General features: G+C 44.5%; 125 protein-coding genes, 1 tRNA gene and 3 pseudogenes (1 of these 129 running past the window's edge). 73 read left to right on the forward strand and 56 right to left on the reverse strand.

From position 1 onward, the window contains the following. Window positions 1-669, forward strand: partial view of a retention module-containing protein gene (locus AACT23_RS12860; protein ID WP_094126730.1) — the 3' end only. 8766 nt of this gene lie to the left of the window's left edge; the window shows 669 of its 9435 coding nt (coding positions 8767-9435); its start codon lies off the left edge, out of view; its stop codon occupies window positions 667-669. Window positions 670-795: 126 nt separating this feature from the next. Here AACT23_RS12860 and AACT23_RS12865 read toward each other — a convergent pair whose 3' ends face one another. The 3 genes from AACT23_RS12865 to AACT23_RS12875 all read right to left on the reverse strand — a co-directional run bounded on the left by AACT23_RS12865 (window position 796) and on the right by AACT23_RS12875 (window position 3991). Continuing rightward, window positions 796-2124: an anaerobic C4-dicarboxylate transporter gene (locus AACT23_RS12865; protein WP_013868401.1), complete on the reverse strand. Its 1329-nt coding sequence runs from the start codon at window positions 2122-2124 to the stop codon at window positions 796-798. A gap of 280 nt (window positions 2125-2404) precedes the next feature. Further along, window positions 2405-2854 (reverse strand): GNAT family N-acetyltransferase, encoded by a 450-nt coding sequence (locus AACT23_RS12870; protein ID WP_013868402.1) that lies wholly within the window; start codon window positions 2852-2854, stop codon window positions 2405-2407. 42 nt (window positions 2855-2896) lie between these two features. Then, window positions 2897-3991, reverse strand: coding sequence for a response regulator (locus AACT23_RS12875; protein WP_013868403.1), 1095 nt, complete (start codon window positions 3989-3991; stop codon window positions 2897-2899). 123 nt (window positions 3992-4114) lie between these two features. On the opposite strand from AACT23_RS12875, the gene AACT23_RS12880 reads away from it, so the two are divergent. Together AACT23_RS12880 and AACT23_RS12885 are read left to right on the forward strand one after the other, a co-directional pair. Continuing rightward, window positions 4115-8083, forward strand: coding sequence for a hybrid sensor histidine kinase/response regulator (locus AACT23_RS12880; RefSeq protein ID WP_094126732.1), 3969 nt, complete (start codon window positions 4115-4117; stop codon window positions 8081-8083). Window positions 8084-8222: 139 nt separating this feature from the next. Beyond that, window positions 8223-9959 carry a methyl-accepting chemotaxis protein gene (locus AACT23_RS12885; RefSeq protein WP_026028422.1) on the forward strand — a complete coding sequence of 579 codons (1737 nt, stop codon included), beginning with the start codon at window positions 8223-8225 and terminating at the stop codon, window positions 9957-9959. A gap of 127 nt (window positions 9960-10086) precedes the next feature. On the opposite strand, the gene yjeH is transcribed toward AACT23_RS12885, so the two are convergent. Then, on the reverse strand, window positions 10087-11364 hold the full coding sequence (yjeH, locus tag AACT23_RS12890) for an L-methionine/branched-chain amino acid transporter (protein ID WP_019282631.1): 1278 nt from the start codon (window positions 11362-11364) through the stop codon (window positions 10087-10089). 191 nt (window positions 11365-11555) lie between these two features. Here yjeH and AACT23_RS12895 point away from each other — a divergent pair, with 191 nt between their 5' ends. Then, a complete protein-coding gene (locus tag AACT23_RS12895) occupies window positions 11556-12170 on the forward strand; it encodes a LysE family translocator (protein WP_013868407.1) in 615 nt (204 codons plus the stop codon). 81 nt (window positions 12171-12251) lie between these two features. Here the strand turns inward: AACT23_RS12895 and AACT23_RS12900 are convergent, their stop codons facing one another. Then, window positions 12252-12461, reverse strand: coding sequence for a hypothetical protein (locus AACT23_RS12900; RefSeq protein WP_017048173.1), 210 nt, complete (start codon window positions 12459-12461; stop codon window positions 12252-12254). Window positions 12462-12622: 161 nt separating this feature from the next. Between AACT23_RS12900 and AACT23_RS12905 the strand changes: the two are divergent. Then, a pseudogene (locus tag AACT23_RS12905) lies at window positions 12623-12766 on the forward strand (hydroxylamine reductase); the annotation flags it as partial. A gap of 225 nt (window positions 12767-12991) precedes the next feature. On the opposite strand, the gene AACT23_RS12910 reads toward AACT23_RS12905, so the two are convergent. Continuing rightward, window positions 12992-14434: a glyceraldehyde-3-phosphate dehydrogenase gene (locus AACT23_RS12910; RefSeq protein WP_013868411.1), complete on the reverse strand. Its 1443-nt coding sequence runs from the start codon at window positions 14432-14434 to the stop codon at window positions 12992-12994. 515 nt (window positions 14435-14949) lie between these two features. Here AACT23_RS12910 and AACT23_RS12915 point away from each other — a divergent pair. From AACT23_RS12915 to copI, 6 genes and pseudogenes are all read left to right on the forward strand, one after another. Further along, entirely contained in the window at window positions 14950-17616 is a 2667-nt protein-coding gene (locus AACT23_RS12915) for an ATP-binding protein (protein WP_094126734.1), read from the forward strand. Window positions 17617-17728: 112 nt separating this feature from the next. Continuing rightward, the gene (locus AACT23_RS12920) at window positions 17729-18145 is read left to right on the forward strand and encodes a hypothetical protein (protein ID WP_094125608.1); all 417 of its coding nucleotides are present in this window, start codon (window positions 17729-17731) and stop codon (window positions 18143-18145) included. 82 nt (window positions 18146-18227) lie between these two features. Beyond that, a pseudogene (locus tag AACT23_RS12925) lies at window positions 18228-19663 on the forward strand (TolC family protein). A gap of 9 nt (window positions 19664-19672) precedes the next feature. Beyond that, window positions 19673-21175: an efflux RND transporter periplasmic adaptor subunit gene (locus tag AACT23_RS12930; RefSeq protein WP_094126736.1), complete on the forward strand. Its 1503-nt coding sequence runs from the start codon at window positions 19673-19675 to the stop codon at window positions 21173-21175. After that, window positions 21172-24300 carry an efflux RND transporter permease subunit gene (locus AACT23_RS12935; RefSeq protein WP_094126738.1) on the forward strand — a complete coding sequence of 1043 codons (3129 nt, stop codon included), beginning with the start codon at window positions 21172-21174 and terminating at the stop codon, window positions 24298-24300. The genes AACT23_RS12930 and AACT23_RS12935 overlap by 4 nt, the downstream gene beginning before the upstream one ends. 76 nt (window positions 24301-24376) lie before the next feature. Beyond that, window positions 24377-24889 (forward strand): copper-resistant cuproprotein CopI, encoded by a 513-nt coding sequence (gene copI / locus AACT23_RS12940; RefSeq protein ID WP_176428603.1) that lies wholly within the window; start codon window positions 24377-24379, stop codon window positions 24887-24889. A 77-nt stretch (window positions 24890-24966) separates the two neighbouring features. Here the strand turns inward: copI and AACT23_RS12945 are convergent, their stop codons facing one another. Then, window positions 24967-25410 (reverse strand): dCMP deaminase family protein, encoded by a 444-nt coding sequence (locus AACT23_RS12945; RefSeq protein WP_010319355.1) that lies wholly within the window; start codon window positions 25408-25410, stop codon window positions 24967-24969. Window positions 25411-26259: 849 nt separating this feature from the next. Here AACT23_RS12945 and AACT23_RS12950 point away from each other — a divergent pair. The 4 genes from AACT23_RS12950 to yddG all read left to right on the forward strand — a co-directional run bounded on the left by AACT23_RS12950 (window position 26260) and on the right by yddG (window position 29357). After that, a complete protein-coding gene (locus AACT23_RS12950) occupies window positions 26260-27246 on the forward strand; it encodes a Gfo/Idh/MocA family protein (protein ID WP_088733164.1) in 987 nt (328 codons plus the stop codon). A 30-nt stretch (window positions 27247-27276) separates the two neighbouring features. Continuing rightward, window positions 27277-27675 (forward strand): OsmC family protein, encoded by a 399-nt coding sequence (locus tag AACT23_RS12955; protein ID WP_026028900.1) that lies wholly within the window; start codon window positions 27277-27279, stop codon window positions 27673-27675. Window positions 27676-27846: 171 nt separating this feature from the next. Continuing rightward, on the forward strand, window positions 27847-28446 hold the full coding sequence (locus AACT23_RS12960) for a sugar O-acetyltransferase (protein ID WP_176428604.1): 600 nt from the start codon (window positions 27847-27849) through the stop codon (window positions 28444-28446). Continuing rightward, window positions 28443-29357, forward strand: coding sequence for an aromatic amino acid DMT transporter YddG (gene yddG, locus AACT23_RS12965; protein ID WP_017048186.1), 915 nt, complete (start codon window positions 28443-28445; stop codon window positions 29355-29357). Before AACT23_RS12960 ends, yddG begins: the two co-directional genes overlap by 4 nt. A 76-nt stretch (window positions 29358-29433) precedes the next feature. Here yddG and AACT23_RS12970 read toward each other — a convergent pair whose 3' ends face one another. Next, window positions 29434-30330 carry a cation diffusion facilitator family transporter gene (locus AACT23_RS12970; RefSeq protein ID WP_017043151.1) on the reverse strand — a complete coding sequence of 299 codons (897 nt, stop codon included), beginning with the start codon at window positions 30328-30330 and terminating at the stop codon, window positions 29434-29436. A gap of 219 nt (window positions 30331-30549) precedes the next feature. Next, on the reverse strand, window positions 30550-31428 hold the full coding sequence (locus AACT23_RS12975) for a LysR family transcriptional regulator (protein ID WP_010319645.1): 879 nt from the start codon (window positions 31426-31428) through the stop codon (window positions 30550-30552). Window positions 31429-31641: 213 nt separating this feature from the next. On the opposite strand from AACT23_RS12975, the gene AACT23_RS12980 reads away from it, so the two are divergent. Further along, window positions 31642-32223 carry a class I SAM-dependent DNA methyltransferase gene (locus tag AACT23_RS12980; protein ID WP_255211861.1) on the forward strand — a complete coding sequence of 194 codons (582 nt, stop codon included), beginning with the start codon at window positions 31642-31644 and terminating at the stop codon, window positions 32221-32223. A gap of 318 nt (window positions 32224-32541) precedes the next feature. Here the strand turns inward: AACT23_RS12980 and AACT23_RS12985 are convergent, their stop codons facing one another. Then, window positions 32542-33477: a LysR family transcriptional regulator gene (locus tag AACT23_RS12985; protein WP_094126744.1), complete on the reverse strand. Its 936-nt coding sequence runs from the start codon at window positions 33475-33477 to the stop codon at window positions 32542-32544. Window positions 33478-33610: 133 nt separating this feature from the next. Next, the gene (locus AACT23_RS12990) at window positions 33611-35584 is read right to left on the reverse strand and encodes an acetoacetate--CoA ligase (RefSeq protein WP_176428608.1); all 1974 of its coding nucleotides are present in this window, start codon (window positions 35582-35584) and stop codon (window positions 33611-33613) included. A 270-nt stretch (window positions 35585-35854) separates the two neighbouring features. Here AACT23_RS12990 and phhA point away from each other — a divergent pair, with 270 nt between their 5' ends. The 3 genes from phhA (at window position 35855) to AACT23_RS13005 (ending at window position 39612) form a co-directional block, all read left to right on the forward strand. Then, window positions 35855-36646, forward strand: a complete 792-nt coding sequence (gene phhA, locus AACT23_RS12995) for a phenylalanine 4-monooxygenase (protein WP_013868427.1) — start codon at window positions 35855-35857, stop codon at window positions 36644-36646. Next, window positions 36639-36971: a 4a-hydroxytetrahydrobiopterin dehydratase gene (locus AACT23_RS13000; RefSeq protein WP_017049984.1), complete on the forward strand. Its 333-nt coding sequence runs from the start codon at window positions 36639-36641 to the stop codon at window positions 36969-36971. The genes phhA and AACT23_RS13000 overlap by 8 nt, the downstream gene beginning before the upstream one ends. 316 nt (window positions 36972-37287) lie before the next feature. Beyond that, window positions 37288-39612, forward strand: coding sequence for a methyl-accepting chemotaxis protein (locus tag AACT23_RS13005; RefSeq protein WP_094126748.1), 2325 nt, complete (start codon window positions 37288-37290; stop codon window positions 39610-39612). A 76-nt stretch (window positions 39613-39688) separates the two neighbouring features. Here AACT23_RS13005 and AACT23_RS13010 read toward each other — a convergent pair whose 3' ends face one another. Then, on the reverse strand, window positions 39689-41083 hold the full coding sequence (locus AACT23_RS13010) for an MATE family efflux transporter (protein WP_064626635.1): 1395 nt from the start codon (window positions 41081-41083) through the stop codon (window positions 39689-39691). A 94-nt stretch (window positions 41084-41177) separates the two neighbouring features. Here AACT23_RS13010 and AACT23_RS13015 point away from each other — a divergent pair, with 94 nt between their 5' ends. Both AACT23_RS13015 and AACT23_RS13020 read left to right on the forward strand, forming a co-directional pair. After that, window positions 41178-42020 (forward strand): AraC family transcriptional regulator, encoded by an 843-nt coding sequence (locus AACT23_RS13015; protein ID WP_029189683.1) that lies wholly within the window; start codon window positions 41178-41180, stop codon window positions 42018-42020. Between the two features lie 237 nt (window positions 42021-42257). Beyond that, window positions 42258-43805 (forward strand): DUF3369 domain-containing protein, encoded by a 1548-nt coding sequence (locus tag AACT23_RS13020; RefSeq protein ID WP_094126750.1) that lies wholly within the window; start codon window positions 42258-42260, stop codon window positions 43803-43805. Between the two features lie 49 nt (window positions 43806-43854). On the opposite strand, the gene AACT23_RS13025 is transcribed toward AACT23_RS13020, so the two are convergent. Beyond that, window positions 43855-45816, reverse strand: a complete 1962-nt coding sequence (locus AACT23_RS13025; RefSeq protein ID WP_231140439.1) for a PAS domain-containing sensor histidine kinase — start codon at window positions 45814-45816, stop codon at window positions 43855-43857. Window positions 45817-45929: 113 nt separating this feature from the next. Between AACT23_RS13025 and AACT23_RS13030 the strand changes: the two genes are divergently transcribed. Then, window positions 45930-46898: an ABC transporter substrate-binding protein gene (locus AACT23_RS13030; protein WP_094126754.1), complete on the forward strand. Its 969-nt coding sequence runs from the start codon at window positions 45930-45932 to the stop codon at window positions 46896-46898. Between the two features lie 100 nt (window positions 46899-46998). On the opposite strand, the gene emrD is transcribed toward AACT23_RS13030, so the two are convergent. Then, a complete protein-coding gene (emrD, locus tag AACT23_RS13035; protein WP_094126756.1) occupies window positions 46999-48204 on the reverse strand; it encodes a multidrug efflux MFS transporter EmrD in 1206 nt (401 codons plus the stop codon). 345 nt (window positions 48205-48549) lie between these two features. Between emrD and AACT23_RS13040 the strand changes: the two genes are divergently transcribed. Together AACT23_RS13040 and yegD are read left to right on the forward strand one after the other, a co-directional pair. Beyond that, the gene (locus tag AACT23_RS13040) at window positions 48550-48807 is read left to right on the forward strand and encodes a hypothetical protein (RefSeq protein WP_094123828.1); all 258 of its coding nucleotides are present in this window, start codon (window positions 48550-48552) and stop codon (window positions 48805-48807) included. A 107-nt stretch (window positions 48808-48914) separates the two neighbouring features. Then, window positions 48915-50267 (forward strand): molecular chaperone, encoded by a 1353-nt coding sequence (gene yegD / locus AACT23_RS13045; protein ID WP_017045097.1) that lies wholly within the window; start codon window positions 48915-48917, stop codon window positions 50265-50267. On the opposite strand, the gene AACT23_RS13050 is transcribed toward yegD, so the two are convergent. After that, window positions 50258-51211: a DMT family transporter gene (locus AACT23_RS13050; RefSeq protein ID WP_176428605.1), complete on the reverse strand. Its 954-nt coding sequence runs from the start codon at window positions 51209-51211 to the stop codon at window positions 50258-50260. The two genes, yegD and AACT23_RS13050, sit on opposite strands and share 10 nt — an antisense overlap. A 149-nt stretch (window positions 51212-51360) precedes the next feature. Here AACT23_RS13050 and AACT23_RS13055 point away from each other — a divergent pair, with 149 nt between their 5' ends. Continuing rightward, window positions 51361-51816, forward strand: coding sequence for an Lrp/AsnC family transcriptional regulator (locus tag AACT23_RS13055; protein ID WP_176428606.1), 456 nt, complete (start codon window positions 51361-51363; stop codon window positions 51814-51816). A 38-nt stretch (window positions 51817-51854) separates the two neighbouring features. Here AACT23_RS13055 and AACT23_RS13060 read toward each other — a convergent pair whose 3' ends face one another. After that, window positions 51855-53105 (reverse strand): SGNH/GDSL hydrolase family protein, encoded by a 1251-nt coding sequence (locus AACT23_RS13060; protein ID WP_094126762.1) that lies wholly within the window; start codon window positions 53103-53105, stop codon window positions 51855-51857. Window positions 53106-53609: 504 nt separating this feature from the next. Between AACT23_RS13060 and AACT23_RS13065 the strand changes: the two genes are divergently transcribed. From AACT23_RS13065 to AACT23_RS13075, 3 genes are all read left to right on the forward strand, one after another. Then, the gene (locus AACT23_RS13065; RefSeq protein WP_094126764.1) at window positions 53610-55832 is read left to right on the forward strand and encodes a leukocidin family pore-forming toxin; all 2223 of its coding nucleotides are present in this window, start codon (window positions 53610-53612) and stop codon (window positions 55830-55832) included. 265 nt (window positions 55833-56097) lie between these two features. Continuing rightward, a complete protein-coding gene (locus AACT23_RS13070) occupies window positions 56098-57039 on the forward strand; it encodes an esterase/lipase family protein (protein ID WP_094126766.1) in 942 nt (313 codons plus the stop codon). A 69-nt stretch (window positions 57040-57108) separates the two neighbouring features. Then, complete coding sequence (locus AACT23_RS13075; protein WP_094126768.1) at window positions 57109-57969, forward strand: lipase secretion chaperone; 861 nt, start codon at window positions 57109-57111, stop codon at window positions 57967-57969. A 73-nt stretch (window positions 57970-58042) separates the two neighbouring features. Here AACT23_RS13075 and AACT23_RS13080 read toward each other — a convergent pair whose 3' ends face one another. Both AACT23_RS13080 and AACT23_RS13085 read right to left on the reverse strand, forming a co-directional pair. Beyond that, on the reverse strand, window positions 58043-60799 hold the full coding sequence (locus AACT23_RS13080) for an immune inhibitor A domain-containing protein (protein WP_094126770.1): 2757 nt from the start codon (window positions 60797-60799) through the stop codon (window positions 58043-58045). A 195-nt stretch (window positions 60800-60994) separates the two neighbouring features. Then, on the reverse strand, window positions 60995-61240 hold the full coding sequence (locus AACT23_RS13085) for a hypothetical protein (RefSeq protein WP_094126772.1): 246 nt from the start codon (window positions 61238-61240) through the stop codon (window positions 60995-60997). A gap of 506 nt (window positions 61241-61746) precedes the next feature. On the opposite strand from AACT23_RS13085, the gene AACT23_RS13090 reads away from it, so the two are divergent. The 8 genes from AACT23_RS13090 to AACT23_RS13125 all read left to right on the forward strand — a co-directional run bounded on the left by AACT23_RS13090 (window position 61747) and on the right by AACT23_RS13125 (window position 71895). Beyond that, window positions 61747-62508 carry a class II glutamine amidotransferase gene (locus tag AACT23_RS13090; RefSeq protein WP_019282661.1) on the forward strand — a complete coding sequence of 254 codons (762 nt, stop codon included), beginning with the start codon at window positions 61747-61749 and terminating at the stop codon, window positions 62506-62508. A gap of 187 nt (window positions 62509-62695) precedes the next feature. After that, the gene (locus AACT23_RS13095; RefSeq protein ID WP_094126774.1) at window positions 62696-65140 is read left to right on the forward strand and encodes a M9 family metallopeptidase; all 2445 of its coding nucleotides are present in this window, start codon (window positions 62696-62698) and stop codon (window positions 65138-65140) included. Window positions 65141-65379: 239 nt separating this feature from the next. Further along, window positions 65380-66561, forward strand: coding sequence for a DUF3103 domain-containing protein (locus tag AACT23_RS13100; protein WP_017045107.1), 1182 nt, complete (start codon window positions 65380-65382; stop codon window positions 66559-66561). Between the two features lie 195 nt (window positions 66562-66756). Continuing rightward, the gene (locus AACT23_RS13105; RefSeq protein WP_217899551.1) at window positions 66757-67668 is read left to right on the forward strand and encodes a siderophore ABC transporter substrate-binding protein; all 912 of its coding nucleotides are present in this window, start codon (window positions 66757-66759) and stop codon (window positions 67666-67668) included. A gap of 27 nt (window positions 67669-67695) precedes the next feature. Next, window positions 67696-68631: an iron chelate uptake ABC transporter permease subunit VctD gene (vctD, locus tag AACT23_RS13110; protein ID WP_026027432.1), complete on the forward strand. Its 936-nt coding sequence runs from the start codon at window positions 67696-67698 to the stop codon at window positions 68629-68631. A gap of 22 nt (window positions 68632-68653) precedes the next feature. Beyond that, window positions 68654-69604, forward strand: a complete 951-nt coding sequence (gene vctG, locus AACT23_RS13115; RefSeq protein ID WP_026028604.1) for an iron chelate uptake ABC transporter permease subunit VctG — start codon at window positions 68654-68656, stop codon at window positions 69602-69604. A 6-nt stretch (window positions 69605-69610) separates the two neighbouring features. Further along, complete coding sequence (vctC, locus tag AACT23_RS13120; RefSeq protein WP_013868453.1) at window positions 69611-70372, forward strand: iron chelate ABC transporter ATP-binding protein VctC; 762 nt, start codon at window positions 69611-69613, stop codon at window positions 70370-70372. A gap of 329 nt (window positions 70373-70701) precedes the next feature. After that, complete coding sequence (locus AACT23_RS13125) at window positions 70702-71895, forward strand: acetate/propionate family kinase (protein ID WP_026028183.1); 1194 nt, start codon at window positions 70702-70704, stop codon at window positions 71893-71895. 308 nt (window positions 71896-72203) lie between these two features. On the opposite strand, the gene tyrS is transcribed toward AACT23_RS13125, so the two are convergent. Both tyrS and AACT23_RS13135 read right to left on the reverse strand, forming a co-directional pair. Continuing rightward, window positions 72204-73454, reverse strand: a complete 1251-nt coding sequence (tyrS, locus tag AACT23_RS13130; RefSeq protein WP_094126778.1) for a tyrosine--tRNA ligase — start codon at window positions 73452-73454, stop codon at window positions 72204-72206. A 93-nt stretch (window positions 73455-73547) separates the two neighbouring features. Further along, window positions 73548-74348, reverse strand: a complete 801-nt coding sequence (locus tag AACT23_RS13135) for a response regulator transcription factor (RefSeq protein ID WP_029189679.1) — start codon at window positions 74346-74348, stop codon at window positions 73548-73550. Window positions 74349-74699: 351 nt separating this feature from the next. Here AACT23_RS13135 and AACT23_RS13140 point away from each other — a divergent pair, with 351 nt between their 5' ends. Genes AACT23_RS13140 through AACT23_RS13150 form a run of 3 tightly spaced genes read left to right on the forward strand, consistent with a single transcriptional unit; the run spans window position 74700 to window position 79243 of the window. Beyond that, window positions 74700-77654: a hypothetical protein gene (locus tag AACT23_RS13140; RefSeq protein ID WP_094126780.1), complete on the forward strand. Its 2955-nt coding sequence runs from the start codon at window positions 74700-74702 to the stop codon at window positions 77652-77654. Beyond that, a complete protein-coding gene (locus AACT23_RS13145) occupies window positions 77638-78084 on the forward strand; it encodes a response regulator transcription factor (protein WP_094126782.1) in 447 nt (148 codons plus the stop codon). Before AACT23_RS13140 ends, AACT23_RS13145 begins: the two co-directional genes overlap by 17 nt. A 1-nt stretch (window position 78085) precedes the next feature. Then, window positions 78086-79243 carry a phosphorylase family protein gene (locus AACT23_RS13150; protein WP_094126784.1) on the forward strand — a complete coding sequence of 386 codons (1158 nt, stop codon included), beginning with the start codon at window positions 78086-78088 and terminating at the stop codon, window positions 79241-79243. 447 nt (window positions 79244-79690) lie between these two features. Here the strand turns inward: AACT23_RS13150 and AACT23_RS13155 are convergent, their stop codons facing one another. Further along, window positions 79691-80848 (reverse strand): MFS transporter, encoded by a 1158-nt coding sequence (locus tag AACT23_RS13155; protein ID WP_255211860.1) that lies wholly within the window; start codon window positions 80846-80848, stop codon window positions 79691-79693. Beyond that, window positions 80838-82388 (reverse strand): ABC-F family ATP-binding cassette domain-containing protein, encoded by a 1551-nt coding sequence (locus AACT23_RS13160; RefSeq protein ID WP_094126786.1) that lies wholly within the window; start codon window positions 82386-82388, stop codon window positions 80838-80840. The genes AACT23_RS13155 and AACT23_RS13160 overlap by 11 nt, the downstream gene beginning before the upstream one ends. Window positions 82389-83417: 1029 nt before the next feature. Between AACT23_RS13160 and ltrA the strand changes: the two genes are divergently transcribed. Both ltrA and AACT23_RS13170 read left to right on the forward strand, forming a co-directional pair. Next, complete coding sequence (gene ltrA, locus AACT23_RS13165) at window positions 83418-84890, forward strand: group II intron reverse transcriptase/maturase (RefSeq protein ID WP_094126788.1); 1473 nt, start codon at window positions 83418-83420, stop codon at window positions 84888-84890. Window positions 84891-85318: 428 nt separating this feature from the next. Further along, window positions 85319-87019: a methyl-accepting chemotaxis protein gene (locus tag AACT23_RS13170; protein ID WP_094126790.1), complete on the forward strand. Its 1701-nt coding sequence runs from the start codon at window positions 85319-85321 to the stop codon at window positions 87017-87019. Between the two features lie 67 nt (window positions 87020-87086). Here the strand turns inward: AACT23_RS13170 and AACT23_RS13175 are convergent, their stop codons facing one another. The 3 genes from AACT23_RS13175 to AACT23_RS13185 form a co-directional block, all read right to left on the reverse strand. Next, window positions 87087-87917 (reverse strand): TerC family protein, encoded by an 831-nt coding sequence (locus tag AACT23_RS13175; RefSeq protein WP_017050009.1) that lies wholly within the window; start codon window positions 87915-87917, stop codon window positions 87087-87089. Between the two features lie 266 nt (window positions 87918-88183). Next, the gene (locus AACT23_RS13180; RefSeq protein WP_094126792.1) at window positions 88184-88906 is read right to left on the reverse strand and encodes a ParB-like protein; all 723 of its coding nucleotides are present in this window, start codon (window positions 88904-88906) and stop codon (window positions 88184-88186) included. 487 nt (window positions 88907-89393) lie between these two features. Next, window positions 89394-89885, reverse strand: coding sequence for a MarR family winged helix-turn-helix transcriptional regulator (locus AACT23_RS13185; protein WP_017045337.1), 492 nt, complete (start codon window positions 89883-89885; stop codon window positions 89394-89396). A 113-nt stretch (window positions 89886-89998) separates the two neighbouring features. On the opposite strand from AACT23_RS13185, the gene AACT23_RS13190 reads away from it, so the two are divergent. After that, on the forward strand, window positions 89999-90901 hold the full coding sequence (locus tag AACT23_RS13190; RefSeq protein ID WP_094126794.1) for a DMT family transporter: 903 nt from the start codon (window positions 89999-90001) through the stop codon (window positions 90899-90901). 492 nt (window positions 90902-91393) lie between these two features. On the opposite strand, the gene gcvP is transcribed toward AACT23_RS13190, so the two are convergent. From gcvP to AACT23_RS13205, 3 genes are all read right to left on the reverse strand, one after another. Then, window positions 91394-94273 (reverse strand): aminomethyl-transferring glycine dehydrogenase, encoded by a 2880-nt coding sequence (gene gcvP, locus AACT23_RS13195; RefSeq protein ID WP_094126796.1) that lies wholly within the window; start codon window positions 94271-94273, stop codon window positions 91394-91396. Between the two features lie 81 nt (window positions 94274-94354). Further along, entirely contained in the window at window positions 94355-94735 is a 381-nt protein-coding gene (gcvH, locus tag AACT23_RS13200; RefSeq protein WP_013868476.1) for a glycine cleavage system protein GcvH, read from the reverse strand. A gap of 57 nt (window positions 94736-94792) precedes the next feature. Continuing rightward, a complete protein-coding gene (locus AACT23_RS13205) occupies window positions 94793-96100 on the reverse strand; it encodes a serine hydroxymethyltransferase (protein WP_094126798.1) in 1308 nt (435 codons plus the stop codon). A gap of 392 nt (window positions 96101-96492) precedes the next feature. On the opposite strand from AACT23_RS13205, the gene AACT23_RS13210 reads away from it, so the two are divergent. From AACT23_RS13210 to AACT23_RS13225, 4 genes are all read left to right on the forward strand, one after another. After that, a complete protein-coding gene (locus AACT23_RS13210) occupies window positions 96493-97116 on the forward strand; it encodes a helix-turn-helix domain-containing protein (RefSeq protein WP_047688609.1) in 624 nt (207 codons plus the stop codon). Between the two features lie 291 nt (window positions 97117-97407). Next, window positions 97408-98541, forward strand: a complete 1134-nt coding sequence (gene gcvT, locus AACT23_RS13215; RefSeq protein ID WP_026028941.1) for a glycine cleavage system aminomethyltransferase GcvT — start codon at window positions 97408-97410, stop codon at window positions 98539-98541. 77 nt (window positions 98542-98618) lie between these two features. Then, on the forward strand, window positions 98619-99605 hold the full coding sequence (locus AACT23_RS13220; RefSeq protein ID WP_094126800.1) for a trypsin-like serine protease: 987 nt from the start codon (window positions 98619-98621) through the stop codon (window positions 99603-99605). 128 nt (window positions 99606-99733) lie between these two features. Further along, window positions 99734-100831, forward strand: coding sequence for a S1 family peptidase (locus AACT23_RS13225; RefSeq protein WP_026028608.1), 1098 nt, complete (start codon window positions 99734-99736; stop codon window positions 100829-100831). A gap of 75 nt (window positions 100832-100906) precedes the next feature. On the opposite strand, the pseudogene AACT23_RS13230 reads toward AACT23_RS13225, so the two are convergent. Next, a pseudogene (locus AACT23_RS13230) lies at window positions 100907-103444 on the reverse strand (M16 family metallopeptidase); the annotation flags it as partial. Window positions 103445-103772: 328 nt separating this feature from the next. On the opposite strand from AACT23_RS13230, the gene AACT23_RS13235 reads away from it, so the two are divergent. Continuing rightward, window positions 103773-105635, forward strand: coding sequence for a potassium transporter Kup (locus AACT23_RS13235; protein WP_094126806.1), 1863 nt, complete (start codon window positions 103773-103775; stop codon window positions 105633-105635). 131 nt (window positions 105636-105766) lie between these two features. Here the strand turns inward: AACT23_RS13235 and nifJ are convergent, their stop codons facing one another. Continuing rightward, complete coding sequence (nifJ, locus tag AACT23_RS13240; RefSeq protein WP_094126808.1) at window positions 105767-109051, reverse strand: pyruvate:ferredoxin (flavodoxin) oxidoreductase; 3285 nt, start codon at window positions 109049-109051, stop codon at window positions 105767-105769. A gap of 115 nt (window positions 109052-109166) precedes the next feature. Here nifJ and AACT23_RS13245 point away from each other — a divergent pair, with 115 nt between their 5' ends. Together AACT23_RS13245 and AACT23_RS13250 are read left to right on the forward strand one after the other, a co-directional pair. Further along, a complete protein-coding gene (locus AACT23_RS13245) occupies window positions 109167-110597 on the forward strand; it encodes a sensor histidine kinase (protein WP_094126850.1) in 1431 nt (476 codons plus the stop codon). Beyond that, complete coding sequence (locus AACT23_RS13250; RefSeq protein WP_017046943.1) at window positions 110587-111300, forward strand: response regulator; 714 nt, start codon at window positions 110587-110589, stop codon at window positions 111298-111300. The genes AACT23_RS13245 and AACT23_RS13250 overlap by 11 nt, the downstream gene beginning before the upstream one ends. Window positions 111301-111627: 327 nt before the next feature. Here AACT23_RS13250 and AACT23_RS13255 read toward each other — a convergent pair whose 3' ends face one another. From AACT23_RS13255 to fruB, 4 genes are all read right to left on the reverse strand, one after another. Then, window positions 111628-112314, reverse strand: coding sequence for a DedA family protein (locus AACT23_RS13255; protein WP_026027215.1), 687 nt, complete (start codon window positions 112312-112314; stop codon window positions 111628-111630). A gap of 572 nt (window positions 112315-112886) precedes the next feature. After that, window positions 112887-114629 carry a PTS fructose transporter subunit IIBC gene (gene fruA, locus AACT23_RS13260; RefSeq protein ID WP_094126812.1) on the reverse strand — a complete coding sequence of 581 codons (1743 nt, stop codon included), beginning with the start codon at window positions 114627-114629 and terminating at the stop codon, window positions 112887-112889. Window positions 114630-114647: 18 nt separating this feature from the next. Then, a complete protein-coding gene (gene pfkB, locus AACT23_RS13265; protein ID WP_017046945.1) occupies window positions 114648-115601 on the reverse strand; it encodes a 1-phosphofructokinase in 954 nt (317 codons plus the stop codon). 10 nt (window positions 115602-115611) lie between these two features. Then, a complete protein-coding gene (fruB, locus tag AACT23_RS13270; RefSeq protein WP_017046946.1) occupies window positions 115612-116754 on the reverse strand; it encodes a fused PTS fructose transporter subunit IIA/HPr protein in 1143 nt (380 codons plus the stop codon). Window positions 116755-116980: 226 nt separating this feature from the next. Here fruB and cra point away from each other — a divergent pair, with 226 nt between their 5' ends. The 4 genes from cra to AACT23_RS13290 all read left to right on the forward strand — a co-directional run bounded on the left by cra (window position 116981) and on the right by AACT23_RS13290 (window position 124643). Next, complete coding sequence (gene cra, locus AACT23_RS13275; protein WP_176428607.1) at window positions 116981-118111, forward strand: catabolite repressor/activator; 1131 nt, start codon at window positions 116981-116983, stop codon at window positions 118109-118111. Between the two features lie 142 nt (window positions 118112-118253). Next, window positions 118254-119396 (forward strand): exonuclease SbcCD subunit D, encoded by a 1143-nt coding sequence (locus AACT23_RS13280; RefSeq protein WP_094126816.1) that lies wholly within the window; start codon window positions 118254-118256, stop codon window positions 119394-119396. Further along, a complete protein-coding gene (locus tag AACT23_RS13285) occupies window positions 119396-122437 on the forward strand; it encodes an AAA family ATPase (protein ID WP_094126818.1) in 3042 nt (1013 codons plus the stop codon). The genes AACT23_RS13280 and AACT23_RS13285 overlap by 1 nt, the downstream gene beginning before the upstream one ends. Before the next feature lie 154 nt (window positions 122438-122591). Next, entirely contained in the window at window positions 122592-124643 is a 2052-nt protein-coding gene (locus AACT23_RS13290) for an ATP-binding response regulator (RefSeq protein WP_013868489.1), read from the forward strand. An 86-nt stretch (window positions 124644-124729) separates the two neighbouring features. Here AACT23_RS13290 and cqsA read toward each other — a convergent pair whose 3' ends face one another. The 3 genes from cqsA to clcA form a co-directional block, all read right to left on the reverse strand. Then, window positions 124730-125911, reverse strand: a complete 1182-nt coding sequence (cqsA, locus tag AACT23_RS13295; protein WP_017050024.1) for an alpha-hydroxyketone-type quorum-sensing autoinducer synthase — start codon at window positions 125909-125911, stop codon at window positions 124730-124732. A 199-nt stretch (window positions 125912-126110) separates the two neighbouring features. Then, a complete protein-coding gene (locus AACT23_RS13300; protein ID WP_094126820.1) occupies window positions 126111-127085 on the reverse strand; it encodes a TDT family transporter in 975 nt (324 codons plus the stop codon). A gap of 148 nt (window positions 127086-127233) precedes the next feature. Then, window positions 127234-128631 (reverse strand): H(+)/Cl(-) exchange transporter ClcA, encoded by a 1398-nt coding sequence (clcA, locus tag AACT23_RS13305; RefSeq protein WP_088729433.1) that lies wholly within the window; start codon window positions 128629-128631, stop codon window positions 127234-127236. A 491-nt stretch (window positions 128632-129122) separates the two neighbouring features. Here clcA and AACT23_RS13310 point away from each other — a divergent pair, with 491 nt between their 5' ends. After that, on the forward strand, window positions 129123-130109 hold the full coding sequence (locus AACT23_RS13310) for a CobW family GTP-binding protein (RefSeq protein WP_010320211.1): 987 nt from the start codon (window positions 129123-129125) through the stop codon (window positions 130107-130109). A gap of 117 nt (window positions 130110-130226) precedes the next feature. On the opposite strand, the gene AACT23_RS13315 is transcribed toward AACT23_RS13310, so the two are convergent. The 6 genes from AACT23_RS13315 to ylqF form a co-directional block, all read right to left on the reverse strand. Then, the gene (locus AACT23_RS13315; protein ID WP_017045357.1) at window positions 130227-130946 is read right to left on the reverse strand and encodes an ABC transporter ATP-binding protein; all 720 of its coding nucleotides are present in this window, start codon (window positions 130944-130946) and stop codon (window positions 130227-130229) included. Further along, complete coding sequence (locus AACT23_RS13320) at window positions 130939-132222, reverse strand: ABC transporter permease (protein WP_017045358.1); 1284 nt, start codon at window positions 132220-132222, stop codon at window positions 130939-130941. Before AACT23_RS13320 ends, AACT23_RS13315 begins: the two co-directional genes overlap by 8 nt. Window positions 132223-132224: 2 nt before the next feature. After that, window positions 132225-133442: an ABC transporter permease gene (locus AACT23_RS13325; RefSeq protein WP_013868495.1), complete on the reverse strand. Its 1218-nt coding sequence runs from the start codon at window positions 133440-133442 to the stop codon at window positions 132225-132227. Further along, window positions 133439-134725, reverse strand: coding sequence for a TolC family protein (locus tag AACT23_RS13330; RefSeq protein ID WP_094126822.1), 1287 nt, complete (start codon window positions 134723-134725; stop codon window positions 133439-133441). Before AACT23_RS13330 ends, AACT23_RS13325 begins: the two co-directional genes overlap by 4 nt. After that, the gene (locus AACT23_RS13335; protein WP_013868497.1) at window positions 134715-135860 is read right to left on the reverse strand and encodes an efflux RND transporter periplasmic adaptor subunit; all 1146 of its coding nucleotides are present in this window, start codon (window positions 135858-135860) and stop codon (window positions 134715-134717) included. The genes AACT23_RS13330 and AACT23_RS13335 overlap by 11 nt, the downstream gene beginning before the upstream one ends. A gap of 224 nt (window positions 135861-136084) precedes the next feature. Further along, window positions 136085-137029: a ribosome biogenesis GTPase YlqF gene (ylqF, locus tag AACT23_RS13340; RefSeq protein WP_013868498.1), complete on the reverse strand. Its 945-nt coding sequence runs from the start codon at window positions 137027-137029 to the stop codon at window positions 136085-136087. Between the two features lie 509 nt (window positions 137030-137538). Between ylqF and AACT23_RS13345 the strand changes: the two genes are divergently transcribed. From AACT23_RS13345 to tsiV1, 3 genes are read left to right on the forward strand one after another with little or no spacing between them, the layout of a single operon-like run. Then, window positions 137539-138399, forward strand: coding sequence for a DUF4123 domain-containing protein (locus AACT23_RS13345; RefSeq protein WP_094126824.1), 861 nt, complete (start codon window positions 137539-137541; stop codon window positions 138397-138399). 2 nt (window positions 138400-138401) lie between these two features. Beyond that, window positions 138402-140324, forward strand: coding sequence for a lipase family protein (locus tag AACT23_RS13350; protein ID WP_094126826.1), 1923 nt, complete (start codon window positions 138402-138404; stop codon window positions 140322-140324). Beyond that, window positions 140321-141052 carry a type VI secretion system immunity protein TsiV1 gene (gene tsiV1, locus AACT23_RS13355; protein WP_094126828.1) on the forward strand — a complete coding sequence of 244 codons (732 nt, stop codon included), beginning with the start codon at window positions 140321-140323 and terminating at the stop codon, window positions 141050-141052. The genes AACT23_RS13350 and tsiV1 overlap by 4 nt, the downstream gene beginning before the upstream one ends. A gap of 185 nt (window positions 141053-141237) precedes the next feature. Here the strand turns inward: tsiV1 and AACT23_RS13360 are convergent, their stop codons facing one another. Next, a complete protein-coding gene (locus tag AACT23_RS13360; RefSeq protein ID WP_094126830.1) occupies window positions 141238-142389 on the reverse strand; it encodes a hypothetical protein in 1152 nt (383 codons plus the stop codon). A gap of 830 nt (window positions 142390-143219) precedes the next feature. Here AACT23_RS13360 and AACT23_RS13365 point away from each other — a divergent pair. From AACT23_RS13365 to secF, 4 genes are all read left to right on the forward strand, one after another. Then, complete coding sequence (locus AACT23_RS13365; protein ID WP_231494674.1) at window positions 143220-143897, forward strand: SH3 domain-containing protein; 678 nt, start codon at window positions 143220-143222, stop codon at window positions 143895-143897. Window positions 143898-143989: 92 nt separating this feature from the next. Continuing rightward, window positions 143990-144493, forward strand: a complete 504-nt coding sequence (locus AACT23_RS13370; RefSeq protein WP_017046965.1) for a hypothetical protein — start codon at window positions 143990-143992, stop codon at window positions 144491-144493. 97 nt (window positions 144494-144590) lie between these two features. Then, window positions 144591-146429, forward strand: a complete 1839-nt coding sequence (secD, locus tag AACT23_RS13375; protein WP_094126832.1) for a protein translocase subunit SecD — start codon at window positions 144591-144593, stop codon at window positions 146427-146429. Window positions 146430-146431: 2 nt separating this feature from the next. Beyond that, window positions 146432-147334 (forward strand): protein translocase subunit SecF, encoded by a 903-nt coding sequence (secF, locus tag AACT23_RS13380; protein WP_017045371.1) that lies wholly within the window; start codon window positions 146432-146434, stop codon window positions 147332-147334. A 101-nt stretch (window positions 147335-147435) separates the two neighbouring features. Here secF and AACT23_RS13385 read toward each other — a convergent pair whose 3' ends face one another. The 6 genes from AACT23_RS13385 to napF form a co-directional block, all read right to left on the reverse strand. After that, entirely contained in the window at window positions 147436-147570 is a 135-nt protein-coding gene (locus tag AACT23_RS13385; protein WP_013868527.1) for a TIGR02808 family protein, read from the reverse strand. Window positions 147571-147582: 12 nt separating this feature from the next. Further along, entirely contained in the window at window positions 147583-148161 is a 579-nt protein-coding gene (locus tag AACT23_RS13390; protein WP_013868528.1) for a NapC/NirT family cytochrome c, read from the reverse strand. A gap of 32 nt (window positions 148162-148193) precedes the next feature. Then, window positions 148194-148649 (reverse strand): nitrate reductase cytochrome c-type subunit, encoded by a 456-nt coding sequence (locus AACT23_RS13395; RefSeq protein WP_013868529.1) that lies wholly within the window; start codon window positions 148647-148649, stop codon window positions 148194-148196. A 73-nt stretch (window positions 148650-148722) separates the two neighbouring features. Then, window positions 148723-151212, reverse strand: coding sequence for a periplasmic nitrate reductase subunit alpha (gene napA / locus AACT23_RS13400; protein ID WP_094126834.1), 2490 nt, complete (start codon window positions 151210-151212; stop codon window positions 148723-148725). Beyond that, complete coding sequence (locus AACT23_RS13405) at window positions 151209-151514, reverse strand: chaperone NapD (RefSeq protein WP_013868531.1); 306 nt, start codon at window positions 151512-151514, stop codon at window positions 151209-151211. Before AACT23_RS13405 ends, napA begins: the two co-directional genes overlap by 4 nt. 2 nt (window positions 151515-151516) lie before the next feature. Continuing rightward, a complete protein-coding gene (gene napF / locus AACT23_RS13410; protein ID WP_094126836.1) occupies window positions 151517-152011 on the reverse strand; it encodes a ferredoxin-type protein NapF in 495 nt (164 codons plus the stop codon). 215 nt (window positions 152012-152226) lie between these two features. Between napF and narQ the strand changes: the two genes are divergently transcribed. Together narQ and AACT23_RS13420 are read left to right on the forward strand one after the other, a co-directional pair. Then, a complete protein-coding gene (narQ, locus tag AACT23_RS13415) occupies window positions 152227-153951 on the forward strand; it encodes a nitrate/nitrite two-component system sensor histidine kinase NarQ (RefSeq protein ID WP_094126838.1) in 1725 nt (574 codons plus the stop codon). After that, a complete protein-coding gene (locus AACT23_RS13420; protein ID WP_013868534.1) occupies window positions 153938-154570 on the forward strand; it encodes a response regulator in 633 nt (210 codons plus the stop codon). The genes narQ and AACT23_RS13420 overlap by 14 nt, the downstream gene beginning before the upstream one ends. A gap of 65 nt (window positions 154571-154635) precedes the next feature. Here the strand turns inward: AACT23_RS13420 and dcuC are convergent, their stop codons facing one another. Continuing rightward, complete coding sequence (dcuC, locus tag AACT23_RS13425) at window positions 154636-156003, reverse strand: anaerobic C4-dicarboxylate transporter DcuC (protein ID WP_017045375.1); 1368 nt, start codon at window positions 156001-156003, stop codon at window positions 154636-154638. 297 nt (window positions 156004-156300) lie between these two features. Then, entirely contained in the window at window positions 156301-157428 is a 1128-nt protein-coding gene (locus AACT23_RS13430) for an acyl-CoA desaturase (RefSeq protein ID WP_017050757.1), read from the reverse strand. A 174-nt stretch (window positions 157429-157602) separates the two neighbouring features. On the opposite strand from AACT23_RS13430, the gene AACT23_RS13435 reads away from it, so the two are divergent. After that, entirely contained in the window at window positions 157603-158145 is a 543-nt protein-coding gene (locus AACT23_RS13435) for a GNAT family N-acetyltransferase (protein ID WP_013868537.1), read from the forward strand. A gap of 189 nt (window positions 158146-158334) precedes the next feature. On the opposite strand, the gene AACT23_RS13440 is transcribed toward AACT23_RS13435, so the two are convergent. Beyond that, a tRNA-Ser gene (locus AACT23_RS13440) sits at window positions 158335-158425 on the reverse strand. Between the two features lie 315 nt (window positions 158426-158740). Between AACT23_RS13440 and AACT23_RS13445 the strand changes: the two genes are divergently transcribed. Further along, on the forward strand, window positions 158741-159418 hold the full coding sequence (locus tag AACT23_RS13445; protein WP_013868538.1) for a MaoC family dehydratase: 678 nt from the start codon (window positions 158741-158743) through the stop codon (window positions 159416-159418). Window positions 159419-159470: 52 nt separating this feature from the next. Here the strand turns inward: AACT23_RS13445 and AACT23_RS13450 are convergent, their stop codons facing one another. Next, the gene (locus AACT23_RS13450) at window positions 159471-160292 is read right to left on the reverse strand and encodes a phosphate ABC transporter substrate-binding protein (RefSeq protein WP_026027798.1); all 822 of its coding nucleotides are present in this window, start codon (window positions 160290-160292) and stop codon (window positions 159471-159473) included. Window positions 160293-160466: 174 nt separating this feature from the next. On the opposite strand from AACT23_RS13450, the gene AACT23_RS13455 reads away from it, so the two are divergent. Then, on the forward strand, window positions 160467-160817 hold the full coding sequence (locus AACT23_RS13455; RefSeq protein WP_026027345.1) for a DUF3024 domain-containing protein: 351 nt from the start codon (window positions 160467-160469) through the stop codon (window positions 160815-160817). Window positions 160818-160878: 61 nt separating this feature from the next. Here the strand turns inward: AACT23_RS13455 and rnb are convergent, their stop codons facing one another. Next, a complete protein-coding gene (gene rnb, locus AACT23_RS13460) occupies window positions 160879-162888 on the reverse strand; it encodes an exoribonuclease II (RefSeq protein WP_094126840.1) in 2010 nt (669 codons plus the stop codon). Between the two features lie 362 nt (window positions 162889-163250). Here rnb and AACT23_RS13465 point away from each other — a divergent pair, with 362 nt between their 5' ends. From AACT23_RS13465 to rplT, 5 genes are all read left to right on the forward strand, one after another. After that, on the forward strand, window positions 163251-165263 hold the full coding sequence (locus tag AACT23_RS13465; protein WP_064626716.1) for a DEAD/DEAH box helicase: 2013 nt from the start codon (window positions 163251-163253) through the stop codon (window positions 165261-165263). 213 nt (window positions 165264-165476) lie between these two features. Then, window positions 165477-167405 carry a threonine--tRNA ligase gene (gene thrS / locus AACT23_RS13470; protein ID WP_010319593.1) on the forward strand — a complete coding sequence of 643 codons (1929 nt, stop codon included), beginning with the start codon at window positions 165477-165479 and terminating at the stop codon, window positions 167403-167405. Between the two features lie 3 nt (window positions 167406-167408). Continuing rightward, a complete protein-coding gene (gene infC, locus AACT23_RS13475) occupies window positions 167409-167960 on the forward strand; it encodes a translation initiation factor IF-3 (protein ID WP_080569453.1) in 552 nt (183 codons plus the stop codon). A 103-nt stretch (window positions 167961-168063) separates the two neighbouring features. Continuing rightward, entirely contained in the window at window positions 168064-168258 is a 195-nt protein-coding gene (rpmI, locus tag AACT23_RS13480; protein WP_010319591.1) for a 50S ribosomal protein L35, read from the forward strand. A gap of 41 nt (window positions 168259-168299) precedes the next feature. Next, complete coding sequence (gene rplT, locus AACT23_RS13485) at window positions 168300-168653, forward strand: 50S ribosomal protein L20 (RefSeq protein ID WP_010319590.1); 354 nt, start codon at window positions 168300-168302, stop codon at window positions 168651-168653. A gap of 62 nt (window positions 168654-168715) precedes the next feature. Here the strand turns inward: rplT and AACT23_RS13490 are convergent, their stop codons facing one another. After that, entirely contained in the window at window positions 168716-169678 is a 963-nt protein-coding gene (locus AACT23_RS13490; protein ID WP_017043784.1) for an integron integrase, read from the reverse strand. Window positions 169679-169921: 243 nt separating this feature from the next. Between AACT23_RS13490 and AACT23_RS13495 the strand changes: the two genes are divergently transcribed. Together AACT23_RS13495 and AACT23_RS13500 are read left to right on the forward strand one after the other, a co-directional pair. Then, a complete protein-coding gene (locus AACT23_RS13495) occupies window positions 169922-170308 on the forward strand; it encodes an ASCH domain-containing protein (RefSeq protein WP_094126842.1) in 387 nt (128 codons plus the stop codon). Between the two features lie 137 nt (window positions 170309-170445). Further along, a complete protein-coding gene (locus AACT23_RS13500; protein ID WP_094126844.1) occupies window positions 170446-171057 on the forward strand; it encodes a hypothetical protein in 612 nt (203 codons plus the stop codon). The last annotated feature ends 954 nt before the right edge of the window (window positions 171058-172011 follow it).

Below are 172011 nucleotides of genomic sequence, written 5' to 3' on the forward strand. Positions count from 1 at the left end.
ATCGACGGATTACAGGTTAGCGGGCTCGATTTAGGGCAACACACTCTGTCGGTAGCGGCTATCTCAACAGAAACGGATGGTAGCCGTGCAGCCTCTGCATCAATTGATATTGCGATTGAAGTATTGCCTGACGGTAGCACGATTGATCAATCAACGAACGGGGATGATGCGCAATTGCTCGCCGGTAATGTTGGAGCGCAGTTGCTAGGAGGCAGTGGTCATGATCACCTTGAAGGTGGCGATGGTGATGACTCCTTAGTGGGTGGTGGCGGAAATGATACCTTGATTGGCGGGCTTGGTGCCGACATCTTAACCGGGGGAAGTGGCGCTGACATATTTAAATGGACGCCCGATACTGTTGATGAGCAAACCGACACTATCACTGATTTCAACGCTGGTGAAGGTGATGTGATCGATCTCACTGATGTTGTGGCCGATTTACATTTGCCCATGGATCAACTGCTCGTTTCGCTACACACTTCTCATCAGATAGAAGCGAAAGTGATGACCAACACGACGGATGTGGAATTGGAAATTCTGACGGACAATAACGTACATCAAACCATTGTGGTGCAAGATCTTGCCAGCCAATTCAATTTTGATGGCATGGCGTCGATTGACATTGTTGGCTTCTTATTGGACAACAACATTATCAAGCATGACGTTTAAATAAAGAAAAGAGCAGTTAAATAAAGAAAAAGTGCACCCAACGGCTTCAGGCTCAGTTGGGTGCACTTTTTTATTTAGCAGTAAACACACCCCAGCGCTGTATCAGTCTGGGGCATTTACAGTGGGTTAACCAATGATGATTTGGCTCAGCACATAACCTAAACAGCACGCACTCACGACGCCAATTAAACCGACGGACATGAACGAGTGGTTGAAGTAGTACTTACCGATTTTGGTGGTTCCTGTGGTATCAAAGTTGACCGTTGCAATATCTGACGGATAGTTTGGAATGAAGAAGTATCCGTACAGTGCGGGCATTAATCCCACCAGTAGCGCAGGTTCTAAACCTAGCCCGAGTCCTACAGGTAGCATCATTACCGCTACTGCGGCTTGTGAGTTCACCACAACAGAAACAATGAATAGTGCAAGCGCGAAGGTCCAGTGATGGTCGGTAACCATCTCAACAATGCCTGATTTAAACTGCGGCATCGCGTATTGGAAATAGGTATCCGACATCCAAGCGATACCGAAGATGGCAATTGCCGCCACCATACCTGATTTGAATACCACACCGTTTGGTACATCTCGTGGGTCGGTTTTGGTTGCCAGTAAAATGATACCGCCAAAGCAGAGCATCATCATCTGGATAACCACCGCCATACTGATCGGTTTACTGCCTTCAACAATAGTGCGTGTTTCTGGCACCATCGCTAGCACGACTATGGTTAATATCGCACCAATGAAAATCAACACAGAATTGCGCGCTGCCGCGGGTAACGTTTCATTCAGCGTTGTCGCGGTTGTGTTTAGGATTTTCTCTTTCCACACTGGATCTTGCAGACGTTCTTGATACTCAGGATCATCATCTAGTTCTTTCCCGCGGCGCAAGCTGTACAAAGACATCAACAGCGTACCGAATAAGGTCGCAGGTACAGTGACCAGCAAAATAGAGAGCAAGGTGATCTCGTGTTGAATATTCGACAATTGAGCAAGGTAGTAGACAACGGCCGCTGAGATTGGGGAAGCGGTAATCGCGATTTGCGAAGCAACAGAAGACGCAGCCATTGGACGTTCAGGACGGATCCCATTTTTCAATGCCACATCACCAATGATCGGCATGATGGAATACACCGCATGGCCAGTACCCAGCATAAACGTCATTGCGTAAGTGACGAACGGTGCAATCAAAGTGACATTTTTCGGGTTCTTACGCAGTAAACGTTCTGCCACTTGCAGCATGTATTTCAATCCGCCAGCCGCTTCGAGTATTGAAGCACAGGTGACAACGGCAAGAATGATCAACATGACGGTGATCGGTGGTGATGTGGGTGGCATTTTGAAGACAAAAACTTCAATGACCAAGCCAATACCAGAAACCACACCAAGGCCAATACCACCGTAGCGTGAGCCTATATAGAGCATTAATAGCAGGAATAAAAATTCCAAATACAACATATCTGTTTCCTATCCAAAGGTGTTAATGAAAATATTGTCTAACGTAACGTTAAAAAAAGATGAAACCTTGTTCACACAACCATTTACCCTATAAATGAAACGACATTAATCAGAGATTGCTCACGCATTTTATTCAATAAGTAATGAATATGAATAAACAAATGTAACCATTTTGTTGTGCTACAGGTGGGCTGGCGTTAATGATGAAGCTTATTTTCTCGCCGCGTGGGCTGTTTGCCGATCGCTAACCTTAATTTAAGATAGCACAAAGGGTACTGAGCTATTGGCCTTTGGGCGTTGGAATGAAATGCATATGAGAAAACTCATCGTCCATTTGGTAGTGCGTAAACCCAAATCGCTGATACAAAGCACCGACGGGGCTACCTTGCAAATAACAGAGCTTACATGGGTATTGAGTCAGATTGGCTTGGTTGACGACCAGTTGTAACACTTGGCTACCCACCCCTCTATTTTGAAAATCTGGCAGAATAAAAAAGCGTGAGAAGTAGAGCGTTTCATGCTTGCTCTGCAGTAAATAAGTGCCAATCGGTTGGCCATCAGCGCAGATGATCGTTGGTAGACCAGAATGCCATTCTTGGCGATGCAGCACTTGCTGCAACTCTTCATCCCAGCCAAATATCGCCGTAATACCATCCATTTCTGCGACTTTTTTTAGATCAAAAGCAAATTGATAATCGCTGTCACTTGCGGGGCGAAAGGTTACCTTCATACGTTTATCTTTTTGTTTAATAATACGTTGCTTACCAAGATATCAATCGTCGGCGTATTCATGGGCAATCGAAATAAAGCGCTCTTCTATTGCCAAGAAGGCATCAATGACTTCAGGGTCAAAATGGCTTCCTCTTCCGTCCAAAATAATCCCTTTCGCATCGGCGTGAGGCATCGGCTCCTTATAGATGCGTCGGCAAATCAGAGCGTCATAAACATCAGCGACAGCCATTAACCGTGCGCTGAGCGGTATAGCATCACCTTGTAAACCGTTAGGATAGCCAGAGCCATCCCATTTTTCATGGTGCCCATGGGCGATCTCTTTCGCCATATCGATAAGGTCATTTTTCGCGCCTGACATCTTTTCCGCTTTTTCTAGCGCACGTAGCCCTAAGCTGGCATGGCCTTTCATGATCTCAAATTCATCACTGTCCAGTTTTCCTGGTTTTAATAGTATGTTGTCGGCGATGCCCACTTTACCAATATCGTGTAAAGGGGCGGCTTTAAAGTAGGTATTAATAACATTCGGCGTTAGCTTTTGTTGATATTTTGGCAGCTTAGCCAGTTGTTCGGCTAACGCTTTGACGTAATGTTGTGTTCGCAGGATATGGTTACCCGTATCCGGGTCTCTGGTTTCAGCGAGGCTGGCGAGAGCATACACGACCGCGTCTTGCATTTTATCCAATTCATTTGAACGTTTGATCACCTCTTTTTCCAAGTAGCCATTTTGGTTCTTCAGTATGTCTTTTGAAATTTTGTTTTGCAGGTGAGTATCTACTCTGGCTCTTAGCAACGGTACGCTTACGGGTTTGTATACATAGTCAACCGCACCTAACTCAAACCCCAGTTTTTGATCTTCAGGGTTATCTTTTGCGGTCAGAAAAATCACAGGGATGTCTTGGGTGTTAGGGTTTGCCATGATCTTTTGTATGACTTCAAAACCTGACATTTCCGGCATAACAATATCGAGCAACACTAGGTCAATAGAAAACTTGTCTAAGATACTGAGCGCCATCGGGCCTGATTTAGCGGCCTTGACATGATATCGGTTAGCCAACCCCTGTGACATAAATGCAAGGTTATCTGGCGAATCATCGACGATTAACACGGTACAATTGTCCAAGTTTTCGATGGGCATGAGTCTTTCCTAATAAAAAATAGCAATTGAGCGGCGAAGGTTGGGTTTAAGTCTAAACTTATCAATAACTATAGCTAATCTCAGCGTTAGTAGAGTGAGAAAATTATTAAGAAGGCGCTTCACATGCGATCCATCCGAACTTTATTCACCGTCTTATTTATTGCTATGGGATTATGTTCCATTGCGATGTTTAGTATCACAGACAAAGTAGCCGCTCTGAGAACTGAGAGCCGACAACTGAACGACGAACTTTACCGTTTCTATCGTCTGTCACAAGAGTTGAAGCAGAGCTCAGATCACTTAACCAAATTTGCCCGAGCCTACGCTTCGACTGGCGATGAAAAGTGGCTCAACCTTTTTAATTATGTGCTGAGCGTCAGAAATGGTTCTGTGCCTTTACCGAAAGGGAATGAGTACGAATTTTGGGATGTCGTTGCACAAAACAAACTACTTGCCCGCTCACTGGGTGGCGCACCAGACAACCCTTCGTTACTCGATAGAATGCGTCTTTCGGGCATTGAATCGGTGGAGTTTTTAGAGCTCAAAAATGCGCTTACTTTGTCTGATTCACTGGTGTCACTCGAAAGAGAAGCCTTCATGGCCATCAAAGGATGGAAAAAGAATAGCCAAGGCGAATTTGTCGACACAGGTGAGCCGGATCTGGAATTGGCTCGGGCTATTCTCTATGGTGACCAATACTTCGCGGAAAAGGCGAAAATTATGCAGGCGATTGGTTCTGCGCATCAATCGATCATGCAACGCATGGAGCAAAACATCCAACGTGCCGATAGCGAAGCGCTGCGTTATGAATGGATAAACTTGGCGTTAGTATTAACCTTACTCAGCGTGATCATCGCCTCCTTTGTTCTGCTGTGGCGTCTTTACATCAATCCGTTAAGTCAGCTACTCAAAACGGTTGTGACTCAAGTCAAACGGGAAGATTACGCTTTTACCATCACTCAAACCGCCTATGCAGAGCTGCAACATTTTATCGACAGTTTGAATGTGGTGTTTCATCATATCGCTGAGCAGCTTAGCCAAAATACTTTACTTAAAGATTTCAATATCATCCTGCGCAAAAACGATTCTACGGACCGTTTGTGTAATGAAGTTACGCAATTCTTACTGCATCAATTTCCTTTGGAAATGGTTGGCATGTACATCTATCAAGAGGGCGTATTAAAACGAGTGGCTGGGGTGGGTTATGGTGAGCATTCGGCCAGAGAATACACCGATCCATCATCGACGCAGCTTAGCGTGTTGCTCAGCGGTCAGCCCTATGCGATGAAAGCACTCGATGGCAACTGTCACATTGAATTTAACGGTGGCAAGTTAGTTATTAACGAAGTGTATTATTTGCCGCTGCACGTCAATCAGCATCCTGTCGCTTTACTAGAGCTTGGCACTATCGGGTCGTTGTCGAGTTTGCAATTTCAGTGGTTATCGCAAATGTTGGATGACTTATCGGTCAGTATTCAATTGAGCCAAAACATTGAAATTCAGCGACGAGCCGAGCAGAAAGTACTCGAACAATCTCAACTGAATCAAGAGATCCTCGATGCGACGCCGAACCCCATGTATTGCTTGTCGGCCTCGGGTACATATCTCACCATTAACGCTAAGTTTATGGATTTAGTTGGCCTGTCGGCCGAGCAAATTATCGGTAAATCGCCGCAAGATATCTTTCAAAATGAAACGGCGACCATTTTTGCCCAAGTACATAAAAGGCTTGGAGAGGAGCAGTCTTCGCAAGATTACGAATTGTCTCTCTATGACGCTTCGCACCACAAAAGAGAGATGTTGGTATACGAAGCTTCTTTCCAAAATAATCGTGGTGAAGTCTCTGGAATTGTCGGAATTTTGCTTGATTTAACGGATCGCAAGCAGATGGAAGAGCAGTTAAGAGAAGCTAAAGAGACCGCGGATGCCATGAGCCAAGCCAAAGGCGATTTCCTCGCGAACATGAGCCACGAGATCCGTACACCAATGAATGCCATTTTGGGCATGGCCCATCTAGCACTCAATACCGAGCTCAATCCTACGCAACAAAAATACATTTCACGGATTAATGAATCGGCGAAAAACTTGCTTGGCATCATTAACGACATTTTGGATTTTTCCAAAATAGAGGCGGGCAAGCTGAATGTTGAGCACATTGATTTTAGCCTTGATGAGGTATTGGATAACCTCACCACCTTAATTTCGCTAAAAGCCCAAGAGAAAAACATCGAGTTTTTATTAGATATCGACCCACATATTCCAGTGGGCTTGGTGGGCGACCCGCTGCGTTTGGGGCAAGTTCTCGTTAACTTATGTGGCAATGCGGTGAAATTTACCGAACAAGGGGAGATCATCGTTTCGGCGCGAGTCGTGGGGCAAAACGACGCCAACGTGACCTTGAAGTTTACCGTTTCTGATACAGGTATTGGCATTGCTGAATCTAACGTAGCCACTCTATTCTCTGCATTTTCTCAAGCTGATAATAGCATTACTCGCCAATATGGAGGCACGGGCTTGGGGCTTAGCATCAGTAAACAGCTAGTCGGATTGATGGGTGGCGACATTCAAGTTCGCAGTGAAGAAGGGTCAGGATCCACCTTTGAATTCACGGTTGAGTGTGGCCTGCAAGAAGCCAAAATGCGCGATATCGCTAAGCCACTCAGCGCTCTAGCAGGCAAACGTGCGTTGGTAGTCGATGATAATGACTCGGCACGCAATATTTTAATGACCTTGCTCAATGCGATGCATTTTGAAGCGAAGTCAGTCAGTAACGGTTTTGAGGCGCTCGATGAAATCCGCAATACGCATTTTGATATGCTGTTTATTGATTGGAATATGCCGGGTATGAATGGCATAGAGTTGCTGCAGAGAATGAAACCATTGGGTGTTTTTGATAACACCAAACGATTCCTCGTCACGGCTTACGGCCGAGAAATCTCCTTGGTGGGAGAAAACAGTAAATTAGTCGATGCCTTGATTGTGAAACCTGTGAACCCATCAAATCTCCTTGATGCCATTATGGACAGCTACGGCATCGAGCAATTAAAGCAGAGCCATGAGTATCTTGATCATGATACAAGGCCAACATTTATTGGGCAAAAAGTGCTTTTGGTAGAAGATAACGAAGTGAACCAAGAGGTGGCTTTCGGCCTGTTAGAAAGTACTCAATTGAGCATTGTTCTTGCTAATAATGGACAAGAAGCTTTGACGAAATTGCAGAAAGAAGCTTTTGATTTAGTGCTGATGGATATGCAGATGCCCATTATGGATGGTATCAGTGCGACGAAAGAGATCCGCCAACATGAGGAGTGGAAAACGCTACCGATTGTTGCAATGACCGCCAATGCGATGTCTTCAGATGTCGAGCACTGTTTAAATGCAGGTATGAATGATCATGTGGCGAAACCAATTGATGTACAGCGCTTGTATCAGGTACTGCGCAAATATTTAAAGGCTAATGAAACCACGCCAGTACCTTCTACGGTATTACCGGATCAAGTGAAACTGAGCACTGGCTACCCAGAATTGACGGGTATTGATGTGGAGCAAGCGATTTTCCGAATTGGTGGCAATGCGCAGCGATACTTTGAAATATTGGATCACTTCCTTGCCAGCCAGCAGCAAGAAATAGCGCAATTCCCTAAATTGATTGATAAGGGGCAGTGGGAAGAGGCAGAGCGAGTGATGCACACCCTAAAAGGTTCAGCGGCTAATCTAGGGATTGAGCCTATTGCGCAGCTAGCCAACGAGATGGAAGGGGTAGTGCAGCGACATACGAAACCCGCCATTCAAGATCTCAACACGGTCTCAAAGTTCATGTCTACTTTGTTGGATGAGTTAAGGGATTGGGAGCAGACACAATTATATCCGCAGCAAGAGCACCGTGATATTGCGTTGCTCTACCAACAATTAGTGCAATGTGTTGAAAACTACGATGCTGATGCGATTCATATGATCCACCAAATTAAACAATGCAATTTATGGTCTGACGAGCAAAAGAAAAGTTTGATGCATGCGATTGAAGATTTTGATTTTGAAGCGGCTAAAGAGGTATTGGCTCAGTTGCCAGTACCGACTGAAAAAATAAGTTGAAGTATGATGGTGCTTAAAATTGATGCAATAATTGTGGCGTAAAATTCGACATTTTGGCCATTCTCATCCTATGCTAAGAGCAATAATAACAATGAATAAACAGAAATAATTTCGTTGATAAATGAAGAAGGATACTTTTATGAATATCAACAACACCATGAAGCTCGTGTTTGCTGTCATCGGTATTGGTATTGTCATTAGTGTTGTGACGGTATTGCAGCTCAATGGGCTGATGCAACAAGTCGATAATATGGCTCAAGTTCGTTATCAATCTTACCAAGCGGCCGATGAGCTTCGTCAAAGCTCTGATGACTTAACTCGGTTAGGCCGGACTTATGTGGTCAGTGGCGATGAAAAATACGAAAAAATGTACATGGATATTCTTGATATTCGTAATGGTAAGAAACCTCGCCCGCAGAACTACCACACGATATATTGGGACCTTGTGCTGCAATATGGACAAAAACCTAAAGCAGACGGTAAGAATATCTCTCTCAACCAAATGATGACGGATCTTGGTTTTACTCAGCAAGAGTTTAGTTTGCTCAAAGAAGCTCAAGCTAATTCAGATGGCTTAGTGAACATGGAAGTCAAAGCGATGAATGCTGTTAAGGGGCTTTATCCTGATAGCAATGGCAACTACACCGTTAGAAAAGAGCCAGACCGTAATATGGCGATTTCTCTCTTACACAGTAATGAATACCATCAAGAGAAAGCCAAAATCATGGCTCCGATCGATAAATTCTTTATTGAATTAGAAAATCGAACCAATAAACAATTCATGGATGCGGCGCAGAAAGTAAAAAGTACGGTATTGATTGGTAATATCTCCTTAATTAGCGTTTTTGTTATTGCTATTATTGGGTATGCCATTGTTAACCGAAAAGTAGTGAAGCCGATTGATACCATGGCTAAATTGCTACAACAAGTAGACAAAAATTCTGATTTGACTTTGCGAGTTGACGATAACAGTCACAACGAACTGGGTATAATCGGCGGCACCATTAATAAGGTGCTTGGTAGTTATGCCACCACCATTAGCAAAATAAACCAGGTAAACCACACCATTTCGGCCATCTCTGAAACGATAAGCGATGTCACCAAACAAAACGTCAAAGTGGCGAATCAGCAAAATCAAGAACTTGAAATGGCGGCGACGGCGATGGAAGAGATGACATCGGCGCTCTCTAGCGTGGCGGAAAGCACCACCATGGCAGAAGAGTATGCGGGCAGCGCGGAAAAAGAAGCCAGTACCAGTAAACAGGTCTTTGATAAAACGACCCATGAATTCGGTGAATTAGAGGGTGAATTTACCAAAACATCCGAGATCATCCAGCAACTTGCGAATGAGTCTAATAACGTTGGTAATGTGCTTGATGTGATTAAAGCGATTGCTGAACAAACCAACCTACTGGCATTGAACGCGGCGATAGAGGCTGCTCGTGCGGGTGAGCAAGGTCGCGGTTTTGCGGTGGTAGCGGATGAAGTACGCTCACTTGCCCAACGAACTCAACAATCGACGGGTGAGATCGAAAGCATGATTTCGATGCTGCAAGAGAAAGCAGAACAATCGACCAAAACGATCCGGGTGAGTGCTGATAAAATGCAGTCAACGCGCTCTAATATGTCGGTGGCGAACGAAGCGCTTGGTACCATCCAAGGATCGGCGATTGAGATCCATAAATTGAATACGTCGATATCGGCTGCGACAGAAGAGCAATTGGCTGTGAGCGACGAAATTTCCAGCAATCTCAGTAACATTAAAGCCCTTTCGGGTGATATGAACGTTGCCATCAATCAACTCGGGCCTGTCGTTGTTGATTTGCAACGTAATGTCGATGAGTTAAACAGCGCGATTAAGCACATCCGCACTTAAATTTAATATCCTCCTTGCTATTTTTTAGGCTCTCTATATTGAGAGCCTTTTATTTCGGCAAAATTTTTTATTTGCAGAATGATGCCCACTTAAGTGGTCACGGCAATACCGCAAGGTAAGCGATAAGTTAAAGCTCTTGCTTCGGCTGACTTTTTCTTGCCAAACGTTGCCAAGGTAAAGAGAGCAAAATGAAGATAGTCAGAGCATACAGCATTGACCAGCCTAAGCAGATAAATACCGCAGTGCAGAGGATCAACGAAATTGCCGCCAACAGTTTGTTGATGCCACTGAGCAATTTATAAGCGGCGAACATCGCTAACAAATAAACTAAGACAAAGATTCCATTCGCAAGTTTTAGGAAAAATTCCAGATTAAGACCAGACCATTCACCAAGCAGGCAAGAAGCCATTAATACAACTCCAACAGCAATGGTTGCATTGGCTGGGACGCCGCGGATTGAAATTCTGGCGATTGCGCTTTCTGGTCGATATTGCCTTGCTTGTGCCCACACCATGCGAGATAAGCTTTGTGTGTATAAATTGATGCTCGCAAAGCATGCAAAAAAGCCGATAAGGCTTATCACCGTTGCCAAACTGCTACCAAAAATTTGTTCGCTCAGCCAAGGAATGGAGGTGCTATCAAATTCTGCGCTGCCATACGCACCAAATTTAAGGATGACCACCGAGCATGCCCAATAGGTGATTCCAGCCACAAAGCAGCCGACAATGATCGCGATCGGAAAATCGCGCTGTGGGTTTTTAAACTCTTCTCCCATATGAGCGAACGCTTCAATCCCGACGAAACACCAGAACATCACTCCGAGTGCGGCGCCAATCGGCCAAATACTGTCCGTGCTGAGTGCGGGCATGGTTAAATCTGCAGCACCAACATCGCCTATCCAGAAAAAAGCACCAACTAATACGAAAATGCTCAGCGCAATAACGGTTTGTAACTGCCCGGAAGATTTGGTGCCCGCCAAATTGACCGCAATCAGCAACAGTACGGTTAATACTTGCGCCATCATCGCCGAGTTCAGTGGCGCAGGGAGGAGTTGTTGAGCAAAGCCTGCCGCCAATGCGACAGCGGCCGGAACGCCGACAGGGATCACGCTGACAAAAAGCCAAGCAACCGAGCGTTCCAACTTAGCGTTAAAAGCTTGGCGGACAAAGTAGGCGGTTCCGCCGGCGTTAGGGTAACGCTTACCCAGAGCGGCAAACGTCAGTGCAATCGGGCAAATCGCCACAAATAGCAGTAGCCATGCCCACAGTGAGAGCTCACCTGCAATACCAGCGGCAATCGCTGGGATCATAAATAACCCTGTTCCCATTAAAGTGGTGGAAAGTTGTCCAATACCAGACAGCAAGGTGATCTCTTGTTTTAACTTATTCACGGCTTCCGTTCCCAAATATCGTTCTGGCGGTTAGCATACGCTGAAGCGAAATAATATGCATCTATCTCAGTTTGCCTATGCCCATTGAGTGCAACGGCTCACCTGCAACATCAGGCCGTTTGGGCAGCGCCACATTCAGGTAGCGTTATGCGAGTCATTTCGTTATCGTCATTACCTTAAATCACCGAAACAACAGCGAGAAATCCATGACATTCACCGTTTGGTTATCACTATTTACCATTTGTATTTTAGGCGCGATGTCGCCAGGGCCAAGCCTAGCGATGGTGGCCAAACATAGCCTCGCTGGTGGGCGTAAAAATGGGTTTGCAACGGCGTGGGCGCACGCATTTGGTATTGGTGTCTATGCCTTCATTACCTTAATTGGCTTAGCGGTTGTACTGCATCAATCCCCCTTACTGTTTAAGACAGTAGGCTATGCAGGCGCGTTGTATTTGGCCTATTTGGGTATCAATGCATTACGTTCAAAAGGGGGCGTGGCGGCTAAATTAGAATCGGGTGAGACGGTCAGTGTGTGGCAGTCGGCTAAAGAGGGATTATTGATTTCTCTGCTTAGTCCAAAAATCGCGCTATTTTTCATCGCGTTATTCAGTCAATTTGTCGCCATCGGCAACGAACTGAGCAGCAAAGCTATTATTGTGTTAACACCATTTTTAGTGGACGGGCTTTGGTATACGTTCATCACCTTAATTCTTTCTAGCCCAATATTACTCGATAAACTGCGCGCGCGTGCCGTATTGATTGACCGTTTGTCGGGCGTAGTACTGATTGCGCTTGCCATCCGTGTCGTCATGACTCTTTAGCTAATACCAAAAAAACGGGAGGAAATGCCTCCCGCTTCTAATGAGTTTCGCCGTGCCAATGAAAGAGGGCGAATAGGGTTTTCATCGATAGTGTGCTTGAGTTTTTTCTTCATATTCACCTTCAATAATGTAGCCGCTTTTTGACGTAAAGGTGTGGCGCTTGAGCTGCTTTTCTATACGTTTGCCAGTGATGATCGCTGCAATAGCGAGAGGAATGGCGAGCAGCAAACTCAGCATCAACGCGAAAAACCCTACAACCAGCGCAAATGTAGTCACAATAAATCTATTCATAACCTGTACCTCTTTCTGAATTGAAGCTAGGTTAACGCAGCCAAGATGAATCCAACATGAATGTTGTGTCTCTAATTTTTGGAGTTGTATGGACGACGTTCATTCCCCCAATAATATTGGGACTCTGACAGGTAGTTCAAATTTTGAGTCATTTTGGTGTCTTTGTTTGTGGTGTTAATGAACTCCCACTGACATTAGTTCTTTCTTGGTTTGAACAAAAGGCGATCGTTATCGATCTGACGCTACTCGCATTGGGTGTGAAAGAAATTTATATCGGACCAACTGCACCAGCATTACTCATCGAAACTTGATAAATATTTTGCAACCTTAGGCTTTGAATAACCAGAAGGCGCTGCGTGAACAAAGCTATGCCTTAGCGTGTTCGAGCAGATTAGTTTCGGACGTTGAAATCTCATTGAACTGATCACTTCATAAAAAAGCCGCCTTATATCAAAAGGCGGCAAGCAGGGGGAGGTGAGATAAACACTCACTATTATTATGTTGTGGAGATAAAAACAATATTAAGCCGTTTACTGGGCTATAGCTGGGAAAGTTCGGTAACGAACGCCCATCATCTGCTCCATACAATGTACAACTTGGCCGCTGTAGCCAAATTCATTGTCATACCAAATGTAGAGCACGCAGCGGTTGTCTTGAGCGATCGTCGCTGCGCCATCAACTACACCAGCATGGCGAGAGCCAACCAAATCACTGGAGACAATTTCTGTTGAGTCGGTGTAATCAATTTGCGCTGAAAGTGGCGAGTTAAGCGCCATTTCACGTAGATATGCGTTGAGATCTTGCTTATTCACTGCATTGGCTAAGTTGAGGTTAGCCACGGCCATCGACACGTTTGGCGTGGGGACACGAATCGCATTACCGGTTAACTTACCAGCGAGTTCAGGTAACGCTTTGGCAACCGCTTTGGCGGCACCCGTTGAGGTTAACACCATGTTGAGCGATGCGCTGCGGCCACGTCGTTCACCTGAATGGAAATTGTCGATAAGGTTTTGATCATTAGTAAAAGAGTGCACCGTTTCGATATGGCCAGAAAGTACGCCATATTGATCATGAATTGCTTTCAATACCGGTGTGATAGCGTTGGTGGTGCAACTGGCGGCTGAGATAATGGTGTCTTCGGGCTGAATATCAGCGTGGTTTACGCCGAACACGATATTTTTAATCTCACCTTTGCCGGGTGCTGTCAGCAGCACCTTGCTTGCCCCTTGACAGTTCAAGTGTTGACTAAGCCCTTCGCTATCACGCCAAACACCAGTATTGTCGACCACTAACGCGTTATGAATACCATAGTGTGAATAATCAACCTCTTGTGGCTTATTGGCGTAGATGATTTGGATATAATTGCCGTTGGCAATAATGGCCTTGCGAGCCTCATCGATGATGATGCTGCCGTTAAACTGGCCATGAACTGAGTCACGGCGTAGCAAGCTTGCCCGTTTTTCTAAATCTCCTGCTTTACCCCCACGAACGACAATCGCTCGCAAGCGCAGTGGATAGCCCGGGCCACTTTTTTCTATCAAAAGACGAGTCAGCAAGCGACCAATACGACCAAAACCGTACAGCACCACATCCTTAGGCTCACTGAGTGTTTCACCATTCAACGCACCATTAAGCGCCGTTAGCAGGTAATCCTCAAGGCCATGTTCATCATCATGTTGTTGCCAAAATTGATGAGCAAGTTGGCCAATGTCGATACGACATGGCGACAGAGCAAGCGTGGTCAACTTTTGTAAAATCGGCATCGTTTGCTGGGTTGAAAGCGCCTCGCCCGTGTAGCGACGGACAACGCGATGTGCTTTGATGATATCAATGGTGGTGGCGTTGATGAGTGTTTTTCCAAATAAAACCACTTCAACACCTTGTTGGCGATAAAGCTGACCGATGAGGGGAGACATAGATTCAGCAATCGTTTGGCTGGCTTGCCAGTCTGAGAGATGTTTCTCTGGGCTCATATTGACTTGGGACCTTTCACGTTATGTTAAGCAGTAATGTTCACAGTGTAGGGCTGGTGAACGCGTATCTTGCACGGTCATCTGTGCTGAGATACAAGTCGATGTTTATTGTTGTTTTTATGTGGCCGGATTGTAAATGTGGAATGGTTATTCTGCTAGCAAAAATAATGACGACATTTTTTACTGAAAACTAGGTAAAAATCAGCGTATTGAGTGGTTTTTGGCGGTGGTTAGAGATATTGACAAATTCTAAAGTCGCGACTTATTTTGTGATGATAATGGTCTGCTTCAAATATTTGATGCCTGAGGTTTTTTCTTTTTCATAAAAATGAGATTAGATTCAAATTGTTATCTTAAAATATGGTGAGTTTTCGGTTAATTCACCATTACGCTTATTGGATGAATCGTGACGCGCAACGCTTTAGTTACCGCGCTGGTTTTATCTTAATAAGAGCGCAGACGCATAAAATAACGTCTACTATTTAACCATTGGCTAGGATGTATTACTTCCAAGGATGATAACAATGGTAATACTTACCCACTTCTCAATTAAGGCACGCTTGTTCTTACTCTGCCTCATTCCAACACTGGTTATTCTGGCTGTGGCATGGCGTCTATTCCTCCCATTTGAAAGCCGTTTAGACACATACCATGTGTTGAACCAAAAGATTGGAGCAATTAATCAGGTCACCACCAGTTCAGCCCTTTTTTATACCTTGCTCAGTGCGCAGCTGCGCAGCGAAAATAGCGAGGACTCTCGGCCGCAGCTCAAGCAGGAGCTAGCAGAATCGCTGGATAAAATTGTGCTGGATACAGGTTCTACAAATAGTCATTTTGGGAGTAAAAGCAACCGTACATTGATAGAAAACCGTGTGCTTGACCTTCACCATTTGTTGGATGAGTTGCCGTCGGCCTCACAAAGCGAGACCCTAGAATTAGGCCGCCAAGTATTTAATCTTTTGTATGAAGTGATGGCCGAGCTGCAAAAAACCAACAGTTTTCTTGCGCCTGTTGATATTCATACCTTGGATCTGGTGTATAGCGACCTGCATTGGTTGGCATTTTGGGTGCAAAAAGAGGCGTGGTTAATCAAAGAATTAACCATGGATCAAGAGGTGTTTCAATCTCGACAAACAGAATACTTTCAAGCTGTTGAGCGCCAGCAACAATACTTCGAACGTATCATTGATAACGGCGCTCAACTCGAACAACTGGTGCAGTTGTTTACGCAACCTGAATTTCGCCAAGCCGCCTTGATTCGCGAAAAAATCGTTAGTAATGAAGCCGATCCTCAAGCATTAGCTTCTTATGTCAAAAATGTGGAAGAGCGTTACTTGGCGATAGATAAACTGGTGCAAAGTGTCAACCAACACTTATCGGCTCAACTGAATGTGCGTCTCCAGCAAGAAAAAATGGGTATGTTAAGTATATCGGCATCGCTGTTAGCCGTGTTGGCGCTGCTGTTTGTGCTAGGAGCAAGTACCTCATCTCGCATCTCGTCAAAGCTCAAGCGGATCATCAATACCATGAGTCGATTGCGTGAAAAGCAGAACGGCATTGAACAGATCCCGATTGATGGCAAAGATGAGTTTTCCCGTTTTACAATCAATCTCAACCATATTATTGAGAAACAGCAACAGTACGAGAGTGCTTTGGTGGAAACAAAGGAAGCGGCAATTGCCGCTAATCGAGCCAAAAGCGCGTTCTTAGCCAATATGTCGCATGAGATCCGAACGCCTCTTAATGGCATTATCGGTATGACTGAAATATTGTCACGCAGCGAGTTTACGGGGAATGAGCGTGAAATCCTGGCCGATATTGATACCTCTTCGCAAGCGTTGCTGATCTTGATTAACGATATTCTCGATTTATCTAAAATTGAATCAGGCAACTTGGAGCTTGCTCCGCATCGCTTTGAACTCGCTGAATTGGTATACGACACGGTGAACTTGGTGAACGCGAAAGCGTTGAGCCAGCATATTGAGCTTAATATTTATCTCGACCCTGCATTACCTCGTTTTATCATCGCGGATGAATATCGTCTGAAGCAGGTCTTGATGAACTTGTTGTCCAATGCGGTGAAATTTACCAAAGATGGTTATGTCAACACGGGTTTAACCTTAGAAACGGGCGATATAATCTCGATACGTTTTGCTGTATCCGATACGGGAAGTGGCATCGATAAAGAGATGTTGAACACGATTTTTGATCCATTTATTCAAGAAGATAGCAGTATTACCCGTCGTTTTGGTGGGACTGGGTTAGGGTTGGCTATCTGCCGTCAATTAGTTGATCTGATGCAGGGTGACATTCATGTACAGTCCACTAAAGGCTTAGGTAGCTGCTTTGAATTTGTCGTCCCGATTGAGGTTGCCGAAGATCAGCCGCAAGTTGAGCCTCTTGCCACGCAGGCGTTGTTAATTACCAATATGTCTAACTACTCATCCGCTATTCGGCGTGAATGCGTTCAATGGGGGATTCAACTCAATGAAGCACGTGATGTTGAACAAGCAGTCAAGAGTGGGCTTAGTGCCGTCTGTATTTTATATTGCCAAAGCTTAAGCCACAGCGTGCAATCGGATCTCATTGCGCTGCGTGAGCATTTTTCAAGTGCAAAAATAGTGGTTCTGCAGCATCACTTGTTCGTCAACAAAGACGCAATTCATCTTGCGCAGGCAAGTATCACGTTGCCTTTTTTAGGGGCGCGTTTTGAACGTGCCCTCAAAGCATTAGTGGCCGATACAGAGACGGCTTTAACGTCAGTCGAGGAGAGTCAGTTAGACTACTTAAAGTGCAATCATAAGCGTATTTTGATTGTTGAAGACAATTTGATGAACCAAAAAATCGCCAGCTTTTTCCTTGAAAAGGCAGGGATTGGTTATGTGGTGGCCAACAACGGGCAAGAAGCGGTAGATGCCATCACCCAAGGTGGTCATTTTGCTGCGGTGTTAATGGACTGCATGATGCCAGTGATGGATGGCTTAACCGCGACTAAGAAAATCCGCGAATGGGAAAAAGAGCAAGGCGTTGAAAAATTACCCATTATCGCCTTAACCGCCAGCGTTTTGGAGGAGGATATTAAAAGCTGCTTTGACGCGGGCATGGATGCGTATTTGCCCAAACCTTATAAATCCAAGCAACTTTTTGATATTTTTAGCGATCTGCAAGTGGCGAACTCTTGAGAAGATAGCCTAATCGCTATTTTTATCGATTTTCGAAATTTAAATTAATTGACCTTACCCCTAGGGCAAGCTTTAGTCTGTGAGAGTTTTCAGTCAGATAGTGATATTGGATATGCAACTTTCGCTGCATACAATTTGGGTTTCCATGTTGGTGATGATGACGCTGCTTGCTTCAAGCTTAGTGTCTAGTGCACCTTTAATGGCGATCACAATGTCACCGACTTCGGCTGTATCCCATTCAGTGACTGACGATGCAAACCCGCCGCAACACTGCTCAAATATGAACGCTGCGCACCATGATTCCGATGCAAGTGACATGACTTCATCAGCGATGAGTAACGATTGTATCGATCACAGCGACCAAGGTGTTGATTCCTGTTGTAGCGTCATGTGCATGACCACGTTAGCTTTCTTTATCACTGAACACCAACCCTTCACACCTCACGCGGTTTTATTGTTGATCAATGCAGAAGCAACGCGTGGCATTGTGATGGTAGCTCGCTCACTTTACCGTCCCCCTATCGTTTAATTTCCCTTTCATTACGCCTATGGCGTGTTTGTGCGACCTTTAACTAGGTTCGTGACTCTCTGTTGCATCTCAACCTTTTGCGATGCATGAAAGATGGAATTTTATTGTGAACCTTAAACTCTCTGTGATCGCTTGGTCGATCAGTATAGTGGGCGTTTTGTCATTCCCCTTGATGGTGAATGCAGCCCCACAAGCCGCGATGGCTCAGCCAGATTCGCATGCAAAACAATTAGCTCAGCTGATTGACGCTGCATTATCGAATGATGCCGTCCGCAAGCAATATTTTGCTCAGTCTCAAGCAATACAAGAAACTGGAATGGCCAGCTCAACCCTGATGGATCCTAAGATCAAAGTTGGCTTTGGTGGTTTGCCCATTGATAGTTTTAAGTTTGATGAAGATTCTATGACTAACATTTCTGTGGGCTTAATGCAGCAGTTTGAACGGGGTTCAAGCTTGGCATTACAAGCGAAAAAAGCAAAGCAACAAGCCACTGGTGTTGCGCTTCAGGTTAATTTACGTGAGTTGGAAGTGGCAAACAGCATGACTCAATTATGGTTAGAGTTAGGCTACCAACAACGCGCTGAACGTATCGTGCGGGCAAACCAAACCTTAATGCGTGAGCTGGCTGGTTTTATTGAAACGAACTATTCATTAGGTAAAAGCGAAGCGCAAGATCTGCTGCAAGCGCAGTTACAAGTTTCCAAATTGGACGAAAAATTACAAGCCAATCAACAAATGCAGCAACGCATTGTGTCGCAATTATCCGAATGGTTAGGTAGCGCTTGGTTGGTTGAACAGCCTATGTTAGCCGCTGAAGAGTCAGTGAACTGGTCCCGTTTGGAAGTGCAATTGGCTGCCATTAATGGCAGCACCACTCACTATGCTTTATTGGTCACTCACCCGATGGTCGGCATAGCAGAAGCGGCAATTCACACCAACCAAACGCGGCAATTCACACCAACCAAACGCAAGTCGAAATAGCACAAACGGCCTATCAACCTCAGTTTGGTGTGGAAGTGATGTACGCCTATCGTCAAGCAAACAGCATGCAAGGCGGACCCGCAGCCGATATGGTCAGTGCTTATCTCACCATGGATATCCCGCTGTTTACGGGGAGCCGCCAAGATAGAAACCACGCTGCGGCGCAATATCAAGTGGGCGCGGCTAAATCACAGCGCGATGTTCTATTGGCGCAGATGAACGCCAAAGTGAATGCCTTATTGGTTGATAAAATGAACCTCGAACAGCGTTTATCGCGCTATCAAACCACCTTATTAACGCAAGCGAAAGCCCGCACTCAAGCGGTTGAGAGAGGCTATGAAAACAATACCTCCCAGTTTAATGATGTCGTCAGTGCCGCCAGCGATGAACTAGCGCTGCAATTAGAGCAAGTACGCCTAATGACCGATTTAAACCTAACCAAAAGTAACCTCGCTTATCTATTAAATGGGTTCGATTTTCAAGCTATTGCCCCTTCACTTACCTCTTTAGAAACACTTACGCCTGTAGAAAAGTAGGAGAACTCAATGAAACCATTAAACATAGCCGTACTTTCCTTAGCGATAGGTGGATTACTGGGGTTTAGTATCAATCAATACCTGTCTGGTCATGATATGGAGGCAATGAACTCAACCAATGCGATGTCTGAACCGCTGTACTGGGTTGCGCCGATGGACCCAAACTATAAACGCGATAAACCGGGTAAGTCACCGATGGGGATGGACCTCATCCCTGTGTACACCGAATCGCCGACGCAAGCACAAGAGAAGAGTGGCACGGTGACCATCAGTGCTGCGGTCGAAAATAACTTGGGTGTGAAAACGGAACCCGTGGTGTTTGCGCAGTTATCTCCACGCATTGAGACAGTGGGCTACATTGCATTTGATGACAGTTTATTGTGGCAAACGAACGTTCGCGTTGCTGGTTGGGTTGAAAAACTGAACATTAATGCGGTTGGAGAGCAGGTTCGTAAAGGCGATGTCTTATTTACGCTCTACTCACCGGAGCTGGTTAAAGCGCAGGAGGAGCTGTTAAATGCTCATCGAGCCAGCCGTGAAAGTTTACTGAAAGGCGCAACCGAGCGTTTGGTTTCACTGGGGGTTGATCGTGCACAGATCAGACAGATTATCGCTCGAGGCAAAGCCACTCAATCGATAGAGGTCAAAGCCATTGCTGATGGGGTGATTGCGAGTTTGAATATTCGCGAAGGGGGTTACTTATCGCCAGCGCAAGCGGTGATAAGCGCAGGTCCTTTAAACGAAGTGTGGGTTGATGCTGAGGTATTCGAGCGCCAAGCACATTGGATTACGTCGGGTAGTTTAGCGTCAATGACACTGGATGCTATTCCCGGCAAGGAGTGGCAAGGGAAGATAGATTACGTCTATCCCATTTTGGATCCGAAAACCCGAACGCTGCGTATGCGTTTGAAATTTCTCAATCCGAAGGGGGAGTTGAAGCCTAACATGTTCGCCAACATCGCTTTGCAGCCCGTATCGCAACAAGCGGTGCTCACCATTCCTAAATCAGCAGTCATTCATTCGGGCGGCATGACGCGAGTCGTACTTGCTGAAGGAAATGGCAAATACCGTTCAGCAAGGGTTGAAGTTGGCCGCGAAGCAGGCGAGCGCCTTGAAGTTTTACAAGGGTTAACGGAGCAAGACACGGTCGTCACGTCGGCACATTTTCTGTTGGATTCAGAGTCGAGTCAAAGTGCTGATTTATCACGTATTAATGGAGTGGAAGCTGCCAATGAAGCTTGGTTAACGGGAGACATCAGTACGCTTATGGCTGATTTCGGGATGCTCACACTTAACTATAAACCGGTAAGTAAATGGGGCTGGCAAGCGGGGCAGATGAACTTCACGGTTGAGGAGGAGTTTGATCTCAGCTTATTTGCTGAAGGGCAAAGGGTTCGATTTCTAGTGGCAAAGCAGGGTGACGAATATGTACTAAAAGCACTGGAAGCGAGTGAGCAGGAAAGTAGTGAGACGAACATTACCGCCGCAGAAACGTTAGGAGGTCAACAATGATTGGTGCGATTATTCGTTGGTCGATCAATAACCGTTTTTTGGTGTTGGTGGCGGCTCTGTTTCTCACTTTGGGCGGACTTTACAGTGTAAAGAACACGCCTGTTGATGCTTTACCGGATCTCTCAGATGTGCAAGTGATCATCAAAACCAGCTATCCCGGCCAAGCGCCGCAGGTAGTGGAAGATCAGGTCACTTACCCGCTCACAACGGCGATGCTTGCCGTTCCGGGGGCAGAAACGGTCCGTGGCTATTCATTCTTCGGTGATTCCTACGTCTACATCATCTTTGATGATAAAACCGATATGTATTGGGCTCGCTCGCGGGTATTGGAATATCTAAGCCAAGTGACGCCAAAACTGCCACCCAATGCCAAACCAACCTTGGGGCCGGATGCTACGGGGGTTGGCTGGATCTACAGTTATGTACTGCAAGATAAAACCGGCCAACACGATCTTGCGCAGCTACGCAGTTTGCAAGATTGGTTTTTGAAGTACGAGCTGCAAACGGTGAATGGTGTCTCCGAAGTGGCTACCGTTGGCGGCATGGTTAAGCAGTATCAAGTGCAAATTGATCCGGCAAAGCTACGCGCTTATAACCTGACTTTACAACAAATCAATGCGGCGATCCAAAATGGTAACCAAGAGTCGGGAGCGTCAGTGATTGAGGTTGCGGAAGCCGAACACATGGTACGCACCAGCGGCTATCTGACTAGCATTGATGACATTAAAGCACTACCACTGAAAGTGACCGATAAAGGAACGCCATTATTGTTAGGTGATGTGGCGGATATTAACCTTGGCCCACAAATGCGTCGTGGTATTTCTGAGTTTAACGGTGAAGGAGAAGCGGTTGGAGGTGTGATCGTGATGCGTTTTGGTGAAAATGCTAGCCAAGTGATTGATGACGTCAAAGCGAAATTGACTGATCTCCAACGCAGCTTACCGGAAGGTGTCGAAATTGTTGCCACTTATGATCGTTCAACCTTGATCAATCAAGCCGTTGAAAATCTTTGGCATAAGCTAGCAGAAGAGTTCATTGTCGTTGCGGTCGTGTGTGCGCTGTTTTTATTCCATATCCGCTCATCATTAGTGATTGCTTTGAGTTTGCCTGTGGGCATTTTGTCGGCGTTTATTGTGATGCACTGGCAAGGCATCAACGCCAACATCATGTCACTTGGGGGGATCGCCATTGCTATCGGTGCTATGGTCGATGGGGCGATTGTGATGATCGAAAATGTGCATAAACATATTGAACGCACCCCACTGACCGACAAAAATCGCTGGCAGGTGATTGGCAAAGCCGCTGAAGAAGTCGGTGCGCCACTATTTTTCTCACTACTTATCATTACGTTAAGTTTTGTGCCCGTCTTCGCACTCGAAGGCCAAGAAGGCAAGATGTTCTCGCCATTGGCGTTTACTAAAACGTATGCCATGGCCGCCGCCGCAGGTTTAGCGATCACGCTCGTCCCTGTTCTTATGGGCTATTTTGTTCGTGGCAATATTATTTCCGAGCACAAAAATCCTATCAATAAAGGGCTTGTGGCACTTTATCGTCCACTACTCAACCTGAGTTTGCGTTATCCCAAAAGCATGATTGTATTGGCTTTGGCATTAATGGCTTCCGCTTATTACCCAATGAGCAAATTAGGCAGTGAGTTTATTCCGCCATTAGATGAAGGCGATCTCATGTACATGCCGACAACCTATCCGGGGATCTCTATTGGTAAGGCGCGTGAGCTATTGCAGCAAACCAATAAACTCATCAAAACCGTACCAGAGGTCAAAACCGTGTGGGGCAAAATGGGGCGTGCAGAAACCGCAACCGATCCCGCGCCCTTAACCATGATTGAAACGGTGATCCAACTTAAACCTCGCGATCAATGGCGTGAAGGCGTAACTACAGAATCGCTACGCAAGGAGTTTGACAGTTTAGTGCAATTTCCGGGGTTAACCAACGCGTGGGTGATGCCAATCAAAACACGCATTGATATGTTAGCCACAGGGATCAAAACGCCGATTGGTATCAAGATCGCGGGTCCCGATCTCAAACAGATTGAAACCATCGGTGCGCAACTTGAACCTATCCTTAACCGCGTTCAAGGCACAGCATCGGTTTATGCTGAACGTGTGGTTGGTGGACGTTATGTAACGATAGACATCAATCGGTTACAAGCGGCGCGCTATGGGCTAAGCATTAAAGATGTGCAACAAGTGGTTTCAACCGCAGTGGGGGGCATGAATGTAGGGGAAACCATTGAGGGGTTAGAGCGTTACCCGATCAATGTACGTTACCCGCAAGATTACCGTGATTCGGTAGTGAAGCTGCAAAACTTACCTTTGGTGACTCAAAACGGTGCACGTTTGGCCTTGGCCGATGTGGCTGATATTCGCTACGAAGACGGCCCGCCAATGATCAAAACCGAAAACGCACGGCCAAACGGCTGGGTCTTTGTCGATATTGATGGACGCGATCTCGGTTCATATGTGGCAGAGGCGCAACAAGCGGTAGCGGAGCAATTACAGCTGCCAGCGGGATATTCTCTCGTATGGTCTGGTCAATATGAATACATGGAGCGAGCAAAAGCACGCTTGAGTGTCGTCGCACCGATCACGATCGCAATCATCATGTTGCTACTCTATTTCAGTTTCCGTCGAATCGGAGAAGTGTTGATCATTATGGCGACATTGCCGCTGGCGATGGTGGGTGGCGTGTGGTTGATGCACTACCTTGGCTACAACTTTTCAATCGCCGTGGGGGTGGGCTTTATTGCACTTTCAGGCGTTGCGGTAGAAATTGGTGTGATCATGCTGGTTTATTTAAACCAAGCTTGGCACTACAAAAAAATTGATGCGCAAGAAAATGGTGCGGTCATTGACAGCCAAGATCTCATCAATGCTATTGGCGAAGGAGCAGGACAGCGCGTACGCCCAGTCATGATGACGGTACTGACAGTTATTATTGGCCTGATCCCGATTATGTATGGCACGGGAACTGGTTCGGAGGTAATGCAGCGCATTGCCGCCCCCATGATTGGAGGCATGGCTTCAGCACTATTGCTCACATTATTGGTTCTACCTGCGGTATTCAAGTTATGGAAAAACCGTGAAATCGCAACACTCAAATAGCGTGCAGCTGGCAAAGTAAAAGCTAAGCACTAATCGGAAAATAAATAGTCACTGGATGAATTTAAGGAAAATCAAAATGAAAAAAACACTAATCACACTTTCACTAGCGTTATTCACCTCTTCTGTCATGGCTGAAATGGATCATAGCAAAATGGATCATGGCAGCATGGTGATGAAGCAAACAGACACGATGAACATGGCGATGGATGACATGTCAGAAGTCGGCATGCCTGCTAAAGGAGCAAAACCCGATAAAGTGGTGCATGTTTTACTCTCGGATGACATGAAAATCACCTTCAAAAAAGAGGTCAACATCGAACCGAATGACGTGGTGCAATTTGTTGTCATGAACACGGGCAAAATTGACCACGAATTTTCGATTGGTTCAGCCGCCGAGCAGCTAAAACACCGAGAAATGATGCGCCAAATGGGCAATCATAAACACGATGGCGGCAGTGCCGTCACCGTGGCACCGGGTAAAGCGAAACAACTGTTATGGCACTTCCATGGTGATAATAATGTTGAGTTCGCCTGCAATATACCCGGCCATGCTGAAGCTGGGATGATTAAGAAAATTCAGCTTCAGTAAAAGTTGTCACGCTAACTCGTTAAAAGAAAAAACCGCCCTTCCAATTTGGCAGGGCGGTTTTTTTGACCATTGATTAATTATTTCAAATCACTGAGCGGTAGCCAGTTTACTTTAACACCCGCTTGTAAAAACATATCTTGGCTGACTTTGATCTTATCACCCCAACGGGATAAGAAGTCTTCTGTTTGCTCTGGGCAGTGTACTGCGGAAATCCCAGTTTGAATGATTTTTGCTGCACAGTTTGGGCAAGGAAAATGTGTCACATAAATTTCGCAACCATCCAAATCACGCTTGGCAAATAGGATGGCATTTTCCTCAGCATGCAGTGTTTTGAGGTATTTCATATCACGATCATCGGTGCCTGCACTGTCTGAAATACCATGCGGGTAACCGTTAAATCCAACCGAAACGATGCGATTTTGCTTAGTGATCACTGCGCCGACTTGCGTGGAGGGATCTTTACTCCAAGAGCCAACAAGTTCTGCCATTTGGTAAAAGCGCTGTGCCCATTTCGAAATCATGTGTTGTTCCTCTGACGATTTTCTTGCATTTCCTCAGTAGCGAGGGAGATATGTGATTAAGATCGACATTAATATCCTAGTTTTCTCACACTTAGTCTAGAGCAATTCTCATTTCTAAACAGAATTCAGCCGTGCCAATCAGTATTAGAGTGAGAGCTCTATCTCATTTCGTGCGGGTATCTTAGCTGCGGCGATAGGCAATTATAGGATTAAGTTTGTGAGAGATCTCTTACACGTATCGTGAGACTTTAACGTTTCGCTATGCAATAAAAAGAGATTGAGTTTCTGTAATTATTTGAATTTAAATGATAATTTTCATTCGGTGTCTTTCTGGTAGAGAAAAAACAACAGGTGGGGGATTGCTGAAAAAAGTGAAATCCGTAATCTGAAGTTGTCAGCAGGAAGCGGACACGGAACAGGAAAGACCCAGGGATAGGTCATCTTCAGGACGAAGATTCGATAATTCAGGAAGAATGATCGGCAAGGATAGCGAAGGACATTAGCTGGATGCTGAATAACTAGGATGGTTATCAAGGAAAGTTAATGGACGGTGCAAAGGAAAAGTGCACAAATCTGTCGGGACGACGGAGTTAAGGACACCGCTAGGAAGGCGATGAAAGGGAATGTGCTGAGGGAATCAGCAGACTATCAAGGAATTGATGCAGGGAGCACTTATCAGTAGCTGGATTGCTGCGAGTAAGAACTGGAACCCCACTAAGCGAGAGCTTAGTGGGGTTTTCTTTATTTTGGTTACCTGAAAATAATGGCCACCTGAAAATAATAAGTGGTGAGGTTAACATTGCTTCCTGCGGAGTAACTCCAGATAATAGGTGAAAATAATGAAAGGATATGATGATGATTCGCTTAGCTGTTATTGGAACCAACTGGATTACTGACCAATTTATCGAAGGGGCATTAAAAACGGGGGAATTTCAGCTAGTAGCGGTTTATTCCCGTTCGCTGGACAGGGCGAAACAATTTGCCGAAAAATACGATGCTCCTGCTTTGTTTACTGACCTTAAGAGCCTAGGTGAGAGTGACAATGTGGATGCCGTGTACATCGCCAGCCCGAATGTACTGCATGGTCCACAGTCGATTCAAATGATGCAAGCGGGCAAACATGTTATCTGTGAGAAGCCGCTGGCTTCTGATTTCTCATTAGCACAGCAGATGTATCAAGTTGCCAAACAGCATGGCGTAGTATTATTCGAGGCCTTTATAACCCCACATTTGCCCAATTTTTCCGTTCTCAAACAAGAGCTATCGCAGATTGGCGCTATCCGTAAAGCGGTGCTCAGCTACTGCCAGTATTCCTCTCGTTACCCTAAATATCTCAAGGGTGAGATGCCCAATACCTTTTTGCCCGAGTTCTCCAATGGTTCGATCATGGATATTGGTTATTACTGTTTGGGCTCAGCCATTGAACTGTTTGGTGAGCCTAAATCGGTACAAGCCCAAGCGCATTTACTGGAGACGGGGGTTGATGGTAACGGCAGTGTGATCTTAGGATATGACGGTTTTGATGTGCTATTAATGCATTCAAAAACCAGTGACTCCTATTTGCCGAGCGAAATTCAAGGTGAAGAGGCCGCACTGCACGTTGAGATGATCTCTACCTGCAACCGCATCACGAGAATTAACCGTGGTGGTCAAACCCAAGATCTGAGTATTGAGCAACACGCCAACCGCATGTTCTACGAAGCACACAAATTTGCAGATCAGATACAGAACAAGACAATAGATGAGCAATGCAAATTACGCTCACTCACCGTTTCCAAATTATTGACAGAAATACGCCGCCAAACGGGCGTGATTTTTCCAACCGATAACCTGTAGTTTCATCGCACAGAGAAGAGAGCAAAAATAATGCAAGCTGAAGTAAAGTGGGTCGAAAATTTCAAGTTCTTGGGCCAATCCCAATCTGGTCATTCGGTGGTGATGGATGGCAGTGGTGGTGCAACCGCGCCTAGCCCGATGGAGATGGTTCTTATGGCCGCGGGAGGTTGTAGCTCTGTGGATGTGGTTGATGGCTTAAAATCGGCCAATCAACAGGTCACTGCATGTAACGCCAAATTGACGGCTGAGCGCCGTGAAACCGCACCGCGGATTTTTACGCTAGTCAATATCCATTTCGACGTATCAGGTGTTGATCTTGACCCTAATGTCGTTGAAAAAGTGACGGCCGATTCATTAGAAAAGTACTGTTCTGTCTGCTTAATGTTAGGCAAAGGTGTCACAATGACTCACAGTTGGGCGATTGTTTAAGCCATTCAATCAATAAAACTAGGAAAAAGCGATATGCTCTGATCTTGCCTTTTCCTATGCGTTACAGGTTGGTTGAAATTAAAGAGGAAAGTGAAACAGTGAGCTTTTCTCTTTTTTCTTTTGTTTATCCAAGTAGTCTAAATACACTAGATGCATAAGGAGGAACGGCTCATGACCGAAATGGAAAAAATGATGAATGGTATGGTGTTTGACGGTGCAGACCCAGAAATGGAAGCCATTCGTAGCAAAGCAGGACATTTACTGTTGCAGATCAACCAATGCGCCGATGCCACAGCCCGCCATCAATTGCAAACTCAGCTATATCGTCAAATTGGCCAACAAAGTGTGGTGCAGCCTCCTTTCTATTGTGAATTCGGTGAAACAATTTCCATTGGTGATGAAACCTTTATCAACATGAATGTCATTATGCTTGATGGCGCTAAAATCACGATTGGTAATCATGTTTTGATTGGCCCTAACACCCAGTTTTATACACCAGCGCATGCTTTGGATTATCGCAGCCGCCGCTTGTGGGAAACATTTTGTAAGCCGATTACGGTTGAAGATGACGTATGGATTGGTGGCAACGTTGTGATTAATCAAGGAGTCACGATTGGTGCGCGTTCGGTTGTCGCGGCAAATTCAGTGGTCAATCAGGATGTGCCAGCTGATAGCCTAGTCGGAGGCACACCAGCGAGAGTGCTCCGTTCATTAAAAGAAATGAATGGAACATCTGACCTGCATAGTTCAGTTAAGGAAGGGCATCATTGAAGCAGCATAAACATACACTATTTGGTGTTGCGGCTATCTTGCTGTGGAGCTGTCTACTGGGGCTAATCAGAACGGTCACCGAGCAATTTAGCCCAATTGGTGGGGCGGCACTGATTTACACTGTGAGCTCAGTATTTCTGATGCTTGTCATGGGCGTGCCTAAATTCAAACACTTTTCTCTGCGTTATGTTCTGATCGGTGGCGCGCTTTTTGTGAGCTACGAAATCTGCTTAGCATTAGCGTTAGGTATGGCCAATGATCGCCATCAAGCGCTCGAGATGGCGGTGATTAACTATTTGTGGCCAGCCTTGACGGTGTTGTTTGCGGTATTTCTCAGCCGTAAACCCGTCCATATTCTGGTGTATCCAAGCGTTGCGCTCGCATTTGTTGGGGTTGCTTGGACCATTACTGGTGATAGTGGATTTTCGGTGATGCAAATATCGGCCAATATTGCGACTAATCCCTTAACCTATAGCATGGCGTTTGGCGGGGCGATTATTTGGGCTGTTTATTGCAATATCACCAAACAGTTAGCCAATGGACAAAATGCCATTATCCTGTTCTTTATGGCTACTGCTATCGCCCTCTGGATTAAGTATTTTCTTAGCAGCGAAAGCACTTTAGTGTTTACCGTTCCAGCAACCTTGAATTTAGCGTTAACGGGTGTGGTGATGGGCAGCGGTTATGCACTTTGGAATGTGGCAATCTTGCGTGGCAACATGGTTCTATTGGCGACTCTTTCTTATTTCACGCCAGTGATTTCAACCTTGCTTTCATCGCTAATCTTAGGTGTAGCGCTTGGGCTAAGCTTTTGGCAAGGTGTGATTATGGTGACGATGGGTTCTTTAATTTGTTGGTGGGCGACCAGAGAACGTCAATCGACGGTGCAAGAGAAAATGCCAATAGCCTGACATCGCAACAGCTTTGCTATGTATAAAAAAAGCCCTCTCGGGAACGAGAGGGCTTTTTCCGTTTAATTGAGACTGATTAACGAGCTACGTTCATGGTTAATTGCAGTACGAATGGCAGCTTTGATAAACGCTTATGTAGCGAGCGACGAGTACTTTCGATATCTTCGAGTGCAATCATTTCATTCTCATCAGGGCGAATATCGACATTGACCCACAGCTCATGACCGACTTTAGTCACCGCAGTCAACTCGATATCTTGCTCTGATTCTTCACCTACGGCAATGACACCTTGATCCACGGTTTTACAAATCTCTTTGCTTGGTGACATCATCAACAATTCACGTGTTGCCGATTTAAGCATGTCATAAGGCACTTTGATAAAGTAAAACGACATTAATAGCATCATGATTGGGTCTGCATAGACGGCATATTTTGCCCAAGGAGACAAGGTCATCAACCAAGCGGCAATGAAGCCGACCGTTACCGCGACGCTTAATAGCGTGTCCATTTGCCACTGTTTTACTTCAGCGTCAATCAAACCAGAAGAGTAACGTTTACTCTTGTTGACCATGAACCACCACGCAATCGCACAACCAATCACGTTCACTGTGCCAAAAACAGTTGCGATAGAAGCATCCACTTCTCGACCACCGCTAAACAATGCCATGACAGCCGAGTACAACGAATAACTCACGACTAACAAAATAACGCTGGCTTTGATAGCAATAACCGCAGGTTCTAGCACCGCGCGTCCAAAGGGAAAAGTCGAGTCAGAAGGTTTACGAATGTAGCGTGACGCCACCAGCGACAATAATGTTAACAGCAAACTAACCAGTGAATACACACCGTCAAACACGATAACCAGTGAACCGACAAGCATACCAACCACAAGTCCGCCACCAGCAAAGCCAGAAGCTAAAAGGGCCGAAATCGTCAAAATGCGATTTTCATTATTTCTTGTTCGAGCACACATAAAAGACTACCTGTTGAAAACATGCTGTTATTTTGGCTTAAAGCACGGTTTTGACAATCTCTAAGTGCATTGGTCGTTGGCTTGAATATTGGGAAGTAAGTTTATTTTTAATTAAAACAATTGGTTATGAGTTTATTTGCCTGTCAGGATAATTGACGCTGACTGTCTTCGCTTTAGATTGTTTGAAATGTGGGCATCTTGGAAACTAAACAACGAAAATTAAAAATCAAACAAATAGTCACGCAACTTATCGGCTAACCAGTTCATGCCAGGGTGTTCGGCCATGCCCGTGGCCGTAAACATGCAGTAATCTTCTTGAGTGAGACCGTAGGTGTGTTTAATCACCGTTAGTTTTTGTTCACGTAGGAAGTGGCGAATTAAAGGTTCTGGCAATACGCCCCATGCATTCTCAGTCAAGATGGTATTGAGCATGTAATCGAAACTGGAGAAGCCAATGTAGCGACGAGAGAAAGGTTGTAATTCGGGGTTATCTTTTTCGTTTAAATAGACCATCACGGCTTGCATTGCTCTGCGCAGTTCTTCGTCGGTGACTCGCGAAATTTTAGTTAGCGGGTGGTCACTTTTGCACACCGACATCATCCGGATTTTACCCAAAGGTTGATAAGTGATCCGCGGGTCGTTGATTCTTTCGTAATCGACGCCAAAAGCAAAATCGACTTGATGGGTGGCAATCAAGTTGGCTAAGTCGCCGCTTGAAGCCAATACAAGGTTGAACGAGGTCGCGGGAAAACGGTTATTCAGCTGGTGTGCAAAATCTTGCCACAAGGCATCAGGAAGAGAATCATCACGGGCAATCCACATCTCGGCGTTGAAGCCCCGCGATATTTGCGTACAGGTGTGTTTTATACGTGCAATGGTCACCAAAACACTTTCACAATCTTTATAAATTGCTTTCCCCGCTTCAGATAAGGTCAGGTTGTTACCGGTGCGAACAAAAAGAGCGGTATCGAGCTCTTTCTCCAACGCTTTAATCGCCATACTGAGTTTGGTTCGGTTACATTCTAATTGTCGCGCCGCTTCGGAGACTGAGCCTGTGTCCGCGACAGAGAAAAATGCTTCAATTTGAGAAAGGTTCATAACGTTCTCTAAGGCACAATAATGGGTTGATCATAAACAATTTTAGTACCACTGCCTATCTGATGTTCTTCTACCAACTGACGGTTTTCTCGCCAATCAAAGCCAGTTCATCATTTCTTAGTCAAGATTGAGCTGTAACTCTATGAACGTAACACAGTTTTGGTTTATTCTTGGGAAAATTTCCCCAATACAAGAAGTAACACGGAGGCCATGATGGCGAACGAATGGGATGAGTGTGCGGCTCAGTGGGAGCAGGACGAATCCACAACGCTTTTTGCTCAAAATGTGTTTCAGCAATTGCAGAAACGGGTCACTCTCGAAGGTAAACATGTTCTTGATTTCGGGTGTGGTACGGGCTTGCTGAGCCAAATGATGTCTCGCCATGCCAGAGATATTGTCGCGCTCGATGGCTCTGAGGCCATGATTGAAGAGTTGGATAAAAAAGAGTTGGTCAACGTTGAACCCGTGGTTGATTTTCTGACCCGTGGTCTAGTCGCGCAACATCCTGCCTTTCGCAAACAATTCGATCTTGTTGTGGCGTCATCTGTGTGCGCGTTTGTGCCGAATCTTAATGAAGTATTTACCATCATTCATTCTCTATTAGATGAGCATGGCGTTTTTATTCATTGGGACTGGTTGGTTGAAGAAGATGATCCTGACTATGGTCTTAGCCAAAACCAAATTGAGACACAACTGAAAAGCGCAGGTTTTAGCCAAGTGGAAACCGCAGTTGCGTTTAAGATTAAAAATTCAAAAGGTCTAGCGCCAGTAGTGATGGGCATTGGTAGGAAATAACATCATAAAGTCGATGGTTTTCCAGATTGAGAATGGCTTATTTACATTATTTCACTGTTCCATAATGACCAACTTGCGTAAGCTCTAGCTTGTTGATAAGTGTCATGATAGTCACTCCCTAGAAGACTATAAGGCATTGATCACGAATAATTCTGTTTGTTGACTGATAACTCATGGCTAGGGTTAAGCAAAAATAAAAGCACATCAGAAGATAAATAAAGAAGGCCAGCGCAAAATAGTGCTGGCCTTCTTTATTTTAAGCATTGAGCTACTTTATTTTGAGCATTGAGCTAAATTTTCAATGTTGATTCACAAACATCAGTGTGGTTTTTTGAGCTGATCACACAACCATTTCAAAGCTTGGTCGTTCATACTGGGCTTATTCCACACTAAGCTGTAAGCCACTTTCCCATAATTGAAAGGTAACGGTTTGACGAGCAATCCCTTAGCTTGCATCGCTTGTTCCGCCCAGCGTTTGGAGCAAGTAAAGAGTGAGTCAGTATGCTTGCATAAGATGGCGGCCGCACCAAAGTCAGCAACAACAACCGGAACATGACGAGCTCGATGAGATTGAGCTAAATTCTGTTCAAAAAAAGGTTCAGCCAGCTCTTTGTCCATGATGCCGATATGCGATTGAGCAAGGTAGTGATCGATAGTGAGTACTTCATTGGCTAAAGCATGATCACTACGCATTAAGCAGACCATTTCATCGTGAGCAATCACTTCCCACACGAGTTCTTTATCTCGCGTTGGGGGCTGGCTGATATCGTGTGGCAAAATAACGAAATCAATCAGCCCGCTTTGCAGGGCATCGAAGCCATAGTGATCTTTCGAGTAGATAGTAAAGGAAGCTTGCGGTGCATGATTTTTTATTACGTTTGTCAAAATAGGAGCAAACAACTCAAAGGCACTTTCTCGCATCGCAAGGTGGTATTTCCCCTGATAATGTTGAGGTTCGAAATTTGAGTGATGCAGCAATCCATTCATGCTAGAGAGGATTGAATGGACAGTGGGGCCCATTTGTAGCGCGAAAGGGGTAGGTATCAAATGTGTACCGTCACGATAAAATAGTTCATCTTCCAAGAGAATGCGCAATTGCGACAAGTTTTTACTGATGCTTGAAGGGCTAATGCAGAGCTGGGCTGCTGTCTGCGTGACGCTGCGGGTACTGAGCATGACGTGTAGCGCTGTTAAGTGTTTTAAACTGATTCTTGAAAGGTGAATATAATCCATAAATAAAGGCGGTTCCTCCAAACTTTTTCAAAAGCATATCACTGACATACTGACAAATTACACGAAAAGATGCGGGTTATTTGACAAGCTGCCGAAATATTTACCGCTATGTACCTACATCAACTTCCATCGCCTTTTATTTCGAGAATCGTGTTTATGTAAACAGCGCGTGGATTTCTTCTAATACATGAGGATTGGCAATGGCACCTAAGTTTTTGACTGTCTCGCCATGAAGTAGTTGCTTCACCGCGAGTTCTACCAGTTTTCCGGATTTGGTGCGCGGGACATCACTGATGGAATGGATCTGCGCAGGTACATGACGAGGGGAGCAGTTTTCTCTTAGGCGCTGTTTGATGGTGTTCACCAGTAGGGTGTTGAGTTCGCACTGTGGAGCCAGTTGTACAAAAAGGATGATCTGCTCATCATTATCGATTTTCTGACCCACTGCGACCGAATCTTGTATTTCAGGAAAGCTATTCACTTGCTGATAAATTTCCGCCGTGCCGATACGCACGCCTCCAGGGTTTAAGGTGGTGTCACTGCGCCCGTAAAAACGTATTCCACCATTGTCGGTCCACTCAACTTCATCACCGTGATGCCATACACCAGAGAACTTGCTCCAATACGCATCGTGATAACGTTGGCCATCGTCATGCCAAAACCCGATGGGTTGATTAGGGAAACTGTTGCAGCAGACTAACTCTCCCCGTTGTTGTATCACGGGTTGACCAAGGTCGTTAAATACGGCGACATCAAGTCCTAAGCCTGCGCCTTGGCATTCTCCTCGATACACCGGCGATATGGGGTTGCCAAGCACGAAGCAGCCACAAATATCGGTTCCACCCGAGATAGAGGCGAGGTGTAAGTCCGCTTTTATGTTGGCGTATACATAATCAAACTGTTTTGGGTACAAAACCGAACCTGTTGAACATAATGTTTTCAGTGAGGAGAGAGGGTAGTAATCGCTCGGTGAATACGCGGTTTTTTGCAGTGCCTCTAAATATTTGGCCGATGTACCGAACAAAGTGATGTTGGCTTCTTCTGCCAAATCCCACAATACACCCGGTTGCGGATAAATTGGGCTACCATCATAAATAACCAACGTAGCACCGCTAGCGAGCGCCGAAACATGCCAGTTCCACATCATCCACCCACAAGTGGTGTAATAAAACACACGATCGCCCGGTTGAATATCACAGTGTAATTGATGCTCTTTGAGATGATTTAAAATCGTACCGCCAACCGAATGGGCGATGCATTTGGGTTTACCTGTCGTACCTGATGAGTACAAGATAAACAGTGGGTCATTGAAGCCAATGCGTTCATAGCGTAGCCCACGTGGAAGGTAACTTGCGAGAATCGCATTCCAATCAGAAAAAGCGTCGTTAAAATCAGCCGTGAGTGAGCGTTGCTGTAAATATTCGATCTGACAAATGTTGTGTAGGCTCGAAATAGCATCGGCAATCTGACCATTTTTTTCTTCCATGAGATGGGTTTTGCCATTAAACGTATACCCATTGCAGCAGAATAAAATTTTGGGTTGTACTTGGCCGAAACGTTCTACTACGCTGTCGACTCCGAAATCAGGAGAGGTTGATGTCCAAACGGCTCCTAAGCTAGTAGTCGCTAACATAGCCACTAAAGTTTCGGTCATATAGGGTAAGTAACCGGCGACAACATCACCTTTTTCAACTCCATTTTGTTTTAACCACTGCTGGATAATAGAAACCTGATCACTGAGTTGCTGCCATGTTAGTTTCTTGTTTTGCCCATTTTCATTTTTAAACCAAACGGCAATGCCTTCCGGTTGTTGAAACGCATAAGAGAGCAGATTTTCCGCGTAGTTCAATTGTGCTTGGGGAAACCAAATTGTGTCTCTGGCGGCGGTGAAGTCGTCCCATCTCGCAATCCCCTCACCGTAAATGCAGTTACCACGAAAGCCGATCACATCGCAAAATTGCCACACTTCTAACCAAAATTGTTTTCTCTCGGCAACGGACCAGAGATGCAGTTGTGAGTAGCTTTCTATCGCCTCACCTTGCATATTAATGTGCTCAATAAACTGGTTTAAATTGGACGCTTTGATGCGGTCTTGGCTAGGGACCCAAAGCGGTGTGTGCGGCGTCAAATTTTCTTCAAACATAATCGCGTTCCCTACAACCCTACAAGTGGGTATATATCCGTTTATTTTCTGATCTGTTGGCACTGTTTAGTGTTGTCGGCGAACGCCGTAAAGTCAAACGGGTTTGCCATAATCATATCCCTGATATCTAAGTAAAAAAAACATAAATGTAAAATATTTGTTACGCGCGAGCGTCGCCAGATGTCGAGCCTAAGATTGGCAGACTTTTCACGAGGCGATAGGCTTAATGTAATCGGTTTGTTAAAAGGTTGTGGTATGACGCAGTATCATTCTAAGCCATTAAATAGCAAAGGTTTCATTGACTGGAGTAACGAAGAGGATCGGATTTGGTATGATCTGATCGCGCGTCAAGAGACCGTCATTGAGCAGCGAGCATGCCAAGCCTATTTGGATGGGTTAGCGATGCTGCAACTCTCTAAAGATCAGGTTCCTCAGTTGCCCGATATCAACCGTATTTTGCAACGTGAAACCGGATGGCAAGTCGAGCCGGTGCCCGCTTTAATTAATTTCGATCGATTTTTCGCCTTGTTGGCAGAGAAAAAATTTCCAGTTGCCACGTTTTTGCGTAGCCGTGAAGAGTTTGACTATTTGCAAGAACCGGATTTTTTTCATGAGATTTTTGGTCATTGCGCGATGCTTACTCATCCTGATTTTGCATCATTTACTCAGGTTTACGGCAAGCTTGGGGCTAACGCGAGCCCAAAACAGAGAGCTTATTTGGCGCGGCTCTATTGGTTTACGGTCGAATTTGGTTTAGTGCAAGAAAGTGACGGTGTAAAAATCTATGGCGGAGGTATTTTATCCTCCCCTGCTGAAACTGTGTATAGCCTTGATAATCAAACGGCCATACGTGAAAAATTTGACATCCAACAAGTGCTGAGAACGCCATATCGTATTGATATCATGCAACCCATTTATTATGTGTTGGATGATCTACGAGATCTGTACCATTTGAGCCAAGAAAATCTTGTACAGCAGGTAGAAAGTGCCATGCAGGCAGGCTTGTTGGCCCCCTTATTTCAACCCAAGGAAGAGACCCATGCTTGAAGAATTACGTTGTGAAGCTTGTAGCCTTGATGCGTTAGCATTATCGATCCCCGAGCAGCAGCAACTACTCACTGAACTTGAGGGGTGGTCTATTGTTGTACGTGATGGCATTCCCCAGTTGGAAAAAGTGTATGTGTTCAAAAACTTCAAGTTGGCGTGGGCATTTTCTAACCAAGTTGCTCAATTAGCTGAAGCGGAATTCCACCACCCCAGTTTGTTATTAGAGTGGGGAAAAGTGACCGTGACTTGGTGGAGCCATTCCATCAAAGGATTGCACAAAAACGATTTTATCTGCGCCGCAAAATGTGATGGATTAATCGATTAAAATTAATACTATCAATGTGTTAGGTTTAGATCTCGACCTGATAGTTATTTTCCCTTCGTTGTGCACTTGAAGCTGCAGCAGTGCTGGCTACGTTTGCTCACCTCAGCATAGAGTTTACTTGTGCTCATGGGGATGAGCTCACTTACCGCCTACCTGCAACTTCAACAAGTTGTTTGGATGTATCCGGTCGTTTTTCTACGCAAAAGCCAAACCGTGACCTACACTTTGAAAAGCTCATAATACAAATTTCATATAAACCCAGTGGCTGGGGGCGACGATGGCTTTACAAAAAGTTGTTCATTTCTATGCGTAGGGTTTGACTATGAAAATATCAACGAAAATCATTGCGGCATGTACTATCTTGTGTTCAGTTGGCGTGGTAATCAGCGGTGGTTTTGTTGGGTGGCGAGCATCAGAGCTCTCAAGCCAAGCACTTTATGACCGAGCCGCAAATCAACTTACCTCCGTACGCGAAATCAAAAAGAGTGAAATAACTAACTATTTCAAACAGATCCGTCTGCAAATTGAGACCTTGTCTTCCGAGGTATCGACTCAAGAAGCAATGGATTCTTTTACTCGTTCGTTCTCTCGTTATCCTGCCCACCGTATAACGCCCCAAGATATGGATGCGTTAGAACGGTATTATCGTGATCAGTTTGGTCGTACTTACCGTCAGGAAAACAGTGGCAGTCAGCCAAATGAACTTGGTGCGTTTGCACAGCTTTCAGAGCAGGGAAAAGCACTGCAGGCTCGCTACATCGGCGTAAACCCTAACGAGCTTGGATCCAAACATCACTTGGATTTTGATTCATTGGGCAGCAGCTATGATGAAGCTCACCGGCGTTATCACGCCTCATTTAGGCGATTTTTAGAAGCGTTTGGCTATTACGATATTTTCCTTGTCGATTTGTCAGGCAACGTGGTTTATACCGTGTTTAAAGAACTGGATTTTGCGACCAATTTATCAACTGGCGCATATCAAAATTCGGGGTTAGGCCATGCATTTGCTAAGGCGAAAAATTTGCAAGAGGGGCAATCCTACCTCGAAGATTTTGCACCTTATTATCCTTCCTATGAGGCAGCGGCTTCGTTTATTTCGGCCCCAATTTTCAAAGAACAACAGCGGGTAGGCACGCTGATCTTTCAGATGCCGATCGATGTGATCAACAACATCATGACATTTGGCGGTAGCTGGGCTGATGCGGGGCTCGGTAAAAGTGGAGAAACTTACCTTGTGGGGCAAGATGGTTTATTGCGCAGTCAATCACGGTTTTTATTAGAAGATCCTGAGCAATACTTTCAAACCTTAACTGATATTGGTGTTGAGCCTGCCACCATTGAGCAAATCAAAACCAAGGGTTCGGCCATTGGACGCCAACGCATCAAGACCGAAGCGGTACGACAGGCATTGGCGGGTGGACAAGGCCTAGAAACCATCAAAGACTATCGCAATGTTGAAGTACTTTCGGCCTACGCACCTCTGGATGTTTTGGGACAAAAATGGGCTATATTAACTGAAATCGATCAATCTGAGGCGTTACAAGATGTCTCGACTTTAGAGCGTTCAGTACTGCAGACGGTGTTGATTAGCATTGCTGTTCTTGTGGTGCTCTCACTCTTTATTTCTTACGTCGTAGGAAGTGGTATATCCAAACCTATCCGCAGTGCGTCGTTAGAGCTGCATCGGATTAATCAGGAGAATGATTTAACCGCGCGTTTAAGTGAAAAGGGTAAAGATGAAATGGCGGAAGTTGCGGTTGCCTTTAACCAGCTATTTAGCAGCTTACAGAAAACTATTGAGCAGTTTGCGCGGGCGACGGAGTCACTCAACGGCAGCACTCATCGTATGTCTTCCAATATGGAGAGCACGCGAGGCGCTGTTGCCGAGCAGAGTATGAGAACAGAATCGGTCGCGGCGGCGGTAAATCAAATGAGTGCTTCAATTGGCGAGGTAGCGCAGTTTGCTAGCCGAGCTGCCGATTATGTGAAATCAGCTAATGATACAGGGTCACAAAGTGTCGACGTCGGGGAAGCGTTGGGAAATGAAATCAGTTTGTTGAGCGATGAGATGAAGATGGCGGTGGAAGCTATTGAGCGGCTCCATAGTGAAAGTAATTCTATTGCTGAAGTGCTTGATGTTATCCAAGGTATCGCCGAGCAGACCAACTTACTGGCCCTTAATGCGGCGATTGAAGCAGCACGTGCTGGCGAGCAGGGGCGTGGTTTTGCGGTCGTTGCCGATGAAGTGCGATCATTAGCAGGGCGCACGCAGACTTCTACTGAAGAGATCCGTAAAAAAATCGATTCGCTACAACATGAAATAAACAGTGTGTCGCAGGGAATTGAAAAGGCCAATAAAACCGTGGTGAAAGGGGTTGAAACCTGCCATTTGAATACGGATATGCTTGCTCAAATCATGTCAATGTTAACCGAACTGAATGACATGAATGTGCAAATTGCTGCCGCGACAGAAGAGCAAAAATCAGTAACGGATGAAATCAGCAGTAGCATTACTTCGATTGCCGATGCTTCACTGTCGGTTTCTGGACAAGTGAATGATGTTGATGGAGTGCTTACCGACCTTTCTGGGCAAGCAGAGACACTAAATAGTGAGATTGCTCAGTTCAAATATAAGTCGTAACGCTAAGACATTTCCTACTTAATCAGCAACTGTGTTGGTTACGTTCGCTCCAAGCATAGAGTTATACTCAGTTTAACTATGCTTGGAGCGTTGAAGGCTCTGTCTCGTTGACCAAGTTATTGATCCAACGTTTGGAATAGATCCGTTGTGTTGTAAGGATAATTTTGACGGCCTCTTCAAGCATAATAACCATCATAACCCAATGCAAAGGCCAGCCAAGAACCAACCCTGTGTAATAAGCCAACGGAATGCCAATCGCCCATTGGCCAAATAAGTCAATGAAAATACTGTAGTTAATATCGCCGCCACTTTTTAACACGCCACCGATACCGACCATATTAAATACCCGTAGTACCATCCCAAACGCCATTACTAAGCAAACATTCACAGCCATTTGTGTATCATGCAGTGGACTTTTTTCGATCAAAGCGTAAATCCAAGGTTCAGCCAAAAAGCAGAACAATGCCAGCAGCAACGCTAGCCCGCAGCTAGTAAGTACATACCACCAAGAAGTCTGCGCGGCACGTTCGTAACGCTGTGCACCAATTTCATGTCCAAGCAAGATAGAGGCGGCCACGGCAAATCCAAGAAAGGCGGAAATGAGTACACTTTCAATGGGAGAAAGCAGTGAGATAATCGCAAGTTCAGAAACGCCCAACTGACCGACAATAACGTTGTAAATTAAAATGCCAGCCGCCCATGCTGAATCGTGAATAATCATTGGCCTTGCGACTTTAAAATAGCGCTGTCTATGGTGTTTCATTTTTGCTTGCTGCCAGTTTTCGCGATTGGGCAATAGATGAGCGTAATGTCGCTTTACTTGCCAAAAAAGCAGCATGGTTTGACAGCCGCGTGAGATGCTTGTGCCAATCGCTGCACCCACAACCCCCAATTCTGGAAAGCCGAACAGGCCAAAGATGAGTAAAGCGTTTAAGACTGCGTTAATAATGATGGCGAGAATGCTTACTTGAGTTGGCAACTTTGCCACGCCGACAGAACGTAGTGCGCTCTCTAGTGGCACTACTAATGCGGTACAAAATAAGCTAAGTGCTGTGATCCATAAATAATCCGTGGCTAGTGTGACGTATTGAGCATCATTGGCCACTAAAGAAACAACAGACTGAGGTATCCACAAATAGAGCAGCATAAAGGGGAGTGTAAACAGCAGAGCCACTATCCAAGACTGAGCCAATGTCCGTTTTATGCCCTCGATGTTACCTGCACCAAAATATTGCGAAGCTAACACGCTTACTGCACCGCTAGCGCCAACAATAACGATGAGATTAAAGAAAAATATTCGGTTGCCAACACCAACGGCCGCCGTAGCGGATTCACCTAATTGGCTGACCATAAAAATATCCACTACACCTAACAGTGAAAACAGCATTGACTGGAGGGATACTGGTACGCCAATATCGATCAATTTGCGCCAAAATTGACGGTCTAGCTGATGAAAGGGAGTCATAAACATGGTGCATTACCTCATTTTGATATGCGGCAAGTGTAAATCGAATCGTAATTTTTGTATTCTCTCAATACCTCTATAACTTTTGCCAAACTCTCATATGTCAGACAAGCAAGAACGGTATTCCATCTCAGATAAAACACATCAAGAATTTATTGACCAAAGTCGCGTCTTAGCATTGGAGCAAAGCGGCATTGTGCAATGCGGAATTGCAACCTGCCGCGAAATGTTTTCTGTTTATCGGAAAAATCAGAGCGTGCATATGCTGTTGTACACAGTGAAGGGCAAAGGTTGGCTAACGAGTGGAACTGACAGTTACTTACTGGAACCGAGCTCATTAATTGTGGTACCAGCGGGTGTCGAAAATGGTTTTGGAATTGAAGAAGAAGAGTGGCAAGTGGTGTGGATCTTTCTTGCACCACAGCGTCATTGGAAAAACACCGTAAAAGAAGAAATACATTACACATTAACGCCTATCGCTGCGGTCATGTATGCGAGTATTCAAGCGCTACTGCGAACCTTAACATTGCCTGCTGAGCTTGGTGAGCAGGTCGGGCAACGCATTGTTGAACAGATAGAAATCATGCTCCGAGCACCGATTGAACTGCCGCTCTCGCGTACTTTGTTGCGTTTAAATCGCGTCTTTCAGCGTGTCCAGAGCCAGCTGCATAAAGATTGGACAATAGAAAATCTCGCCGCATTATTTCCTTGCTCGCAAGCTCATTTACATCGTTTATGTCAGCAGCACTTTGGCCACAGTCCTAAAGCCCACTTAACGCGAATGCGTATGGAGTACGCCGCTCGTTTGCTTGTTTCTACCGACTGGCCAATCCAACATGTCGGTGACATTGTCGGCTATCCTAACCCAGCAAACTTTAGTACTCGTTTTAAGGTATGGAGCCATTGCACACCACGAGAATTTCGTAAAAAACGAAATGATTAATTCCACGGCATTGGTAAATGGCACTCTTCATTCATAAACTTTTTTATCTACTAAACGCGATGAAATTATTGCACTTCGAGCACGGCTTATGAAGGTGATTGAAATATCAATATCATTGAGTATATGGCTTGTAAAAATCAATTTATTCATCACATTAATTAGATTCTAACCACCAACAAAACGGTTATGTGCTAAACCTATAAGAGTAGGAATATTGTCAATATAGAGAGATAAGCGATGGATCTGTTTGCGGATTTTCGACAAGAGACTCAACCAAAGAGTGAAGAGAGTCATGAACTTAGTGTTGAAAATAAGCCATGGCGAGTACTGCTGGTGGATGATGATGAGCAGATGCACCAGATCACTCGTTTAGCACTAAGAGGTTTTTCATTTCAAGGACGACCGCTAGAGCTCTTGTCTGCCATGTCTGGCATTGAAGCCAAAGAGCTCATCAGAACAAAGCAAGATATTGCGTTGGCATTAGTCGATGTTGTCATGGAGACCGAAAGTGCAGGCTTGGAATTGGTAAAATATATTCGTGAGGAGTGTAGGAATAAAATTATTCGTTTAGTGCTGCGCACGGGTCAAGCAGGACAAGCCCCTGAAGATACGGTCATCCAAGAGTATGAAATCGATGACTATAAAGAGAAAACAGAACTTACCACACAAAAACTCAGAACCCTGCTCTATTCGATGTTGCGATCTTATCGGGATCTCTGTTTGATAGAAGAGCAAAAAGAGGGGCTTAAACGCGTCATTGAAGCCTCTGCCAAGGTACAAAATACTACCACCTTGCAAGCCTATGCTGAATCGGTACTGAGCCAGCTCACTTCTTTACTTAAACTCCATGCATCGGCATTTTATTGTATCGTTCAGCCTAAATCTGAAGGCGAAGGTTCGTGTGCTTTAACGTTGGCGGCTATTGGAGGATTTGTCGATTTTTATTCTGACTGTGATTTCTCGCGCTTACCTTCGGAAGTGGCTAAGCGTTGTCTTCTTGCTTTGCAGACCAAAATGTCTCATAGCTATGATGATGCTTCTGTACTGTATATGACAGACAGCCGTGGCGTAGAGAATCTACTCTATATCAATTTACTTGAGCGCTTGTCTGAAAACGATGAACGTCTACTTGAAATCTATATGCATAATATTGGGCTGACTTTTGAGAACTTGAACTTACAGCTTGATTTACGCGAAACATCGAGGGAGCTTGTTTATAACTTAGCCAATGCCGTCGAAGCCAGAAGCAAAGAAACAGGGGCTCACGTACAGCGTGTTTCTCTGATCTGTGAAAAATTAGCCACATTAATGACCCTACCTGAGCAGGATATTTATATGATTAAAAATGCGTCACCCCTGCACGATGTAGGTAAAGTGGCGATCCCTGATAGTATTCTTCATAAACCAGGGAAATTGGACGCTCAAGAATGGGAGATCATGCAAAAACATGTTGAATACGGTGTTGATATCTTAAGTCGTTCAAAACGCAGTTTAATTATCAAAGCGAAAGAGATTGCCGGTTCTCACCATGAAAAATGGGATGGAAGCGGTTACCCAAACCAATTAGCTGGTGAAGGTATTCCTATCAGTGGCAGAATCACCGCATTAGCCGATGTGTTTGATGCTCTTGGTTCTAAACGCAGTTATAAAGATGCTTGGCCGGAAGAGGCGATCAAGCAAGAAATTGTTGTGCAAAAAGGAAAACATTTTGATCCGATGTTAGTCGATCTGATGCTGGCGCATTGGGATGATTTCATTGCCATTCGAGATCAACACCCAGATTAATAAATTTCTCCATCTTGCTTGTCGACAATGCAACGATTGATTGGCATCTTTAATGCCTTTTCTTTTGATCGGAACTCAGTGTGACCTCGCTGAGTTCAAGTGCTTTGGGTAGAGTAAAGACGTAATGTACACCTTGACCCACATTGGAATTAAATTGAAGTTTCCCCTTCAATTTCTGAGTGGCAAGGTTGAACACAAGATTTAAGCCAAGACCGGATCCTCCTCTACCTCTTTTGCTGGTAAAGAATGGCTCAAAGATTTTATGGTGCAGTTTAGGTTCAACACCACAACCATTATCTTTATATTCTAAGAGGATATTCTCTCCTTCCTGTTGGAACGCAATGGTTATTATGGGGTTTTTCTCATCACTAAAAGCGTGGTTGACGCTATTCATGACTAAGTTCGAGACAATTTGAGTGAGGACGCCTGGTAAGCTATTCATTGTGAGTCCGACATCTCCCTCTAGTTGTGGGATGACTGGAATTTTCCTAGTTTCAGGATGTAGGCTAGCGATCAACGCGCTTAATACTTGGTGGATCGAGAATTGACTACGACTCTCAGATACCTGATCGACCGCTGTTTGTTTAAAGTCTCGGATCAGTTTGGCAGCACGATTTAAGTTGCTTTCAAGCATCGTATTGGTTTCATTCATTCTCTGCATCAATTCAGAAAACTGCTGGCTTGTAAGCGTTTGGTTGGCGAAGGCGGTATTTAGCTCTTGTGTGACCTCAATGATTACCGAACTTGCGGTCACCGCGATACCCAATGGCGTGTTGACTTCATGTGCCACCCCTGCAACTAAACCACCTAAAGCCGCTAATTTCTCAGATTCAATCAACTGTGTTTGCGTGGCTTTTAGTTGCTCAATACTGTTTTCCAGATCGCAGGTTCGTTTGGCGACTTGACGCTCTAAGTTTTGGTTGAGTTTTTGTAGTTCAAGCTGAGCCAGTTTTAGCTCGGTAATATTAATGGCAGTGCCCCGTAACCCGAGAAACATATCCTCCTCATAGCGTGCTACCGCTTGAAACATCAGATAGTGCTTACAATCATTGATGATAATCGTCTCTTCACACATTGAAAATGAGCAGTGTTTAGTAATGGATTGGAGTAATTTTTTCATATCTCTCAGTGAGTCAACCTCTGAAAGTAGTGGCTTGCTATTTTCACTGATCTCTAAAGCTTGACGCATGGATTCGGAAGTGTAAATCAACCTGTCAGTACTATCCGTCTCCCATAACCAGTCTGATGAGACGTCCGTAAAATCGGCTAATCGTTCTTGTTCAAGTTTTATATTGCTGTACAACGTAGTTACATTTCCGGTGATTTTATTAGTTTCATCGGCCAGCCAAGTGAGTTCATCGTTATGCCCCATAATCCATTTCTTATGAGGAAGTTTTAGTGGTTTTGGCGGATGGCGAGGGTTGTATTTGCGTAAGTATTGAGCAATGGCGAAGACTCGTCGATTTACGCTCTCATGGAAAATCATCAAAATAGCGTAACAAATAAAGGCAGTCTTAATCGCGTTCACGACCAATATCAGTAGAAACTGCTTGATTAAGTAGTTGTAGATTTCTTGGGCATTAGACTCAACGTAGATCTCACCAATCTGCTCTTTGGCTTCCGTTTTTGGGTTGATATAAAGCATGGGATAACGGTGTGCGACTAATTGCTCCGTCACTTTTTCCCCCGCACTGAACTGATAGCTGTCAGATGTGACTTCCAAATAATTAATTTTAGGTAAATTCACTAAGCCATCTAAACGTTGTTGAAGTGTTAAGAGATCATAATTCCATAAAGAAGCGGCAAGCAATTCGGCATGAACGAATTCTATTTCGTGATGACGCTGAGCCACATCATCGAACTCCCTGTCATAGTCGAAATATGTTTGTGCTAACGTTGTCATCAGGGTGACAGCCCCACTCAAAATGACAAGAAAAAAAATGATCCTGCGACCAATACGACTCGATAGTGGGTTATCAATGCTTTCATTAAATGTTCGGCTTTTGTTCATCCTGCTTCTCATTTTTTTGAGTGATAATTTGAGTATAGATGTCACATGGGAAGTGTGAATAACATCTTATTGACTACACTATAAAAAAATAGCCGAATCATTGGAGGCAGTTCATGCGTTGGATATGGATATTGTGTTTTATAAGTGTGCCCGTTATGGCGGGAAAAGTACTCTTAATAGAGAGCTACGAGCAAGGTTATGAATGGGACGCTAGCTATGTATCCGCCCTTAAGCAGTCGTTAACGCCTGCGCATGAACTGCATACCTTTGAGATGGACACCAAACGGGTACCAGCGAGCCGTTATTCACAAATCGCCGAACAAGCCTTTAGCCGATATCAGCAACTGAAACCACAGGTGGTGGTTTTAGGTGACGACAATGCGTTGGTTTATATGCTGCCGAAACTCTACAACGAGCCAATCTCAATCGTGTTTCTGGGGATTAATTCCAACCCACGAAAATTCATGGCTCAATACCAAGGGCAAGCCAAAGTGACTGGTATTTTAGAGCGCCCCCTCTATGTGAAAACCATGGGAGAAATTGGCCGGATGCTCGATAAAGATAAGCGTAAAGTATTGGTGTTATTTGATTCGGGTAGTACGGCGAGTATTGCGTTGGAATTTATGCAAACCCAAGCGAGTATGATTGAAAAGAATTTAGGCATTGAGACAGAGATAGCTTCGGTGGCGACAGAGAAAGAATGGCAGACAAGAATAAGCACAGCTAAAGAGCAAGGATTTGGCGCCATAGTCGTGGGGCTTTACCAAACCTTGGTCGATAAGAGCGAAAATAATGTGCCAGCGGATACTGTATTAACGTGGACAAACCAACATACAGAGGTTCCTTTATTTGGTTTTTGGGATTTTTCGATCGGTGCGGGAAAAGCGGCTGGGGGTGTTGTGTTAGCGGGTCGTGACCAAGGCGAAATGGCGGGCAAGACAGTGTTACGCATTTTAAATAATAATGAAGACGCAAGCCGCATTCCTATCCAAATCGGCCAGCAAGGGCGTGCTATTTATCATCATGGCGAAATGTCACGCTGGGGGTTAAGCGTACCGGAAGGATGGATGAAGATTGACTGACTTTGATGGAACTCTATTGAATTGTCGAATCCAGACGTTACGTCTAAAATAAAAAAGCAGAGAGGCGGGTACCTGTCTGCTTTTTCTTCATTACAGTTTATTAAACAGCCAATGGCATTTCATTTGATGGATCATGTTTACTGTAAACACGAATCAAACCAACCACAGCAAACACAGACATCAACAGCATCAATGCGCCAAGTGGCATCTGGTCATGCGCTGGAATAGCCGACGCTAAAAGGGTGGCTAAACCAGCCCCAAGGTTTTGCATACCGCCTAACACAGCACCTCCTGTTCCTGCATGGTAAGGCAGTGGTGTTAACGCTCCAGTGGTCGCTGTGGGAAAGAGAATGCCTGCACCGAGAAAATAGACAGTGGCACCACCAATTAGGGTCAATGCGCTGGTTTGCCCCAACACTCCAGGAACAAACACCACCAATGAACCTAATGCTATCGCTACCAAGCCCACATACAAGGCGCTTTTTTCGTTGAAGTTCAACGCAATAACACTCGATAGCGCCGCACCAACTAAATAACCAGGGATCGGTAAGACAAACAATAAGCTGACGGTGGTGGCAGGCAGTTGCAAAACGCCACCAAGTAATACACCTGCAGCGGCTTCAAACACCGCGACGCCAGAGAAAGTCGCCACGAGACAAATTAAATACCCTTGGAAACGTTTGTCACTCAGCACATAGCGATAGCTGTTTGCAACCGATTCGTTTCTGCGAGTCGCTTTAGGCAATGTTTCTACCATACTCGTCATCATAGTGATCACCACGGCAATCGCGAATAGGGATAAAAATAAGTAACTAGAGCGCCAGCCAAAACTTTCTGTTAAGTACCCACCAAGAACAGGAGCAATGAGTGGCGAAAAAATAACGCACATGCTGATAAGGCTATTGGCTTTATGCAATTCTGCTCCTGAAAAACAGTCTCGAGTAAGGGTTCGAGACATTGCGCCACCACACCCAATGCCAAGCCCTTGAATAAAACTACCGACCAAAAACCAATCGTATTGGTGAGCAAATAATGCGAGTAGCGATCCTGCAATATAAATCAGCAACCCAGCGATAATAATCGGTTTGCGTCCTAGGCGGTCTGACAATGGACCATAGACAAATTGTGATAGTCCATAAGGGATTAAATAACATGCCATGACCGCCTGCAGTGATGCAGGAGACACTAAAAATTCTCCCGCCATATGGCCAATGGACGGGACGTACATCGTTTGTGTCATTTGGCCGACAGCGGTCAAAATCGCAATTAAAAATGTGAGTTTCACTAACGGAAACGATGCGGACATGGTCTATCTCCTGCACAATGGTGCAACTACGAAATATAATTAATATGAATAATGAAACTAATGGCCAGCGTTAAAAGTATCGCTCTTTCGGTGCGAGATATTAGTGAGGCCAGACGCTTTTATCAATCTAAAAGTGTGAAGTTGAGCAAGATAAAAATCTATGATTTGAATTAGAAAAACTAATCATTATTTGGGTAGGTAAAGAGAAATGAAAGACGGTTCCAATGCCTGTGTTGGGTATGGCTCTTGGTGTCTGATAATGTACCTAGTTTTTCTATTGCTTTTGCGCTGAACAGTGACTAATATTTAATGTAAATGAGAATTAATATCATAAAGGTGTGATTAATGATGTTACCTTTACTTGCTGCATTATTATTTATAGTGGGACTTGGCAAAAAGTTGTCGGTTCCAAATTCGTGGCTCTTCTACTATGCACTTTCTGTTGTATTGTTAAGCTGGCTATTCAGTATGAACCCCATTTTTGTCCTGATCCCGTTGTTTATCTTGTCACCTTGTCTTATCCACTATCGACATATCAAGGTGATTAAAATGGCTTATGTGGGCTGCCTGCTGCTGTCTTTTTTCGTCTCTTGGTTTGTGTAAACCAATCCATGTCTTTTCTCGCCAGACATTCCAAGTAGCTTGGGGATAGTATTTGTAAAAATCATAAGGTAGGATCGCCGGCCTTTTTCTGATGCTAGGAGGTAGCGATGTTTATTGGTTTTGACTATGGAACGGCGAACTGTTCTGTCGCGATGATGCAAGATGGGCAACCAACATTGTTACCCATAGAAGGTAAAAGCCACTACATTCCTTCGACAATATGCGCCCCGACGCGAGAGTCCATTTCTGAGCATCTGTTCCGTCATCACAATATTACGCCAAGCGATAAAATTGGTGAGCAAGTACTTCGCCGCGCGATCAATGTGAATAGAGAAGAGAGTATTGAACTTGCCGCGCAAGACATTGCCTTTGGCCAAGCGGCGCTCGATCTTTATCTGCAGGATCCGCGCGATATTTATTACGTTAAATCCCCTAAATCATTTCTAGGCGCGGCAGGTTTACGTGATGTGCAGGTCAGTTTTTTCGAAGACTTGGTGTGCGCCATGATGGTCAATATTAAGCATAATGCAGAGCAGCACCTTCAGCGCACCATCCAAGATACTGTGATTGGTCGTCCTATTAACTTTCATGGCCGAGGTGGTGAAGAGGCCAATCGACAAGCGGAATCTATTTTACAACGTGCGGCGAAACGCGCCGGTTTTCAGCACATCAGTTTTCAGTTTGAACCCGTTGCGGCGGGCTTAGAATATGAAGCGACTCTGGTGCAAGATCAAACCGTACTTGTGGTTGATATCGGTGGTGGAACCACCGACTGTTCATTGCTAAAAATGGGGCCGAGTTGGCGAGGGCGTGACGACCGCACCGCGAGTTTGCTTGCGCATAGTGGCCAACGGGTCGGAGGCAATGATCTTGATATCTATATTGCTTTCAAACAGTTGATGTCTTCTTTTGGATTAGGAAGTAAAGCCATTTCTGGCATTGATATGCCGATCACGCAGTTTTGGAACCCGATTGCAATTAACAACGTGGAAGCGCAACGTGACTTCTATGCTCAGCAAAACTTGGCAGCATTGAAATTGCTACACAAAGAGGCGCAGCAACCAGAAAAGTTGGCGCGTTTGCTGAAAGTCTATTTTGAAACGCTCGGCTATCAAATTGTACGCCGTGCAGAAGAGGCAAAAATTGCTCTATCTGATCTTACGCAATGTCAGGTGGTGCTCGATCTTCTTTCTGAGCAGATCGAAGTGCAAATTGAGCGTGAGCAAATGATCGACGCCATTGAATCCCCTAAAGCTAAAATGGTGGAATTGGTCAAAGAAGCGGTTGAACAAGGTGGCGTGAAGCCGGATGTTATCTTTATGACGGGCGGATCTGCTCGTTCTCCAATATTACGCCAAGCGGTAGAGCAGCAACTTCCCCACGTACCCGTTGTCAGCGGTAACTACTTTGGTTCAGTGACTGCTGGTTTGGCTCGTTGGGCAGAGATTTGCTATCGCTGATATGAGCGCTTAGCGCTTCGTTTTTGATGCGTTGGCGGCCGGTAATATTGCGAATGATCGTGTTTCATTAAAACATTACTGGCAACCAAGCTACCTAAGCTTATCAACCCTAATCCGATCCAAGTCAAAGGCGTTGGCATTTCACCAAAAACGGGAATCGCCAACAAGGTTGCCACGACTGGTGTTGCAGAGCCAAAGGCCGCGGAGCGTTCTGCGCCGAGTGTTGAAACTGCATATAAATAGGTAAATGCTGCAATGAGCCCCGCCCCGACACCTTGTAGCAGTGTGTGTCCCGCCAGTTCTTTCCACGGCCAGTGTGCAAAAGAGTGTGTGGCTAAGTAGCTATCGACGATGCCTAAAGCGATTAGAACGGCCAATAAAATAGTAGAAAGTAAAGCAACCCATCCCGCGCTGACGAGCGCATGCAAATTCGCTACCCGCGCACAAATCGTAAACACTGCCCACATCAGGCTGCCGGTTAAAAACATCAAATGTCCGGTCAAACGGTTTGACTCAAAATCAGTGGCACTTGAATAGAGGAAAATACCAACCCCTGCCACCACTAAAGTCAGCCCAGCGACTCGATGGCGACTTAACGGCTGTTTAAACAGCAACACCGCGATACCCGAGACAAACAGCGGCAGCACGCCCGGAACAAGCGCGCTACCATCAGAAACCGGAACGTAGTGCATCGCATGGCTTGTCACTAGTAAATAGGGCAATCCACAGCCAATAAATAGACCAATTAAGTAACGTATAGGTACATTTTGCAATTGATGTCGAGTTCTCCAAACCAATGGAGAGAGCAACAAAGCGGGCAGTAAAAAGCGCGTTAATGCAATATCCGCAGGGGTTAATAGGCCGCTGGCTCCTGCCTTTAAAGAGAGGAAAAAGCCGGACCATAATAACAGTGTGGTGCCTATCGCGAGGTAGCCATAAATCATAATTTCATTCACATCAATGGATGGTTTCTCACCATTATCTATGGTTCGGCTTACTTTTATCCGGCAAGTTCACTCTTATTGCTAGATGGTTTAGCACTTATCCGCTATAAATTAGCAAAATGTTAGTGGATTTAATCAAGGATCGAGTAATGGATAGAATAGACCGCCGCATGTTGACCTTATTACAAACAGAGGGACGCTTAAGCACCGCAGAGCTTGCGGAAAAGGTTGGATTATCACCTTCTCCCTGCGCAAGACGCTTGAAACGATTAGAGGAGAGCGGGATCATTGATGGCTATCAAGCTCGCTTAAGCCGGCAAACTGTCGGGGTTGGGATGACGGTTTTTGTTGAAGTTAGCCTGAATAACCATCAAGCCGCTTCCATTGATAGTTTTGAAGAGGCAATCAAAGAGATGGAAGAGGTGATCAGCTGCCATGTGGTTTCAGGTGCGTATGATTACTTGTTGGAAGTCGTTAGTGCCAATTTATCAGGGTACGAAGCATTTACGCGTCAGTTACAGCGGCTCAACAATGTAAAAGATATGCATACCCACCTCGCCATGCGTCAAGTGAAAGCCGCTACCGCGATGCCTATTTGGGTTTAGAGACAGCACTTGCGTGCTGTCTTCAGGGTCAGACGTGCTTATTCAAATTGAAATGACGCGAGAGAGTTTTTACTGATTTCGTTGGCAATCAATTGATGGATGGCCGTGGTAGGGTGCGTGACGCCCCAAAATACGTATTTGTCAGAGCTATGGTAAGCGCAATCATTGGTTAAGCTATGACGGTACAAGTAATCTAAAGCTGAATTGCGATTGATGTTGAGGCATGCATCGGTCGCATTTTCAAAGCCGTATTGCTGTGGATTGGCTGTGAGGTTTTCAAACAAGCTATGAGCATCAAACAGGATGATATTTACCCCTTGCATCTGATAATACAGTGCTTGTTGCTGAATAAACGCATTGAAAGTGGTGATCTTAGCGCTGACTTTCGCTATCTCTTCTGCTGTTGAATATTTGAACTGCGGGGCTTTGGTTGCATCGGGCAGGGTGAGTAGAATAATATTTTTGGCCCCTGAATCCACAAGACGAATCATCGCGCTGCTAAAATCTGCTTTGACTTCATATACTTCACGGTTGTAATTCATAAAGTCATTTAAGCCAAATTCAAGGGTAAAGAGCGTATTTTCTGGCTGGTAGTTTTTGGCCATTGTCATGTAATTTAGATAAGAGCGGACTTGATCGTTTACACCCGTCAGCGCGATATATTGATTACGCCCTGCGGCACCGCCAATCGCCCAGTTATATACAGGTGAATCGTGCATTTTTGCTAAATACTCTGTCCACACCAAACCATTGGAAAAGTGTCCTAAAAACCAAGAGTTAGGATTGGGAAATTTCCATTGTGACGCATTGAATATATTTCCTGTATCCGAAAGGCTGTCACCTATGGTCACCATTTTATTAATGACGGGTTTGGCATTTTGTTTATCGTTAGTCCAGATCGAATGATTGTATGAGAACCTATTGTCTGCCGCGAAATAAGTAATATCTGCAGAATCGTGACTGACGCCGAGCGTCTCTTCACAACGCTGTTTTATTTCATATTGTGAGGTGTCGGTATAAAACATATTTTTAAAGCGCACAGACGACCACCAGTAACCACTAATGGTGTAGTCATTTCCTTGTTCATCCAATGCCCATTCCCAATCCGTTGCTGGGTCATCATGATTGCCAGCGGGTCGATACCAACAGCGTACATAAGTGTAGGTTTGCTTATTTTGCGTATTCATTACGCCATAAGCAGTAACTGGTTCTGAGGAGGTATCCGTATTTTCTGCAATCGCCATGGAGAGTGGCAATATTGCAGTCATCAATAATGTTATTAGTTTCATATTTTTTTCTTATTGGTTTAGGCACATATTCACTCAAGAATAAGTGCGAAAGTGAAATTAAACAACTGGTCAGACCTATTTTGAATTTATAGTGTTAAGCGTCAATCAATAAACGACTATGTTGGACATTATTTGGTATTAAGATCAAATAATGAATTATCAGTGAAACGAACGCTGAGGTTTTTTATAAATTCTAATTTAGACAAATAACAATAAGGCTTTGCTTTATTATTTCATTCTAATATTAACTTTTATCTACTTAATACAAATATCAATAAATTTATAGTCAGTCAATGAGTATAAAAATTAAACGGTTTTATTGTGATTCTAAGCCACATTAAAGATATTTTCTCTTTGTGTTCTTTATTTTTAGAACTATTAATAATTCACCACAAAAGTGCCAAAAAACTAATGTCCTTTTCTTTTGTGGCCTGAAAAAATAAAAAATGGGTATTTATTTTCTTTTAAATACCGTGATAACAATAAAAATGCTTAGAGGTTTATATGCTAATAAACAGAAGAAAAGCACTCAGCGCTATTGCCATTATGTCAGGCTTGGTATGGAACACCGCTCAAGCTGATGTGTATCAGCCGCAAGGTTTGGCCATTGAAATGTTCAGTGAGCTTCAGGATGACAGCCAAATCAACTACCTCAATGCAAGCTACTGGCTACAAGAAGAGGTTGAGCCACCAGCACTAGCTCAGATCCGTGACGATGTATTGAATCAGCATCTGCGCTATTTTGTCGATTTCAGTATGATTGAAGATGAATCGCAAAAGGCTGAAGCGAAAACACGCTTCAGGAAAAAACTAGGGTTAGCGTTTGCCAGTGACTTTTTGATCATCAGTGAACACAAGGGAGAATTACTGTTCACACCACTAGATGATGAGAATGATCCCAACATTCGTTTGTTGGAAGCCGCTAAAATGACTCATTCTCGCCAGCGTCGCAGTACGGCCAACGCGCTGTCAAGTAGTGTTTCGGAGACAAATTCTCTGCCACACGTTGCGTTTTATTTGAATGTCAATCGGCCTATTACTGATAATGAATGTACGTTTAATAACTCACATCTTTGGGATCGAGGCACGCGAGTATTTTGCGATAACCCTAATATCTCGTTGATTTATAGAGTTAACCTAGAGCGTTCATTGCAATATGGCACCATTGGCTCTGCGACACCGGACGCGAAAATTGTTCGCATCAGCTTAGATGATGATACAACGGGGGCGGGGATCCATCTCAATGACCGTCTTGATTATCGTCAATCGGGTGCTGATTACCTGACATTAGATGCTTATTTCCGAGACTGGTCGACTGATGCTATCGCTCAAGACTATCAATTTGTATTTAACTCTTCGAACAACAAAGCGCAGATCTTAAAAACGTTCCCGAGAGAAAATCTCAATGCCGAATATGAGGTAAAAGAGGTATCCGGCTTCCAGCTAGGGGTGAGTGGTGGTGTCGAGGTTAGTGCTGATGGGCCTAAAGGAAAGTTAGAAGCTAATGCTAGCTACAACCAAAGCCGTTGGTTAACCTTTAAAACGCATGATTACCGTGTTGAACGTAGCACTAATAACGCGCAAAACGTCAGCTTCAAATGGAATCGTAGCCAATATGCGACCGCCGAATCGATGATGAATCGCTCTACGGATGCAATATGGGTCAATACTTACCCTGTGGATACCAACCGCATTAACCCGATTGGTTACGCAAGCTTTGTACCAAAAATGGATGTGATCTATAAAGCCGCTCCTAATGCGACGGGGACAACGGAGTTCACCATTGACTCTTCGGTCAATATCCGTCCTATTTATAACGGTGCTTATAAGCATTATTATGTTGTAGGTGGGCATCAGTCCTACCATGGTTTTGAAAATACGACGCGTCGCAGAGTGAGCAAAAGTGCCAGTTTTACAGTGGATTGGGAGCACCCAGTATTCACGGGCGGTCGTCCAGTGAATTTGCAATTGGGCAGCTTTAATAATCGTTGCGTTGATGTGGCCGATAATGGCGTACTCTCTGCCTCAAGCTGTGATGAAACCAAAAACTCACAATCGTTTATTTATGATCAGTTAGGTCGCTACGTGAGTGCAAACGACATTCATCAATGTTTGGATGGGCAATCACTGGGTCAATTGCAAACTTGTAGTTCGAGTTTAAGTCAGCGTTGGGAATGGGTAGAAAACAGCGATAAGCTGAGTAATGTTTTCTCTCATGAGCTGCTTGGTCATGACAAAACAAGTGGAGAATTAGGCTTGTATGCTGATGACAATGATCAAGTGAGTGTGCGCACCATTACTGCTTATAGCAATGTATTCAAGTCAGATAATGAATCGGTCGTATTTGGGTTTACGTCGGGTTCACTGGCGTTGCAAGATGTTGGCCAAGCAGGAATACTCTATATTCGTCATGGCGCTGCGATCGATGCGATTGGTACGCAAGCCAATGCGACGCAAGGTGGTGGAAGCGGTAGTTTGACTGAAATTGATCTGAAACGTGTTACGCAAATAACCGTGACTTCCGGTGAGTTCAAGTACGGTGGTAACCATTTACTCCGTATGGCTTTTAAGCTTGATGATGGTTCAACCAAAGTGGTGGGGTCAAAAGGCTCTGCAATAAGCACACACGATGAAGTGTTTGAGTTGCCAGCCGGATCGGCCATTCGGCAAGTCAAGGTTTGGTCTGAAGGTTGGTTAGCCGATGGTATTCAATTTATTATAAAATAGCGCAATCAGTTCATGATTGAGTAGTAAAGAGCGCTCATGCTTTTGGCTTAATTAGCTAAAACGTGAGTGCTCTTTTTGTTAATGTGATGTTAATTTTATCTGTTGTTTTTTTTAGTTCATTCACGAAGCTGGTAAGCCGACATGAAATAAAGTGCTTTTCTTCTACAGTTAGGGTGCTCCTCAGAGGTCTAATCTCTGGTGTGGTAACGGTAGGCTAGATGTATGCCGCGCCTAAACCAGGCACTACAATAAGAAGGAATTTACTTTGAAAAGAACGATTATTATTGCTGCTTTTTGTCTGCTGAGTACCACGGCGCTGGCGGCAACCAGCACGGTGGCGTTAAGTAAGACAGGCTATACCCAAACCCAGTACCCTATTGTGTTAGTTCATGGCTTATTTGGTTTTGATACACTGGCCGGAGTCGATTATTTCTACGGCATTCCGCAATCACTGACGAAAGATGGCGCAAAGGTCTACGTGGCTCAAGTCTCAGCAACCAACAGCTCAGAGCTGAGAGGTGAACAACTATTGCAACAAGTGGAGTCACTTTTAGCTGCCACGGGCGCTCAAAAAGTTAACCTGATTGGCCATAGTCATGGCGGACCAACGGCTCGCTATGTTGCATCAGTTCGGCCCGATCTTGTGGCGTCTGTGACTAGCATTGGTGGCGTGAATAAAGGCTCAATCGTGGCAGATTTAGTGCGTGGGCACATCAAAGAAGGCTCCATTTCTGAAGCGATTGCCGTCAAAATGGCGGAAGGATTGGCGGGTTTGGTTGGCCTTCTTTCTGGGGGAAGTAACCTAGATCAAGATCCTTTAGCTTCCTTAGAAGCTTTAACTACCCAAGGTTCGCTAGCGTTTAATCAACACTACCCAGAAGGTGTTCCAAGCAGTGAATGTGGTGATGGTGAATTACTGGCGGACAATGGTGTTTATTACTATTCGTGGACAGGATCTTCGACCTTTACCAACCTCCTTGACCCAACTGATGCTGCGATGATGTTGACTGGACTTGCCTTTAATGGCCCTAATGATGGTTTAGTCGGCGTATGCAGTACTCACTTGGGTAAGGTGATCCGCGATGATTACCAAATGAACCACTTAGATGAAATCAACGGCTTGCTTGGGATACACCACCTTTTTGAAACTGACCCCGTTACCTTGTATCGCCAGCACGCTAATCGATTGAAGCTTCAAGGTTTATAACTTCGAGGTTTATAGTTTCGAGGTTTATAACTTCAAGTTTTGTAACATCAAACTTTATAAGGATTGGCTATGAAAAAGCCCGCACTATTTGGTTTTGTCGTGATCATCTTGGGGAGCATCGGTGCGGTGCTTTTTCTGCAAAAGCCAGTATCATCACAGAGCGCGTTACAAACGCCATCTCAACAAGATACGCAGATAGACAGCGCATCGAGTCTTGATTTAATTCACTATTTTATCTCTACATTAGGAGAGAGCTCATTGCCTGAGGTTAAGCAGCGCATTGCCCAGCATGCTGATCAGGATGAGGGCGTAGTGATCGATCCAATGCTTTTTGAACAGTTTATCCAATACAAACAAGCATTAGCTGAGTTAGAGGCTAATGCTTCCATCGCCAATCTCGATCTTGCTACCTTAGCTGAGATCAATCAGCAGTTACTGAAAATACAAAGTCAATTTTTTAACGTTGATCAGCAAAGTATGCTGTTTGGTGAAGAGAATGCGTTGCGAAATTTAGCATTAGAAAAGCTGCGCATTAAATCTCAAGCAGTAGATTCATATGATGAGCAGCAGCAGTGGCAAACGTTATTAGCACAGCAGCCAGAATACATTCAGCGCAGTGAACGCAATGTACAACTACTGCCAGCACTCAACGCGAGTCGCCATTTGTCCACGCAAGAGCAATACTTAGTTTGGAACGAGTTGGTTGGCGAACAAGGAGCACAGCGGTTAACGCAGCTTAGTGAACAACGAGAGCAGTTTTCTCAGCATCTCGAAAACTATCTACAACAGCGTTCGGCGGTGCTTGAAAATACGCGTTTGAGCCAAGATGAAAAAAATCAGCAAATTACGCAACTGCGTACCCAAACGTTTGAGGTCAAACAACTCAAACGCGTCGAGGCGTTGGAAAGGTTACGTGATCAATCGCTTTAATTCTGTTTATTCAATAAAGAAGAGCGCGACCGAAGCCGCGCTCAAGTTCTCTAAGAGAAAATAGAATAGGTGGTTACAAATTCACCACAATGGTGTTAGTCACTGTTGCACCTTTGTCATCCATCACTTTAATTTTCACTTCATGTTTTCCAGAGCTTGGGAAAATGGCGGTGAAGAGTTTGCCACGTTTTATTTTTCCATTCGGCAGGGTCCATTCCGTATCGACAATACGCCCATCGCTATCGCTGCTGGTTGACCACATCGTTACCCAGCGTCCAAGGTGGATGTACTTAGCACTGGCTTGCGGTAATGCGTTAGGCACTTCAACCTGTGTTGTACGCGTAGTGGTGTTGGTTGCGCCTTTATCATCCGTTACGGTTAGGCTTACTGTGTATTGCCCTGCTTTGGTGTAGCTCCAGCTTGGCGCCATTTCGCTGCTCATTTGGCCGTTACCAAAATCCCATGCGTAACTGACTAGCTCGCCATCTTCATCATGGCTGTAGTTGAGAGCACTGACAGATAAACCGTCGGTTTTAAGCTCAAAGTTGGCGACAGGAGCTTGGTTTTGTTCGCTGACTTTTGATAAGCGAATTACGCCGTACTCATTGTCTTGGCCTTGGTTGAGGATGTCGATCATCAAGCCAAATTCCGTTAACTTACGCCCAGCATCTGGTACTAATGGTGAGCTGTAATCCGCGCCATCAGAGAAATTACCATTACCGATTAAGCTTGTGTCTTCGAGCACATCACCATCGGCAGCGACTAAACGTAGAGGTGTTTGATCTTGCAATGAGAAGGTTGCATCTCGCACTTGGAAGCGCGTTTGTGCGGCCTCACCAGTTTTTGACCAAACCAATGCGTTTTGATCCGCATCGACGACACCTAACCAACCTTCACCTGGGTGGTTACCTACCCAGTTATCCGTGTAAGATTCATCCACATACCATACCAGTAGGCCGGGTTCGAAAGTCATCAACTGGCCCATGCGTTTGATATTGGCTAAGCCTTGGTCGACGTCATTGTGGCTACGCCATTGCAGTAAATAATAGTGTGGCGCTTCATGGAAGCCATTGTTGGTGGTGTAACCTTTAAAGGCGAAGGTGGATGTTCCTTCGGCATCATCAATAAGGGTTTGCTGCCCGTCGACCTCTAACTGTAGGTTATCAAGGTAAAGACCTTCCATGGCTAAGCCGCCATCAGTGACATAGTCAAAGCTGAGTGTCACTTCTTGGCCTGCCCATTGGGAGACGTCAAATATCGCATCAACCCAGCCATCCGACTGACCAGCAATAGCAGGTACAAGCCCTGTATTGTACGGGTCATCCATGGTGGTGATGTTACCAGCAATCGCTTTACCATTGATCAGTACGCGTGCAAAGTCGTAGTCTTTTTCAATCTGATACCATGCTTTAAAATTCAGCGTAGCTTGTTCACCTGTAGGGATAGAAAGCTTACGAGACATGCTATTTTTCAGATCATCGCCGCGGTTTGAATAAAAAGCGGACGAACCTTGATAAGGCTTCACCCCATCAACACGCTTCAGTGGTAAATCAATCTTCACCATATTTGGTCGAGCATTGTCAGTGGTTTGGAATAGGGTAAATACGCGAGGATTTTTCTCTAACTCTGCAATCGAAATTTGATCGTCATTGATCCAACGACCACCGACCGCTTTTTGTAAGAACTGTTTAGACCAAGAGCTGAATGCCGTCGGTTGTGTTCCGCCAATTTTTCCGGCCCAACTGCCAGAAGACATGATGGACCAATAGGAAACTGGCTCACCTTTACCTGTGTATTGAGTATCGTATTCGTCAGGCAAACCTAAATCGTGGCCATACTCGTGTGCGCAAACCCCAGCGGCCGCATCAATCGGTTGCATGGTGTAATCAAAGGCGGCATATTGGCCGTTAAAGCGATCTGGAAGCGTACTTTTTGTGCCTTGAAGGACATAAGGTTGGCCGAGATTATAACGGTGGGACCATATGGCGTCAGGTCCAAGCACACCGCCGCCGGCTTCTTCACCAACGGATGCATGGAACACCATCAAGTGATCGATTACGCCGTCCGGTTCGCGGAAGTTGCCATTACCATTGTAATCGTAACGATCTTCAATATCGTAATCGGCCAGATTAATACTAGGGTCTTGCGCCAGTTGGTTCAGTGCTTCGCGTACCAACTCTTGCGCATTCATATCTTTGTCTGTTGTTGCCGAGTTGCCCCCGTAAAACGCGGCGTTTTTAGACGCGCGATACCAACCTGCGGCTTGCCCGGCCACACTGTAGCTTTGCCCAGACTCGCTTTCATAATACTGACGCATCGAGATGAAATTTTCTCCATTAGGGCCTGCATAGCCCGCATCGGAAAAAAGCAGATCTTGATAGTGAGGTGGATTGTAGCTGGCATAGAGCATTTCAGTATGCTCTTTGGTCAGGCGGTTATCGTTCCAAGGTAAATCGGGAAAATCAATTAAAAGCGCTAATACCTTATCGGTGCGTTTGGTGCTGATATCGAGAGCAAAAACGCTGGCTTTTTGCTGGCCTTTTTGTTTTTCAATGGTCTTTAATACGCGTGCGCGTTGTTCAAGAGCTTGCTTACCAAATTGGGCATCGCCGTGGAAACCCGATTTGATTTTCTGCTCTAAATAACGATCCAAGGCATCGCGCTTGACTGCATCGGTAGCATTGGCATCCACAACACCGTTACGCACTAACATTTCAATGAGTTTATCTTCATTGACTACCCCTAAATCAATCGGGGTGTGCGCATAAGCACTGACGTTAAATAGTGTTACCATTGCTGACGCAAGCAAGGTTTTCCTTATGTGTTTCATCTGCTTTCCTTATTTTTCTTTCTGTATTTATGGTATTAACAATTTCACTGAACTGATTTCCATACGACTGAGCGCTATAGAGAATAAATGGCTTTCATCGCCATAAAATAGAATTCATGGACGCAATGAGTGGCTGGTATATTCTTATCTAGGCAAGTTTTCTGAGTGTTATTCAGTGAAGATTGAACGGGTGATTTAGTCGCTCTTCGGCGGAGAAATACACGTTTCTTCTTGATGAGTTGTCGAATTAAGAGACTTTTCTTTGTGGTGTTTTCTTTGTAGATAAAGGGCAAGTGCTTGTTGTTGCTGTTCTGATGTCAGCCCTTCACATATCACACCTCGTTCGATTAATGAGGCGAGCAACCGTTCATCATCAACTGAAGATTGAGCAAGGCTAATTGATGAGTAACTAATTAATAAAAAATAAATTAAATGTTTCACAGTATATCCATATAATGTGTGAATTATTCGTAACAATCTATATATCAGTCATACGCATAGCAAGTGTAAATAATTGTTGTTTTGAAATAACATCATATTTTAAACATAACTAGTTAACATTTGGTTTGTTTTTAATTGATAAATATGTTGGTTCTTTATTCTTAAATTTAGAATTAATAATTGATGGATTTGTATTTTATTCTTAGTGATGAAGATGAAATTCTTTAGATAAATAAAGTGATAGGTTAGAATTCAATCGAAAGTGAATGTTGGGTCAAAACCAACAATGACTAATAATAGGTTTAGTATTTTTAATAATATGAACTTTGCTAAAAGATGATCTTAGTTCAATAAATAATTCATCATTTAAGCCTGCATTTAAGAGTCATTAACTTGTGGCGTTGATGAGCCAAGTGGCAAAGGTATCGTTGCCTGGACACCTTGCAGCCATTGAGCAAACGTGCTTTATTGAAATCAGTGACTGATTATTTTGGAATGTTTGCATTATGTGCCGCTGGCTCGCCTACCAAGGAACTCCTATCTACCTCGATCAACTGGTTTATCAACCGGAACACTCTCTCGTGCACCAAAGTTTAGAAGCGCGTAAAGCGGTCACCCGTGTCAATGCTGATGGGTTTGGATTGGGTTGGTATACCGAACGCACTACACCCGGGCAGTTTCATGAAGTCTTACCCGCTTGGGGAGATGAAAACCTGCGATCCTTAACGCATCACATTCGTTCTCACCGTTTTATGGCACATGTGCGTTCGTCCACCGGAACGCAGGTTTCCCGTTCTAACTGTCATCCGTTTATTTTGGATCACTGGATGTTTTTACATAACGGGCAAATTGGTGAGTTTGAAAAAGTGAAATTCGCCTTAGAACGGCAGCTACCGGAATCGCTATACGTCAAGCGTGTTGGGACAACGGATAGTGAATTGATTTTTTTATTGATGATGAGTAATGGGTTACGCAGTCAGCCAGTACAAGCCATTACGACCACGATTGGTCAAATTGCGCAGGCTTTGGCGGAGAAACAGATAGTCACACCTTTTAAAGCTTCGATTTGTATCTCTGATGGGCAAGATTTTTGGTTAGTGCGTTATAGCTCTGATGGTAATCCGCCGACCGTGTTTAGTAAAAGCGAAGGCGATAATATGGTGGTTGCGTCAGAACCCCTTGATAGTGAAAGTGGTTGGCAAATGATTGAGCCGCAAACCATTACTCATGTGATTGGCACTCAATGTACTGTGTATCCGATCACTTAGTTAGTGGTGGAAAAATTAGTAATGTATTGATATATAAGATCTATTGGTTAATCGATTGCTCTCTCATGAGAGCAATTCTTTTTTGAAGTAAGATCCTGGTTTCTGTGCATCAAGTTTCATTTTTTTGATGTGATTCTGATATAAATCGCGACTCATTCATTTCTATGATCTATAGAGAGTCGTTACTATGCGTATTGCTCCGGTTCCATCTATTCATTCCCCTCGTCTCAAACCTAACGCTTTACTATTGGCATTATCGTTAGCAGGATTACCGTCTTTTTCTTATGCATCAGATGCCTGCCAGTTTAGCGATATCACACAAGCACAAGAGCCCATTTTAGCGATTAAAAATGCGCAACCAGCCTGTTATAACTCGTGGTTTTATACCGATAGTAAAGCCATCTTGGGTCTATACAGTGAAAAGAATATAGACAGCATTAACCGAGCGCTGGCGTTAGAGGTTTCGCAATATCAAGGAACGGAAGCACAAGCCAAATCTATTGCTAATTTGGGGGAGTTTATCCGTGCCGCTTATTATGTGCGCTATGGTGTAAAGCAAGAGTTTGGCGATTATTCAGATCAATTGAGCAATGCGATTGCGGATACGATTAACCAGTTTATGTTATCGCCTTATAGTTTGAGCTTAGGTCGTGAACAAGTGGCGGCCATGTCGAGCTTAACGTTAATGGTCGATAACGTGAAACGCCTACCTTCAACGATGGCGAATTTCATCGTGTTATTGGACGCCTTTAACCCACAAACGGCGCAAGATGTGCAGTTTGTTGATGGTTTAAATAACTTATTTCGATCCATGAGCGGCCATGCTTCGCGTGACGATTTTTATCAAGACATTGAAGCCCATCCAGAATATTTGGAGACACTGTATCGTTTTGCCACTGAGCATGATTGGGCGTTAGGAACCGATGCCGATTTCATTTTGTACAATGCGGTGCGTGAAACGGGGCGCTTACTGGTTAGCCCTTACCCAAACACCAAAACTCGAGTCATTGCGATTTTAGAAAAAGTACTGGAGCGTTACCCGCTGGGTGGACGTAGCGATAAACTCTGGATTGCTGCGGTTGAAATGCTTTCTTACTACGCGCCAGAGACATTGGAAGCGCTTAATTTAACGCAAGCTAAGCAGCAACTTGAACAGCGTATCATGCCAAATCGCCATCAATGTGATGGGCCTGCTATTATCCGTTCGCAAGGCTTAACACCACAACAAGCAGAGCAAGCGTGTGAAATTTTGAATGAGAAAGAAGCCGACTTCCATGCCGTTGCCAACACAGGTTTCACGCCCGTGGCCGATGATCTCAATCAACAAGTGGAAGTGGTGGTATTTGATAGCAACGAAAGTTATGTCAGTTATTCCAACTTCTTGTTTGGCAATACTACCAACAACGGCGGGCAATACCTTGAAGGCAACCCGGCTGATGCCAACAACACAGCGCGCTTTGTCGCTTATCGATATGCGCAGGATGAGGCGTTGTCTATTCTCAATTTAGAGCATGAATATGTGCATTATTTGGACGGACGCTACAATCAATACGGTTCGTTTTCTCTCAATTTAAGTGAAGGCTATATCGTGTGGTGGTTGGAAGGCTTCGCTGAATACATGCACTATAAAAAAGGCTACCAAGCGGCGGTAGACTTAATTGCTGAGAAAAAACTGAGCCTCACGCAAGTGCTAGCCACTACTTATCAAAATGACACCAATCAAATTTATCGCTGGGGCTATTTAGCGGTTCGTTTTATGCTGGAAAACCATCCCAATGAAGTGGATCAACTGCTAGCGCTATCACGTAGTGGTGATTTCAAAGCATGGGCTGAGCAAGTGAAACGGATCGGCAAAAGCCTAGACAGCGAATTTTCAACTTGGTTAGACACTTTGACAACGGACAGTGGTAATCCAGACGATCCGACTGTGCCGCCAATTCAACCAGAAGACACGATGAATCATTTAGCGTTAGGGCAAAGTGTTACCTTGTCGGGTGAGCAGTACAGTGAACAACTCTATTATATTGATGTTCCAGATAATATCAGTGAATTGTCGATTAATATTAGCGGTGATGGTGACGCCGATCTTTATTTAAGTTATGAAAAAATTGCGCATTATTATGATTATCAAATAACAAATTTTGAACTGCATAGTAATGAAACAATTGCACTAGAAAAACAAGCCAATGGTACCGTTTTACCGGGTCGCTATTATTTTAGTATTACGGGTAGAGAAGCTTACCAGCGTGTTGAATTAAATACGAAAGTAAGTTACGCCATTACCGATAATACGCAAAAGCCTAGTGATGATTTAGCACCTGTTGTTCTCGAAAATCGTCAGCCAATGACGTTGGGTATTCATCAAACTCGCTATGCAGCGATTTATGTACCAGAGGGAATGAACAGTGTCAAAGTTTGGCTCCAGCCTATTGATAAGATGGCAGCCCACAATGTTGATCTTTATGCAGAAAGCGAGCACTGGCCTACATTGACTCATTTTGATCAAGCGTCTAAACGTGCTGATAGCTATGAGTATATTGAACTGCCAGTAACGCAAGCGGGCTATGTCCATTTCATGCTTAATGCACAGCAAGCCAATAGCCAAGTTGAGCTCTATGCAACTTATGAATAATTAATGAATAAAAAGAAGTGTAAAAGCACTTCTTTTTATTAAAATCATATGATTAGCCAGAAAAGTAATAGCTATATTAACATTATGTAATTTAATCTTTACTTAATAATAATTTGATCTTGTGGGAAGAATATAAATTAACACTCTATTTATTTCTTGAAAGAATAGCATTCGGTGATATTGTGTTTTTATGTAGAGTTATTACTCTATGTTGTAATTAAAAATATTAAGGGTTCATTATGAGATATATAACACCCGTTTCATTACTGCTTGTGGCCACTATTATGGGGTGCAACTCAGAAGAAGCGACAACCAGTAGCACCAGTCAATCCAATGCTGATGCGATTGCACAGCAAAAAAGAGCGTTAGCACTGCAACTGAGTGAAAGTTACGCCGAGCTTGAAACCACACTTAAAACTGAAATCAGCGCGCAAAACCTATCCATTTCTGTTTCCACTTTGTTTGAAGAGCAGCCTGATTCCGATTTTAGTCAACAGATGGTTGTAGCGGACGCGCAAATTCGTTCAATGAAAGGCATTGAGGATTTTACTGAGCAATTGCTGCAACTGCGTATTGCCGATGCGTCGATGATTAAAGAGTGGCAAGAAGGGCAAAGCCCGTTGTTTGCTTTTGAGCCCAAAGGTAATGATGCGTCTTGGCAATATATTGAAGCGTTTGATGTGTACGGACAGGTGCATCAACTGGATGTATATCAAATGCCAGATGTACCCGTTTTCGTGGTTGATAGTAATAGCGAAGTGGAATTGCGCGCAGGCTTACAAGCAATGCGTGCACAGATGAACGCATTGGGTCAATCGACCACATTGACCACAGTAGAAAGTGGTAGCGTCGCCGCGCAAGCGATGGCCCGCAGCAGCGATAATAGCGCTGAGCCTATTTCCACCACAGTACTGAAAAAAATTCGTTTAGCGGATGACAAAGAACCGTGGATCTCTGGAGCGGCTGAAATTTATGCGATTGTTACAGGCATCAATCCAAGCCGAGATGAGCCGACCATTGACTTAGTTGAAATGCCTTATTTGGATTACGACAAGCAAGATTACTTCCCAAATCAAGTGATGATCCAATGGTCTCGTTACCGTTGGGGCGCAGCCGATCTTATCTTGATGGAGCAAGATGATGGTACCGATTATAAGGAGCTGGCTAAATTACTCGTCAAAGTAGCGGAAGAAGTGCTGAAGCTTATCCCTGATCCAGAAGTGCAGGCGTATGCGATTATTCCGCAAATCACGGGCAAGATCATTGATGCGATTCCCGATGGTTTACTGGTCAACGACGACGATTATGTCGATGTCTTTTACACTTTGATGCAAGACACCAGCTATGTTGATCATCCTGGAGCGAGTGGTAACGCAGTGGCCACTTTTGAACCTTTGACGATTAACCCGACACGTCCATAACATTTCTCTCCCCCTAGAAAGCGAGCGCGAATCTCTTATTAGCGCTCGCTTTTTCATCATTCTTGCTGCTTCTGATCATCATGGCCGATTTTGATGTGAATAGGGTTGCTTGAACGACGGTCAACGATTATATTACCCGAACTTAATGCGAATGCTTATCAAAATCTGTCGCAGTTATTTTAAATGGGAACCTATATGAAATCGTTGTTTAGTTTGGCAGCACTTGGCTTGCTTACCTCTTTTACTCTCAGTGCTAAAACCGTTTCTGTGGAGCATCAACTCGGTACCACGACGATCGAGCAAAATCCGCAACGTGTGGTTGTCATTGGTTTGGGTGCGTTAGATACGTTAGATCGCTTTGGTATTGAACCTGTCGCGGTATCGAAAGTGACTGAACTGCCGAATTATTTAGCGAAGTACAACAGCGATACATACGCACCTGCCGGTTCTTTATTTGAGCCTGATTTCGAAACCATTTATATGCAAAAACCGGATGTGATCGTGATTGGGCCGCGCGCCGCAACCAGTTATGACGAGCTATCTAAAATTGCACCAACTATCGTTTTTGCAGCCGATGCAAGCCAAGGCTACTGGCAGAGTACACAACAGCAGTGGCGTAATCTAGGCAAAGTCTTTGCTATTGAAGACCAAGTGGAAGCCAAAATTGAAGATTTAGATAAGCAGTTTCAAGCACTTCGTAGCTTTAATCAGAACAACCAAATCGATGCGCTCACAGTGATGAGCTCTGGCGGTAACATTACCGCTTTTGGGCCTGAATCACGTTTCTCGGCGGTGTATAAAGATTTTGGATTCAAAACGACCGTCGATAGCATCAAAGCGACACGCCATGGCGATCTAATCTCTTATGAATTTATTCGCGAACATGATCCTAAAACCTTATTGATCATTGATCGTGATACGTTGGTCAACAAAGGGCAAAGTCATACTCGCCAAGAGTTTGAAAATGACCTGATCAAAGCGACTACGGCTTACAAAAATAAAAGCATGGCGTTTTTAGACCTTAATGCTTGGTACCTATCCATTTCTGGTGTGACTGCTACAGAGCAGATGATCAGCGACGTTAGAAATGCTGTACACATTCACTAATTTGCCACAAACAAGCTGAGGTTAGCTTTGAAAAAGTTATTGCTTGCTTTGTTGGTAGTCAGCCTATCTTCACTATTTGTGGGGGTAGGCAATCTATCACTAATGGCATTACTGCAAGGGGATGCCCATGCTTGGCAACTGCTCTTTACCAGTCGTTTGCCACGTTTGTTGGCGATTGTTTTAGCCGGGGCAGGGCTCAGTATCGCGGGTCTTATTATGCAGCAAATCAGCCAAAACCGATTTGCCGCGCCTTCTACCTCCGGTACCATTGAATGCGCCATGCTGGGCTATGTGTTGAGCTTAGTCTTTTTTGGTCACGGTGAAAGCTTGTGGCTTATTTTCTCGGTTTCGATTGCGGGCACTTTGCTGTTTGTGCAACTGATTCAGCGCGTGCAGTTTAAAAATGCCATTTTTGTCCCTTTGATCGGTATTATTTTTGGTAATGTGGTGGAATCCGCCGCCTCCTTCATCGCTTACAAATACGATGCGATACAAAACCTTTCTAGCTGGACGGTAGCCAATTTTGCCAATTTGCTGAAAGGGGATTTCGAACTGCTCTATATTGCGATTCCGGTTGCCCTCTTTAGCTATTTGTATGCGGCGCGAATTTCGGCCGTCGGCATGGGTAAAGATTTTGCTGTGAACTTAGGGCTTAACTATCAACAAGTGCTGGTGATTGGCGTTTGTTTGGTGTCGGTGATGTCTGCGACGGTTGTGATGATTGTCGGTCAACTGCCTTTTTTAGGGTTGATTGTGCCTAATTTAGTCAGCCACTATTACGGCGACAACTTACGTAAAAATATCCCTCGTACGGCCATTTTCGGTGCGTTATTGGTGCTGCTATGTGATTTGGGCGGCCGTTTGATTATTTTCCCCTATGAAGTGCCGATTTCGATGATCATCAGTATTCTCGGTGGCAGTGTATTTATTGTGTTGCTGTTGCGAGGTCAACGCCATGGGTAAGTCTGTATGTGCGAGCATCATTTTGCATGATCATACCAAACTGTGGTTACTGGTTTTGGCTTCTCTGCTTTTTGCTGGGTTATTTATTGGTGTTGGATTGAACGCCGACAACTATCACTATTTTCTTTCTCGTCGTGTACCCAAAGTATTGGCGATGGTGTTAGCGGGCATTGCCATTGCGCAGTCTTCTCTAGCATTTCAAACCATTACACACAACCGAATTTTAACGCCCAGCATTATGGGGTTTGATTCACTCTACCTGTTTGTGCAGGTGTTAGTGGTGACTCTTTTTGGTGGCCTAAGTAGCTACGCGCTTAATGCTTACCTCAATTTTTCGTTGTCCGTTGCTGCCATGTTGCTCTTTTCTAGTTTGTTGTTCGCTTTTTATTTTCGTAAGCAGCAGAGTAACTTAATGGTGTTGTTGCTATTAGGAGTCATTCTGGGGCAACTGTTTTCCAGCATTTCCTCTTTTTTGATCATGCTGATGGATCCGAATGATTTTTCATCGGTACAGTCCAATATGTTTGCGAGCTTCAACAACGTGAAAGTGGAACTTGTGTATTGGGTAACACCATTACTACTGCTGGTTTGCTTTGGCCTGTTTCGCCTGCATCGCGTGTTGGATGTTTTATGGTTGGATAACGATAACGCGGTCAGTTTAGGGGTGGATGTACGCCGAGTGACGCACCATGTGTTGATGCTTAGTGCGGTATTAATTGCTATTTCTACAGCTTTAGTTGGGCCCGTGATGTTCTTTGGCTTATTGGTCACCAACTTAACGCGTGAGTGGTTTCGTTCATACCAACACCGAACCTTATTGATTGGTTGTTCCGCGATGGCGGTGTGTGCATTACTTTCTGGTCAATGGGTGGTTGAAAAAGTATTCCAGTTTGAAACAACGCTGAGTGTGGTGATCAATTTCATCGGAGGCCTCTATTTTCTCTCCCTCCTTTTACGTAATAAAATGGTTTAATTTCATATGATTCAGCTAGATAAACTGACTAAAGTGTTTGGCCAACAAGCCGTTGTGGATAAGGCCTGTGCGCAGTTTGAAAAAGGCAAGGTCACTTCAATTATTGGCCCTAATGGCGCAGGGAAAAGTACCTTACTGTCGATGGCCAGCCGTTTGGTTAGCCGTGATAGCGGTAAAGTTTGGATTGAAAGCAAAGAGCTGGTTGAGTGGGATACTAAAGCGTTGGCTAAAAAGCTATCAGTTCTGCGTCAAGCCAATACTCTGACCATGCGTTTTACCGTGAAAGAGCTGGTGGCTTTTGGCCGTTTTCCTTATTCGCAAGGTAAATTAACGGCCAACGATCATGCGATGATTGAGCAATCGATCGAATATCTTGATCTTAAAGCGATAGAAGATAAATACCTCGACGAACTGAGTGGCGGCCAACGCCAGCTGGCCTTTATTGCCATGGTGATCGCCCAAGATACCGATTACATCTTTCTCGATGAACCATTGAACAACCTCGATATCAAACACTCATTGCAGATCATGGCCACTATTCAGCGTTTAGCACATGAGTTGAATAAAGCGGTGGTCGTGGTGATTCACGACATCAATTTTGCATCCTGTTACTCCGATTCCATCATTGCGCTGAAACGAGGCCAAGTAGTAGCAACTGGCACAGTACAAGAGGTGATTCAATCGTCGGTTTTGAGCGATATCTATGAAACGCCGTTCAACGTATTAGAAATAGAAAGCAAGCGTATTTGTATGTATTACACCCATTGATGCGGTTTAACTGCCGGTGTGCGTAACGTTACGAGTACTGAACAGAACGCTTTCGATTCACCGTAAGCCCCCTTTTTACTGCCTAATGTTGCCAACGCAAAATGGTGGAAGCGCAGACGTTTACTGCGCGCTACAGGATGGACTTAAATATTGATATATTTCTCACTTCAAAAGAAATAATAACTTGCCTCAGATCAAGAAAAAATCGTTTGGCATGATGCTGAAACTAAAACAAAGTTGAAAGATTAAAAAATTATTGAATAATGAGGGTCACGTAAACCAAGAAGTTGTATACTTCAACACTTAGTCTAAAACAGGAAACTTACCCCATGTCGAACTCGTTTGTTTTGGTTATTAACTCTGGCAGCTCATCACTGAAGTTTGCGGTGATTGATTCAAATACGGGGGATGCCGTACTGAGTGGTCTAGGTGAATGCTTTGGGCTTGATGATGCCCGTATGAGCTGGAAGTTTAACGGAGAAAAAGCCAATTGTGCGATTCAAGGTGAAGCGAATCACCACCTGTTGGCGGTTGCAAAACTGGTTGAGCTCGTGAAAAGCTACGGCTTGATTGATGACGTCGTTGCGATTGGGCACCGCGTAGTACATGGTGGCGAGAAGTTTACTAAGACCGTTAAGTTAGACGAAAAAATCGTCAACGAAGTTGAAGCGCTTAGTGATTTAGCACCGTTACATAATAAAGCACACGCGATTGGTATGCGCGCGGCAATGCTAGCGTTTCCTGAGTTACCGCAGTTTGCTGTTTTTGATACCGCTTTCCACCAAACCATGCCAGCAAAAGCCTACACAGGTGCGATTGCAAAAGAGTTATACACTGAGTTTGGTATTCGCCGCTATGGTTTCCACGGAACCAGCCATTATTTTGTGAGCCGTGAAGCGGCAAAAATGATCAACAAGCCAGTTGAAGAAAGCAGCTTTATTTCTGTTCACCTTGGTAATGGTGCGTCAGTGTGCGCAATTAAAGATGGCCAGAGTGTCGATACCAGTATGGGTTTTACACCGCTTTCTGGTTTGATGATGGGCACTCGCTGTGGTGACCTTGACCCCGGCATCATTGAATTTCTATTGAAGAAGGGGTGGACACAAGAACAAGTGTTTAATTCATTGAACAAAGCCTCTGGTTTCTTGGGTGTTTCTGGTTTAACCAGCGATGCACGTGGCATTCTAGAAGCCATGGAGCAAGGTCATGAAGGCGCTACATTGGCCTTCCAAGTCTTCACCTACCGTGTGGCGAAATACATCGCGTCATACCTTGCAGCGCTTGATTCGCTCGATGGTATTATTTTTACCGGTGGTATTGGCGAAAACGCATTGCCTATTCGTCGTGAAATTCTACGCAACCTGAAAATTCTTGGTTTTGTGGAAGATGAGCAAGGTAACGAGCAAGCTCGATTCGGTAATGCTGGCATTATCGCAAAATCAGACATGCTAAATGCAGTAGCGCTTGTGGTACCAACTAACGAAGAATTCGTGATCGCTCAACAGTCGGTTGAGTTGCTATAATTACATTTAAAATCAAATAGATAAAAGCGAGCTTAGTGCTCGCTTTTTTTGTACTCATATGTTGGATAGACCATCGCTAAGGATGTGCATGGCGACACACCCATTACTAGCTCTATTGACTTCTACAATTCATTTTGTGCCCTTAAATCAACAAGGTTCGTGTTGACTTGTTTATACCCCATTCCTTTTCAGGATCCGTCTAATTAATTTTTACCTAAGTCAAACACTGTAACACTTAAAGTAATGCGTTCAACTCTCATACGACAGAGCCGAACCGCATTGCCTTTATTTTTTCACTTCTTTCTCATTTATTTGCGTTTGACTAAGCCAAAATGTTTCTTACCGCGCTTAATCAACCAGTATTGATCAAGCAATGGGAAACCTAGCAGTGAATTATCTGGTGTTATTTTTTCACCATTTACACTAATCGCATTGTCTTCAATTAGCTCTCTGGCGATGCGTTTTGATTTCGCTAACCCTGATTCGACCAACAATTCTACAATGTCTTGCTGAGTGCTTTCGATGCTTGGAATACCATCTAGCTCTAATTGTTTGAGTTCACTATAACTCAGCTTCTCAAGGCTATTTGTGAATAATGCTTGTGTAATACGCTCTGCGCTGAGTAGCCCTGATTCACCATGAACAAAACGAGTCATATTCTGCGCCAGAATCTTTTGTGCCTCGGGTTTACCGTTGCTTGACTTATCCTGCCATTCTATCTGATCGATTTCTTCACAGGTTAAGAATGTGTAGTATCGAAGAAGGTTATAAACATCGGTATCCTCAGTGGATAACCAAAACTGATAAAACATATACGGTGATGTTTTTTCAGGGTCAAGCCAAACGGCTCCTCCTTCTGTTTTACCAAATTTAGTACCGTCAGATTTCGTTATCAAAGGTAGGGTCAAACCAAATACTTGTTCTCCATTCTGACGACGTGTTAAATCAATACCGCTGACAATATTTCCCCATTGGTCATTACCACCAATTTGTAAGCAACAACCATGGTTTCGATTAAGCACCGAAAAATCATAGGACTGGAGTAAACTATAACTAAATTCTGTAAATGAAATGCCCTGTTCAGGCCTTTGCAATCGTTGTTTTACCGACTCACGGCTGATCATATTGTTGACTGAAAAATGCTTACCGACATCACGGAAAAAATCGATGACATTAATATCTCTCATCCATTCTGCGTTGTTGACGATAGTCATGGGTTTGCTTAAATGAGGAGCTAGCAACTGCTCGATTTGAGTAGTGAGATCTTTGACCCAACTGGCTACCGTTTCTTCAGTATTCAAACTGCGCTCTACAGCTTTGAAACTTGGGTCGCCAATCATGCCCGTTGCACCACCAATAAGCGCTAATGCTTGATGTCCGGCATCTTGAAAACGCTTGAGCATAATTAGAGGAACTAAGTGCCCAATATGAAGGCTGCCAGCGGTAGGATCGAAACCGCAGTAAACTGTTTGTGGCTGGTTCAGTTGTTGCTGTATTTGGTCTAAATCACTGGCTTGAGCAATTAATCCGCGCGTTTGTAGTTCCTGAATGAATGTCATCTATCACGTCTTCTCTGTAATGAATAATGTGATGTACAGATTAACGAATAGAACCTTATGCGAGATATATCCTTAAAGGGATAATGAGTTCATTTAGTGGGTAATAATATGGTTGAGGAAGATTTGAAACAGTTCACTGAGTGACGATACCCTCAGTTGAGCATAGATACGCTTTCTGTGATTTTTTACTGTTCCTTCTGTAATGTCCAACTGTTTTGCTATTTCTTTGGTATCAAGTCCTTGCAATATTAAACGGGCTATTTGTTTCTCTCTAGTTGAAAGTAAATCTTTGCCAAAAGAGTGCAGGCCATCTTCTATGAACTTTCGTTTTTTTACTGAGTAGGATTCCGGAGAAAAGACAGGTTCCGCAAGAAGGAATTCAGTCTGCTTCCAGTGTTGTTGACATAGCGATTGGATGACTGAGAAGTATGATTTTAACGTTTTTACATTTAATGGCGAAAATAAATTGTCTTCATGGGTGCAGCCTAAATAGATAAGGACCCAGCGAGTTGCTTCAACTTTAATAAGAATACTTAACTCATCTTTCCAGCCAGTTTGTAGATAAAACTGATTACAGTATGTTTGATAATCCATATCCCGTTTGGCTACGTCTTTTAATGAAAAAACGCCTTGCTGCTCATTAATAGTGAGCATTTTGTAGAATGGGTCATCTTGAAATGCAGAAGTGAGGTAACGGTCAAAAAGTAATTCTCGATTATTTTTAATGGAATCATAAAGATAAATGGGATGTTTATCTGTACGCAGGCCGAGAATTACTGCACAGTCATAATTCACTAGAGAAGCGATGAAAGCCATTAGATTAGGCGTAAAACTCGGTGATTTCAGAGAAGAAATAGAGTCAGCGAGTAGATTGTTAAATTGCGATTTAGTCATAACGTATAAGATGAACAATAAAGGCCTACAGCATAACGTAACTACTTAAGTTGCTCAAAGATGAGCTTATTCAACTCGCCTCTGGCTAACAAATTTATGCCCCATTCCTACTTAGAGTAGTTGCTCTTCACGACACAAGAATTTTAAGAATGACCAACTTTTTCTAATGTTAGGAGCTTCCTAACTCATGTCGGTTATCAAGTATGAAAACAAAAACTTACGTGTTAAAAAGTAACCACCAACAAAAACCTTTAATTTCAATTGGTTATAGAATGTAATGTACTCGCTATTTCTAAGCAATAAGTGTTATATTAAAATGCAATAAAGTATTGTGGCCACAGTGAGCATCCTATGCTGCAAAGCATCAATAATTTGAGCATCAAGCACCTTTTAGTAGGGATAAATAACGTCGGTTCGGTTCATCTAATCGATATTCCATCGAAGAAAGCGCGGAATTATTTGAGAGGTACAGATCCCTCAAGCTTTAAGCAAACTCGTCGAGCTTTGGAGAAGATCAAACACAGTTGCACCAACTCCGAGTTCAAAAAGTCTATTTTGTTTGTTAGATCCAGTTCCATTTTTGATGGGACAGAAATTGGTCAGCTGCTTTCAGATCGGTGTCCTAACGAGTCGAATAACTTAATTGTAAAATATTCACTATCTGAGATTGTGACATACATTAACAAGCATGCTTTCGAACTAGAAGAGCTGGTTGACTGTGCTGTGAAGATATTGGAATCGCTAAATGTAGGAGATATTAATACGGCTTTAGACTATTGCAGCGATTTAGCTGAGATGAAGGGGACATCCGTATTTTTAATTCGACAGTTATCTTACATTACAAATAGATATCAACTTTTAGAGCTAGACGATAACGAGATTCTCAGAAAAATTGATCACATGAAGCAACGAATAAGCGTATCACGTTGCCCATTCATTGATGGCGCTGTTACTCAATTGAGTAACCTAAGAACTTCTTATATTGCGACATCGAAAAGAATTTATGAGATTGATAAATTATTCAATGGCATACACATAGCTAAATCTTTTATCAACCCTATCCCAAATGACAAATCTGAGTTTGAAGCAGTTTTAAGTGATTACTTCTCATTCTCTCTTTTTGATTCTTACCTCTATTTGATGAAATTGCTTAAGTTTGACCTTTCGTTTATTCCTCCGACGACTGTGGAACGAAGTTTAGAGGAAGCATATGAAAGAATTTCTGGTATTCAATTTAACCCAGAAGGGATGTACAAAAAAATAGATGAAGATGTAGGTTACTATTTTCTAAGGGAGAGTTTTCTATTTTCTGAACAACCAAATGCTCTACAGTTCCAAATAGTTCATGGCTATTATTACGTGAATGCACTGAATTCAAAGCGCACTAATCGAATAGTAACACCTATTGTTGAAGAGTATTTTTCAGATATCAGCGAGCTAGAACAGCTGAATCACACTACTTACACTGTGCATGAAATCAGAAGTGACAAGTACAATGCTTTTACTTGTGGGATGTTAGAAAACTCAACTGCACTTGTACATCTATTAGGCCGAAAACAGGGTCAGCTGTCACCTAATGAGCAAGACCTGTTTGTGGAGTTAATGTCATATACGCGCGAGATTGGTGAAATATGTCCTAAGGAATATTTAGCATCAATAGCATCTTCAGCTAAATGTCAGCGACTTCAATTGGTAGTTAATTGTTTAATCACTCTGAATCATAAATCTCAGCTGTCAGAACATCAACTTCGGTCGGTAATTCAAGATTACTGTATACAACAGTTCAATGGTAATTTGAACGCCCTAGTCCAGTATTTATATAGTATTTCCCCTGCGGTAGCAGAACACCTACTCTTGACCTGTGATGAAAAATTTCTAGCAACACTTTTTAGGATAGTAGATCGCCCTGTGGATGCGATACAGGTTCGCGCTGATATGCTCAACTGGTACGGTAAAATGAGTGGTGAAGAACGCTATCTAGACCGAGCCAAAACATTAAAAATCGATATTCAAATTAACAAAGAAAAGGGAACTATTGATGACTCCCGTATTTATGTAGACCCATTTAAATACACACAATGGTTTGAGGACCAAATGGTTGGTAAGCTAACCATGGCTCTTGATAACGTGATGATTAGTGAACGCCATGTTGTAAATCTTAATTGGAAAAATACTGGTGTAGGCAGCACAGATGAGGTGATTAATTTATTGTTGGCATGCTACAAAGAGTTTTGCGACAACCGTTCGTTTGGCATAGCTTCATATCTTGGAAGACGGATAAGACACGGCACCTTCGAAGGCACTGCTAGTACAGAATTACGAGCTCTATCTTCTAATGAAGAATACGCACACTTATTCGATGATAAGGAGTTTAGTTCTAGGTTTGGCGAATGGATGAGACGCTACGAAGAAATGATAGATGCTCTGAAAAACAACGTCTTGCACATCAAGAGTAAACGTAAACCTGAAGGGTGTTTTTCTACAGATATTGATTCTCCAGCTAAAAATGTCGTTGCTGATCAACTGATATACGAAATCCTTCGAGTATATTCCAAGAGAACTGGTGTCGTTAGATTACCGAGCTTAATTATTGATTACTGCTGGAGACTCGCCGAGTATGACCTTGTTACAACTAAGAAGTTACTTAGTGAGAGAAAATCTTCACATGGTGTATTTTCTTACAGTCCAAAATATGGCTCATCAACACATAAGAGACAATACTCGAAATTTTCTCAAGAAGTTAATTCCCTTACCAGTCAGAAATTTGGCTTGATGGCATCTTGGTTTAACAAACCGACTTATGCATCGCCAAGTACCGATATTTATTTATTGTTTAACGCAGTAATATCAGAAGTAAAAGATAGCTTCCCAGAATTTGAGCCTAGAATAGACTCAGGAGATAAAATCTTCACCATAAATGGTGGCACGTACTATGTTATCTATGATGCTTTATTTGTACTAATCCATAATGCTGCTAAGCATGGTAAACCTGACGGTAGAATGCATTTTAAAGTATCCATACTTGAAGAAAGAACAAATGCGATTCGAATCGAGTTAAATACAGAACTCGATAGCTATGAAGCAGTAACAAAAGCACTAGACAACATAGAAGAAGCTCAGTGTTTAGCTAAAGGTGACGCTGACGACTATGACAGTAAAAGCGGGATTCGAAAACTTAAAAAACTAGAGAATGAAGGAAGTATAAGCGAGCTAAGTTTTTACCCTAGTAAAGAAGGAAATATGCTCTGTTTTGAATTCCATTTTGAACTTGATAGTAGAGGTAAGTACGATGATATTGATAGTTGAAGATGATGCGCATAAATCGTCACAGATCATGGAAGTTTTTAACTCTGTATTAGGTAACAAGACAGAAGTAACACTAGTTGATAATGTTATGGATGCCGTCAGGTTTCTTATTGATCATATTCCAGAAAAAATCATTCTGGATATGTCTTTACCTAGCCATAAAGCTCTACCGGGGCAAGGAACTCCTGTTCCTCTTCCTACTGGTGGTATCGAGGTTTTGTTTGAACTAAAAATGAAAAATTTGATGGACTTACCAGTTTTGATTCTCACTCAATACCCTGAAATCGAGATTGAACAAGACCTAATACCTGTTCAAAAATCTGCCGCAACCTTTAAAGAAGAATACGGGTTCATGGCGATTGAAGCCTGTTACTACGACCACAGCAATAATGAACCGTGGAAGAAAAAAACAATGGAATTCTTAAAGTAAAATGAAAATACTAATTATTGAAGATAACCCAAGTAAGAAAGAATCTATTGAAGGAGCTATAAATACTTCTTTGCAAAACCTAGCAAACCACTATGTTATTGATTGGGCTGAAGATTTAACTAGTGCTAGACGTTACCTTTATACGGGGCAATTTGACCTTGTTATATTTGATATGTATCTCCCAGATATAAAAGAGCATGGTCACGAAAGAGATTGCTCTTCAGAGCTTATTTCTGAATTTTCTCACAGCAAAAATTACCAATCTGAAGCAATAGCTTTGACCCAATTTGAAATCAATGAGATAGAAAACATACAGCTTTTCAATAAAGCAGGTATAACACTAGTCAGTTATGACGAGTCTAATGGCTGGAAAACTGCCCTAGAATTAAAATTAAGTAGAGTCGCTCAAAAAGTTAAATGTGACTTTTTGATTTTTTGTGCACTGGCTAAAGAACGCTCTGCTTTTTCAGACACAATCGCTACCCTTGGAGAGTCTCAAAATATTTCAGGGATGGATTGCCAAGAAATTCAAATCGGTGATAAGCATGGTTTAATCATAAAGCCAAATGAAATGGGTTTGGTTAGTATGGCTATCGTTTCCTCTAAAGCCATTGAGTTATTTCAACCAAAAATTGTGGCAATGAGTGGTATTTGTGCCGGAGTTTCAGGAGAGTCAAACTATCTAGACATCATTGTTGGAAAAATATGCTGGGAATATCAAACAGGTAAATGGAAAGATGGTGAATTTAAACAAGAGCCCATGCAAGCCTCTATAGACTCTAATCTTAAAGTCGATCTTGAGCAATCTAAAAATGATAGCTCTCTCATCAACGAAGTACGTAAAAACCTTTATGCTACGGAACTAGGTAACATGAACATTCATGTTGCTCCTATCTCATCTGGTTCTGCTGTCATAGCCGATGCTTCAATGATGGAGAGAATAGGAACTCAACACCGTAAAATGGCGGGACTCGAAATGGAGATGTATGCTCTTTACGAAGCTGCTTCTCAATCATTGTGCAAACCATTATACTTCGGAGCGAAGACGGTTGTCGATTTAGCCGATAGCACTAAAGCAGACGATTTTCACGATATTGGTTGCCTGACCTCTGCACGGTACGTAGCTATTATGCTCCAAAAGCAACTTGAGAGATTATGATGAGCATGAAATCTATATTTATATAGATTTGATAACTAATAGAAGAAGCTCTCATTAGACCAAATTTATCTGACGGCCTCACCAGTATAACTCAGCGGCTGTCAGATTAAATATAGTGTAAATTTTTTCTACCCCAATTCTTTTTGTATTGGATTAATGAATTTAGCTACTCATTCAGAGGCCTCGCAATACTTTAGATAATCCGATAAATGCTAGATTAGCAAAATCACTGACACGTTTCTGTCCATCTTAGAGTCAGTCAGACTTGCCTGACTCGCCATTGCCCCAAAACGAGTTGTGATCAAAAATACGAACATAAATTTTCAGTTAATTTTGACATACAAAAAGTAATAATTATCAAAAGGTAAGACCTGCCCCCATTTCTTTAATAGATTACAACCTAATCACAACCGAAGCCGCCAAAACGACGGCTTTGGTTTAGAGCAATCAATCTACTTCAATAACGGGGACAGGCTTAAGGGCTACAATCGCAACGGCAAACAAACCCACTGCCAACACGGCAAGCCAGGTTGAACCCAGTGAATAAGCATAACCCGCCAGACCGGACCAGATAGCAACGCCAAAATGCATCATACTCATGCCTAGCGCCATCAAGGTGCCACGGTGTGAATCTGACAGTTGCGCAATGTGGTTTTGCAGTGCTGGAGAACCGATTCCGCCAGCCAGGGACCAGACAAATAGCACTGGTAAAAACATCAGCACATGCGTTGCAGATGCACCGAACACCCAAGCGCTGCACAGCAGGCAGACCACCAGTGCAGATCGCATCACAGCACGGCCGCTGCCCAAGCGTCGAATGGCTCGCGACATCACCATATTGCCCATCACACTGACACCACCAAGTATCGCGTATGTTAGGCCAACCAATGCTATGTCCAGTTCAGTGGCTTCACGTAAGCGCTGTCCCACAAGATTGAAGACGCCAATTCCCCCACCAAGGCCAAGCCCCATTGCCAGAAGCGCTCCGCGGGCGCCCGGAATCCGTAGCAGTTGCGCCATGGCAGGTTGCTCTGGTTTAGCCGTTTCGTGTTTGGCGTAATGCGTACCGCCTTGGGCAGCGAGCAATGCCGCCACTATCAGTGCCGCTGCGCCTAACACGATAAACGCTGCGCGCCAGGACAGCCACTCTGTCAAAAAAGCCCCGATAGCCGGGCTGGTAATCATTCCCAAAGTCAGACCTGCCTGAACCAGAGTAATGTGCTTCATCGCTTTATCACCCGGTTGATCACCGGCCAATGCAAACGCGATCGGTAACATACCGGCACTGGCTAAGCCAGTCATCACCCGTGTCAATAAACCCACATCGAATTGACCGACTAGACCAGTAGCGATCGAAGAAAGACCGAACAACACACAAGCTGGCAACATTATGCGCAACCTTCCCCATTGGTCTGATAAGCGACCAAAGTACGGGGCGATAAACGCAATCGCCAAGCTGTAGGCAGTGATAAACAACGTGATCCGTTCTGTTGGCACACCCAAATCCTGTCCGATGGGTTGCAAAATCGGGCCAAGCAGCAACTCATCCGCCCCCACCAAGAACGCAATCAGGAACAACAGAACGGGTAACATTTTATTTGGCATCACACATCTCCATCTTTGCCATATCAATCACTTTATCCGGCCAGTCGGCCAGAAAGTCCGGCTCGTGCGATACCACGATCACCGTGCCAGCGTAGGTACACAACGCCTGTTTTAACGCCGCTTTTACGTCGACATCCAAATGGGTGGTCGGTTCGTCAAGCACCAACACGTTTGATTTACTGACCGCCAGACACGACAACTTTACCTTGGTCTGCTCACCGCCACTCAAACTGCGCAGCGGCTGCAAGGATTTACTGCCGCTGATGCCAAACTCCGCCAGCCTCTGACGCGCACTTTTGTCATTCAACTGACAACACGATGCACGCATCACCTGCATGGGAGTGCTGTCTGGGTAATCCCAGTGTAAGTCCTGAGAAAAATACCCCCACTGAATGCCGTTGGCCTGTCGAATGTCCCCGGCAAGAGGATTGAGCTGACCGATCAGCGTTTTCAACAGTGTCGACTTACCCAAACCGTTAAAGCCAACAATCGCCAGCTTTTCGCCGCGCTGAATATCGAGATTCATCGCCGGTAACAAGGCATGTTGATAGCCTATCTCAAGCCGAGTTGCGGTCAGAACCGTCTGGGCACTCAGAGGCGCGTGAGAAAAACCAAACTCTGGTTGACTCTTTTGCTGCGGCTTGTTCACCCGCTCAATTTTCGCCAACTGCTTTTTGCGGCCGTTGGCTATCTTGGCGTTCACACCCGCACCGTTTTTGCTGATGTAGGCTTCAAGTTTGTCGATTTTTTGTTGTTGGGACTGATATTGCTTAAGCTGGTTGAGCGTCTCCTGCTCCTTCTGCGCCATCGCTTTTGCGTAGCCGCCTTTGTATTTTCGGATCTGTTGATGGTCAATGTCGCATATACCATCGGCAATCCGATTCAGAAATGCCGTGTCATGCGATACCACCATAAACGTACCTGAATATTGATTGAGAAACTCCGCCAGCCAGGTCACGTGATCCGTATCGAGAAAGTTGGTCGGCTCATCTAGCAGTAACACATCCGGCTCTTCCAGAAGCAGTTTAGCCAAAATCACTTTATGCCGCTGACCGCCACTCAAATCACTCATGTGTGTGGTCATTCCAAGTGGCAGAATACCGAGCCCCGCCGCCACCTGTTCAATACGATGAGTCAGACGGTAGAAGCCCCCTTCTTCCAGCAGTGATTGCAGCTCTGCCGCGCGATTTAGTGTTGCCTCGGACACCGCTGATGACATTTGCGCATAGAGGCGATTCAACTCGCGATCCGCAGCCAGTAAAGGCGCATAAGCGGTCGCCATAAAGTCGAATACTGACAGCGAGGGATCAATCTCAAGGTGCTGATCGAGGTAGCCAACTTTCACACCCGGCTGCCAGAGGATGTCTCCATGATCCGGCAGATACTCACCTTGTAATAGCTTGAACAAGGTACTCTTACCCGCGCCATTTGGTCCGGTGACACCCAGGTGCTCACCACGATGGAGAGCGAAATCGGCGTTTTGATATAAAACCTTGTCTTCCACCTGAAATCCCAGGTGTTTGATAACTAATAAACTCATGTTTTTAAACCATAAAAAAGGGACCGATAACAAGTACCGGCCCCTGGAATCTGTACGATATTGATGTCTCTGATTTTCAGACACAAAAAAGGCCGATGATAAAGCATTACCGGCCTACCTCTCTAACCATTACTTTCAGATGCTAGTTACCCTGCGCTGTTCACGCATTACAACATCTGATGAAGATTTGGTTTTTTCAGGCTCCGAGCAACACTTCATCGTGTATTTGCACGGAGCTCAGCCTTCTCACGAAGTTCTTGAACAGGATATAAATCATGGTAGAGAGTTATCTATAAAAACACTTCGCGTAATGTAATATCCGGTAGGATAGAAGTCAATCATCACAAAGGGGGAGTACAATGTACTAGGCCCTCTAGATTATGGGTTTTGCTATACCCCAATTAATCCAACTAACGCTAATTTAGTGATCCGTGTAACTCGAAAATGTCCGTGCGACGTGAAGTCGCATGAAGCGCTGTTCACCGCGATAAGAGTGAACCGTTTGTATCACCAGACGACCCTAAGGCTCTGAATAAAGAAGCGAGCCTGACAATGTAACGAAGTTTGGCATAGTGCTAAACGGGAGCGAAACCGTGAGGGGATGCTCCTCCTGATAACCACGAATTGGGTGAGTGCTAGGGAATCAGTATGATGAACGAAAGTGAATCCATGTAAGGTGCGTTATGTGATGAAGCAGCGGAAGTGGTTAATACGCTGTGGCCAAACGGCGATGGGAGTAGGAAAGAGGTTGGACAGTACTCTTTCGTGATCGACAGGCTCCCCGCACTATAGTGGGCATCTAACCTGATATTGCGCGACATGCGGAACACGGTAAGCCAGTATTGTTCCTTAGGGAAAGCTGTCTGTGAAGAGAGCCGATAGCGGTGCTGGTAAAGGAGGTTGGAAAAAGCGAATGCTGCATTGTAATGATGCAGATACAGACGGATGTCTGACACGAAAGTGTGCCCACTTCCAACTGGTCTCCCATTGCAAGATGATTTGGAAAACTTTATTTAAGAAGGAACGCAGATGATCTCTTCTCATGAAGTGAGTGCCCCTTCTGGCAGCGCCCAATGGCAATCCATCGACTGGAAAGCGGTTGAGCGCCATGTGTTAAGGCTCCAGATGCGCATTGCAAAAGCAACCAGAGAAGGTAAACACGGTAAGGCGAAAGCACTACAGTGGATACTGACTCACTCGAAAGCAGCAAAACTTCTCGCTGTTCGTCGAGTATCACAAAACAAAGGCAGTAAAACGCCAGGAATTGACGGCGACATCTGGAACACCGATGCACGTCGAATGGCGGCAGTCAGTTTACTGAGCAGAAAAGGCTATCGAGCCAAACCGCTCAGAAGAATCTATATCCCAAAGAAAAACGGCAAGCTTAGACCATTAGGTATCCCGTGTATGATAGACCGGGCGCAACAAGCGTTACACCTTCTCGCACTAGAACCTATATCTGAAACAATTGCCGACCCTAACAGCTATGGGTTTAGACCCAATCGAAGCGCAGCCGATGCAATACAGCAGTGCTTCAAATGCCTATGCAAAAAGGGAGCAGCACAATGGGTTCTTGAGGGGGATATCAAAGCTTGTTTCGACAAGATAGGTCACCAATGGCTACTTGATAATATCCCGACAGACAAAAGGATGCTCAAGCAATGGCTGGGATGTGGCTACATAGACAAAGGGCTGTTCTACAAAACGGCAGAGGGAACACCACAAGGCGGGATAATTTCACCCACCCTGATGTTACTCACTCTTGTCGGACTAGAAAAGTTAACTAAGTCTATCGCTCGCAAAACAGGCAGCAGAGTCAACTTTATAGGTTATGCTGACGACTTTGTCATCACTGGGTCTTCAAAGGAAGTTCTTGTGAATGACATTAAGCCGCAACTGATGACTTTCTTACAAGAAAGAGGTTTAACACTTTCTGAAGAGAAAACGCATGTGACTCATATCAATGATGGTTTTGACTTTCTTGGCTTTAACGCCAGAAAGTACAAAGGGAAACTGCTCATTAAACCGAGCAAGTCCAACGTATTATCATTCTTACGAAACATGCGTGATCTCATTAGAAAACACGCAACAATTCCAGTAGCCGACCTCATCAATATGATGAATCCAAAACTACGAGGATGGGCGAATTACTATCGCCATTGTGTTGCTAAACAAACCTTCGGCTATGTTGGCCATCAGATGTTTCTAGCGTTATGGCGATGGTCAGTTAGACGTCACCCAAATAAGGGGCGTAAATGGATCGCACACAAGTACTTTCTAAACTATCAAGGGCAATGGATTTTCCATGGCTGGTTTAAAAAGGATGGACTGTATGGCGTGATCCGACTGTTTCAAATCGCTCAAATGCCAATTAAGCGACATGTAAAAATCATGAGTCAAGCGAACCCGTTCGATCCTTTTTGGGAAGGTTTTCTCAATGAACGTAAGGTGAAAAACACAGGTCGTAACTCATGGTTTGACCCTGTCGCCACTGCTTTGTGAGTTGCTGGGTTACACTAACGCCTTAGTGGAGGCTTGAGCCGTATGCAGTGAAAGTTGCACGTACGGTTCTCAGGAGGGCGGCATCTGGTAACAGGTGTCGCCTATCCGACAAATTCCTGTTAGCAGATGCGATACGAATATAAACCTAACCAATGAAGAGCTGGTAATTGCTCGTGAATGTGTAGAGCGCATCTAACGCCGTAGACCTTGTTCCCTATCTTAAAGCCTGAACCCAAGCGTTCGGGCTTTTTCTTTAACACACTGACTGATAAGTAAAAGCAGAGTTTTCTACTCGCTTGAACAGATATGACCTCTAGTTACTTAGTATTAGAAATAGTGTGTTTTAGGTTTTACTCAACTATCTTTAACAGCATAACAATATTCATATAAACGAATGGCTTTAATGATTGTGTTTGGAGAGCGCATTTATGCAGTGGATTAAAGACTTATCGATTACCCAAAAAATGATTTCGCTAATTACGCTAATGCTGTGCCTAATTGTTGGTGTTGCAAGTTTTAGCGCTTTAAAAATGAATCGTATTGCGCTCGAAATTGAAGAAATCGCGGATGAAAGTATCCCTTTAATTCGATTGAGCTCGGATATCACCATCAAACAGTTGGAAAGCTCTATCGTGTTAGAAAAGGCTTTTCGACTGGCTAAAATCCCTGTCGAAGGCAACTCACAAGCGCTGAAAGACCTTACTCAGAAGACAGAAAACATCGCAAAAGTGTTGGAGTCTGAATTGACACAAGCGAAGCAAATACTCAGTGATGCAAAGAAGCATCGTCAAGCGAAGGGTGTTGATCAAGAGAGTCAAAACCGATACCAAACATTTGAAGCGTTAGAACGTTCTTATCACCAGTATGAGGTGGCTTTATTTCAATTACTCAAGCGCTTAAATAGTAATGAGCCAGTAGAACAACTTGCGCCACAAGTGCTCGTGCTAGAAAAAATGCAAGAGGCATTTAATACCGAAATTGAACATTTTCTACGCGATTTAGAGCAAAAAACAGCAACCTCTATTCTCATTACTGAGGATGAAGAACACAGAGCATTGCAGGGCACAATAACATTAGCTGTCGTTTCGATAATTCTTGGCCTTGTTATGGGGACGTTACTCAGCCGTCAAATTGTTCGCTCTGTGCTAAAAGTGAGAAATATAGCGGCTAAAATGGCAAATGGTCATTTTGATCAGCACATTGTGCCAGAGTCAAAAGATGAGATCGGCCAGTTGACGCAAAGTATGAACACCATGGCGGACTCGTTGAGTAAAACCGTTGGTGAGGTGATTCAAAGAGCAAACAGCATTGCAGGGCTGGTGACGGAATTAAATGTGTTGGCAGAGAATAACCGTAAAGCGATGCTTGTACAGCAAGAGAGCACTCAGCAAGTTGCGGCTGCAATGGAGCAAATGGCATCAACGATTACAGAAGTGGCGAGTAATGCTGAAGGTGCAGCGGAGTCGACTACTCGTGCAGATAACAGCGTTAAAGCGGCTTGTGAAACGACAGATGTGACACAAAAAATCTCCCATCAATTGGTGATTAACGCGGCTAACTCACAGAAAATGATCTTAGAGTTACAAGACAGCACACATAAAATTCAGAATTTCGTTTCAGTAGTTGATTCGATTTCAGAGCAAACCAATTTGTTGGCACTCAACGCTGCAATTGAAGCGGCAAGGGCGGGTGAACAAGGAAGAGGATTTGCTGTTGTGGCTGATGAAGTGCGCGCTTTGGCTTCTCGCAGCCAAGAAGCGACTCATGAAATCAGCAGTTTGATCCAAGTGTTGGTGAATAAAGCTCAAATTGCTGCAAAATCGATAGAAGATAATGACCAGCAGATCAGCGAATCATCAACACTCGTCGATAGTGCAAAAGCTCAGCTCTATTCGATAGCGGGAGCGTTAGACGAACTGATGCAATCGAACTTGCAAGTCGCCTCCGCCAGCGAGCAGCAAGCCGTGAGTGCTGAAGAAGTCAGCCAAAATTTGTTGGGTATTCGTGATTCAGGCGACAAAGTATTAGTGAGCACGGAAGAAACTGCTAACGCTAGTAATGATTTATCACAGCAAGCCAATGATTTAAAAGCGTTAATGAGCCAGTTTAGTGTGCGTAAATTAGCTTAACGTCAATAGTATTCGGATAGAAGAAAGGGCGACGTTGCTGTTCGCCCTTCTGATATTAATTATCTCTTCAATGCGCTGAGGACTTTGACCTTAGTAAAGGCATGGGCCTTTTTAACGAATATGGTTTTGACGTATGTAGCTTTGACGTAGACGTATATAGCTTTAACGGACGTAACTGCTTAATCTGGATTGCTTGTTTCTTCGCCCATTGAATATGACAAATCTCCATTGCCAAACCAAACGCCATCGCAAAATAGACGTAGCCTTTATTGATGTGCAGCTCAACACCTTCCGCGATTAACAAACCGCCCAGCATCATTAAAAACAGTAATGCCAGCGTTTTAAAACCCGGATAACGGGTGACTAAGGCGTTAATGCGCGCTGCGGTTAATATCATGATCACCGCAGACGCTAAAATGGCCGCGACCATGATAGGAATGTCGTTAGTTAGACCCACCGCAGTGATTACCGAATCCATGGAAAATACCGCGTCAACCGCGACAATTTGCAGTAACACGACCGCAAGGCCAGCACTCACTGTCGTTGTATGTGAATGCTCATCAGGCATTAGCCAGTTCCACAACTCTTTTGCTGCTTTGAATAACAGAAAAGCACCGCCGAAGATGAGGATAAAATCTCGTCCAGATAATTCGTTGCTAAACCAAACGACTATCGGTGCAGTTAACGACATCAACCAACTGATAGAAAAAACCAAACCAATCCGAGCGGTAACCGCTAACAAAATGCCTAAGTTACGCGCAAGCGGCCGCTGCTGAACGGGGAGTCGTTCACATAAGACGGAAATGAACACTACATTATCAACGCCAAGAACCACTTCTAAAGCAAGCAGTGTGGCAAATATCGCCCAAGTTTCGGGTAGTAGGAAGAGTTCTAACATGTGGCCTCCTTAAATAAGGGGGCACGGTGAAGGGGGGGATCAGTAAATATTGGTCGCCTGAAGGGGTCGTCCATTGTCAATAAAAGCCTCTGTTGCTAAGGAAGCGACAGTAAATCATTGACTGAACCACAAGACAAGAGGGCGATTTGTAACAAAATACATATTTATCTTATCGAACAACGCCCTGCGAGCTATTTGTTCGCTCGCAGGCTAATTGTATCTTCAAAATGATGAGTCTTATTTAAATCACGCTTTGCGATAGAACCTTAGTTTGTTGTGTTGATGAGTTGGTGCATAGTTGAGCACTGCTCTCCAGGGTAACCAGGCAGAGCCTTAGCGGCTGAGCTACATGCCAGTTGTGTAGCTTGTTCGAGTCGTTCTGGGAGCGTACTCGCATTGACTGGCACCCAATTCATTTGCTCCCCAAGCCAGCTAGCCCAAGCAAACTCAACAAAATAAACCTGTTCATGCTTGCTGTAATAACCTGCATCTTGTAGTTCACCTGCCAAAGAGCGGTAGGGGTAGTCGGGTAGCTTACTTATGTGTGCAGGTAATTGATCGGGAGTTAGCGGGGCTCCTTTTTCATCGCGCAGCCATGTCCAGTGGTTGCCTTGCATGTCTTGCCAAAAACTCTCCTTGTTGTCGAGGTGAGCAAGGATGTGGACGGTCACCTCTTTCACACCTTGCTGCCAAAGCGCCTTAGTCAGATGATGTCGGTCAACCAACCAATACTGGCCATCAGCATCTACGATTACCGGGATCTTTTTCTTTTTCATGTACTTTTTAAGTTGTGCTGGGCTTTTTGTCGCCAGTTTGGCTTGTGTTTTATCAACTTGTTGTTGACCAACCCCGGCCTGAGTGGGGTGTAGCTGATTAATATCCAGGCTGCACCAGTCCCCGATGCCACTGTCTGTCCCGCAAGGAGCGAGTGCCCATGCTCCCTGACTGATGATTGCGGCGGCAAGCAATATCCATCCTTTGCTCAACATACTATTCCTTTTGAATGATGACGGTACCAATGCAATCAAATGCATTGTTGAGTATTCAATATGTAAAAGTGAAAGTTTAGCCTTCACCGACCCTCTGCCTTGCATTGTAGGAGTTTGAAGCCTAACGGTACAGAAAACATCGATAAGGTGTTGGAGAATTTATCAGTCGGCATGTAGTTTGATAAAAATCATAGGGTTACAGTGAGGGTGTGATGTTATAACTTTGAATGAATTCATTAAAGTTTATCATTTTGAGTGTGTTTCAGAGTCGAGTGATTAGCGAGCCGTCAACACACTTTTGCCCCATTATGTTCCTCCCCCTTTCAGGGGGAGGTTAGGAGGGGGTGCTGCTAGCAACCAACCAAGAAACACCCCTCCCCTTGAAGGGGAGGGGATTAGTTTCGTGAGCGTTGAGAGTATGCTAGTTATGATGAGCGATATAGTTTGCTGAAACATGTGATATCCACTACAACCCCCAAAATTCTCTTTATTCGTTTTCCTCATAAATCAATACCTTGCGTAGTAAATCGGCAAGTTGATCTTGTTCTTTTTTAGTCAATACATTCAGCATTTTATCCATGTTTTCAACATGATCGTTTAACGCAGTATCAACACACTTAACACCTTTTGAGGTCAAAGTGACTTTGCAGCTTCGCCGGTCGTGTTCGCTATAAATACGCCCTACCAATCCTTTTTTTACTAACTGATCTAAACGCGTACTTACAGCGCCTGAAGAAAGCATGAGTGTCTTATATAACTCTGTTGGTGTAATACCGGAAGGATCGCTTCGACGCATCGTTGCTAAAATATCGAACTCGATGCTGCTTAACCCATGTTCTTTAAACACCTTATCCATTTTATTCTTCCAGACATTACTGGTTCGACGTAAACGTCCAATGACTCCCATAGAAGAACAGTCCAGATCGGGTCTGACACTTTTCCACTGAATCAAAATGGAATCGACATTATCCAATGACATTTTATCTCTCCTATAAATATCTTACTAAAAAGATACTTGATCGTAAGTTAAACATCCATTACTTTAAAGAAAGTATCTTTCACAAGAGATATTTTTAATTTTAAGGAATCATTATGAAAGGATTACATCAGATAAGGACAATCGGTTTAACCGCTATAGCGCCGATTGTCTGGGGAAGTACTTATATTGTTACCACTGAGTTGTTGCCAGCGGAGTCGCCGTTGCTCGCATCAACAATTCGAGCTTTGCCGGCAGGTTTGTTTCTAGTCTTAATTAGCAAGACGTTACCTGATAGCAAGTGGCTGAGCCGTCTTGCGTTACTTGGCTTTTTAAATATTGGCTTGTTTTTCTACTGTCTATTCTTTGCTGCGACTTATCTACCTGGGGGGATGGCGTCGATAGTGATGTCTATCCAGCCTATGTTCGTACTCCTACTAAGCTGGAAGTGGCTAAAATCAGAGCTATCATCGCGTCAAATTTGGGCTAGTGTGGTTGGAATCTCAGGTATTGTCTTGCTGGTCATCAACAGTGCTGTACAGATCAATTTATTAGGAGTTGTTGTTGCTTTTATTGGTACATTAAGTATGGCTTCTGGGGTTGTATTAACAAAAAAATGGGAAAGACCTAGAGAGATAACTTTATTGAGTTTCACCGGTTGGCAACTGCTTTTTGGTGGGTTCATGCTGCTGCCAGTGGCCTTATGGGTTGAAGGGCTTCCTGAACATTTAAGTTTGTCAAATTATATTGGATATCTGTATCTGAGTGTAATAGGCGCAATTTTAGGCTACTCCTTATGGTTTCGAGGAATAGAAAAGCTGCCACCGGTTACCGTTTCTTTTCTCGGTTTTCTCAGTAGCGTATTTGCATGTGTGTTGGGTTATCTCATTCTCGATCAAACCTTAACTTGGCTTCAATTATTAGGGGCAATGTTTGTCCTAGTTGCTATCGCTTTGGCAGCCCCTCGTACAAATTCGTCATCTGATAAAGCTAATAATTTACTTTTAAAAAGGAACTAATATGAAGATTACAATTGTATCTGGTAGCCAGCGTGCAAACTCGCTTTGGACTAAATATTTTCTGAATAATTTGTTTTCAATAGCCAACTTCAAGAAGATCATTAGGTGAAACTCTCGAGGTTGAAGCTATTTCCTATATTCTTTATAGTTTAAATTATGCGAATTTAGTGGAAATAGTTCGTGTCGGTAACCCCATTTCTGTCCGTACGACCTGAAGTCGTATTAAGTGTGGCTCTCCACGATAAGAGGGAATTAGTTTCGTGAGCGTTGGGTGTATGTCATTTATGATAATGGATGAAGTTTGCTAAAACAGTTTTGTCCAGAACCTTCACTGTGGGCACTTCGTAACTCACCTTTGTCCAAAAATCGTTTTACAGCATAACAAAAAGGCGAACTTCTCAGTTCGCCTTTATTATTGAATATTGATAACAAAGTCAGTCACAACCTAAAAGATGATCATAAACTGTGACGACGAGCTATCAACGTTAGCACCTACTCTTGGTAGTTATCGATACTTGGGCATGAGCAGACAAGGTTACGGTCACCGTATACATTATCGACGCGGCTCACGGTTGGCCAGTATTTTGATGCCTTAGTATGAGTGGATGGGAAGCAAGCCGTTTCACGAGAATATGGATGAGCCCATGCTTCACTTGCGAGATCCGATTGTGTATGCGGCGCATTCACTAACGGGTTGTCGGCTAATGGCCATTCGCCTGATTGAACTTTCTCCATTTCGGCGCGAATCGCAATCATCGCCTCGCAGAAGCGATCCAATTCGGCTAAGTCTTCCGATTCGGTTGGTTCAATCATCAAGGTGCCAGCAACAGGGAATGACATCGTCGGTGCGTGGAAGCCATAATCCATCAAACGTTTAGCAATGTCTTCTTCGCTGATACCTGTCGCTTCTTTAAGCGGACGAATGTCAATAATGCATTCGTGCGCTACACGGCCGTTACTACCACGGTAAAGAATAGGGTAGTGTGGGCGCAGTCTTTCCATCACATAGTTAGCATTTAAAATAGCGACTTGAGTAGCCGTGGTTAAGCCTTCTGCACCCATCATGGCAATATAAGCCCATGAGATAGGTAAAATAGAAGCGCTGCCTAAATCGGCCGCAGATACTGCGTGATCGCTGCCTTCAACTCCCCCTTCAATATGTCCCGGTAGGAAAGGCGCTAGGTGAGATTTTACACCAATCGGTCCCATACCTGGGCCGCCACCGCCATGAGGAATACAGAATGTTTTGTGTAGGTTGAGGTGAGAAACATCAGAGCCAATAAAGCCCGGATTGGTTAAACCAACTTGCGCGTTCATGTTGGCACCATCAAGGTAAACTTGGCCGCCCGCGGCGTGAACCATGTTACACACTTCTTTAACTTGTTCTTCGTAAACGCCGTGCGTTGAAGGATAAGTGATCATGATGCTAGAGAGGTTCTCTTTATGCTTCTCAATTTTGTCTGCGAGGTCTGCGATATCAACGTTGCCGTTATTATCACATTTCACGACCACTACTTTCATCGAAACCATTGAAGCGGTTGCAGGGTTGGTACCGTGTGCTGAGCTCGGAATTAAGCAGACGTTACGGTGTCCTTCACCACGGCTTTTGTGGTAGCGCTGAATCGCTACAAGTCCTGCATATTCGCCAGAAGCACCGGAATTTGGTTGTAGCGAGAAGGCATCATAGCCTGTGATTTCACAGAGCTTTTCTTTTAAATCCTTAGCGAGAGCGGCGTAACCTGCGGCTTGCTCTTTCGGTGCAAATGGGTGGATTGAACCAAATTCAGGCCAAGTGACAGGGATCATCTCGGCTGCGGCGTTCAGTTTCATGGTGCAACTGCCAAGCGGGATCATGCCGTGAGTTAATGAAAAGTCTTTATTCTCAAGTTTTTTCAAATAACGCATCATTTGCGTTTCGCTGTGATAGGTGTTGAACACAGGATGCGTTAGGAAGCGAGATTGACGACGGCAGTGTTCTGGAATCGCTGCAAATTCGTTGGCGGCAATTTCTGCCGACAGCGCGCTTACCGATTGCTTAATATCGAAAACCGCAAACAGGGTTTCAAGATCAGCTGTGGTGGTGGTTTCATCTAAACTGATGCCCAATTGGTCATCAAATCGGCGTAAGTTGATGTCGGCTTGCTGCGCTTTTGCGTAGAGCGCTTGAGTTTGAGCGGCACTCTTTAAGGTAATCGTGTCAAAGAAGCTGTTATGCACCAATTCGTAGCCCGCTTGAGTTAAGCCTGCCGCTAGAATTGCTGTCATATGATGAGTACGGCGTGCAATGGTGCGCAACCCTTCTGCGCCATGATAGACCGCATAAAACGAGGCCATATTAGCCAGCAGAGCTTGCGCGGTACAGATGTTCGAGGTCGCTTTTTCGCGGCGAATGTGCTGCTCGCGAGTTTGCATTGCCATGCGCAGTGCTGGGTTACCTTTGGCGTCAATCGACACGCCGATCACGCGGCCGGGCATAGTGCGTTTGTGCGCTTCACGCGTGGCCATAAAGGCGGCGTGTGGGCCGCCGTAACCCATAGGGACACCGAAACGTTGAGCTGAGCCAATCACGACATCCGCGCCCATTTCACCTGCTGGTTTCAGCAAGGTGCTGGCCAGTAAATCCGTGGCAACAGTAACCAAGATTTTATTGGCTTGCGCTTTAGCAATCAGGTCGCTTAAATCACGCACTTCACCTGTGGTGCTTGGGTATTGCAGCAGCGCGCCAAACACATCTTGTTCAGGCAATGAGTCGAGTGCGCCGATTTGTACCTCAAAACCGATAAATTCAGCGCGAGTTTTTACCACTTCAATGGTTTGTGGATGAACATCGTCCGCCACAAAAAAGACGTTACTTTTGCTTTTTCCTGCGCGTTTACACAGTGTCATTGCTTCGCCAGCGGCCGTTGCTTCATCGAGCAGCGACGCGTTGGCAATATCCATTGCTGTTAAATCCATCACCATTTGTTGGTAGTTAAGCAGCGACTCCAAACGACCTTGAGAGATTTCTGGCTGGTAGGGTGTGTAAGCCGTATACCAGCCCGGATTTTCCAGTACGTTACGCAAAATGACGTTCGGCGTGAAGGTGTTGTAGTAACCTTGACCAATGAACGTGCGTTTAATCTGGTTTTGATTGGCAAATACTTTCATCGCGCTGAGCATATCGGCTTCGCTTTTAGGCGCAGCAAGGGACATTGGGCTTTCTAAACGAATTTGCGCAGGAACGGTTTGTTCGATTAACGCAGCTAAGCTTTCGGCGTTAATCGCGTTGAGCATTTTTTGTTGATCGGCTGGGTTGGGTCCGTTGTGGCGTGCAACAAACTCATTTTCGGTACTTAACTGGCTAAGCAGTGGGCTGTGAAGTAATTCAGTCATTTCCTTTACCTTTTCAAAGATCGTGTGCGACCTTAAAAAAAAGCCGCCCATGCTGGGCAGCTTTGATCCGTGATGGGCTAATTAATCTTCTTCGATAGAGTTTTGGTACTCTTCTGCATTTTTTAGATTGTCGAGTTCAGAAGCATCAGACATCTTCACTTTCACAATCCAGCCACCTTCATACGGTTCTTCGTTGATGAGTTCTGGGCTATCTTCTAACTCTTCGTTGATTTCAACGATGACACCTGTAATCGGTGCGTAAATATCTGAAGCGGCTTTGACAGATTCAACCAGAGAAAAACTGTCTCCAGCATCAATTTCTGTATCTACTTCAGGTAGGTCAACAAACACGACGTCACCAAGCATCTCTTGCGCATGCTCAGAAATACCGATGGTCACTGTGCCGTCACCGTTGTCGCGCACCCACTCGTGGCTATCTGCAAACTTCAGTGTATTGTCCATTGCTTTATCTCCAAAAAAGTATCGTATTGATTTGAACTTGTGTTTAATTTAAAAAAGCTATTGATAGAGTGGGAAGCGTTGGCACAGCGCTTTAACTTGTTTGCGCACACGTTGCTCAACATCACGGTTTCCTTCTGGGCTCACAACAAGGCCATCGAGAACATCGCCAATCCACTCACCGATGAGTTTGAATTCTTCACGACCAAAACCACGGCTGGTTCCAGCTGGCGTACCTAAACGAATACCCGAAGTAATCATAGGCTTCTCGGTATCAAATGGGATGCCATTTTTGTTACATGTGATTCCTGCACGCTCTAATGCTTGTTCGGCGATATTCCCCTTCAGCCCTTTAGGGCGAAGATCAACGAGCATGAGATGAGTGTCAGTCCCGCCAGTCACAATGTCACAACCGCGAGTTTGCAATACTTCGGCGAGAACTTTTGCGTTATCGATCACCGAATCAATATAACGATGAAACTCAGGGCCTAACGCTTCGCCTAGTGCTACCGCTTTGGCCGCAATTACGTGCATTAACGGGCCACCTTGCAGGCCGGGGAAAACCGCCGAGTTAATTTTTTTGCTGATCTCTTCGCTGTTGGTCAAAACCATACCGCCCCGTGGGCCGCGCAAGGTTTTATGTGTGGTGGTCGTGACAACGTGGGCATGCGGCAATGGGCTTGGGTGAGCACCAGTGGCGACTAATCCGGCAATATGCGCCATATCGACCATTAAGAGCGCGCCCACTTCATCAGCAATGGCTCGGAATTTGGCAAAATCAATCACGCGAGGAATGGCAGAGCCGCCCGCAATGATCATTTTTGGTTGATGCTCTAACGCGAGGCTGCGTACATCATCATAATTGATTTCTAAGGTCGTGCTATCGACACCATATTGGATAGCATTAAACCACTTACCAGAGAGGGCAGGCCGAGCGCCATGAGTGAGGTGGCCTCCGGCATCCAGAGACATACCTAAAATCGTGTCACCCGGTTGCAGTAAAGCCAGCATCACCGCGCCATTAGCTTGTGCGCCTGAATGCGGCTGCACGTTGGCGTATTGACAATGGAATAGGGATTTTGCACGTTCAATCGCAATGGTTTCGACGGTATCAACGTGTTCGCAACCACCGTAATAGCGACGGCCGGGGTAGCCTTCTGCATATTTATTGGTGAGACAAGTACCTTGCGCTTGCATAACGGCTTTTGAAACGATGTTTTCTGAGGCGATCAGCTCAATTTGTTCATTTTGGCGCACGTATTCGGCTTGAATACCCGCAAAGACAGCATCATCAGTGGCAGCAAGGTTGGTTGAGAAAAAGCTCTCAAGGCAGTGGTTGGGGTAACTTTTGTTCACGTTGGCATTCATGGTAGATGACCTTCCAATAATCCGACGGATTGGCTAAACATTCCGTCATTCCTTTTTAGTGGCTGCCTTATCGTTAAGCCGTTAGGCGACAACAAAGCAGAGTGTCAGTTATCCTTAAACTGGATTGCAACCCCAACAATACGGGGTGAAAAGCCACTTAAACCTTGTTAAATCCCTAACCGCAATAAGTGGTAAACTGCATCTCTTTATCTAACAAGTCAGTAACATACTCTTTGACTTATAAACAATCAATCAAAAATTTCCTATAGGAAACATGGTTTCTTTTTTTGTAAGCAAGAGCACGCTTTATTTACGTGCAGCCTCTTTAACCTTGCGTTGGCTTTATGCCACAATGATGGCCGAAATCAGGAAGATAACAATCGAGGGAAAGCATGTCTGAAGACATTTATGATGAGTACCCATCGTTGACCTTGGCCAAGGAAACTGGTGAACAAACGATCGAACCGCTTAAGCTTGGGCAACGTATTAAAGAGATCCGCTCTAAGCTTGGGATTACGCTAGAAGAGGCGAGCCAGCGGACAGGATTAGCTCGATCTACATTGAGTAAAATCGAAAACGAACAGATTTCTCCAACCTACCAAGCGATGCAAAAACTCGCTCATGGATTGCAGATAGATATGCCTCAACTATTTGAGCCACCAAAGAAAATCGTGGCAACAGGTCGTAGGGATATTTCTCGTATTGGTCAGGGAAAGCCGCATCCCACCCCAACTTACGAGCATGAATTGCTCGCCACGCAGCTCTCTAATAAGAAAATGATGCCGTTTAAAAGCCGAGTGCGAGCTCGTGCATTTGAAGAGTACAGTGACTGGGTTCGTCACGATGGTGAGGAGTTTTTGTTGATCCTCACGGGTGAAGTTTTGTTCTATAGCGAATTTTATGAACCGGTTCGATTGGCGGAAGGTGATAGCGTTTATTACGACGCTAACATGGGGCACATGCTGGTCTCTGCCAGCGAAGAGGATGCATTGATTTTGTGGGTTACGGCAAAATGAGTGTGAAAACGCGAAGTTTCTTATAGTGACAGCAATCGTTTGCTATTTGTTGGCTTTGCCCTCTGTAGTGTGCTTTTAATCACTTTTAGCTCAGGCGATGCTAAGCATCTCGCGACTTTTAATTGTGATTGGGTTGTTGATTTTGACAATTCATCTTGTTTTGAACTTGTTAATCCGTCCGAACGGGCGCATTCTTGTTCACTATTGGAAACATGGTTTCCTCTTCTTTGGACATAATAGCCAAAATTTGGTGGTGAATTCCCTGCTGGGTCGGCTGAAATGGAGATAAAAATGACTCAAGAACATGCAAATCAAACATTACTCACTACTCCTTTACATGCGCTGCACATCGAAGTTGGAGCGAAAATGGTGCCATTTGCTGGCTATGACATGCCCGTTCAGTACCCATTAGGGGTAAAGAAAGAGCATTTGCATACTCGCGAGGCGGCTGGTTTGTTTGATGTTTCGCATATGGGCCAACTTCGTTTGCATGGAGCCAATGCTGCGCAAGCATTGGAGTCATTGGTTCCGGTCGATATTATTGACTTACCAGCAGGCAAGCAGCGTTACGCCTTTTTCACCAATGCACAAGGTGGCATCATGGATGACTTGATGGTTGCTAACCTTGATGATCATCTGTTTGTTGTGGTTAATGCGGCTTGTAAAGCACAAGATATTGCTCATCTACAAGCACATTTGCCACAAGGTGTTGAGCTCGAAGTCATTGACGATCGCGCGCTGTTAGCGCTGCAAGGGCCAAAAGCCGCTGAAGTGCTAGCTCGCCTGCAACCGCAAGTGATGACGATGCACTTTATGGATATTCAGCTAATGGACATCGACGGTGCTCAATGCATTGTCAGCAGAAGTGGTTATACCGGTGAAGATGGTTATGAAATTTCTGTACCAGCAGAGCAGGCCGAAGCATTGGCGCGTAAACTGACCTCTTATGAAGAAGTGGAATGGATTGGTCTGGGCGCGCGCGATTCACTGCGTTTAGAGTGTGGTTTATGTCTTTACGGGCATGATCTTGATACCACCACAACGCCAGTTGAAGCGAGCTTGTTATGGGCGATAAGCAAAGTGCGTCGTGCTGAAGGTGAGCGTGCGGGTGGTTTTCCGGGTGCAGACATTATTCTTGGGCAGATCGAAAGCAAAGATGTTGCACGTAAACGTGTAGGTTTAGTGGGTTTAACTAAAGCGCCAGTACGTGAAGGCACTGAGCTATTTGATGCCGATGGCCAGCATATAGGCGTAGTGACCAGTGGTACAGCGGGACCGACGGCTGGCAAGCCCGTGTCTATGGCCTATATCCGAGCTGATTTATCAGCGATAGGCACAGAAATTTTTGCTGATGTGCGCGGAAAAATGCTGCCTATGGTGGTTGAGAAAATGCCGTTTGTGGCTCAGCGTTATTATCGCGGCTAAAGCATCATAAAATGTAATAAAAGCGCATTTAAAGATGTTTCATATCGATAACGGATTAAGTACTATCTGGGTTCAAAGTGATAAGGAATGACATGATGAACAAATGGGTAGTACTTTTATCTTCGCTCGCCGTCTCTGGCAATGTGTTCGCCGTTGATGCTCAGCCCTACATAGTAAACGGTACGGATGCAAGCGTGACGGAGTTTCCTTCTATAGCGAGCTTGTTTTTTGATCAAATTGATTATAACGGTTCGTATGGAAGAGGAAGCTATTGCGGTGCTTCGTTGCTCAATAACCAATACGTATTGACGGCTGCGCACTGTGTTTATGGTAATAGTGCAAATCAGCTTTTCACCTCTGTTGTACCTAAGCTGCAAATTGAAACAAACTTTCCATACAACATATTAGAAAAAGCGCGAGTGGCGGAGATCTATTACCCATCAACTTATAACAACACCACTTTATTGGATGATATTGCGATCCTCAAGCTTGAAACACCTTTGACAATGGTGTCGTCTGCTGACTACTTAACGCGGCCTACCGCAAATTCTGATAGTACTTATCGTTCATCAAGTGAAACCTTTATTGCCGTTGGGCATGGTAATACCTCTTCTAATATTGATACTAAAACGTATCTACAGAAAACTAATTTAACCTATGTGCCTAATGTATATTGCAATTACACTTCCACCACGGACACTAATTTATGTATGGAAGGAGTGATAGGTTCTACGGGGCTTGAAAATGCAACCTGTCAGGGCGATTCTGGGGGGCCGTTATTTTGGCATATTGGCGGTAACTATATCCAAGTTGGTATAACCAGCTTCGGGCCAACTACCAAGTGTGGAGACCCTAATCCGCTAATTGGTTCAACGTCTGTATTTACAGAAATCCTTGACTATTCTACTTGGATAGAGAGTGTTCTGCTTGGCTCTGAACCACCAAAATTTGTCGCAACAGAAGCGAAACGCCAAGCTTATTTAAACCCACCTTCTGACAGTGGTGGATCATTCGGCTGGTGGTCTTTACTGCTGATGTTTATCCCCTTCATTCGTAGACGTTGAACCCTTATTGATCTCGAGCGACCTGTTTAGGTCGCTTTTTTATTGCCTTTTTTGAGCAGGTTCCACTTAGGGCGCTAAACTTGAAAGTGATACACGCGTATCTTTCTAGATGAGTGACGAGGTGATGGATGTACAAATGGATACTGTTCAGTGCGATGCTATCAGCAAATGCTTATGCGGTTGATTTCCAGCCTTACATTGTGAATGGTTCGGATACCAGCAGTGCCACTTACCCTTCTTTTGCTAGCCTTTTATATCAAAGCAGCGCTCAGTATAGTACCAACAGTTTTTGTGGGGCGAGTATCATCAATTCACAGTTTATTTTGACGGCAGCTCATTGTATCTACGGTAAAAAAGATACCATGCTTTACACAGTGGTAGTGCCTCAGTTGGATAATGTGGCCGATTTCCCCTACGGGAATATCCAGATATCGCGCGCGGCGGCTTTTTATTACCCCAGTACTTACATCAATTCGTCCAGCGCACTCTGGCGTGATGACATTGCGATTATCAAGCTCGAAACACCGCTCAATGTGGCGGACTATTCTGCGCTACTCAATACTCAGTTAAATAATGATTACCCTGCTGGCAATAATTACAAAGCGATTGGGCATGGCTACGTGGCGGGTAATGTCCCGAATGCTAATAAGCAGTTGCAAGAAACGACCCTCACTTTTGTTAGTAATGCCGTCTGTAGCGCTTTCTATGGCCCGACATTGACCTCAAAGCAGATCTGTTTTGATGGTGCGGTAAGCGGTGCTTATAAAAACTCCACCTGTTCTGGCGATTCCGGTGGGCCTGTCTATTGGTTTAATGGCTCGCAATACATTCAAATTGGTTTAACCAGCTTTGGGCCTTCACTATGTGGCGATACTAACCAACCGATCACCTCGGTATTTACGGAGCTTTATGATTATCAGAGCTGGATTCAGCGCGTTCTTACAGGGGCAGAGGTGCCTAAATATTATGTTGCCACTCAAAATGGGGTACGTGTTCTGATTGATACTCAAACTGTTGCCGCCCCTCAGGAGGAGAGCGGTGGCAGTTTGAGTATCCTAGGGTTGACTCTACTGCTGTTATTTCGCTTTCGGGCGCATAATAATTTTGGTTCGTCTGTTGTGGTGATTAAAAATTTGCTTGGCTCTCAACGTCATCTCTTGTGCGGTGATTCGGTTTGCCATTTTCTCTATGTTAAACAACGCATCGATGCCGTACCCGTGCAGTGAATAACGTTGAATAAACCAATTCATCTGCTTGGGGTCGTCTTTGAGTGGTTTGAGATCGGCAATCAATTGTTTTGCTGCGGTGAGCGTTTCCTCTTCCGTTATTTCGACGGACAAACCGTCAATCAGCTTATCAATGGCTTGCTCTGCGGTATCGACATCATTGGATGAAATGTCCACGCTAAATAGCCAATCGTTGTGTGGTTCACTATCGGCTGAAACCGAAAAAGCATTGGGAGCGTAATCCAACCCTAGCTGTTCACGCACCTGACTCACCATGCGGCGGTTTGCCACACGCCACAACATATCATCCATAAAGATAGTAGTAGCCGATTTGTGTTCCGGGTTGTTACTGATCACTCTGGCAAGATAGGCACTGCTTTTTTCATCGTTGATCGCCATGTCGATTCGAGGCTGAAAGTCTGCGCGATAATCAATGCGATAATCGACCTCAGGTGCAGAGCTGAAGGTTAATGACGCTACATAGGTACGCAATAGCGGTTTCAGTTCGGCAGGTTTAATGTCTGCGGTAATAAAGAGTTTAAAGCCTCTATTTTTCTTAAAGAGATCATCATGGGTTTGCATCAGTTGTTCAACACTCACCGTATTGATGTCCGATCCTTCGTATAACCAATGAGTGGTGTCCGGCAGATAGCTATTGCGATTAATGGCGAGCGCCATCTGGCCAATGGGTGAGCGAAGAAAAGTATCTCGATTTTGCTTAAACTCTTGTTTTGTTAACTGCAGATGGTTGTCGTCGATGTTGATGGCTGTCATCGCCGTATAAAGAGCCGCAAACGCTTCGGCTAACTCATCTTTAGATGATTCAAGGCTGATACCATGCGACGTAAAGTCGATGTAGGGATTCAATATGATGCCGTGTCTTCTCAGGTGATTATCCAACTGAGAGCCGCTAAAGTTACCAATTCCACCGCGTATGGCACTCGGAATAAGCACTTCAGAAGCTTTACGCAAATCAGGCTCTAAGCTTGCTCTACCACCAAGGCTTGCCAAAGAGGCATACACTTTTTCCCCTGCGTTAATGTCTCTGCGATACCACACTTCAACACCGTTACTTAGCATCCAAGTGGTGATATCCATCGGCTCTTGAGGTTGAGATTCCGACAAAATAGCACCTATCTGCGTAGGTGTTACAAAAGCTTGATTGACCTCTTGCAATAGCGGTGGCTGCCCTTTTTGGGCAAACAGGGTTTTGAGTGTTGGCAGTGTCGCGACGACGGATTCTTTGTCTTCACTTTTATCCAGCCCAATATTGATCTGGTAGTCGCTAGACAATAATTTGCGAAGGTGTTCATCGAGTATGGCACTGTTGGTGGTCGAGATAAATTCGGTTAACGTCGAACGTCGGTCTAAATGCGACTGGATCGGTTGATCCAATGTGCGCGCCAGCGTTTTTTCTTCGACTAAATCTATCGCGGTGGCTTTTTGCCAATTGTTATCGAAGTTCGCTAGCATCTCTTGATACTGACGGAAAATCGCCTGAAACTCTTGCTCACTCACACCATGATCACGCAGTGCAGCAAGTGTGGAGAAGAAGAGATTTTGCGATGCTTCTCTTGAGTCCACTGGAAACCCGACCTCTGCAAACGAATAGCGCTGGGTTTCAAACGGGATAGTTTGGGAATAAATCCAAAGTGCTGGAAGGTTGGCGTCACTGAAATTGCTGGATAACCGCTGTTGTATCAGTTGCTGGGCGATATCATCGAGCCACCACTGGGCTTGTTGTTCACGGCTGGCTATTTTTTGCTCGCCACGGTCGATGAATAGGCTAATGTTCGGTGAGTCATTGGCACCAATGTAACCCACAAAATCTGTATTATTGGCCGTAATGCTGTGATTTCTAGTCGGCATTGGCGTGCTGCCTTTTTCCCAGCTCGCGAAGTGTTTTTCTATCAATGCCGTGGCTTGCTCTAATGTGATATTGCCGGCGATAACGATTTCGGTAAGCTGTGGCTGATACCAAGTGCGGTAAAAATCGGCAATCCCTTCGGGTGTCGCTTGGTTTACGCTCTCTTTGGTGCCCAAGGGATCATGTTGTGCATATAAAGTATTAGCAATCATGTGCTCATAAACGTTTTGAGCGTAGCTCTTCTCCTCTTTACGTGAAAAACGAAACTCGCCCATGATCACGCGTTTTTCATTTTCAACCGATGTAGGAGTAAGCTCTATACCATCGGCAATATCTCTAAACCAGACCAGAGCTGGCTCTACCGCTTGGTTATCGGGTAAATCCAGTTTGTAAACCGTTTCTTGATAAGCAGTATAAGCATTGATGTCAGGGCCAAAACTGACCCCCGATTGCTCAAAGGTTTTGATCGCATCATTTCCGGCATAATGAGCGCTGCCATTAAAAGCCATATGCTCAAGAAAATGAGCGTAGCCCTGTTGCTGATTGTTTTCTTGAAATGCCGCTGCGTGAACAATCAAGCGGATGGAAACGGGTTCTTTTTGATTGGGATAAATGTGGTATTTCATGCCATTGGCCAGCTCGGCGCTCGCCCAATAGGGATCTTCTTTGATCGGAGTGAATGCTTGATTTGAAGCACATCCCAACAGAAATAAGCAACTAACGAATAGTAGACGATATATTTTCATAACAACCTCGACATGTATTTGGTGGCAATATACGTCATGAGGTTTGAATTATTTTGGGGAATGTGACTGTCAACTCAGGTTTTGAGAAAGAAGTTTCAATTTTTTCGTAACAATGAATGTTATTAATTACATTGTGTAATTTAAGTGTTAACAGAGTGATGTGGATTGAAACGAGTTTGACCACTATTACTACATTTTGCTCAATCTGGGATTGAATCTTTATACTTTTTATATGCCTATCCTTGGTTTTATACATTTTCTTTAAATCTATCTGATTACTATGAGGTGAGCATAGTTAGATAGGATGCCCATTTAGGGTAATATTGAAATGAAACAACCACAAAAAAGTACCGCTTCGCTTGCACTATTAGCCGTAGGTATCGTTTATGGCGATATTGGCACTAGCCCGTTATATGCACTAAAAGAGGTGTTTTTTAGTCACCACCCATTACCGATCAATTCATTGAATGTACTTGGCATCCTCTCTTTGGTGTTTTGGGCATTTGTGTTGATCGTCTCGGTGAAATATTTAATGCTCATCACTCGTGCGCATAAACATGGTGAAGGTGGTATTTTAACTTTATCAGCAATTGCTAGAGAGCATTGCCCAGATTCACTAAAGCCTTTGGTGTTATTACTTGGGTTATTAGCCACCGGGTTCTTTTTTGGTGAAGCGGTAATAACGCCGGCTATGTCAGTACTGTCTGCTGTGGAAGGTATCGCGGTGGTGGAGCAAGATTTCGCACCATTCGTTCTACCGATTTCAGTAGGAATTATCGTGATTCTGTTTGCAATTCAAGCATTAGGCACCGAACGTATTGGGCGATTTTTTGCGCCGGTAATGGTTATATGGTTTCTCTCGCTGGGCGTTTTAGGGTTTAACGCTATCATTGAGCAACCACAGGTATTAGTCGCAATCAATCCTTATTACGCGTTTCATTTTATCGCCGAACAGGGGGTAAATACGTTGATCATTCTTGGCGTCGTAGTGCTGTCAGTGACTGGCGTTGAAGCCTTATATGCCGATATGGGACACATTGGTATTAAGCCAATCCGTCTTGCTTGGTTTATGATTGTGTTACCCAGTTTATTGCTTAACTATTTTGGGCAAGGGGCTTATCTATTGGTTTCTCAAGGGGTTACAGGTCAAACCTTTTTTGGTTTAGTGCCTAATCTGTGGCTATGGCCTGTGATTATTTTGGCTACCTTAGCGGCCGTGATTGCTTCACAAGCGGTGATTTCAGGGATCTTTTCATTAACTCGTCAAGCAATGAATTATGGTTATCTTCCACCACTGAAAATTACCCATACGTCAGAGCACTCTCAAGGGCAAATCTATGTTCCAGCAGCCAATGTGTTGCTGTTTGTCGCTGTGCTGTTTGTGATGATGCGTTTCCAATCATCGGCTAACTTAGCCGCCGCTTATGGCATCGCCGTAACGGCGATCATGGCAATTTCGTCGTTACTGATAGTGATTGTGGCACGTTATTACTGGCAATGGCCGCGAGCACATGTTTGGTTGCTGGGGACGGTTTTTGTTAGCCTAGATGCCTTTCTCTTTACTGCAACTTCGACCAAATTGAGTGATGGTGGTTGGTTGCCGATTTCGCTAGGTGGTCTTATCTTTGCTGTGATGTCTATTTGGCAGCAGCAGAAGCAGCGTTTACTTGACGTGTCGGGCAGTGATTTGTCGCTTTCTGCCATGATTGCTTCTCTTGAAGGGGAAACATTTCGTCGTACCCAAGGTAATGCCGTCTACCTTTCGCGTGTCAGCCATCATGTCCCTCGCTCTTTGGTGCATAATTTGAAATACAATAAAACGCTTCATGAGCGTAATATATTGATGACGTTTCAGTATGAATCACAGCCTAAAGTGCATCCTTGTCGCCGAGCAGAGATCGAGCAGTTGTCAGAAACGTTTTGGCAAGTGATCATCCATACGGGCTATCAGGAAGTACCAGATATTGAACAAGTGATGCACTCCTGTTCGCTTAAAGGGCTGCATCTACATCCCAATGAGACTATTTTCTTGCTCTCTGCTGAGCGTATTCAGGCGCAGAAAGTGGGCCTATGGCATGATTTCAAAGCGCGGTTATTTATCTTAATGAGCAAACATGCGCTGCGTACGGCAGAGCGGCTTAACATTCCTTCTGATCGTTTGATTGAGATGGGCGTCTATCGAGAAATTTAATGTCTTGATTGTATTCTGTTGCGGTTCAGCGCATCGACTCATTGAGCTTAAAGTAAGAACCATCAACTCACGTAGAAATAAGCCGTTTCTTTATCAAGGAACGGCTTGTTTCTTAGCAGGGTTAAGGTGTGTTATTCAACGTTTTTGCCAAGCGCTGCATACAGTGGCCAGTCACCTTGCTTAACCAGTGCCTTGGTGTATTCGGCGCTCTGCGCAAGATCATAATGGTGCTCAATGCATGGAGAATAAGCGACAACCAATGATGGCCCCTTATGTTCCCCAGCCGCTTGTAGCGTTTTGATCGTGTGGTTCATATTGGCCGCTAAAGCGATTCTTGCCACATAGATACTGGGCAGGTTTTGGTAAAGAGCAACCAAATCTTTGGCGGGATTTGGGTTGGGTAAACTACACAGTTTGGCTGTTTTTCCTTGTGGGGTTGATTTGGATTTTTGCCCACCAGTGTTGGCATAGCATTGAGTATCGAGTACTAAGATATTGATGTTTTCACCGCTGCGTAACACATGGTCAAGGCCGCCAAAACCGATGTCATAAGCCCAGCCATCGCCACCTATCAGCCATACCTGCTTTTCAATCAAATAATCAAGTAATAGCTTTAATTCGGCATGCGGAGTGTCTGACGTTAAGCTTGATTTTATCTTGCTCAGTTGTTGTCGACGCTCATCAACGTCAGTGAGTAACTCATTGCTGCCGTGAAGGGAGTGTTGAGCAAAGGCCGTTTGTGCTCGCGCCCCTAAGGCTTTGACGGCTAATCGCATTCCCAGCCCAAATTCCGCGTTATCTTCAAATAGGCTATTAGCCCATGCAGGTCCTCTTCCTTGGGCATCTTGGCTGTAGGGTGTTGTGGGCAAATTGCCACCAAAAATGGAAGAGCATCCAGTTGCATTGGCAATATAAAGTCGGTCACCAAATAATTGGGTCAAAATCCGAATATAAGGTGTTTCACCACACCCCGCGCAAGCATTAGGGTATTCGAAATAAGGCTCAACATGCTGGATGGTTTTGACATCAATACGACTCTGTTGGTGGATGTTTTGCATTGGCAGCGCATTAAACTGGGCAAACTGCTGCTGTTCTTGTTCATAACAAAGCGGCTTACTGACCATAGTCAACGCTTTCTGCTCAGGGTCGTGCTTATCTTTGGCTGGGCAAACTTGCGCGCAGAGTTGGCAGCCAGTGCAGTCATCGGGCGATACTTGCAATGCGTATTGCGCATCTTGTTGATGACGAGAGCGATAAGGCATGGTTTTAAGCGCGGTCGATGTTTGATGTGCTTCGTTGGGTTCGAACACCCGAGCACGAATTGCTGAGTGCGGACATATCGAGACACAGTAACCGCACTGAGTGCAGAGAGCCGGATCCCAAACTGGTAATTGTTCGGAGATATCTCGTTTCTCTAAAGAAGAAGTATTGGTTGGCCAAATCCCGTCAGCAGGGTAGGCAGAGACAGGTAAATATCCTCCTTTCCCAGCGAGTAACCGTTCCACCAAAGAAGCGGGTTGGCTGCGCTCTTTGATCGCAAATGATGTTTGCGAGGTTTGTGCGGTGATGGTGAAAGGTGAGTCGTTTATCTCGTGCGCTGCTGCCTCAATGCACGCGAGGTTACGCTCGATAAGTGCGTCAGGTTTTCCTTGTAATTGCGTTTTGCACATTGCTTGCAGAACCAGCAAAGTTGCACGCTGTTGAGAAGGTTCTTGGCTTGGGCTGAGCAGTAAAGTCGCCGCTACTTGCATAGCGACGCTGGCTTTGTTTTTGAGTTGATGCTGAGCGCTTAACTTATCGGCATCGATTGTCACCACTTTGATCTGTTTAGCTTGAATCGTCGATTGCAATGCAAATGGCAGGGAATCCCACAGTGCTTGCCCTGTAAGCGATGTGTTGATCAATAGTAGCGCGCGCTGACAAAATCGCTGCGTGATATCGATGTCTTTCAGTAGGCCTAATTGACTGAGCGAAATTAATCTGGCTTGCCGAATCGGGTACGGAGTTTGGATCGGTTGTTCGGAGAGTCGCAAGTGCGTCGTCGTAAGATTGCGTGATTTTTTCGAGTCGTACTCGAACTGAGCATTCACATACCAGTGGTTTTGCTTGCCAAGAGCTTTGAGCACGTTTTTTCCTGCCGAGATGCTACCATCACCACCGTAGCCGTACATCAACACCGTTTGCAGCGCTTCTTCTCGTTCAGGCTGTGAGGTAACGGGTAGGCTAAGATGAGTGACGTCATCATCGATTCCTACCACGAATTCTCTTTTCCGGCCGTGCTCATTTCGCATCATAGCGAAAATGTGCTGCGCATCTTCTGGAAAGAAAGCTTTTCCCGATAAACCATAACGGCCTCGGAATAACTCAATGGGTCGACCACTTTGGTAAATGGCATCAAGCACATCCAGATACAGCGGTTCACCGCTACTTCCGGGTTCTTTAGTGCGGTCCAACACACTGATCTGCTGTACCGATTCAGGCAAGGCGTTGAGTAATGCTTGAGTAGGAAAAGGGCGATAGAGATGAACGGTGACAACACCGACGCTCTCATCTGGCTTGCTTTGAACGTATTGGTTGAGTGTTTCACTGACCGAGCCAAGAGCGATGATTAGTCGTGTAGCTTGTGGATGGCCACAGTACTCTACTAAGTGATAGGCACGTCCAGTGAGCTGCGCAAACTCATCCATACAGGTTTGGACAACATCGGGTGCATGCTGTTGATAGCGGTTTTGCGCTTCGCGGCATTGAAAATAAGTATCTGGACCTGCCGTTGCTCCGCGTAAGGTTGGGCGATCGGGCGTTAAGGCGCGCTGACGAAATTCAAGTAATGCGCGATGGGGAAAAAGTTGCGCTACCTGCTCGGTGGTGAGCATGTCTATATTAGTTAAGGTATGAGAGGTGATAAATCCATCAAAAAAATGGACAAACGGTAACCGACTGCGCAGTGAAGCCATGGTCGATATCAACGCCATGTCTTGTGCTTGCTGACCGTTGCTTGCGCATAACATGGCAACGCCCGTTTGCCGAATCGACATCACATCTGAGTGATCGCAAAAAATCGATAGGGCATGGGTTGCGACACTGCGTGCGGCGACATGGATCACGCACGGAGTCAGCTCTCCCACCAATTTATATAAAGTGGGGATCATCAATAATAATCCTTGCGAAGAAGTAAACGTCGTAGCTAATGCACCGCTCATGGCGCTGCCATGCACAACCGCAATGGTTCCCGCTTCAGATTGCATCTCAATTACCTCGGGTGTCTCCCCTAAGATATTGAGCTGATGTTTTGCCGACCATGCTTCACAGCACTCGGCCATGGTGGTACTTGGCGTTATCGGGTATACGGCAATCACTTCACTTAATTGATAGGCTATATTTGCTACCGCAGTATTAGCATCAGTAATCCAATTCATTACTCTGGAAACCTCTTGTGTTTATCGCAATCGTTGCGACTTACGTCTGAAGATGTATGATTCCGTCACTAAGGTGACAAAATCACGAGAAACAAAGATGGTTAAGACGCTAAACATGGCGCGAGTAAACGAGACACAACGGGTCATCTTATTGATATGCCTGTATGTGTTGGTTACTACGGTGGGCGTGATTTACCGAAAAAATATCTTAGAAACAGACATGGCAATGCTGTTTTTATTGCTCAACATTGTTAGTGCTTCACTACTTCGTCCACGCAATGCATACCTCATGACCATTATGGGCGTCATAGTGTATTACTACTTCTTATTGCCGGATTACAGTTCGTTCCGTTTTAAGAATGCACAGCATGTGATTACTTTTTCGGTGATGGTGTTCAGTGGGATGTTCGCGATCAATATAACACAGTCACAGAGAAAGCAAATACAGAAAAATAAGCACCTCCAGATGCGCCATAAGACCTATTATCAGCTTGCTTGCCACTTGTCGGCACTGCGAACCAGTGAGCAAATTGCGCAGGCGACCGTGCAATTTCTTAATAAAGAGCTGAGCTTGCCGAGCGCGATTTTATCTGCTCACCCTCACTGGCATCTGCTTGCAAAAAACGATTCGTTTCCGTATGCCCAGCTAGAAGAATTTGATGGCCGTCATGTACCTGCGACCACCACCATCCACTGGCTTAAAGATCGAGAGACAGTATTGGGCGTATTAGCGGTTGAAAAAGATCAACAGGCCAAAGTTACCCCGTGGGTCATTTCATTACTCAGTTTGTCACTGGCACGTTCGCAAGCTAACCAAGCGCTTGCGGAAGTGGAAACGGCTAATCAATTAGAAACCATGCGTAGCACGTTATTAGCATCAGTATCTCATGATTTGAAAACACCATTAGGGACGATCATTGGCGTGGCAACGACGTTGACCGATGCGGGGTTGACGCTGGATCAAGAGGTGCAAGATGAGCTATTGAAATCGATCGCTGAGCAAGGTGAGCGGCTCAATCGTAGTTTAACAAAACTGCTTGATATCACGCGTTACACTAGCGCGGCCCTTGTACCTAAGTTGGATTGGGTCGAACCTGAAGAAGTGCTTGGCAGTGCACTGAGCCGTTTATCTCGACGATTGCGTCACCATCATGTGAATTTAAAAAGTGAACCAATGTTGGTTGAACTCGATAGTTTATTGATTGAACAGGTTATCTCTAACCTGATTGAAAATTCAGCCAAATATACACCTAAAGGAAGTGAGATAGAGATCCAGATAGAATACCGCGATGAGGCGTTTATTTTAACAGTAGCGGACAATGGCCCTGGTATTCCTGAGCAAGAATTAACCCGAATTTTTGAGCGCTTTTATCGCCTCAACCATACCCAAGTCGATGGCACAGGGCTTGGCTTAGCGATATGCCAAGTGATCGTCACCGCACATCACGGTACGATAGTTGCTCGCAACCGTGAAAGCCAAGGTGTTAGTTTTACCGTGGCGATACCATGCCGACTTTACGATTTAAAGGGACTGTATGAACAGTGAAATTAAAATCTTGATCATTGAAGATGAAGCACCGATTCAACGTTTTCTCAACGTGTTGATCAGCGGTTATCAGTATCAAGTCAAAACGGCTGGAACAGCAGAGCAAGGGATAGCCTTAGTCGCAAACTGGAATCCGCATCTGATTTTATTGGATTTAGGCTTACCAGATATGGAAGGTATTGCACTCACCAAAGAGCTTCGGGGTTGGACGCAGACGCCAATCATTGTCATCTCGGCCCGTGATAAGGAATCAGATAAGGTTCAAGCACTTGATGCGGGAGCCAACGATTACTTGATTAAACCATTTGGTAGTGAAGAACTGCTAGCGCGAATACGTGTCGCGTTACGCCAACTGAGCCAACCTCAGCCTCAAGAGTCGGTTTGCTACCAATTCGGCCAGATCGTTGTCGACTTGGCATTTAAGCAAGTGACTAAAAGTGGTGAACCGTTAAAACTGACCAAAACCGAGTACAATATTTTAAAACTTTTGGTGAGAAATATGGGCAAGGTTTTGACTCATAAGCAAATTTTAAAAGAAGTGTGGGGCAGTAACTACATTGAACATCATCATTATGTTCGTATTCATGTTGCCCAGTTGCGTCATAAAGTGGAAGAAAATCCAGCCCAACCTAAACATATTATTACAGAAACAGGGGTAGGATATCGGTTGGTAGAAGGCGAATCAGACCAGTTTGCGGTTTAGGCTACTTTATAAAATCTTTATATCGAGCCTTGCTATCCATACAGCATCTATACGAAGCGCTTGTTAGACTCAATATCGGTTAAGTACTCAGGCAGAGCCAGCGTGAAATGTTAGTGGGATGTTTTGCGAGATATTGGATTAGTGAGCACGTAACAAATACACACATCTTTAGCCGTTTTGTAAGGAGCGCAAGCTTTTTACATTTATAATTAATTATTCTGTTTTAGGGCTCTTTTGAGCCCTTTTTTTATCTATTGTCAGCGTGGCTCGCTGCTATGCTCATTCGATTACGAACGCCACGGCCATTTGAACCGTGGCGTAAGGCCGCTATAATTGGCTTTCTTCACTGATACGAGGGGCTTTTTGCAGTGAACGTTTACGCATTAACCAACCCACTAGTACCGTTGAGATAGCGATCAACAGTGTCATCAGTGGTGCTAATATCAACGCATGATTGGCTATTTTGGCAAGCTTGTCGGGCAAAAGAGAAATACCTAAGCCTGAGCCGACCAAAAACAGAATCCACGCCAGCGCGCTCAGTGGTGAGACGAGCAGGAAGCGTGTTGGTGTTACTGCATTACGCAGCCCCATTACCATAGGCAGCAAAGAACGAACTACCGGCAGAAAGCGCCCCATGAACATGGCCAGTAGCCCATACCTTTGGATCAAGTTATCGGTAGTGCGCCACTGTTTTTCTGAGACTTTGTTGAGCCAAGTTGAGACTAATCGCCACTCTTTAAGCTGGTGGCCTTGATAAAAGGCGATCGCACTGCCCAGCCAACCAGCAAAAACCAGCACGCCAATAATGGCATAAAGGTTGAGTACCCCAACGGCCGCAAGGCTACCGCACAGTACAATCACACTATCGCAAGGCAGCGGCGCTGCTGGAATAAATGCACTTTCAACGAAGATAAGTAATCCAATGCAGAGGTAAAGTAACGACAGATCGACCTGTTGTAGCGCAAACAGATCTTGATGCCATAAGGCAGAAAAAATAGACAAAAAAGTATTCATAACAAGCTTCCTCAATCAGTAAATAGTAATAATTGGTCCGATTGAAAAAGGTGTTAAGCGTGGGCGAAGCGTGAATACAGGTTGGAAAATTGCAGTGCTTTACGCACAAAAACGTGAGTTGATTGACCTATATACAGAGAACAAATGACGACAAACGCAGTGGTACTGAGAGTGTAAGAAAGTAGGGTAGTTTCTGCGCTCGTCTTTTCGTCGTCATCTGAGATTAACCGAAGCCCACTGACTCGTGGCGTTTCATGCCTTGTGGTTAATATCGCTGCATCACGATCAACAAAAAATGGATGACTGGAAAAATGAACATGCTGGATTGTCGTAGACTCACTCGCCGAAAAGCTTTGTGTAGCATTGAGGTTGAGCGAGGAGAACAGGCTCAATAAGCTAAACAAGAAGGCAAACATCAATGACTGGATCATAACTATCGCGAGGCTACTTAAACTGAGGGTGAGTATGCGGCGTGTCAGCGGTGCGTGTAAAGGAATTTTAGCCCTGGAAAAGCGTGAAAAAGTGAGCAGCACTGCTGCTCACTCATGATGGTTAGATATTAATGATGCAAATTATATTGCTGCCGCGGTTGAGCTCTCGCTTGCTTTTGCGCGGTTTTTAAGGAAGGCGTAACCAAAGCCAGTCACCGCCGTACCGGCCGCAATCGCGATTAGGTACATCAGTACAGGTGTAATCGCATTTGGGATCAGTAGGACAAATAAGCCGCCGTGCGGAGCCATTAATTTCGCGCCAAACAGCATAGACAGTGCACCCGTTAACGCGCCGCCTGCCATACAAGCTGGGATAACGCGCATTGGATCTTTCGCTGCAAATGGAATTGCCCCTTCAGAGATAAAGCATAAACCTAGTACAAATGAGGCTTTACCCGCTTCACGTTCACCGGCTTCAAATTTGTCTCTGGCAAGGAAAGTCGCAAGGCCCATACCTAACGCTGGCACCATACCCGCAGCCATAATAGCGGCCATTGGTGCGTAAGTTTGCGAAGCAAGTAGACCAACACCAAAGGTATACGCTGCTTTATTAATCGGCCCGCCTAAGTCAAAGCACATCATCGCGCCTAGGACTACACCCAGAAGTACGGCGTTGGCTGAGCCCATGTTGTTTAAGAACTCAGTCATTGCAGCCATGATGCTCGATACAGGGCCACCGACGATGTAAATCATCACCAAGCCAGTAAAGAGACTCGCCACAAATGGAATGATGAGGATCGGTTTTAGCGCTTCCATCGATTGAGGTAAGGAGACTTTATCTGCAATGAATTTAGCGGCGTAACCTGCAATGAAACCGGCCACAATACCACCAAGAAAACCGGCTCCGGTAGAGCTTGCCAACATCCCGCCAATCAAACCAGGAGCAAGCCCCGGACGGTCAGCAATCGAGAACGCAATAAAACCCGCCATGACAGGGATCATTAATGCAAAGGCTGAACCGCCACCAATGGTCATCAGCGCCGCTGCCAATGTGCCTTGCTCTTTAAACGCTTCAATACCAAACACAAAAGAGAGTGCGATGATCAAACCACCCGCGACTACGACAGGAAGCATGTGAGATACCCCAGTCATCAGGTGCTTGTACACCCCTTTTTTCTCTTCGGTTTGATTGTTATTAGACGCTGACGATTGCGTATAAATAGACGCTTGGTTAAACGCGTTGGTGATCTCTTGCTCGGTTTTTTTCAGTGCAAGGCCAGTACTGGTTTTGTACAGTTTTTTGCCGTTGAAACGATCGAGTGGCACTTCGATATCGGCCGCAATGATCACTAAATCCGCATCAGCAATCTCTTGCGCCGTGAGTTGGTTTTTCGCACCCACAGAACCACGTGTTTCTACTTTGATCTGGTGGCCAAGGCGTTTTGCATGGTTTTCTAGCGCTTCTGCCGCCATAAAGGTGTGTGCAACACCCGTTGGACAAGCGGTGATAGCCACGATTTTTTTAGCAGCTTGCGTTACGACTGGCGCAGACACCGTTTTTGCCTCTTGCTCAGTTAGGATAGTCGCTGCATTTATCGCGCTGTTTAAAAAAGCAACGGGATCAGACGTGCAGGCTGAAATGTCACTTTGGTACACTTTTTTGCCGATAAAACGGGTGGTATCTATTGGTGTATTACGAGCAATAACCACCACATCTGCGTTGTCGATTTCACTGCTAGAGAGCGTATGGCCTTGAATGATGCTGGAATGGCATTCAACCACAGCGGTCCAATTGAGCGATTTTGCCGCTTGTTCAAGCAGCCCGGCAGCAATGATGCTGTTTGCAACGCCACTGGGGCATGCGGTAATAATAGCAATCTTCATAGTTACGACCTTCTGTCCTTATGAGTTAGCGCTTAAGCTAACGGGTTGTAATTGGATTTGTTGTTGTAGGGTTTCGAGTTGTTTTCGGTTTGACATACCCACGCCGACTTGCGTAACAGCTAACGCAGAGAGGGCGGTGGCAAAAGTAAGCAGTTCTGTTTTTTCCATCTGCTGCATGTGTCCCCAGCAAAGGCCCGCGACTAAAGTATCGCCTGCGCCAACAGTGCTAACGACCTGCATACGTGGTGGTTTTGCATGCAGCCATTGATGTTGGTTCAACCACATCACGCCATTTGCTCCCATCGACACCACGATATTTTCAATGCCTTTTTCGGCCAGTTGCGCGGCGGCAGCTTGGCATTGCTCAGGAGTGTGTAGTTCACGCCCCACAAATTGAGAAAGCTCTTCATCGTTTGGTTTAATCAACCAAGGCTTTGCGTCAAGACCCGCTTTGAGGGCATCACGACTGCTATCAAACAGCACTTTTTTACCCATGGAGTGCAGTTTTTCGATCCACGAAGCACATAATGCTGGGGAGATGCCCTGTGGCAAGCTACCAGCGAGCACAAAATAGTCGTGATCAACGGCTAATCTCTCGAGAGTGCGTTCGAACTGCTCAATGGCAAGCGGTGTCACTTCAACTCCGGGGAAATTGATGTCGCTCACTTCGCCCGATTTTTCCACCAATTTCACGTTAATACGGGTTGCACCATCAACACGAACAAACTCATCAATTGCGGCCATTTGATCAAATAGCTGACAGAACAACTCTTGGTTATCACGGCCAAGAAATCCGGTCACAGTCACCTTTGCACCGAGATCGCTCAGTACTTTCGCAACATTAACCCCTTTACCTGCGGCGTGAAGTGAACCTTGTTTGACTAGGCTCACTGAGCCAACATTCAGCACATCCAAGCTACCTGTTAAATCAAGCGCTGGGTTTAGCGTGATAGTGACGACTTTATTTGTCATGACTTAATCCTCACCCTTCACCTAGACCAGAAGCAATCGCTTTACCGATCGATTCTAATGCTTGCTCGGCGTCTGGCCCCTCAGCTGAAAACTGAAGCTGGTGGCCATGTTTTACGCCCAGCGCAATGACTTTCATCAGGCTTTTCGCATTGGCTGTTTTTCCGTCGCCATCTAAGTTAGACACTTTGATATTGGCTTCAAATTTCTTCGCTTCGGCCACCAACATCGCTCCTGGACGAGCGTGCAGACCATGTGCGTTTTTGATTTTGAATACCGCAACCTTGCTTGCTGCGCTCTCATTTTTTGCCGGAGCTTGTTCATTGTCATTGCTGAAGAAAGCCAATAATTGGGCAGCATTCGCATTGAGCAAGGTTTCTTGCTGCTGCTGAAGCACAAGCTGCGTGAGCTTATCCAGAATGTTTTGGTGAGCATTATTACAAGCGGCAATCGCGATCAAGGCTTTGACGTTGAGTTGATTGTATTCACACGCATTGGCGGTTGACACAAACGAAATGCCCGTGCGTTTGACCGCTTTGTCACTGCTGATTAACCACAATCCCTTACCTAGGTGGGTTGGCTCTTTCGTGACCAGTTCGGCAACAAATTCATTGTCGGCACAGCCAGTATTGCGTAGCAAACCGCCAGCGACGGCGCTCATTTGTACCATATCACTGGCAGGGAAAAGCAGTTGGATCAACGAAGCATCAAAATCAGGCTCAAATTGCACTTCGCCATTGAGGAGTGCAATGACATCATTGGCACTGGACGCTTGTTTCAGTTTCTCTTCAACGCCATCGGCGGACAACACTTGCGTCAGTTGCTTCAGAATGCCCAAATGTTCATCGGATTTCGCTGCAATACCAATCGCGACATAAACGGTTGCATCGTTACCCCAGTCAACGCCGTTGGGGAAGTGGTGAACAGCAACACCCGTTTGCTTAACCAGTTGACGTGTATCGGTTGTACCGTGTGGGATCGCGATACCATTACCAAGAAAGGTCGAATTCTGAGCTTCACGGTTAAGCATGCCATCGACATAACCTGCTTCGACGAACCCTTTGTTGGTTAGATCCGCTGCGATAGCTCGAATCGCCTCTTGCTTGTTCGTGGGTGATTGGCCCAAAGTAATATTGTTGGAATTGAGTTGCAGCATTTTGGCCTCTTTGCCTTACGGCTTAATTCGTTATCACTTTGAAGTATAGATTTCACCTAAGTGATAGTTTATTAATATGACTTATTCAAGCTGAATCGTTTCAGCTTTTTTCCCAAAAAAATTCAGCAAACCTATTTTTGACGAAAAATGGCGCTGTTCAACTTATTACTCGCACTGCTCATTTTTTATAACACTCACATTTGGTGATCTTTACATCGATGAAGTGATGGTCAAATGTAGCCTTAGTTATCATTTTGTAATTTTGCTGAATCCTTTCAGCTTTTATACTGAATCGATTCAGCGTATAATTCAACTTCATCAAGGATCAAAAAATGAGTTCTATGATCCGACGCACAGAACAAGAGTGGTTGATATGACACTAGATGAGATAGCGAAGTTAGCGGGAGTCTCTAAAACCACCGCCAGTTATGTAATCAATGGCAAAGCGCAGAAGTACCGCATTAGTGAAAAAACCCAGCAGAAAGTGATGGCCGTGGTGGATGCTCATAATTACCGTCCCGATCACGCCGCTTCTGCTTTGCGAGCAGGAAATAGCCGCTCTTTTGGGCTCATCATCCCTGATCTTGAGAACACCAGTTACGCGCGTCTTGCTAAATTGTTAGAACAGAACTCTCGCCAAGCGGGTTACCAAATTCTCATCGCCTGTTCGGACGATGACCCGCATACCGAGATGTCGGTGGTGGATGCCTTAGTCTCACGCCGCATCGATGCGCTATTTGTCGCCAGTGCGATTCCTAACGCCAGTGAGTTTTATCTCAAGTTGCAACATTCAGGCACTCCGGTTATTGCGATTGACCGCCCGTTAGATGATGAATTTTTTGCCTGTGTGATCAGTGAAGATTTCAACGCCGCGTTTGAATTGACGCATTCTTTATTAACGCCGGAGATCAAAACCGTCGGCTTAGTCGGTGCATTACCAGAGCTTAATATTTCGCAAGAACGCCAGTTGGGGTTTGAATCAGCGCTGAGAGCGAAAACTGTGCACAGTATCATCGGTTATGGCGCGCACTTTAATCGAGAAGAGGGCAAACGAGTGGTGAATGAATGGATCGCCAATAACAGTATGCCAGATGCGATCGTCGCGACTTCTTACACTCTGCTTGAAGGGATTTTAGATGTATTGTTTGAAAACCCAAGCTTGATGAATCGTGTGAAGTTATCGACATTTGGTGATAACCGTTTACTTGATTTCTTGCCGATTAAAATCAACTCGTTGCCGCAGCAGTTTGAGCTGATTGCCGACAGCGCACTTGCTTTGGCCCTCAACGCTTCGGCAAAACGTTATCAAGCTGGGATCGAATTGGTGCCTCGTAAACTGAAAGTTCGTATTCATTGATGGTCACTTTTTAGCTTGATTTTTATAAAGTCATCAAGAAAATTCACGTAACCTAAGCTCTGTTTTGCTCGATCTTACGTCGCTTTTCTTGGTTAATCGCGTATTATGAAGCACTTTGATTTTCGCTATCTTTAGGGTTGGAATGAAGTTTCTTCACACCTCTGACTGGCATCTCGGTCGACAATTTCACAACGTTTCTTTATTGGATGATCAGCGCGCAGTACTCAATCAATTGATTGAGTATCTGCAGTGCAATCGGGTGGATGCTTTAATCATCGCCGGAGATATCTACGATCGTTCAGTTCCACCGACTGCAGCCATTGAATTGATGGATGATATAGTCAACCGGGTGTGCAACGATCTTTCCATCCCCTTAATTATGATCCCTGGTAACCACGACGGGGCGAAGCGTTTAGGCTTTGCGGCCAAGCAGATGCAACACTCGGGCTTGCACATTATTAGCAATTTTGAACAGATGATGCAGCCTGTGGTACTAAAATCAGCCACTGCTGGTGAAGTGGCATTTTATGGTATGCCTTATAACGACCCTGAAGTCGTTCGCCACCACTTTGGAGAGGCCGTAACCAGCCATGATGAAGCCCATCAATACCTCATTAAGCAGATTACATCGCAGTGGGATTCGTCACAACGTCACGTTATGATTAGCCACTGCTTTGTTGATGGCGCTATCGAATCTGACTCTGAACGACCTCTGTCCATTGGCGGCTCTGATCGTGTCAGTCATCAACACTTTGTACCTTTTGATTATGTTGCGCTCGGCCATCTGCACCAACCACAGAAAAAAGGGGAAGAGTATATCCGTTACTCTGGCTCTCTAATGAAATACAGCTTTTCAGAGCAGCACCACAAGAAAGGAGCGACCTTGGTTGAATTTGATGAACAAGGTTTTGTCAGCGCCACGCATGTGCCACTGACTGCTCCTCATAGCATGCGTATTATTGAAGGTGAGTTGCTGGAGATCATCGAGCAAGGTAAAACAGATCCACACAACCACGATTATCTGTTGGTTCGTCTTACCGACAAACACGCGATACTGGACCCGATGGAAAAACTACGTCAATCCTACCCCAACGTACTGCATTTAGAAAAACCGGGCATGTTGGTGGGAGTTGATCAAGCAATGGGGCGTGCACGTTTGGCACGCGGTGAGGTGGATATGTTCCGCGATTTTTTCTTAGAAGCTAAGCAAGAAGCGTTAACCGCAGCGCAAGAGCAAGCGGTGATCGACGTCATTCAAGCATTAAAGCCGGGAGCCCAAGTCTAATGCGTCCAATACAATTGACTCTGCAAGCATTTGGCCCCTTTGCTCATAAAGAAGTGGTGGATTTTACCGCCTTGGGAGCCTCGCCGCTATTTTTGATTAATGGTCCAACCGGAGCGGGCAAAAGTTCACTGCTCGATGCCATTTGCTACGCTTTGTATGGTGAAACGACAGGCAGTGAGCGTACTGGTGATCAAATGCGCTGCGACTACGCGGACCCGCACACGCTCACCGAAATCAGCTACCAGTTTGAGCTTGGCGGGCGAATCTACCAAGTTGATCGCTCGCCCGACCAAGAAGTGCCGAAAAAACGCGGTGAAGGCTCAACAAAAAAATCCCATGCCGCGAGCTTGTTTGAATGGGTCGATGGCGAAATGAAATTGCTTGCTAACAAACCCAATCCCGTCGGTAAGGCAATGGTGGAATTGGTCGGTTTAGATGTAAAACAGTTTCGCCAAGTGATGGTCATCCCCCAAGGGAAATTTCGTGAATTACTGACTGCCAACTCCAAAGAGCGGGAGCAAATCTTTGGTCAGTTGTTTCAAACTCACATTTATAGCCAAATTGAACGAGCGCTGTTTGAGAAAGCGGCAGGGATCCGCAAAGCGAAAGAAGAATTTGATCACAAAATTAAAGGCGCATTGGACGTCGTGAACGCAACTAGCGAGTCACACCTTGAAGCGTGCATTGCTGAGCTGTCACCCCAATTAACGGCCGCTCACGCAGCGTACCTAGATGCCCAGCAAAGGTTTGATGCAGCGAGCAGCGAGCAAAAAGCGGCGCAAACCCTTGCTAAACAATTTCAAGAGCAGCGTCAACTCGTGCAACTTAAAGCCGATCATGATGCACAATCGTCAGTCATCGATGCGGTAAAAGCTCAAAGGCATCAAGCCTTGCAAGCTACGCGCTTAGATTCACCCTATTACGAATTACAATCGTCACAACGTCAGTTAGAAGCGGCCAACCAAGCAAGAGTCGAAAAAGAGCAAGCGCTTACGCAGTCACAACAGCAGTGGCAACAGGCCAAAGCGGCTCAAGAAGACGCGGCAGAAAAAGTCAAAATAGTGCCGAATCTGATGCAACAAATTTATGACTTAAACCTAATCAAAACTAAGCTTGTTGAGCGAGAACATCATCAAAAAGCGCTGCAACAAGCCTTACGTGAAGTGGAGCTCGCGACGCAAAATCGCCACAACTTGCGCACCGCTGTTGAGCAGTTTGAGCAGCAAATTATGCTTAAGCGTCAAGAGTGCGAAAGAGTTAGCCAGCAGTTGGCTGAGTTAAAAGGCCAGCGCTTAGAGCTTGAAACCATCAAACAGCAGATTGATCGCTTATTAAAGCTGCAGCAGCTTGAACAGCGTTTAGCCACAGAGCAAGCTGCACTGAGCCATAGTCAGCAGCAGTTTGATTTGGCACAGCGCGCAACATTGGACGCGAAACAGCAAGCCGATAAATTAGAGCTGATTTGGCACACCAACCAAGCCGCCGAGCTGGCTCGAACCTTGGAGCAAGGCGACGAGTGCCCGGTGTGTGGCAGTTGCGATCATCCTAAATTAGCGCGTTATACCGGAGAAACGGTGACTAAGGCGCAAGTGCAGCAGGCGAGAGCGATACAGCAAAACAAACTAACCACTGAGCAAGAAGCGCTGAAGCAGCAACAACTGCGAGCGACCCAATACGCACGGCTTGAGCAAGAGATGGCAAGTTTGAGGGAGTCATTATCTGGAAATACGCAAAGTTTAGTACAACTGCAGCAAGCTCAAAGCGATCTTGAACATTCCATTGCTCATCTTGAATCGCTCAATCCAGAGCAATTAGCTCAACAATTGGCAAAATTAGAACTGCAGTTAGCACAAGCTAAGCAAAATGCTGAAACGCAGCAGCATAAAGTCGAACAGGCCACCCTGACGGTTGCCAAAGAGCAGACCGAAGTTTCTGCCTTAAGCCAAGGGATCCCGGAGTCGTATCAAGACAGTTTGCATTTGAACGAATCTTTAACCCAGTTAGAGCTGCAATTGGCTAATCTCAACCGTTTAGATGCGGAAACCAAGGCGCGCTTCAATCAAGCGAATGCTGATTTTTCTGGTGCGAAAGCGGCGTTGGCGGCGGCGGTCGAACACCAGATTCATTGGCAAAATGCGTTTACGCAGTCACAGCAACAGTGGCACAGTGCGCTGATTGAGAGCCAGTTCGACGATACTGAGCACTATTTACAGGCACGTTTATCTTCACAGCAGATCGAGCAGCTTGAAAAGCAGATCAAACAATTTGACGAAAGAAGTACGACGTTAAACGCCCAGCTTCAAACATTAGCCAGTGAGCTGAGTGAAAAAAGTGAGCCCAATCTTGCTGAGTATGCAAGCGCGGTCGAGGCTGTAGCCATGTTACAGCAAAGCGCACTGGATCAATGGAGCACGTTACGGTCTAAAATGGATGCCTTAACCAGTGTGAAAGAAAAAATCGCTATTTTACATATAAAAAATGAAGCCTTAGAGCAAGAGTACCAAGTATTTGGGACTTTGAGCGATATCGCCAACGGCAAAACAGGCGCTAAAGTGAGTTTACATCGCTTTGTTCTTGGCGTGCTGTTAGATGATGTGCTGATCCAAGCCTCAATGAGGCTGCAGATCATGAGTAAGGGGCGTTACCTGCTCAAGCGTAAAGAAGATCGCGCCAAAGGTAATGTGGGTTCAGGGCTTGATCTGATGGTCGAAGATGGTTACACCGGAAAATGGCGAGATGTGGCGACCTTGTCTGGTGGTGAATCTTTTATGGCGGCGTTGTCATTGGCGCTGGGTTTATCGGATGTGGTGCAATCATATAGCGGCGGTATTAAACTTGATACACTGTTCATCGATGAAGGTTTTGGCAGTTTAGATCCTGAGTCATTGGACTTGGCGATTCAAACCCTTGTCGACTTACAACAAGGAGGCCGAACGATCGGCATCATTTCTCACGTGAGCGAGCTGAAAGAGCAAATAGCCTTACGCATTGATGTCGATGTGGCGAGAAATAACGGCAGCTCAATAAGACTTGTTGCATAATGAATGGGAATGTGGTCTATCTTGTGCTAGTTATTAATAGGTATGGCGTGATGAGTGTAACTGACTTCGACGCTTTCAAAAAAACAGGTTATGCACAATCAGGTTATGCACAATTATGATTATAAAAATGAATGTATCAGTTTGGTAAGGTTACATGGACGTAGTAAAAAAAATATACCAGTACGCTGAGCCGAACCTCACCCTTGTGGGATGGATGGGGTTCATTGGTTTTCCCCTTTATTATTACGTGTGGACTTATCTCTTTCCACAACCTTATGAAAGTATGGAGTTACGGGCGATTTGCGCCATTTTATTTGCGGGGATTATTTTTCGCAATTCAACGCCGAAACATTTACAGCACTACTTACCTTACTATTACTTGTTTTCAATAGGATTTTGTTTGCCATTCTTTTTTGGCTACATGATGCTGATGAACGATTGGTCAACGATCTGGGCGATGTCGTTCATGGCGTCTATTTTCCTCCATATCCTCTTAGTCCACGAAACAAAAGTTATGCTGATTCAAGCCGCCATTGCATTAGCATGTGCTTACTTTGTGACTTATGGCGTAATGGACGCGGAACTGCGAGTGATGGTGGAATGGCCGTACGTACCGATTTTTCTATTTACTTACATTTTTGGCAACCTGTTCTATTTTCGTAACCAAATTGAACATGAAGCGAAGGTGTCGATTGCCAAGTCTTTTGGCGCAGGGATTGCGCATGAAATGAGAAATCCATTAAGTGCGTTAAAAGCGTCAATTGAAGTAATGGGTTCAGTATTGCCCAATCCTACGGCATCCAAATCAGAATCTTATACGCTACCGTCTAAAGATTTAGAGCTGATTGCTGGGCTATTAAGAGATGCTGATGAAGTCATTCGCTCCGGTAATGAGACCATTGATTTGCTGTTAACCTCGATTGATCAAAATAGGGTCTCAACATCGACCTTTAAAAAGCATGCTGTAAAGCCTGTTATAGAAGAGGCACTGCGCAGTTTTTCTTATAAAAGACCAGAAGACAGGCAGGCAGTGACTCTTAAGGTGGTGGATGACTTTGATTTTTTAGGCAGCAGTACACTGTTAAAATACGTGCTCTACAATCTACTCAAGAATGCGTTCTACTATCAAAATAACGATATGTTTAATATCCATATCACCTTGAAATCAAGTGAGAATTGCCACCAAATTACAGTGAAAGACAATGGTGTTGGTATTGAACCTCATTTGCTGGACGATATTTTTAAAGACTTTTATACCTTCGGTAAAAATGGCAGCTATGGTCTGGGGTTACCCTTTTGCCGTAAAGTAATGCATGCTTTTGGAGGGGATATTATCTGCCGTTCTGAACTTGGAGAGTGGACGGAGTTTACCTTAACGTTTCCCGAGTATGATTCGCAAGCCGTTGCTAATATTAAACTCGATCTAATGAAGGCGAAATCTCTGCTTTATATTGGCAAAACGAGCATAGTGAATCGTTATCTCAGTGAGAAATCGTTTTATCTTGGTTTCCAGCTTAATGTCTTAGAGCCTGAGAGTGCTTTGCGTCGAGAAGAGTTTGAATTTGAGTTTGATCTGATCTTTGTGGATCTGCAAACGTTGGATGAAACGCCGGATTACTTAACCAAACTGGAACCTAAACTGCATTTTACACAAGCAAAAGTTTGCTATTTATATGACCAAAATCAGCGTTACGCGCTGACGATGGAGCGTCATTTAACCATTTACCCAATTGAAAAGCACAAATTGTTATTGGATGGATCGGCGATTATTGATGAACTACTCTTTGAAACGGAAGAGCTTATTGCCGATAAAAATGTTATCCCGTTAAAACAATATGATTATGAAAAACGAATTTTGTTGGTCGATGATAACCACTCCTTACGTAGCTTCACCGCTCTGCTGCTAGAAAAGCAAGGGTATGAAGTACTGCAAGCGAGCGATGGGGAATTAGCATTACAAATGTTGGCCAATAATTCAATTGACTTGGTGTTAATGGATATTGAAATGCCGATTATGGATGGTATTTCGGCCACTTTATCTATCCGTTCATCCACCGCTTCTTACAGTAAAGTGCCTATTATTGGGCATACGGGTGACAATAGCCCTTCAACGATAGAAAAAATCCGTACATCAGGAATGAATGATTACGTTTTAAAACCAGCGGATAAAACGCTATTGTTAAAAAAATTAAGTCACTGGATTTAATAACCCTAGGTAAACCCTAGGGTTATTCCTTACCTTATCCTTCTTATTTGAGATTGCACCATTGGTTTAGTATGTCGATGCGTGACTTACTTGAAATAGAGACTGCTATCATTTTGGGCCCTTTCACACACGGTTAATATGGTGTCAATTTGTGAGTCAGTGACATTACTATTTAACGAAAGCCGAATAATGTTTTTATTCTTTGAAGTAGCAGGCCTGCAAAAAACAGCACCAAATATTTGATTCTCTTCTAAATAATCGCGAACTTTTTCTGTATTTCGTTCATCTCCGGTTTCTAGCGCTATGATTTGGGACTCACTTCGTACGCTTAGCCCTATACTATTTAGTCCACGACGCAGTGTGTGTGCATTGCGGTGCAACTGAGTTCTTTTAGAATCGGCTGATTTGATAATGTCCAATGTCGCTTCTAACGCTTCGACTTCATAAGGCAAAATAGTTGAACTAAAAATAGCGGGATAACCCACAAAAGGGATACAGTGATTCACATTATTATTCGCCCAAATAGCGCCAGCGCGATACGCGAACGTTTTCGCAAGGCTAGCTGTAATAAAGTCAACCTCTGCTGTTAACCCTAATTCACTGACAAGTCCTGCACCTTTTTCGCCATGTGTGCCAAGTGAATGCGACTCATCAACTAAAATGGCGCATCCATACTCTTTGGCGATAGTGACCAAATCGGTGAGTGGTGCAATCGTACCTATAGTGCTGTAAATCGAATCAACCACAATGAGCCCTGGGCCGTGTCGAGCGATTAGTTTTTGCAAATGATCACAATTATTGTGCATGAATGGGTGAATATTGGCATTAGCGTAACGAGCACCTTCCCACATTGACATGTGAGCAAAAAAATCAATGTAGACGTTACTTTGTGGCCCGCACACGGCTTGCAACAAGGCAGTATTAGCATTCCATCCTGATTGAGAAAGAAGGCAACTATCAAAGCCTACAAATTCTGCAAATTTCGTTTCTAATGAAGGTTTAGACTCTTCATCTTGTAGAAAAATAGCGGACATAAAAACACTATCATGTGTTTTATCGATGGCGTTTTTCAACCGTGCTTTAATTAATGGATGATCAGCCAAGCTTAAATAATCATTACTTTGTAACACTATGTCGTTTTTTGTTGGCCTTTTCCCTAGGACTAGGTGTTTCCCGTTAGCATTTGCATTAATCAAATCATTGATAAAATAGTCAATTCTAGATTGTATAGAAGCCGGTAGTTCGTGTTTCCACTTACGTGAATTCATGGTTATATCCTTTATATGTTTTTAATTAAATGCCAGCTGACAAAGGATATATTGAATATTAATTTAAAATTGTCACGAGTGAGTTTTTATTATTTTGGCTGCTATTGCAAATTAAGGTATAGTGTCTTTTATATTGTTCGTCATTGCCTAGGCTTATCCAGCCCTAATTAATTTTTAATTAAAGATAAATATTAGGTTTTTATTTATTAGCAAATAATTCAGGCCAATACATTTTTATATAACCAATAGAAACCCAAACGACTAAGAAAGTAGCAATAGTCAATTCAAATAACCCAAATTGATGTAACCAGTGCCATTGCGGGTACTGTCCTTCAAAGAAGGTGGTTAAACGATGCATGGCGATAGCACTGATGACAGAAGGGAAGGTCACAGCAGCAATAGACGGTTGAAACTTGAGCCTGAGCAGACGGATATAGCAAAGGTAAATAAGCACTGTCATGGTGATGGCAATGCCAGCCAGTGCGCCTGTTAATATTGGATCAGGATGAGGGAAGTTGACCAAATACGTCGCGAGGGTGAGGTTAATAGGTGCAGCCATAATCGCGAGTGTTGGGCGTGCGCGTTTAGGTAACATTCCAGCAAACACCAAACGATATAACACTAACGGCAGCATAAAAAAATAGATAGCGATACAGACAGAGACGAGTGTTTCTGAAAAGACAGTGTGGCCAAATTGCGTGCCAGCGAGCGAGCTACTGATTAACCCAACCGGATAAAGAAACCAGCTTGGTACAATATGGCTGATTTTAAAGTTCATGGCCTGAAAACTGAAGAAAAGCAGCATCATGGTGAAGTGCAGCAAGAGCGCGGTAAACCAAATAGGATAAGCAATGAGCGGTGAAATTAAAGCGAGATAATCACTTAAGATCAGTAAAGTCATGCTCATTGGAGCCATCAAGCTACCTGAAAGAGGGTGGCGAATGTCCTCCATGAATGTCTTGAAGCTGGTGAGGTATTTTAGCAAGACAGGCAGCAGTAATAATGCACCGAGCAGTGCCAAATAGGGGCGAATAATGAGACCGACCGAGGGAATATAAAGCGCCCACGCATGCCCGAGGCTGATCACACCTAATGCTAGCGCCGCTTGAGAGGGCGGTGTGCTTTGTACTTGAATTAACCTTTTCCAGTTCAACGATAAACTCCATGTCATCATTTGCTCTAGAAAATGAATAATGTATTTCTAGCAGCCAGCAAACGAGCGCATTATCAAGTTTATCGAGTTGTGGTGCAACATCTCACCTTCTAATTTGTTACTTAGATATAACAATTCGCAGCAGAGTCAATATTCATGAGTCTCACGATTACTCTTTTGGTGGAAGATCTTGTTGTTGCAGCTTGGCATTTTTCAAGGTGCGATGAAGCAACTGGCTATAAATGGGTTGGCCGCCAAGTAATTGAGCGAAAATAACCGCGCCAAGGCTAGTAATAATCAGCGGTAAAATTAAATAATAATTATTGGTCATTTCAATAACTAACAAAATACCTGTAATGGGTGCGCGAACCGTTGCGGCAAACAGTGCCCCCATGCCTGCAATGGCGAACATTCCTGGGTCAATCGCTAATTGTGGTAACAGTTCTTGCGCAATCAGACCAAAGGCGTAACCAAACAGAGTACCTAATGCCAGCATTGGCGCAAAAATCCCGCCCGGAGCACCAGAACCAAAGCAGATCAAGGTGGTAAAAATACGACCAATGAACAAAAGCAGCAAGATAGCGGCACCATAGTCACCATTGGTGATATTAGGGATCAGTGAGATGCCACCCCCAGTCAATTCTGGAATATACAATAAAGTTAATCCAAAACAGCCTCCCAATAGTGAACCCGTGAGTAAATATCGCTTACGATCATTGCGATGAATTTTGGCAAAAATATCTTGTGATAGTGTGATTAAACGGTTGAACAGCACACCGAAAATACCAAACAGTCCCCCAAGCAGCAGAAACAGCCACAGTGAAGCCAGCTCTGGTGCTTGATATTGCGGCATTTGGATCACAGCATGTTGGCCATTAATCACACGAAAGACGATATTTGCCGCCACCGCAGAGACAATGACAGCACGTACTGAAATGAGGGTATAGCGAAACTGCGGGCGCATCTCCTCTATCACAAACATGATGCCTGCCAGCGGCGCATTAAATGCGGCAGCTAGGCCTCCAGCTGCGCCAGACGCTAAGAGTGAGTGGCGGGTATCATCATTTTTGATGCGGAAAATATCCGACACCATTCGGCCAATGGCTCCCCCCATTTGAACCGTGGGCCCTTCACGTCCCAAAACCATACCAGAACCTAAGGCACCCATACCGCCAAAAAACTTCACTGGCAGTACTCGCCACCAACGAACGGGGCGCATACCATCCATCGCGCCTTCAATTTCAGGAATGCCAGAACCGGCGGCTTCGGGCGCAAACCGGTGCACAAGGAAATAACCGATAAACGCCAACGCTGCACTGATAAGAAAAGCGGCCAACCACAAGGGTAAGATATTACCAATCTCACTTTTTAACCACTCGGTGCGTGTTTCCGAAACCAAGTGCACAGCGGCCTCAAAGTAAGTACCAACAATCCCAGCAAGAATACCGACAATGAGCGAAAGAAAAAGGATTGAGAGTGGTGTTTTGTCCTTAGAGAGAAATTGGTTAATCGTATCTTTTGGAACTTTTGCAAGCAGTGACTGTTTCAATCTCTCTCTTTTGGTCATGTAAAAAAGGGCCTCGATTGGTAAATGTGAACATATTTTGTTACAGAATTATACGCGCCAAAGCCATTAACTATAGCGTCAAAGCTGCAATGTTGATTTCCATATCTGGAAGATGGAGAGATTCTCTACTAAAAACGAGATCTGAGTTAAAAATGAGTTAAAAAAACAGAGATTGAACCTTGCTAAGCCAGCCAAATGAACCATAGTTAAAGCGTAAGGCAGATTCAGATATCGTACAGGGAGGAATTCAAGCCTTACCTACAATTTGGATGGAATCAGCAATATTTCAATTCTATGTCCTCGTTTATGATCGGGTTGCATCTATAGTCCTCCCGATTCGCGAACTCACGATTGAGTTACGAGGGGAAAGGCGCGCTCACCGTAGTGCGCCTTTTGTCGTTTATGTACCTCGGCTCATTGTTCCTGTCTAACTGGCAAACCATGCACTGGCTTCTTATTTCGGTATATACTGCCGCAAAAGGAGTGCTGACATGACAAAAAAAGTACCAACTAACATTATTACCGGTTTTCTTGGTGTAGGAAAAACGACGGCCATTTTGAATTTATTGAAGAATAAACCTGCTGATGAAAAGTGGGCGGTGTTGGTCAATGAGTTTGGAGAAATTGGTATTGATGGGGCGATGATGTCTGACCAAGGCGCGCTGATCAAAGAAGTACCGGGCGGCTGTATGTGCTGTACCGCGGGTGTTCCTATGTCTGTTGGAATTAACGCCTTACTTAGGCAAAAGCCCGATCGTCTATTAATTGAGCCAACAGGGCTTGGGCACCCTAAGCAAGTGGTGGCAACTTTAACTTCTGATCAATATGCACCGTATGTCGATTTAAAAGCCACGATCACTTTAGTGGATCCGCGCAACTTGCGTAATGAAAAATACACATCCAACCAAAATTTTAATGACCAATTGGCCAGTGGTGATGTGGTGATTGGCAATAAAGTGGATCAATGCACTAGTGCTGATGTGGATGCGTTTAATGACTGGGTGACTGATCAATCACCCGCGAAGATTTTTAGCAAGTTAGTCAAGCAAGGTGAGTTACCTTTAGAATTATTAGATATTGAACGTCTTCACGGCGCAGCTTCTACTCATATTGAAGCGCATCACCATCATCATGCTTCGTTAGAACCACAGTTTGCCTTACAGCCGGGTAAAGCGTTTGTGCGCAAAGAAAATCGGGGCCAAGGTTATTTCAGTTGTGGTTGGTTAATCGGCGCTGAATACCATTTTGATTTTGATGAGCTCTTTTCTATGCTGAGTGCCCTGACCGCTGAACGTGTTAAGGCGGTCGTCAATACCGATAAAGGATGCTACGCCTTCAACATTAACCAAGGAGTCGTTTCAGTGAATGAGATGAGCTTAGAAGGGTTTGAATCACGCTTAGAAGTGATTGACTCACAGCTCATGCCATGGGATCAACTCGAAGCGGTATTGCTGAAATTGGCGGGTATCTCTCAATAGGATCCAAAGAAAAAACCAACAAAGAAAGAACAAAGAAAAAATGAACTAAGAAAGGCGAACTGGAACGGCTTCGTCTTTCTCGTTCACTTTATAACTTCTTACAATGCGTTGAGCTATTTATGGCTGCCTTGTTGCGTGATCAACGCGTTCATCAGATAAAATCTGCCCATCTTTGATATTCACTATTCTGTGAGTTCGCTTCGCTAATGCGAGATCGTGAGTGACGACAATAAGCGTTCGTCCTTCTTGATGAAGCTCATTGAACAGGGCTTCAATTTCAGCGCCTGATTTTGAATCTAACGCACCTGTCGGTTCGTCGGCTAAGATAATTTGCGGATCATTGACCAACGCGCGCGCAATCGCCACCCGCTGCTTTTGCCCCCCCGAGAGCTGGTTGGGCTTATGCTGCATGCGATCGCCAAGCCCCACTTTTTCTAATAGTGTTGCTGCACGTGCTCGGCGCTCTTTTAATTTTACTCCGCGATAGACCAAGGGTAGGGCGACGTTATCGAGAGCATTAGCGTATTCGAGCAGGTTGAAACTTTGAAAAACAAAGCCAATTTTTTGATTACGAATATGAGCCAATTGATGGCTGCTGAGCGAGGCGACCGCCTTGTCGTCCAACTGATATTCACCCGATGTAGGAACATCCAAGCAACCGAGGATATTCATTAAGGTTGATTTACCCGAGCCTGATGGCCCTAGAATGGAGAGAAATTCGCCTTTTTGAATCGATAGCGAAACGCCGTCTAATGCTTTGACCAACTCTTCACCACTGCGATAGTGCTTGCTGATATTGGTCAATTGAACAAGGTTCGGTAAGTTTTGTTTATTCACTTTGTAATGCCTCTAATGGCGTAATGCTAGCCGCGCGATTGGCGGGAAACCACGCGGCAATCACACCGACAATCGCCAGCGCCGCGATCACAAGAAAGACAATCGAAAACGACAGTTCGGGTAAGGGTTTCCCTAATTGCTCAAACAGCATATTGCCTTCTAAGGGAGCGTATCTTAATAAGGTGATCAGCCCGTAAGTGGATCCTAAGCCAGCTAAACCGCCAAGTGACATCGTGAGCAAGGCTTGCACTAAATAATGGAGTTTGATAGTGGTTGGCGTAGCTCCGACGGCCATTCGTACACCGATGTCTCGCGTGGATCGTTTTACCGTTGCGTACATGACATTGGCAATACCAATGCCTGCGACGCCGAGGGTAATAAGCCCAATAATGCCCAAAAAGCCTTGTAGACCGAATAAGAAACGGCGCATGCTTTTTTGCCTCAATAGCATGTCTTCGACTTGCAAGAGCTGCGTGTCTGAAGTACTGGCACCGTACTTTCTGGCGATCACTTGCTTAATCACTTGCGCGGCTTTTTCGCGATCAACCGTGGCATTGAGCTGCACATTGATCGCTGCAATCGCTGCGTTGGGGTTAAAACGTTGCCAAGTGCGAAAAGGCACAAATACCGCGTAGTCAATAGGGGTTCCTTGTTCTACCTCTGCACTTGTCTGCGCTATCACGCCGATAACGGTAAAGTTTTCATCACCTATTTTTATCAATTGACCTACAGGGTTTATGCTCAGCGTCTGGGGTTCCAGCCAACTCCAACCATCCTCAGAATTGAACAATTGCACTGCGGCGTTATAACCGAGTACAACCACTTTACGCTGCTGTTGATTATCGAGCGGGTTGATCCATCGCCCTCCTTTGGCTATCTCAATACCAGTTAAAGACTGATATTCTGGGTTAACCGCTAGTGGGCGCTGCCAGGTGCCATTGTCTTGATTGCTGACGCGTTTATCCCATTGTGCGCTGACTTCAGCGCGTTGGATAAAGGGCAGTGCGCGAACAAGCTCAACATCATCCGCTTGCAAAGAGAGGGCTTTCCCTTCAAAAAAGCGTCCGGCGGTCTGGCTGGCATAACCCCCGGTCACATAGAGTAAATTGCCATTGCCACTTTGTGATGAGCGTGTCAGCCCTTGGCGTAATCCTTCGCCTGTTGCGAGCATGGTGGCGATGCAAAGTGTACCCCAAGCCACCGCTAAAATAGTGAGTAGCAAGCGCAGTTTTTCGGCCGCCATCTCTTGATAAATTTGCCTGATAGGTAACATCATTATTAAGCCCTCGCACTTAAGGCGATGACGGGGGTGAGATTAGCGGCACGCTTTGCTGGGAAATAAGCAGCCAGCAGTGCAAATAACGTGGTGACGAGCAGTGACCAGCCTAGAGCTGGCACAGTGATGACTGGTTCGCCGAGCCAATCAGGTAAGCCGATGTAATTCAGTAATAGTACCACCAGATAGGAGAGGAGCATTCCGAACACTGCACCTAATGCCACTAGCAACCCACCTTCTAAAATAAACTGGCGCAAAATGATCTTCGGTGTTGCGCCAATGGCTAAGCGCACACCAATTTCCCGCGTTCTTTCCGTGACAGAAAGGAACATGATATTGGCGACGCCCAAAGCGCCGACCGCAAGCGTCATCGCTCCACTTGCCCCTAAAAATAGTTGTATACCTCGAAACAAGGCATTGAAAAATTGAGCGCCGCTGCTGAAGTCAGGTAGGTTTATGGCCTCAGTATCGCTCGGATCAAAATGTTTCTGTTTGGCGAAGAAAGAGAGGATGTTCATGCGCAATACCGCTGCTGGTATCCCTGCTGCGGGCTGCACAAGGAAAAATTCAGGCTCACTTTGCCAAAGATCAGTAAAAGCGCTGCTTGGGATCATCACTTGGCTGTTTTCATTGTTTATAGAAATGCCCCCTTCTTGCTGCTGAGTAATGCCGACAACCGAGAAGGGAATGGTATTGACTTTGATCGTATCACCAATAGATAGCTGACCAACTTGTGCCAACTGCCAACCAACCACCGCAATTCGGGAATGGTTTTGCTGATCGCTGGCGTGAATGCCGCGTGACCCCGCGGTCAGTTGCAAGTTGCGCAATGCTAAAAATTGAGAGTCGATCCCGCTGACATAACCGGGAAGCATTCGGCCTTTTACATTCGTCACTTTAGCATCCCATTTTCCGTAAATAACTGATAATGCGCTGATGTTTGGGTGCTGTGCCAAAGCGCGCATTTCCGGCTCTGAAAGGGTAATCGCACGTCTTGCTGCAAGGCCTTGCCAAGGTTTGGTGGTTTGGCTGGGGAAAGCCATTTGTGTATCGCTCATTAACAGCGCGAAAGATTGTGTATTGACGCGATAAAATCCTTCACCTAAGGCAACGAGCACTAAAACAGAAACAATACCCCAAACGATAGCAATGACCGCGAGGGCGCTGCGTAGCCGATGGGCAAGCAGCGTTTGCACGACTTGTTGTAGGCTTGAGATCATGAGTGCAGAGCCTGAGAGAGCGAAGCGATCACGTCATCATCTAACTGCCCAGCAGCTTGCAGCAGGCCAATCCGCTGCTTCCAATATTGGTACAATCGCCGTTGTAGACTGTTTTTACTGTTAAACAGAGCGTTATGGGCGTCAATCAAATCAGAAGCTTCAGTCATTCCTGACTCATAAACGGTTTGTTTACTTTTTAAAGCTTGCTCTCTTGAGCGGACTTGTAACTGAGCCATCTCCACTTGTCGCCAATCTAGATGGATTTGGCTAAAGCCACTTTGAATTTTGCGTTTAATCTCGATATCTACCTTGCGCATTACTTGCTTGGCGCTTAAGACTTGCAGCGCAGCCTGATCGACCGTGGCGCGCGTGGAACCATTCAAATCCAACGGAATTTTTAAGCTTAAACCTGCACTGAGATCCCCATCTCGACCCTGATCATTGTCTTGGTAAGAAACACTGCCAGATAAGGTGGGATAATATTTGGCTTTGGCTGCATCTCGGCCAAATTCAGAAGCGGCGACTTCCTGCTGGGCAGCCAATAACTCAGGGCTGTTATTCTGCGCAAGCTTTAACCATTCAGTTTCGCTGCTGACTTGCATTGGCGGTTCAATGAGGTCGGTCGTTTTAATTTGGTCAATGTGCTGTGGGTCTTGATTGATGAGCGCGATAAGGGCTGACTTTTTCTCTTCTAGAGCGGCTTGCGCACTGAGTATATCGGCTTGCTCATCGACGTGGTTAGCACGCATGTCTTCCAATGCCGTTGATCGAATTTTTCCTGCTTTGTAGCGCTGCTCGGTAATCTTCAGCAGTTTTGCACCTTCTACGAACTTTTGCTCAGCAAGTTGTAGATCGCCTTGTGCGCTGGCGAGATCGAGATAGGCATACAGTAATGTTGCAGCCAGCTCATTATGTGCAGTCTTCACTTTTAATTGTGATGCCACATAGCTTGCTTGAGATTGGTCGAGCTGTGCCCAATTAGCGCTATCCCAAATGGTTTGATTTAATGTGGCACCATAGCCTTTAGTGTTGTTGCCATCGTCATCCCATGAGGTATCCGCGCTGAGACTAAAAGAAGGCAGCAAGGCACTTTTGGTACTTCGGACCTCTGTTTCACTGATTTGAGATTGGATCTGTGCTTGTGAATAAGTAGGGTCAAAAGCTTTTGCGGCTTGCCAAGCTTGTTCAATAGTGATGGCGTGAGCTGAAAAAGTCACCGCGCCACAGAACGTCATTAGCGCGGCTGCTAGCGCATTACGTTGAAAAGGGCGCTTAGTGGTCATCTTTGCCTCCGAATAAACTGTTGTCGATGATCACATCGTCCGCTGATAAACCCGCAATCACTTCCACATTAATGCCATCGGACAAACCTAAGGTTACGGCGCGCACTTGGTAACCTTGTTCTGACTGATCTGGGATCAAGACTTCAGGTTTTTCACCGCTAAATCGTAATGCGCGTTCTGGAATGGTGATGACGTTTTCCACGCTCTTTAATGTGATCTGTGCGGTAGCAGAAAAGCCCGAGCGAATCACCATATTGTCAGGAAAGCGAATCTGGTTAATCTCCACTTCAAATCCATTATCAAAGCTAGTCGTTTTAGTATCACTAGGGTTATTCAACTTATCAGATTGAACCGCAACTTTGCTTAATACGCCGCTGATTTCTGCTTCTGGATACGGTGCTAACGTTAAGTTGACGGCCATTCCTGCGGCGAGTTGCGCCGCATCATGTTCACTGACACTGCCTTTGAAAATCATGTCATTCATATCGGCAATCGACATCATTTCAGTTGCCGCTTGGCTTGAGGCAGTGGAAATGATCGGCTCTCCTACTTCCACTTTTAGGTTTAAAATGGTGCCATCAATGGGGGCGACGAGTGTGGACGTGAGTTTCGAATCGCCAACCGATGCTTCACCGCTGCGGATCAGCTCAAGGTTCTGCCTTTTTTGTTGCACTTCGGCTTGTTTTGATTTCAGCTCTGATTTTGCTTGGATTAGCTCACCGTAGTTTTCCGGCACAATCTTTTGTTCAACTAACTGCTGCAAGTTTGCTAGCGTCTGTTTGGCGGAATCTAAGCTCGCCTCACTTTGCATTAAAGCGGTGGTTGCGTCGGTTAACGCTTGCGGTGTTGGATTTGGACGCACTTTGATCAAAGGCGTGCCCAAGGTAACTTGTTCACCGACCCGATGATAAATTTCACCGACAATCCCCTCAATTTGCGATTTTATAGATACCGAGTGAGCTGGCACGATTTGGCCAACAGCGATTGCCTGTTTGGCAATATTTCCCTGTTCGACCGTCAGAGTGGGGAAAGCCGAGAGAGATTCATTGCTATTGGTAGTTAGGTAATAGCCCCCGCTGATTAAGGCGGCGCTAATTACCGCGATGGCCCAACGCTTTTTCATGAACAATTCCATATCAAGGAGAAAATAAACAATGGTGGTATGACTTGAGTGTCATCAGAAGGTTCCTTCATGCTATAGAAGTAGCGCATAAAAACCTGTATTGATTTGTCATGATAATGTCAGCTAGAAATAGCAAACAGCATGCAGTTGTCTGTTCTGATGAAAAGGGCGATCATTGACCGCCCTGATGGTAATAGTAGAAATCAGGTGTAGCGTAGAAGGGATCCGAGAGGAATTTAGCGCTTATTACGCAAATAACGTTTACGACGCTCTACTTTTTTGGCTGCTTTTTCCTCGGCTTCTCTGGCCGCTCGTTCTTCCACTTCCACTAACTCTTTGGTGATCATTTCAGGGCGCTCAAGAGTAATTTGGCCGAGAATACCTTGGCGCAATTCATGCAGTAGGATCTCCGAAGCTTTGTGCAGATCAATACGGCCACCGGGGCGCAGAGCACCACGTTTGCGGCCAATTTCTTCCATCCATTCAACATCAGATTGAGGTAGCTCATCGATTTGATAACGCTCTTGCAAACGCTCAGGATAAGCTTGCGCTAAATACTCAACAGTATAAAAGGCTACATCCTCATATTCCATTGCAGTATCTTTTACCGCGCCAGTAGCAGCTAGGCGAAAACCACTGTGCGGGTTTTCCACTTTAGGCCATAAAATTCCCGGAGTATCGGACAGCACAATGCCATTTTGCAAATTGATACGTTGTTGGCGGCGAGTAACGGCGGGTTGGTTACCTGTTTGAGCCACCGCGCGACCGGCTAAGGTGTTGATGATGGTTGATTTACCGACGTTCGGGATGCCCATGATCATGGTGCGAATATTTTTTCCCACTTCTTCACGATGTGGTGCCAACTTACGGCAAAGCTCCATGATCTTATGCACTTCTTGAGGGTTAGACGTGGTTACCGCCATTGCTTTCACCCCTTGTTCTTTCTCAAAATGGTCGATCCACAATTGCGTCATTTCAGGGTCTGCTAGGTCACGTTTATTGAGTACCTTCACACACGGTTTATTACCACGCAAATGGGAGATAAGTGGATTCTCGCTGCTAAACGGGATACGAGCGTCCAACACTTCGATAATCACATCAACTTGCGGAATGACCTCTTCGATCTCCTTACGTGCTTTATGCATGTGTCCCGGAAACCATTGAATTGTGTTGTTAACCATTTGAAAACTGCCTTTTAATGTAAAAATCCTGCTGGTGGAGGAAGAGAGTTTTTATTGATGTTTATGAGAATCATCAACAAGGTTTACTGATAACCACCGCAGTTTTAGATGTGATGATGTTAACATTTAATTGGCGAGGCTGGAATCTAAGCTGTGCGGTGAACTTTACGTGTTCTGTCAATGATGAGATGGCTTAGGATTGACGACGCTCGTGCAGTTACATCTCTTGTCGGTGAGAGAGCACTGAACCGAGCAAAAATTCGGTCAGATCGTGCTTGGTTGAGCAAGTTTTTGCCCAGCGGAGCAATTTATTGCTCAAGCAGTCAAAGGCCCCAAGGTAACCCATTGAAATGTAATGATTTAGCACTGGCATTGCTTTTGCTTAGTGAGGCATTACATTATGCGATGCGATTCACGAAAAAGGACCAAACCATGTCAGCCGCTCTTCGAACCATTTCTTACCAAGCGTTATTAAACGCAGAGCAAGCCCATATGCCAGCCGTAAGATTATGCTCTACGCAGGGGAAACCGTCATGATCCTCTCTTGGTTTCAACAGCAGCAAAACCATCGCTATTGGTTAGTTGATCGCAAGCTTCACAAGCAGGCCTTACAGCAAAATGGGGGCTTTGGATTTGAAGAAGCCGTGCCTCTGTTTTATGGTGCAATGTTTACTGAGGTGATGCCACTCTCTCCATGGTTAATCCCTGTTTCTGAATCGGTATTATCGCTCCCTGAAGCGTTACTTGAACAGGGTATTGGGCTGTCAAGCCATGCCGTGGGTGATGAAGTTTTGCAGCATCTTCGCAGTTTATTAATTGCCGGATTAGAGGGCGAGGAAGTGATGTTTCGCTTTTACGATAGGTCGGTCATTATTGCTATGTTAGCGCGAATGGACCAATCAGAAGTGAACCAGTTTTTGGGCAATATCAATCAATTGGCTGCATTAGATAATGGAGACCAAGGCCACGATTGTGATCAAGGCCACTTAGTCACGTTTGACAACACCTCGCACGCGCCATTTAATGCTCAGCAAGGCTCTTGGTGGGTAATAAAAGCGCATCATCTTGATAAACAAGAGAACTTACCTTTGTTAAAAGCTAACCTTGAATCTTGGTTATGGCAGCATTTCCCCAAGGCAATGGACCAGCACTTAACCCAAGGGCGTGATATCGCTTCCATGCTCACACCGTTTCTCTCTGCTGCTGAGCAAACCTTAACGTATCGTGTGATGAGCGCGGCCATCGCGGCGATTATGGGCAACGAATACTTGGCTCAGCCTAGCATGATAGAACTGATCAAAGACAATCAAAATGAAGAGATTAAATACGCTCTGCATTCCTTAAGTCGCCAATTACAACATGAGGGATAATCATGGATTCATTTAACCATTGCGTGCAGTGCAACCCCGAGAAAAACTGGTTGGAACTGGAGTTCATGAGTGAAAACGATGAACCGATTGATGGCCTTGCCGTCACCATTACGAACAAAATTACCTCCAACACACACACGCAAACCACCAGCGCCGGTAAAGTATTATTTGCAAATATTGCCGCAGGTGAATGGCGCGCTTCTGTCAGCCAAGCCTCTTTGTTAAGTGAAGTCGAAAAGTACGCCAGCCGTAAAGAAGGGCAAGAGTCGCCAGTGAAAACCCGTGCATCGGCAGAGTTTGATGCTGCTGAGCAAAACCCGAAACGGTATCACAGCACCACCATAGGTGATTTTTGGGATGAAGCCCCGCAAGATGAGTTTTTGCAAGAGCATCATAAAGGGATAGATACCAATGCCTCTGCGGAAAAAGCAGGGTTCAGCCTTAGCCACAACCAAAGTTACGTTTTCGAAATCAAAGCACTGCGCAGTTATATGCCAGTGATTATTGATACCGATGAATTTAGTTTGGTGAATAGTTATACCTTTGCGTTGTTATCGAAATTGGCTTATGCGACTAACGATTTTAATAGGGATGATGGTAAGACAACAGATAATCAGGGTGCGATTAGTACGGTAATTTCTCAGTTAAAGCGCAAAGAAAGACCAACTTATTCTGGGGATTTACAGGCGAAATGGCTACTAGAAGAGATACCATACAGCAGAGCTTTAAGTGCTCAATATTATGCTGAGGATGATGTTGGCAGTGAAGGTTACATCATCTTTAACGATGAATTGGCGATTATAGGTGTGAGAGGTACAGAGCCTTATTTCCAGAGTAAGAAACCACCTGTTGACAACACGAAATTTAAAATTATAAAAGCGGCTTCAGGTATTGCGGCTGTGATTGCGGATAAGATAGAAAGTGCTACCGATTCACCAGGAATGAAAGACCTTATTATAACGGACCTTGATGCTGCGCAAATCGCCCCCGAAGAGTTTGGTGGAACGTATATCCATCGGGGGTTTTACCAATATACGATGGCTTTGTTATCTTTGATGGAGAAAGATCTAGGACTACATAAAATAAAAAAATTCTACTGTTGTGGCCATAGCTTAGGGGGCGCTGGTGCATTACTTCTAAGCGCATTGATTAAAGATAGCTATCATCCCCCAGTATTGCGTTTATATACATATGGAATGCCACGTACAGGAACGCGCAGTTTTGTTACTCGGTATCAGAATATTCTGCATTATCGTCATGTTAATAACCATGATTTGGTTGCTCAAATCCCCATGACATGGGCAAATACCGATCTTACAGAGGGACTCGATAAATGGGATGTATTTAGTAGTGGTATAACATTGATTAAAAAAATGCTTACCGATAACGACGATGATAATTATCTCCACCATGGTCATTTATCGCAGTTATTAACTTATAATGATTCTGACCAGATTTTACTGACGCCAAGGCAAACACAAATCACTATGCTAGATCTGGCAAAATTAGCCAGTAATGATTCTGTTACTTTGGTAAATAGCTTATCCGATGCTTCAATTGCAGAGCATGGAATGGAATATTATATCCCTAATTTGTGGCAACAAATGTATTCTTTAAGTAATGAAACTTTAATGGTGCATTACCAGCAAGCGATATCAGCTCTCGATCAAGAAATTGCTACTTTACAGCAAAATTATCTCACCGTTAAACAAACTTGGGCCGAATCTTTAGGAAATGCTACACCAGCGTTGAGCATCGGACGTTTGATGAATGAGATTAATTCTATAAATAAACTAATGGAAAATCGCAATAAAATAAGAGGAGAGCTCAAGCAGATAGTCTTTGACCCTCAGCGCTTACCACTAGCGAAGTTATTAATAGCGCAAAAAACATTGCCTGATGAAATTAAGGAACAACTACAATGAAGTTATTGAATAACCTCGCAATGAAAAAGCGAATATTAATTATTGTACTATTCATCGCATTATTTCTCCTTGGGTATGATTATTACCATACTTCTCAACCGAATATTTGGGGTGATGAACCTGATGAGTCCTATATTACTATATCAGGCAAAAAGCCTATAGATGCTTATTTAGAAGTTTGGACTCATTTTTGGGTGACAGGAGATGAGTGTGAGGCTTATTCCTACGATTTATTTGGTCAAAAAGCTCATAAAGGAGGAAAGATAAGTCAGAAAATTACGCATGATTTTGCTAAAGATGGTTCAAATTTTGAATTTAGAATTCCTTACCAAACGTATAAGAATTCACAAAATTGTATAGTGGAATTAAGAGACTTTTCCATACAAGCTCATAATGATTTTGATACTGTAGGTTTTGCTCAGTTGCGATTTTCTCCGGCAGGCAGAGAATATTACAATCGAGAGGTTGAGCTAAACTCATTGATTACAGCAGATAATTGCAATGGCGATATATTTAAAAGTATAAGAAAAGAGTGGGCAGGGGCCATTGGTTGTCATTTTTATGTCGATGGAAAGAAAAAGACTAAAGATGAAGAATTCAACGCTTACACCGTCTATTACGATTTCTCGAAATTCAATAACGACACCGTGATTCATTACGATATATTAGCCGGTGAAAATTACCGCTCTGAGCCGTTAGTGCAAGAACAAGTCGCTGTAGCGCAATAATTTGGCATAATGAATGTAGACTGTGAACTTGCTGATAAATTAAAAAATTCTTTAATAATTTTATTAACTAATTTAAGCGCTGATAAAAGCAGGCCATATTCATGTGGCCTGCTTTTATCATTATTGTTTAATTTATCCAAGTAAGATTAGGATCGTAAATTAACATTTTATACTCAGTTAGAGTTTTACTCGATAGTCATAGGGTTTAATCCTGCGATTTCTAGTAATCCTAGAGTAGTATAGGATTTAAATTTTTCTGTTAATTGGGTATTCAAAAAAACAATTATATCATTTTTCATACTTTCTTTACTTTTTATGTTCGCCATAAAGTCACGACGAAGTCGATCCATATTTATTTTTCCATTTTGTTTCTCGAAGCGTAGTTCGCCTTCATCACCTTGTATAAATGGCATTGATTCAAAAACATTTAAAGCAGCTTGTTTATAGTGGTCACCAATGTAATCAAGTTTTTTATTTGGCTTGGTTTCTAAAATGTCATTTAATGTCTTATTCGCTAAACGATTTGCTTTTGAGTGCATAGCATCTTTATTACTCAACGCTACTTGGTTCTTACGATCGGTTACGCGGAACGTACGAGTTGACGGTGCGGAGTTGAACCGGCTAAACGCTCTTTTAACGACAGATGGGATATTTTTTGTCGACGTAGTTTGATCTGAGCGTGTGTGTGGCTCGTTAATTAAATCTGGTACACAGCTGAATATTGACCAATAATCTTGAATTTCTTTGCTCATTTGTGGCAAAGCATGTGCAAGTTTTTCTTTAGTTTCATAATGACCTAGTTTTTCCGTCACAATTTTTTCCCAATCGACACTCATTCCGTCATAGATAATTATTGCCATTTGTTCTGCGATTTTTTTGCATTGTTCCTTATTTATGAAGCTATTCAGAAGATCGTCTTGGTAGACCATATCTTGCGTTTCTTGCGTTGTATTATAAATAGGCTGTCCATCTACAGTGCGAAGTTTTATTCCATTTTTAATGCTTTTAAACAACGCGTCCCTATCCATCGGTGTTGCCATTTTAGGTTTGGTATCCATAATCGTCGGTGGAGCAGGTGGAGCAGGTGGAGCAGGTGGAGCAGGTGGAGCATATTTGGGTTCTTCATGTACATCGGTATTCTTGGGTTTGAATTTAGCCTTAGACGTTACTCTTTCTCCAAATACAGCGATTAATTCATGTATTTTTTTCGTTGGCTCATCAGGCAATGTTGGATGTTGTTTAACTTTAGATATTTTTACACAGGATTGTTTTTCCTGTTCACTATGATGCGGTACGTTGTCGTTAGCTATATGTGTGGCTTGTTGTATATTACCCATGAATATATCCTATTAGATGATGTTGGTGTGTCGATTTTTTACTTTAAATAATAGTCAACTATCAGTCGATGAACTGCACGTTAATTTAATTTAATTATTGTTAGTTCTATTAGTAGCTTGGATGGGTAAGTAATTGATACTTTAAATGAATTGAAGTCGAGTGGAAATTTTCAATTTTATTCACCATCTGTATAGGATGATTGTGATTTAATTTTCCAAGCTTGTTATCAGCGTCGAACTTTACTTAACTTGATCGCCGATTGAGAAAATTGTCTTTTTCTATCTATTCAGGCATGGTTGGGAATATTAATATACTTTTAATCTTAATGGTAACAATGAAAGTTGTTTTCTAATAACCTTGAGTTAGAAGATCATCGGTATGAAGTGAAATTTGTTTTGTAATTGAAAGTAGCGTTCTTTAAAAATTAAATAGAATTTATCGCAGTGAGATGAAATAATTTTATTAAATGTATTTCAACCTATTACCAGTATAGGGTAAGTCGGAAAATGTAAACCTAGTTAACTTTGAATAGGATACTTAACAAGATGTCCGGACTTATAGATGTAGAACTGTGAGATGAATATAGGATTTGATCGAGTGGCTAGGTTGCTGTTGAAGATAAATTTGAGTCCTTTATTCCATTTATAGGCTGATTTTGCAGAAGATTGACGCATAGCATCAAGTTCAGGATTAGGCTGTCGTTAGTATCGCTATTGGTTCGAATAGTGAGTAAAAATGACATGCGGAGATTTCAACTATAATTAACGAACAATTAAAGCGTGCCGCGCCGAACAAGGTTGCGCACAACAAGAAAGGAATGAGCAGCAAGATGAAAAAAATGCTGATGTTTCTATTATTGCTGCTTGGGCTGGCGGGCTCGGGGGCTGGCTATTACTTTCTTTATTATCTTCCTGAGCAAGAAGCACTGCAGGCCGATTCGTCGAGTTCGAACGATGAAGAGCAAGTGCCAACCACTGAGACGGCTCCTAAAACGGCCTTGCCACCAAAACCGCTTGTTAATGATTTATATGTCGATTTAGCAAGGCTCGGAGTAAGAGAAAAGCCCGATGCACAAGCGTTTGTTGAGCGGGTTCTATACCGTGGTGATAAGGTGAAAATCTTGGAACGTAAATCGGGTTTTGGCCGTATTACCGATTATTTTGTCTATGAGGAAAACGGGCCTGAAGTCGCGGAGTGGATACCTTTGGATGGTTTAGTGGAACAAGCCCCGCTGATCACAGCAGAGGAGCGCCGTAAAACGGTCACGCAGTACATTGCGAATTCGGATGATTTTAAACTCTATGAAACGGCTTTTGTGCAGAAAACCGATGAGTTGCTGAAAAATGAAACCTGCGTACCAGAAGATTTTGAAGAGCTTGGTGGTTGGGTAAAGTCGCTCAAATATCAAGAACGTGAGGTTTATTTTGTGTATTGTGGTGGCCGCAAGTTAGCCAACAAAATTTACTTTGATATACAAAGCAAAGAAATATTTTACGCTTCTCATTAGCTAAAGTGGTAAGAGCATTTAGATCTTTTTACTTGAGGCTTATCGTTGTCAGGAATATGATGCCTGCTTGAGTTGAGAGGAATGATTTTTTCATGCATTGGCACTTTATTAAATGTGTTTGGTTTACGCTTCTCGCGGTGGTTCTGCCTTCGCAAGCGTTCGGCTATTTAATTGAAAGTGAAACGCACAGCCACGCTGAACCTAAAGTCATCCCACAATATGGTGAAAAAACCTCGCTCACGGCGATTGTTCATCAGCAAACATTGCCTCAAGCTGTTGCTATTCAACAACCTATCTCTGATCAACAAGATAAACAAACGGTTCCACCCGTATCAAAATCGCTTCACTCAGACACTTCTGCTGCAATCGTCACCGCATCTCGTTGGGGGGTAACTTCCCGAGTCGTTGAATACGATGGCCCCACTTTTGTCGATAACACGCCCAATTACGACGTCACCGTCGCTCCCTTTAGGCTTTATCTTTTCCCTGTCGCTGAGTTGGCGGCATGGCAAGCTCGCCCCTATAGTTCTAACCATAGAATTTCTGGTTGGAAAGAAACGAATGCCATGTATGTGGCGTTAAATAGCCAGTACTGATCCTTCTTACTTTATATCAAGTGACAAAGTCACTCGCTTGTTCATTTAACTTGTTCATTTAAAGTAATAACAACTCAGCTTTGCTGAGAGGATTGGTATGAAAAAAACACAAAATAAAAAGGCGTCAGCACGTCTTATTAATCACTATTCTGCGTGGAAGTATATCGTATTGGCCGCCACTTTGGTTGTGCTTGCCTTGAGCGCTATACCCACCTGGTACGGCGAACAGCCGTCGATTCAACTGCAAGTCTCCGCTAAAAATGAGACGCTTAATTCAGTCGTGGAATTAACTCATCTACTCGAAAAAAACGATATTGCGGTACAAAACATACAGCAGCAAGGTGGGAAAACGACCTTAGTCTTTGCTGATGAAGTCCAGCAAACACACGCCAGAGAATTACTCGATGGCATGATTGAAAAAGAAGACAGTATTACGTTCTCTTACGTTTCGGTTGCACCAACATGGTTGACAAATTTAGGTTTTAACCCGATTAAACTAGGGTTGGATCTGCGTGGTGGTGTGCAATTTTTGCTGAACGTTGACGTGGATAAAGCGTTCCAAGAGCAGCGTGACAGCATGATCGATACCGTGAAAGATAAGCTTCGTGACGAGCGTCTTCGCAGCGTGAAAGTTAGCTCTGAAGGCATTGATGGCTTCAAAGTAATAAGCAATTCAGCGGAAGATCTCAATAAAATCAATGTATTCCTCAAAGAAACTTACTCTGGGTGGGATATTCAACGCTCTTCTGATCAACTGCTGATCAAGCCTTCAAAACAGAATCGAGTCGATTTCCAATCAACGACGCTGCAACAGAACCTCAAGATTATGCGTGATCGCATTGAAGAGCTAGGCATCACTGAAGCTATGGTTCAGCGCCAAGGTGAACACAGCATTCGTATCGAATTACCGGGCGTGCAAGACCCATCACAAGCGAAAAACGTGATTGGTGCGACGGCGAGCCTTGCTTTTTATGAGGCGAAATCACCCAGCGAAGCGTTTACGTCGCAAGACATTGTGCTAAAAGATGAAAATGGCCGCAATGTTGTACTTACTAAACGCCCTGTATTAACCGGCGATCACATTGTTAATGCGCGCGCAGGTATTGACCAAGTGGGAATGTCTGAGGTCAACATCTCGCTTGACCACGCGGGTGGCAAAATCATGAGTGATTTTTCATCCAAGCATATCGGTAAGCCGATGGCGACCGTGTACCGTGAATACACCACCAATGCTCGTGGCGAAACAGAGCGTAGCGAAAAAGTGATCAGTGTTGCGACCATTCAATCGCAGCTGGGTAGCCAATTTAGAATCACTGGTGCAGGTTCGATGGAAGAAGCACAGCAGCTGGCTTTATTGCTGCGCGCTGGTTCATTAACCGCGCCTGTGACTATCGTAGAGGAGCGTACCATCGGCGCTTCATTGGGCGCAGAAAATATTCAAAATGGTTTTGCCGCATTAGCCTTAGGTATGGCATTAACGCTGACTTTTATGGCGCTTTGGTATCGCCGTTTAGGTTGGGTGGCGAACGCGGCGTTGCTGTTTAACATGGTGTGTCTCATTGGTCTGATTGCCTTATTGCCGGGTGCTGTGCTGACCTTGCCGGGGATTGCAGGTCTAGTTTTGACGGTTGGCATGGCTGTCGATACCAACGTGCTGATTTTTGAACGCATCAAAGACAAAATCGCGGAAGGTCGCAGCTTTGCGCAAGCGATTGATTCTGGGTTTAGCAGCGCCTTTAGCACTATTCTTGACGCCAACGTCACCACTATGATCACCGCCGTGATTCTGTATTCGATCGGTAATGGTCCAATCCAAGGCTTTGCCCTGACTTTAGGGCTCGGCATTATGACCAGTATGTTCAGCGGTGTGTTTGCTTCGCGTGCGGTTATCAATCTCATTTGGGGACGAGATGCTCGTCGTGATGTAAGGGTATAAACATGATTGATTATTTGAAAAACCATATTCGTCCAATTCGTTACATCACGAGCGTACTCTCTGTGACATTGATGCTGATCTCATTAGTGGCGTTTGGTGTGAAAGGCCTCAACATGGGTTTGGATTTTACTGGTGGGATGGTCACCGAAGTCACGGTCGATAAAACCCTCACCAACAAAGAGTTACTGCAAGCGTTGAAACCTACATTAGGAGATTCAACGATGCTCACCAAAGCAGGTGAAGAAGGACGTTGGGTTATCCGCTACGCGCTTCCTGAAAGCGATCAAGAGACGCCTAACATTCCCACTTTGCTCAGCGACGTCTCTGAACATGTGACGGTGGTGAGCAACAGTATGGTCGGCTCGCAAGTGGGGCAAGATCTGGTGGAGCAAGGTAGTTTAGCGTTGATGATCTGCTTACTGTGTATCTTAGGTTACTTGTGTTTCCGCTTTGAATGGCGTTTAGCGAGCGGCTCGTTGTTGGCCTTGCTACATGACGTTATTTTAGTGCTCGGTTTCTTTGCCCTGACACAGATGGAGTTCAACCTAACCGTGTTTGCGGCGGTACTGGCGGTATTGGGTTATTCATTGAACGACTCCATCATCATTGCCGACCGTATTCGTGAACTGCTCGTGGCCAAGCAAAGTACGCCAACCAAAGAGATTACCGACCAAGCCGTGATTGCGACTTTCTCACGCACTATGGTGACTTCGGGTACGACATTACTCACTGTTTCCGCATTGTGGTTAATGGGCGGGGAGCCGCTTGAAGGGTTTGCTATTGCAATGTTCATCGGTATTATTTCTGGAACTTGGTCTTCAATCTCAATCGGGACTGTGTTACCAGAGTGGTTGAAACTTGAACCTAAACATTACTTGCCTGTAGTGGTGGATTCCGCGCCTTAGTATTTCTGCGCATGTCATTTAAAGTGAAGTAAAAAAATCCGCCTTATGCACAGGCGGATTTTTATTGGGAGTTGACTATAAATTACGGTAGGAAGTGTAATTTATAGTTCTTTATCTTTACTCAGTGACAGCAACCAAAGTGAAACGGCGGCAACCACCGCAAAGCCGCCGAAGATAATAACAGGCATCGCGCTATAACCAAGAATATGCCAAATTACCGATTCTAATGTACTCATGGGTTAATTCTCCTATTGCCAGCCTTCAACGCCTTGCATGTCTGGCAGTTTATGTGCAATACCTTTATGGCAATCGACACAGGTTTTTTCACCACTAGCAAGGGCGGTAGAGTGCTGTTTGGCACTGCGTGGACCTTGCTCTGAAAAATCCATGTATTCGAACTCATGGCAGTTGCGGCACTCTAATGAGTCATTATTTTTCAATCGTGACCACTCACGCTCCGCGAGATGTGCTCGACGTGCTTGAAACTTTTCGGGTGTGCTAATGGTGCCTAATACCACATGAGCAAACAACTCTTTGGAGGCTTGCACTTTGCGGATAATCTTGTCTGTCCATTCATGGGGAACATGGCAGTCAGAGCAGATAGCACGTACGCCGGAACGGTTAGAATAGTGAATCGTCTCTTGGATCTCAGCCACAATCGGTGCATGACAGCCTGAGCAGAATTCTTCTGAGTTTGTTGCTTCCATACCGGTGTTAAATGCGCCCCAAAATAGCAGACCACCTGCAAACCCCATGAACAATACGATGCCAACGGCCGCTTTACTTGGGCTTGTGAGCCTTTTCCAAAACGCTTTTAATAATTTCATAAATAGCCTCTTAAGTTATTATCTGGCTACGATTAGCGAAGTGAATCAACGGATTTGAACTCATTTTCCACCAAAGGCTTCGCAATGGCTTGCGGTACATGGCACTGTAAACAGAAGTAACGGCGCGGTGAGACGTCAGCTAGCACCGCATCTTCACGGTTAACATAGTGGGTCACACTGATTTTGGTTGCGCCCATTTCTTTGGCATTTTTCCAACTGTGACAAGCAAGGCACTTATTGGCGTTTAGCGACACTTCGTAGCCACGAATGTTATGCGGGATCAAAGGTGGCTGATAGACGTATTCGCTTTCAAGCGCTTGATCTCTTGGGTACTTCTTAAAGTCGTCTGCAGGACGAGTCTCTTCAAGTTGCGTTGCGCCACGCAGCGATTCCAGCCCACCGTTGCCGCCGGGGTTATTCAGTTCCGCCTGTACCGTTTGGCCAAATAAAGCCCCAAAAGATAAAAGGGCGATCAGTAGTTTTTTCATCTTAAATTCTCCGCCTAATGGCTCATTCTGAGATCGGCTCCCCATAGGGCAGCCGATGCATTCATTAACTGGCTTACGCTACTTTAGTGATTTTTACCGGACATTTTTTGAAGTCTGTCTGCTTCGACAGTGGGTCCGTGGCATCTAAAATCAGCTTGTTAATCAAAATGCGAGCATCAAAGAATGGGATAAAGACCAAACCATGCGGTGGACGATTTCGGCCGCGCGTTTCCACACGAACACGAACTTCGCCGCGTTTGTTGGAAATCAATACTTCATCACCACGTCGTAACCCACGCGCTTTGGCGTCGTCTGGGTGGATGTAACAGAGCGCATCGGGTACGGCTTTATAAAGTTCAGGCACGCGCCGCGTCATAGTGCCGGTGTGCCAGTGTTCTAACACGCGGCCCGTACACAGCCACATATCAAATTCGGCATCAGGTGATTCCGGCGGCGCTTCATAAGGAGCGGAGATGATCCACGCTTTACCATCCGGTTTGCCGTAGAAATCCCAATCAGATCCTTTTTTCGCATAAGGGTCAGAGCCTTCTTTAAAGCGCCATAACGTTTCTTTGCCATCCACAACTGGCCAGCGTAAACCGCGAACGTTATGGTAGGTATCATAAGGAGCTAAGTCGTGGCCGTGACCGCGTCCGAAGCTGGCGTACTCTTCAAATAACCCTTTTTGTACATAGAAACCGAAGTGATGTGCGTCATCGTTCAGTTCACGCGCTTCTTCAAGCGGGAATTGGTCAACCTGTCCGTTTCTGAACAGCACATCAAACAGGGTTTTACCGCGATATTGTGGCGCTTTGGCGAGCAATTCTTCTGGCCACACTTCTTCCATTTTGAAGCGTTTAGAGAACTCCATCACTTGCCATGAGTCTGATTTTGCTTCGCCCACAGTACCAACTTGTTGATACCAAGCTTGAGTGCGGCGTTCAGCATTGCCGTAAGCGCCTTCTTTTTCCACCCACATTGCAGTAGGGAGCACTAAGTCGGCCGCTTGTGCTGTGGCTGTTGGATACGGGTCAGACACGACGATAAAGTTTTCTGGGTTGCGATAACCCGGTAAACGTTCTTCGTTAATATTCGGGCCTGCTTGCATGTTGTTATTACACTGCACCCAGTAAGCGTTGAGTTTGCCATCTTTGAGCATTCGGTCTTGCTGTACCGCGTGAAAGCCCGGTTTTTCAGGAATGGTGCCTTGTGGAAGCTTCCATGTCTTTTCAGCAATCGCGCGATGTTTGGGGTTTGCCACTACCATGTCCGCAGGCAAGCGATGAGAAAAGGTTCCGACTTCACGTGCCGTGCCGCAAGCGGATGGCTGGCCTGTTAATGAAAATGGACTGTTGCCAGGTGTGGCAATTTTGCCTGTCAGTAAGTGCAAGTTGTAGACCAAGCTTTGCATCCAAACACCGCGAGTATGTTGGTTCATGCCCATAGTCCACAGTGACATCACTTTGGTGTTAGGGTCAGCGTACTGTTTTGCAAGCGCGATCAGTTTATCTTCGGCAACGCCTGACATTTGCGCGGCTTTTTCAACCGTATAAGGTGCAACCGAGGCTTTATAAGCTTCAAAGTCAATCGCAGTAACATCACCGGAGTTTGCATTTTTCGCTTTAACTTGCAATGGGTGCTCGTCACGCAGGCCATAACCAATATCCGTAGTCGCTTGTTTGAAGTGGGTATGTTTATTGACGAAATCCCAGTTCACCGCATTGTTTTGAATGATGTAGTTGGCGATGAAGTTGGCGATGGCAAGGTCACTTTGTGGGTGGAAAATGTAACCGTGGTCGGCCAGCTCAAACGAACGATGATAATAAGTCGAAAGGACATTTACTTTAACGTGTGGGTGACTTAAACGGCGATCGGTAATACGAGTCCAAAGAACCGGGTGCATTTCGGCCATGTTTGAACCCCAAAGCACAAAGGCATCAGCGTGTTCAAAATCATCATAGCAGCCCATCGGTTCATCAATACCAAAGGTGCGCATAAATCCAACAACGGCTGAAGCCATGCAGTGGCGAGCGTTCGGATCAATATTATTAGAGCGAAAACCCGCTTTCATCAGTTTAACGGCGGCATAACCTTCCATCACGGTCCATTGGCCTGAACCGAACATGCCAACACTGGTTGGCCCTTTCGCTTTTAGAGCTTGTTTCCACTTTTCAGCCATCACATCGAAAGCCTGATCCCACGACACTGGCGTGAATTCTCCATCTTTATGATATTGGCCATCTTTCATGCGCAGCAGTGGCTGTGTTAAGCGATCTTTGCCATACATGATTTTTGAAAGGAAGTAGCCTTTAATACAGTTCAACCCTTTGTTAACGGGCGCTTCAGGGTCACCTTGTGTGGCAACCACTTTGCCGTTTTGAGTGCCGATTAATACTGAACAGCCCGTACCGCAGAAACGGCAAGGCGCTTTATCCCAAGTGATTTTTGTTTGGTCTGAGCTGGCAATCAAGTTTGTAGCGCTGGCGGGTAGAGTAATACCAGCGATAGCGGCTGCGGATGCGGCTGCGTTTGCTTTCACAAACGCGCGTCTTGTCATTTTCATACGTCATCCTCAATGTGGGAATGTTGTGTTCCAGTGTTGGTATCCGTGTCATCCAGCCCACTTTCTATTTGGTGATAAACCAAAGCGGTGCTGAGAACATGTGGTAAGTTGTTAATCGCATCGATGGTGTCAGTAACGAAGCCTTGATTTTCCGTTTCCAAAACGACGATCATTTTCCCTTCGTTGCTTTGGCCATACACTTCGGCGTTCTCAAACGATTCGATTGTCGCTTTGAGCGCTGCTAAATGTTCAGGTACGACGTGAACGATCAAACTTGAAATATGTACTTCATTGAGTGACATGTTTATCTCTCATTATTATTAATATTGCTCACACGGATGGCTGAGGTTGGACAGATGGAAACGCACGCGCCACATCCGTTACAGGCATCAATATCGACATTCGGTTGCGCCACTTTTCCGATCACTAAATTGAACGTTATAGCGCTGACTTCACATGACTCAGCGCAGCTACGACACTCCACATTGCGTTTAGCCAAGCAGCTTTCTTCGATCTTTGCTTTAGCCAGCCACGGTTGTGTTGAGCGCGGTGCGAAAATTGGCTCTGGGCAGCTCTGCGCGCACTGATAACAAAAGGTGCACTCATCAATATGAAAATCTATGGTTGGGAAGCCGCCATCACCGAAGGTGATGATCTTTGTTTCGCACGCGTCTAGGCAGCGGCCGCAGCGAGTGCACTCATCTGAAAAGGAGAGGGGGTGAGCAATCCAAGGCAAGCGGACAATGGTGTCATCGACCTGATTACGAGAAAAAAAACGCCTTTTCGAGAGTTCAACCAAAGTGCATTCCTGTATTTGTTAACAAATCTTCATTTATCCATACACAAATTGTAGTTTTTGTCCTATTTCTATAAATACCCCCAAGGAGGTAATTGGCTAGTCATGTTGTTTTAGATCAATAAATTCAAGCGCGAGTGATCACATATTGAATGGCTTTAACGACAGCGGCGCCCAATCAGATACAATAGGCAAGGAGAGGTTCACGGAGAGATGTTTTGAGAAAACGATCCAAACAGTCGGTCACCAGCACCATTGCCAAAGCCATGGTGTCGATTTTACTGTTATCGGTTGCCATCACAGGCTACGCCATTTTTACACTCGCTTCCTCACTCAATGATGCGGAAGCGGTGAACGTTGCTGGTTCAATGCGTATGCAAAGCTATCGATTGGCACATGATATTCAAAGTAACTCGGTGGATTATTCATCTCACATTTATCTTTTTGAACGTTCGCTTTATTCAGCATCAATGAAAGCATTGCAGCGTTGGCCTGTGCCAAACGACATCACCAAAGATTATTATCAGTTGATCATTCGTTGGCACGAACTGAAAAGCTTGTTAAATAGCGAGAACAAAGACCGCTATCTTGATGAGGTAGCGAAATTTGTCAGCCAAATCGACCGTTTTGTCTTTAAGTTGCAGCACTTCTCAGAACAAAAGCTGATCCAACTGGCTTGGTTTGGCGGCATGGGGTTGGGTGGTGTGTTGTGTATCTCATTGTTTGTGGTGCATTTTATTCGTAAGGAAGTGGTGGGGCCATTGCGTTCGCTAGTGACCGCCAGTGAGCAGATCCAAAACCGTTCATTTGATGTATCGCTCAATGTCACCAGCCATAATGAAATGGGGATCTTAACCCGCACGTTTAATAAAATGGCTACCGATCTTGGTAAGTTGTACCTTGGTTTAGAGCAAGCGGTGAATGAGAAAACCTATAAGTTGCAAAATGCCAACCAAGCACTGCAAGTGTTGTATGACTGCTCGCAAGAGCTAACCGCGTCGCGCATTAGCCAAGATAATTTCCAAGCGATTTTGCAACACTTGGTCACCATTGAAGGGGTCATATTTGCCCAGTTAGAAATTGGTGATGAAGCGGGTAAAAGCACGCGCTTATCCGAAGGCGAGAGCAATGGGTTTTCCCTCTCTCCGCTTTTGCTGAGCTTAGATGGGATACAACTGGGTTACTTGTATCTACAATACAGCTTGCCTTGTCCAAATAACGCCTTGATTGATAACTTCGTACAAATATTGTCTCGCGCTATCTATTATAATCAAGCGCAGAAACAAGCCGAGCAGTTGATCTTGATGGAAGAGCGCGCCACCATCGCACGTGAACTGCATGATTCGTTAGCTCAATCGCTTTCGTATCTGAAGATACAAGTATCACTATTAAAACGCGTGATTGGCCGAGCAGATACCCCGCATGCCGCAGAGAAAAAAGAGCAAATCATTTTAGATATTGATCAAGGCTTGTCGGGCGCTTACACCCAGTTAAGAGAGTTATTAACCACCTTTAGGCTAACGATTAAAGAAGGCAATTTTGGTCAAGCGCTTAAGGGCATGCTAGAGGAACTTGGCGAGCAAACTACGGCGGAGATAGTGCTTAATAATAATTTGTCATCGATTGATTTAGATGCGCATCAACAAGTGCATTTACTGCAATTGATCCGAGAAGCGACTATCAATGCTATCAAACACGCTCAAGCTAATGCCATTCAAGTCAACTGTGATGAATTGGACGATCAGGTGATGGTGACGGTCAAAGACGATGGGGTTGGCTTTGATCAACAGAGTGCTAGGCTCAATCACTATGGATTAAGCATTATGCAAGAAAGAGCGGCGCGGCTGCATGGCGCAGTGTCAGTAACCTCCGCACCCAATGCTGGGTGTGAAGTTATATTGAAATATAAACGTTCAAAGGATACAAATTTTGACGAGATGTAGAGTAATGTTGGTAGATGACCATCCTTTGATGAGACGTGGTATCAACCAGCTATTGAGTTTTGAAGATGACTTTGAAGTGGTTGCTGAAGCTTGTAACGGCAGTGAAGCCATCGCTTTGGCGCATGACATCGAGCCGGATCTCATTCTGCTTGATTTGAATATGAAAGGCATGTCAGGGCTCGATACGTTAACAGCGCTTCGTGCGGATGAATCAACCGCTACCATCGTTATTTTAACCGTATCAGACAGTGCGCTCGATATTGAAGCTATGGTGAAAGCGGGGGCTGATGGCTACCTTCTTAAAGATACAGAACCAGATGAGCTGGTGGAACTGCTTAGACAGGCCGCGACGGGTGTAAAAGCGTACAGCGAGTTTGTTACTCAGTACCTTGCCGAACGTCATACGCATGAAGATCTTTTTGAAGCATTAACCGACCGTGAAACTCAGATTCTAAAAGAGGTCGCGAAAGGGTATCGGAATAAACAAATTGCGGATCGTCTGTTCATTTCTGAGTCGACAGTAAAGGTGCACATGAAGAGTTTACTGAAGAAGCTACGCGTCCCATCGCGCACGGCAGCAACGATTTTATACTTGGAGCGCTATAGCGAGAGTAAATAACACCTATTTGGAAAGAGCGGTTTGAAAAAGGGCGTCCTGTTGGACGCCCTGATTGTTTGTTAACGTTATGCTGTCATCGGTACAAGGATTACTGTACCAATAATGACCGTGATTAAACCGAGGATGACAGGAACGGAAGTGCGTTTTACTACTTCAAATGGACTGATATGGCCCATACCAGCCGTTGCGACAACGACGCCTGATACTGGAGAAATGGTACGCCCAAGGTTGGAGGCTTGCAGCATCGGGATAATGAGAAAGGCTGGGTTTACGCCCAATTTAGCCGCCAACGATGGCGCTAACTCAACAAAGGCGTAGAACGGAGCGTTGCCTGAACCCGTCGCAATAGCGGCTGCTACGGTAAGGCCTGTCAAAATCAGCATCAAGGCTATGCCGCCTGCGCCTGCGGTTTCTGCAAGATGAAGCAGGTTATCAATCGCCCCAATCGACATCAAACCTTGTGCGAATACGCCCGCAGCAACCAACAACATCACCACGCCTTTGAATGCTTCGGCCATGCCTGCGTAGCATGATTCTAGATCTTCTAACGTCTCTTTACCTTTAAAACGCTTCGTCACGAAGTCAACCAATGCACCGATGAAGATGGATCCGACCACAATGGTGTAAATATCAAGGCTCAAACCTTGAATGGTTTCTCCGTTGAATAAGAACACACCCACAATAGGTAAGAATGGAAGAGCCGCATAGTAAGCCGGTGCTTTCACTTCGATGGCGGAAACATCGATTTTTTCCATCGGTGTGTTGTCTTTCTTATCGAGATATTTGTTCCAGAAGAAGGCCGCGATCGCCATGACGATAATGGCGCAGATCGAAACAGGAAGAACCGTTTCCACGGCAAAAACGTGTAAAGGTAGGCCTGATTTTTCCGCCGCAATAACCACATCACCGGATGTCGGGGAAAGGATGATCGCAGCAGGAGATGCACATACCGCAACTGCGGCCGGACGAGAGATCCCCATCGCTACCATCATCGGAAATAAAGTGGCCATCAACAGTACGCCAAGACCCGTTGCTGAGCTCACCGCTAAAGACATCAAACATGCCACAATGTAAGCAGCAACCAGCAAGATATAAGGGGATGTAATAACCGAAAGAGGTTTAGAAAACTGTTTTACAACCACATTGTTGGCGCCGATGTGTGTCATGTACGAAGCAAAACCACACAGCAACATAATTTGCATGCCTAAACCGCCACCACTGTAACGCAACATGTATTTCACGAATTCGAGTGCATCCGTTACTGTGTTACCGGTTGAGGGTACTTTGGCTGGCAGCACTGAATAGCCAAGTGCGCCAGTTAATAGCAGTAAAACGATACCTGCGGTGAGTAACACACCGGCTGGCTTGTAACCTTTAACAATGAAATAACCCACCGCTACTGTTACCGCCAAGCCAATTAAAAGCTCTAGCATTTAAGTCTCCTGAAATTATGAACAATATTGCAAAAACGTGTATCAATTTATGACAAGGAATTTACCGAAAAGAATGCTGTAGCACGAGAGCAAGTTGAGCTTTAGATGATCTAAAACAATAAAATTATCAATTGATAACCTAGTTGAAAATTCTTTAACTTTGAATATGTTTTAGTCGTTCTAACTATTCATTTAGCAAATATGCGGCTAGAAGTTCTGTTAGAGGGGAGAATAATTTAAGCTAAGAAAAATGAAGCCATTTAAGGCATGGCTTCATCAAATCTGTAAAGTATGAATTTAGGAGTACTGACGCACAATGAGCTGCCAATTGGATTTTTGTAGTGCTAATTGTTGCTTCACTTGTCGATAGCGCAGCATCAATAGGGAGTGTTCATATCTACGAACCATATTGTTTTTTTTACTTTCGATCAGCTGTTTCTTTAATTCATAATACTCTTGCAACTGCATGACTAAAGCGTCAAATTCACGTTGTATGCTGGCCATAACGAGTTGCTGATTGGGTAACGCGGCGATCTGTTTTTGCGCATGGCTTAATGCCATTAACGCTTTCGCTTTTTCTACCTTAAGGGGAGGAGAAGTGCGCAGTTTACCAGCCAACCCAAGCCACGAACACAGCTTGATCAGCCATTTTGTTGGGTCGTATTGCCACCAATAAATCCCATTACGATAATCGTTTTCAAAAATATGGTGATAATTGTGGTAGCCCTCGCCAAAAGTGAAGAAAGCCAAAATACCGTTATCGCGGGCCGTATTTTTATCAGTATAAGGCTGGCTACCCCATATATGAGCCAGCGAATTGATGAAAAATGTCGTGTGATGATTGAGCACTAAACGCAGTGCACCCACGATCAGTAACATGCCCAGTATATCGTGATAAATAAAACCAAGGATCAGAGGAACGCCCAAGTTCATTGCGAGTGCCAAAGGTACATAATATTTATGCTGCCACATGACGATCTTATCTTTTTGCAGGTCACGGCAGTTGGAGTAGTCATCGTACGTGGTTTTATTGTAGTGACGCAGCATCCAACCTATGTGTGAAAACCAGAATCCACGTTTGGCTGAATAAGGATCTTTGTCATTATTGTCTACATGCTTGTGATGAACTCGGTGATCAGAAGACCAATGTAGCGCACTGTTTTGCAGTGCAAACGCCCCACCTAATGCAAACAATAATCTCAGTGCCCAATGTGCTTCATAGGCTTTATGTGACCATAAACGGTGATAGCCCGCGGTAATGGAAAGGTTGCAAAAGGAAAAACAAATCATCAGCCAAAGCCAATGCTCCATGCCGTAGCCAAATTGCCATCCATACAAAGGGGCTGCAATCGTCGCTAAGCCCAAGCTGAAGCTAAAAATGACGATGTTTATCCAGATAAGTGGTGGTTTTGATGCCGATTCCATGATTAAAATCCTTGAGCTTACAGTTGTTCGCTAGAATATCAGCGAACAACTGTAAGTCAAAGAGGTTTAATGATTCTTTTAAGGGATTGTGACTAGTATATTTTGCTTTTCTATTTGAACCGAATAGTATGAAAGACGATGTTAATCCTTACAGGAAGTAATAAGGACTAGAATATGGAAATAAAAGCAGCTGAATATTGCGATTTTGAAAGAATTGCTCAGCTACACGCTCAAAGTTGGCGAACTCACTACCAAGGCATATTAGGCAAAGAGTACCTTGATAACGACGTTCTAGAAGACCGTTTACTGATTTGGCAAACTCGCTTAATCAATCCACCATTTAATCAACATGTCCTACTGATTGAAGAGGGAGGGCTGCTGTGTGGGTTTATCTGCGCCTTTGGTAACCACGATTTTGACAAAGGCAGCATTATCGAGTCTCTGCACATTGATGAAAATTATCGAGGAAGGGGGATTGGTCGCCAGTTGATTCAAGAGATGGCGGCATGGTTTGAGCAGTATTTCCCTAATAGCGGTGTGTATTTGGAAGTGATGGCAGACAATAAGCAAGCCATCGAATTTTACGACTACTTAGCTGGTCGACCTAAAGGAGAGCGTTTATGGCGGTCTCCCTGTGGGCAAGATATTAAAGAGTGGGTTTATACTTGGACTAGCCCAACAGATTTGCTGGCTTCGGTCTCTTCTACGGTTGATTGAAACGCATAGTGCGCGGGCTATGTCTTCTTACCTATCGGTATTCGTGTGATTCGTTCTTGATGTATTGAGGAAGAGGCGATGACCAAACATGATTGCATCTTCCAGACACATGAGTTTTTAATCATCTAAAGTTTCCAAATGCTATAAATAGAAAAAGCCTCTGATAATCAAAGGCTTTTTCTTGATATTTGGCGGAGAGATAGGGATTTGAACCCTAGGATAGCTATTAACCATCGCCGGTTTTCAAGACCGGTGCTTTAAACCACTCAGCCATCTCTCCGTGTGGTGCGCATAATAGATAGCCACCATAATATTGTAAAGCAATAAGTTGAGTCATCGACTCGGTTTGGCTAACCGCAATAACGTTTTCAGTTACAGTAAAGCACTGTTTTTACCGCTTCCCTTGATTTTATGAGCTATATACTCTACAACCTAGTTATCTAATAAAATGGTGTTTTATTTTTATTTGATTGATTTATATGTAATTTGTGTGTTTCAGGGAACGCTTGTACGCTCGAAAGTGTTTGCAGCTAAGTGTGAAGTACTTCAAAATTACCTCAATCCAAGGGCATTCTAACTAATCACCGAGGTTTAGATGAAAGTCGAGAATCTTTTTAAGCATCGTGGCGATTCAATGAACAAGTACTCCTCTGAGCTTATGCAGTGGGTATCACCTTCAGTACGTGAGTACTGGGGCGAGCTTCTACATAAAACAAACAGTCGCCAGTTGTTTTCTTGGGTTAGAGATTTTCACCAACCAGCAGTGAATGAAGATGCTCCTATTGCCGAACCCTTGATACTCAAACCTGAAGCGCAACGTCTGTATAAACAGCTCCAGACTCAGATTGGTGAAGTCATTCATACGGGTAAATGGCTGGTGGTTGATCAAGAGCGCATTAACCAGTTTGGTCAAGTAACTGAGGATATGCAGTGGATTCATACCGACCCTCAAAAAGCGGAAGTTGATTCTCCATTTAGGACCACAATTGCGCACGGCTTTTTGACCTTGGCCTTGTTACCTAAATTGACGGATAGCGTTGATCCTGACAAACCAATATTTCCGACCGCAAAAATGGTGGTGAATATCGGTTTAAATGAAGTTCGTTTCCCGTATCCAGTGAAATCAGGAAACCGAGTAAGAGCCATTAGTACTCTATTGAAAGTTACACCAATCAAAAAAGGTTTGGAGATCGAGAGAGAAATTAAAGTGGAGATTGAAGGTATTCGTCGCCCAGGCTGTGTCGTGGTTTCAGTGATCCAACTCCATTTTTAATTTTAGAAAAATGGCATAAAACAGGAGAGTCGATCACTCTCCTGTTTTGTATTTATTTGTTTTTCAAAGGAATATAACCATATTCTTCTATGCGAGCCTTTGCTTCCGCTGATTTTAAAGATGCAATGAAAGCTTGAGTCTCTTTAGTGATTTTTTCAGGGTAATAGACCACTAAAAATGGCATAGAAAGTTTATATTCATGAGTGACAATATTTTTTGCAGTGGCTTCTACTCCCTCAAATTTTATCGCTTTAATCGATTTATCTACCGATCCCGTAGAGATGAAACCGATCGCTTGAGGGTTATGGTTAATCAGTGTTTTAACCATACTATTGCTATTGACCACTAAGTTATTGGAACTGATGTCTGACACTAAGCGATCATTAATCACACGAGTCAGGCCTAATAAGCTTTCAAAGCTATAGCGGGAACCTGATGATGCTTCTCTGGTCACAACTGCGATTTTTTGATCAGCACCACCGACTTGTTTCCAGTTGGTTATTTTCCCTTTATAAATATCAAATAACTGCTCACGAGTCAGATTTTCAATACTGTTTAAGCGATTGATTACAACAGCCAGCCCATCATAGGCAATCGGTAGGGTGCTCATCGTCTCATCTTGCTCACTTTCTGTGAGGTAGCGCGAGCTCATGGCGATATCTGCGACACCTTTTTTCAGTAATGTGATGCCAGCACTCGAACCCACGGCTTGAACCGCGATATAAGTTTCAGGGTGTGCGGTATTGTAGTCCTCGGCGAATACTTCCATGATCCTAGCGACCGAGGTCGAGCCAGAAATATTAACTTCACTTGCGAAGGCAAACTGGGTATGTAGCAAAGTTGAAAGCAGTGTAGCAAGCGCGACTCGAAACATAGTGGCTCCAATATGGTTATTTAGAAAAATTGAGCCATCATAATATGTCGTATAGATGACACTTTTGTGAACCACAAAGGTAAGTGGTTTGTAGCCTTACGGTTTTTCATATCAGAGATAAGCGAAGTCAGCTATAGTCGAGATGTCAGGAAGCCGTGTTTGAGCGAGGGTAAAATGGCGGTAGTGAATTTGTTGCAACGTCAACTAGAACGAAGAGCAGAGCTTGTTTGCCATAATCGTAACCAAAGTGTGTCTGTTGAATTAGGCAAATCCTGTTTTGAGCCGATCGTTAACGGTGTGCACTTCATCAAACACCATTACAAATTAGATTCAACGCATTGCGACTATTCAAGTATCGTAGCAAAAGTGATTTGGGAAGAAGCTAAATGGGCGCTGTATATTCCCAATACGGATCCCGATAAAGAAATTGAAGATTGGTTGCCGTATCCTTTTCTCCCTAAAACAACGGATTTGACGGCGTTGATCCGCGAAATTGAAAAAGATCCTAAATCTTACTTTTGGTGATCAATAAGCAATAAAAAGGCACTCCGAAGAATGCCTGATAGAAATGTCTATGCTGCTAAAATCACTCCCCTTGGGTAGTGGTATTAGCTTCTGAAGGTATAGGTAACGGTTCGAAAACCTGAGTCGGTTTTGCAATCAGACTGCGGTTTTCCATATTCACTTCTGCGAGCACGACTTCGAGCGTATCACCGAGCTTAAAGACGACTTCTTTATCGACAAGCAGCGTTCCACTTTCCGCATTACATTCAATACGTTCTTTGTTGTCTAAGATTAAAGAACCAGGAATGAATGCGGCTGCGCCATTTTCCAAAAGACGTACGCGCATGCCAGCGCGATTGATATCAAAAATTTCAGCCGTAAAACGGCTGCCTTTGCTCGGTTCGTTTACTAGCGTTCTAGCATAGAGCCAGTCGCCTACGTTACGTTCGGCCATTTTGTGGTGTTTGCGGTGTAGTGCCAACTCTTCACCAACGGTTTCATCCGGTGTTTGTACGGGCTCTTTGTTTAAAATATGTGCTTTCAACATACGATGGTTGATCATATCGCCATATTTACGGATAGGAGAAGTCCAAGTGGCATAGATATCCAAACCCATTGCGTAATGCGGAAGAGGTTGGTTTCCTATTTCACTGTAAGCTTGATACTTGCGGATACGATTATCCAGATAGCGGGTCTCTTGCTTACATAACCAGCGACGTAAAGAGGCAAAGCCTTCTAGAGTCGCTAAGTTATCGGCAGTGTATTCAAGCTCACCCGTTGGGTTGACTAATTCGACAACATCGGCAATTTTTTCGGGTTTGAACCCCGCGTGCGTATTGAACACACCTTGGCCAAAATGCGCTTTGAGCGTTTTTCCCGCACAGATATTCGCGGTTATCATCGCTTCCTCAACAAGACGGTTAGCACTACGGCGAAGATCCGCATGAATTGCCACTACGTCGTTGTCTTCACTCAGTTCAAATCTATAATCAGGGTGATCAGGAAACACGACCGCGTATGTTTCGCGCCATTGTGCGCGCGCTAATGAAAAATCATACAAATCACGCACAACGGAAGCGATTTGGTCACTTGGTTGCCAATCGGCAGAAGTGCCCGTTTCTAACCAATCTGATACATGATCATAAACCAATCGAGCGTGCGATTTAATGTTGGCCGCAAAAAAGGTAATGTCATCGCCAATCACACCTTCTTTAGTCACTGTTACGGTACAGCAAAGGGCAGGGCGAACTTCATTTTCCATCAACGAACACAAATCATCGGCTAAATCACGTGGCAACATTGGGATATTGCGGCCAGGGAGATAAATAGTGAAACCCCGCTCACGCGCGACACTGTCCATCTCGTCATCTGGCGTGATGTATGCGGTTGGGTCTGCAATGGCAATGGTTAATGTGAAGTCACCGTTCTCGGTTCTTTGGGCGAACAGTGCATCATCCATATCTTTAGTTGATGCCCCATCGATGGTCACGAAAGGAAGGTGGGTCATATCGATGCGTTGTAGGTCGGCATCATCTTTTAGCTGCCAATGTTCAATACCAGCCGGCTCACTGTTAGGCAAGTCATTTTCAGCTAAAGTCACCCACCAAGGCGCAATCTTATCGTTGGCATCCGTAATTTTATGGGTGATTTCAACCATAAAACCGCTATCGTCTTTCAGTGGATGGTTAATAAGCTGTGCAACAACCCAATCACCTTCAGAGAAATGTTCAGGGTTTAATCCTTTTTGCACCTTGGCTTTCAGCGATTGCCTTTTTAGTTGCGGGTTATCGGGCGTGACATTCAGCTTACCTTTGTACAGTTTTACACGGCCAATGAAGCGAGTTAGTGAAGGCTCAAGCAGCTCTTGAGGCTCAGCCACTTCTTTCTCATTCTCGGTGCGAATGATGGCCACTACTTTATCTCCGTGTAGGCATTTCTTCATGTACGGAGGCGGAATAAAGAAGCTGTTCTTACTGTCAACTTCTAAAAAGCCGAAGCCTTTTTCAGTGGCTTTTATCGTGCCTTCTTTCTTAGGCAAGTTCTCTTGGATTTGTTGCTTGAGTTGAGCAAGGAGCGGATTATCTTGAAACATGTTTCTTTTTCTAACAAATGCGATTGGGCACACTATAATCATTGAGCGGGATGATTACTACCGAAAGCGTTATTTTTGCTAGTCTGCTTTAACAGTGCGCTGTAAATGCAGCTTCTGTGTTCGTTTTGGGTGAATTAATGAGCTTAATGGTCATTTATGACGAATTTTTGTGATGTAATTCAATTTTTACTAGCTTTTTTTATGCTTTTAGGGAATAATCCGCGTCCCTTATATGTCCCTAGCGGCTTGATGCGTTTTAAGACTTATCCGCATCTGAACGGAACTCAGCTCTTTTTAATGGATCGGTATTGGAATTGGTAGAGCACGTGGGACCTTTTGTTAATTAATCTAGTGGGATCTCCATGCAAGACTCTGTAATTCAATTTAGTGAATTAGCCCTAAACGACTCAATCCTTTCTGCTCTAAATGAAATGGGTTTCGTTTCTCCAACTCCTATCCAAGCTGCTGCTATTCCATTTCTTCTTGAAGGAAGAGATGCGCTAGGTAAAGCACAAACAGGTACAGGTAAAACGGCTGCGTTTTCTCTACCTCTACTGAACAAATTAAACCTTTCTCAACACAAGCCACAAGCAATTGTGATGGCACCAACTCGTGAACTTGCTATCCAAGTTGCGGCAGAAATCAAAAACCTTGGCCAAAAGATTCAAGGCCTTAAAGTACTTGAGATCTATGGCGGTGCTTCTATTGTTGACCAAATGCGCGCTCTGAAAAATGGTGCTCATATTGTGGTTGGCACACCTGGTCGTGTAAAAGACTTGATCACTCGTGATCGCCTTCATTTGGACGAATGTCATACCTTCGTCCTTGATGAAGCTGACGAAATGCTCAAAATGGGCTTCGTTGATGACGTAACTTGGATCATGGAACAAGCACCTGGCACCGCTCAACGCGTGCTGTTCTCTGCGACTATGCCTCCTATGGTGAAGACGATTGTTGACCGTTACCTACGTGATCCTGCTCGTGTTGACGTAGCAGGTTCAAACCAAACTGTTGCGAAAGTAGAGCAGCAATATTGGGTTGTTAAAGGTGTTGAAAAAGATGAAGCGATGGCTCGTCTTCTTGAAACAGAAGAAACCGATGCGTCAATCGTCTTTGTACGTACTCGTCAAGACACCGAGCGTTTAGCTGATTGGTTATTATCTCGTGGCTTTAAAGCGGCAGCGCTTCATGGTGATATTCCGCAATCACTGCGTGAGCGCACGGTTGATCATATCAAACAGGGTGTAATCGACATTCTTGTTGCGACAGACGTTGTTGCTCGTGGTCTTGATGTTCCACGTATTACACACGTGTTCAACTATGATATCCCATTCGATGTAGAATCATACATCCACCGTATTGGCCGTACTGGCCGTGCTGGACGCAAAGGTAAAGCGATCCTTCTAGTTCGCACGAACCAAATTCGTATGTTGCGTACGATTGAGCGCGTAACTCGTTCTCAAATGGAAGAGATTCAACTTCCAATGCGTGACAAAGTTGCTGAAGCTCGTCTCATCAAACTGGGTGCAGAGCTAGAAGCTGACAAAGGTCATACTGCTTTAGACAAATTTGTTGAGCTCATTGAAAAACTTCAACAAAGCCTAGAGATTGATGCCACAACACTGGCGGCCATTTTACTGAAGCGCCAACAAGGCAATCGTCCACTGTTCTATGTCGGCCCAGATCCAATGGTTGACGCGATCGAGCGTGAAAAATCACGTCGCCGTGATCGTAAAGAGGGTAGTGAGCGTGGTGAACGCCGTGAAGGCGGTCGCGATAGCCGTGATGGACGCGAAGGTCGCCGCGAATATGGTACTGCGAGCAATGACTGGGATACTTATCAGTTACAAGTCGGCCGTGAGCAAGGCGTGCAAGTGAAAGACATCGTTGGTGCTTTAGCTAATGAACTTGGTTTAACCAAAGGTTCAATTGGTGCAATTAAACTTGCTCAAGGCCATACATTCGTACAGCTTCCTAAATCAATGTCTTCAGATGTTGAAGGCAAATTGCGTAAACTGCGTATTCGCCAAAAAGAAGTCGGTGCTGTTGTATGTGACTTTGATGACTTCCGCGAGTCTCGTGGTCGTCGTGAAGGTGGTAACGGTGGTGGTGCCCGTCGTGAAGGCGGAAACGGTGGCTTCCGTAATCGTGAAGGCGGTGCTCCTGCGGCTGGCGCAGGTCGTGGTGGCCGTGAAGGTGGCTTCCGTGGCAACCGTGACGGTGCAGCGGCGACTGGTCGTGATGGTGAACGTCGTTTTGACCGCAACCGTGGTGGCGACCATCGTGGTAACTTCCGTGGTGAACGTGGTCACGGCAATGCTAGTGCTAATGCCAATGCGGGTACGTTAAGTCGTCCTCGTCGCGCTGAAGCATAATCAATTATTGAAACTCCAAAGCCCGTGATATTTATCATGGGCTTTTTCTTTTGATTTATATAATTCGATCTTTGCATTTCTAGCGTGAGCTAGTTAAAATCTTCACTTCATTGAAGTTCCGGTATTCGTGTTACCGAGTGAGCTTCGATGGGTTATTTTCAATCAAACTCAACACGTGTTGCTTGGTATGCAACACCACTGTAAGGATTATACATGCCTATTATTACTCTTCCTGACGGCAGTCAACGTCATTTTGAACACCCTGTATCGACAATGGAAGTTGCAGCTTCTATCGGCCCTGGTCTTGCAAAAGCAACGATCGCAGGCCGTGTCGATGGTGTGCGCGTCGATGCGTGCGATCTTATTGAAAATGATGCTAGCCTTGAAATTATAACGACCAAAGATGAAGTTGATGGTTTAGAGATCGTACGCCACTCTTGTGCGCACTTACTTGGCCATGCATTAAAGCAACTTTATCCACAAGCCAAAATGGCGATTGGTCCGACGATCGACAGCGGCTTCTACTATGATATCGATCTTGAGCAATCACTCACGCAAGATGATTTAGAGCAAATCGAAAAGCGCATGAAAGAGCTTGCCAAGACAAAATATCAAGTTGTCAAAAAGAAAGTCAGTTGGCAGGAAGCCCGTGATGCTTTTGAAGCTCGCGGTGAAACATACAAGATGGAAATCTTGGATCAGAATGTGGCTCGTGATGACAGACCGGGTCTATACCATCATGAAGAATACATTGATATGTGTCGTGGCCCTCACGTACCTAACATGAGCTTCTGCCAACACTTTACCCTGCTTAGCATCGCTGGCGCGTACTGGCGTGGTAACAGCGATAACAAGATGCTACAGCGCATCTATGGTACGGCATTCCATGACAAGAAAGCACTTCAAGCCCATTTAACGCGTTTAGAAGAAGCGGCTAAACGTGACCATCGTAAAATTGGTAAGCAGCTCGATCTATTCCATATGCAGCAAGAAGCTCCAGGGATGGTATTCTGGCACCATAACGGTTGGTCTATATTCCGTGATCTTGAAGTGTTCATTCGCCAAAAACTCAGTGAGTACGACTACCAAGAAGTAAAAGGTCCATTAATGATGGACAGAGTTCTATGGGAGCGTTCTGGTCACTGGGATAAATATGCGGATGCCATGTTCACGACGTCATCTGAAAATCGTGAATATGCAATTAAACCGATGAACTGCCCAGGCCACGTTCAAATATTTAATCAAGGTTTGAAATCATACCGTGATCTGCCATTGCGTATGGCTGAGTTTGGATCTTGCCACCGCAATGAACCATCAGGTTCATTACATGGTATTATGCGTGTTCGTGGCTTTACTCAAGATGACGCCCATATTTTCTGTACCGAAGATCAAATTCAACAAGAAGTGACATCTTGTATCAAGATGGTCTACGACACCTACACGACGTTCGGTTTTGATAACATCGTTGTTAAACTGTCTACACGCCCAGAAAAACGTGTTGGTAGTGATGAAATTTGGGATAAATCGGAAGAAGCATTAAAGCTTTCACTGCAGGCAATGGATATCCCATTTGAAATTCAAGAAGGTGAAGGCGCATTCTACGGCCCTAAAATTGAATTTACTTTGCATGATTGCTTAGATCGTGCGTGGCAATGTGGTACAGTGCAGCTGGATTTCAATTTACCTGCTCGTCTAGGCGCGACATATGTTGGCGAAAGTAACGAGCGTCTTGTTCCGGTTATGATTCACCGTGCAATTTTGGGTTCACTTGAGCGCTTTATCGGTATCCTTATCGAAGAGTATGCAGGTTTCTTCCCTACGTGGTTAGCGCCGGAACAAGCGGTAATTATGAACATTACTGATAAACAGTCAGTTTACGCTCAGGAAGTAGCACAAAAACTACAAAAATGTGGAATTAGAGCCAAAGCAGACTTGAGAAATGAGAAGATTGGCTTTAAAATCCGCGAACACACTTTAAAGCGTGTACCGTATATGCTTGTTTGTGGTGACCAAGAGATGGAAGCCGGAGAGATCGCAGTACGTACCCGCAGGGGCAAGGACTTAGGTAAATTTAAATTGGATGACTTTATTGCGTATATCCAAGCCGAAGTTTCTAGCCGTAAGCTCAATCTGGAGGAATAAACTATTAAAGGCGGAAGACGTGGCCAACAGCCGGCCAAACCAAACCAGCACCGTTTAAACGGTGAAATTCGTGGCGTTCGTGAAGTTCGTTTAACTGGCGCAGATGGTGAATCCGTTGGTGTTGTATCAATCAACGAAGCATTAGAAGCTGCTGTAGAAGCTGGTATGGATCTTGTAGAGATCAGCCCTAACGCCGAGCCACCAGTTTGTCGTGTGATGGACTATGGCAAGTTCCTCTTTGAAAAGAGCAAGACTGCTAAAGAGCAGAAGAAGAAGCAAAAACAGATCCAGATTAAGGAAATTAAATTCCGTCCTGGGACTGATATTGGAGACTATCAGGTAAAACTACGCAACCTGACCCGTTTCCTAGAAGAAGGCAACAAAGTGAAAGTTACTATTCGCTTCCGTGGCCGTGAGATGGCGCACCAAGACATCGGTGTCGATGTTCTTCATCGTTTGAAAGAGGATACTGCTGAAATTGCAGTAGTTGAGTCTTTCCCGAGTCGAATTGAAGCACGCCAGATGATCATGATGCTTGCCCCTAAAAAGAAGTAATTAACGGCTTACAAGTAATGAGACCTCGCCGTTGAAAGACGGTGGGGTGTTATTCGCCCTAATTACATGTTATTTAAACTACTACAATGCGGAGTTATTCATCATGCCTAAGATGAAAACCAACAAAGGTGCAGCTAAGCGTTTTAAGAAAACTGCTGGCGGTATTAAATTTAAGCACGCTACAAAACGTCATATCCTGACTAAGCGTACTACTAAGAACAAGCGTCAACTACGCCCTAACTCAATCCTTCCAAAATGTGAAGTGGCTGGTGTTATGCGCATGTTGCCATACGCTTAATTCTTTTTAGTTTATTTATCGTTTAGTTTAGGAGAAGCATAATGCCTCGCGTAAAACGTGGTGTACAAGCTCGTGCACGTCATAAGAAAGTTCTAAAACAAGCTAAAGGTTACTACGGAGCACGTTCACGTGTTTACCGCGTAGCTTTCCAAGCTGTAACCAAAGCTGGTCAATACGCTTACCGTGACCGTCGCACTAAAAAGCGTCAGTTCCGTCAGCTATGGATTGCGCGTATTAACGCAGCATCTCGTCAAAATGGTCTATCTTACAGCCGTTTCATTAACGGTCTTAAGAAAGCATCTATTGAGATCGATCGTAAGATCCTTGCTGATATCGCGGTATTCGACAAAGCTGCATTTGCAGTGCTTGTTGAAAAAGCAAAAACTGCTCTTTAATTTAGCAGTGAAGGTTTAAAGAAAAGGAGGGCAAGTATGCTCTCCTTTTTTATTGCGCTTATTTATAAGCGCGACAGTGGGCTTAATACACCGCTGGCGCCTCTATCCAGTACGTGAGTGTAAATCTGAGTTGTTTTTACATCACTATGCCCTAATTGTTCTTGTACTGTTCTGATGTCCGCTCCCGCTTCTAGCAAGTGTGTCGCAAAGCTATGCCTTAGCGTATGGCATGAAACTGACTTTTGTATCTCAGCATCATGAGCGGTTTTCCGAACTGCTCGCTGCAATGCCGACTCATTAATATGGTGCCTTCGTTTCAACCCACTATTCTCATCTAAGGTAAGTAAATTAGATGGGAACAAGTAGTGCCAATTAAACTCATAAGGAGCTGAAGGATATTTTTCTCGCAACGCATTGGGTAACCAGACTCCTCCATAACCTTTGGTTTGCATATCCTTATCATAGTAACGCTTAGCTAATGCTTGTTGCTCAGCTAGTTGTGGATAAAGCTCCTTAGCAAGTGTGACGGTGCGGTTTTTTCCTCCTTTTCCTTGCCATACCCGAACCGCACCATAATCTAAATCAATATCCTGTATTCGGAGTCTGACACATTCCATCAGCCGCAGCCCTGATCCGTATAAGAGCATAATTTGCAATTGATATCGTGGCTCAATATGTTCTAAAAACCGCTTAATTTCAGTTCTTGTCATCACTACTGGTAATTTCTGAGCAAGTTGAGATTTCTTGAAATTCATGCTAATTGATAGCGGTTCTTTAATGATTTCACGGTACAGAAAATGGAGAGAGTTAAGCGCTAACGCTTGTGTTTTCGCGGCTACTTTCCCATTAACAGCTAAGTCAGTTAAAAACATCTCAACTTCTTTACTACCCATTCTCATTGGATGTGTTTTGTTATTGAAGTAGATGAATCGTGTTATCCAGTGCAAATATGCCTCTATAGTTTTCTTTGCATAGTGTCGCGCTTGCATATACTCTTTAATGCTTAAAATAAATTGTGATTTCATATTTTCCCAACAAAATTGCCTGTTTTTATATACAGTATTGTTGTTTTTGGTTTAGTCAACAAACTAAGTTGCATAAAGTCGTCTAATGTGAAGTCTGACGCAGTTTTTATTCAACTAACAATCTGATAAAAAAGATTTATATGATAGATTTCTAATTATCAAAGTTCATGATAAGTGGCGGTAGCATGGTAAATTAGGTCGCATTTTGTTGTATAGATAGCGTTATGTTCTTTGGAGAAAAATGTGAAAGCGCTATCTGTAGTTGAGCCGTGGGGAACAATGATTGCGAACAAAACCAAGTTGTTGGAAATCAGAACTTGGCGTCCAGAAGTGTTACCAATGCTCAATGTTGCTCTGGTCCAAAATAGCACACGGTTAACAAAAGAGGGCGATGAAGATATGACAGGGCAGGTTATTGCTGTTGTTGATATTGTCTCGTGTGAACCTTGGGTAAAAGAGGATTGTGAGCATTCAGGCTGTGATGAATCAGAGTTTGAGAGTGGCTGGTTGGCGTGGAAATTAAGTAATGTAAGAAAACTAGGCAACCCTGTTAAGGCCATAGCAAAACGAAAGTTCTACGATTTACCCGATTCAGAAGCAACCAAAGTCAAACTTGAACTACGAACATAACAAACGCTTCAAGAGGGACAGCCAACGCGCGGCATTTTTACCATGCATTGGTTTTTGTGGTTACGGTGTTATGCGGGAAGTTAGTAGTGGCGTTGGCTGCCCCTTAAGCGGGCGTTAGGTGTTTTGGAGTATACAACATGGATATGAGTTCATTTGGAATCGGCTTTGGCTTGGCATTTTCCATCTGTATTTTGTTTACAAAATTCTTTTTGCCATCCTACTTAAAAGAAAAAGGAAAAAACTTAGCTACTAAAGAAGATATTTCTTCCATTACTGAGGCTGTGGAAAAAGTAAAATCATTCCATGGCGAAAAACTGCAAGAACTTATTCATCAGAATAACATTTGGCTAGAAATGCAAAAATCTCACAACCAACTGAAATTGGTTGCTCCGGAAAAAAGAATGCAGGCTCATCAGGAAGCTTTTGAGTTATGGAGAAAAATTATCTCCAACATGCATACGGATCAGCGTGTAAGCATCGTCATGGAATGCCAAGATTGGTACAACAAAAATTGCTTATATCTTGGGGAAGAAGCGAGAAAGGCATTTTCTACCGCTTACGGTGCATTAGCTATACATAATGATTTGCTTCAGGACCGCTCAAACTCTCGAGATGCGAAGGAAAACTACTTTTCCATGATTAATGCTGGTGAAACTATAGTTAGTGGTGTTGAGCTGCCTCCTCTAAATGCAGACGTTAGTGTTGTATTGCAGAAAGAAAAAGGAAAGCTAGTCATTGAAACATTGTAGAAACACACCTAACAAACGCTTCAAGAGGGACAGCCAACGCGTGGAATTTTTACTATGCGTTGGTTTTTGTGATTACGGTGTTATGCGGAAAGTTGGTTGTGGCGTTGGCTGCCCCTTAAGCGGGCGTTAGCTGGGGCTAAGAAAAATCATAAAATTAAGCGCTTATTTTTCTTAGTCAGAGGCTCTAGCTTTACACCTGAAAGTCAGCACTTTTCCATGTATCTCGCCAGTGGCACTGTTCGTGAAGTGCTTGAACTAACCGAAGTCTGTTTACGGGAAGTGGTGTGTTTGTTTATTTCTTTGGTGTGGCTTCTTTGGTTTTGAGGCTCTTTCGCGCTTAAATGGATTTCGTGCACTTGGTTGTTGGCTTCTTCGAAAGAATTCTTTGTAAATTTAAGTCTTAGAAGCTCGTCAGTTTTCCTGCTATTTCTTCTTTGCCAAGTGTGTTCGTAGGTTAGGTTTTAGTTTCTCAGTTGTCCGTTTTACTTTGTCGCTTGAAAACAATAATGTGTTTTAAATTAGGCCGTTGGGTAGTCAATCTCCGGCTAAAGTGCAGCAGCTAACAAACGGCTCAAGAGGGATTGCCAACGCGTGGCGACTTTAGTGCAAAATTGAAGTTCAGTGTTTACAGTGTGTTTTTTAAGTTCGGCGGTGCGTTGTCAACCCCTTAGCCGGGCGTTATGCAACTCAGATAAATTTAGGGGTTCAATCTTTTGAGGTTTCTCCGGCCATTCGTTTTGTGTTGTCGGCAAATGAGCATTTTTACCCTAAAATTCGTAGTTTACTCAAGCCGTAAAATAGGCAAGGTTCTTTGTTTGCCTCAATGAGTTTTGGTGCTGGTTTGTTGTGAATTTAGCGGGCGCAAAGTGTGGAAAGGGCAAGTTAATCGAGCATTTCGCATTTTCTGAAAGTCTTGCTTGTTGAGTTTTCCTGATTCAAAAGCTTGGTTTGTTG

This window comes from Vibrio sp. V09_P4A23P171 (genome assembly GCF_963875615.1).
GTDB lineage: Bacteria > Pseudomonadota > Gammaproteobacteria > Enterobacterales > Vibrionaceae > Vibrio > Vibrio anguillarum.

What these genes read in the sequence shown, in the direction of transcription:
- AACT23_RS12865 (WP_013868401.1), bottom strand. Translation starts at nt 2,124, where the DNA reads ATGTTGTATTTGGAATTTTTATTCCTGCTATTAATGCTCTATATAGGC.
- AACT23_RS12870 (WP_013868402.1), bottom strand. Translation starts at nt 2,854, where the DNA reads ATGAAGGTAACCTTTCGCCCCGCAAGTGACAGCGATTATCAATTTGCT.
- AACT23_RS12875 (WP_013868403.1), bottom strand. Translation starts at nt 3,991, where the DNA reads ATGCCCATCGAAAACTTGGACAATTGTACCGTGTTAATCGTCGATGAT.
- AACT23_RS12880 (WP_094126732.1), top strand. Translation starts at nt 4,115, where the DNA reads ATGCGATCCATCCGAACTTTATTCACCGTCTTATTTATTGCTATGGGA.
- AACT23_RS12885 (WP_026028422.1), top strand. Translation starts at nt 8,223, where the DNA reads ATGAATATCAACAACACCATGAAGCTCGTGTTTGCTGTCATCGGTATT.
- AACT23_RS12895 (WP_013868407.1), top strand. Translation starts at nt 11,556, where the DNA reads ATGACATTCACCGTTTGGTTATCACTATTTACCATTTGTATTTTAGGC.
- AACT23_RS12900 (WP_017048173.1), bottom strand. Translation starts at nt 12,461, where the DNA reads ATGAATAGATTTATTGTGACTACATTTGCGCTGGTTGTAGGGTTTTTC.
- AACT23_RS12910 (WP_013868411.1), bottom strand. Translation starts at nt 14,434, where the DNA reads ATGAGCCCAGAGAAACATCTCTCAGACTGGCAAGCCAGCCAAACGATT.
- AACT23_RS12915 (WP_094126734.1), top strand. Translation starts at nt 14,950, where the DNA reads ATGATAACAATGGTAATACTTACCCACTTCTCAATTAAGGCACGCTTG.
- AACT23_RS12920 (WP_094125608.1), top strand. Translation starts at nt 17,729, where the DNA reads ATGCAACTTTCGCTGCATACAATTTGGGTTTCCATGTTGGTGATGATG.
- AACT23_RS12930 (WP_094126736.1), top strand. Translation starts at nt 19,673, where the DNA reads ATGAAACCATTAAACATAGCCGTACTTTCCTTAGCGATAGGTGGATTA.
- AACT23_RS12935 (WP_094126738.1), top strand. Translation starts at nt 21,172, where the DNA reads ATGATTGGTGCGATTATTCGTTGGTCGATCAATAACCGTTTTTTGGTG.
- copI (WP_176428603.1), top strand. Translation starts at nt 24,377, where the DNA reads ATGAAAAAAACACTAATCACACTTTCACTAGCGTTATTCACCTCTTCT.
- AACT23_RS12945 (WP_010319355.1), bottom strand. Translation starts at nt 25,410, where the DNA reads ATGATTTCGAAATGGGCACAGCGCTTTTACCAAATGGCAGAACTTGTT.
- AACT23_RS12950 (WP_088733164.1), top strand. Translation starts at nt 26,260, where the DNA reads ATGATGATGATTCGCTTAGCTGTTATTGGAACCAACTGGATTACTGAC.
- AACT23_RS12955 (WP_026028900.1), top strand. Translation starts at nt 27,277, where the DNA reads ATGCAAGCTGAAGTAAAGTGGGTCGAAAATTTCAAGTTCTTGGGCCAA.
- AACT23_RS12960 (WP_176428604.1), top strand. Translation starts at nt 27,847, where the DNA reads ATGACCGAAATGGAAAAAATGATGAATGGTATGGTGTTTGACGGTGCA.
- AACT23_RS12970 (WP_017043151.1), bottom strand. Translation starts at nt 30,330, where the DNA reads ATGTGTGCTCGAACAAGAAATAATGAAAATCGCATTTTGACGATTTCG.
- AACT23_RS12975 (WP_010319645.1), bottom strand. Translation starts at nt 31,428, where the DNA reads ATGAACCTTTCTCAAATTGAAGCATTTTTCTCTGTCGCGGACACAGGC.
- AACT23_RS12980 (WP_255211861.1), top strand. Translation starts at nt 31,642, where the DNA reads ATGGCGAACGAATGGGATGAGTGTGCGGCTCAGTGGGAGCAGGACGAA.
- phhA (WP_013868427.1), top strand. Translation starts at nt 35,855, where the DNA reads ATGACGCAGTATCATTCTAAGCCATTAAATAGCAAAGGTTTCATTGAC.
- AACT23_RS13000 (WP_017049984.1), top strand. Translation starts at nt 36,639, where the DNA reads ATGCTTGAAGAATTACGTTGTGAAGCTTGTAGCCTTGATGCGTTAGCA.
- AACT23_RS13010 (WP_064626635.1), bottom strand. Translation starts at nt 41,083, where the DNA reads ATGTTTATGACTCCCTTTCATCAGCTAGACCGTCAATTTTGGCGCAAA.
- AACT23_RS13015 (WP_029189683.1), top strand. Translation starts at nt 41,178, where the DNA reads ATGTCAGACAAGCAAGAACGGTATTCCATCTCAGATAAAACACATCAA.
- AACT23_RS13020 (WP_094126750.1), top strand. Translation starts at nt 42,258, where the DNA reads ATGGATCTGTTTGCGGATTTTCGACAAGAGACTCAACCAAAGAGTGAA.
- AACT23_RS13025 (WP_231140439.1), bottom strand. Translation starts at nt 45,816, where the DNA reads ATGAACAAAAGCCGAACATTTAATGAAAGCATTGATAACCCACTATCG.
- AACT23_RS13030 (WP_094126754.1), top strand. Translation starts at nt 45,930, where the DNA reads ATGCGTTGGATATGGATATTGTGTTTTATAAGTGTGCCCGTTATGGCG.
- emrD (WP_094126756.1), bottom strand. Translation starts at nt 48,204, where the DNA reads ATGTCCGCATCGTTTCCGTTAGTGAAACTCACATTTTTAATTGCGATT.
- AACT23_RS13040 (WP_094123828.1), top strand. Translation starts at nt 48,550, where the DNA reads ATGATGTTACCTTTACTTGCTGCATTATTATTTATAGTGGGACTTGGC.
- yegD (WP_017045097.1), top strand. Translation starts at nt 48,915, where the DNA reads ATGTTTATTGGTTTTGACTATGGAACGGCGAACTGTTCTGTCGCGATG.
- AACT23_RS13050 (WP_176428605.1), bottom strand. Translation starts at nt 51,211, where the DNA reads ATGATTTATGGCTACCTCGCGATAGGCACCACACTGTTATTATGGTCC.
- AACT23_RS13055 (WP_176428606.1), top strand. Translation starts at nt 51,361, where the DNA reads ATGGATAGAATAGACCGCCGCATGTTGACCTTATTACAAACAGAGGGA.
- AACT23_RS13060 (WP_094126762.1), bottom strand. Translation starts at nt 53,105, where the DNA reads ATGAAACTAATAACATTATTGATGACTGCAATATTGCCACTCTCCATG.
- AACT23_RS13065 (WP_094126764.1), top strand. Translation starts at nt 53,610, where the DNA reads ATGCTAATAAACAGAAGAAAAGCACTCAGCGCTATTGCCATTATGTCA.
- AACT23_RS13075 (WP_094126768.1), top strand. Translation starts at nt 57,109, where the DNA reads ATGAAAAAGCCCGCACTATTTGGTTTTGTCGTGATCATCTTGGGGAGC.
- AACT23_RS13080 (WP_094126770.1), bottom strand. Translation starts at nt 60,799, where the DNA reads ATGAAACACATAAGGAAAACCTTGCTTGCGTCAGCAATGGTAACACTA.
- AACT23_RS13090 (WP_019282661.1), top strand. Translation starts at nt 61,747, where the DNA reads ATGTGCCGCTGGCTCGCCTACCAAGGAACTCCTATCTACCTCGATCAA.
- AACT23_RS13095 (WP_094126774.1), top strand. Translation starts at nt 62,696, where the DNA reads ATGCGTATTGCTCCGGTTCCATCTATTCATTCCCCTCGTCTCAAACCT.
- AACT23_RS13100 (WP_017045107.1), top strand. Translation starts at nt 65,380, where the DNA reads ATGAGATATATAACACCCGTTTCATTACTGCTTGTGGCCACTATTATG.
- AACT23_RS13105 (WP_217899551.1), top strand. Translation starts at nt 66,757, where the DNA reads ATGAAATCGTTGTTTAGTTTGGCAGCACTTGGCTTGCTTACCTCTTTT.
- vctC (WP_013868453.1), top strand. Translation starts at nt 69,611, where the DNA reads ATGATTCAGCTAGATAAACTGACTAAAGTGTTTGGCCAACAAGCCGTT.
- AACT23_RS13125 (WP_026028183.1), top strand. Translation starts at nt 70,702, where the DNA reads ATGTCGAACTCGTTTGTTTTGGTTATTAACTCTGGCAGCTCATCACTG.
- tyrS (WP_094126778.1), bottom strand. Translation starts at nt 73,454, where the DNA reads ATGACATTCATTCAGGAACTACAAACGCGCGGATTAATTGCTCAAGCC.
- AACT23_RS13135 (WP_029189679.1), bottom strand. Translation starts at nt 74,348, where the DNA reads ATGACTAAATCGCAATTTAACAATCTACTCGCTGACTCTATTTCTTCT.
- AACT23_RS13140 (WP_094126780.1), top strand. Translation starts at nt 74,700, where the DNA reads ATGCTGCAAAGCATCAATAATTTGAGCATCAAGCACCTTTTAGTAGGG.
- AACT23_RS13145 (WP_094126782.1), top strand. Translation starts at nt 77,638, where the DNA reads ATGATATTGATAGTTGAAGATGATGCGCATAAATCGTCACAGATCATG.
- AACT23_RS13150 (WP_094126784.1), top strand. Translation starts at nt 78,086, where the DNA reads ATGAAAATACTAATTATTGAAGATAACCCAAGTAAGAAAGAATCTATT.
- AACT23_RS13155 (WP_255211860.1), bottom strand. Translation starts at nt 80,848, where the DNA reads ATGCCAAATAAAATGTTACCCGTTCTGTTGTTCCTGATTGCGTTCTTG.
- AACT23_RS13160 (WP_094126786.1), bottom strand. Translation starts at nt 82,388, where the DNA reads ATGAGTTTATTAGTTATCAAACACCTGGGATTTCAGGTGGAAGACAAG.
- ltrA (WP_094126788.1), top strand. Translation starts at nt 83,418, where the DNA reads ATGATCTCTTCTCATGAAGTGAGTGCCCCTTCTGGCAGCGCCCAATGG.
- AACT23_RS13170 (WP_094126790.1), top strand. Translation starts at nt 85,319, where the DNA reads ATGCAGTGGATTAAAGACTTATCGATTACCCAAAAAATGATTTCGCTA.
- AACT23_RS13175 (WP_017050009.1), bottom strand. Translation starts at nt 87,917, where the DNA reads ATGTTAGAACTCTTCCTACTACCCGAAACTTGGGCGATATTTGCCACA.
- AACT23_RS13180 (WP_094126792.1), bottom strand. Translation starts at nt 88,906, where the DNA reads ATGTTGAGCAAAGGATGGATATTGCTTGCCGCCGCAATCATCAGTCAG.
- AACT23_RS13185 (WP_017045337.1), bottom strand. Translation starts at nt 89,885, where the DNA reads ATGTCATTGGATAATGTCGATTCCATTTTGATTCAGTGGAAAAGTGTC.
- AACT23_RS13190 (WP_094126794.1), top strand. Translation starts at nt 89,999, where the DNA reads ATGAAAGGATTACATCAGATAAGGACAATCGGTTTAACCGCTATAGCG.
- gcvP (WP_094126796.1), bottom strand. Translation starts at nt 94,273, where the DNA reads ATGACTGAATTACTTCACAGCCCACTGCTTAGCCAGTTAAGTACCGAA.
- gcvH (WP_013868476.1), bottom strand. Translation starts at nt 94,735, where the DNA reads ATGGACAATACACTGAAGTTTGCAGATAGCCACGAGTGGGTGCGCGAC.
- AACT23_RS13205 (WP_094126798.1), bottom strand. Translation starts at nt 96,100, where the DNA reads ATGAATGCCAACGTGAACAAAAGTTACCCCAACCACTGCCTTGAGAGC.
- AACT23_RS13210 (WP_047688609.1), top strand. Translation starts at nt 96,493, where the DNA reads ATGTCTGAAGACATTTATGATGAGTACCCATCGTTGACCTTGGCCAAG.
- gcvT (WP_026028941.1), top strand. Translation starts at nt 97,408, where the DNA reads ATGACTCAAGAACATGCAAATCAAACATTACTCACTACTCCTTTACAT.
- AACT23_RS13225 (WP_026028608.1), top strand. Translation starts at nt 99,734, where the DNA reads ATGTACAAATGGATACTGTTCAGTGCGATGCTATCAGCAAATGCTTAT.
- AACT23_RS13235 (WP_094126806.1), top strand. Translation starts at nt 103,773, where the DNA reads ATGAAACAACCACAAAAAAGTACCGCTTCGCTTGCACTATTAGCCGTA.
- nifJ (WP_094126808.1), bottom strand. Translation starts at nt 109,051, where the DNA reads ATGAATTGGATTACTGATGCTAATACTGCGGTAGCAAATATAGCCTAT.
- AACT23_RS13245 (WP_094126850.1), top strand. Translation starts at nt 109,167, where the DNA reads ATGGCGCGAGTAAACGAGACACAACGGGTCATCTTATTGATATGCCTG.
- AACT23_RS13250 (WP_017046943.1), top strand. Translation starts at nt 110,587, where the DNA reads ATGAACAGTGAAATTAAAATCTTGATCATTGAAGATGAAGCACCGATT.
- AACT23_RS13255 (WP_026027215.1), bottom strand. Translation starts at nt 112,314, where the DNA reads ATGAATACTTTTTTGTCTATTTTTTCTGCCTTATGGCATCAAGATCTG.
- fruA (WP_094126812.1), bottom strand. Translation starts at nt 114,629, where the DNA reads ATGAAGATTGCTATTATTACCGCATGCCCCAGTGGCGTTGCAAACAGC.
- pfkB (WP_017046945.1), bottom strand. Translation starts at nt 115,601, where the DNA reads ATGACAAATAAAGTCGTCACTATCACGCTAAACCCAGCGCTTGATTTA.
- fruB (WP_017046946.1), bottom strand. Translation starts at nt 116,754, where the DNA reads ATGCTGCAACTCAATTCCAACAATATTACTTTGGGCCAATCACCCACG.
- cra (WP_176428607.1), top strand. Translation starts at nt 116,981, where the DNA reads ATGGTCAAATGTAGCCTTAGTTATCATTTTGTAATTTTGCTGAATCCT.
- AACT23_RS13280 (WP_094126816.1), top strand. Translation starts at nt 118,254, where the DNA reads ATGAAGTTTCTTCACACCTCTGACTGGCATCTCGGTCGACAATTTCAC.
- AACT23_RS13285 (WP_094126818.1), top strand. Translation starts at nt 119,396, where the DNA reads ATGCGTCCAATACAATTGACTCTGCAAGCATTTGGCCCCTTTGCTCAT.
- AACT23_RS13290 (WP_013868489.1), top strand. Translation starts at nt 122,592, where the DNA reads ATGGACGTAGTAAAAAAAATATACCAGTACGCTGAGCCGAACCTCACC.
- cqsA (WP_017050024.1), bottom strand. Translation starts at nt 125,911, where the DNA reads ATGAATTCACGTAAGTGGAAACACGAACTACCGGCTTCTATACAATCT.
- AACT23_RS13300 (WP_094126820.1), bottom strand. Translation starts at nt 127,085, where the DNA reads ATGATGACATGGAGTTTATCGTTGAACTGGAAAAGGTTAATTCAAGTA.
- clcA (WP_088729433.1), bottom strand. Translation starts at nt 128,631, where the DNA reads ATGACCAAAAGAGAGAGATTGAAACAGTCACTGCTTGCAAAAGTTCCA.
- AACT23_RS13310 (WP_010320211.1), top strand. Translation starts at nt 129,123, where the DNA reads ATGACAAAAAAAGTACCAACTAACATTATTACCGGTTTTCTTGGTGTA.
- AACT23_RS13320 (WP_017045358.1), bottom strand. Translation starts at nt 132,222, where the DNA reads ATGATGTTACCTATCAGGCAAATTTATCAAGAGATGGCGGCCGAAAAA.
- AACT23_RS13325 (WP_013868495.1), bottom strand. Translation starts at nt 133,442, where the DNA reads ATGATCTCAAGCCTACAACAAGTCGTGCAAACGCTGCTTGCCCATCGG.
- AACT23_RS13330 (WP_094126822.1), bottom strand. Translation starts at nt 134,725, where the DNA reads ATGACCACTAAGCGCCCTTTTCAACGTAATGCGCTAGCAGCCGCGCTA.
- AACT23_RS13335 (WP_013868497.1), bottom strand. Translation starts at nt 135,860, where the DNA reads ATGGAATTGTTCATGAAAAAGCGTTGGGCCATCGCGGTAATTAGCGCC.
- ylqF (WP_013868498.1), bottom strand. Translation starts at nt 137,029, where the DNA reads ATGGTTAACAACACAATTCAATGGTTTCCGGGACACATGCATAAAGCA.
- AACT23_RS13345 (WP_094126824.1), top strand. Translation starts at nt 137,539, where the DNA reads ATGCTCTACGCAGGGGAAACCGTCATGATCCTCTCTTGGTTTCAACAG.
- AACT23_RS13350 (WP_094126826.1), top strand. Translation starts at nt 138,402, where the DNA reads ATGGATTCATTTAACCATTGCGTGCAGTGCAACCCCGAGAAAAACTGG.
- tsiV1 (WP_094126828.1), top strand. Translation starts at nt 140,321, where the DNA reads ATGAAGTTATTGAATAACCTCGCAATGAAAAAGCGAATATTAATTATT.
- AACT23_RS13360 (WP_094126830.1), bottom strand. Translation starts at nt 142,389, where the DNA reads ATGGGTAATATACAACAAGCCACACATATAGCTAACGACAACGTACCG.
- AACT23_RS13365 (WP_231494674.1), top strand. Translation starts at nt 143,220, where the DNA reads ATGAAAAAAATGCTGATGTTTCTATTATTGCTGCTTGGGCTGGCGGGC.
- AACT23_RS13370 (WP_017046965.1), top strand. Translation starts at nt 143,990, where the DNA reads ATGCATTGGCACTTTATTAAATGTGTTTGGTTTACGCTTCTCGCGGTG.
- secD (WP_094126832.1), top strand. Translation starts at nt 144,591, where the DNA reads ATGAAAAAAACACAAAATAAAAAGGCGTCAGCACGTCTTATTAATCAC.
- secF (WP_017045371.1), top strand. Translation starts at nt 146,432, where the DNA reads ATGATTGATTATTTGAAAAACCATATTCGTCCAATTCGTTACATCACG.
- AACT23_RS13385 (WP_013868527.1), bottom strand. Translation starts at nt 147,570, where the DNA reads ATGAGTACATTAGAATCGGTAATTTGGCATATTCTTGGTTATAGCGCG.
- AACT23_RS13390 (WP_013868528.1), bottom strand. Translation starts at nt 148,161, where the DNA reads ATGAAATTATTAAAAGCGTTTTGGAAAAGGCTCACAAGCCCAAGTAAA.
- AACT23_RS13395 (WP_013868529.1), bottom strand. Translation starts at nt 148,649, where the DNA reads ATGAAAAAACTACTGATCGCCCTTTTATCTTTTGGGGCTTTATTTGGC.
- napA (WP_094126834.1), bottom strand. Translation starts at nt 151,212, where the DNA reads ATGAAAATGACAAGACGCGCGTTTGTGAAAGCAAACGCAGCCGCATCC.
- AACT23_RS13405 (WP_013868531.1), bottom strand. Translation starts at nt 151,514, where the DNA reads ATGTCACTCAATGAAGTACATATTTCAAGTTTGATCGTTCACGTCGTA.
- dcuC (WP_017045375.1), bottom strand. Translation starts at nt 156,003, where the DNA reads ATGCTAGAGCTTTTAATTGGCTTGGCGGTAACAGTAGCGGTGGGTTAT.
- AACT23_RS13430 (WP_017050757.1), bottom strand. Translation starts at nt 157,428, where the DNA reads ATGGAATCGGCATCAAAACCACCACTTATCTGGATAAACATCGTCATT.
- AACT23_RS13435 (WP_013868537.1), top strand. Translation starts at nt 157,603, where the DNA reads ATGGAAATAAAAGCAGCTGAATATTGCGATTTTGAAAGAATTGCTCAG.
- AACT23_RS13445 (WP_013868538.1), top strand. Translation starts at nt 158,741, where the DNA reads ATGAAAGTCGAGAATCTTTTTAAGCATCGTGGCGATTCAATGAACAAG.
- AACT23_RS13450 (WP_026027798.1), bottom strand. Translation starts at nt 160,292, where the DNA reads ATGTTTCGAGTCGCGCTTGCTACACTGCTTTCAACTTTGCTACATACC.
- AACT23_RS13455 (WP_026027345.1), top strand. Translation starts at nt 160,467, where the DNA reads ATGGCGGTAGTGAATTTGTTGCAACGTCAACTAGAACGAAGAGCAGAG.
- rnb (WP_094126840.1), bottom strand. Translation starts at nt 162,888, where the DNA reads ATGTTTCAAGATAATCCGCTCCTTGCTCAACTCAAGCAACAAATCCAA.
- AACT23_RS13465 (WP_064626716.1), top strand. Translation starts at nt 163,251, where the DNA reads ATGCAAGACTCTGTAATTCAATTTAGTGAATTAGCCCTAAACGACTCA.
- thrS (WP_010319593.1), top strand. Translation starts at nt 165,477, where the DNA reads ATGCCTATTATTACTCTTCCTGACGGCAGTCAACGTCATTTTGAACAC.
- rpmI (WP_010319591.1), top strand. Translation starts at nt 168,064, where the DNA reads ATGCCTAAGATGAAAACCAACAAAGGTGCAGCTAAGCGTTTTAAGAAA.
- rplT (WP_010319590.1), top strand. Translation starts at nt 168,300, where the DNA reads ATGCCTCGCGTAAAACGTGGTGTACAAGCTCGTGCACGTCATAAGAAA.
- AACT23_RS13490 (WP_017043784.1), bottom strand. Translation starts at nt 169,678, where the DNA reads ATGAAATCACAATTTATTTTAAGCATTAAAGAGTATATGCAAGCGCGA.
- AACT23_RS13500 (WP_094126844.1), top strand. Translation starts at nt 170,446, where the DNA reads ATGGATATGAGTTCATTTGGAATCGGCTTTGGCTTGGCATTTTCCATC.